Origin of the sequence: Roseomonas alba, from assembly GCF_019430885.1 — a bacterium.
Taxonomy (GTDB): domain Bacteria; phylum Pseudomonadota; class Alphaproteobacteria; order Acetobacterales; family Acetobacteraceae; genus Neoroseomonas; species Neoroseomonas alba.
Genome location: NZ_JAHYBZ010000006.1, coordinates 1 through 226,942, shown reverse-complemented (window position 1 = coordinate 226,942; position 226,942 = coordinate 1). Strand labels below are relative to the sequence as shown.

The following is a 226,942-nucleotide window of genomic DNA, read 5'->3' as shown; positions in this document are numbered from 1 at the left end:
CGTTCGGCATCGCGGCGGCGCAGCGTGTCGATCACCTCCTCCGCCTCGGCATCCGCATTGCCCAGGCGGATCAGCGCCTCCCGCCCCAGGACGAGGGCGGATTCGAAGGTCTCGCGGACCTGGAAATCGGCACCGGCCGCGAGCAGCCGCATCGCGTGCTCGCGATCGAAGGACCGGCACAGGATGGGGATGCCGCGGAACTCGTCCTTCACCAGATGGAGGACGCGCAGCGCGGTGTCGCGGTCATCCACGCAGCACAGGATCATCCGCGCGCGGCCCGCGCCGGCGGCGTGCAGGATGTCTAGCCGCGTGCCGTCGCCGTAATGCACCCGGAAGCCCCAGGCATTGGCCTCGCGCACCATTTCCGGATCCATGTCGATGACCGAGATCGAACATTGCCGCGTCAGCAGCGACGACCCGACGATCTGCCCGAAGCGGCCGAAACCGATGATCAGCACGCTGGCCGTGTTGTGGTCCGGCGCCTCCAGCCCGTCGAGAGACGGCGCGAGGGGCGGGACGATGCGATCATGCAGGATGACCATCAGCGGCGTCAGGACCATCGAGACGATGACGGTCGCCGTCATCACCGCATTGGCCTCGCCGTCGATGATGCCGACCGTCGTCGCGGCGCCATAGAGCACGAAGGCGAACTCGCCGCCCTGGGCCATCAGCACCGCGCGTTCGAAGGCCTCGCGATGGCCGGCACGGGTCAGCCGCGCGACGCCGTAGATCGCTGCCGCCTTCACCGCCATGTAGGCGATCACGCTGGCCAGGATCAGCGCCCAGTTCGTCGCGATGACGGAAAGGTCCAGCGCCATCCCCACCGCCAGGAAGAACAGCCCCAGCAGGATGCCGCGGAAGGGTTCCACATCGGCTTCAAGCTGATGTTTGAAGGCGCTCTCGGATAGCAGCACCCCGGCAAGGAAGGCCCCCATCGCCATGGACAGCCCGCCGAGCTGCATGGCCAGCGCCGAGCCAAGCACCACCAGCAGCGCGGCCGCTGTCATCACCTCCCGCGCGCGGGACTCGGCAAGCAGCCGGAACATCGGATTCAGCAACCAGATCCCCGCCGCGACCAGCGCGACGATGGACCCCAGTCCGAGCCCCACGGACATCAGCCGATCCGCCGTCGTCACCGCCGCGCCGCCGGGCGCGATGAAGGCGACCAGCGCCAACAGCGGCACGATGGCCAGGTCCTCCAGCAGCAGCACCGCGATGATGCGCTGGCCGGGCGGCGTGCCGATCATCCGCCGTTCCTCCAGCATCTGCATCACGATCGCCGTCGAGGTCAGCACGAATCCCGTCCCCGCCACGAAGGCGACGGAAGGCGTGAGGCCAAGCAGCAGCCCCACCCCGGTCAGCAACGCGATGCAGGCGCAGACCTGGACCAGCCCCAGCCCGAAGATCTGCCGTCGCATTCCCCACAGACGGGAAGGCTCCATCTCCAGCCCGATGACGAAAAGGAACATCACTACGCCGAGCTCGGCGACATGCAGGATGGCTTGCGCGTCGCTGAACAGCCCGATGCCATAGGGACCGATCACAAGGCCGGCAACAAGGTAGCCCAGCACCGAACCAAGCCCGAGCCGCTTGAATAGCGGCACAGCCACCACCGCCGAGCCGAGCAGGGCGACCACGCTGACCAGGTCCGGGCCATGGGATTCGGCAGCCATCGTTCAGGGTTCCATCCGGTGGGGCAGGGGCATGCGGGGTCCTTGGTTTTCCATTCGGCGATGCTGGCCGGGCGAGCGTCATGCTGCAATCGTCATCGCAAGACAGCGTTCCCCCTCTGGACAGGGCGGCGCGCTCGCCCTTCCATGCCGGAAAGGGAAGGGAGCGGGCCGTATGGCACGACGCAGCAAGGTCGTGGCGGATTTCGATGCCGCCGTGGCGGGAATAGAAGATGGCTCGACCATCGCCTTCGGGGGCTTCGCCCTGCCGGGTTCGCCGTTCAACCTGACGGCGGCCCTGCTGCGCCAGGGCGCGAAGCGGCTGGTCTGCGTGGGCAACACCACGGGCGGGCCGCGCAAGCCGCGCAACCCGGACATCGGCATGCTGGTGGAAAACGGCCAGGTCGCGAAGGTGATCTGCTCCTTCACCGCCGCCCCGCGCGCCTCGGACGTGCTGCCCTTCACCCCCTATTACGAGCGGGGCGAGGTGGATGCGGAGACGGTGCCCCAGGGCACGTTGGCCGAAAGGCTGCGCGCCGCCGGCGCCGGCGTCCCGGCCTTCTACACCCCGGCCGGCGTCGGCACGGAACTTGCGGAAGCGCGCGAGACACGCGTCATCAACGGCCGCGAATACCTGCTGGAATACGCGCTGCCCTGCGACGTCGCGCTGCTGCGCTGCTACCAGGCGGATGAGGCCGGCAACCTCCGCTTCCGCCGCGCCCAGCGCAATTTCGGCCCGATCATGGCCATGGCGTCGAAGCTGGTAATCGTCGAGGTGGAGGAGCCCATCCTGCCCGCCGGCGCGATCGATCCGGACGATGTCCACACCCCTGGCATCCTCGTTCATCGCCTGGTGCACATCCCGCCGGCCCCGGCCGCGATCTGGCCCACCCTGAAGGAGACCCGCTGATGCCCTGGTCCCGCCCCCAGATGGCCGAGCGCCTGGCCCGCGAGTTCCAGGATGGCTGGATCGTCAATCTCGGCGTCGGCATGCCGACGCTGATCACCGACGTTCCGATGGGCGACAAGGAGATCACCTTCCACGCCGAGAACGGCGTCATCGGCTTCGGCCCCGTCGCACCCGAGGGGCAGGAGGACATCCACCTGGTCGATGCCAGCCGCCGCTATGTCACCCTGCCGCCCGGCGCGGCCATCGTCGATCACGCGGACAGCTTCGCGCTGATCCGCAGCGGGCGCATCGACGTGACGGTGCTCGGCACCTATGAGGCCGCGGCCAATCGCGACTTCGCCAATTGGAAGGTGAAGGGGTCGAAGGGGGGCGTGATCGGCGGCGCGATGGACCTCGCCGCCTGCGCGAAGAACGTCTTCCTGATGATGGAACATCGCACGCGCGACGGATCGCCGCGGCTGCTCGCGCAGTGTTCCCTGCCGGTGACGGCGCGCGGGCGGGTCAATCTGGTGGTGACGGAACTCGGCCTGTTCGAGCCGACGGGGACGGCCTTCAAGGTCCGCGAACTCGCCCCCGGCGTGACGATGGACGAGGTCCGCGCCGCCACCGGCGCGCCGGTGACGGAGTAGGCCCCATGCACATCGACTACTACGCCTCCCTGAACTCGCCCTGGACGCATCTGGGCGCCGCGCGCATCGAGGCGCTGGCGGCGCAGCACGGCGCGTCGCTGCGCATCTTCCCGGTGGATTTCGGCACGATCTTCGCCGGATCGGGCGGCTTCCCGCTGCCCAAGCGTTCGCCGCAGCGCCAGGCCTATCGGTTGCAGGAACTGGCGCGCTGGCGGGATCACCTCGGCATTCCGATCCAGATCCAGCCGAAGCACTTTCCGCACAAGGAACCGGTCACCGCCGCCTGCGTCATCGGCGTGCGGGAGACGATGGGCGACGCGCCGGCGATCCGCCTGGCCCATCGCGTGCTGAAGGCGTTGTGGGAGGAGGAGAAGGACCCCGCCGATCCGGCGACGCTCGCCGCGCTGATCAGCGAATGCGGGTTGGATGCGGAGCAGGTGCAGCGCCTCGGCGCCGATCCGCGATGGGCCGAACGCCGCATGGCGGATACCGAGGCGGCGCTTGCCCGCGGTGTCTTCGGCGCACCCTGCTACGTGATCGGGGACGACATGTTCTGGGGCCAGGACCGGCTGGACTTCGTGGCGCGCCGTCTGGCGCGGGGCTGAGGCCCGGCGCATCATGCCCCCGGATGGATCACCCGGGGGCCTGCATGTCCAAACTCGCCGCGCTGCGCCAGACGGCGCTCGACTGGATTGCCGCGAATGAAGCGCGGATGTCCGCCTTCAACGAGCGCATCTGGCATTTCGCGGAACCTGCTTGGCGCGAATACAAATCCTCCGCCGCCTATGTCGAACTCCTGCGCGCCGAGGGCTTCGAGGTCGAGGCCGGCTCCGGCGGTATGCCGACGGCCTTCTGCGCGCGCTGGGGGAAGGAAGGGCCGGTCCTCGCCTCCTTCTCGGAATACGACGCGGTGCCGGGGAACTGCCAGGCGGTGGTGCCGCGGCGGGAACCGCGCCCGGGCATGCATCCCTATGCGGCCGGGCATACGGACCCGCATTCCTCGCTGGGCACGGCGGCGCTGACCTCGATCCTTGCGGCCAAGGCGGCCCTGGAGAAGACCGGCACGCCCGGCCGCCTGGTGCTGTTCGGTGAGCCGGCCGAGAAGGTCTGCGGATCGAAGCCCGTGCATGCGGCCAAGGGTTACTATGACGGCCTGGATGCCGCCGTCGTCTATCACCCGCACCTGCAGAACACGGTGACGGCCGAGACGCATTTCGGCGCCTATTGGTCCTGCGTCGTCACCTTCACCTGCGACAATCCCGAAAGCTGGATCGACAAGGCCCTGCTGCCGATCCGCGATGTCGGCCACGCCGCGGCCCGCGCGCCCGGCGCGACCGATGCGCTGTGCCTGATGTACACGACGACGAAATACACCAAGGAGGCGATGTTCCCCCACGCCGGATCGTGGACGCTCAACGAGTTCATCATGCATGGGGGCGATGCGACCTCGGACAACCTCGCGCCGCGCTTCACCCAGATCCAATATTCCTGGCGCACGCCGTCCCTGCCGATGGCGCAGCAGATCGCGAATGTCCTGATGGCCAATGCGCGGTCCGCCGCCGCGGCAACCGCCTGCACGGCGCATTGGCGCTGGGTGACCAAGACGCGTGTCGGCCTGCCCAACACCGTGCTGACGGATGCGACCTGGGCGAACCTCCAGGAGGTCGGCCCGCCCGAATACCCTGCCGCCGCTCAGGTCTTCGCGCGGGAGATCCAGACTGGCCTCGGCCTGGAACCGATGAACGACCCCTTTGCCGCGGCCAACACCACCCTGACCGAGCCTGCGGATTTCGAGGCGAATCTTCGTCACTTCCTGCCGCCCTGGCAGTGGCATCTCTCGGCCGACGACTATGTTGAGTTTTGCTGGCACTGCCCGACGGTGCGGCTGCTGACCGCGCGGCCACGGCTGCGCAGCCCCGATGCGAATTTCGATTACCCGCAATGGACCTACAACGCGCTGGGCGGCCTGCCGGCGGCGATCGACCCCGGCATGTTCGTCGCGGCGAAGACCATGGCGCTGACGCTGCTCGACCTCGCCGCCAAGCCTGGCCTGCTGGACGCGGCGCAGGCGGAATGGCGAGAGCGCACCGGTGGCGGCGTGGGCGGAACCAAATGGGTCGCGCCGCTGTTGGAGAAGGACTTCGTCGCCCCCGTCGACATGCAATGGCCGGAATACGTGACGACCGCGCGCGGCGATGAATGGTGCGTGCCGACGCCGCTCGACGGGCTCGGGGCGGGCGAGGCGCTCTGACAGCGCCGTTGAACCGAGAGGGGCCTTGCCCCTCCCGGACTCACTCCCCCAAAGTCCGAAGGGCCTTTCTGATTACCCCGATGCTTCCACTGGGACGGAGCCGGAGGGGCGCCGCCCCTCCGGACCACCCCGCCAGGCCACAGTGTGGCCTGGACCGCCGGCACTTGGTGCCGGGTGCAGCGTGCATGCTGTTCCCTCGCAGCGCCGTTTGCGCGCAAGGGCGTGTTTCCGCCCCCGTCCTGACCATGGCGCACGCCGCCAAGTGACGGTTTCCAAAGGCCTCGGGCCGATGGGTCCCCAGGGACATTGCATAGCAACCTCCGAGGGATCCCGTGGCGGGATGGCTTTGAGGGCAGCGCGCCTGCAACCTTCCGGTCAGTCGCGACCACAACCCGCATAACCGGCGGCGGCCTCGCCTGCCGCGCGGCCTGTGGCGAAGCAGGCCTGGAGCAGGTAGCCACCAGTCGGCGCCTCCCAGTCCAGCATCTCTCCGCAGGCGAAGATGCCGGGATGGCGGCGCAGCATCAGCGTGCCGTCCACTTCCTCCCAAGCCAGGCCGCCGGCCGAGGAAATCGCGCGCGCGATGGGGAAGGGGGCATTCAGCGTCACCGGCAGGCCCTTCACCAGCGCCGCGAGATCATCCCGCGGCGCACCGGCATGCAGCGCCTCCTGCACCAGGGCGACCGCGACGGGTGACAGCCCGCCCGCGCGCCGCAGATGGTTCGACAGCGACACCGCCGCCGGTCGCGTGTTCAGCCGTGCCGCCAAATCCCCGCGCGCGACATCCGGCCGCAGGTCGATCCGCAGCGTGGCGTGGCCTTGTGCGGCGATCGCCTCGCGCAGCGGCGCGGACAGGCCATAGACGGCGCCGCCCTCGATGCCCTGTGCGGTGATCATGGCCTCGCCGCGTATGGTCGCGCCGCCGAAGGACAGCGCGATCCGCTTCAGCGGCGCGCCGGCAAACCGCGTGCGCAGATGGTCCGACCAGTCCACCGCGAAGCCCATGTTCGAGGGCCGCAGCGGCGCGACGGCGCAGCCCGGCAGCAGCGCGGCCCAGCCGCCATCCGACCCGAGCCGCGGCCAGGACGCCCCGCCGAGCGCGAGCACCGTCGCGCGCGAATGCACGACTGTCGCGCCCTCCGGCGTCGCGAACCGCAGCCCGCCATCCTCAGCGAAACCCGACCAGCGGTGCCGCACTCGCAGCGCGACGCCCAGCGAGGCCAGCCGCGTCAGCCAGGCACGCAACAGCGGCGATGCCTTCATCGCCTTCGGGAACACGCGCCCCGAAGACCCGACGAAGGTCTCCTGTCCGAGCCCCTCGCACCAGGCGATCAGTGCCGCGGGCGGGAAGGCGCGGATGAACGGCTCCAGCCGCGCCCGCGCCGTGCCGTAGCGGTCGAGGAAGCCTTCCAGCGCTTCCGAATGCGTCAGGTTCAGCCCGCCGCGCCCCGCGATCAGCAGCTTCCGCGCGGGCGATGGCATGTGGTCGAACACGGTGACCGCGGCGCCCGATCTCGCCGCCGCCTCCGCCGCCATCAGCCCCGCCGGGCCCGCGCCGATGATCGCGACATCGGGGCGCGGTCGATTCAGACCTGCGCGCCCGTCGGCGCTCCGGCCCTCGGAGGCGCTCAGGCCGCGCTCCGCTCGAGCAACTCGATGGATACATTCTCCGGCCCGCGCAGGAAGCAGATGCGCACGCCGGGCCGGATCGTCGTGGGCTCCATGCTGAAGACCACGCCCTTCGCCTTCATCTCGGCGGCCACCGCGTCGATGCCGGTCACGGCCAGGCCGATATGCTCAAGCCCGCGATAGGGCGGCATCGGCGCATCGCCGGTGGTCGGCTCGTTCACCGGCGAGACGAAGATCGGCTGCCCGCCCAGCACGAAATCGATGCGCTGCGGGCTGCGCTTCAGCGTCACGCCGAAGACGCGCTCGTAGAAGGTGGCGGTCGCCTCCGGGTCTGGGCTGCGCAGGTGGATGTGGTCGAAGGTGAAGGTCATGGGGGTCTCCCGGTCAGACGGCGTGACTGTCATGCAGCGCCGCACGCGCCGCCGCGTCGTAGCCGAGTTCGGCAAGGATGGCATCCGTATCCGCGCCGAGCGCCCGCGGCGGCGCATCCACGCGCGGCCCGCCATGGGCGAAGCCGAAGGCGGCGACGGGCACGGCGAAGGGGCCGTCCACGTCCGCCACATCCGCGAAGCGATGGGTCAGGCCTCGCGCGGCGATCTGCGGATCGGCCAGCGCCTCATCCATCCGCCGCACCCGCCCGGCCGGAACGTGCTTCGACTGCAGGAAGACCTCCCACTCATCGGCCGTGCGGGTCAGCATGATCTCGCGCAGCGCGGCGGCCTCCTCGGCACGATAGGTCACGCGGTCCTCGTTGCGCGTCTTGGCCATCTCCGGCCGGCCGAGCGCCGCCCAGAGCCGCCTCTGCTGCCGCAGATTGGACGCCCCCAGCATCACCATCCCGTCCTTCGTCGGGTAGGTGGAGTTGGTCGCATATTCATGGTCGTTGCCGCGCGGGCGAGGCGATTTGGCGGTGCGGGAGTGCGCGGTGACGTGCGACGCCATCATCATCATCGCCACGTCCAGCATGGCGAGGTCGATGCGCTGCCCCTTGCCCGTGCGCTCCCGCTGGAACAGCGCGGAGGCCAGCGCGAAGGCGCCCATCGTCCCGGTCGCATAGTCGATCGCCGGTGCGCCGAGCTTGAGCGGATTCACCTCCGCCGTGCCGGTCGCCGCCATGATGCCGGAACTCGCTTGGATCACATGGTCATAGGCCGTCTGCCCGCTGCGCGGCCCGGTCTGCCCGAAAGCCGAGATCGAGCAGTAGATGAGCCGAGGATTCAGCTTTGACAGCGCGTCATAGCCGAGGCCCAGAGCCGCGAAGGCGCCAGGCCGGTAATTCTCCACCAGCACATCGGCCTCCGCGACGAGCTTGCGGAAGACCTCGCGCGCCGCCTCCTGCTTCAGATCAAGCGTCAGCGACCGCTTGTTCGACCCCTGGGTCAGGAAGTAGGTGCCCATGCCCGCGCGGTTCAGATCCCAGTCCGGCCCCTGTCCGCGGCTCTGATCGGGATCGCCGGGATGCTCGACCTTGATCACATCCGCCCCCAGCAGCGCGAGCTGATACGCTGCGAAGGGTCCGGCCAGCACATGCGTGGCATCGACGATGCGGATGCCTTCGAAGGGGCGGGACATCAGCCGAGGCTCACATTGTTGCGGCGGATCAGCGCGCCCCAGCGTTCGCGCTCACGCGCGATGTAGTCGCCGAACTGCGCTGGCGTCATGGGGTTCGCGACCGCGCCCTCGGTCTCCAGCCGGGCGCGGAAGGCCGCCTCGCCGAGGGTGCGGTTGCAGGCCTCGTTCAGCTTGCCGACGATCGCGTCCGGCGTACCGGGTGGGGCGACGATGCCGTACCATTGCAGCGCCTCGAAGCCCAGCACGCCCTGTTCGGCGACAGTCGGGATGTCATTCGCCGCCGGCAGCCGCTCCAGGGACGAAATCCCGAGCGCCCGCAACTGCCCTGCGCGTACTGGCGGTAGCGCCGGCGGCCCCCCGGTCATGGTGAGTTGGATCGTGCCCGCGATCAGGTCGGTCATCATCGGGCCCGTGCCGCGATAGGGCACATGGGTCATCTCGGTGCCCGTCGCCTCGTTGAAGGCGACCATGGCGATATGCGCGGCACTGCCATTGCCGCCGCTGCCATAGGTGAGTTCGCCGGGCTTGCTCTTGGCCAGCGCGATCAGGGACTGCACGTCGCGCGCCGGCAGCGTGTTGGTCACCACCAGGAAGTTCGCGACATTCGCCACCAGCGCCACCGGCACGAACTGCGCCGTGTCGAAGCTGAGGTTGCGATAGAGCGTCGGGTTGCAGGCCAGCGTCCCGATATGCCCCATCATCAGCGTCTGCCCGTCCGGCGCGCTGCGGAAGACCTGCTCCGATCCCAGCGTGCCGCCCGCACCCGGGCGGTTGTCGATGATAAAGGGCTGACCGAAGGTCTCCGACAGCCGCTGGCCCATCGCGCGGGCGAGGATGTCGGTCGATCCGCCCGGGGTGAAGGGCACGACCAGGCGCACCGGCTTGTCGGGCCAATGGCCCTGCGCGCGGGCGACCGCGAAGGGGGTGAGCGTCGCGCCGGCGATGGCGGCGCGTCGGGTGATGCGGGTCATGATGACGGTCCCTCGATCAGCACGCCGTCTCTCCGCAGCGTGTCTATCTCGTCCTGCGACAGCCCGGCCGCTTCGAGCACCGCGGCTCCATCCGCGCCCAGGCGCGGCGCGGGCGGGCGCGGCGGCGCGATGCCGCCGGAGAAGCGGTTCGGCCGCCCGATCGCCCAGGTCGGGCCCTCGGTCGGATGCTCTTCCTCCGTCACCATGCCCACCGCTCGCAGATGCGGATCGTCGATCAGCGAGCCGATCGTGTTGTAGGGGGAGGCCGGCACATCCACGCGGTCGAAGATCTCCAGCCACTCCGCCGAGGTCTTCCCGCCGAGCGAGGTCGCGCGGATATGGAAATACTCCTTGGTGTGTTGGACGCGGTCGGCGACTCTGGCGAAGCGCGCATCGGTCTTCAGTTCGGGCCGGCCGATGGCGTCGAAGAAGGCATGCGCCTGCGCATCCGTGTTGGCCGAGATGCAGATGAAGCCGTCCTTCGTCGGCAGCGGCTTACCGTCCGGGCTCAGTACGCGATGGTCGCCCGGCGGGCCTAGCGCCGGGCGGAAGGACGCCGCGCCGAGATGCTCCTGCATGATGTAGGCGGCCATGTTCTCGAACATGGGCACCTCGATGGCCTCGCCGATGCCGGTCTTCTCGCGGCGATAGAGCGCGAAGCCGATCATCTGCGCGGCGATCAGCCCCACCGTATGGTCGGCGACCAGGAAGGGCACGTAGCGCGGTTCGCCGGTCGAGGCCTCGAAGGCGCCGGCGACACCGGACACGCCCTGGATGACGGTGTCGTAGGCCGGCCGCCCGGCATAGGGACCGCCCGTGCCGAAGCCGGTGATCGAGCAGTGGATCAGCCGCGGCGCCATCGCCCGCAGGCTCGCCTCATCGACGCCGAGCCGCGCCTGCGCATCCGGCCGGATATTGGTGACGAAAACATCGACCGTTGCCGCGAGCTTCTGCAGGGCCGCGATGCCCGCCGCCTTCTTCAGGTCGATGGCGAGCGACTTCTTGCCCCGGTTGAAGTTCAGGAACTTCCCGTTCATGCCCGGGCTGCGGCCCTTACCGGCGAGGGACCGCAGCAGGTCGCCAGAAGGCGGTGCCTCGATCTTGATGACCTCGGCCCCGTGCTCGCAGAGCACATGCGTGCAGATCGGCCCCACCACCACGGCCGAGAGATCGAGCACGCGGATGCCGTCGAGAGGACCCGCCATGTCAGGCAATCCTTGTCTTGATGCGAATGGCCATCGCGCCATCCGGTTGCCCGACCCACAGCGTGTGCTCGCCCTCGGCATTCGCGACCGTGCCACACAACAGGGACGGCGCATTGCAGAAAACCGGCTGGATGGTGCGTGCGTCGTAGTGGCGGATCTGCGCGCCGGGGGCGCGGCGCAGCGCGGCCTCGAACAGGAATAGTGTGCTGACGCTGCCATTGACGACCAGGGCCGGATACCCCTCGACGTCCCGGGCATAGTCCGCATCGTAATGGATGCGGTGGCCGTTGAAGGCGAGGGCCGAGAAGCGGAACAGGATCACCGGGTCTGGCGTCCAGGAATCGCGCCAGGCGGCATTCGGCACCGTGACCGGTGCCTCCTTCGGCGCCGGCGCGTTGCGCTTCGCCTCCAGATAGACGGTGTCCTGCTCCTCCACCGCGACCAGGCCGTTCGGCCCGGTGATGGTGTGGCGGAGCATGACGAAGATCATCGCCCCGGATCGCCCGACCTTCGGCGTGATGGAGGCGATCGCCGTCTCGCGTTCCAATGTGTCCCCGACGCATGGCGCGGCATGGTAGGTGACGCGCCGCCCCCCCAGCATGCGGCGGGGCAGGGGCACGGGCGGCAGGAAGTCGCCCTTCGCCGGATGCCCATCCGGGCCGAGCTGCGACTGCGGCTGCGCATCATCGAACAGCATGGACAGCCAGTGGTTCGGCACAGGTGCGCCGCGATCCAGCGCGATGTCGGTGCGATCGGTCAGCGCCGCCATGCGGCGGACCAAGGGCGTGGCCATCTCGTCCGCGATGCGGCGCTTGCGGCCGACCCAGTCATGAATGTCCGTCATGCGAACCCATACAGTCGAGCAGGATTGTCCACCAGCACACGCTGCAGCGCGGCAGCGTCGCCGAATTCCGGCAGCAGATCGACGAGGTCAGCCTCGTCCGGTTCCCACCGCACATTGGGGTGTGGCCAGTCGGTGCCCCATAGGGTGCGGTCGGGCGCTGCCTCGATCAGCCAGCGGGCGAAGGGGATGGCGTCGCGGAAGGGCGGGCCTTCGGCTGAGATGCGCTCCGACCCCGACACCTTCACCCAGTAATTCTCGCGCTTCAGCAGGTCGAGCAGGATGCGGAACGGCGCCTGGTCCAGCCCGTCCGCCACCGGCACGCGGCCCATATGGTCGATCACCACAGGCAGGGTGAAGCCGCGCAGCAGCGCCTCGAATTCCGGGATGTTCGCGGCGTCGAGGTGCAGCACCAGATGCCACCCCATGGCCGCGATGCGGTCCGCGGTGCGCTTCACCAGCGCGATATCCGGCGCGCCGCCCAGGTGCTTCACGAAGCCGAAGCGCACGCCGCGCACCCCGCCATCGTGCAGCGCCTGATATTCGGCATCGCCGAAGCTGTCATCGACCAGCGCGACACCGCGATAGGTCGCGGGATTGTCGGCGACGGCGTCGAGCATCGCCCGGTTGTCGGATTTGTACACCGAGGTCTGCACGATGACGCAGCGCTGCACGCCGAGCCGTGCATGCAGCGCCAGCAGGTCGGTCTTGTTGCGCTCCGGCGGCGTATAGGGCGCGCCTTTCGCGACGGGAAAGCGGTCGAAGGGCCCCCAGACATGCACATGCGTGTCGCAGGTGCCGGGCGGCAGGACGAAGGTGGGGCGACGATCGGAAGCCATGGCATCAGGCCTTCGGGAAATCGTAAAGGCGGGCAGGGGTGTCGGTCAGGATCTTCCGGCGCACCGTCGGATCGGTCGTCCAGTCAAGGAAGACCTCCAGCAGTCGCTTCGCGTCCGGCCGCCCGCCATCCGGGCGCGGATGCGGCCAGTCGGTGCCCCAGACCAGCGCGTCGGGGTTCGCCGCGACCAGCGCATCATGGAAGGGCTTCGCCTCCAGATAGTCCGGCTTCACCGCGCCCAGCCGATAGGTGCCCGAGACCTTCGCCATATAGCGCCCGTCCCCAATGCCTCGCAGCAGTGCCTGGAAGCCCGGATCGCTGGTCCCGTGGCTGTGGTGCATCCGCCCCATGTGGTCGACCACGATCGGCACCGGCACCTTGGCGAGGCGCGGTTCCAAATCCGGCAGGTGCCGCGCATCGATCCAGAGCTGCAGATGCCACCCCAGTTCCGCCATCACCGGGAAGAAGGGCTCGATCTCCTCCAGCCGGACGCCACCGTGATAGGCCGCCTGGCCGTCGCGGCGGTATTCATTGGCGCGCAGCCCGCGAATGCCGTCGCGGTGCATCGCCCGCAGCGTGTCGGGTGTCGCCTCGGACCCCACCACCGCGACGCCGCGAAGCCGGTCCGGTGCGCGGCGCAGAGCATCCAGCGTGCAGGCATTGTCGCGGTCGTAAGCCGAAGGCTGCACGATCACGCCGCGATCCAGTTCCAGCCGGTCGAGCAGTGCGAGGTAGTCCTCGAGCGTCTCGTCCTCCGGCGTGTAGGAGCGCGGTTCGGCATAGGGGAACCGCGCCGCCGGGCCGAAGATGTGGCAGTGGCAGTCGGTGGCACCTGGCGGGGTTCGGCGCATGGTCACTCCACCCGGATATCGGCGGCGCGCGCGACCGTGCGCGAGCGTTCCAGGTCGGCGGCGATGAAGGTTGCGAAACCGTCCGGCGTGGCGAGCGCTCCCATGGCGGCCTCGCCCCCCATCGCTTCCATGCGGCTGCGGAAATCGGGTTCGCGGACGATGGCGGCCATGGCCTCGCCGAGCTTGCGCATCGCCTCGGGCGGCGACCCGGCCGTCGCCAGCAGCCCCACATAGGATCCGGCGGTGAAGTTCGGGACACCCTGTTCGATCATGGTCGGCACATCGGGCAGGGCGGACAGCCGCGCGGCCGAGGCCACCGCGACGATGCGCGCCTTGCCGTCGCGATGCAGCGGCAGCGCCGTGGAGAATTCCGTGAACAGCATCGGCAGGTTGCCGGCGAGGAAATCCGGCAAGGCTGCCCCGCCGCCGCGATAGGGCACGTGCAGCAGGTTCGCCCCCGTCGCCGCCTTGAAGGCTTCGAGCGAGAGATGCGTCGCACTCGCCACGCCCGCCGTGCCAATGCCGATCCCATCCGCAGCGCGCTTCGACGCCGCGACGACATCCGCGACGGTGCGATAGGGCGAGCTGGGCTGGACGACCAGGCAATGCGGCACCTGCATCGCCATGGCGATGGGCGCAAAATCCTTCGCCGCGTCATAGGGCAGGCGCGCCTGCACCACGGGGTTCACCGAGAGCGGGCCGTTCGACCCGATCAGCAGCGTGTAGCCGTCGGGCCGCGCATGGGCGACGGCATCGGCGCCGACTCCGCCGCCGGCACCGGGACGATTCTCCACCACCACCGGCTGGCCGAGCTTCTCCTGCAGGCGCGGCTGGAGGATGCGGCCGATCGCATCGGCATTGCCGCCGGCGGCGAAGGGGACGATGACGCGGATCGGGCGGTCGGGCCATGCGGCCTGCGCGCGCGCCTCGCCCGCGACGAGAAGCGCGGCCCCTGCGGCCAGCGTCTGGCGACGGCTGAGCATCGGATGTTTCCTCCGGGCGTTTCTGGACGCGGCCAGCATCGCACGCCCGCAGGCCGCGTCAAAACAGGCGGGTCGGCACCGCCACCGCGCCCTGCATCAGACGGCGCGCGGAACGGAACACCACGGCGCTGTCCGCCACCCAGCCATCGTCGCCGCGTCGCACTTCCGCACCGACCGACAGGACACCAGACGGATTGGCGAGCCGCACCTCATCCGTCTTCGGCGCCGCACCGATAATTTGTGGCAGCGACCCATCGATGCGCACGGCCACACCGAGCGCCATGCCGCCGGTCAGCGGCACGGCGCGATGGGCGCGCTCCATCGAGATCATGCGGACCGCGACCTCATGCGTCTCCGCGCCAATCGTCACACCATCCAGCGCGCGATAAGCGGCCGGCGCGGCGATGACGGCGACCTTGGGGATAGCGAGCGGTGCCGCCTCCGGCGTCGCGGCGAGGCCCATGCGCACCGCCGCCTGCCGGCGCAGTGCATCCAGTAGTGCCAGCGCTTCGGGACGTGCCTCGATCGCCTCGGGGCTTTCCGTGCCGGTCAGGCCGAGTTCCGCCGCGTCGAGGAAGACGCAGGCATTGGCCGCATCGACCAGCGTCGCGCGATAGCGGCGGCCTTCATGTTCCAATACGTCCATCACGTTGCCGGTCGGCAGCAGCGACCCCGTCGCGCCGCCACCGGGGTTCAGGAAATCCAGCCGGATGCGCGCCCCCGTGCCGGCGACGCCGGCCATGGCGAAATCGCCCTCCGTCGCCGCGCGGCGGCCGCGCACCAGGAAGCGCGCATGGATGATGCGTTTCGTGTTGACCTGATGGATGCGCACCAGCGTCTCGCCATCCGAGGCCCGGATCAGCCCCTCATCCACCGCGAAGGGCCCGACGGCCGAGGACAGGTTCCCGCAATTGCCCGACCAGTCCACGAGCGGCCGGTCCACCGCGACCTGGGCGAAGGTGTAGTCCACATCGGCATCCGGATGCGTCGGGGGCCCGATGATCACCGCCTTGGATAGCGAGGAGATCCCACCTCCCATGCCGTCGAGCTGCCGCCCATAGGGATCGGGGCTGCCGAGCACCGACAGGAGGATCGCATCCCGCTTCGCCCGGTCCTCGGGCAGGTCCTTGGCATGGAAGAAGACGCCCTTGGAGGAACCCCCACGCAGGAAGATGGCGGGGATGAAGACCTGGTCCATGTGACGGGTCCTTGTGGCGGCGCTAGACTGGCGCGGTGATCATTGCTGGGAAGGGAATGCCCATGCTCGACCGTTCCGCCAAGGGCGTTTTCGTCATCGCCCCCACGCCCTTCCTGCCGGACGGGGCGCTCGACCTTGCCAGCACCGACCGGATGACGGATGCCTTCATCGCCGCCGGTGCCTCGGGGATGACCATCCTCGGCGTGATGGGGGAGGCGCCGAAGCTGACCGAGGCGGAGAGCCTTACCTTCGTCGACCGCGTGCTGAAGCGGACGGCCGGGCGCATTCCCGTGGTGGTCGGGGCCTCGGCACCCGGTTTCGCGCAGATGAAGGCCATCGCGCGCGGGTCGCTGGATCTCGGTGCGGCGGGGATCATGGTGTCGCCGACCCCGGGGCTGAAGGGGGATGAGGCGGTTATCACCTACATCGCCCAGGCGATGGATGTGGTCGACGCGCCCTTCGTGCTGCAGGACTATCCGCAGCTCACGGGCATCACCATGACCGCGCCGATGATCGCGCGCATGGCGGCCGATCCGCGCATGGTCATGCTGAAGGCGGAGGACTGGCCCGGCCTCGACAAGCTGACCGCCATCCGCCGCATGGAAGCCGAGGGGAAGATGCCGCGCGTCGCTATCCTCGGAGGCGTCGGCGGGCAGTTCCTGCCGGAGGAACTGGCCCGCGGCGCGGACGGGATCATGACCGGCTATGCCTATCCCGAGATGCTGGTGAAGGTCTGCGCGCTGATGGCCGCCGGCCAGCGCGACGCGGCGCAGGACCTGTTCGACACGCATCTGCCGCTGATCCGTACCGAGGTGCAGCCCGGCCTTGGCCTCGCCATCCGCAAATACGTGCTGAAGAAGCGCGGCATCATCGCCCATGACACGCTGCGCGCGCCGGGGCCGAAGATGTCGAAGGAAACGGCGGGCGAGGTGGACTATCTGATGGCACGGCTGGAGCGGCGCGAGCGTCTGCTGGCGGCCTGATCTTCGATCACGTCCATTCTGCCACTGGCAATACTTTCCGGATCCGGGATATTCTGACCTTGTCGGATCCGGGAACCGCATGATGCTGAAGTCGTGTCTGCGCGTCTTGGTTGTGGCTTGCGTTGTGCTCGGGGGCATGGGCGGCGCGAAGGCTCAGCCGGACCCCAATGGCAAACCGACCCGCCCGGTCGGCTGGGAATACCGCCCCTCGCCGGGCAACCAGTTGCCCGCCTTCGCCTATGATCTCTGCCCGGGCTGCTACTATGAGGACTCTGCCCTCATCGCCGTGACCTGCCCGGTAGGGCGGGTGCCCGAGATGACGCTGCATCCGCCCGACAATCGGGCCGCGCTGACGCGGCTCGAGAACCAGATGGTCGAGATTTCGCTGGTCATCGACGGTTTTCGTCACGGGTTCCGCCTTCGCGTCGACCTGGGGCCGACCGGCCCGCTGATGACCACGCCGGTGCCGTCCGAACATCCGATGTTCCAGGCCCTGGCCGATGGGCGCATGCTCGTGCTGGCAGGACCTGGCGGGTCGGTGAACATCCCGCTCACCGGATCGGGTGCGGCGATTCGCGACTGGGCACGGGCCTGCAACGCGCAGGTGGCAGCGCCGCCGCCCCGCGCCGCCCCCGCGGCCCCCATGATGACGCTGGGGCCGGCACCGTCGCGCGATCCCTCGAGCGGGAGTTCCAGTTCCAGCGCGGCGGCGGCGCCGGCACCCGCCCCGGCACCGGTCGCGCCGCCAGCGGCTCCAGTGGCGCAGGGCGTGCCCGAGGCGACGCTCCGCGCGCGCTTCGCGGCCTATCTGGCACGCGAATACAGCGGGATTCCGCGCAACGGCTATGCGGTGCAGTTCGTCGACCTGAATGGCGACGGCATCGCCGAGGCGTTGCTCGATATCAATTACGATTCCGGCTGGTGCGGCGCGCGCAACTGCCCGATGGACATCCTCGACCTTTCGGGCGCTGCGGCGCGGCCGCTGTTCGGCGGGCTGGTCGCATCGCCGGGGTCGCGGCCCCTCGACAGCCGAACCCAGGGCTGGCGCGATGTCCGCCTCGCGGACGGCCATGTCCTTCGCTGGCGCAACGGCAAATACGACTGGTGAGGCAGCCGCGCCGTCGCTGTCAGCCGCGCTCCCGGATCACGCTGCGGATCGCGAAGGAGGACTGGATCCGCTGCACCCCCGGCAGCCGCGACAACTGCTCCTTGTGGATGCGCTCGTAATCCGCCGCATCCCGCGCCTCGACTCGCAGCAAATAGTCCGACATGCCGGTCATGAGGTAGCACTCGCGCACCTCCGGCAGGCGTCGCACGGCGGCCTCGAAGCGCGACAGGTGCTCCTCCGTCTGCCGGTCCAGCGTGATCTGTACGATCACCGTGACGGTCTCGCGATCCGCTGGCTCGTCGATGATCGCGGTGTAGCCGCGGATCACGCCGCTGCGTTCCAGCAGCCGCAGGCGCCGCAGGCAGGCCGATTGGGACAGTCCGACCGCCTCGGCCAGGGCGGCATTGGTCATCCGTCCGTCCTGTCGAAGGGCACGAAGGATACGAAGGTCAGAATCGTCCAGGCTTGGCATGATCTGCGACAATTTCGCAGAATCTGTGCAGGTATGCCAGTCGAACGGCAGATCCTGCGACGCTTCCGCAGCACATGCGACACCGAACCGTCACACCATTGCCGCATCGCAGCATTCTTCCGGAATGGGTGCCCTCATGCGCGTCATCGTCCTCGGCAGCGGCGTCGTCGGCGTCACCTCAGCCTGGTATCTCGCCAAGGCCGGCCATGAGGTCACCGTCATCGACCGGCAGGATGCGGCCGGCATGGAGACGTCCTTCGCCAATGCCGGGCAGCTCTCCTATGCCTATTCCGCCCCCTGGGCGGGCCCCGGCATCCCGGTCAAGGCGCTGAAGTGGATGATGATGCGCCACCGCCCGCTGGTGATGTGGCCGCGCGCCGACCGCCGCCTCTATTCCTGGCTTGCGATGATGCTCGCCAATTGCACCGAGGCCGCCTACCGGGTGAACAAGACGCGCATGGTCCGCCTCGCCGAATATTCCCGCGACTGCCTGGGCGATCTGCGGCGCGAGACCGGCATCGCCTATGACGGGCGCAGCATGGGTACGCTGCAGCTCTTCCGCACCCAGAAGCAGCTCGATCATGTGGCCGACGACACTGCCGTGCTCGACACCTTCAAGGTGCCCTATGAGGTGCTGGACCCCGCGAGCTGCATCGCCGCCGAACCTGCGCTGAAGAACGTGCAGGGCAAGTTCGTCGGCGGGTTGCGCATGCCGGGTGACGAGACCGGCGACGCCCACATCTTCACCCAGCGCCTGGCCGCCATGGCCGCGCAGGCCGGCGTGGCCTTCCACTACGGCGCGACGATCAAGGGCCTGACCACGGAAGGCGACCGCGTCACCGGCGTCGTCACCGACAAGGGGATCGAGACCGCCGATTCCTATGTCGTCGCCCTCGGCTCCTTCACGCCGGAACTGCTGGCGCCGCTCGAGGTCCGCGTGCCGATCTACCCGGTGAAGGGGTACTCGCTGACCATTCCCATCCGTGACGAGTCCGGCGCGCCCGTCTCCACCGTGATGGACGAGACCTACAAGGTCGCGATCACCCGCCTCGGCGACCGCATCCGCGTCGGCGGCACGGCGGAACTCGCCGGCTTCTCTCTGCAACTCCGCAAACCGCGGCGCGAGACGCTGGAGCACTCCGTCACCGACCTCTTCCCCAAGGGCGGCAATGTCTCTGAGGCGCTGTTCTGGACCGGTCTGCGCCCGATGACGCCGGACGGCACGCCGCTGGTCGGGCCGACGCGGTTCAGGAACATGCACCTGAACACCGGCCACGGGACGCTGGGCTGGACCATGGCCTGCGGGTCGGGGCGCGTCCTGGCCGACCTCGTGACGGGAAAGAAGCCGGAGATCGAGACCTCCGACCTTTCGATCGCGCGCTACGCGGCGGCGTGACGCGGAAGGCGCCTCGTCCACCTCTCTAAGGCTGGAATCGGAGGGGCGCGGTCCCCTCCGAACCAGCCGTGATCGGGTTTCATGGGACGGCGCCTTGCAACGCCCATGAGTGCCCCTGGATGCGGGCATCCTGGATTGCAGCTCTCTGGCGCAGGTGGCCTGAGTCCCCCGGGCGCACTTCGCGCGCAAATGAGGGTTCCGACGCCATTCTGCCCGTGCCGCACGGCGCCAGTTGGAGGTGTCCAAAGGCCTTTCGGCCTTTGGTGGGGTGGTACGGAGGGGCGAAGCCCCTCCATCCTCATGCCGCGCGGATCCGATCGAGGAAGCTGCCGATCTCCCCGCGCAGTCCGGTGGATTCGCTGGACATGCTGCGGATGGCGGTCAGCATCTCGTCCGTCACCTGATGCATCTGCCCAGCGGATTGCGTGACTTCGCCGATCTCAACGCGCATCGCATTGGTGCCGGCGGCGGTGCGTTGGACGCTTTCGGCGATCTCCCGCGTCGCGATGCCCTGCTGATCGACCGCCGTCGCGATATCGGCCGAGACCTCGCTCATCTGCGCGATGCGCTGGCCGATGCCCTGGATGGCCGTCACCGCGCCGGCGGTCGCCGACTGGATCTCGGCGATCTGGCGGGAGATGTTCTCGGTCGCCTGGGTGGTCTGGCTGGCGAGGCTCTTCACCTCGCTCGCGACCACGGCGAAGCCCTTGCCGGCCTCCCCGGCGCGGGCCGCCTCGATGGTCGCGTTCAGCGCGAGCAGGTTGGTCTGCGCGGCGATGTCGGTGATCAGTTGCACCACCTGGCCGATCTCCTGCGCCGCGGCGGCGAGGCCTTGCACCGAGGTATCGGCCGCCTGCGCCTCCCGCACCGCTTCCTGCGCCATGCCGCTCGCATTCTGCACGCGGCGGGTGATCTCGACCACCGAGGCGCTGAGCTCCTCGGTCGCCGCGGCGACGGTCTGCACCTCGTTGGAGGATTGGTCGGCCGTCGACGCCACGCTGTCGGCCCGGCTGCCCGTCGTCTTGCTCGCGACCGCAACCGTGTCGGCCGAGCGGGTCATCGCCTCGGTCGCCTCGGTCAGGCGGCGCAGTGCGACCTGGGCCACGCTGTCGAAGCCGCGCACCTCGCTGTCGATGCGGGCGGCGCGTTCGGCCTTGGCGCGTTCCTCGGCCTCGCGCGCGGCCTCGGCGGCGCGGCTGCGGATGGCGGCCTCCTTGAAGGTTTCGAGTGCCTGGGCGAGTTCGCCGACTTCATCATGCCGGCCGAGATGCGGCACGGCGACATCGAGCCGACCGGCGGCGACCGTGCTCATCGCTGCCGTGATCTCGGTCAGGGCGCCGAGTACCTTGCGCCGGAACAGCCAGCCGCCGATGCCCAGCGCCGCGAGGCCGAGGCCAAGGGCGGCAAGGCCGATGACGAGGCCGCGCCACGCTTCCGTCTCGGCCTGCCCGGCCTCTTCGATCAGCGTCGCGGCGGCGATGTCGCGCAGTTCGGCAACACCGCGGAAGGCGTCCACCACGGCGTTCCAGGCCGCCTCGCTGATCTGCGGCGGGCCCTGGCGGGCCTCGTCCACCGCGCGGTCGGTGGCGCGCTTGTTGGGCAGGAGGACGCGGTCGAGCACCGAGGCGTAGCTGCGCGCCAGCGCCGGCGCGACGTCGCCGCTCGCCATGCGCGCCTGCATGTCGGCGGTCAGCACGTCATAGCGGCCGAAGGCGGTGTCGATGCGGCGCAGTTCCTCGGGCGTCGCGGCGCGCTTGGCGCGCACGCTGGGGCCGGTCGGCACCAGGAAGCCGGAGATCGCCTCGCGCAGGTCCACGGTCAGCCGCGCCATGGCGGCCGGGGTCTGGAGGTCGCTGTTGTAGCGGCTGATCTGCTGCTCGATGCCGGGGATGAGCTGGCTGAACTGCGCCTGGGCCGCGAGGGTGCGCGCGGAGGACTGGGCCTGCAGCGCCAGCCGCTGGTCGCGTGGCAGGCGGCGGCCGGCCTCGGCGTCGCGACGGACCGCATTGAGGGTGGCCTGCAGGTCGTTGAGGGCGGTGCCGACAGTGCGCGGCAGGTGGTCGCCGGCCCGCTCGATCGCCGCGCGGGCGGCCGCGATCTGGGCGTCGAGCTCCCCGCGGATCTCGGTGAAGCGGGCGCGGGTCTCGGCCTCCTGGGCCTCGTCGGCGGTGATGAAGCGGGTCAGGCTGGCGCGGTCCTCGGCGACCTGCAGGGGCAGCCGGGTGAGGCTGGCGAAGGCCGTGCTCATCGCCACGGCATCGCCGGCCCGGTCGAGATCCTGCAGGTTGGACCGCAGCAGCAGCCCGCCTGCCACCAGGGCGACGGCGGCAATGCCGCCGAGCGCGGTTGTCGCGATGGTTCGAATGCGCACGCCGTGAAGCTCCCGCCATGGAGGCCCGCCATGACGCGGGCCTTTCGATGGGCGCCGGCCTTGCCGCGCCCTGGGGCCATGATGCACCGCAGCTATTAATGGATTGGCCCATGCGCGGGCGGTCGCGGGGTTGGAAGCCCGCGCGATCCGCGCCACCCTGGCGGCATCCGCAACGGGAGAGAGAACGCCGTGCCGAAAATCGCCATCCATGTCGAATTCCGCCCGAAGCCGGGCAGCCATGCCGCCTTCGACGCGCTGATCCGCGAGCACGCCAAGCTGACGGTGGCCGAGGAGCCGGGCTGCGAGCGCTTCGAGGTGCTGCAGCCGATGAAGCAGGACGGCACGCCGGATGAGAGCCGCATCATCCTGGTCGAGGTCTATACGGATCAGGCCGCGGTGAAGGCCCACACCCAGAACCCGCGCATGCCGAAGGTGCGGGAGGCCTACACCCCGCTGATCGAGGACCGCATCCTGACCATGTGCGCGCTGTAGCCGATGCGCCGGCGGCGGATCAGTTGGTTCGCCGCGCCGCCTGTTCCGGCATCGCGGCCAGTGCGTGCAGGATGGTCGGCGTATCGGCGCCTGCCGCGCAAAGCCCGGTGGCCGTCTCGCCGAAATCGACGAGGCCATGGTGCCGCGCATCGGTCGCACGTTGCAGCGGCACCAGCCAGGTGGCGATGTTCTGCGCCACCAGCCTCTCCGCATAGAGCCGCTGGGTCGCGAAGGGCACGTTGGTCTCGCGCGGATCGCCGATGACGAAGACGCGGCGGCCCGGATCCACCGGGATGCGCACGATCGAGTCGGAGGGGTCGAAGCGCGACAGCCGTTCTCCGGGCCTCGCCAGTCCCCGTGCTTCGAGATAGGCGCGGTAGGAAGCGGCACCGGACGAGATCACGGCGCATCGCAGGTCATGCCGCCGCGCCAGCATTTCCGCGACCAGCGTGCCACCGCCGCTGTGCCCGCCGAGCGCCCAGGCGCCGACGCGGTAGCGCGTCTTCAGCCCGTTGAGCGCGGCATCGACCAGCGCGGCCTCGACCGGACGCCCGCGGGTGCTGTGGTGATGGCCTGCGCTGCCATAGGTGCCGGGGCGGCCGAGGAAGATGAATGGCACGCCGAAGCGGCGCGACAGGGCTTCCTCCTGAGCGACCATGGCAGCGGGACCGAAGCCGCTCTGGCGACGGCTCGCGTCGTTGCCGCGGGGGCCGAGGACATCGCCATTGAGCCAGAGCGCCGCAACCGGGTTCTCGGCGGCGAGGCCGGCGGCGTAGTAGCGCAGGCAGGACGCTTGGCCGTCCGCCTCAACCCATATGGCCGTGTCGTCGCGTTCCAGCGCGGCGCAGGTCGCGCGGTCGATGCGGATGCCGTTGACCACCGCGACGGGATCGAAGTCGTTGGCCTCGACACGCGACTGGCCGAGGGCGGGCGGGCAGGTCGCCGGGAGCAGGGCGATGCCCGGCGCGAGGAGCAAGGTGCGCAGCGGGGGCGGGCCTTGGACGACGGGTTTCAGCGCGCGCGGCCCAGCAGGCGTCGCGCGCGTTCCACCACCGGCAGGTCGATCATCTGCCCCTCGAAGGCAACCGCGCCCTTGCCCTCGGCGATCGCCGCGTCGAAGGCCGCGATCAGGCGGCGGGCGCGCTCCACTTCGGCGGGGGAGGGGCCATACTCCTCGTTGACGATCGGCACCTGCGCCGGGTGGATGCAGGCCTGGCAGGCGAAGCCCAGCGCGCGGGACCGTTTCAGCGACGCTCGATACGCCTCGAGATCCGAAAAATCCGCGAAGGGCCCGACCGAGCCGAGCGGCTGGATGCGCGCTGCCCGCGCCGCCGTCACGACCATCATGCCGAAATGGTAGAGCATGTCGGCGCTCGGGATGGCTTCCAACTCGGTGGAGAGATCCTCCGCGCCGACGCCGATTGCCGCCACGCGCGGATCGGCCCCGGCGATGGCGCCGAGCAGCGGCACCGCATCGGGCGTCTCCACCACCGCGATGAAGCGGGTGTGGCCGGGCGTCATGCCCAGCGCCGCCTCGCGCGCCGTGACGACTTCCGACAGCAGGCGGATGTGCTCCGGTCCCATCACCTTGGGCAGCATCAGCGCGCCGACCGCGGGCATCACCGCGGCGGCGATGTCGGGGATGGTGAGGTCGAGAGCGCGGTTGATGCGCACCGCAACCTCCGCTCCCGCCTGGCCGACCGTCGCGGCGGCGGCAGGCAGCGCGTCGCGCGCCGCCTGCTTCTCCGCGGGCGGGATGGAGTCCTCAAGGTCGAGGATGATCACGTCGGCGCCGCGGGTATGGGCCTTGGCGACGAATTTCTCGCCCGTCGCGGGCACGAACATCAGCGACCGCCAGGTCGCGGGAGGCGGCCGCGTCATGCGAGGGTCAGGTCCATCGTCGCGCAGAGATTGCCATCCTTGTCGGCCGCCCAGCACGCCATCTTGCCGTCCACCGGCGCCGCGCCGCACAGCGTCACGGTGTCGCCGACCCAGAGCGGCCGGGCGAGACGCGCGGTGAACCCCGCAAGCCGACCCGAGGCGCGCTTCAGCGCGGCATCGAGCAGGAGCTGCATGGTCAGCCCGCCATTCTGCACCGTCGCCGGATAGCCTTCCTCGTCGCGTGCATAATCCGCGTCGTAGTGGATGCGGTGCGCGTTCCAGGTCACGGACGAATAGCGGAACACCAGCGCCGAGGAGAGCAGCACCTCATCGGCAAAGGACGCATTGTCCGGCGCCTTCACGGGTGGGGTCTGCGGGCTGGCCTGGCCGGGCTTGGGGGCCTCGCGGTACATGGCGTCGAACTCGTCGACGGCGATGGTCTTGCCGCCGGTCTCGATCACCAGGCGCATGGTCAGCACCGCCATGCGGCCGGTGCGGCCGAATTTCGGCACGATGCCCGCGACGATGGCGCGCTTGGTCGCCGGCTGGCCGATGCGCAGCGCACCGTCGATGGTCACGCGCCGCCCCGCGCCCATGCGCCGCGGCAGCGGGATGGGCGGCAGGAAGACGCCCTTGTTGGGGTGGCCATCCGGGCCGATGTCGGACTGCTTCGCGATGTCGGGGAAGAACATGGTGAACCAGTGCGGCGGCAGCGCATCGCCCTGCTTCAGCGTGGCCGGGTCGATGTCGAGCATCCCCGCGATACGGCGTGCGGAGGACAGGCCGATTTCGTCCTCCACCACGCGTTCACGGCCTACCCAGGATTGCAGCGCCGCGATCGCGGCTTCGAATTCGGCGTCGGTCGTCATCAGTTCATCGAGTCCCAGCAGAGGCGGGTGAGGCGGCCGGCGGTGGCGAACATCGCCGAGGCCCCCGGCAATCCGTCCGGCATCGTCTCCGGCACCTGGTCCATGTACACGGTGATGATGAAGCGCGGCGTGTTGCCCTTGTAGACGATCCCGGCATCCATCCGGCCGCGCTGGCCCTTGCCTGTCTTGTTCGCGACCTTGGTGCCGTCGGGCAGCAGGCAGGGGATCAGGTTGCGCAGCCGCTGCCACGACAGGATGTCGAGCCCGAGCTGGCACAGCTCGGGCGTCGCGCCCAGGAACGCCGCCGCCTCCGCATCCGTCGATCCCTTCAGCATCAGATCGAGCAGGAGCCCCTGGTCGCGCGCGGTGGTCGAGGCGAGCGCCGTCAGCGACACGTCCCAGGGCAGGTCAGGCGCGGGGAAGTTCACGCGATGCGTCGTGCTCTTCATGCCGATCCGTCGGCACCAGGCGTTCAGCTCCTCGCGGTCGAGGTGTTCCAGCGCGATCTGCGTGCAGACATTGTCGCTGGTGATGATCATGTTCACCAGCACGTCGCGGAAGGGGATCACGCAGCCCGGCGTCATGAATTGGTAGGTGCCGCTCTTCACGCCTTCCTGCAGGCGCGCCTCGATGGTGCAGGGCTCGTCGAGGCGCAGCTTGCCCTCATGCACCTTCGACAGCGCGTGCATCATGATCGAGATCTTGCGCGTGCTGGCCGAGGGCAGGACGGTGTCGCCGCCGCGATCGGCCTCCCACCCCGTGGCGAGATCCTTCACGTACCAGGACGTGACGAAGGGTTGCGCGTCGCAGAGCGCGTTCAGCCGCGTGGCGAGATCTTGCATCGGGGATCCTCCTTGGCCGGGCAGGCTAGTCCGGCAGCCGCGACGTGGCCAGGGCGGGTCCGGCGCTCTATCGTTGCGGGGAGAATCAGGCGGGAGGGGCCCATGCGGTCAGAGGTCAAGCGTGTCGCGGTGATCGGGGCGGGGACGATCGGCGCGTCCTGGGCGGCGTATTTCCTCAGCCGGGGCCTGCCGGTCGCGGTCAGCGATCCCTCGCCGGGCGCGCCCGACCTGATGCGGCGCATGGTCGAGGGCGCCTGGCCGATCCTGATGCGCCTCGGCGGCAAGGCGGATGCCGATCCCGCCGCCTGGACCTTCCACGCGGATCCCGTCGCGGCGCTCGAGGGCGCGGATTTCGTGCAGGAGAGCGCGCCGGAGCGGCTCGACATCAAGCAGGACCTGCTGCATCGCATCGATGCGGCGCTGCCCGCCGATGTGGTGATCGCCTCCTCGACCTCGGGCTTCCTGGCCTCGCTGCTGTCGGAACGTTGTGCGCATCCCGACCGCGTGCTGATCGGCCATCCCTTCAACCCGCCGCATCTGATCCCGCTGGTGGAGGTGGTGGGCGGTGCGAAGGGCAGCCCGGCGGCGGTCGCGGCAGCGATGGAGTTCTACCGCGCCATCGGCAAGCGCCCGATCGAGATCCGCAAGGAAGTGCCGGGGCACCTCGCCAACCGGCTCCAGGCGGCGTTGTGGCGGGAGGCGGTGCATCTGGTGGCCGAGGGCGTCGCCTCGGTCGCCGATGTCGATGCGGCGATCAGCGAAGGGCCCGGCCTGCGCTGGGCGCTGATGGGCCCGCACGCCACCTTCCACCTGGCCGGCGGGGAAGGGGGCATCGACCACTTCCTGCACCACCTGCTGCCGGCGGTGACGTCCTGGTGGAAAGACCTCGGCAGCGAGATGACCGTTGCCGAGGCCGTGCAGCGCACCCTGGTGCAGGGTGTCGCGGAGGAGACGGGCGGCGCCTCGACGGCGGAACTCGCCCGCCGCCGCGACGCTGCCCTGGTGCGCCTGCTGGAGGCGCGGTCCCTATAGCAGGAACCAGTTGGCCGCCGGCGCGGATGCGCTGGTGACGTCGATGGCGAAATCGGCCGAGCCGTCGCCGTTGATGTCGCCGCGCACCTGGTAGGAGGTGCCGCCGAGCGAGGCCACCATCACCTCGCCCGGATGGTTGTCGAAGCCGGTGACGTAGCTGAACGCCTGGTTGCCGCCCTGGGACGGGTTGGCGTCGATCTGGCGCAGGTCGATGCGGTCCTGGCCGGCCACGAAATCCGTGATCCGGTCCGGGGCGGCGACGGTGCTGTCCGCCGGGTTCAGGAAGCGGAAATGGTCGGCCCCGGCGCCGCCGGTCAGCACGTCACGCCCGTCGCCGCCGATCAGGGTATCGGCGCCGCCCCCGCCGACCAGCGTGTCGGCGCCGGCCTGGCCGCGCAGCACATTGGCGCCGTCATTGCCGATGATGGTGTTGGCGAGCCCGTTGCCGACGCCGGTGATGAGGCTGCCGCCGGTGAGCAGCAGAGCCTCGGTGTTCGCCAGCAATGTGTAGCTGGTCCCGTCCGTCACCGAGACGGTGTCGGCCCCCTGGTTCGCGCCCTCGACGACGCGATCCGCCGGGCTGTCGATGACGTAGAAGTCGTTCCCGGCGCCGCCGGCGAGCAGGTCATTGCCATGGCCGCCATCGAGCGTGTCGGCGCCCGCATTGCCATAGAGGGAATCCGCCCCGCCGCCGCCGAGAATGTCGTTGCCGAGGTCATTGCCGTTGACGCGAGCACCGCCGGCGGCCGTGACGATCGCGTCCTCGACATTCGCGGCCAGGGTGTAGGTCGCGAGGCTCGTCTCGACCACGTCGCGGCCGGCATTGGCGGTCTCGACCACCACGTCGCCGGTCGCGTTGACGACATAATGGTCGTTCCCCGCACCGCCGATCATCCGGTCGTTGCCGACGCCGCCGTCCAGCGTGTCGTTGCCCGCGCCGCCATCGAGCGTGTCGTTGCCCGCGAGCCCCGAGAGCAGGTCGTTGCCGTCATTGCCGAGGGCGAAGTCGGCGCCCGCCGTCAGCGTCGGCGCATCGGCCGTGCTGCCGGCGCCGACGAAGTGCCGGCCGGTAACCTCGGTCGCGTTCGAGACGGTAGTGCTGCTCGTCGAGCCGTTCGAGATGGTGACGGCGAGGCGCAGCGCCTCTCCGACCTCGCCGCTGCCTGGCACGTAGGAAGCCCCGGTGGCACCCGCGACGGCCTTCCAGCTCCCGCCTTCATAGGACTGCCACTGGTAGGAGATGCCGAGGCCGGCCAGCGATCCGCCGGTCGCGGCGACCGTGGCGCCGACTGCCTGGTCCTGGGTCGGTGTCGTATCCGTCACCGTGACCGTGAAGCCCGGCAGGGGGCTGCTCGCCTCATCCCAGGGATGGGCGGCATCCAGCGTCGGCGCGGTGTTGAGATAGGTCGTTGCCGAAACCGAGGCCGGGCCGCTTGCGATCTGGCCCGATGTCAGGCCGTAGACGTCGTTGCCACTGACCGTCGCCGTGACGCTGGTGGCGTTCGACAGCAGCTTGGCGCTGGAGCTGGTGAGCTGGTTGACGACGGTGTTGTCGCTGATCATCAGCGACGATCCGGCATAGGGACCACCCTCGCCGCCGTAGTGGACGATCGCCGGGTTCTGCGAGGCCGAGCTCTGCTGGATGATGTTGCCGGTGATCTCGGCCTTGCCGCCATTCGGGATGTCGATGCTGTAGCTTCCCGTCCCCCCACCGGCCGCGCCGTCGTAGATGCGGTTGTCGCGGATGATGGTGTTCTGTGCGCGGCTCTTGATCTGATGGCCGACGGAGGCGTCGTGGAAGTAGCTGTCCGTGATGGTCAGCGTCTGGATTTCGTTGACGTAGATGTTGTGGGTGTAGCCATCGCCGGTGCCGTTCTTGGCGAATTCCGAGCCCGTGATGGTGATCGTGCCACTCGCGGATGCGTTCGCGAGCAGCCCGTCCTGGTTGTCATGGAAATACGAGTTCACGATGGTCAGGTTGCCGCCCTGGTAGCGGATGCCTGCGCCATTCCCATCCGGTACGGACGCGCCCGAGAAGGACATGTTCTCGATGCGCACATCGGTATTGGTGACGAAGATCCCTTTGCCGTTTGAGGGCTGCGTCGTGGCGACGATATTCGCCATGCCGCCCACGCCCACGATGGTGATCTTTGTGTTTATTGTGGCGAAATCGTTATAATATGTTCCTGCCTGGACTGCGATCGTGTCCCCGTCCCGAGACGCTGCGATGGCGGCAGATATGGTGTTGTATTGCTGGCCGGAGCCGACAGTCAAAGTGGCCAAGGTATTGCCCCCTTTTGCAAGTCATAGAGCGAAAGGCACGTTCATTCCTCAATAGAAATGCATGCCTTGGCACTCAATGATTTTGTCGAATCACATCGTGTGCTTCGCGATGTCGAGACAACCGCCAATTGTGGCGACGGCGGGGCGGAGACATTGCGGAAGCGAGATTTTAGGGGCGATCTACATTACAGTGCCGCAGGCACATATGTCGCATCCATGCCAGGCGTGCGTATATGCCAGGAAGCGGCAACACCTTGCGAAAGGCCGGATTCAAGGCACCCCTGAGCGGCGAGCGCCGTCCGCGTGGCGCGGGTGTCGCCGGGCGGTGCAACCATCGCGTGTGCGGGGCTTCAATAAGGCGTGAAAGCGCTTGGACGGGCCCCGGCTGGCGCCGGTGAGGTGCGGCTCAGCAGGCGCGCACGTAGTAGCCGTCGCCATTGTGGAAGGCGATCGCGCTGTAGCCGCGGCGTCGCGCCTCGGCCGCGACCTCATTGGCGCGGCGGAGCGTGGCGAAGGGGCCGGCAATCTGGCAGCGGACCTGGAAGGAGGCTTCCTCCGCCGGCAGCTGGAGATCCCTGGTCGTGCCGGCGATGGGGCTCGCCGCGGCCGTCTGCATGGCGGCACCGAGAGTCAGGATCAGGGCGGCAGTCGAGGGGCGCCAGGGCGCCATGAAGCGCAACATGATGGCCTCCGTCGGTTTACCGCGGCCATCGGATCCGCTCATCGCCCGGCAAGGGGCAGTCCGGGAGAGTGCGGAGCCAAGTCCGCCGTATCGTCAGGCTGCCACGGGTGCGGGGTTGGCCGCTGTGCAGCGCATCACGGCGTCAATCCCCGCGCAGCGTGCCCGTCACGGCGCGGCTGCCATAGTAGCGCATCGCCCCCGGATGCCAGGGCAGCACGGTGTTGTGCACGAAATTCGCCGGCACCGTTGCCGCCGCGGCGGGATGGGCCTCGATCAGCGCGGCCTGGTTGGCGAAGACGTCGCGCACGATCTCGAAGGCGAGACTCGCCGGCAGATCGCGCCGCGCCACCGCGAGGTTATACAGCCCGACCGTCACATAAGGCCGGTTCAGCGAGGGATAGGTCCCCGCCGGGATGGTCGTCGCGCCGAGTTCCGGCGCGGCGAGGCGGGCGCGCGTTACCTGGGACGGCGTGAACGGCAGAAAGCGGATGGCGCGCCGCGCCTCAAGCCCCGAAATGGCGGGGAAGGGCGCGCCCGAGGCCACGGCGATGGCATCGATCTCGCCGGCGGCGAAGCGTGCGGCGAGCGCGTCCCAGCTTCCATGCACCGGCCGGATCTCGGTTCCGAGCGCATAGAAGATGCGCGGCGCATAATCGGCGCCGGTGCCGCCCTCCGGCCCGACGGCCACGCTGCGCCCGGCGAGCTGAGCGAGGTCGATCACCGGCGAATCGCGCCGCACCACGATGTGGAGCGGCGTGTCGAACATGGTGAAGAGGGCGAGTGCGGTGGTGCCGCGTGCCTCCTGTATCGCGCCGGTGGTGACGAAGGCGATCTGCACGGCATTCTCGGCCAGCAGGCGCAGGTTCTCGGCCGGCCCGCTGGTCTCTCGGATATTGACCGCGATGCCGAGCTCGCGCGTCAGCAGCCGCGCGAGGCCGAGGCCATAGGCATGATAGGCGCCGCCCGGCGAGGCGGTGCCGATGGCGATCGCCCGCGGCCATTCGGGGTCCTGCGCCCGCGCCGCGCGGCCGGCGGGCAGCGTCGCCGCGGCGAGCCCGGCGAGCAGCGCCCGGCGCGGGATCATCCCTGCCGATCCTCGCGGGCCACCAGCACTGTCTCGGGGGTGTCGGCCTCGGCCTCGGTCTCGCCGGCGAGCACGCGCCGCATGCGGTCGCTGTCGAGCGCATTCTCCCACCGCGCCACCACCACGGTGGCGACGCCGTTGCCGACCAGGTTGGTCAGGGCGCGGGCCTCGGACATGAAGCGGTCGACCCCGAGGATCAGCGCGATGGAGGCGACGGGCACGGTCCCGAGGGAGGAGAGCGTCGCCGCGAGCACGATGAAGCCCGATCCGGTGACACCCGCCGCACCCTTGCTGGTCAGCAGCAGGATGCCGATCAGGCCGAGCTCATGGCTCAGCGTGAGTTCGGTGTTGGTGGCCTGGGCGAGGAAAATCGCTGCCATGGTCAGGTAGATGCAGGTGCCGTCGAGGTTGAAGGAATACCCGGTCGGGATCACCAGCCCGACGACGGATTTGTCGCAGCCGAGATTCTCCATCTTCGACAGCATGCGCGGCAGCGCGGCCTCGGAGGAGGAGGTGCCGAGCACGATCAGCAGCTCCTCCTTGATGTAGGCGATGAAGCGGAAGATCGAGAAGCCGCACCACCAGCCGACGATGCCGAGCACGACGAGCACGAAGAGCAGGCAGGTCGTATAGACCGCGGCCATCAGCGACCCGAGTTGGAGCAGCGTGCCGACGCCGTAGCGCCCGATGGTGAAGGCCATCGCCCCGAAGGCGCCGAGCCAGGCCACCTTCATCACCATCGACACGATGCCGAAGAAGACATGGGCGACGCTGTCGATCAGACGCAGCAGGGGCTTGCCGTGCTGGCCCATGGCCTGGAGCGCGAAGGCGAAGAGGATCGCGATCAGCAGCACCTGGAGGATCTCGCCTTCGGCGAAGGCGCCCACCACCGTGTTGGGGATGATGTGCAGGAGGAAGTCGACCGGGCTCTGGTGCGCCGCCTGGGTGGTGTAGGTCGCGATCGCCCGCGTGTCGAAGGATGCCGGATCGGCATTGAGCCCCGCGCCCGGCTTCCACAGGTTCACCACCACCAGGCCGATGACGAGGGCGAAGGTGGTCATCACCTCGAAATAGACCAGCGCCTTGATGCCGACACGGCCGACCTTCTTCATGTCGTCCATGCTGGCGATGCCGTGCACGACGGTGCAGAAGATGATCGGCGCGATCAGCATCTTGATCAGCTTGATGAAGCCGTCGCCGAAAGGCTTCATCTGCACCGCGATGGCCGGCCAGAAATGGCCGAGCAGGATGCCGACCAGGATCGCCGCCAGCACCTGCGCATAGAGGTGCCGCCACCAGGGATGGTGGGGAATGGAGGCCGTCTCGGCCATCGCGCTCGCCATGGGGTATGCTCCTCAACGCCGTGACGGCCGGGCATTCCATGCATGGCGGGCAGTCGCGGTCGCAGCGCGCCCTTCCACCACGGCGCCGCAGCGCCCGGAAGTCCCGTTCCGTCCCGTCCGGCCGATGACAGCACGCATCGGCCATGCGCTGGAAGCGGCTGTGCGCCGGGCGCCGCGGATCGGTCTTGCCGATCCGTAACGCGCCGGCGGCGGCGCTATCGCCGGCCGCGCACCAATCGGCCGGGCAGGGCGCCGGTCGCCTCGCCGTCGCGGTAAGTCACCGTGCCCGCGACAATGGTCGCGGCATAGCCCCGCGCGCGCTGCAGCAGGCGCCGCCCGCCGGCCGGCAGGTCGGCGACCATGCGCGGGGCATCGAGGCCGAGCGCGGCGAGGTCGAACACGTTCACATCGGCGCGCAGCCCGGGCCGCAGCAATCCGCGATCCGACAGGCCGGCGGCGCGGGCGGTGTCCGAGGTCAGGCGCCGGACGATCTCGGGCAGGGCGAAGACCTGTTCCTTCGCGTCGCGTGCCCAATAGGCCAGCAGGAAGGTCGGGAAGGACCCGTCCGAGATGAACCCCACATGCGCCCCGCCGTCCGACAGCCCGGCGATGGCGTTGGGATGCCGCAGGCACTCCGCGCTGGCCGAGAGCGTGTAGTCGGCGAAGTTGGTCAGCGGCGCGAAGATGAAATCCGCGCCATCATGCGCGGTCAGTAGGTCATAGGCGACTTCCTCGGCGCTGCGGCCCTCGCGGCCGGCGATGGCGGCGATCGAGGCCTCGCGCGGGGGCGCGTAGTCGGGCGGGTCGCCGAAGGGGAACATGCGCTCGAAGGACAGGCGGGTGATGAGGGGGAAATTCGATCCGCTGACCCGGTCCTCGGACAGGATACGCGCGCGCAGGGCGGGGTCGCGCATGGCCTCGGCGCGTGCAGCGGCCGGCAGATGCGCGATCGCCTTGTAGGAGGCGCAGCCGGAGAAGGGATTCTGGCTGCCGTTCAGCCCGAGCAGGATGCCGATCGGGCGCGGCGGGAAGACCGGACGGATCGACAACCCATCGGCCGCCGCATGGTCCGACAAAGCGAGGAGTTCCTTCCACGCCTCGGTCCGGTCGTGCCGGGCGGTCAGGGAGAACAGCACCGGCTGGCCGGTCGCCTCCGACACGCGGCGGATCATGCCGAATTCGGTCGCCGGGTCCGGCGTGTTCCAGTCGGAGACGATCTCCAGGAGCCCGCCGCCGCCCTCGCGCAGCCCCTGGGCCAGCCCACGCAGCTCCTCCTCCTGTGCCCGCAGGGTCGGGGTCGGGTCCCCCTTCAGCGTCTTGTGGCTGATGGTCCGGCTGGTCGAGACGCCGAAGGCGCCGGCGCGGATCGCCTCGGCGGTCAGGGCGCGCATCGCCGCGATGTCGGCCTGGTTTGCGTTCTCCAGCGCGAGGCCGCGTTCGCCCATCACATGGACGCGCACCGCGCCGTGCGGCAGCAGGGCACAAATGTCGATGTCGCGGGGCTTAGCGTCCAGCGCGTCGAGATATTCGGGGAAGGTCTCCCAGCGCCAGTCGAGCCCCTCATGCAGGATGGGGCCGGGAATGTCCTCCACCCCCTCCATCAGCTCGATCAGCTTCTCGCGGTCGGCCTCGCGGCAGGGGGCGAAGCCGACCCCGCAATTGCCCATCACTGCGGTCGTCACGCCATGCCAGGCCGAAGGCGCGAGGTGGGAATCCCACACCGCTTGGCCGTCATAATGGGTGTGGATATCGACGAAGCCAGGGGTGACCAGCTTGCCGTCCGCGGCGATCTCCTCGCGGCCGCGCTCGGGCACGCGGCCGATGGCGGCGATGCGGCCGGCCTCGATCGCGACATCGGCCGCGTAGGGCGCGCCACCGCTGCCATCCACCACCGTGCCGCCCCGGATGACGAGATCCACCATGGTGCCGTTTCCTTCCCGTTTCACGCCAGCCTGGGCCGGGGGGGCAGGGGGCGTCAATCCGGGCTTTTGCTCAATTCTTGGGCAACACTCCGAAGGCATCTTGCTGCAGGGCGTGCACATCCGGTGGACCGCGGATTGCATCCATGGGAAATGCAGAATCAACGCATTCGGGACCGGTCATGTCGATCCACGTTGCCCTGACGCATCGTACCTCCTACCGCTATGAGCGGCCGGCGACCCTCGGCCCGCAGACCATCCGGCTGCGTCCGGCGCCGCACAGCCGAACGCCGGTGGTATCCTATGCGCTGAAGGTCGAACCGCAGCCGCACTTCCTGAACTGGCAGCAGGACCCGCAGGGCAATTTCCTCGCCCGGGTGGTCTTCCCCGAGCGGGTGACGCATTTCGACGTGTCGGTGGACCTCGTCGCCGACATGGCGACGATCAACCCCTTCGACTTCTTCCTGGAACCTGAGGCCGAGACTTGGCCCTTCGCCTATGACCCGGCGCTGGAGCAGGAGCTTGCGCCGTTCCGAAAGATCGAACCGGCCGGCCCGCTGCTGGACGCCCTGCTCGCGGAGGTGCCGCGCGTCGAACAGCGCACCGTCGACATGCTGGTGGCCATCAACCAGATGGTCCAGTCCCGCATCGCCTATGTCGTGCGCATGGAGCCCGGTGTCTGGTCACCCGAGAAGACCCTCGGCGAGGGCAAGGGGTCCTGCCGCGATTCCGGCTGGCTGCTGGTGCAACTCCTGCGCCGCCTCGGTTACGCGGCGCGTTTCGTTTCGGGCTACCTGATCCAGCTCGTCGCAGACCAGAAGCCGATCGAGGGGCCGGAAGGCCCGGAGGCCGACTTCACCGACCTGCATGCCTGGGCCGAGGTCTATCTGCCCGGCGCCGGCTGGATCGGCCTCGACGCCACCTCCGGCCTGATGACGGGGGAAGGGCACATCCCCCTCGCCGCGACGCCGGAACCGCAATCCGCCGCGCCGATCTCGGGCGCGCTGGAGAAGGTCGAGACCGAATTCGCCTTCGAGATGTCGGTCCGGCGCATCCGCGAGACGCCGCGCGTCACCAAGCCCTACACGGACACGCAGTGGGATGCGATCCGCAACGCCGGCGAGGGCGTGGACCGCAAGCTCAAGGCGCTCGGCCTGCGGCTGACCATGGGCGGCGAGCCGACCTTCGTCGCCGCCTCCGACCGCGATGCGGCCGAATGGAACACCGATGCTCTGGGCCCGACCAAGCGGAGCTATGCCGGGCGGCTGCTGCGGCGGCTTGCGCCGATGTGGTCGCCCGGCGCTGCGCTGACCTACAACATGGGCAAGCATTATCCCGGCGAGCAGCTTCCGCGCTGGGCGCTCTATTCCCATTGGCGGAAGGATGGGGAACCGGTCTGGACGGACCCGACGCTGCTCGCCTCGGACGATGACCGGGACAACGCCACGGCGGCCGATGCCGCGACCTTCGCCCGGCTGCTGGCTGAACGCCTCCAAGTCGATCCTGACCTCGTTCAGGGCGCGCATGAGGACATCCACTACTATCTGTGGAAGGAGCAGCGCCTGCCGGCCAATGTCGTGGTCGAGGACGCGAAGCTCGCCGATGAGCTGGAGCGCAAGCGCCTCGCCCGCGTCTTCGGCCAAGGGTTGTCGGCCGAGGTGGGCTCGGTGCTGCCGATCCGCCGCGTCATGCAGGATGGCGTGCGGCGCTGGCAGTCCGGCCGCTGGTTCTTCCGCGGCGAGCACCTGTTCCTGATCCCCGGCGACAGCCCGATCGGGCTGCGCCTGCCGCTCGCCTCGCTGCCCTGGATGAACCCCGAGGATGCTCGCCGCGTCCAGGAGTTCGAGGCCGATCCCTTCGCGTGGCGCGACGATCTGCCGCCGCATGCGGCCCTGCAGGCGCAGCGCGCGATGCGCGCGCAGATGCAGCCCGACACGCTCGATCAGCGGGCGCTGCGCACGCCGCGTCCCGGCGAGGGCACCGCGTCGAGCATCGAGGATTTCCGGCCGCAGCCCCAGGACATCCCCGTGGTCGGCGAGTCCGATCCCGGCGTGGTGCGTACCGCGCTCACGGTCGAATCCCGCGATGGCAAGCTGCACATCTTCTTCCCGCCGCTGTTTGCCGCCGAGGACTGGCTGGAGATGGTGGCCGCCATCGAGGGCACGGCCGCTGAGATGGGCCGCAAGGTCGTGCTGGAAGGCTATCTGCCGCCCTCCGATCCTCGCCTGCTGCATTTCTCCGTCACCCCCGATCCGGGCGTGATCGAGGTGAACATCCACCCGGCGAATGACTGGAAGGACATCGTCACCCGCACCGAGGCGCTCTACGAGGAAGCGCGCCAGGTCGGCCTCGCCGCCGAGAAGTTCATGACCGATGGCCGCCATGTCGGCACCGGCGGCGGCAACCATGTGGTGATGGGCGGGGAGGTGGTTTCGGAGAGCCCCTTCCTGCGCCGGCCGGACCTGCTGAAGTCGCTGGTCGGCTTCTGGCATAACCACCCCTCGCTATCCTACCTGTTCAGCGGCCTGTTCATTGGCCCGACCAGCCAGCATCCGCGCATCGACGAGGCGCGGATGGATGCGATCCACGAATTGGAGATTGCCTTCTCCAAGGTGCACGCCTGGCAGGAGGTGCCGCCCTGGCTGACCGACCGGCTGTTCCGCAACCTGCTCGCGGACATGACCGGCAACACACACCGCACGGAATTCTGCATCGACAAGATGTACGATCCGGGCAGTTCCGCGGGCCGCCGGGGCCTGGTCGAGTTCCGCGGCTTCGAGATGCCCCCGCACGCCCAGATGTCGGTCGTGCAGATGCTGCTGATGCGGTCCGCGCTCGCGGCCTTCTGGGAGCGTCCTTATGAGAAGCGGTTGATCCGCTGGGGCACGCGGCTGAACGACCAGTTCATGCTGCCGCACTACGCTGAGCAGGATTTCCGCGACGCGATCGACGAGTTGCGTGGTCTCGGCGCGCCGATCGACCCGTCCTGGTTCGACGTCCACATGGCGTTCCGCTTTCCGCTGATCGGGGAGGTGACGGTGCATGATGTCGGGCTCGAACTGCGCCATGCGCTCGAACCCTGGCATGTGCTGGCGGAGGACCAGGTCGCCGGCGGCACGGCCCGCTATGTCGATAGCAGCGCCGAGCGTGTCCAGGCGCGCGTGTCCAACTGGGTCGCCGATCGCTTCGTCCTGGCCGTCAACGGCGTCGGCGTGCCGCTGCGCGCGACCGAGCGCGCCGGGGAATATGTCGCGGGCATCCGCTTCAAGGCATGGAATCCGCCATCGTCGCTGCATCCGACCATCCGGCCGCAGTCGCCACTGATCCTCGACGTCTTCGATCGCTGGTCGGGGCGCAGCCTGGGCGGCATGACCTATCACGTCGCCCATCCGGGTGGGCGCAACTACGACCGCTATCCGGTGAATGCCAATGAGGCCGAGGCGCGTCGCCGGTCGCGCTTCTTCCCCTTCGGCCACACCGTCGGTCCGGCCGTGCCGCCCCAGCCCCAGGCTGGTCTTGAGCTTCCGTTCACCCTAGACCTCAGACGTCATGGCTGATTTCGGAGTCCTTCCCGCCCTCGACGAGATGGTCGATGGGCGCGGCGGGGTTCGCGCCCATTGGCGTCCGCTGCTCGGCATCCTCGGCGGGATGGGCGAAGGGGCGTTGGCCGACCGGGCCCGCCGCCTCGACCGTGCGGTCGAGGATGAGGGTATGGCGGGCGTGCTGCCGGGCGCGAAGCACGACGCGGTGTGGCGGTGCGATCCGCTGCCCATGGTGCTGCCCGCCTCGGAATTCGCGGACCTTGAAGCGGGGATGGTCCAGCGCGCCCGGCTGCTGGAGGCGGTGCTCGGCGATCTCTACGGGCCGCAGGCGCTGCTCTCCGAAGGGCTGGTCCCGCCGGAACTCGTCTTCGCCAATCCCGGCTTCCTGCGCGCCTGCCACAGCGCCGGGACGCCGCCACCGCAACCGCAACTCCATCTCTACGCCGCCGACCTGCTGCGCGGCCCGGATGGCCGCTGGCGCGTGCTCGCCGACCGTACCACCGCCCCTGCCGGGCCCGGCATGGCGCGGGAGAACCGCCGCCTGCTCGGCCGGGTGATGCCGGAGGCCTTCCGCGGCGCCCAGGTGCGGTCCATGCGGCCCTTCTTCGACCTGTGGCAGGATGCGGTGCAGCGCCTGGCCCCACCCGAGCGCGGCGACCCGGCCGTGGCCCTGCTGACGCGTGGCACGCAGAGCCCGCGCTGGTTCGAGGACATGCTGCTCTCGCGCGAGCTGTCCTGCGCGCTGGTGGAGAGCGGCGACCTCACGGTCCGCGACGGCACGCTGCACCTGAAGACCCTGCAGGGGCTGCAACGCGTCGACGTGCTGCTCTCCCGCGTCGAAGGGGCGACCCTCGACCCGCTGGAATCGAGCGAGGCCGGCACCTTCGGCGTGCCTGGTCTGCTCGACGCAGCGCGGCACGGCGCGGTGCGCATCCTGAACGCGCCCGGCGCGGCCCTGGCCGAGGCACCGGGCTTCGCGGCCTATCTGCCCGCCCTGGCGGAACGGCTGCTTGGCGAACCGCTTGCCCTGCCCTCGGTCGAAACGCTGTGGCTCGGCGCCGAGGGCGTGCCCGCCCGCATCGCACGCGAGTCCGGCTGGACGTTGCGCCGCGCCGCCGGCACCGCGCCGCTCGATGCCGGGCAGGCCGCGGCCCTGGCGCGCACCAATCCGGCCGGTTTCGTCGCGGCGCGGCTGACCACGCCCTCCCTCGTGCCCTGCGTCGTCGGGGACCGGCTGGAACCGCTGCCACTGGTGCTGCGGCTTTTCGCGGTCTTCGACGGGCAGGCCTGGCGGGTCATGCCGGGTGGCCTGGCCCGCATCGGCGAAGTCGGCGACCTCGGCGGCCCGTTGCCGCCACAGGGACTTTCGAAGGATGTCTGGGTGATTGCCGATGAGGGGGGCGACATCATCGGCCCCGCCGCGACCCATCTGCCGCCGCTGCCGATCCGTCGCGCGCCGGGCGCGCTGCCGTCCCGCGTCGCGGACAATCTGTTCTGGCTGGGGCGCTACACCGAAAGGCTGGAACGGGCGGCGCGGCTGGTGCGGGCGACCCAGGCGCGCATCTCCCGCGGGGTGGTGCTGCCGCGCGAGGCCGCCGAGGTCGCGGCGCTGGCGCGTTGCCTTGCCCAGGCCGGCTTCGTCGGCGCCGAGGAAGTCGCGGGTTCCGCGGCTGCGCAGGGCCTGCCCAGCGTCATTGCCGCCGCGCTGCGCGACAATGGCGTGGTGATGCAGCTTGCCGACCGCATCGCGGCACTGACCGCCATGGCGCGCGACCGCCTGACCGCGGACATGTATGCGACCTTCACCCTGACGCTGCGCGCGGCGCGGGCCGAGATGCAGCAGGCGGGCAGCAATCTGGAAGCCATCGGCCGCGCCATGATCGCGCTGCTGCGCTTCGCGACCGCGGTCGCGGGCGTCGCCGCCGAGAGCATGGTGCGCGGCGGCGCCTGGCTGTTCCTCGATCTCGGGCGCCGCGTGGAACGCGCGCAGGCGATCGCTTCCGAGGTGCAGTTCGCGCTCGACCAGCCGCCGGCGCGCATCGAGGGCGGGCTGCGGCTGATCCTCGAACTCTGTGACAGCGTCATCACCTATCGCTCGCGCTACCTGACCGTGCTCCAGCCGGCGCCGGCACTCGACCTCGTGCTCGCCGACACCTCGAATCCGCGCGCGCTTGCCTTCCAGCTCGAAGCCATCGCGCGCAACCTGTCGGAGGTCGCGAGCGCCGAGGACAGCGCCCTGCCGGGCGAGGCTGCCGCGCTCCTCGCGGAAGCCGAGGCGATGGTGCAAGAGGTGATCGGCGCGGAGGACCAGGCGATCGCCGCGGCCTCCCTGCCGCCACGGCTGGAGGCGATGGGCGAGCGCATTGGCGCGCTGTCGGATGCGGTGACGCGGCGCTACTTCGCGCTGCTGCCGGCGGCGCAGACCCTCGGGATGGAAAGCGTCGAGCCGGCCTTGCGGGGGGCCGCGTGATCTATCGCCTGCGTCACGTGACCACCTATGCCTATGCTCATGCGGTGGACCTCGCCGCGCATCTGCTGCTGCTGACGCCGCGCGCGCTGCCGCATCAGCGTGTCAGCCGTACGATGCTAGGCGTCACGCCGACGCCTTCCCACATGACCCAGGCAACGGATCACTTCGGTAATCAGGCGACGCGCGTCTTCCTCGACGTGCCGCATGAACGCTTCGAGGTCGTGGCCGAGGCTCTGGTGGAGGTGTGCTTTCCCGATCCGCCGCCCGCCGTGGTGACGCCGCCCTGGGAAGCGGTCGCCGCCAGCGCGCGGCGCAGCGAGGCCGCGGAGTTCGTCTTCCCAAGCCCGCTCGCCCCGCTGGTGCCGGCCGCGACGGGCTATGCCGCCGCCTCCTTTCCCGCCGGCCGGCCGGTCCTGGCCGGGCTGCTGGAGCTGATGGGGCGCATCCGGCGCGACTTCACCTACAAGGCCGGCGTGACGGGCATCCACACCCAGGTGGCCGAGGTGCTGTCCGGGCGCAGCGGCGTCTGCCAGGACTTCGCCCATGTGATGATCAGCGCGTTGCGCGGACTTGGCCTGCCGTCCCGCTACGTCTCCGGCTATGTGCGCACGCGCCCGCCGCCGGGCGGCGTCGCGCGGCGCGGCGCCGACCAGTCCCATGCCTGGGTCGAGGCCTGGATGGGGGAGGGGTTCGGCTGGGTCGGGCTCGACCCCACCAACGACATCGTGGTGCGGGATGAACACGTCGTGCTGGCCTGGGGTCGCGACTTCGCCGATGTCAGCCCGCTGCGCGGGGTGATTCTGGGTGGGGGCGAGCACGGGCTCTGGGTGGCCGTGGATCTCGAGGAAGCGGAAGGCCCCGTGCCAGCCTAGCGGCGACGAGCGCCGCCTGTTCATGCGTCTTTATGCACCGTTGCCCGCCCGCGGTGCAGGACTGCTTCCAGGCCGTGCAGCAGATGCATGCCGTGCGCAATTCCTGCCCATAGCGCGGTTGACGCGGCAGGCCCGCAAGATGACTGTTCGGCAACCCTGCGCGGAGATCAGCCATGAACGTCGTCAGCCCGCCTTCCGCCCTGCGCGGCATCAGCGAGGAGGAGTGGAGGATCCGTTGCGATCTCGCAGCACTCTACCGCCTGGTGGCGCATTTCCGGATGACAGACTTCATCTACACCCACATCAGCGCGCGGGTGCCGGGGCCGGAGCACCACTTCCTCATCAACAAGTACGGCGTGCTCTTCCATGAAATGCGCGCCTCCGACCTCGTGAAGATCGACCTCGACGGCAATGTCGTGGAGGAAGGTTCGGAATCGAAGCCGGTGAACGCCGCGGGCTTCACCATCCATTCCGCCATCCACATGGCGCGCGAGGATGCGCATGTGGTCGTGCACACCCACACCGAGGCGGGCATCGCGGTCTCGGCCCAGCGCCAGGGCCTGCTGCCGATCAGCCAGCACGCGCTGAAGTTCTACGGGCACCTTGCCTATCACGACTATGAGGGTATCGCCCTCGACCTCGATGAGCGGGAGCGCCTGGTGAAGGATCTCGGCACCCACAATGCGATGATCCTGCGCAATCACGGCCTGCTGGTCTGCGGCCAGCACTGCGCCGAAGCGTTCCTCAACATCTACTACCTCGAGCGCGCCTGCCAGGCGCAGATATCCGCCATGGCGGGCGGGGCCGAGCTGGTGCTGCCGCCGGAATCGGTGCGCCAGCACACCGCGGGCCAGTTCAACCGCCCGAACAAGGGGCAGGATGGCTTCGCCATGGCCTGGGGCGCGGCGCTGCGCCTCATCGAGGACGGCAAGCCGGACTACCGCTCGTGACTGCTGATCTGCTGATTGCCGGCGGCCGCGTCTTCCGCGGTCTCGCCGGCGGCTTCACTGACGCGGTGGCGGTGAAGGATGGGCGCGTGCTCGCGCTCGGTGAGGATGCGCTGGCGGCGGCCGGGGCGGGGACGAAGCGGATCGACCTCGGCGGTCGCATCGCCATCCCGGCCTTCAATGAAGCGCATATGCATCTGCTGCCCTATGGCATCGGCCTCGCCAATGTGAATCTCCGCGCGGAGGAAGTGCGCACGCTCGATGAGCTGCTGCGCCGCATCCGCGTTGCCGCCCAGGCGGCGCCGAAGGGCGGATGGGTGCTGGGGCGCGGCTACGACCATGGCGAGCTCGATGTCGGGCGCCACCCGACCGCCGAGGAGCTCGACGCAGCTTCGCCGGACAATCCGGTGCTGATCGTGCGCACTTGCGGACATGTCGGCGTGGCGAACAGCATGGCGATGAAGCTCGCCGGCGTTGGCCACAACACGCCGAACCCGGAAGGCGGCGTCATCGTCCGCAAGAACGGCAAGCTGACCGGCGAATTCCAGGAACGCGCAAAGCGCCTGATCATGGATGTCGTCCCGCAGCCGGACCAGGCGCGGATGGTGGCGGCGATCGGCGCGGCGAATGACTATCTCGCCTCGCTGGGCTTCGCCTCGGCGACCGACATGAATGTCGGCATGACGGCGGGTTTCGCCGAGATCGCGGCCTATGAGGCGGCGCTCGCGCAGGGCAAGCTGCCGCTGCGCATGTGGCAGGTGCTGGCGGGCAATCCGGAAGGCATCGCGCAGAAGGCCTGGGCCGAGGGCATGCGCCCGATGCAGGGCGACGATTCGCTGCGCTGGGGCGCGGTGAAGGTCTTCGCGGACGGGTCGGCCGGCGGCCTGACCGCGGCCTTCTTCGACCCCTATGTCGAGGCGATGGGCGGTGGCACCGGCGTCTTCACCTTCCCGGACGAGAAGATCCACGCCCTGCTGAAGCTCTACCATGAGCAGGGTTGGCAGCTCGACATCCACGCCATCGGCGATGCCGCGATCGAGCAGGTGCTGGTGGGCATGGAAGCGGCCGACAGCGAGACGCATCCCTTCATGGGCCGCCGCCACCGCATCGAGCATTGCGGCTTCGTCACCCGCGATCAGCGCAGGCGGATGAAGGCGCGCGACATCCATCCCGTGCCGCAATCGACCTTCATGTACGAGTTCGGCGATCTCTACGTGAAGGTCCTTGGGCATGAGCGGTCGGACCGCGCCTATCCGATGAAGACCTGGCTCGATGAGGGCGCGCATCCTGCGGCTTCTTCGGACTGCCCGGTCTGCACCGTCGATCCCTTCATCAACCTCTTCACCATGGTCACCCGCAAGACCAACAAGGGGACGGTGCTGGGGCCGGAGGAGATGCTGACGCCGGAAGAAGCGGTGCATTGCTACACCTGGTGCGGCGCCTTCACGCAGTTCGCGGAGGAGCGCAAGGGCACGCTCGAGGTCGGCATGCTCGCTGACATCGCGGTGTTGTCGAAGGACGTCTTCTCCATCCATCCGGACGAGATACTGAAGACCCAGGCGGATCTGACCTTCCGCGACGGTGTTGCGATCTTCGACCGGCACGGGGAGGCAGCAGGCGTGGTGGCGGCGCAATAACGTGCTGCGTCATGCGTTGCATCGCCTGCTGCTCGCCATTCCCGTCATGTTCGGGGTGGTGCTGATCGGCTTCCTTCTGATGCAGGTGGTGCCGACCGACCCCGCGATCGTCCGCGCTGGGCCGGCCGCCACGCCGGACGTGATCGCGGCGATCCGGGCCGATCTCGGCCTGGATCAGCCGCTTACCGTCCAGTTCGGGCTTTATGTGTGGCGGCTGCTACATGGGGATCTCGGCACCTCGATCATCAACAATGTGCCGGTGGTGCAGGAATTGGGTGCCACCATCGGGCCGACGCTCGAACTGATGGTGGCGAGCCTGTTCTGGTCCATTCCGCTTGGCATCCTGCTCGGTACCCTCGCGGGGTATTGGCGCGGGTCGCTGCTCGACCGCGCCATCATGGCACTGTCCGTCGCGGGCGTGTCGGTACCGGTGTTCTTTGTCGGGCTGATGCTGATCTGGTTCGTCGGCTTCCAGTGGCAGTTGCTGCCCTTCACCGGGCGGGCCGGGCCGATCTGGACCTGGGATGGCATCCAGTCGCTGATCCTGCCGGCGGTCTCGCTGGGCGGCGTCTTCGTCGGTCCGGTGGCGCGCATGACGCGCACCGCCGTGCTGGACGTGCTCTCCGCCGACCATGTCCGCACTGCGCGGGCCAAGGGACTGACCGAGCGGTTGGTCGTAACACGCCATGCGCTGCGCAACGCGATGGTGCCGGTGGTGACGCTGATCGGCCTGCAGATCGGCTTCCTGCTGGGCGGCGCGGTGGTGACGGAGACGGTGTTCTCCTGGCCGGGCGTCGGGCGGCTCGCCGTGGGCGCCATCCTGTCTTCCGATTTCCCGATGGCGCAGGGGACCATCATCGTGCTGTCGCTTGGTTTCATCATCGTCAACCTCGCCGTGGATGTGCTCTACGCGGCGCTCGACCCGCGGGTGCGCGGGGCATGAGCGCGGCCATCGAGACGACCGACGAACCGGTCGCGCCGCCGCGCCCGGGTGTGCTGTCGCGCCTGCTGCGCGATCCGGGGGCGGCGATCTGCCTGGTGCTCGTCGTCCTGCTGATCGCCGCGGCGGTTTTCGCGCCGCTGCTGGCGCCGACCGATCCCTATGACAACGACCTCTCGCTCGCCATGCAGCCGCCGGGCAGTGAGGGGCTGCCGCTCGGCGCGGATGCCCAGGGACGCAACCTGATCACGCGGCTGCTGTTCGGGCTGCGCGTGTCCCTGCTGATGGGCTTTGCGGCGGTGCTGGTGGGTGGCGGCATCGGGGCGATGCTCGGCTTCGTGGCCGCCTTCTACCAGCGCTGGCTGGACGGGCCGATCATGCGGCTGATGGACATGCTGCTGTCCTTCCCCGCAATCCTGGTGGGCCTCGCCATCGCGGCGATCTTCGGGCCGGGCATCCTGTCCGTCGTCATCGCGCTGTCGGTCGCGACCATCCCGCTGATGGCGCGCATCGTACGCGGCTCGGCGCTGGTGGTGATGCGGCTCGACTACATCGAGGCGGCGCGGGCGACGGGCATGACGGATGCGCGGCTGATCTTCCGGCACCTCGCGCCCAACTGCCTGTCGGCGATCTTCGTCTTCGCGACGCTGCGCTTCGGGCAGGTGATCCTGCTGGGGTCGGCGCTGTCCTTCCTGGGGCTCGGGGCACAGCCGCCGATCCCGGAACTGGGGGCGATGGCGTCGGAGGGGCGCAACTTCCTCTTCTTCGCCCCGCACATCGCGGTGATCCCCTGCGTCGTGATCTTCGTGATCGTGCTGGCATTCAACGTGCTGGGTGATGCGCTGCGCGACGCGCTCGACCCACGGCTCCGCTTTTGACTCAACAACGATGTACGGGAGACTTCACATGATGCGTAAGACGATCGGCGCGGCCGCGCTGGCGCTGGCCGCCGTGCTGCCGGCGCAGCAGGCGGCGGCCCAGGCCAATCCGCGCAACACGCTGCAGATCCTGCGCCAGCTCGATTCCGACAACTACGATCCGCCGCGCTCGACCGCGCGCGCGGCGAGCGAAGTGCTCTACATGATGGGCGACACGCTGGTGTCCATGGATTGGGACCAGACGACCGTGCGCCCGGGCCTCGCCGAGAGCTGGGAGGTCAGCCCGGACGGCCTGACCTACACCTTCCACCTGCGCCGCGACGTGAAGTTCTGCGACGGCAAGCCCTTCACCGCGCGCGACGTGGTCTACACCATCAATCGCTGGCTCGATCCCGCGACGCGCTCCCCGGTGCGCTGGCGCGCGGGCCCGGTGAAGGAAGTCCGCGCCGTCGACGACTACACGGTGCAGTACGAGCTGACCGCGCCCTATGGCGAGTTGCTCTACCAGCTCACCCTGTCCTTCGCGACCATCGTGGACCAGGCTTCGGTCGAACGGCTGGGCCAGAATTTCGGCGTGCAGGGCTTCAACGGCACTGGCCCCTATTGCTGGGCGTCCTGGACGCCGCGGCAGGAGCTCGTCCTGACGCGGCATGAGGGCTACACCTGGGGCCCGCCGATCTACCAGAACCCGGCGCCACAGGTGGACCGCGTGGTGTGGCGCATCATCCCGGAAAGCCAGACGCGCCTCGCCGCGATGCAGACCGGACAGGGCGATGTGACGCAGTACATCCCCTACATCGCCGTCAACCAACTCCGCCGCATGCCGAACATCCGCATGTCGACCCAGGAAAACTACTTCTGGGACTACTTCATCGGCTTCAAGGTGGACAAGCCGGTGATGAACGACCCGGAGATCCGTCGCGCCATCAACCTCGGCGTGAACCGCGCGGCGGCGGTGCAGGCGACCTTCTTCGGCGCGGCGACGCCGATGCGCGGCTACCTGAACCCGAATGTCGCGGGCTTCGACCAGCAGGCCGCGAACGAGGTGCCGCAGTTCAATGCCGATGAGGCGAAGCGCGTGCTCGACGCCGCGGGCTGGGTGCCCGGGTCGGACGGCATCCGCGTGAAGAACGGCCAGCGGGCCACCTTCGTGGTCTATGGCAGCCAGAGCGAGGTCAGCCGTCAGATCCTCGAATCCATGCAGGCCGATCTGCGGCGCATTGGCATCGAGATGCGCATCCAGCTCTGGGACGGCACGGTGGTGTGGGGGCGCCTGGCGACGCAGGAATTCGACGCCTTCATCATGTCCTATCCCTATGTGACGGCGTCGGATGCCTTCTCGCTGTATTTCGCGAGCGGCAATCGCCCGACGCCGAACCGCATGAACTGGGTGGACGCGGCGACCGACGAGGCGCTGGTGCAGTCGCGCACCGCCGTCGATCCGGCGGCGCGGGCCGCGGCCATCGCCCGCGCGCAGCGCATCATCGCCGAGAACAATGTCTGGCTGCCGCTGGCGCATGAACAGATCTGGGTCGCCTCGGCACCACGGGTCGAGGGCGTGCGTGCGCATGGCCTCTACGGCGTCGCGCTGTACAAGGGCCTCGACATCCGGCTGACGCGCTGACGATCTGGGCGGGGCCGTTCCCATGGCCCCGCCCGCCACGACCGAGGAAGGCACGCCATGACCACCACTCTGATCAAAGCCGCAGATCTCATCGTCGCCTGGGACTCATCGACCAAGGCGCACACCTATCTGCCCGATGCCGACATGGCCTTCACCGACGGGACGCTGACCTTCGTCGGGCGCGGCTATGAAGGCGCGGCGGATACGGTGATCGACGGAAGCGGCCTGATGGTCATGCCGGGGCTGGTGAACATCCACTCCCATCCGTCGAGCGAGCCCCTGAACAAGGGGTTCCTCGATGAGATCGGCTCGCCAGGCCTCTACAATTCCTCGCTGTACGAATACATGCCGATCTTCCGCGCCGATGCGGAAGCGGTGCCGCATTGCGTGCGGGTCGCGCTGTCGGAACTGCTGCTGTCGGGCGTGACCACGCTCGCCGATCTGTCCATGGCGCATCCGGGCTGGCTCGACCTGCTCGCCGAGGCGGGCATGCGCGTCTGCATCGCGCCGATGTTCCGCTCGGCGCGCTGGTTCACCAAGAACGGCCATGTCGTCGAATACGAATGGGACGAGAAGGCCGGCGAGAAGGCGATGGAGGAAGCTCTCCGCCTCATCGAGCGCGCCGAGCAGCATGAATGCGGGCGGTTGTTCGGCATGGTGGTGCCGGCGCAGATCGACACCTGCTCCGCCGGCCTGCTGAAGGACAGCCGCGCCGAGGCGAAGGCGCGCGGCGTGTCGTGGCAGGTGCATGCGGCGCAATCCGTCGTCGAGTTCCACGAGATCACCCGCCGCCACGGCATGACGCCGATCGGCTGGCTGGATTCGATGGGGCTGCTGGGTGAGCGCGCCATCATCGGGCACGGCATCTTCCTCGACGATCATCCGTCCACGCGCTGGCATACCGAGAACGACCTGGCGCGCCTCGCGGACACCGGCACCACCGTCGCGCATTGCCCGACCGTTTTCGTCCGCCGCGGCATCGCGATGAAGGATCTCGGCCGCTACATCCGCCGCGGTGTGAACATGGGCATCGGCACCGATACCTATCCGCACAACATGCTGGATGAGATGCGGCTGGCGGCCCATATCGCGCGCACCCAGGCCGGCAATCCGCGCACCATGACGACGACGGACCTGTTCAACGCCGCGACCATCGGAGGTGCGACGGCGCTGGGGCGGGACGACATCGGGCGGCTCGCCGTGGGGTGCAAGGCGGATTTCTCGCTGGTGGACATCGCGCATCCGATGATGCGGCCGGCCTACGACCCCGTGCGCAGCCTGATCTATTCGGCAGGCGATCGCGCGATGAAGGCGCTCTATGTGGACGGCAACAAGGTGGTGGAGGATGGCGAGGTCCTGACCATGGACTACCGCCAGGCCGCCGAGCACCTGCACGAGGCGCAGAAGCGCGTGATCGGGCGCGTGCCGCAGCAGGATTGGGTACATCGCAGCGCGGAGAAGATCGCGCCGCCGACCTTCCATTGGTCGTGATCGCGACGGGCGCTGTTTGGAGGGGCTCTGCCCCTCCAAGCCACCCCGCCAAAGGCCACAGGGCCTTTGGAAACCGTTACTCGGCGCCGGGCGCCACTGATAGGATGCATATCGTGACCCGCTCTTGTGCCCCGCGCGCGCTGCGTGGGGATGTCGCTGGCACCAGGTATCGGTTTCCAAAGGCCCTGTGGCCTTTGGTGGGGAGGGTCCGGGAGGGGCAAAGCCCTTCCCGGTTCCACCCATGACCGACGATCTCCTCCGCATCGAGGGCCTGCGCACCGTCTTCCGCACCCATGGCGGCGAGGTGACGGCCGTCGATGGCGTGGACCTATCCGTTCCGCGTGGCCGCACCCTCGGCATCGTCGGTGAATCGGGCTGTGGGAAATCGGTGCTGTCGCTGTCGGTCATGCGCCTCGTCGCGCATCCCGGCCGTGTCGCGGCGGGTCGCGTGTTGCTCGACGGACGCGACCTGCTGGGACTGTCCAGCGCCGAGATGCGCGACGTGCGCGGCAGCCAGGTTGCGATGATCTTCCAGGAGCCGATGACCAGCCTGAACCCGGTCCATACGGTCGGCTTCCAGATCACCGAGGCGATGCGCGCCCATGACGCGCGCGCCTCCAACGCCGAGTTGCGTGATCGCGCGGTCGAGGCGTTGAACCGCGTGCGTATCCCGTCCCCCGAACGCCGCTTCGACGAATATCCGCATCAGCTCTCGGGCGGCATGCGGCAGCGCGTGATGATCGCGATGGCGCTCGCCTGCCGGCCGAAGCTGCTGATCGCGGACGAGCCCACCACGGCGCTCGACGTGACGGTGCAGGCGCAGATCCTCGACCTGCTGCGCGAACTTCAGGCCGAGACGGGGATGTCCATCATCCTCATCACGCATGATCTCGGCGTCGTGGCGGAAATGGCCGATGAGGTCGCGGTGATGTATGCCGGCCGCGTCGTCGAACGCGCCGAGGCCAGGGCGATCTTCGGCGATCCGATGCATCCCTATACGCTCGGGTTGCTGGGGTCCGTGCCGCGCCTCGATGAGGAGCGCGAGACGCTGCTCGCCATCGAAGGGTCCGTTCCGCCGCCCTTCGCCCTGCCCAAGGGCTGCCGCTTCCATCCGCGCTGCCCCTTCGCGGCGGCCGAGTGCAAGACCGAACAACCGCCGCTGCGCCAGATCGCGGATGGCCACATGGCCGCCTGCCTGCGCGCCCCCGTCGAGGCCTTCGTCGCATGAGCGAGACGCTGCTCGAGGTGAAGGACCTCGCCAAGCACTACCCGGTCCGCAAGGGGCTGATCCTGGCGAAGCAGGTCGGCACGGTGCGCGCGGTGGATGGCGTGTCCTTCTCGTTGAACCGGGGGGAGACGTTGGCGCTGGTCGGTGAATCCGGCTGCGGCAAGTCCACCACGGCGCGGCTGGTGCTGCGCCTGATCGAACCCTCGGCCGGGTCCATCGGTTTCGAGGGTGTGGACGTCACCCGCATCACCGGCGCCGCGCAGCGGGCGATGCGCCGGCGCATGCAGATCGTCTTCCAGGATCCCTATGCCAGCCTCAATCCGCGCCTGACGGTCGCCGACGCGATCGCCGAGCCGATGGTGGTGCATGGCATCGGCGATGCGGCCTCCCGCCGCAAGCGGGTGGAGGAGCTGCTGTCGCTGGTCGGCCTGCGCAGCTTCCATGCGCAGCGCTATCCGCATGAGTTCTCGGGCGGGCAGCGCCAGCGCATCGGCATCGCCCGCGCGCTGTCGGTGCAGCCGGACCTGGTGGTGTGCGACGAGCCGGTCTCGGCACTCGACGTGTCGATCCAGGCGCAGGTGGTGAACCTGCTGAAGGATCTGCAGCGGCGTTTCGGCCTCGCCTATCTGTTCATCGCGCATGACCTCGCCGTGGTGAAGCACGTCGCGGACCGGGTCGCGGTGATGTATCTCGGCCAGATCGTGGAGACGGCGTCCAAGCAGGATCTGTTCGCCGCACCGAAGCATCCCTATACGCGCGCGCTGCTCTCCGCGATCCCGCATCCCGATCCGGAGCGGCGCGGCCAGGTGAAGCCGCTGGGCGGCGACCTGCCGAGCCCGCTGAATCCGCCATCCGGCTGCCGCTTCCACACGCGCTGCCCCTTCGCGCAGGATCGCTGCCGGACCGAGGTGCCGGAGTTGCGGCGTCTCGCGCCCGGCCATGAGGCGTCGTGCCACTTCGCCGAGACACTGCCCGATGCGGGGCTGAACTTCGCCGGGGGGCTTTCGGAGAATGCGGCGAAGCGGCTCGCGCTCTACGCCCGCGCCCGGGCGGCCTGATCGGGGCGGTGCGGCGTCCGGTCCTGGCGGCCGGACGTCCTGACCAGTCCGGGTAATGCCGGATCTGTCGAGTTCTGCTCAACTGCGGCTCGGAGCAGGGAGCAGCAACCATGTCGGATGTCCTCGTCGTCGGAGCAGGCCCGGTCGGCCTGACCATGGCCAGCGAGCTGGCCCGCCATGGCGTGCGGTGCCGCATCATCGACCAGGCGGCCGGGCCATCCCCGTTCTGCCGCGCTATCGGCGTCACGCCCCGCACCCTGGAGGTGTGGGAGGATATGGGCGTGGTGCGGGATATGATCGATGCCGGGCTCTGGCTGAACGGCATGCGGTCCATCATCACCGGGCATCCGCCCTACGACGTGCTGCGCGACCTGTCGGACCTGCCCTATGCGACGCTCGGCCTGCCACAATACGAGACGGAGCGCCTTCTGGCGCGCCACCTCGAGGGCCAGGGCATCGCGGTCGAGCGCGAGGTCGCGCTGGAGGCGCTGGAGCAGGATGCGGAAGGTGTCACGGTGCGCCTGTCCGGCGGCGCCGGGCCGCAGCGCTTCCGTCATGTGATCGGCTGCGACGGCGCGCACAGCACGGTGCGCCACGCGCTCGGCATAGGCTTCGAGGGCGAGGCCATGCCGATGACCTTCATGCTCGGCGATGTCCACATGGCGATGGACCTGCCCTATGGCATGGCGCTGCGCGCGGTGCGGCTGCATGAGGACGCGGCGCCCGACCTCTTTGTCGCGATTCCGCTGCCGGAGCCCGGGCGCTACCGCGTCTCGATGATCGCACCCCAGAGCCTGGCGGGAGATGGCGGCGGCGGCCATGGCATCCAGGCCGAACTGAAAGGCCCCGGCCTGGCCGAGCTTCAGGCGGTGGTGGACGATCTGGTGCCGGACCGGCCGGTGCTGTCCGACCTGCGCTGGTCCTCGATCTTCCGCATCAGCATGCGGCTGGCGGCGCGGTATCGCGCCGGGCGCGTCTTCATCGCCGGCGATGCGGCGCATATCCATCCGCCGACGGGCGGGCAGGGGATGAATACCGGCATCCAGGACGCCTATAACCTTGCTTGGAAACTGGCCTCGGTGTTGGCGGGGCGAGCGCCGGTGGCGCTGCTCGACAGCTATGAGGCCGAGCGCCGGCCGGTGGGCGCGGATGTCATCGCGCGGACGCTCGCGGCCTCGATGAATTTCGGGCGGGAGGGTGGGGCCAAGCCGGATCGGCTGGAGGACACGCAGCTTCTCGTCACCTATCGCGACAGCGCCTGGGTGCACGACGATGGAGGGCCGGAGGGGCCACGAGCCGGCGATCGCGCGCCGGATGCGGGCGGGCTGCGGCGTGAGGGCGTGGGTTCCCCCTTGCGCGTCTTCGACATGCTGCGCGGCACGGACCCGGTGCTGCTGGTGCATCAGGCGCCGGATATCGACACGCTGCCGCGCATCCCGGGGCTGCGCGTCGTGGTCATCACCGCCGATGCGCCGGCCGATCACTACGGCGTCGCGGTGCTGCAGGACGCGCAGGGCGCCTTCGCGGCCGCCTATGGTGGGGCGGGCGCGGCCTGGCTGGTGCGGCCGGATGGCTATATCGCCTGGCGCGGGCCCTCGCCCGACCATGCCGGGCTGCGAGACATCCTGCTGCGCGTCTTCGGGATGCCCCGAGCGGTTTGACAAGCGGGGGAGGCGATCCCGACACTGGCCGCAAACATCCCCGGAGGGAACACAGTGTCCAAGGCCTCGTCACTCGTCGTGCTGCGCCGCCGAGCCCTGCTGACCGCTGGGGCGGGGCTGCTCGCCGCCCCGGCCTTCGCGGCCACCTGGCCCGACCGGCCGGTCCGCATCCTGGTCGGCTTCCCGGCCGGCGGCACGACGGACATCCTGGGCCGCATCGCCGCGCAGATCCTGCAGGAGGAACTCGGCCAGCCCGTGGTGGTGGAGAACCGGCCCGGCGCCGGGTCCAACATCGCCGCGCAGGCGGTGCTGCGCAGCCCGGCCGATGGCTACACGCTGCTGCTGGGCTCGCCCGGCACCAATGCGATCAACCCGCATCTCTATGCCAATTCCGGCTATGACCCGTTGAAGGACTTCCTGCCGATCAGCCAGATCGCCGAGGTGCCGAACCTGATCGCGGCGCACCCCTCGGTCGGCGTGCGCAACGCGGCGGCGCTGATCGCACTCGCGAAGCAGCGGACGCTGTCCTACGGCGAGACCAGCATCGGCGGATCGACGCATCTCGCCGCCGAGCTGTTTCGCCTGATGGGCGGCTTCGAGGCGACGCATGTCCCCTATCGCGGCAGCGCGCCGATGATGACGGACCTGCTGCCGGGGCGGATCGATTTCGGCACGGACAACCTGCCCTCGATCCTGCCGCATGTCCGGTCCGGCGCGCTGGTCGCGATCGGCGTCACCTCGGCCGAGCGCTGGCCGTCCAGCCCCGACATCCCGGCCATCGCCGAGACCCTGCCGGGCTATGAGGTGACGGCCTGGTTCGGCCTGGTCGCGCCGCGCGGCACGCCGGCGGAGATCATCGCCAAGGCCAATGCCGCGCTGCGCGTCGGGCTTTCGAAGCCGGAGACCGCTTCGCGCATGGCCGAACTGGGCGCCCGGCCGCTGCCGGGGTCGCCCGAGGTCTATCAGGCACGCAATGAACGCGAATTCGTCCGGCTCGGCGACCTGATCCGCCGCGTCGGCATCCGCGCGGAATGAGGGAGGCAGACATGGCACGCATCGGCTTCGTCGGACTGGGCCGCATGGGGGCGCCGATGGCGCGCAACCTGGTCAAGGCCGGGCATCAGGTCGTGGTGTTCGACATCGTGCAGGCGGCGGTCGACTCCGTCGTTGCGGCGGGGGCGACGGCGGCCTTCTCCTCCGCCGCCGCGGCGCAGGATGCGGATGTCGTCATCACCATGCTGCCGGCGGGCGAGCACGTGCGCGATGCCTGGCTGGGGCAGGGGGGCCTCTCCAAGGCGGCCCGCGTCGATGCGCTGCTGATGGATTGCTCGACCATCGACGTCGCCACGGCGCGCGAGGTCGCGGCGGCGTCCGGGCGGCCCTTCCTCGACGCGCCGGTCTCGGGCGGCGTGATGGGGGCGGAGGCCGGCACGCTGACCTTCATGGTCGGCGGCGAGCCCGCGGCGGTAGAGCGCGCCAGGCCCATCCTGGAGGCCATGGGCAAGACCATCGTCCATTGCGGCGATGCCGGCGCGGGGCAGGTGGCGAAGCTGTGCAACAACATGATGCTCGCCGCGACCATGGCGGTGACATCCGAGGCCTTCGTCATGGCCGAGAAGCTCGGGCTCTCGGCGCAGGCGCTCTATGACGTCTGCTCGAAATCGACGGCGATGTCCTGGGCGTTGAACACCTATTGCCCCGTGCCGGGACCGGCGCCGGGCAGCCCGGCCAATCGCGACTATGCGCCGGGCTTCACCGCGGCGCTGATGCGCAAGGATCTCGGCCTGGCGCAGCAGGCGGCGAAGGACGCCGGGGTGGCGACGCCGGTCGGCGCGCTCGCGCTTTCGCTGTATGACCGCTTCGTGGATGGCGGCGGTGGGGCCAAGGACTTCTCGGCGCTCATCACCATGATCCGTGAGGGGAAGAGTTCATGACGACGAGTTTCGTTTCGCCGCGCCTGCTGATGATCGGCGGCGGCGCGGTCGGAAAGGTGGCCGAGGTGCTGGGACAGTTCGGCCTGTCGAAGCCGCTGGTGGTGACGGATCCCTGGATGGTGTCCTCCGACACGGTCGAGAAGGCGCTCGCCCCGTTGCGGGCGGGCGGCATGAACCCCGGCGTGTTCAGCGACACGGTGCCCGACCCGACCGATACCGTCATCGAGGCTGGCGTGGCGGCGATGAAGGCGGGCGATTATGACTGCCTGGTCGGCTTCGGCGGCGGCAGCCCGATGGATACGGCGAAGGCGATGGCGATCCTCGGCGCCGCGCCGGCGGGTGCCAAGATGCGCGACTTCAAGGTGCCGGCGCAGGCGAACCGCGGCGCCCTGCCGGTCATCTGCATCCCGACCACCGCGGGCACGGGCAGTGAGGCGACGCGCTTCACCGTCATCACCGACACCGAGCGCGACGAGAAGATGCTCATCGCTGGCCTTGGCGCGCTGCCGCTCGCGGCCGTGGTGGATTACGAGCTGACCTTCTCGGTGCCGCCGCGCACCACGGCGGATACCGGCATCGACAGCCTGACCCATGCGCTGGAAGCCTTCGTGTCCAAGCGCGCGAATGACGAGGCCGACGAATACGCGTTGCGCGCCATGCGCCTGATCGCGCCGAACCTGCGCACCGTCTATCGCGAGCCGTCCAACGCTATCGCCCGCGCGGCGATGATGAAGGGCGCGACGCTGGCGGGCATCGCCTTCAGCAATTCCTCGGTCGCGCTGGTGCATGGCATGTCGCGCCCGATCGGGGCGCATTTCCATGTGCCGCACGGGTTGTCCAACGCGATGCTGCTGCCGGCGGTGACGGAATACAGCCTGAACGCCGCGCTGCCGCGCTATGCCGAGGCCGCGCGGGCGATGGGTGTCGCGACCTCCTCCGAGGGCGACCAGTCGGCCGGGGCGAAGCTGTTGCAGGAACTGCGCGACCTGAACCGCGACCTCGCCGTGCCGACGCCCGGCGCCTTCGGCATCGATGCGGCGAAGTGGGACGGGCTGCTGACGACCATGGCGGACCAGGCGCTGGCCTCGGGCAGCCCGGCGAACAACCCGGCCGTGCCGGGCGCCGAGGAGATCGTCGCGCTGTACCGGCGCGCCTGGGCGGGCTGATGCGGTCGGGCCGGTTCCTGGGGGCTGTCGCGGCCCTGTGGCTGCTGCTCGCAACCCTGGGGCCGGCGCGCGCCGCGCTGCTGCCGGAGCTCGATACGTCGAGCCCGGCCGCGACCTATGCGAGCTTCCTCGCCGAAACCCATCGGATCGAGGCCATCTACGCGGCCTATCGCGCAGCCCCGTCGCTCAGGACCGAGCTTGCCGTGGTCAATGCGCTGCTCCGGCTCGGCACTGCGGTCTTCGACCTCGATACCTTCGCGCCCGATCATCGCTGGAAGGATGCCGCGCGGTCGGTCAGCCTGCTGCGGGACATCCTGAGCCGGATCCCTCTCGTTCCCGCCGCGGCCTTCCCCTCGGTCAACGCTTCCGATCCTCCGCAGCACTGGACCATTCCGGGCACCGAGATCCGCATGGTGCGCATCGCGACCGGGCCGCGGGCCGGCGACTATGTCTTCTCGGCGGAAACCGTTGCGCGCCTGCCTGAATTCTACGACATGGTCCGGTATGACCCGGTGCTGCACAACGCCGGCGTCGCGAGCTGGGTCGAGACGCAGCAGCGTTTCATCGGGCCGCTGCTGCTCTGGTTGCCGGTGAACGAGTTTCCGGCGTGGCTGCATCGCCCGGTGCTCGACACGCCACTGTGGAAGCTTCTGTTCGTCCTCGCCTTCATGGTGCTCGCGGCCTGGGTCTTCGTGATCTGGCATCGATGGGTGTTGCGCGCCTCGGCGGCGACGCATGGGCTGCGGCGGCACGCGCTGCGCCTGACCGGCCCGATACTGCTCGCGACGCTGACTTTTGCCGGGCATTTCGTCGCCTCCCTGCAACTCGCGCTGCCGAGCCCGATCGGGGATTGGGAGACGACGCTTGCCACGATCCTATTCTATCTCGCGGGCGCTTGGGCGGCCTGGATCGCCTGGTGGCTGCTCGCCGAGGCGATGATCGCCTCGCCGATTTTCCCCGACGACCTGTACGACGCCAACCTGTTGCGGCTGTTGGCGCGTGTCGGCTCGCTCGTCTCGGCGGCGACGCTGATCGTCTACGGTGCGAACGACATCGGCGTGCCGGCGCTCGGTCTGCTGGCCGGGGTCAGCGTCGGCGGCATCGCCCTCGCGCTCGCCGCGCAATCGACGGTGGAGAACCTCTTTGGCGGCGTGTCCATCTTCGCCGACCGTCCCTTCCGCCTCGGCGATTTCATCCGCTACGGCACCGATAGCGGCACGGTCGAGGCGATCGGCCCGCGGTCGAGCCGCATTCGCGGGTTGGACGGCACGCTGACCTCGGTGCCGAATGCCGAGCTCGCCAAGATGCGCCTGACCAACTTCACGGCGCGCGACAAGACCCTGTTCCAGCACAAGGTCGGCGTGCGCTACGAGACCTCGCGCGAGCAGCTCCAGGCGCTGCTCGAACGGCTGCGGGAGCGGGTGGTCGCGCATCCCGACGTCGAGAAGACCGCGACCCTGCCGCGTATCCGTCTGGTCGGGCTGGGCGCGTCCTCGGTCGACATCGAGATCTTCGCCAAGGTGCTGGTCGTCGATTTCGCGAGCTTCCTGCGGGTGCAGGAGGAGCTGATCCTAGAGATCATGCGCACGGTGGAGGAATGCGGCACGGCCTTCGCCTTCCCCTCGACCACGGCCTATTTCGCGCGCGATCCGGGGTTGGATGCGGCGGTGGGGCGCGGGGCGGCGGAGGATGGGGCGCTGCCTCCGATCCGGGGCGGGTGACGTGGCAGGGGCTTTGTCCCTCCGATCTTCTTCAGCGGAAGCGGCCACGTCGTCAGGAAGGCCCTTCGGCGCTTGGCGGTTCGGGGAAGGGCGGAACCTTTCCCGTTCCACCCCGCAGGCCCATACCGCGAGCGGCGCAAGGCCCCTCCGCCCGCCGCCTCACACCGGGCGTTCGCCCTTTACCGTCACCCGGTTCCCGTACCGTGTCGCGGGCCAGTAGTCCCACATCGCGCGGTGCTGGGCGCAGCGATTGTCCCAGAAGGCCACCGAGTTCTCCCGCCAGCGGAAGCGACACTGGAACAGCGGGTTGGCCATGTGCTCGTAGAGATAGGCGAGCACGCCCGTGCTCTCGTCGACGGGGATGTCCAGGATGCGCCGGGTGAAGCCCTTGTTCACGAACAGCGCCTTCTTCCCGGTCACCGGGTGGGTGCGCACGACCGGGTGGATCGCGCGCGGATAGACGGGTTTGTCCTGCACGCCGAAATTCGCATAGGTGCCGCGGTAGTTCTCTTCCCCGTCATGCACGGCGGTGAGGCCTTCGAGATACGCCTTCATGCGGTCCGACAGCGCGTCATAGGCGGCGTACATGTTGGCGAACAGCGTATCGCCGCCGACCGGCGGGCATTGCTTGATGTAGAGGATGCTGCCCATCGGCGGCTCCTCGTCGCAGGACACGTCTGAATGCCAGCCCTCGCCATTGGCGCGCGGGCTGTTGCGGTCGGCCTTGATGACCATCAGGCCGGCATGGCCGCCTTCGGTGGGTGCCGCGGGATGGATGTGCAACTCGCCGAAGCGGCTGCCGAAGGCGAGGTGCTGCTCGGGCGTCAGGTGCTGGTCGCGGAAGAAGATGACCAGGTTCTCGGCGAGCGCGCGATGGATCTCGGCCATCTGCGCCTCGGATGGGTTGCCGATGTCGACCCCGCCGATCTCGGCGCCGATGATGGGCGTGACCTTGTCGACCGTGATCGTGGCGTAGGGCTCGGCCTCGGTCGAGGCATGCTTGATGCGCGGGCCGGTCCAGCGCGGGTTCGGGATCTGGTTCATGGTGGTTCCTCCTATTCGATGCGGATGCCGGCCTGCCGGATGATCCGGCCCCAGGCGGCGATCTCGCTGATGGTGAAGGCCTGGAAGTCGTCGGGGCCCATGGGCGGCATCTGCGATCCGCCCATGGACAGGATGCGGGCGCGCACCTCCGGCAGGGCATGGGCCTCGGTCATGTCGGCATGGATGCGGGCGACGATTTCGCGCGGCGTATTCTTGGGCGCGTAGATGCCGGACCAGGTGGTGAAGCGGTATTCGGGCAGGCCGGCCTCGGCGCTGGACGGCACCTCCGGCACCGCCCAGTGACGCTCGCTGTCGCTGAGGGCGACGGCGGCGATCTCCCCGCGATCGACCAGCGGCTTGGCGCCGACCACATCCACCGCCATGAAGGCGATGCGGCCATTCACGAGGTCCGAGAAGCCCGCCTGGTTGCCGCGGTAGCCGACATGGACAACGTCTGCGCCGATGATCTGGCGATAGAGTTCGGCGGCAAGGCGCGATGGCACCGACCCCGCGCCGAAGCTGAAGTCGCCGGGCCGCGCCGTCAGCGCCCCCGTCAGCGCGGCCAGGCTTTCCGCGTTCAGCTTGCGCGTCGCCATCACCACGAAAGGCGAGGCGCCGTAGCGTGCTACCGCATCGAATTCGGCGACCGCATCATAGGGCGGCCGCTCATAGAGGCTCGGATTGGCCGCATGCGTCATGGCCGACGTCGCGAGCAGCGTCAGCCCGTCCGGCCGCGCCCGCGCCACCATCTGGCAGGCGAGCACGCCGTTGCCGCCACCGCGATTGTCGACGATGACCGGCTTGCCCCACATGCGGGCAAGCTGGTCGGCATAGACCCGCGTGGTCAGGTCGACCGTGGAGCCGGCGGGAAGGGAGGTCACGATCGTCACCCGGTCGACCGGCCAGGCCTCGGCTCTGGCGCGCGCGGCGAGGGCGGGTGCGGCCAGCGCGCCGGTCAGCCCCGCCAGGATCCGCCGGCGCCCCAGGGCATCAGGACGCAAGCACCGCGCCGTTCCGACGGCTTCCTGCTCCATGTCTCGCTTCCTCCGCTTGCCGTGTCAGTCCGGCCGGGCATCGCCCTTCGACACAGGGCAGCGCAGGCGGAGGCGCAGGTCCATTTCATTATTCTTGCCAATTGATAAAATTGGCTCATGAGTCGAAACGTGACACTGCGTCAGCTCCGGGCCTTCCTCGCCGTGGCGCGCGAGCGCAGCTTCACCCGCGCCGCCGCGCAGCTCCATGTCACGCAGAGCGCGCTGACCGTCAGCATCAAGGCCCTGGAAGCCGAACTCGGGCTCCGGTTGCTCGACCGCAGCACGCGCTCCGTCACGCCGACGCTTCATGGGGAACGCTTCGTCCTCCTCGCTGCCCGCATGCTGGAGGAGATGGAACAGGCGCTCGACGACCTCGAGGCCCATGCGCGGCGGGAGAGGGGGCTCGTGGTGATCGCCGCCACCGCCTCCCTCGTCAGCCATGCCCTGGCGCCCGCCCTGGGGCTGCTAAGCCGGCGGCATCCGGGCATCTCGGTCCGCATCCTGGAGGAGAACACCGGCGGTGCGACCCGCCGCCTGCTCGCCGGCGAGGCGGATATCGCCCTGACGACGCTGCCGGCGCCCGATGCCGCGATGGAGGCGATCCCGCTGCTGCGGGACTGCTTCGGTGTCGTCTGCCCGCCGGGACACCGTCTGCTGGCGACGCGGGGGCCGGTCGCATGGTCGGAGCTGTCGGGGGAGATGCTGCTCAGCCTCGGCAGTGAGAGCGGCATCCGCACCCTGCTGGAGCAGCACGCCCTTGCGCGACCGGGCCTGCCACGGGCGCGCTATGAGGTTTCGAGCGTCAGCGGCCTGCGCAGTCTGATCCGCGAGGGGGTCGGCATCGCGGCGGTGCCGGCGCTGGCCGCGCTGCCGATGCGAGAGGAAGGGATCGGCTTTCGGCCGCTGGCGCCGGCGATGTTCCGCACTGTCTATCTGGCGCGGCGGCAGGGGCGATCACCGACGCCCGCGACGGTGGCGCTGATCGGGTTGCTGATCGAGCAGGTGCGGCAACTCGGCGGGGCGCTGATCGAGCCCATGGCGTCCGCGGAGGAGCTGCGGGAGCTGGGCTTCGCGTAGAGCATCGTCCGAGTGAATGGCACCAGACCGCAACCCCATCCAGGGTCCTGTCGCTGGGTGGCCGGATGGCGGTGCGGGCTGGTGCCGATCTGGGGCGACCGACATTTGCCTTGGAGATGCAGGGACAGGGCCATGGCCACTATCCCCGCATCAGTCGCGGTTCAGGCCGTCGGAAGCGACTGGCGCTCCACGTCGGGCTTGCGGCGCTTCGCCCCGTCAGCCGGCGGTGGCTCGTCCGATCGCCGCAGCGTGTTGCGTCCGGTGAACAGCACGATCGGCGCCGCGATGAAAGTCGAGGACGACGTCCCGATCACGATGCCGGCCACCATCAGCCAGGCGAAGCCCGACAGCGTATCGCCCCCGAACAGCGCGAGCGGCAAGGCTGAGAGCAGCAGCGTCATCGAGGTGCCGAGCGTCCGGTTCATCGTCTCGTTGATCGAGAGATCGACCAACTGTTCCAGCGGCATTGTCTTGTACTTGCGCAAATTCTCGCGCATGCGGTCGAACACCACGACCTTGTCGTTGGCGTTGAAGCCAATGATGGTCAGGATCGCCGCGACGGTGGTCAGGTTGAACTCGATGCCCGTCACGACCATCACGCCGACGACCTTGGTGGTGTCGAGCATCAGCGTCGCGACGCCGGCTACGGCGAACTGCCATTCGAAGCGGAACCAGATATAGGCGAGCATCGCCGCGAAGGAGAGCGCGAGGGCGATCATGCCGCCCAGGAACAGCTCATCCGAGACGCGGTTGCCGACCGCTTCCACGCGCAGGATGCGGGTGCCGGGGGCGACCTGCTCCAACGCGCCGCGCACGGCGTTGACGGCATTCTGCACGGCGTTCTCGTCGCCCTGCGCGGGCAGGCGGATGGCGAAGGTCGAGGCATCGCCGAACTGCAGGAGGGTGGCATCGCCAAGGCTGAGCCCATCGACCGCGCGGCGCAGCGTGGTGATGTCGCCGGCCTCCGGCGTGCGCACCTCCATCTCGATGCCGCCCTTGAAGTCGATGCCCTTCTCGAGGCCGGGATGGAAGGCGAGGATCACCGAGGCGGTGGACAGGATGGCCGAGGTCAGCAGGCCGATCCGCGCCCCGCGCATGAAGTGGATGCGGGTGACGTCCGGGAAGATGCGGAACAGCGGCCGCCGCAGGCGCTCGGCCAGGGACAGGCCTGGGCGCTGGATCACCGGCAGGTCTTTCGGCCGGGTCCGGCGATACCACCAGGACACCATGAGGCGCGTGAGCACCGTCGCGGTCCACATCTGCACCACGGTGCCGATGGCGACCGTGACCGCGAAGCCCTTCACGGGGCCGGACCCGAAGCCATAGAGGAAGGCCATCGCGATCAGGTTCGTGAGGTTCGAATCCATGATCGTGCCGGAGGCCTTGGTGTAACCGGCCTCCAGCGCATTGATCGGTGTTCGTCCGAGTTTCGTCTCTTCCCGGATGCGCTCATTGATCAGGATATTGGCGTCGAGCGCGGTACCGAGGGTCAGCACGATGCCGGCGATGCCGGGCAGCGTCAGCGTCGCGCCGAGCAGGGTCAGCCCCGTGATCATCAGCACGATGTTGAAGATCAGCGCGAGATTGGCGAACCAGCCGAACAACCCATAGGCGAGGCCCATATAGAGGAACACGAAGACCGTGCCGGCCGCGAGCGAGAGGATGCCGGCGCGGATGGCATCGGCGCCGAGTTCGGGCCCGACGGTGCGTTCCTCGACCACGGTCAGCGGCGCCGGCAAGGCGCCGGCGCGCAGCAGCACCGCAAGGTCATTGGCTGAGCGGGCCGTGAAGGAGCCGCTGATCTGCCCCTGGCCGCCGGTGATGGGCTCGCGGATGACCGGGGCGGTGATGACCTTGCCGTCCAGCACCACGGCGAAGGGACGGCCGACATTCTCCCGCGTGATCTGGGCGAAGCGGCGGGTGCCGGTCGAATCGAACTGGAAATTCACCACCCATTCGCCGGTGCGGCTGTCCTGGCCGGCGCGGGCATTGGTCAGGTTGGCGCCGTCCACCTCGACGCGGCGGCGCACGGCATAGCGTTCGCCCTCGCGCTCGCCGGGCAGGAAGACCACGCCGGGGGGTGGCGTTGCGCCCAGCGCCGGGCTGTCATCGACCAAATGGAAGGTCATGCGGGCGGTCTGGCCCAGCAATTCCTTGATCCGGTTGGGGTCTTCGACGCCGGGCAGGGTGACGAGGATGCGGGACTGGCCCTGGCGGGCGATCAGGGCCTCGGCGACGCCGGTCTCGTCGATACGGCGGCGGACGATCTCGATGGACTGTTCCACCGCGCCGGTTGCCTTGGCGCGCAGGCCGGCTTCGGTCAGCGTCGCCCAGATCTGGCCGTCGGGATTGCTGGTGACCTCGATGTCCGGCACTTCCTGGCCGGTCGACACCGTGACAGGGTTCGACAGTTCCCGCAGCGCGGCGACGGCGGCCGGGATCTGCGCCGTGTCCAGCACGCGCAAGCCCATGCGGCGGTTCGCCGCGTCGGCCGTGAGGTTGACATAGCGGACATTGGCCGTACGCAGCCGCGTGCGGGCGCCGTCCACCATGCTGTCCAGCCGTTCCCGCACCACCGTGTTCAGGTCGACCTCGAGCAGCAGATAGGAACCCCCGCGCAGGTCGAGCCCGAGGCTCACCCGTTGGTCGGGGAACCAGCTCGGCAGGGCGGAGCGCGGCACGAGGTTGATCGCGGCGACGAGCGTGCCGAGGAGGCAGACCAACAGGATCGCGATGGTTTTCCAGCGCGCGAAATGCAGCATGGACGGCAGAAACCCCAGTATGAAGGCGGGCGGACAATGGCGATGGGGGGCAGGGGATGCAACCCCGGCTGCGCCATGGCGGAAAAGGCGGGGCTTCGTCGCGCCTCGGGCCTGATTCTGCAAGGTTTTATCGAACGGCCCGCTGCGCGCGCCGCGGCACGGGGCATGGACCGGTCCTGCTGCGGCGCCCCTGGCGCTTGGCGCGGGGCATCCCACCTCCGGATGGCCGGGCCTGACCGGCATCGAGGAGGCCGCGTCATGCCCACCCTGTCCCGCCGTATCGCCGCGCTCGGCCTTGTTGCGCTGCCGGCCGCAACGGCCCTGGCCCAGGGCGCAGGCCCTGTCCGCATCCGCGGCAGCATCGTGGGACTGGAGGGCGACGTGCTTGGCGTCGTTACCCGGTCGGGGGACCGGCTGGCCGTGACCCTGGCCGAGGGCGCGGCCGTCAGCGCCCTGCGCCGCGTCGCGCTGGCCGACATTACGCCCGGCACGGCGCTCGGCGTCGTCGCGGAACCCGGCCCGGACGGCACGCTGCGGGCGACTGCCATCACCGTCCTGCCGCCCGGCGCGCGGATCACCGAATTGCAGGTGCCCTGGGATACCGGGGAGAACGCCTCGATGAACAACGGTCCGGTCGAGGCGGCGGTGGACAGCGCGTCCGGGCGCGATCTGACGCTGAGCATTCTCGGCCGTCGGGTCGTCGTGCGCGTGGCCGCCGACACGCCGCTGCTGATGCCGATACCGGCCTCGCGCGCGGACCTCGTCGCCGGTGCCACGGTCTTCATCAACGGGACCCGTGGCGCGGATGGCCGCATCGCCACCAGCCGCGTGATCGTCAGCAAGGATGGGGTGGCGCCGGTGATCTGACCGCCCGGGCCTCCTGCGCGCGGCCCGGCGGTGCTAAAGGGCCGGCATGAATGCCAGTGACACACGACTCGCCCTTGCCATCCTGGGCGTTGGTCATTTCGGCCGCTTCCATGCGCTGAAGGCCGCCGCCAATTCGCGGGTGAGGCTGGTCGGCCTCGCCGACGCCGATGCCGCGCGCGCGGGGACCGTCGCGGCGGAGGTCGGCGTGGCCGCCCTGGCGCCGGAGTCCGCCATCGCCGCGGCCGATGCGGTCATCATCGCGGCACCCACCCGCTTCCACCATGGGCTGGCGATGGCCGCACTGGCCGCCGGCAAGCATGTTTTCATCGAGAAGCCGATCGCCGCGACGCTGGACGAGGCCGATGCGCTTATTGCCGCCGCGCGAGGCCAGGTGCTGCAGGTCGGGCATATCGAACGCTTCTCGGCCGCCTTCCGTGCCGTGGTGGGGGCCGAGACCGGCGGACGCGCCCTGTCATGGGATGCGGTGCGCGCCGCGCCGTTCCGGCCGCGCAGCCTCGATGTCTCGGTCGTGCTGGATTTGATGATCCACGATATCGACCTGGTCCTGGAACTGGCCGGCGCGGAGCCTGAGGCGGTCGAGGCAGTCGGCTCCGCCGTGGCCTCGGACCGGCCCGATTTCGCCGTGGCGCGGCTGCGTTTCGCCGGCGGCCGCGCGGCGGTGATCACGGCGTCGCGCGTGTCGCTGGCGATGGAACGGCGCCTGCGCGTGCTCGGCACGGAAGGCGAGATGAGCGTGAACTTCCTCGACCGCTCGCTCGCCGTGCTGCGCCGCGGCGGGGCGGAGGCGGTGGCGACCATGCCGGGTTCCGGCATCGACCGCTTCACCTGGACGGACCATGACAGCCTGGAAGCCGAGCAGGCGGCCTTTGTCGCCGCCTGTCTGGACGGCGCGCCGGTTGTGGTGGACGGTGCCGCCGGACGGCGGGCGTTGAAGGTGGCGCTCGCGGTGGAGGCCGCGATCGGCGGCGCATAGCGTTTGGATGGTTGCGTGTTTGGGCCGCCCGGGGCCATGGCCCCGGCGGTCGTCATGCTCGAAGGGGAAGCGTTCAGAATGGACAAGCCACGCATCGCCATTGTCGGCGCCGGTGCGGTCGGGGGGTATGCGGGGTCCTACATGGTCCAGGCGGGCCACGACGTGACCTTCATCGACCCCTGGCCCGAGCATGTGGAGGCGATGCGCTCCCGGGGCCTGACCATCCAGCACCTCAAGGACGTGCCGGAATTCACCGTGCCGGTGAAGGCGATCCACCTGACGGAGCTGCAGTCCTTCGCCAAGCAGAAGCCGGTCGATATCGCCTTCGTCTGCATGAAGTCCTACGATACCGCCTGGGCGACGACGATGATCGCGCAGTATCTGTCGCCGGGCGGCTATGTCGTCTCCCTGCAGAACTGCATCAACGAGGAGACGATCGCCGGCATCGTCGGCTGGGGCCGGGTGCTCGGCGCGATCGCGTCGCTGATCACGGTGGAACTCTCGGCGCCGGGGCTGATCAAGCGCGCCGCGGGCAAGTCGGGCACCAAGCACACCGTCTATCGCGTGGGCGAGCCGCATGGGCGGGTCTCGCCGCGGGCGGAGTACATCACCTCGCTGGTCGCGCTGTCGGATTCCGCGCTGACCACGACGAACCTCTGGGGCGAGCGCTGGTCGAAGCTCGTCGCCAACGTGATGGGCAACGGCATCGCGGCGGCGACCGGCATGGTGGCAAAGGATGCGACGGCGGATGATGCAATCCGCGCCTTCGCCGCGCGGTTGGGGTCGGAGGCGATCCGCGTCGGCCAGGCGCTGGGCTACGACCTCGAGGAAATCCTGCATCTCGACGCCGAGATCATCGCCAGGGCGGGCGAGGGCGATGCGGAAGCGCGCAAGGCCTATGACACCCAGCGCCTCGCCGACACGCAGGGCGCGGGCGGCGGCGCACATCGCGCCTCGATGGGCCAGGACATGATGAAGGGCCGTCGCACCGAGATCGAGTTCCTCAACGGCTTCGTCGTCGAGAAGGGCAAGGGCGTTGGCATCGACGCGCCCGCCAATGCCGCGCTGACCGAGATCGTGAAGCGCGTGGAACGCGGCGAGGCGCAACCCTCGCCCGACCTGGTCCGCGGGCTGCGGTTGAACTGACCGATCGGTCGGGGCGCCCTTGCCAGCGCCCCGATCCCGCGCGAGGCTTCCCTTCAAGAACTGCAAAGGGAAGGAAAGTCATGCGCAATCCGATGGATCTCTCGGGCCGGACCGTCATCGTGACCGGGGCCGGGCAGGGGATCGGCAAAGCCATCTCCGAGCTCGTGCTCGACCTTGGCGGCAACCTGGTCATGGTCGAGCGCAACCCCCAGACGCTGAAGGAAACGGCTGAGGCACTGGCCGGCGAGCGGACGCTGCCCGTACAGGGCGATGTGTCCGACGAGGCCTTTTGCGCAAAGGTGGTGGATGATGCGGCCGCGAAGTTCGGCGCCGTGCACGGCCTGGTGAACAACGCCGGCATCACGCGTCCGGCGATGATCGAGAAAATGACCCTGCCGCAATGGCAGGCGGTGATCGACGTCAACCTGACCGGCGTGCACCTGATGCAGCAGGCGGTGGGCCGCCACCTGATCGCGCGCTTCAAGGCCGGCGAGCCCAATCCGGGCGCGATCGTCAACATCTCCTCGACCGCGGGCAAGCGCGGGTCGATCGGCCAGGTGAACTACTCGGCGGCCAAGGCGGGTGTCTTCGGCATCACCATGACGGGTGCCGCCGAATGGGCGCGCTATGGCGTGCGTGTGAACAGCGTGGGCTTCGGTACGGTGGAGACACCGATGACCGAGACGATCCGCTCCGACCGCTTCCGCGACCGGACGCTGGCGCGCATCCCGCTCGGGCGCATCGCGACGCCGGCCGAGGTGGCGCCGCTGATCTGCTTCCTGCTGTCCGACGGTGCCTCCTTCATCACCGGCCAGAACTGGCTGGAGGATGGCGGCAGCGTCATGCACGTCTGAGGGCGCGTGCAGGCCGGCGCCGGGTGCGGAACCGCGCCGCCCGGCGCCCGTGCGGAAAGGGCCCGGCCACCGGCCGGGCGGCGGCGGTCAGGCCGCCTGGCTGCGCAGGATAGCCACCGCCTGGCGGAACGCCTCGGCCATGCGTTCCCCGGGCATCGCGCCCGAGAAGAGCAGGTGCCGGTCCATCAGGAAGGACGGCACGCCGTTGATCCCCGCCCGTGCCAGGCCGAGTGATTCCGCCATCACCTCCTGTCGCGCCGCCTCGCCGGCGGCGAAGGCCGAGAGCACTGGCTCCGGCAGGCCCGTCTCGGTGCCGAGACGCACCAGCACCGCGGGATCGCCGATATCCTCGCCCTCCTGGAAATAGGCCCGGAACAGGCGCTCGACGAGCGCATGCTGCAGGCCGGTCGGGTGGGACAGGCGGATCAGGCGATGTGCCTCGACCGTGTTCGGCGTGCGTGCCATCAGGTCATGGCGGAACATCAACCCTGCGGCGCGGCCGGCCTCCGCCACCTGGGCATCGAGTTCCGCCCCGCGCTCCACCGATCCGAATTTCTGCGCGCGGTAGCTCGCGCGCTCGACGCCGCCCGCCGGCATGTCCGGATTGAGCTGATAGGGGAGCCAGCCGAGTTCGAAGGTCATGCCCTCCTCGGCGAGGATGGCGAGGGCGCGGTCGAGATGCGTCTTGCCGATCCAGCACCAGGGGCAGATGGCGTCCGAGACGATCTCAAGCCGGCCGGCGGGGGCAGGGGTGTCGGACATGGCGGGTGCCTTTCGGGTTGGCGTTCAACCGAGGATGGGTGTCGCCGGGCCCGACCGCAAGGCGCCGCTTCCCCCCTTGGCGCGGCCCGGCCTTGCCCGCATGGTCCGCCGCCATGACCAGCATCACCTTTCCCGCCGCCCATCCCGCCCCCTGGCCCGAGGCCGCGCCCGCCGCGCTCGGCTTCGATGCCGCGAAGCTCGACGAGGCGGTCGCCTTCGCCGAATCGCATGAGACGCCCTGGCCCTATGACCTCGCCGGCCACATCGGCCGCGGCGCCTTCGAACCGCCGCCGAACAATGAAGTGCTGGGGCCGCTCTGGCCGCGCGGCGCGCCGGGCGGGCTCGTCACGCGCCATGGCGTGCTGGTGGCCCGCTGGGGCGATACGCGGGAGGTCAGCCAGACCTTCTCCGTCGCGAAATCCTACCTGTCCCTGCTGACCGGCATCGCGGTCGCGGACGGCCTGATCCCCGACATCGACCGCCCCGTGCGTGAGATCGTCGACGACGGCGGCTTCGACGGCCCGCAGAACGCGCCGATCAGCTGGCGGCACCTGCTGACCAACACCTCGGAATGGGAAGGCACGCTGTTCGGCAAGGCGGATGCGATCGACCGCGGCCGCAACCTTGGCGTCGAAGGGCAGGGGAAGAAGGGCGAACGGGTACTGGAGCCCGCCGGCACCTATTGGGAATACAACGACGTGCGGGTGAACCGCCTGTCGCTGTCCCTGCTGCGCGTCTTCCAGAAGCCGCTGCCGGAGGTGTTCCGCGAGCGCATCCTCGGCCCGATCGGCGGGTCTTCCGATTGGCGCTGGGACGGGTATCGGACCTCCTGGGTCACGCTCGCCGATGGACGGCGCGTGCAGTCGGTGCCGGGCGGGACGCATTGGGGCGGGGGCATCTCCATCCATGCCGAGGACCAGGCGCGGGTCGGGCTGCTCGCCCTGGCACGCGGGCTGTGGGACGGACGGATGGTGCTGCCGGGCGCCTGGTTCGGCATGTCCATCGAAGCCTGCGCGCTGAACCCACATTACGGCTTCCTGTGGTGGCTGAACACGGACGGGAAGCGGTATCCTTCCGCCGCGCGGGATGCCTTCTTCGCCACTGGGGCGGGCGGCAACCTGACCTGGGTCGATCCGTCGAGCGGCATCGTCGCGGTGCTGCGTTGGACCAATCCGGCGGCGATGGACGGCTTCATCGGGCGGGTGCGGGCGGCGCTCGGCTGATACCAGTGGGGGTGGAATTGGAGGGGCTCTGCCTCTCCAAACCTCCCCGCCATCGGGGTCCCATTGACGTTGCTGCGCACCGCCAATGGGTGCCCCTGGGGCTTGGAGCCCCTGGACCGCAGTCTGTTGGCGCGGGGCGCGACAGTCAGGCTAGGCCCGCCAAGCGCGTGCCGCGCGCCAGAGTGGGTTTCGGCATCCATCCTGCCAGTGGCGCCCAGCGCAAGGTTGAGGTTTGCAAAGGCCTTTCGGCCTTTGCCGGGGTGGGTCCGGGGGGCAAAGCCCCTCTCGGTTTCACAGCGTAAACAAGGGAACGTCGCGCACCGCGCCCTGCGGAACGTCGTTGCCTGATCCCTGGGCAAGTTGCTTCAATTGCTGGCTGTGGCTGGGCGACCACGGGCGCATGCCAACGCGGTGCGCGGTGCCATGACCATGGCATGCGACTTGCCTCCTCCCGCAGCGGTTGCAGTTGGGCCGCGAGCGGATTTCGGATCGAGGTGTGGATGGCCAAAGCGGCGGATATCGAACTCGTTGCCCTGACCAAGCGCTACGGCACCGTGACCGCGGTGGACGGCATCGCGCTGCGCATCCCCGCCGGAACCTATTGCTGCCTGCTGGGGCCTTCGGGCTGCGGCAAGACCTCGACCCTGCGCATGATCGCGGGGCACGAGATCGCGAGCGAGGGCGACGTGCTGCTCGGCGCCGAGAACATCACCGAATTGCCGCCAGCCAAGCGCGGCACGGCGATGATGTTCCAGTCCTATGCGCTGTTCCCGCATCTCTCCTGCCTCGACAATGTCGCCTTCAGTCTGAAGATGCGCGGCGTCTCGAAGGCCGAGCGGCGCATGCGCGCCGCCGCGATGCTCGAACGCGTGGAGATGACCGCCTATGCCGACCGGCTGCCGGCGCAGCTTTCGGGCGGCCAGCAGCAGCGCGTCGCCCTGGCGCGGGCACTGATCACCGATCCGGCCGTGCTGCTGCTGGATGAGCCGCTGTCCGCGCTCGATCCCTTCCTGCGCGTCCGCATGCGGGAGGAGCTGAAGGATCTCCAGACGCGGCTCGGGATCAGCTTCGTGCATGTGACGCACAGCCAGGATGAGGCGATGGCCCTCGCCGACCTGGTGGTGGTGATGAACAAGGGCCGCATCGAACAGGCGGCGACGGCGCGCGAGGTCTTCAACCACCCCGCCACGACCTTCGTCGCGCGCTTCATCGGCGGGCACAACGTGATCGCGCTTGCCGCCGGCGGCGGCAGGCTCGGCAATGGCGTGGCGATGCCGGCGCTGCCCGGCGCGGCGCGGCATGTCGCGGTGCGCGCCGACAAGATGATCGTCGCGAAGCCCGGCGCCGCCCTGCCGCTGAACGGCACGGTGCGGTCGGTCGAGTATCTCGGCGCGACGGTGGCGGTGGGGCTGGCGGTGGACGGGCTCGATCCGCTTTCCGCCGTGCTGCCGGAAGCCGCCTTCTTCGCCGATCCGGTGCATCCCGGCGATGGCGTCGCCCTCGGCTGGAAGGCCGAGGACATGCACGCCATCACCTGACATCCCAACGCTGCCATTGAACGAAAGGGAGACTGCCATGGTCGAGACGACGAAGAAGGGCATCGCGCGGCGCAAGTTGCTCGCCGCCGCGGCCGGTGGCGCCATCGGGTCCGGGGCCGTGACCGGCTTCCCGACGATCTGGGCGCAGAACATCCGCAATGTCGTGCTGCGCCAGTTCGGCACCGGCGTGTCGAACCAGAACGCGATCGCCGAGAAGTGCAAGGAAGACCTCGGCATCACGCTGCAGATGACCGCGCTCGATTCCGACGCGGTGGTGCAGCGTTCGGTGACGCAGCCGAACAGCTACGATATCGCTGATATCGAATACTGGATGGTGAAGAAGGTCTTCCCGGCGAATGTGCTGCAGCCGATGGACACGTCCAAGATCCGACTGTTCGACAAGATCGTGCCGATCTTCACCACGGGCAAGCTGACGCCGACCTCGACCATCGCGCAGGGCACCGCGCCCAGCACGGTCGGCTTCGTCGAGGGGCCGACCAGCACGCGCTTCGCGTCCTCGCCGACCCAGTGGTTCACCATGATCCCGACCATCTACAATGCCGATACGCTCGGCATCCGGCCGGACCTGGTGGGGCGGCCGATCAAGAACTGGAAGGACATCATGGACCCCGCCTTCCGGGGCAAGACGGCGATCCTGAACATCCCGTCCATCGGCATCATGGACGCCGCGATGATCTGCGAGAGCGCCGGCGTCATCCGCTACGGCGACAAGGGCAACATGACCCGTGCGGAGATCGACAAGACCATCGACTACCTGATCGCCGCGAAGCGCGCCGGCCAGTTCCGCGCCTTCTGGAAGACCTTCGACGAGAGCGTGAACCTGATGGCCTCGGGCGAGGTCGTCATCCAGTCCATGTGGTCGCCGGCGGTGACCGCGGTGCGCTCGCGCGGCATCGCCTGCACCTACCAGCCGCTGGAAGAGGGCTATCGCGCCTGGGGCGGTGGGCTCGCGCTGGCGAAGCATCTCCGCGGCATCCAGCTCGACGCGGCGTATGAGTATATCAACTGGTACCTGTCCGGCTGGGTCGGCGCCTATCTGAACCGCCAGGGCTACTACTCGGCGGTGCTGGAGACGGCGCGCGAGCACATGACCGCGGACGAATGGGGCTTCTGGATGGAAGGCAAGCCGGCCCAGGGCGACATCAAGAACCCGCAGGGCCAGGTGATGGAACGCGCGGGCGCGGTGCGCGACGGCGGGTCCTTCTACGACCGCATGGGTGCGGTGGCCTGCTGGAACGCGGTGATGGATGAGGACCGCTACATGGTCCAGAAGTGGAACCAGTTCATCGCGAGCTGATTTGTGCCCTCAAACGACGGGCGGCGGCCATCCGGCCGCCTTGCCTTCGCGCCCTGGGCTGTCGCTCCGGCGACGGCTGGTGGTTTGGGCGCGGTCGCGCTGTGCGCTCCCGGATCGCGGCATGCCGCGATCCGCTGTTTCCGGATGACGAGGCCGTGCTGCGATGGGTAGGGCTTTAGAATCGTGACGAACCGCTGGTCCGGCCTGCTGCTGGCATCCCCGCTGGCGCTGATCCTGGCGCTGTTCCTCATCGTGCCGATCGGCACGATCGTCGTCGTCTCCTTCTTCGACTACGACAGCGTGCGCATGTTCCCCGCCTTCGTGTGGACGAACTATGAGGAACTGTTCCTCTCCCCCATCACCTGGAAGACCTATTTCCAGACGCTGCAATTTGCCGCCATCACCTGGGCGATCTGCCTGATCGTCGGCTTCACGGTGGCGTATTTCCTCGCCTTCCACATCGCCTCGCCGCTGATGCAGACGGCGCTGTTCCTCGTCTGCACCATTCCTTTCTGGACGTCGAACGTCATTCGCATGATTTCGTGGATCCCCTTCCTCGGCAGGAACGGGTTGCTGAACCAGGCGCTGATGGGCATGGGCGCGATCAATGAGCCGCTGGAGTTCCTGCTCTTCTCGAATTTCGCGGTGATCCTCGCCTATGTGCATCTCTATGCACTGTTCATGGTGGTGCCGATCTTCAATTCCATGGTGCGCATCGACCGCGCGCTGATCGAGGCCGCGCGCGATGCCGGCGCCACCGAATGGCAGGTGCTGCGCAATGTGGTGATCCCGCTGGCGCGGCCGGGGATCATGATCGGGTCGATCCTCGTCGTCGCGGTGGTGATGGGCGACTTCGTCACCGTGCGGCTGATGAGCGGCGGGCAATCGGCCTCGGTCGGGCTGATGATGGTCAACGCCATGTCGCTGCTGCAATACCCGGCGGCGGCGGCCAATGCGGTGGTGCTGCTGATCGTCGTGCTGCTGATGATCGCGGCCATGCTGCGCATCGTCGACATCCGGAAGGAGCTGTGATGGGCGGCAACCGTTCCCGCGCCTTCTGGCCGCTCGCGATCGTCTTTGGGCTTTTCGTGCTGTTCCTCTACGGGCCGACCATCACCATCGTCGTGCTGTCCTTCCAGGGGCCGGAGGGCGGGCTGACCTTCCCGATGCGCGGCGTCTCGACGCACTGGTTCCGCAACCTGTTCGAGACGCAGATGGTCGGCGATTTCGGCGGGTCCTTCACACGGTCGATGATCCTGGGCGGGATCGTGACCGTGGTGACGGTCGTGGTGTCCTTCATGGCGGGGCTTGCCTTCCGCCGCCGCTTCCCCGGCGCGACGGCGCTGTTCTACCTCGCGGTGGCCAGCCTGATCGTGCCGTCGGTGCTGATCTCGCTCGGTATCGGGCTGATGTTCCGCCTGATCGGGGAGGATCCGGCCTGGTGGTCCTCCGGCCTCGGTGCGCATCTGACCTGGACGCTGCCTTTCGGCCTGCTGATCATGTTCGCGGTCTTCAATCGCTTTTCGCCCGCTTACGAGGAGGCTGCGCGCGACCTGGGTGCCACGCCCTGGCAGACCATCCGTCATGTGGTGGTGCCGATCCTGCTGCCGTCCCTGATCGGCGTCGGGCTGTTCGGTTTCACCCTGTCCTATGACGAATTCGCCCGCAGCCTCTACACGGCCGGGACCTTCAACACTCTCCCGCTCGAGATCTACGGCATGACCACTAATGTCACGACGCCGGTGCTCTATGCGCTGGGGACGGTGACGACGGGCGTGTCCTTCCTGGTGATCGGGGCGGCGATCGGCGGCGTGGTGCTGTTGCGCCGGCGCCGCGGCGGCTGACTTTCGCTGCGGCGCGGCAGGCAGTTGATGCGCATCAAGGAATATTCGCGGGACCTGAACTAACAGCCCTCCGCAGGACGATATGCGGAGACGAGTCATGGGGTCTGGCCGACGTTCCCTATTCGCGGGTCTCGCCGCGAGCCTGAGCGGGACGGCCGCGGCCGCCGAACCGCCGGTCCCCTCCCGCGGCATCGGGCCGCGCTGGGGCATGGTGGTGGACCTTGCCCGTTGCATCGGCTGCCAGGCCTGCACCGTCTCCTGCATCATGGAGAACGACGTCCCGCCCGACAGCGTGCGGACCATCGTCAATACCTATGAGGTGGTGAAGGACGGCGTGCCGGGCATGGCGATGCTGCCGCGCCTGTGCAACCACTGCAACGAGCCGCCCTGCATCCCGGTCTGCCCCGTCGGTGCGACCTTCCAGCGCGATGACGGCATCGTGGTCGTCAATGCCGATGTCTGCGTCGGCTGCGCCTATTGCGTGCAGGCCTGCCCCTACGACGCCCGCTTCATCAATCACGAGACCCAGAAGGCCGACAAATGCACCTTCTGCGCCCATCGCGTGGATGCCGGGCTGCTGCCCGCCTGCGTCGAAAGCTGCGTCGGCGGCGCGCGCATCTTCGGTGACCTGAACGACCCGAACAGCACCGTGCGCCGGCGCCTCGCCAGCGAGGAAAGCGCGGTCCTGAAGCCCGAGCTCGGCACCGAGCCGCGGGTCTTCTACCTCGGCCTCGATGACGTGCTCGCCCACAAGCCCGAGGGCACTCCGACCCTGTGGCGCCCCCAGCATCAGGAAGGGATCTGAGCCATGCCCCAGATCACCGAAGTCATCGGCATCAGCCGCGAGATCGCCTGGCTCCCCTGGGCGGTTACCTACTTCTTCCTGATCGGCCTGTCGGTCGGTTCCTTCCTGCTGTCCCTGCCGCATTACCTGTTCGGCAGGCCGGGCTGGGAAAGGGCCGGGCGGCTCGCGCTGATCGGTGCGCTTGCCTGCGGCATGGCCGCCCCGGTGGCGCTGCTCGCGGATCTGCATCAGCCAGGCCGCTTCTGGCGCTTCTATGCCCATCCCAACCTGAATTCCTGGATGGCCTGGGGTGCCTTCTTCATCCCGACCTATCTCAGCGGGCTGTTCCTCTATGCCTGGTCCTCGCTGCGTCCGGCCATCGCGGCGGATGCGGAGGATCGCGGCATCCTCGCGCCGCTCTATCGCCTGTTCGGGGGCCGGGCGCTGCCCTGGCTGAGCCGCGCCGCAGCGACCGTCGCCATCATCGGCGCCTGCCTCGTGCTGCTCTACACCGGCATGGAGGTGATGGTCGTGCGCGCCCGGCCGCTGTGGAACACCCCCTTCCTGCCGGTGCAGTTCGCGCTGACCGCGATCGGCGGCGCGATCGGCCTTGCCCTGCTGCTCGACCGGCTGCTCGGCGGGCATGAGGCAGCGACCGAGGCGCGGCTGAACCGCGCGCTGGCGATGGTGCTCGGTGCGTCCATGCTGGTCGGCGCGGCCTGGTTCGCGATCGGCTTCTTCGGGCTCGAGGCACGGCACGCCCAGGCGCTCGCCTCGGTGGCACAGCATGACAGCTTCCGCATCACCGCCTTCGAGGGCCAGGCCGCACTGGCGCTGGCCATCCTGCTCGCGCTGTGGAAGCCGCGCGGGAGTGGCTGGCTCACCGGGCTGATCGCCCTGCACGCGGCCTGGATGTTCCGCTGGACCGTCTTCATCGGCGGCCAGTCCGTGCCGAAGAATGCGCCAGGCCTCTACGACTATCACCTGCCGCTCGGCCCCTCGGGCCTGCTCGGCATCGCGGGCAGCATGGGTCTGCTCGTCTTCCTCATCATCCTGCTGGATGCGCTGATGCCGCCCGCCCGGACGCGGGCCGCAGCCCCCGGCGAAGCCCTGCCCGGGAGGGCCTGAATCATGAGCCTCGACCGTCGTGATGTCGTCAAGATCGGCGTGGCCGGTGCGGGCCTCGCGGCCTTCGGCCTCGGCTTCGAGGAGACCGGCCGCAAGGTCGTGGAAGGTGTCGCCGAAAGCATCGCCCGCCCCGCCCGCGCCGCCAATATCAACGGCCATTCGCTGGCGCCGGAATGCGTCGTGGATCCGGCGACCGGCGCGATCACTCCGAACCCGGCGCAATATGTGGCGAATACCGTCTGCCTCGGCTGCACCACCCTGTGCGGCGTGCGGGTCCGGGTGGATCGCGAGACCGGCCATGCGCTGCGGGTCGTCGGCAATCCCTATTCGCCGCTCTCGGCCGAGCCGGTGCTGCCGATGCAGACCTCGATCCGCGAGGCGCTCGTCCATCTCTCGCGCCATGACGAGGAAGGGCTGGCCGGGCGCGCCACCGCCTGCGGGCGCGGTTCGGCGGTGCTGACCCAGCTCACCAGCCCCAGCCGCATCACCACCGCGCTGAAGCGCGTCGGTCCGCGCGGGGCGGGGCAGTGGCAGTCCATCTCCCTCGAACAGCTGATCCAGGAGGTCGTCGAGGGCGGCAACCTGTTCGGCGAGGGCGAGGTGAAGGGCCTGCGCGCCCTGAAGGGAAATGAGCCGATGGACCCGGCGCGTCCGGATCTCGGCCCGAAATCGAACCAGGTCGCGGTGCTGTCCTCCGTCAACGATGGCCGTGAAGACCTCATGCGCCGGCTTTTCAACAAGGGCATCGGCACCATCAACTTCGTGGGCCACGGCTCCTATTGCGGCGGGTCCTATCGTGCGGGTTCCGGCGCGGCCTTCGGCAACAAGGCGACCATGCCGCATGCCAAGCCGGACATGCCGAATGCCGAGTTCGTCATCTTCTGCGGCACCGCTCCGGCCAATGCGGGCAACCCCTTCAAGCGCCAGGGCTGGCAACTCGCTGCGGCGCGGTCGCAGGGCAAGCTCGACTATGTCGTGATCGATCCGCTGCTCGGGCACAGCGATTCCGAAGCCGCGCGCCATCGTGGCCGCTGGATCCCGATCAAGCCCTCGACCGATGCGGCGCTCGCCATGGCGATGATGCGCTGGATGTTTGAGAATGATCGCATCGACGCGAAGTTCCTCGCACAGCCTAATGCGCGCGCGGCGGAGGCCGCCGGAGAGACCTGCTTCACCAACGCGACCCATCTGATCGTCACCCAGGAAGGCCATGAGCGGAACGGCCGTTTCCTTCGCGCCTCCGATATCGGCCTGCCCTTCGAGGAACCGCGTTACGGCGCGAAGGACGCCTTCATCGTCCGCGATGCCGAGAGCGGTGCCTTCCGCGCCCATGACGCCGGCACTGCTGCCGCGACCCTCTTCGTCGAGGAGGAGGTGAACGGCATCGCGGCGAAGTCCGCACTCGCCCTGCTGCGCGCCAGCGCGAATGACAAGCCCATCGCCGACTACGCCGCCATCTGCGGCATCCCCCAGCAGACCATCATCGACCTGGCGCGGGAATTCACCAGCCACGGCAAGCGCGCCGCGGTGAACAGCCATGGCGGCACCATGGCGGGGAACGGCTTCTCCAACGCCTTCTCGCTGGTGACGCTGAACACCCTGATCGGGAATCTGCACCACAAGGGCGGGACCATCATGGGCGGCGGTATGTTCGTCGATGCCGGCCCCGGCCCGCGCTACAACCTCGCCACCTTCGAAGGCGAAGTGACCCCGCGCGGGCTCATGCTCGGGCGCAACAACCTGCCCTATGAGCGCAGCAGCGAATTCGCCGCCAAGCGCGCGGCGGGGAAGAACCCGTATCCGGCGGATGCGCCCTGGTACATGGTCGCCCCGCAGCTCAGCACCGAGTTCTTCACCGCGGTCGATAGCGGCTATCCCTACCGCCTCGGCGCGCTGATCCTGTGGAACAGCAACCCGATCTACGGCATTCCCGGCATGCCGGCGAAGGCGGCGAGCACGCTCGGCGACACCAGCAAGCTGCCGCTGCTGATCGGCATCGACCCCTTCATCAATGAGAGCAATTGCTGGTCCGACTACCTGATCCCGGATTCGCTGCTCTACGAAAGCTGGGGCTACACCAATGTCTGGGGCGGCGTGACCGAGCGCACCACCCATGCCCGCTGGCCGGCCGTGCCCGATCCGCTGGCCCGTACCGCGAATGGCGAGCGCGTGGCGATGGAGAGCTTCGCGATCGGCGTCGCCAAGGCGCTCGGCCTGCCGGGCTTCGGTTCCGATGCCATCAAGGCGGCGGACGGGTCGATGCATCCGCTCGAGACCGCGGCGGACTGGTATCTGCGCGGCGGGGCGAACATCGCCTATGCCGGCGCCCCGGTGCCGGACGCGACCGAGGACGACATCCACCTGACGGGCGTCGAGCGCATCATGCCGCTGCTCCAGGCGACGCTGAAGCCGGAGGAGATTGCCAAGGTCGCCTTCGTGCTGACCCGCGGCGGGCGCACCGAGCCATCCGGGTCGAAGCTGCACGGCGATGTCTACGCCCATGCCTTCAAGGGCCCGCTGATGATCTACAACGAGCTCGTCGGCACCTCCCGCAGCGCCATCACCGGGCAGCGCCACAGCGGCGTGCCGCATTGGCAGCCCGCCGGCTTCCAGGACGGTACCCCGATGCGCCAGGTCTATGGCGAGGCGGAGTGGCCGCTGCTGCTGGTCAGCCAAAAATCGGTGCTGGTGAATGCCTATGTCATCGGTGCGGACCGGCTGCGCGGCATCCATCCGAACAACCCGGTGGCGATCCATCCGGAGGACGCGGCGGCACTCGGCCTGCGCACCGGCGACCATGTGCTGATCCGCACCCCGGGCGGCGAGGTCGTCGCCACCGCCATCATCCGCCACGGCGTGATGAAGGGCGTGGTCGGCATCGAGCACGGCTTCGGCCACACCGAATTCGGCGGCCGCGCGCATGTGATCGACGGCACGGCACAGGTCGAACGGCCGGCCCTGCGGTCGGGCGTGAATCTGAATGCGCTTGGCGTGCATGACCCGTCGCGGCGCCTCGGACCGGGGCTTTGGCTGGATCCGATCGGCGGCACCGCGGTGCGGCAGGGCCTGCCGGCGCGGCTGGAACGCGCCCCCATCGCCGCCTGAGCGCCGTTGCATCCCCGCTTCCGGGAGGGCAAGGATCGCCCTCTCGGGGAGGGGATGGCATGGCGGCACTCGGAATCATCGGCCTCGGCCGCATGGGCGCCAATATCGCGCGGCGCCTGCTGCGGGCCGGGCATGACTGCGTGGTGTGGGACCGCGACCCGGCGGCCGTGGCGTCCGTGGCCGCGGATGGCGCGACCGGGGCGGCGGATCTGGCCGGCGTCGTCGCCGGGCTGGACGGCCCGCGCGCCGTCTGGGTCATGCTGCCGCACGGCGCGCCGACCGAGGACGCCATCGCGGCGCTGGGCGATCTGCTCGCGCCCGGCGATGTCGCCATCGACGGCGGCAACACCTTCTGGAAGGACGATGTGCGCCGCGCCGCCGCGCTGAAGCCGAAAGGCATCCACTATCTCGATATCGGCACCTCGGGCGGCGTCTGGGGCCTCGAACGAGGCTATTGCCTGATGATCGGCGGGGAGGCGGACCCGGTCGCGCGGCTTGCGCCCATCTTCGACGCCCTGGCGCCGGGGCGCGGCAGCATTCCCGCGACGCCGCGCCGCGAAGGCCGCTCGCCCAATGTCGAGCAGGGCTGGCTGCACTGCGGCACGCATGGCGCGGGGCATCTCGTGAAGATGGTCCATAACGGCGTCGAGTATGGGATGATGCAGGCGCTGGCCGAGGGCCTCGACCTGCTGCGCGCCGCCGACAGCCCGGCCTTGCCGGAAGACCACCGCATCACCGTCGATCTCGCGGATGTCACCGAGGTCTGGCGGCGTGGGTCCGTCATCACCTCCTGGCTGCTCGATCTCACGGCGTCGGCGCTGGCGCAGGACCCGGCGCTGTCGCGCTACACCGGCACGGTGGGCGACAGCGGGGAGGGGCGCTGGACGGTGCAGCAGGCGGTCGAGACCGCCGTGCCCGCACCCGTGCTGACCGCGGCGCTCTATGCCCGCTTCGCCTCGCGCGATGAAACGCGCTTCGGCGCCAAGGCGCTCTCCGCCATGCGTGCCGGCTTCGGCGGGCATCTGGAGCCCAAATGACCGTCGCCGCCATCGTAGTGATGGGTGTCTCCGGCAGCGGCAAATCCACGATCGGCGGGTTGCTGGCGGATCGCCTCGGCTGGATCTTCGAGGATGGCGACGCCTTCCACCCCGCATCCAATGTCGCGAAGATGTCTGCCGGCACGCCGCTGACGGATGACGACCGCTGGCCCTGGCTGCGCGCCATCGCCGCGCGCATCGCCAGCGCCCGCGCCGGCGGCAGGCCGGTCATCATCGGCTGCTCGGCGCTGAAGCGCGCCTATCGCGATGTGCTGCGCGACGGGCATGCCGATATCCGCTTCCTGCATCTGACCGGATCGCCGGAACTCATCATGGCCCGCCAGGCGGCGCGTGTCGGCCATTTCATGCCGGCCTCACTGATCGCGAGCCAGTTCGCCACCTTGGAACCGCCGGACACCGAGGCGGACGTCATCGACCTCGACGTCGATCCGGAACCCGAGGCGATCGCCGCCAAGGCCCTCGCCGCCCTGCGCCGCCGCGGCGACATCGCGTGAGGCGCCGCATCGCTGTCGTCGGCGCCGGGGTCGGGGGCCTCGCCGTCGCGACGCTGCTGGCCCGCGCCGGCCATGACGTGACCGTGCTGGAACGCTTCGCGGAATCGAAGCCGCTCGGCTCCGGACTGATGCTGCAACCAACCGGGCTCGCCGCGCTGGACCGGCTCGGCCTGCGGGAGGAGATCGCGACTCTCGGCGCATGCGTCACGCGGCTGCATGGCACGACGGATCGCGGTGCGACGGTCTTCGACCTCGACTATGGCGACCTGGCCCCGGGGCTGCACGCGGTCGCGGTGCACCGCGCGGCGCTGCATGGCGCGCTGTGGCGCGCCTTCGCCGCATCCGGCGCGCGCATCGAGACAGCGCGCGAGGTCGTCGGCATCGCCGAGGACTCCACCGGCATCCGCCTGCGCGACACGGCCGGCACGACGCTCGCCGAGGCGGAATTCGCCATCGACGCCTCCGGCGCGCGATCGGCGCTCCGCGCGGTGGTGGAGCCCCGGGCGCCGCGCGCCTTCACCTATGGCGCGGTCTGGGCGAGCGTACCCGATCCGGGTCTCGCGCCGGGCATGCTGCTGCAACGCTACATCGCCGCGCGGGTGATGCTGGGCTGGCTGCCGGTGGGGCGTGCGACGGTGGATGGCCCGCCGCTCGCCGCGCTGTTCTGGTCGCTCAAGCCGGAGGACCACCCGGCCTGGGCCGCGCGCTTCGACGCCTGGCGGGAGGAGGCCGCGACACTCTGGCCCCCCATCGCGCCGGTGCTGGCCGCGCTGCCCGGTCCCGAAGCCTTCACCCCCGCCCGCTACATCCAGTTCACCGCCAAACGTCCCTGGCGAGGCCGGCTCGTGCTGATCGGCGATGCGGCGCATGCCACCTCACCGCAACTCGGGCAGGGGGCGAACAGTGCGATGCTGGATGCGCTGGCGCTCGCCGATGCCCTGGCGGCGGAACCGGGGCACGAGGCCGCCTTCGCCCGCTACGCCGCGGCGCGGCGCGCGCATATCCGCTTCTACCAGCGCGCCAGCGCCATCATGACGCCCTTCTTCCAGGCGGATTCCCGCCTGCTGCCCTGGCTGCGCGACCTGACCTTCGATCGCATGAAGGTCGTGCCGTGGCTGCATGGGGAGATGCTGCGCACTCTCGCCGGACTCAAGACGGGCCTGCTCACGCATCGCGAGGCGGCGAGGCTGGCCGGGCCACCGTAGCGCGGCCGCGCCGGCGCAACACGCGGAAGGCGGCGCGGCGCGATCCGCGGCATGACAGGGCCATCGACGCAACGGAGATGACCCATGCCGGACCTTCCCCTCGCCCTGCGCGGTACACCCTTCCAGAAGGCCGTCTGGGCTGCCTTGCGGCAGATCCCGCCCGGCCGCACCGCGACCTATGCCGAGGTCGCCGCCCGCATCGGCCGGCCCGGCGCGGCCCGCGCCGTGGCACGCGCCTGCGCCGCCAATCCGGTCGCGCTGGTCATTCCCTGCCATCGCGTGGTGCCGGCCGCCGGTGGCGTCGGCGGGTGGCGCTGGGGTGCGACGCGCAAGCATGCCCTGCTGATGCGGGAAGGCGCGCTGTGATCGCGGGGCTCGACTGGGCGCGCGTCGCCGCCGATCTCGATGTCTTCGGCTACGCGACCACGGGTCCGCTGTTCGGTGCGACGGAGTGTGCGGCGCTCGCCGCGCTCTACGACGACGATACCCGCTTCCGCAGCCATATCGTCATGGCGCGCCACGGCTTCGGGCGCGGCGAATACAAGTACTTCAGCAACCCGTTGCCCGATCCGGTAGCGGCATTGCGCGCCGGCTTCTGGCCGCATCTGGCGCCGATCGCCAATGCCTGGAACGCGGCGATGGGCCTCGCGCCTCGCTTTCCCGATGCGCATGAGGCCTTTCTCGCCCGCTGCCACGCCGCCGGCCAGACGCGCCCGACGCCGCTGCTGCTGCGCTATCGGGAAGGCGACTACAACTGCCTGCACCAGGATCTCTATGGCGAGCACGTCTTTCCCTTGCAGATCGCCATCCTGCTCTCTGCCCCGGGGCGCGACTTCACGGGCGGCGAATTCGTGCTGACCGAACAACGCCCGCGCATGCAGTCCCGCGCCGAGGTGGTGCCGCTGGCGCAGGGCGAAGGCGTCATCTTCGCCGTGCATCACCGGCCCGTGCGGGGCACGCGCGGCACCTACCGGGTCAACCTCCGCCACGGTGTCAGCCGCCTCCGCAGCGGGCGGCGGCATACGCTCGGTGTCATCTTCCACGACGCCGCGTGATCAGTTCTCCAGCGCCTGGTAGGTCAGCATGTTGACGATGACGCGGTAGCGCCGGCGCAGTTCGCCCGGCACGTGCGACATCAGCACGACCGCGAGTTCCTCGGCCGGATCGACCCAGAAGAAGGTGCCGAACACCCCCGACCAGCCGAAGGCCCCCGGCTGGCCCATATAGGCCGATCCGCCCGGCGTCCGCCGGACCGCGACGGTCAGCCCGAAGCCATAGCCTTCGAGGCCCGGATCGATCGTCTCCGGCCCGCCGGCCACGCCCTTCATGTGGTCCGACGCCATCCAGCGCACCGTCGCCGGGGACAGCACCCGCTCCCCATACAGTGACCCGCCCGCGCGCAGCATCTCGGCAAAGCGCAGATAGTCGGACGCCGTCGAGACCAGCCCCGCCCCGCCCACTTCGAGGCGCGGCGCCTCGACCGGCGCGGCCACGCGCTGCGGCGACCCGTCGGCGGGGCTGACCGGCAATGGCTTGGCGAAGCGTGCCTCGCCGCCCGCGGGCAGGACATAGCCGGTCTCCGCCATGCCGAGCGGTTCGAAGATCCTCTCCCGCATCACCGTGCCGAGCGACTTGCCGGCCGCCGCGCCGACCACCAGGCCCAGCACGTCGGTCGAGAAGCCGTACTCCCAGACCGTGCCCGGATGGTGCAGCAGCGGCGTCCGGCCGAGCGCCTCAGCGAGCCCGGCGGCGTCGTATTCCCGGGCCACGTTCAGCGAGGACCCCGGATGCGCCTTGTGCACCGCCGTCGCGCCGAAGCCACCGCCGCCATAGACGAAGCCGGTGGTGTGGCGCATCGCATCCTGCACCGTCATCGGCCGGCGCTGGGGTTCGAGCTCGATCGGCCCGTCGCCCGACAGCATCCCCGGCGTCGGCTTCGCGACCTGCATCTCCATCAGCGGCGGCAGGAAGGCGCCGACCGGGTCGTTGACCAGCACCCGCCCTTCCTCGACGAGCGACAGCGCCGCGACGCCGCAGACCGGCTTGGTCATGGACGCGATGGAGAACATCGCATCCGCCGGCATCGGCACCTTGGCCACCGGATCGAGCCAGCCGACGGCTTCCAGATGGACAAGCTTGCCGCGCCGCGCGATCGCCACCACGCCGCCGGGGAAGCGCCCCGCCTCCATCTCCCGTTCCAGCGCGGGCCGGATGCGGGCGAGGCGGGCGGCGGACATGCCCACCGCCTCGGGCCGCGCCGGCGGCAGGGGCGGGGTGTCGGTCTGGATGATGGACATCAGCGGGCGCCTTCTCCGGCATAGGGGTTGGTGCGGCGCTCGGTGCCGAAGGTCGAACCGGGCCCGTGGCCGCAGATGAAACGGATGTCGTCGCCGAGGGGGAACAGCTTGTTGCGGATGGCGTTGATCAGCGCGGCATGGTCGCCATAGGGGAAATCCGTCCGCCCCACCGAGCCCTGGAACAGCACGTCGCCCACCAGCGCGAAGCCGAGGGCCGTGTTCACGAAGACCACATGGCCGGGGGTATGCCCCGGACAATGCAGCACGGCGAAATCCTGTCCGGCGATGTCCACCGTCTCGCCTTCCTCGAGCCAGCGATCGGGCGTCACGGCCTGGCAGTCCATGCCATAGCGCGCGCCTTGCGCCGGCAGGCCCTCGAGCAGGAAGGCATCGGCCTGGTGCGGCCCCTCGATCGGCACGCCGAACGCGGCCGCGAGTTCCGTCGCCGCCCCGGCGTGGTCCAGATGCCCATGCGTCAGCAGGATGCGGGTCGGGGTGAAGCCTGCCTGTTGGATGGCGTCCTGGATGCGGTCGGCATCACCGCCGGGGTCGACCACCACGCCCTCCTTGGTCTCGTCGTCCCAGATCAGGGTGCAGTTCTGTTGGAAGGGGGTCACGGGCAGGATGGCGGCGGCAATGCTCATGGCCGGACCTTGGCCCGGCCCCGCGATGCCGTCTAGCGCACGGCAATTTCCGCCGGGTCGTTAACCCTGCGTTGAGTTACATCCGGTTTACCTGCGCGAAACGCGATCGCAGGATGCGATGACGACCTACGCCTTTGCCGATGTCGCGGGCGGGACTCTGTCCTTCTCGCCCAGCCAGGACACGCTCGTTTTCGGTCCCGCGATCGCCGCGGCGTCGCTGCGCTTTTCGACCAGCGGGTCGGACCTTCTCATCGCCGTCGGCGGTCAGGTGCTGCGGCTGATCAGCATCAGCCTCGGCGGGTCGGGGCTGCAACCGGCCAATCTCGTCTTCCAGGACGGCAGCCTGCTGTTCCTCGACAGCCCGTCGAGCAGCCTGCGCAGCGGCGGGGATGGCGACGACTGGTTCGCCGTGGACCGCGCCGGGGCGGACAGCGTCCTCGGCGGCGCGGGGGACGACCATGTCGAGGCCGGCAGCGCCCTCGACCCGGATGACCGCATCGATGGCGGTGCCGGCGCTGGCGACAGCCTTGCCATCGCCGGCACACAGACCCTCGCCCTCGGCCCGCAGACGGTGCGCGGCATCGAGACCATCGAGGTCCGCGACGGCACCATCAGCCTGACGCTGGACGACGCCACCGCCACCAGCGCCACGCCCGAGCCCGGTGCGCTGTTCAGCGTGGATGCGCGCGGCCAGAACATCGGCTCGGCCCTCGTCGCCAATGCGGCGGCCGTCGTCTCGATGGGCGTGGCGCTGCTGGGCGGCGCGGGCGATGATTCGCTCCTCGGCGGCTTCCAGGGCGATAACCTGGCCGGCGGGTCGGGCGACGACACGCTGGCCGGCGGCTGGGGCAATGACAGCCTCGAGGGCGGGGGCGGGAGCGACCGGCTGATCGGCGGCGCCGGCGACGACCTGTTCATCTTCAACCGGATCGACACGTCGCAGAGCCCGCCCGCCGCCCCCGACCTGATCGTCGATTTCGAGGGGGCGGGCGTCGCCGGGGGCGACCGCATCCTGCTGCCCGGCGCGATGGAGGTCTGGCGCGTCATCGCGTTCCACGTCGGGGCCGCCGATTTCGTCTTCGAGGGCTATGAGGATTCCGGCCTCCAACTCGATCCCTCGCAGGTGCAGGACGGCTATGTCGACGTGCTCTGGCGCGTCGTCGAGGGTCAGGCCTGGCGCTTCGAGGTCTGGGCCGACCTCGACGATGACGGCCGCTTCGGCGCCAATGACGTGTTCATCCGTGTCGCGGTGCCTGAAGGCCATGCGACCAGCGTCTTGCTCGCCAGCGACTTCGCGACCGAGTTCGGCGGCCTGTTCGGCGGGGATGGCCAGGATGTCCTGATCGGCCTCGGCGCCACCGACGACGTCATGTGGGGCCTGGATGGCGATGACAGCCTGCTCGGCCATGACGGCGTCGACGTGCTGGATGGCGGCCTCGGCAATGACTCGCTGTTCGGCGGCGAACTGGCGGACGAACTGCATGGCGGGCCCGGCAGCGACTGGCTCGATGGCGGCTCCGGCTGGGACACGCTCTACGCCGCCGATCCCTACGCGCCCGAAAGCGAATCCCCCGACGACCGCAACATGCTCATCGGCGGCGAACGGCCTGACATGCTGTTCGGCGGCATCGGGCGCGACACGCTGGATGGCGGGGAGGGCGAGGATCTCCTCTGGGGCGACGAGGGCGATGACAGCCTGTCGGGTGGCACGGAGGGGGATCTTCTCTACGGCGGTGCCGGCACCGATACGCTGGATGGCGGGGAGGGTGCAGATACCCTGCTGGGCGGGGCGGGCGGCGACCGGATCACCGGGGGCGCAGGGGCGGATCTCTTCGTCGCCGATCTCTCGACGGCCGATCTGGATGAGACGACCGGCGCCGCACCGGATTGGATTCTCGACTTCAACCCGGCCGAGGGGGACCGGTTGTCGCTCGGCCTGACCGGCGGCCTGGTATCCGGCGTCCAGGGCATCGGGCCGCTGGTCTGGCGCGGCGCCACGACATCGCGCGACCTGAACGCGGGAGTCGGCTACGGGCTGCCGCTGCCGGGCGGCGGCGTCGGACCCGGCTACTACCAGGCCTTCTGGATCCCGGCGACCATGGGGGGTGGCCGGGCGGGCGGCTGGTTCGTCGTCGATCTCGACCAGGACCTGATTCTCGACGCCGACGACGTGGTGATCCGGCTCGGCAGCCCCGGCGACGCGCTCAGCCTGACGCCCGACGCCTTCGCCGAAGGCACCTTCCGTGTCCTGGTCGGCACCGCGGCAGGCGATACGCTGGTCGCCGAGGCGGGCGGTCAGGAGGTCTTCGGCCTGGGCGGCCATGACCGGCTGACCGGCCTCAACGGGGATGACCGGCTGCTGGGCGGCGACGGCGCCGACACGCTGCTGGGCGGCGGCGGTGCCGACCAGCTCTGGGGCGGCGTCGGCGACGATTGGACGGACGGAGGGGATGGCAATGACGAGATCTTCGTCGAAGGCCCCGGCGCTGAGGAGGTGGACGGCCTGTTCGGCCGCAACACCGTGCTGGGCGGCGCCGGCGATGACAGCCTCTGGGGCTCCGACGGGCGCGATTCGATCGACGGCGGGGATGGGGCGGACCGGCTCTATGGCGGGGTCGGTGCCGACACGCTGCGGGGCGGGGCTGGGGCGGACACGATCACCGGCGGCGATGGCGCCGACCTGATTTCCGGCGGCACCGGGGCGGATTCCATCGATGCCGGTTCGGGCGACGACACGGTCGATTACGACCCGACCGATGCCTTCGTCGATGGCGGCGAGGATTTCGACATTCTCGTCCTGACCGGCGCGGCGTCGATCACGCTCGACAGCGCCCTCGACCAGGTGGCGGGCGGCGGCATCGTCCGGGGATTCGAAGGCGTCGATGCCTCGGCCGTCGCCGGTCCGGTGACGCTGCTGGGCGGGGCGGGGCGCAACCGCCTGCTCGGCGGCGCCCATGCCGACCGGCTCGAGGGTCGGGACGGCGCCGACAGCCTCGAAGGCGGGGCCGGAAACGATACGCTCGACGGCGGGGTGGGCGACGATTTCCTGCGGCCCGGTGCGGGGCAGGACCTGGTGGCGGGCGGCGACGGGCGGGACACCGTCTCCTACTCGGATGCGGCATCGGGCGTCACCGTCATGCTGCCGAGCAAGACGATCGGCGGCGCGGCTTTGGGCGATACCTTGAGCGGCATCGAGGTCGTCATCGGCACCAACTTCAAGGATGTGCTCGCGGGCACCATCGGGGATGACTGGCTTCTGGGGGGCCTCGGCAACGATTCCCTCGTGGGGTACGCTGGCAACGACACCCTGTCCGGCGGCGATGGCGTGAACACGCTGCGGGGGAGCGCGGGGGACGACTGGATCGTCGGCGGTCCCCAGGCTGACGTCATCGACGGCGGCCCCGGCGCCGACGTGATGATTGCGGGCGGCGGAAACGACAAGCTCTGGGGCGGGACGGGTAATGACCGGTATGAGTTGAACCTGCCGGGCCAGATCGTCGTCGAGCCCGTGGATGGTGGTGATGACACCGTCTATTCCAGCAATTCCTGGACGATGCGGGGGAATGTCGAATGGTTCATCATCCTCCCCGGGGCCGGCAATCGATACGGCTTCGGCACCAGCGGCAATGACCGGATCGTCGGCAATGAGGCCAACAACCTTCTGGTCGGCCAGGGCGGGAACGACACGATCTGGGGCGGCGGCGGGGTCGACCGGGTGCAGGGCCGCATCGGTGACGACCACCTGTTCGGCGAAGCCGGCAACGACATCATCTACGGCGGCGACGGCAACGACATTCTGGAAGGCGGGCTGGGCCGGGACAATCTGATCGGCGATGCCGGCAACGACACGCTGCTGGGCGGCGACGACGTCGCGACCGATGTCCTGCGCGGCGCCGCGGGGGATGACTGGCTTGATGGCGGGCGCGGCTACGACGTGATGAATGGCGGGCCCGGCAACGATGTCTTCATCGCGTCCCAACCCAATGATGGCACCGTCGAGAATGCGAATGAAGGCTGGGATCGCGTCATCGCCCGCTTCGCCGGGACCTTCAGGCTCTCGGCGAATGTCGAGGAACTCACCCTCGAGGGCCCGACCACCGGCATCGGCAACGAGTTGTCCAACCGCATCACCGGTGGCGCGGCGGCCGAGATCCTGTTCGGCCGGGGCGGCAACGACACGCTGGTGGGCGGCGGCGGCAACGACATCCTCTATGGCGAGGGCGGGCGCGACACCTTCGTCTTCGCCCCCGGTTCCGGCCTGGACGCGATATCGGGCTTCACGCCGGGCCAGGACCGTGTCCTGCTGCAGGGCTTCGGCTTCACGAATTTCGAGGCGCTGATGGCATCGACCCGCCAGGGGACGAACGGCGCGATCCTCGACATGGGTCCGGGGGATTCGGTGCAACTCGCCGGCGTCGCCAAGACCGCCCTGCATGCGGACGACTTCGTCTTCCTTGCGTAACCGCGGCACCCCACATGGCGAAGCAGCAGAGCCACGAAAGGAGCAAGGAATGATCGCACAGGCTGGGCATGAGGCCGCAACCCTCGGCGGCGGGTGCTTCTGGTGCCTTGAAGCAGTGTACAAGGAACTGCGCGGCGTGGTGTCCGTCATGCCGGGCTATGCCGGCGGCCACGTCGACAACCCGACCTATGAACAGGTCTGCGGCAAGAAGACCGGCCATGCCGAGGTGGTGCGCGTGGTCTTCGACCCGCAGGAACTGTCCTACGCGGATCTGCTGCGGGTCTTCTTCACCATCCACGACCCCACCACCAAGGACCGCCAGGGCGCAGATGTCGGGCCGCAATACCGGTCGATCATCTTCACCCATTCGCCCGAGCAGGAAGCAACGGCGAAGGCGGTGATGGAGGAAGTCGCGAAGGCCAGCATCTGGGACGGCCCGCTGGTCACTGAAGTGGTGCCCGAGGCGCCCTTCTGGCCGGCCGAGCCCGAGCACCACGACTACTTCGCGCGCAACCCCTGGTCCGGCTATTGCCGCGCCGTGGTCGCGCCGAAGGTGCTGAAGTTCCGCAAGGTGTTTGCCGACCGGGTGAAACGGCCGGCGGCCTGACGCGCTGGCGCGTCGGGCGCGACTGGAGAGGGGCTCCGCCCCTCTCCAGACCTCACCCCGCCAAAGGCCGCAGGGCCTTTGGAAACCGGTTTCAGCACTGATGTTCTGGCTGCCGAGGCTGCGCCAGGCTTCTGACGGGGTCTTGGAATCCGGGGCGGAGCCGTTGCGGACGGGCCCAGGGGAGAATCCTGGTGAATTGGCCCGTCCCGATGCGGGATGGGTCTCTATGTGCACGGGCGCGGCTTTCGGCACTGATCCCGCCCGTGGCGCCCTGCGCCAGGTGGCGGTTTCCAAAGGCCCTGTGGCCTTTGGTGAGGTGGTTTGGAGGGGCAAAGCCCCTCCAATTCCCAGCGCAGAATAGAGGCCAACCCCTCCGCCGCGCCGGCCGGTTAGGTTGCCGGCAACTGTCCCCGCACCACTCTGGCGAGCGTGCCGTTGATCCGCGTCATCGGCATCGCATTGCGCTGACTCCGTGCTTGCCTCGCCGGTCGGCGCGGCGCAGGTTCCGCCCCTGGCGGCCTCCCCCCGAGGGCCGTCGCGAACACCCATAGGTCCGACCCATGCGCCGTCGCGCTCTTCTGCTAGCTTCCCCCCTGCTGTTGCTGGCACGGCCGGCGGCGGCGGACCTGATCTTCGTGCTGAATTCCGGTGACTCGAGCATCCTCGTGCTCGATGCCGCGACCCGGCAGGAGGTCCGTCGCATCCCGGCGCTGCGTGAGGTGCACCACCTTGTGATGCACCCCAATGGCCGCGATTTGCTGATCGCCGATTCCGGCGGCAACGAGTTGCTGATCGTGGACCCGATGACCGGCGAGCCGCGCCGGCGCGAGCGCGTCTCCAATCCCTATCACCTGGCCTTCTCGCCGGACGGGCAGCACCTCGTCGTGTGCAGCCTGCGGCGCAACCAGGTGGACATCTACCAGGCGTCCGACCTGACGCTGCTGGCCCGGCTGCGCACGCCGGACAAGCCGTCCCACATGGCGTTCCGGCCGGACAGCAAGATCGTCTACGTCACGCTGCAGGGCACCGGCACGGTCATTGCCATCAGCATGGAGACGCGCGAGCCGCTGTGGGAGACCCCGGTCGGGCGCGAGCCCGCCGGGATCATCTGGCACAATGACCGGCTGATCGTCGGCATCATGGGCAGCGACCATTTCGCCGTGCTCAATCCCGTGACAAAGGAGATCGAGCGCCAGATCCCGATCGGCCGCGGTGCGCATACCATCTTCGCGCAGCCGGACGGCAAGGCGCTCTGGGCGACCAGCCGCGTGCAGAGCCGGCTTGCCGAAATCGACCCGGCCACCCTCGACGTCCGGCGCATCATCGAAATCTCCGGCGGCCCTGACTGCATCACCTTCGAGCCCGACGGCCATCTCTGGGTGACACTGCGCTGGGCCGGGCGGATCGCCCGGGTCGATCCCCGCACCGGGGAATACGAGACGAACCGCGTGGGCCGGAGCCCGCACGGCATCTTCTTCCAGACCGTCCGTGCCGAGCAGGTCTAAGGGTTTCGCGCGCCTCGCCGGCGTCCTGTCGCTGGTCCTGGGCGCGCTGCCGGCGGCGGCGCAGACGGCGCCGTCCTGTGCGGCGGGGACGCTCTACCTCACCATCGACACGGGCTGGGGGCGGCAGGCGGAGCAGATCGCCGACATCCTCAAGCGCCACGATGTCCGCGCGACGCTGTTCGTCGCCAATGAACCGACCTTCACGGGGCAGCGCAGCCTCGATCCGAGCTGGGCCGCCTTCTGGCGCGCGCGTGTCGCGGAGGGCCACGTCTTCGCCTCCCACACCGACCGCCACTGGTATTTCCGCGGTGATGCCGGGCCGGGGCGGACGCGTTACGCCTCGCGCGGGCGGGAAGGGGAGGCGGTGCTCGACCAGGCGGCTTTGTGCCGGGAGCTGGAGCAGCCGATCGAACGCCTGCGCGCCCTGGCGCCCGATGCCGTGGTACTGCCGCTATGGCGCGCGCCGGGTGGCATCACCACCCCGGGCGCGCTGCGCATGGCCGAGGCCTGCGGCCTACACCACCAGGGTTGGACCGCGCATGGCTTCCTCGGCGACGAATTGTCGAGCGAGACCAATCCCAACGAGGCGCTCGCACGCCGGGCGCTGTCGACCATCCGCGACGGCGAGGTGCTGGTCATGCATTGGGGCATCCGGTCCCGCCGCGACCCCTATGCCAATGTGCTGGAGACGGTGATCACCGGCCTCCAGGCCCGCGGATTTTGCTTTGCGACGCTGCCGCCGGGCGGGCGGCGCTGACGCCGCTTCAGCTTCCGCTGGGCACGAAGAGGCACTGAAAATTACATTATATCAAATGCATGGTGGGAATCCCCAAGAGGGTAAGCGAGTCGCCGTGCGCCCCTCTTGAATTCTATCCTGCAATAAAATTGTGACATTCAGGCCACAGTCGGCTCAAGGCCAGGTTGGCCCGTGAAACGGAACGGGGGGCGAGGCGCTTGTCGCCATGCGGGGTGGGCTTTGCCGACGCCGCTCTCAGCATATCGCTTCAGGGGAAGAACCCATGACCCGGACACGCCTCCTCCTCCTCACGACCGCCCTGGCCGTGCCGGCCGCGCTTGCCGCGCCCTCCGTGGCTCAGGCCCAGGCGGTGAACGGCCTCTATATCGGCGCTGGGGCCGGCGTGAACTGGCTGACCGATTCCGATGGCGGCAACCTCCAGAGCTTCATCGACGCCTCCGACGTCAATCCGAACAATCTCGGCCTCACGCCCTCGGGCGGGTTCAACGCGTCCTTCGAGACCGGTTTCGCCGGCGTGCTGTCCGTCGGCTGGGGTTTCGGCAACGGCCTGCGTGTCGAGCTCGAGGGCAATTTCCGCTACAATGAGGTCGACAGCGTCACCGCCAGGGGCTTCACCGGCAATTCCGGCGGCCTGGTCAAGTCGTACGGCGTGATGGCCAATGTCCTGTACGATTTCGGCGCCACCGACCATTGGGTGGTGCAGCCTTATCTGGGTATCGGCGCCGGTTATGCCTGGCAGGAATATGACGGCGTGAACCTGCGGGCGCGCAGCACGGCCGGCAGCACGCTTCCGCAGTTCCAGGTGAACGGCACGGATGGGCGCTTCGCCTACCAGGCGATCGTCGGCGCGGCGCTGCCGATCCAGTCGGTGCCGGGCCTCGCGATCACGGCCGAATACCGCTTCTTCGGCACGCTCTCGCCGGAACTCGATGCGACGGCGGTCAATGCCAATGGCGTATTCCGGCGCAGCACGGTGGAGGTGGACAACTTCAACCACTCCATCCTGGTCGGTGTCCGCTACGCCTTCAACAGCGCCCCGCCGCCGGCGCCGGTCGCCCCGGCGGTCGCGCCGGTGCCGGCGCGCACCTTCCTCGTCTTCTTCGACTGGAACCGCGCCGACCTGACCGACCGCGCGCGGCAGATCGTCTCGGAGGCCGCCCAGGCCCGCACGCAGCAGGCCGTCACGCGCATCGAGGTGAACGGCTATACCGACACCTCGGGCTCGGCCCAGTACAATCAGGGCCTGTCGGTGCGCCGCGCCAATGCGGTCGCGGCGGAGCTCATCCGCCTCGGCGTGCCGCGGCAGGAGATCGTCGCCCGCGGCTTCGGCGAGACCAACCTGCTGGTGCCGACCCCCGACAATACGCGGGAACCGCAGAACCGGCGCGTCGAGATCATCCTGCGCTGAGAGAGTGTTTGGAAATGCGCCGGACGGCGCATTTCCGCGTCCGGAACCGGCCCACAGTCCCATCCGGCCACCCCATTCAGGATACTGTCTTTGGGTGGCCGGATGGGGGGCAGTGCCTGACTCTTCAAACGGTCTCTGACGCTTGCGGAAAGGGTGCCGGATGGCGCCGCTTTCATCTTGGCGGGACTGTCTCGGCGCGGCCTGCCGGCGTAGATTGCGGCCTCGATGACCGAGACTTTCACCCGCTTCCTCGACGACATTACCGGCTGGCTGTTCGAACACGTCGTGCAGCCCGCCATGTACGCGCTCGGCCTGATGGATTATGCCGAGGATGCGCTGGACTGGGTTCAGTTCGGCCTCTTCGGGGTGTTCTCGATCCTGGTGGTCTATGTGGTCTGCCGGCCGCTCGAGGCCTGGCGGCCGGTCGAGCCCGTCACCGACCGCCGCGCCATCCGCACCGACATCCTGTACACGCTGCTGACGAGGCTCGGCGTGCTGCCGCTGATCGCCTTCGTGCTGCTGAACTCGCTCAGCGCCTGGTGGGCCGGGACCGTGGCGGATTCCGGCTTCGTGCCGCCAACGCTCGAGACGTTGATCCCTGGCCTGCGCGACCATCCGGTGTGGGCCTTCCTGCTTTATGCCGTGGTCCTCGATTTCGGGGAGTACTGGCGGCATCGCTTCCAGCACCGCTTCGCCTGGTGGTGGGCGCTGCATTCCATCCATCACGCGCAGCGCCAGATGACCTTCTGGACGGATGACCGGAACCACATCCTGGACGAGATCCTCGCCGCGCTGTGGTTCGGCACCATCGCCCTGCTGATCGGCGTGCCGCCCGGCCAGTTCCCGCTGCTGGTGCTGGTCATGCGCCTCGCCGAAAGCCTGTCCCATGCCAATGTGCGCTTGTCCTTCGGTTCGGTCGGCGAGCGGCTGGTCGTCTCCCCGCGTTTCCACCGGCTGCACCACGGCATCCTGTCGGTCGCCGAGATGGGCAAGAACTACGCGGTGCTGTTCCCGGTCTGGGATTGGATCTTCGGCACAGCGGATTTCCGCCGCGACGTCTTCCCACGCACCGGCGATCCCGAAGGCCCGGAAGCCCTGGCCACGGGCGGCTGGCTGCGGCAACAATGGGTCGGCCTGAAGCGCATGGCCGGCGCGATCGCCGGACGATCCGGAGCCTGAGATGAACGCACCGCCCCGCCTCGCCCCGCATTCATCCCATTGGGGCGTCTTTTCGGCAGGATGGCGGGACGGGACGCTGGTGGTCGAGCCCTATGCGGGCGACCCAGACCCCAACCCCCTGCTGCAGAACTTCCCCGAGGCGCTGCACCACCGCGCCCGCATCGCCCAGCCCATGGTCCGGCGCGGCTGGCTCGAACGCGGCCCCGGCAAGGATGACCGGCGTGGGCGCGACGAGTTCATCCCGATGGAATGGGACAAGGTGCTGGACCTGCTGGCCGCCGAACTGGCCAGGGTACGGGATGCGCATGGGCCGGGGGCGATCTTCGGCGGGTCTTATGGCTGGTCCTCCGCCGGGCGGTTCCACCACGCGCAATCGCAGGTGCATCGCTTCCTGAACACGACGCTCGGCGGCTATGTGAAGTCGGTCAATTCCTACTCGGCCGGGGCCTCGGCAGTGATCCTGCCGCATTTCCTCGGGCCGATGGATTCCGTGGCGCGACGCAACGTCACCTGGGAAGCCATCGTCGAACACACGGAGATCTGCGTCGCCTTCGGCGGCATGGCGTTGAAGAACTCCATGGTCGCGAGCGGCGGGGTCTCGCAGCATATCGAGCGGCGCTCGATGAAGGCGGCGCGGGAACGCGGCTGCGACTTCATCAACATCTCCCCGCTGCGCGACGACCTGCCGGAGGAAGCGGGGGCCGAATGGCTGGCCCCGGTGCCGGGTACGGATACGGCGCTGATGCTCGGCATCGCGCATACGCTGCTGGCCGAGGGGCTGCACGACGCCGAATTCATCGCCCGCTACTGCACGGGATGGGAGGCCTTCGAGACCTATCTGACCGGGCGCAGCGACGGCGTTCCCAAGACCGCGGAATGGGCGGCGGCGATCTGCGGCCTCCCGGCGGACACTATCGCGGGCCTCGCGCGGCGCATGGCGGGCAAGCGCTGCCTAATCGCCATGGCGCATTCCCTCCAGCGTGCGGAGCATGGCGAGCAGCCGGTGTGGATGGCAGGCGTGCTGGCGGCGATGCTCGGCCAGCACGGGCTGCCGGGCGGCGGCTACAACTACGCGCTCGGGTCGATCGCGCATTACGGCAAGCGGCACAACGCCGTGCCGGCGGCCGCCCTGCCGCAGGGCAAGAACGGCGTTGGCGCCTTCATTCCCGTCGCGCGCATCTCGGACATGCTGCTGAACCCGGGCAAGCCCTTCGACTATGACGGGCAGAAGCTGACCTATGCCGATATCCGGCTGGTCTATTGGGCCGGCGGCAATCCCTTCCATCACCACCAGGACCTGAACCGCTTGCGCCAGGCCTTCGCGGCGGTGGAAACCCTGGTGGTGCACGAGATCGCCTGGACCGCCACGGCGCGCCACGCCGATATCGTGCTGCCGACCACCATGACGCTGGAACGCGAGGATATCGGCGCCGCGCCGACCGATCCGCTGATGGTCGCCATGCACCGCATCGCCGAGCCCTTCGGCCAGGCGCGCGACGACTATGCGATCTTCACGGACCTCGCCACACGGCTGGGCCGGGCGCAGGAATTCACCGAAGGGCGCGACGCCCGCGGCTGGCTGCGCCATCTCTACGAACCGACGCGCAAGGCGCTGGCGGAGCAGGGCCACCACGCGCCGGATTTCGAGCAGTTCTGGGAGGAAGGCTTCCTGCCCCTGCCGCAGAGCGAGGACGATGGCGGCATCATCCGCGCCTTCCGCGACGACCCGGAGGGCGCGCCGCTGCCGACGCGCACGGGCAAGATCCAGCTTTCCTCCGAGACCATCGCGGGCTTCGGCTATGACGACTGCCCCGGCCATCCGGCCTGGCTGGAACCTTCCGACGCGCCGGCGGCCGGGCGGCCCCTGTGGCTGGTCGCCAACCAGCCGGCGACGAGGCTGCACAGCCAGTTCGATTTCGGCGGCCACAGCAGCGCGAAGAAGCGGCGGGGGCGGGAGGTGATGCGCATCCACCCCGAGGACGCGGCACCGCGCGGCATCGCCGATGGCGACATCGTGCGGCTGTTCAACGATCGCGGGGCCTGCCTCGCCACGGCCTCGGTCAGCGCGGATGTGCGGCCGGGCGTGGTGCAATTGCCGACCGGTGCCTGGTACGACCCCGAGGACCCGCAGGAGGCCAAGGCGCTTTGCGTCCACGGCAACCCGAACGTGCTGACGCGGGATGTCGGGACGTCCCGGCTGGCCCAGGGCTGCACGGGGCAGCTCACCAGCGTCGAGGTCGAGCCCTTCACCGGCAACCTGCCGCCGATCCGCGCCTTCGATCCGCCCGGGGGCTGACCCCGGGCGCTAGGGCGTGCCGCCGGCCAGGCGCTCGACGTAGCGGCGCAGATCCGCCGGCCAGCCCTTGAGGCGGTCGCGGAAGGCCGCATCGTCGCCGGCGAAGAGCGCGCGGGCCGCTTCCTCGAAGCCTGGCAGGTCGCCGCCGGCGGCGGACATGACGCGATAGGCGGCTTCCCGCCGCGCGCGCAGGGTGTCGGCGTCGCGATGGGTGGCGCGCGCCTGGTCGACCAGCCGGCGCAGCGCCGCCGAGACGCCGCCCGGCTGCGTCGCCAGCCAGTCCCACTGGCGGGGCAACAGGGTCACCTCGCGGGCGACCACGCCGAGCGCAGGCCGGCCCCGGCTCCGGGCCGGCGGCGCGTAGCGCTCCCGCAGCGCCGTCTCGTCACCCCGCAGGTCGAGATCGCGCACCGTCCCGCGCGCATCCTCGAAGACCAGTATGCCGGCCTCCGGGCGCGCATCGAGGGCACGCCGGACGGCGAGGGCGACATCGGCAAGGCTGCCATCGGCGAGCAGGCGCGCGCCCTCGAAAGCGGTGAAATGGTCGATGGGTGTGTCGGTCATGGCGCCGCGGAGCCTATTCGCGGCCGATGGACAGGTCAATTATACCCGGGTAAAAATATGCCGACACCAGGGGACCATCACCGCATGAAGACCGACCGCAAGGCGCTGCTGACCGCCTACAGGGAACGCAAGGTCGCCGCCGGCATCTTCGCCGTGATGGGGCCGGAGGCCGGCCAGTGCTGGGTCGGGCTCGCGCCCGACCTCTCGACCGTGTGGAACCGCACGGCGTTCCAGCTTCGCCTCGGCGGGCATCCCTGCCGTACGCTCCAGGCCGCCTGGAGCGCGCGGTGCGGGGAGGACTTCACCTTCCGCGAGGTGGAGCGCCTCGACACCGAGGAGACCGGCAGCGACCTGCACCGGACACTGCGCGCCCGCCTCGCCGTCTGGGCCGAAAGGCTCGCGGCCGAGAAGATCTGACCCGTCGAAGGGGTGCTGCTTCCCGGCCCGCTGCACCTTCCGGACCGGCGTTACGGTGCCTCACGCGCCGCCATCGCCCGTGTGCTCTCATCCATCCGCGCCTCGTAGTTCAGGCCGCGGCGCGTGGCCCAGGTGTTGATCAGGTGGAACAGCGGGATGACCGCCTGGTCGTCCATCGCCACCTGGATCACCTGATGCAGGACGCGCTCGCGGTCCCCGTCATCCAGCGTCGCCGTCGCGCGGTCGACCAGCGCGTCCATCGCCGGGTTGGAATAGCGCCCGGCATTCGACGCACCGCGCCGCTGCTCGCGGTTGTAGGTGCCGATGATGTTGATGGCGGCGTAGGAGGCCTCGCCGGTCGAGGACCCCCAGCCGGCCAGCCGGAAGCCGAATTCCTGCCGCGCCGAGCGCGCCGAGAAGGACGACCAGGGCAGCGCGTTCACCTCGGTGCGGATGCCGATGCGCGTCCACATCTGCGCCACAGCCTGGGCGGTGCGCGCATCGTTCGGATAGCGGTCGTTGGGCGTGGTGAGCACCATGCGGAAGCCCTGCGGGAAGCCGGCTTCGGCAAGCAGCCGCTTCGCGCCGTCGGGGTCGTAGGCCGGCGCCGGCACCGCCGGGTTGTAGGAATAGACCCCCGGCGGCAGCCACTGCCCGGACGGCGCGGCGGTGCCTTCCATGACGCGATCGGTCAGCGCCTGGCGGTTGATGCCGATGGACAGCGCGCGGCGCACGCGGAGGTCGCGGAAGGGATTGGTCGCGATCGGCTGGCCGGCATTGTCGGTGACACCCGGCACATTGCCGTCGCGCGAGAAATCCGCCTGCAGGTAGATCATGCGCAGGCCCTGGATCTGGTGCAGGGCGACACGGTTGTTGGCGCGCAGGCGCTCGATGTCGGTCGATGGCACCTGGTCGATCAGGTCGACATCGCCCGACAGCAGCGCCGCGGTGCGCGCCGTGTCGTTGGCGATGACGCGCCAGATGGCGCGCTGCCAGGGCTCGCGCGGGCCGTAATAGGTGTCGTTGCGCTCGAACTCGACCCGCTCGCCGGGGGTATGGGCGCGCAGGCGATAGGGGCCGGTGCCGATCGTCGCACGGCCGTTGTTGTAGTCCTCGGTGCTCGCGCCTTGGCCGGCATGGCGCGAGATGACGAAGACATAGGACAGGTCCACCGGCAGCAGCGGATGCGGCGCCTTGGTGTGGATGCGCAGGGTCAGCGGATCGACCACCTCGACCCGGTCGACCATGCGCAGGAAGCCGCCGAAGCCGCCGGGGCTGTTGGGCACGTTCGGCGCGCGCTCGAAGGTGAAGACTACGTCGTCAGCGGTGAAGTCGCGGCCGTCATGCCACTTCACGCCAGGGCGCAGCTTGAACTCCCAGACGGTGTCGGAGATGGCGCGCCAGGATTCCGCGAGGCCCGGCTGAGGACGCACCTGCGCGTCGCGCTCGACGAGGCGCGAGAAGATGTGCGCGGCGACCGAGCTGTTCGGCGCGGCATTGAAGAAATGTGGATCGAGGGAGGTGGAGGGCGCCCCGGCCCCCATGGTCAGGGTCTGTGCCGTGGCAGGCAGGGCCGCGGTCGCGGCGAGCAGAAGGGCGAGGCTGGTCTTGCGCATGGACTTCCCGGGTCGTTCCGAAAGCCCCAGTCTCGCATGCCGGCGATGCCCGGAGAATGGGCACTTGCATGGCGCGCGGCCGGGGCCACCATCATGCGCGGATCGCAACGGGAGGCATCCATGCACCGCAGGACGATGATGGCCACGGGGGCGGTGTTGCTGGCCTCGGGCGGCATGGCGCGCGCGCAGCACGCCCATGGCGGCGGGAACATCCCGGCCGACCAGATGTCCGCCCTGCGCGGACCGAATCCCCAGGGGCTGACGCCCGACCAGCTTGCCCAGCGGGTGATCGACAGCCCGGCGCCGGCCGGCCCGCCGGGGCGCTGGGTGTCGCGCGCGCCATTGCCCCTGCCGCGCAGCGAGATGGCCTGGGCGACCTCCTGGGCCGGCAAGCTGCACGTGATCGGCGGCTATGCGCAGGGCCAGGTCGATAAGCCCTATCACCACGTCTACGATCCGGGCGCCGATCGCTGGACCGAGGCCGCGCCCATCCCGCGCGGGGCGAACCATGTCGCGGTCGTCGCCGATGCCGGGCGGATCTATGCCCTGGGCGGCTTCACCGAGCAGAACCGCGCCTCCGATGCGCTCGGCTTCGTCTATGTCGTCGCCGAGGACCGCTGGGACCGCATCGCGCCGATGTCCCGCCCGCGCGGGGCGGCGGCCGTCGCGGCGGTGGCGGGGAAGATCTACGTCATCGGCGGCGCGACGGATCCGGCGGCGGAACGCGCCTCGATCGGCTGGACCGAAGTCTATGACCCGCAGGCCGATCGCTGGTCCCTGCTGCGCGCGATGCCTGCCGCGCGCGACCATGTCGGCGTCGCGGTGTGGGAGGGGAAGATCCACATCATCGGCGGTCGCTTCAACACCTTCGAGAACAACACCGCGCTGCACCACGTCTATGACCCCGCCACCGACACCTGGCGGCTGCGCGCGCCGATCCCGACACCGCGCTCGGGCCATGGCATGGTGCTGCTGAACGGTCGCATGTGGTGCTTCGGCGGTGAGGAACGGCTCTACGACGCGCAGAACCGTCCGATCGACCGGGTCATCGGCAGCCTGGAATCCTACGACCCCGCGACCGACACCTGGCAGAGCCACGCGCCGATGCCGACGCCGCGGCACGGCCTTGGCGCGGCGCTGCTGGGCGACTGGATCCATGTTGCCGGTGGCGGGCCGATCGTGGGCGGCGGCATCCAGACCTCGGTGCATGAGGCCTTCACGCCGACCTGACCCCGGCGGCGCGTAACCGGGCGGCCGCCGGCGGCGAAGGCCAGCCGAGGCCAGCCCGGAGACCGCCCCATGCCCAGCCCCACCCTTCGCCGCCGCATCGCCCTGGCCGGCGGCGCCGTCGCCGCTGCCGCCGGACCGGCCGCGGCCCAGGATTCCGGCCTCGTCACCGTGCCGAGCCCCCATCCGGTGCGCGAGACCATCGACCGCTTCAGCGCCGCGGTGCGCGCCGAGGGCTGGGTCGTCTTCACCGAGATCGACCATGCTGCGGCCGCGCGCGCCGTCGGCATGACGCTGGCGCCGCGCACCGTGGTGCTGTTCGGCAATCCGCGCGCCGGCACGCCGGCCATGGCGGCGACGCCGCTGCTCGCCATCGACCTGCCCATGCGCGTGCTGGTCTGGCAGGACGAGGCCGGCCGCACCCAGGTCACGCGCAGCACCGGCGAGGATATCGCGACGCGCCTCTTCGCCCGCCATGGCATCGCCGTGCCGCCGGATGGCCGCCGCGCGACCGACACCTTCATCGCCGGCCTGGTCGCGCAGGCGGTGGGCTGAGGTGGTGGCGCGGCCGCACCGGGTCGGTCTGGCGCTGGGCCTGACCGGAACTCTTCTGGTGGTGCTGGCGATCCAGGGGCTCGGCGATCCGGCGCTGCTGCCGCTGCTCGGCGTGACCATGGCGCTGGGGGTGGCCTTCACCCTGCTCGATTTCGGCTTCACTGGCGGCTATCGCGCCTTCCTCGCGGAGGGCGACGGGCGCGTGCTCGGGGCCGGCTTCATCGTGCCGGCGCTGGTCGCGCTGGTGGTGGTGCCGGTGGGAACGCTCACCGAGGACCATGGCCGCTTCGTCGCCCCGGTCGGCCTGTCGCTGCTGATCGGCGCGCCAATGTTCGGCATGGGCATGATGCTGGCCAATGGCTGCGGGTCCGGCACGCTGGCGGCGGCAGGGCAGGGGTCGCGGCGGATGTGGGTGGCCTTGCCCTTCTTCTGCCTGGGCGGGGTGCTCGGCAGTCTGGTGCTGCCCAGCACCCTGCGCCTGCCCGGCGTGACGGTTGATTTCCCCGCGCTGTTCGGCCCGTGGGGCGGGCTGGCCGTGACCGAGGTGCTGCTGCTCGCCGGCGCGTTGGCCGTGCTGCGCGGGCAGGCGCCGTCACGCCGCGCGTTGGTGTCCGGTGCGATGGTCGCGGCACTCGCCGTGCTGGTCTTCCTGGTGACCGGCATGCCCTGGGGCATCACGCTGGGACTGACGCTGTGGGGCGCGAAGGCCGTCGCACCTGTCGCCCCGGCGCTGGGGGCCACCGAGTTCTGGTCCGATCCCGGCATGGCGCAGATGCTGGCCGGGCCGGTCTTTGCCATGTACGGGGCGCTCGGCGATGCGGGACTGTTGCTCGGCGCGTTGGTCGCGGCGGCGGCGAGTGGCAGGCTGCGTCACGGCACGCCGGTTGGCGGACGCGGCGCGGCGGGCGCGGCGCTGGGCGGGCTGCTGATGGGCGTGGGCGCCCGGCTGTCCTTTGGCTGCAACATCGGCGCCTTCCTGGGCGGCGCGGCCTCGGGCAGCCTGCATGGCTTCGTGTGGTTTCTGGCGGTGCTGCCGGGGGCGGCGCTGGGGCTCCGGCTGCGGCCGGTCTTCGGCCTGTCGGGCATCGCGCGCCCCGCACGCTTGCGGTCATCGGATGCGTGACGGGGAGGATGGCGCGTGGTGCGCCATCCTCCGTGCCCGTCACCGACGCGACGGCGTCATCTGCACTTCCTCGACATAGACGACCATCTCGCTCGATCCGGTGCCGATGGTCACGGCGTGACGCGGACTGATGGCGGCGGGCGCGCCCATCAAGGCGGTCTGCGTCATCATCATGCGGCCTGACGCATCGCGATAGACGGTCATGGCGCCTTCGCCGACGCCGATGGTCACGGCCTCGAGCTGACCCATCGGGTCGGCGCCGTGCGGGATCGCCGCGGTCGCGGTGCGCGGCATCATCATGGCGTCGACATAGATCACCATCTGGTTCTCGCCGCTGCCGACGGTGATGGCGAAGCGGCGCGGCTGCGGCGCGGGCGCCGTCTGGGCGAAGGCGGGCGCGGCGGTCAGGCCGCACAGCAGCACAGCCGCGGCCATGCGCATGGTCCGGGTGGACATGGTCGGTACTCCGTCCTGTCAGGGTTGGGCGGCACCGTCATCGTGCCGCTTCCTGACTTCGGCAGTGGCACGCCGGAAGTTACGCCGGCGCGTCGATTCAGCCGTGGACGAAGGACAGGGCGAGCCCCGCCGCCGCGCAGACCGCCAGCACGCGCGCGAGGCCCAGCTTGAACCCGAACAGCAGCACGGCGGCGAGCGCCGCCAGCGCGAGCGCCGCCGGCTGAAGCGTCGCGAGCACCGGCAGGTCTATCCCCGCCGGTCCGATGGCGACGCGATGCACATCGGCGAACAGCACGCGCAGCCCGAACCACAAGGCGAGGTTCGCGATCACGCCGACCACCGCCGCCGTCACCGCCGCGAGCGCGCCTTTCAGCCGCGGCGCGTCGTGCAGCCGCTCGACGAAGGGCGCGCCGAGGAAGATGAAGGCGAAGCACGGCGCGAAGGTGACCCAGAGCGTGAGCAGGCTGGCCAGCGTCCCGCCCCGCACGCCGCCGCCATGGAAGCCGGCGAGGAAGCCGACGAATTGCAGCACCAGGATCAACGGGCCGGGCGTGGTCTCGGCGAGGCCGAGGCCGGCCAGCATTTCCGGCGCGGTCAGCCAGCGGTAATGCTCCACCGCCTCCTGCGCGACATAGGCGAGCACCGCATAGGCGCCGCCGAAGGTGACGACCGCCATCTTGGAGAAGAACCAGGCGATGTCGCCGAAGACGCCGCTGCCATAGAGCAGCGCGACCGGCCAGAGCCACAGCGCGAGGGCCAGCAGCCCCGCGCGCCGGGCCGCGGGCGCCATGCGCGCGATGCGTCCCGGATCGACGGCGAGCGCCGCGTCCAGCAGCGCCGGCGGGCCGTCCTTCGCCTTGCCATGGCCGCCGGCGGTGAAGGCCTCCGGCGCGACATAGCCGATGACCAGCGCGGCCAGCACGACGAAGGGGAAGGGCACGCCGAAGGCCGCCAGCGCGAGGAAGGCCGCCGCCGCCAGCAGCCAGGCCGATGTGCCGTGCAGCGCGCGCTTCGCGACGCGCAGCAGGGCCTCGATCACCAGCACCAGCACCGCGCATTTCAGCCCGAAGAACAGCGCGGCGACGACCGGCACCGTGCCGAGCGTCGCGTAGAGGATCGACAGCGCCAGCATCACCACCGCACCCGGCAGGATGAAGAGCAGCCCGGCGGCGAGCCCGCCCTTCACCCCATGCATCAGCCAGCCGAGATAGGTGGCGAGCTGCTGCGCCTCCGGCCCCGGCAGCAGCATGCAGAAGTTGAGCGCATGCAGGAACCGCGCGTCGGACACCCAATGGCGGTCATCCACCACCTCCCGATGCATCACCGCGATCTGCGCGGCCGGGCCGCCGAAGGAGAGCAGGCCGACGCGCGTCCAGACGCGCAGCGCCTCGGCGAAGGTCGGGAAGGTGGGGGTGGTCATGCAGGCTTTCCGGGATTGGGCCAGTTGTGAGTCTCGTCGGCCGCATCGCGCGCCCAGCGATAGAAGGCGTCATACAATGCCAGCCCGGCATCGAGCTGCCTCAGGTCGTCGCGAAACATTCGTGACAGGCCGAGCGAGGCGGCAAGCAGCCCCGCGGCTTCTGGCGCGAGATCGGGCCGCGCCGTATCCGCCCCGCGCACGATGTGTGCCAGGCGATCGAGCGGCTCGCTGTGCAGGGCAAGTTCATCGAGCATGACGTCGAAGGTGCAGAGCGCCCCGCGATGGGACCAGAAGACGCCCTCGACATCGAAGGGCGTGGCGCCGAAGCGTTCGGCGACGGCGGCGACCTCGGACGGCGCGACGAAGAGGAAGACGGCGTCCGGATCGACGAAGCGGCGGATCAGCCAGGGGCAGGCGATGCGGTCCACCTTCGGCCGCGCGCGCGTGACCCAGAGCGTGCGGCCCAGCGCATCGCGCGCCGGCACGTGCGTCGGCGCGACCAGCGGCAGCCCGGCATCGCGCCAGGCCTCGAAGCCGCCTTCCAGCGATTCTGCTTCCGCGCCCGCATGGCGCAGCCAGGCGGCGACGCCCTGGCTGAGCTTCAGCCCCCTCTGACAGATGACGACGACGTCGCGGCCGGCGAAGTTGGCGGCCCATGACGCGGCATCCTCATGCGCGCGGCGCTGGCTGGCCGGGATGAAGCGGGGATCGGCGGCGGCGTCTTCCCCGGTGCGGACATCGAGGATCAGCGGCGCATCGGGCAGGCCGATGCGGCGGGCGAGCTGCTGGGCGGTGACAATGGTTGGAGCCGGCATGATGGCGTCCTCTCCATGACGGAGCTTGGGACGCGATGCTTCGGCCGGAGCCTCACGGGGTGATCGCGGACATCCCCTTGGCCAGGACGATGGTGAGCGGCCAAGGGGATGTCAAGAAGATCAGGCGGCGCGCAGCTTGACGATCAGGCCGGAGATCGCCTCGCGCAGACCGTCGCCCTGCCGGCGCACTTCGGCGGTGCCCTCGGTCACGCCGCGCACGGCCTGGAGCGTGCCGGCCATCTCCTCGGCAACCCGGCCGGCGGCGGAGGAGGCCCCGCCGGTGCCTTCGGCCGCCTGCTGGACGGCGCGCGCGATTTCCCGCGTCGCGGCGCCCTGTTCCTCGATGGCCGCGGCGATGGCGCTGGTCACGCTGTCGATGCGCCCGATCGTCTCGGCGATGGCGCGTACGGCGGTGACGGAAGCCTCGGTCGCCTGCTGCATGGCGCCGATCTGCCCGGCGATCTCCTCGGTCGCGCGCGCCGTCTGGCCGGCGAGGTTCTTCACCTCAGAGGCGACGACGGCGAAGCCCTTGCCGGCATCGCCCGCACGGGCCGCCTCGATGGTCGCGTTCAGCGCCAGCAGGTTGGTCTGCCCGGCGATGTCGCTGATCAGGCGCACCACGTCGCCGATGCGCGATGCGGCCTCGGCCAGGCTGTGCACCGTGTTGTCGGTCTGGCGCGACTGGGTCGTGGCCTCGGCGGCGACGGAGGCGGCCTCGGTGATCTGGCGGCCGATCTCGGCGGTGGAGGCGGCGAGCTCCTCGGTCGCCGCCGCGACGGTCTGCACGTTCTCCGAGGCATGGCGCACGCCACCCGCCGTCGCATCCGCCGCGGCGCCGGAGCGTTCGGCGCTGCTCTGCAGCCGCGCGCCGGCGTCGGCGAGGCCCCCCGCCGCGGTGGCGAGGCCCGCGGCGATGCCGGAGAGGGAGCGCTCAACCTCGCCGGCCAAAGCGACATTGGCGTCGCGCCGCGCTGCCGCTTCCCGCGCCTGGGCCGCCTGCTGTTCGGTGCGCAGGCGCTCGGCCTCGAGCAGCCCCTCGCGGAAGACCTCCACGGTGCGGGCCATGGCGCCGATCTCGTCGCGGCGGTCGCGGCCCGGCGCGGTGCCGGACAGGTCCCCGCCGGCGAGCGCCTCCATCCGCGCCGTCAGGGCGACGACCGGCCGCGCGATGGACCGCGCGACGAGCATCCCGAACAGGATCGCCACGACCAGCAGCGCCGCGCCGGTGATCAGCACGAAGCGGATCGCATCCATGCGCGCGGCTGCGGCCGCGGCATCGTCCACTGCGACCTCGACGACGCCGATCGCCTGGCCGGCGGCGTCGCGCAGGGGGAAGGCCAGCAGCGCGAAATCATGCCCGCCTGCCTGACCCTCGCCGCGCGCTGCCGTGCCGTTCAGCGCGGCGCTGCGCATGGCCGGGGTGGCGAGGCCCTCGGCCGCGCCCGGGATGGTGCTGCCGACCGGCGCGAAGCCCTGATCGGTGCTGCGCAGCATAGCGATCTCGGTGCCGACCGCCTCGCCGATGCGTTCCAGCACGGCTGGGGTGAAGTTCAGCGCGATATCGACCACGCCGAGCACGCGATCGCCGTCGCGGATGGGCGCGACGCCGAAGATGCTGACATCCTGCAGCCCGCGTTCCATGCCGACCTGGGTGCGGCCAGTGCGGAAGGCCTCGGTGACCAGGCGGCGGCGAGCACGCAGGTCGTCACCGAACTGATCGGGCCGCCAGACGCGCAGGAAGGCGGTGCCGGGCGGCGCATGCAGGTTCAGCCGCGCCCCGCGGGCCGTCATGGCGCGCTGACTGGGTTCGAGCAGCGCGAGCAGGGCTGCGCGGTCCCCACGCTGGAGGCCCTGAGCCACCGATGGCAGGACGGCAAGCGCCTCGGCCGTATTGGCGAGTTCGCGGGCCTCCGCCGTCATGGCGGCGTCGAAGGCGGCGCGGGCGCGGGTCAGCGCGGCCTCGGTCCGGCTGTCTGTCGCAGCCTCATTGCGCAGCAGGACGATGGCGCCGAAGCCGATGCAGGCCAACAGGGCGATGGCGGTGGCGGCGGCAGCGATGCGCCGGCCGATGGATCTGGAAATCATCGCGGTCCCGTTCTGGTGGACGCGGAATGATGCCGATCGAAAATGAAGAAAGGGCTGCGTCCGGTCAGCCGGGATCGCGGCGTGGCGGCCAGCGATCCTCGGCGGCGGCGGCGAGGGCGTCGTCGGTCATACGGTAGAAGACCTTGTCCGCCGGCGCGACGCCGAGGCCGGCATAGAAGCGGCGCGCACGGCTGTTGGTCGCGTCGGTCGTCCAGTCCATGCGGGTGTAGCCGCCGTCGCCGGCGAAGCGCATCGCCGCCGTCATCAGCGCGCGCGCCGTGCCGGTGCCACGGGCGGCCTCGGCGACGAATAGGTCCTTCAGCAGCAGGCCCCAGGTGAAGTCGAAGGCGGGGAAGAAGCCCGACAGCGACACGAAGCCCGCGGGCATGCCGTTGCATCGCGCGATCAGGCAGAACGGGCCGGCGCGGCCGGCGGGTGTGGTGAGCGCCTCCGCCGCGCGCGCCAGCAGTGAGTCGTCCAGGCCTTCGGCATAGTAGCGGCCCATCTCGGCGAGTAGCGGCGCCAGGGCGGCGCGGTCGGCCGGGTCGGCTTGGGCGACGATGGGCGCGGGTTCGATCATGCGCCGATCATAACAGCAGCGAGATGCCGGACACGAAGAGCAGCACCAGCAGCAGGATGCGGAAGCCCTGCGCCGGCATGGCGCGATAGGCGCGCAGCCCGAGCATCGTACCGATGATCAGCGACGGCACCGCCGCGCCGGTCAGCAGCAGCGACTGGCGCGTGATGAATCCGCTGAAGGCGAGGCTGACCGCCGTGATCGCCTGCATGAAGGCGATGAAGGGCTGGAGGAAGGCGCGCGACTGGTCCTTGGGCCAGCCCTGGATGTCGGCCCACATGGCCGGCAACGCGCCGACGAAGCCGCCAATGCCGCCCAGGATGCCGCTCAGGAATCCGATGACGCCATCGGCGCGCGGTCCGCCGGAGATCTTCGGCGGGGCGAGGCGCAGCGCGATGCGCGCGAGCATGTAGCCGGAATAGGCGATCAGCAGCACGCCCACGCCGACCACGATGGCCGGCGCCGGTCCCTTGGCCAGCACCAGCAGCCCGACCGGCAGGCCGACCACGGCCATGGGCAGGAAGAGGCGCAGCCGCGCCCAGTCGATGTGCTTCAGCAGGGGAGGCAGGCTGACGCATTGCGCGACGAGGCTGCCGAGCACCAGCACCGGCGCGGTCACGTTCGGCGGGACGACGTGCAACAGGATGCCGGCGGCCACGAGCACAAAGGCGAAGCCGGCCATACCGGAGAAGAAGGCAGCAACGAAACAGCCGCCCGCCACGAGCAGGGCGTCAGACCACATGCAGTCGGTTCATTCGGGAAAGGCGGCCCTGCGCTGTTCGAGACGGGAGCGGAGACTAGTCACGGCGGCCCCCCTGTCCAGGGCGCGGGCGCCAGCGACCGGAAGGTGGAAGGAGTGGGCGGGGAGTGCGGGGTCCGCCGGTGCCGGAAAGAAAAGTCATAGGTTGGCTTAAATATTGTAGATATAAGTAACGAATTCTTAAAGGCGCGATTTGAGTGAAGAATAAAATACAATAAGAACTAGATATGTATTGCGCCTCAATGTCGCCACATTGCGTTCATTCGGGTTTTCTTTTCATTGTGACGGTCGGTGGGTTTGATCTTTCTGACGAAGTGTGGTCGATGGCGCCCATGACGACCGCGAATGCATGGCCGGCCATCAGGGGCCGGCGACTGGGCGCGGCGCCGCAGCGTGGTTCGGCGCGCGGCTCCCGACCGCCCGCACGCAGGGGCCGCCAGCAGCCAGGACGCCGGCGCCATCGGCTGCGCGGCCTGCTCTCCCCGCTCTGGGCTGCCGCCCTGGCCGGGATGCTGGCCCTGTCGGCCTGCGCGCCCAACGACTCTCCGCAAGAGGTCGTCCAGGCCGAACCCACCGTGGCGCGCGATGATCTGTCGCCGCGCGCCGCCTGCCTCGACGCCGCGCGCGAGGCCGAGCGCGCGCACAACCTGCCCGAGGGCCTGCTGGTCGGCATCGCGCTGAACGAAAGCGGCCTGCATGCCCACGCGCTGAACATCGCCGGCCGCGCCTATTACCCCGACACCCGCGCCGAGGCCGCTCGGCTGGTCCGCAACGCCAACAGCCGTGCCATGGCCGGCTGCTTCCAGATCAACGCCGCGGTCCATGCGCGCGGGCAGGACTGGCCGCTCGATCCCTACAAGGCCGCGGACTGGGCTGCGAACTACCTGCGCCAGCACTACGAGACCTATGGCGACTGGTCCATGGCCGTGGTGCGCTGGCATGGCGGGTCGGTTGGTATCCGGCGCCAGCTCGTCTGCCGGGTGCGCAGCAAGATCGACGTGGTCGCACCCGACAGCGAGCTGTTTGCCGAACGCTGCCGGGGGACGGAGGCGCAGATGGCAGCCTTCCGCCGCAACGGCGCCGCCCTGCTGGAATTGGCGGAAGCCGCTAACTGAATAGGGCCGCGCGGGCGAGCACCTGATCCACGAAGGCCCCCGCACTGCCGAGATAGGCGGCGGGGTCCGTCATGCGCGCGATCGCCGCCTCGTCCAGCTTGGCGGCGACGCGCGCGTCGCGCAGCAGGGCCTGGGTCAGGGTCAGGCCCTCGGCCAGCGCCAGGTCGCAGGCATCGTTGACGATGTGATGGGATTCGCCGCGGCCGAAGACCGGGGCGAGACCCATCATCACCGCCTCCGACACGATCAGCCCGCCCGTCGCGTCGAGGTTGCGGCGCATGCGGGCGGGATCGACCACCATGCCCTCGGCGATGAAGCGCGCCTGGGCGATGGCGCCGTGGGCGAGCAGGAAGGCCTGTGGCACGGCCAGCAATTCGGTCTGCCACGGGCCGGTGCCGCGTTCGAAATCCTGAGCCATCGCCCCGAGCACCTGCGGCACCAGCGCATGCACGCCGCGCGACTGCGACAGCACGTATTCGCAGGCGATCGGGTTGCGCTTCTGCGGCATGGTGGAGGAACCGCCGCGCCCGCGCACATGAGGTTCGTTCACCTCGCCGAGTTCGGTCTGCATCATCAGCATGAAGTCGGTGGCGAGCTTCGAGAGGCTGCCGCAGAGGATGCCGAGCCAGCACACCGCCTCGGCAAGGCCGTCACGCGCCACATGCCAGGGGATCTCGGCAGCCGCGAGGTTGAGTTCCTTCGCGAGTTCCCGCGTGACCGCGAGGCCCTGGTCGCCGAGCGAGGCCAGCGTGCCCGCGGCACCGCCGAAGGACAGGCGCAGCGCGGCCTCGCGCACCGCCGGAAGGCGCTCGACGGCGTTCAGCAGCGGCGCGAGCCAGACCGCGACCTTGTAGCCGAAGGTCACCGGCAGCGCGTGCTGGAGATGCGTGCGCCCCGCCATGACGGTGTCGCGATGCACCGACGCCTGGGCGGCGAGCGCCGCGCAGGTCGCGCGCAGGTCGGATTCGATCAGCGCCAGGCCGTCGCGGATCTGGAGGACCAACGCAGTGTCCATGATGTCCTGGGTGGTCGCGCCCCAATGCGTCCAGCGTCCCGCATCCGGCCCCGCGAGCGCGGAGAGCTGCTTCACCAGGCCCACCACGGGATATCCCGTGTTGCGCGTCGCTGCGGCCATCGCGGTCAGGTCGAGCTTCGAGGCATCGGCGGCGGCGGTGATGACCGGCGCAGCCTCGGCCGGGATGATGCCGAGCCGCGCCTGGGCGCGGGCGAGGGCCGCCTCGACATCCAGCATGCGCTGCAGGAAGGCGTGCTCGCCCATCGCGGCACGCATCGCATCGGTGCCGTAGAGCGCGCCGAGCACGGCGCCATCGGCGGGATTCACGGGCATTGTCGGCGTTCCCTCACTGGTCTGGTCGCTGCCATGAAGCCAGGACGGCGCCGCTGCGCAAGACCCTGTCATACCGCCGAGCCTTGCTGATGACATCGTCATCGGCGGGGCGAACGGTATGGCGCGCGGGGCTGATGGGGCGGCCGCGCGGGAAACCAAGACTCTGAGACCGGGGCAGCCGAAAGGCTGGCCGGTATCAGCCGATATGCGGCATCAGCACATTCTCATGGTCCAGTGCCGTGGCCTCGGCCCAGTTCTGCACCGTGTCGAGCAGCTCCGCGACCGGCAGGAAGCCCTGGTCGAAGAAGCGCATGGCGGCGAGCATGACGGAATCGAAGCGCAGCGCCTCCGGCACCAGGAACATCAGCGCAGCGAGCGCCTGGAGCTGCCGCGGCGAGGCGCGCGTCCGGCCGAAATCCGAGGCCAGCGTCAGCAACTGCACCGGCGTCATGGCGATGGCCGATGGCGCGGCGCCGAGCAGGCGGGAGTAGTTCAGCTCCTCGTCGATCTCGATCACCGGCGCGCCGGGCGGATCGGCGGGCCGCGCATAGTCCCGGAAGCAGTACCAGGGCCCCTCCGGCAGGGCGCGCAGGCCGAACAGATACAGGCTGCGGCGGTCGATCGCGATGGCGACGCGCGGCGCGTTGATCGGGGCCCAGACCTCGATGACCTCGACGCCCTGGCGTTGCAGGCCGATGCGGTAGCGCATCTCCCGCATGCAGAAGGGGTAGAGGTAGGGCGAGAGCTGCACCCAGGACCGCAAATCATCGGGCTGGTGCAGCAGGGCGATGTTGCCGGACATGACGGTCTCCGCATGCCCCCGGGAGACGCGCAGCCTAGCGCGCTGTGCGGCGCGGCGGTCCTCGCAAGGGCGTGGGGCGGGTGATGCGCGTCACGACGCGCTCAGGGCGGGCCGAGCAGGTCGAGGATGCTCTGCCAATCGGCCTCGCAGGGGCAGCCCGGCGGCGCCGGCCGGGCGGCGGCCTCGGCCAGACGCCGGCGCAGCAGCGGGCGCGGATCCTCCTGCGCCGGCGCGGCGCCGTGCACGGGTGCTGCGACCATCAGCGCGACCAGCGCCGCGTCGCCGGACAGCGCGGCGCGGAACAGCGCGCTGCGCCGCTGCACATCCGGCAGGCGCGGATCGGCCCCGGCCGCGATCATGCGTTCGGCCATGCCGCGCACGATCTCCGGCTGGCGCCCGCTCCAGGCGAACAGGTGGTTCAGCGGCGTCGCGCCCTGTGATTCCTGCTGGCCCAGGTTCACCCCGGCGGCGATCAGCGCCTCGAGCGTGGCGAGGGAGGCGGGGCTGAAGGGCGGCACGGCGTGGGCAGCGTTGCGGCCATCGCGCGTCGTGCGGTTCACCAGCGCGCCGCGGGCGAGCAGCAGGGCGATCACCTCGGGCGGCGCGGCGGCGCCGGCGGCCTCCATCAGCGTGGTCCGTTCCTGCTCATCCGCGGCATCTGGCGAGGCGCGGGCATCGAGCAGCAAGGTCAGCAGCGCGATGGAGACGGCCCCGCCGTGCTGGCGCGCGGCCTGGGCCGCGGCGTGCAGCGGAATGACGCGTGGTCGGTAGGGTTCGGCCTTGGCGCGATGCGCCAGCAGCAGGCGCACCATCGCGACGTCGCCGTTCCATGCGGCGGGGACCAGCGGCGCATAGGCGTATTCCGAGATGCCGGTGCGGTCGGGATCGGCGCCGGCGCGCAGCAAGGCCTCGGCCATGCCGGTATCGCGGCGCGCGATGGCGGCGGCGAGGGGAAAGGCGCCGGCCGGGTCGGCTTCCGCCGCATCCTCGGGGTGGTCGGCGAGCAGCGCGGCGAGGGCGGCGGCGTCGCCCGCGGCGATGGCGCGATGGGCGCCGAGGCGCGGCCGGCAGGCCTCCTCGTCCAGCCGCGGCACCTCCAGCGCGGCGGCGATGCGGCGCGCGATGCCGCCGGGGATGCGCGCCGGCGTTTGGGCGGTGCAGTAGAGGCGGTATTCCTCGGCCGCTGCGCGCGCTGCGGTGGCGTCGGATGCGCAGCGGGCGCGCTGGGCAAGGGCATCGGCCCGGTTCAGCCGGGTGGGGATGCGTCCGGGCTCGGCGCGCAGCGCCGCGGCGAAGAGGGGTAGGGCATCGCCGGCCTCGGCGCAGCCGCCGGTCTGCTGGAGCCAGAAGCCGATGTCATTGGCGATGGCGGCGTTCAGGGCCGGGCTGAACCAGTCGACGCGATCCAGGGCGGGACCTAGCGCGCGCAGCGCGGCCTGCGCGCGCTGCGCCTCTGGCGCGCGGCCCCGGCGCCAGGCTGCGAGCGCCGCCTGGTGTGCGGCCGCCACATCGCCAGGCGACGGCGCCTCGGTGACGGTGGGGGGCGTCGCTTCGCCACGGCGCCGGGCGATCTCGGCGGCGAGCGCCTCGGTCGCCGTCGTCCCGGACCAGCGTGTCAGCGCGGCCGGCCGTGCCGGTGCGAAGGACAGCACGTCGCCGCCCGGCATCAGCAGCCAGTCCGCATCGACGCCGTCCGGACAGCCGCGGAAGGTGATGCGCCAAGCGGCCGCGCCGAAATTCGTCAGGGCGATCTCGGGCCTCTGCTCTCCGCAGCGGCCGAAGGGGAAGGGGCCGGCATGCGCGATGGGCTGCGTTGGCGCCGCATACAGCGCAACATAGCCCCAGCGCCGCCCAACGCGGCTGACCACCGGCGCAGGCGCGCCGGGTGAGGGAGTGCCGGCGGCGAGGATCGCCTCCTCCGGCGCCGTGGGGGAGAAGCCCTGCAGGCGCCGCGCCTCCAGGATCGGACCGATGTCGAAGGCGGCGGCCGACGGCCCCGCCAGCAACGCCGCGCCGAGCAGCAGAAGGGCGGCGCGGCGCATGCCGGTCAGTAGATCACCACCGAGCGGATCGACTTGCCTTCATGCATCAGGTCGAAGCCGTGGTTGATGTCGTCGAGGCCCATGGTGTGGGTGATCAGGCTGTCGATCTCGATCTTCCCTTCCATGTACCAGTCGACGATCTTCGGCACGTCGGTGCGCCCGCGCGCGCCGCCGAAGGCCGTGCCCTTCCACACGCGGCCGGTGACGAGCTGGAAGGGGCGGGTGCTGATCTCGCGGCCCGCTTCGGCGACGCCGATGATGATGCTCTCGCCCCAGCCACGATGGCAGCATTCCAGCGCCTGGCGCATGACGTTCACATTGCCGGTCGCGTCGAAGGAGAAATCGGCGCCGCCGCCGGTCAGGTCCACGATGGCCTGCACCACCTTGTCCACGCCGACCTCGTTGGGGTTGATGAAGTCGGTCATGCCGAACTTCTTCGCCATCGCGACCTTCTCGGGGTTCAGGTCGATGCCGATGATCTTGTCGGCGCCGACCATGCGGGCGCCCTGGATCACGTTCAGCCCGATGCCGCCCAGGCCGAAGACGGCGACATTCGCACCCGGCCAGACCTTCGCGGTGTTGATCACCGCGCCGATGCCCGTCGTCACGCCGCAGCCGATGTAGCAGATCTTGTCGAAGGGCGCGTCTTCCCGGACCTTCGCCAGCGCGATCTCCGGCAGCACGGTGAAATTCGCGAAGGTGCTGCAGCCCATGTAGTGGAACACAGTCCCCTGGTCGCAGGAGAAGCGCGAGGTGCCGTCCGGCATCACCCCCTTGCCCTGCGTCGCGCGGATCGCCGTGCACAGGTTCGACCGGCGCGACAGGCAGGTTTTGCACTGCCGGCATTCCGGCGTGTAGAGCGGGATGACGTGGTCGCCGACCTTGAGGCTGGTCACGCCCGCGCCGATCTCACGCACGATACCGGCACCCTCATGGCCGAGGATCGCGGGGAAGATCCCTTCCGGATCGGCACCCGACAGCGTGTAGGCATCCGTGTGGCAGATGCCGGTCGCCATCACCTCGACCAGCACCTCGCCGGGCTTGGGGCCAGCGATCTCGATGGTCTCGATGGTCAGCGGGGCGCCGGCCTTCCAGGCGACGGCTGCGCGGGTCTTCATGGCGTGACTCCGGTCATGTGACCGGCGCACCTTTGCGTCCTGGCGCGTGCCGGGGCAAGCCTGAAGGGGTCAGTGCGGGATCGCGTCGGTCACGAGCTCCAGCAACTCATTCGGATCGCTGGTGCTGTCGAGCGCGCCGCGACGCTTCGCCTCGGCACGCTGCTCCGGGCTGCGGCGGGTCGAGTAGATGATGAAGGGCGTCGTGTTGCCCGCGCTGCGCAGCCGCGCCAGCAGGTCGAAGCCGGCCTCAGCGCCCTCCGGTCGCCCCATGTCGGAGATGACGACATCGAAGGGGTCGGTTGCGATGCGCTGCAGCGCCTCCTCGGTCGTGGCCGCGGTCAGCACCGAGAAGCCGGCGGCTTCGAGGGCGCGGCGCTCATGGAGGTTGCCTTCGGGCTTGTCGTCCACCCACAGGACCTTGGGCACCGTCGGCGCATTCCGTGCCGCGGCGGTGGCCCGGAGCGCGGTGGACAGCACGCGCTTCGGGTCGGTCATCGCGGCCATCCGCAGGCCGGTGCCGCTGGCGGCGGCCGTGGCTGCTGTCACGGCCGCCGCCGTCGCCTGCGCGCGGGGGGCCAGGTCGACGAAGTTCTTCTCGTCCTTGTAGTCGCCCGGGCCGTAGAGCTTGACGGTGTGGTGGATGACGAGGTCGCGGAACACCCACATCACCCCGGGCGGGAAAAGCACCAGGAACAACACGAGCACCACGCGCTCGAAGGCGCCGAGGCCATTGCTGCCCGACAGGCCGAGCACCAGCGCCGCCATGGCGTAGACCAGCACGATGAACAGCGCGACGATGCCGAGCGGATTGCGCGACGGCGTCTTCGCCGCATCGCTGAAGGTGCCGAGATTGTCGCTCATGCCTGCCGACCCGTTGCCCGGGGGGCAGAGTAGGCCGGCGGCGACGGGGATGGAACGATCCGTCGCGGCCATGCCGTGACCCGGCGCACGCTCAGCCCAACAGCCGCACCAGCAGCAGCGACAACCCCGGGAACGCCACGCACAGCCCCAGCCGGACGAAATCCGTCGCCAGATAGGGCAACACCCCGCGATAGGTCGCGCCAATCGGCACGTCGCGCGCCAGGCCGCTCACGACGAAGACGTTCAGCCCGATCGGTGGCGCCGTCAGCCCGATGCCGACCACGCTCAGCACCAGGATGCCGAACCAGATCGCCGTCTCCTCGGTCGTCAGGCCGAAATCGAGCGCGGTGATGACCGGAAAGAACACCGGCAGGGTCAGCAGCATCATCGCCAGTTCATCCATCACCGCGCCGAGCACGATGTAGACGAACAGGAACGCGCAGAGCACGCCGAGCGGCGGGAAGCCCTGCTCCGCGACCCAGACCGCCAGCAGATCCGGTGCCTGGGTCAGGGCGAGGAAGGCGTTGAACACCTCCGCCCCCAGCAGGATCACGAAGATCATCGCCGTGGTCTCGGCCGTCGCCTTGATGGCCTCGATGACGGCGCGCGCGTCGAGGCTGCGCCGCGCAAGCCCGACCAGCAGCGTCGCGGCGCAGCCGACCGAGGCGCTCTCGGTGGGCGTGAAGATGCCGCCATAGATGCCGCCCACCACGGCGGCGGCAATCAGCAGCACGGGGATGACGGCGCGCAGCGCGGCCCGCCGTTCCCCGGGCGGCACACGCGGCCCCGGCGGGCACAGGTCCGGCCGCAGCCGGACCGTCACCGCCGCGGCCGTGATGTAGAAACCCGTTGCCATCAGCCCCGGGATCAGCGCGGCCATGAACAGCTTGGCGATATTCTGCTCGGTGCTGATGGCATAGACGACGAGGATCACCGAGGGCGGGATCAGGATGCCGAGCACGCCCCCCACCGCGATCGTTCCCGTCGCGAAGCCCGGCGCTGCCCCATAGCGCCGCAGTTCCGGCAGCGCCGCGCGCCCGAAGGTCGCCGTGGTCGCGACCGATGACCCGCACACTGCCCCGAACCCCGCGCAGGCGCCGATCACCGCCATGGCGAGGCCGCCGCGCCGGTGCCCCACCAGCGCATTCGCCGCGACGAACAGGTCCCGCGCCAGTCCGCCGCGCTCCGCCAGCGCCCCCATGAAGATGAAGAGCGGGATGACCGTCAGCGTGTAGTTGGCGAACAGGAAGAAGGGCGTGGTCTTGAGATAGGCGAGCAGCCGCGTCGCATCGACGATATGCGCATAGCCCGCGCAGCCCACCACCAGCATCGCCAGCCCGATCGGGCAGCGCAGCGCCAGCAGCACCAGCAGCGCGGCGAAGCCCGCGCCGGCGAGGACGAATTCCTCCCCCATCAGCCCCGCCCGCGCAGCAGGCGTGCGGTCCAGCCCAACGCAATCAGCCCCGTCACCGCGAAGCAGGCCGCACCGATCCCGATCGCCCACCACAGCGGGATGCCGAGCAACCCCATGGTGACGGACCCGTTGCCCTCTGCCTCCAGCGCGCCGACCACCATGCGTTCGGCCAGCACCAGGGCGACGACACCCCAGACCAGGTTCCAGAACCCGTCGATCGCGTCATTCACCCGCGCCGGCAGTCGCGAGGTGAAGCTGTCCACGAAGATGTTCGTCCGCATCGCCGTGCCATGGGCGAGGAAGGCCAGCACGGCAAGCCCGCCGCCCACCTGCACCATCTCCACATCCCCGGTGACGGGTTGCGAGAACAGCCAGCGCATCAGCACCGAGGCCGTGACCATGAGCGCGACGCCAAGCAGCACCAGCCCGCCGACGACCGCGATGGCGCCCGCAAGCCGCGCCAGCGGGCCGCGCGGCGCGGTCAGGACACCCCCTGGCCGTATTGGGCCACCAGTGCCCGCGTTTGGTCGACCAGCGCCGCGCCGTCGATGGATCTCTCGCGCATCTGGCCGATCCAGCTTTCGGTGACGGGGGCGGTGGCGGCGACCCAGCGCGCCTTTTCGGCCTCGGTGATCTCGGTGATGGCATTGCCGCGCCGGCGGGCCATCTCCTCGACCTTCGGGCCTTCCTCGTCCCACACCTTCGCGGCCATGAGCGCGGCGGGCTCGCCGGAATTGGCGTCCAGCACGTGCTTCAGATCGGCCGGCAGGGCCTCGTAGCGCGTCGGATTCATCGCCAGGATCATCGACGCCGAATAGAAGGTCGGGCTGCCCGGAATGCCGATGTGGTAGCGCGCCATCTCCTGCAGGCGGATGGACGGCACCACCTCCCACGGCACCACGGCGCCATCGATCACCCCCTGAGCCATCGCCTCGGGCACCTGGGGCACCGGCATGCCGATCGGCGTGGCACCTAGGGCCTTCAGGCCCTCACCGGCCTGGCGCGTGGGGAAGCGCAGCTTCAGGCCGCGCAGATCCTCCATGGTCTTCACCTCGCGCTTGGCGTGAATCAGCCCGCCATCATGCGCCCAGGCGGTGATGATGTGCGTCTCGCTGAATTCGGTCGTGCGCATGTGCTGGTCGAACAGCGTCCAGGCAACCCGGGCGTTCACGCTCGCGCGGCGATGCGCGATGAAGGGTAGCTCGATCACCTCGATGCGCGGGAAGCGGCCGGGGGTGTAGCCGGGCAGGGTCCAGACGATGTCGGCGACGCCGTCCTTCGCCTGGTCGTAGAGTTGCGGCGGCGCGCCGCCGAGCTGCATCGAGGGGAAGATCTGGATGCGCAGCCGTCCGCCGGATTCCTCGCGCACCTTGTTCGTCCAGGGCACCAGGAAGTGGCGGTGCACATTGGACACGGCGGGCAGGAAATGGTGCAGCCGCAGCGTCACCTCCTGCGCCGCGGCGCGGCGCGCGGTGACCAGGGCAGGGGCGGCGAGGGTCGCGCCCGTCAGCAGGCTGCGGCGGTTCAGCATCGTTTCGTCTCCCCGAAAGCAGGCGCGCCCGGCTTGCCGGCCGGTTGCCCGGCACCTTCGGGCCAAAGCGCCCGCGCTTTCAAGCCGCGCCGAGTGACAGGCGCAGCGCCCGTGCCTTCGCCGTCACCGCCTCGGCGCTGTCGCCAGGCTTGTAGAGCGAGGACCCGACCCCGAACCCCGCGGCGCCGACCGCCTTCCAGGCCGGGATGGTCTCCGCGCCGACGCCGCCGACCGGCAGCACCGCCGTGCCCTTGGGCAGCACGGCCAGGAGCGCGCGCAACACGGCGGGGCTTGCCGCCTCGGCGGGGAACAGCTTCAGCGCATCGGCCCCGGCGGCGAGCAGCGAAAACGCCTCCGACGGCGTGAAGAAGCCCGGGCAGGCGATCAGCCCGCGGGCGCGCGCGGCCAGCACCAGCGCCGGATCGGCATGCGGCGTGACCATCAGCTTCGCCCCGGCGCGGGTGATGGCGGCGACCTCGTCCTCGGTCGTCACGGTGCCGGCGCCGATCAGCGCGCGCTCGCCGAAGGCGCCATGCAGGCGGCGGATGCTCTCCAGCGGGTTGGGCGAGTTCAGCGGCACTTCGAGGATGTTCAGCCCCTCGGCGAGCAGCGCCGCGGCGATGGGCTCGACCTCCTCCGGCCGGACGCCGCGCAGGATGGCGACGATGGGACAGGCATCGAGCCAGGGGGCAAGACTCATGGCAGGCGCTCCGCAACGCGCCACAGCCCCCGCGCCGCAGCATCCGGCCCGGCGGTCCGGTGCGGGATGCCAAAGGCGTCAAGCGCCGTGGCGTAGTGTCTGGTGAGGGTTTCGGCGCCGATCAGCAGGATGGGCGGGGCGACGCCGTCCTCGAGCGCCGCCGCGACCTCATGCCCGATCAGCAGGCCGGAGAGGTAGGAGGCCGCTTCCTCCTCCTGCATCTCCTCGAACAGCGCGAGGGCGCGCAAGCCGAACAGGTGGTGCAGCAGCCCGCCGCCCTGCCGCGCGCGCGCGAGACCGCGGGCAAAACCGCCGGCATGATGGGGCGCGCTGGCATCCATCATGCGCGCAAGGATGGTATGCGCCGACAGCGCCGCGAAGGCCTCGCCGGTGAGATAGGTCGCGAAGCCGAGCACGCGGCCGTCGAGCATCTGCGCCCATTTCGAATGGCTGCCGGGCAGGCAGACCGTCACCTCGCCACGATCCGGGGCGGCACCGAGCATCTGGGTTTCCTCGCCACGCATCACCTCGGGCACGCCGTGGCGGTCGCGGCAGGACAGGCCGGGCAGCAGGGACAACGCCGCATCGGGGAAGGGTACCAGGATCGCAGCGCCGGCCAGGCCATCGAGCCCGGCGGGACAAGGCAAATAGGGCGCCTCCAACCAGCCCTGCCGGCTGCCGACCATGCCGCTCATCACGATGCTGGTCTCGCCTTCGGCGATCCAGTCGCCGGTGACGGCGCGCAGCGTGTCGGGAAATCCGCCGGGCAGGACGGTGAGGATGCCCCGCTGCGCCTCCCGCTGTCCGAGCACCGTTCCATCGGGGGCCATGCGATAGGCACGCAGGCGCGACGTGCCCCAGTCGATACCGATCATGTCGTCCCACTCCGCGCCCCGGGTGAGGGATGCCAAAGCGCGGGCGCGGACGCAACCAATGCTTATGACCGCATTGCAGCAAGGAAGGGCTACGGCGCTCTCAGCAGCCCGCCGGCCACCAGCAGGTCCGCCGTCGCCGGGCTGAAGGCAGCAGGGATGTCATAGACCAGCGCGATGCGCAGCAGCGCCTTCACATCCACGTCGTGCGCCTGCGGCGTAAGCGGATCGGGGAAGAAGATCAGGGCGTGGACGCGGCCCTCCGCGATCATGCCGCCGATCTGCTGGTCGCCGCCGAGCGGTCCCGACTTCACCGCATGGATCGGCAGGTCCGGGCATTGCGCGCGGATCGTCGCCCCCGTCGTCGCGGTCGAGACCAGGGAATGGGGGGCGAGCTCGGCCGCATGCCGCTCCGCCCAGGCGGCGAGCGCGGGCTTCATCCGGTCATGCGCGACGAGGGCGAGGGTCAGGGGCATGGCGGCACATCCTCGACGCTGCGGAAGACCGGCTTGCCGGCATCGCGGAAGCGCGCCAGCTCGGCATCCGCGCCCGCGCTCGGCCCGCCGATGCGCAGCACGGCATCGCAGCGTTCGGCCAGTGCGAGGGAGAGCGGCATCATTACCTCGTCATAGGCATCGCCCTCGGCCGCGGCGATGACGGGCAGAGCCATGTTCACCCCGATGACCGGCACATGCCCCATGCGGAACAAGGCGAGCGCGGCGCGGTTCATCTCGGCGAGCCGCGCCGCCCGCGTGGCCGCATCGGCCCCGCCCGATCTGTAGGGGCCGGCGACCATGATCCACATCAGCCGAAGGTATCCAGCAGGTCATCCACCTGCGCCGGCGTCAGTGTCCGCGCGCCCGCGCCGCGCAGCAGCAGGGCGAGGCGGGCGGATTCCTCCAGCTCCTCGGCGGTCGCGACGGCGTCGACCAGGGTCTTGCCGCTGACCACCGGCCCATGATTCGCCAGCAGCACGGCCTTGGCACCCTTCGCCGCCTCGTGGATGTCGGATTCCATCGCCGCATCGCCGGGGCGGTAGTAGCGGATCACCGGCAGCGACCGCCCGACCCGCATGACGAAATAGGGCGTGAGCGGCGGGATCGGCGCGGTCTCGCCCGGTTCGGCGAGGCAGCCGATGGCGGTCGCATAGGTCGAATGCAGATGCACCACCGCCCCCGCATCGGGCCGCGCGGTGAGCACGGCGCGATGCATGAAGACTTCCTTCGACGGCTTGTCGCCGCCGATGTGCGACCAGTCGGGCGCGAGCTTGCTGATCCGCGCCGGATCCAGCCGCCCGAGGCAGGAATTGGTCGGCGTCATCAGGTAGCCATCGTCCAGCCGGACGCTGATGTTGCCAGCGGTCCCCACCGAATAGCCCCGCTGGAACAGCGAGGCCCCGAGCATCGCAAGCTGCTCGCGCAACGCCACCTCATCCATGGTCGAAGGCCTTCAGGAAGAAGTCGCGCGCGCCGAAATTGCCCGACTTCAGCGCGAGGTGCAGCCCGGTGGGATTGGCATAGGTCCAGGGCACGCCGGGATCGATCTCCGGCCCGATGCGCAGGGAGGTCACACCGAGCCGAGTAACGACGGCGCCCGAGGTCTCGCCACCCGCGACCACCAGCCTGCCGACACCGCGGTCGACCAGCCCGGCGGCGATGGTCGCGACCGCGTCCTCGACCAGCGCGCCGGCAGCGTCGCGCCCGAGCTTCGCCTGCAATGCCGCGACCTTGTCCGGCGTCGCGGAGGCCGCGATCACCACCGGACGCCCGGCCTCCAGCTTGCCATCGACCCAGGACAGCGCCTGCGCCGCCATGGCCGCCGCATCGGGGGTCGCGAGCGCATCGAGCTCCAGCACCGGCACATGCTCCCGCGCCAGCCCGATCTGCCCCAGCGTTGCGCGCGAGCAGGACCCCGCGACGACCGCCGCCGCACCCTGCATCGGCGGCAGCGCATCGGCGTCGCTGCGGTCCGGCAGCAATCCGGCGCGGCGGAAATTCTCCGGCAGGCCCATGGCGACGCCCGATCCGCCGGTCACCAGCGCCTGGCGCTCGACGGCCTCGCCGATCGCCATCAGATGCGCGTCGGTCACGGCATCCACGATCGCCCAGCGTGTGCCGCGATCCATCAGCTTCGTCATCTCGCGCCGGATCGCCACCGCGCCCTGATCCACCGCGTTGAAGCCGACGAGCCCGACGCCACCCTCGGTCTGGCGCGACAGCACGCGCACCAGATTGGGGTCGGTCATCGGCGTCAGCGGGTGATTCTCCATCCCGCTCTCGCTCAGCAGCGCGCCGCCGACGAACAGGTGCCCGAGATAGATGGTCCGCCCATTGGTCGGAAAGGCCGGGCAGGCAATCGCGAAGCCGGCGCCGAGCCGCTTCAGCAGCGCATCGCCGACCGGGCCGATATTCCCTTCATCCGTGCTGTCGAAGGTCGAGCAGTATTTCCAGAAGAGCTGCTTCGCGCCCGCCTTGGTCAGCGCATCGCAGGCGGCGAGCGACTGCCCCACCGCATCGGCGACCGGGGAGGTGCGGATCTTCAGCGCGATGATGACGGCGTCTGCCTCGGGCAAAGGTCCATCCGGCACGCCGATGACCTGCACGGCGGACATGCCGCCCTTGACCAGCGTATTGGCGAGGTCGGTGGCGCCGGTGAAATCGTCGGCGATGCAGCCGAGCAGCAGGGGCATTCTTGGCCCTCCTTCAGAAAACGGGCGTGCCATTCTTGCGGAAGTAGACGCTCTTCCCATCCGGTCCGGGCCGGACCATCAGGTCGTCATCGGGGTAGTCGACATTCTCGAACGGGGTGCGGTCGCCGATCTCGAGATAGACGCAATCCGCGTCGCCCCGGTTCACCAGATGATGCGCATCGCCGGTGCCGGCGCGGAAACCGGCGCACATGCCGGCCTTCATCGGCGTCTCGCCGGCATCCGTCACCAGCGTGCAACTGCCTTCGAGGATATAGACGAACTCATCCTGCTTCTCATGCGCATGGCGCAGGGCGGAGGCCGAACCGGGCGGCAACCGCGTGATGTTCACGCCGAAATTCTTCAGCCCGAACAGATCGCCGAGCACGGTCTTCTCCCGCCCGCCGATCTTGTCCACGAGATCCGCCGGATAGCCGGAGGGCCTGGCACGCGGCGGCATCTCGGCGGCGATCACGGCGATGGGCGTCGGCTTGTCGCTCATGGACGGTCTCCTCGGCGGTCAGTCGGGCGGCAGGGCGAGCAGATCCTGATGGCCGATGCGGATGGACAGCAACCCATCCATCGCCTGTGCCCGGCGCGCCCCGGCCCAGTCGGCGATGGCGGCGGCCTGGCGGCGTTCCCAGGGCAGGGCGGCCGCGGCATGTCCGGTGACGATGGCCTCGGCAAAGCCGCGGGATCGGCGGTCGATGATCCAGTCGGAGGGCGCGCGCATCACCGTGTAGCCCTGGGCCGTGAAGGCCTCGGCCAGCGCGCCGGTCGCCGCGGGGCCAAGCGCCGCCCCGCCGAACCCCTTGTCCCGCCGTTGGTCCCGCCGGAAGCCGCGCGCCACCAGCGCATCGGCCGGGTGTCGCGGCGTGAAGCGTTCCCGCCCGGTGACGTTCAGCGCCGCGTAGAAGGGCAGGCGGCGTTCGGCGCAGGCTTCCGCCATGCGCTCCACCCAGTCGCGCGAGACGAGGTCGCACAGCGCCGAGCAGACCACTGCATCGACCTTGTCGAGCGGCAGCATGTCGGGTGCCTCGGCGAGGTCGGCGAGCAGCCCCTCGATGCGCCAGGCCCCGCCCGGCGCATGTACCAGCAGCGTCTTCTTCCCCGGGAAGGTCGCGGCGAGGCCGACCGCCTCGGCGCGCTCCGCGATGGTGTCGAAGGCGCGGGACATCAGCTCCGCATCGGCATCGACCATGGTCCAGGCCTGCGCCCGGCCTATGATCTGGCCCAGCCAGCGGAGCAGGCTGCCGGTGCCGGCGCCGAGGTCGAGGATGCGCGGCCGCGCCGGCAGCGCCTCCGCCAGGCGCTGTGCGAGGTCCACGTCGCGCGAGACGGCGTCGTAGAGTTCGCGCAGGTCGAGCCAGTCGCCGTCGAAGCCCTCCGCCATCAGGCGGCGGCCTTGGCGAGCTCGGCGCGGAAGGCCTCGGCGCGGTCGGTCCAGCGCGGCAGGGCCTGGCCGCCCTGCCAGGCGGCCTCGGCCATCTCGGCGCGGAGGTCGGCGTCGAAGATGGCGCGGCGCATGCCCTTGGACAGCGACATGGCGTCATCCACCGGGGAGACGATGGCCGAGCCGGGCACCACCACCTCGGCGATCGCGCCGCCGGCGGTGATGGCGAGAGGCAGGCCGCGCGCCATCGCTTCGGCCGCGGCCATGCCGTAGCCCTCCCAGCGCGTCGCGAGCGCGAAGAGGTCGGCGCGGTGATAGAGGTCCTCCAGCGCCTCGCCCGCCACTTCCCCGGCGAAGGTCAGGCGCGCGGCGATGCCGAGTTCCTCGGCCAGCGCGCGCAGGCCCTGGGCGTGGGTCGCGTTGCGGCGCTCGTCACCGACCAGGGTCAGGGTCCAATCGAGGTCGGTCAGCCGTGCCAGCGCCTGCATCAGCACGTCATGGCCCTTGCGCGGGACCAGCGTGCCGACGGACAGGATGGCGCAGGTCTCGCTGCCCGATCCGATGGCGCGCGTCGCGGGATCGGTGCCGGGCTCGACCACGCCGATGCGCTCGGCATCGGCGCCGAATTCCTCCGGCAGGCGGCGGGCGGTCAGCGGCGAGGTGCAGACCAGCCGCGCCATGGCGCTGAACAGCGCGCGCTCCTGCGCCTTGAGCACGGTGCGCGCCGCATCCGGCGTGCCGTGTTCCAGCGCGGTCGGGTGATGGATCAGCGCGACGGCCTTGCGGGCGGCGAGTTCCTGCGTCAGCGGCAGGAAGGCCGGCAGGCCGAGCCCGTCGATGACGATGCGGGCATCGTCGGGCAGGGCGTGCAGCGCGGCACGCGCGCCTTCGGTCGCGGCCTCGTCCGGCACCGGATGGCTGCCGGGGAGTTCGACGACCTCGACCGTCTCGCCGAGGGCACGCAGCCCCTCGACCATGCGCCGGTCGTAGATGTAACCGCCCGAGATCGCCTCGAACGGCCCTGGGACGAGTAGATGGATGCTCACGCGGCAGGCGCCCCCTCATAGGCCGCCCAGGCGACGTGGCTCTCGCGAAGCAGCACCTTGAGACCCGTCACCGCGCGGCCGCCATCGCCGAGCCTGCCCTCGGCCAGCGCGCCGGAAAGCAGCCGGTGGATATGCGCGCAGAGGAATTCCGTCGTCGTGTTCTGCCCGGCGAATTGCGGCTCGGCATCCAGGTTGCGGTAGTCGAAGCCGTCCAGGATGCGGCGCAGCTCGACCTTGGCCGCGGCGATGTCCACCAGCAGGTTCAGCCGGTCGAGCGCCGGGGCGCGGAATTCCGCCTCCACGACAAAGGTGGCGCCGTGCAGACGCTGGGCCGGCCCGAATTCCTCCCCGCGGAAGGAATGGGCGATCATGACGTGGTCGACGACGGTCAGGCTGTACATGGCCGCTCTTGTAGCGGCCGGGCCCGGGTCCGTCACGCGCGCGAGCGTTACTGCACGAGGTAGGCGAATCCGAGGGCGAGGACGATCAGGGCGAGGGAAATGCCGAGGACCCAGCGCATGACGCCGAGCGTCACGCCCTGGCGGACGGCGGTGGTCTGCTGGCGCATCTCGGGCGCCGCGCGGTCCTGGGGCGTCGGGACGGTCATGGGCGGTCTCCTTCCTTTGCCTTGGAAGTCAACGCGCCGGGCCGCCCGGCGTTGCGATCAGGGATAGGTGACGAGGGGGCAGAGCGGTGCCGGGCTGCCCGGCGGCGGGTCGAGCAGGCCGGGCAGGGCGGCGGGAAGATCCGCGAAGCGTGTCGCCGGGCCGAGCAGCGTGTCGAAATGGTCATCGGCCAGTAACGAAAGTGCAAGCCGCATCCGGTCCGCGTAGCCGCGCCGCCCCCGCATCGCCGGCGCCACCGCGCCGACCTGGGTCGAGACGATGGTCAGGCGCTTCGCATGGAAAGCCTCGCCGAGCGGCAGGGTCGCTTCCCGGTCGCCATACCAGGAGGCCTCGACGATCCGACCCTCGAAGCCGCAGAGAGTCAGCGCCTGGCGCAGCCCCGCCGGATTGGCGCTGGCATGGATGACCAGGTCGCGGTCGTCGGGGGCGGCCTTGGGGGCGAGGAAGGGGATGCCAAGCGCCTCGGCCGCGCCGCGCCGCTGCGGGTCGGGGTCGATGATCGCCGCGTCCACCCCCGGCATGCGCGCCAGAAGGGCGCCGACCAGCAGGCCGACCACGCCGGCGCCGATCACCAGGGCGCGCTCGCCAAGCAGCGGCCGCGCATCCCACAGCACGTTGACCGCGGTCTCCATGTTCGCGGCCAGCACGGCGCGATGGTCCGGCACCGCGTCGGGGATCGGGGCGCACATCGCGGCCGGGGCCAGGAAGACATCCTGATGCGGATGCAGCACGAAGACGCGGCGGCCGCGCAGGGCGTCCGGCCCATCCTCCACCACGCCCGTGGCGCAGTAGCCGTACTTCACCGGGAAGGGGAAATCGCCCTGCTGCAACGGGCCGCGCATGGCGGCGTACTGGCTTTCCGGCACGCGGCCGGCGAGCACCAGCCGCTCCGTCCCGCGCGAGATGCCGCTCGCCACCATGCGCACCAGTGCCTGGTCCTCGGCACGCGGGGGCAGCGTCTCCTCACGGATCTCGCAGCGCCCCGGCGCCACGGTCCACAGCGCGCGCGCCCTCACGCCTGGCATCCCGGCCGCGCGCGGTCGAGCGGAATGTCCAGCAGGATATCCGGCGGGATGGCGTGCACCTGCCAGGTAAAGCGCAGCCCATCGGCGATACGCGGCACCGCCGGCAGGGTGAAGGCCGGGATGCCCGAGCCCAGCAGCACCGGCGCGATGGTCACGTGCAGCCGGTCGAGGCAGCCCGCTGCGAGGAAGCGCGAGACCGTCACCCCGCCGCCCTCGACGAAGATCCGGGTCAGGCCGCGGGCGGCCAGCGCCCGCAGCAGCGCGGCCGGCGCGATGCCACCGTCGGCCTCGCGCGGCAGGCGCAGCACCTCGGCGGTACCGTGGCGGTCCGCGCCGGGGGCGTCCTCGGCGCAGGCCAGCAGGGTCACAGGGCCGTCGCGGAAGACGCCGTACTCCGCCGAGAGCCGCCGGTTGGTGTCGACCACGACACGGATGGGGTCGGGGCCGGCGGCCTCGCGCGTCGTCAGGCGCGGATTGTCGTGGCGCACCGTGCCGGCGCCGACCACCACCGCATGGCACAGCGCCCGCAGCCGATGCGTATGAAGAATGTCGCCCGGCCCGCCGATCCACTGGCTGCTGCCCGAGGCCGTTGCGATCCGCCCATCCAGCGTCTGCGCGAGCCGCCCGACGACGCGGCAGCCATCCGGCGCCACGGGCGGCGCCAGAATAGGCGCGAAGAGCGGCGCCAGCGCCCCCTCCGGCGGCGCACCGTCACGGGCGGCGAGCAGGGCGATCCAGTCCGGGTCGGGAACGGGGCAATCCATCGGCGGCGTCATGCCCGATGCGGGGTGGCCTGCGCTAGTGCTCGGCCCGCCTGGCGCGCGCGTTATGGCCGCCGGACCTCGAAGAAGGTCTTGCCGCCGCGCGTGAAGCCCGCGCCGTCGTAGAAGCGCAGCGTCGCCTCCTCGCGCGATCCGCTGGCAAGCATCACCTTGTAGCAGCCGGCCGCCCAGGCGGCGTCGAGCGCCGCCATCAGCACCGACCGGCCGAGGCCGCGCCGCCGGTGGTCCGCATGCGTGACGACGTTTTCGATGACGGCCCAGGGCCTGGCGCTGCGGGTGAGGTTCGGCACGACGACAAGGGTGCAGGAGGCGACGGGTTGGCCCGCCGATTCGGCTACGAAGACCGTCGCGAGCGTGGAGCCGAGTAGAGCCTGCCAGGCGGCCTTCGCCGCCGCCGGGTCGGGGAGGGGATCCTCGTGGCTCAGATGCCGATACAGCGCGACCATGGCGTCGAGGTCGTCCGGCCGCGCCGGGCGGACCACGGTGCGCGCCCCGCCATCCTGCGGTGCCGGGGCATCCTGCGTCGGTTCGGCGCCGCCCATGGGCGCGCCTATCGGACGCCGAGGCTGATGGGGAGCACTTCGACCACCAGTTCCGAGATCAGCCCCGCCGCGATCGGCAGCGGCAGGCCCGAGATCATGCGCAGCGCCACGAAGCGCCAGCCCAGCACCGGGTATTCCCAGGTGATGATCCGGTGCAGCGCGAAGATGCACCAGCCCGAGACCAGCGCGACCATCTGCGGCACGCCCGCGCCCGCCTTGGCGAAGGCCAGCACCAGCGGGAAGGTCACGAAGGGCCCGCCCGGCATCAGCCCCCCCGCCACGGAACCGATCGCGATGCCCTTGAATCCTGAATCCGGCCCGATCCAGGCGACGGCGGCATCGGCGGGGATGAGTTCCGCCAGGAAGGCCGCCATCGGCAGCGCGACGGCAAACAGCGGCAGGATCTTGAGCAGGTTCTTCGCCGCATCGACGCCGGCACGATGCGCGGCGGCAGGTCCCTTCCGAAAGCAGAAGCCCAGGGCGATGATGGCGAGAACCCACAGGAAAGCCTGGCCTGGCGTCACTTCGGCGGCTCCCAGGCGATCGGCAGGCGGCGCGCCACCCAGCCGGCCAGCAGCGGCATCGGCAGGGTGATCAGCACGCGCATGATGGCGAAGTTCGGCCCCAGCAGCGGCAGCTCATAGACCAGCACGCGCTGGAAGCCGTTCAGCGTCCAGGACATGATGTAGGCGACGAGTGCCCCGCGATCCGCCCCCGCGCCGGCCAGCACCAGTACCAGGGGAAAGGCGGCCATCGGCCCGCCCGGCGTCAGCGACCCGGCGATGGTCGCGACCAGAAGCCCCATCCAGCCGCTGTCGGCGCCCATCCAGCGGCCGAGCGCGCCCGGCGACATGAGCTGCCGCAGCGCTGCGGCCAGCAGCAGGCCGGCGAGCAGCGAGGGCATGATGAACAGGAAGAGTTCCCAGGCATGATACAGCGCGCGGCCCACCGCATCGCCACCGTCGCGGCGCCACAGGGCGACCCCGGCGGCGACTGAGATGGCGGCGATCACCAACAGGCTGGCATGGCGGCGGAGGAAGGCGGTCACGGCCGGCAAACTGCGCCGGGGCGCCGGGACCGGCAAGGTGCGGTCTGGACGCCGCGACGCGCGGCGGCCATGCAGCATTGCATGAATGCCCCGGATTCCCTGGCCGAGCTGACCCGGCGGCTGGACGCCCTGGCGCGCATCGGGCTGGTGGCGCCGGAGGGACTCGGTCCCGGCCCCTTCTTCCGTGCCTTGCGGCCGCCTCGCGGGCCGGCGGCGAACCACGCGACGCTGATCGTCACGCCGGGGGCGCCGCTCGGCCTGCTGAACCGGCCTGAGGAGGCAGCGTCCCGTCTGCTCGACCTGCCGGCGGCGGTGCTGGAACGGCTCCGCGCCGGCGCCGGGATCGTGGCCTTCGATGGGGCCAGCGAAGGGCGCCCTCTCGTCGCGACCCATGTCGCCGCCCTGCATGGCGCCCTCGACCGTGCGGGCATCCCGCCGCACCGCGCGGCCTGGCTGCAGCAGAACCGCGCGCTCGGCCCGCGCTATGCCGCCTTCTGCGTCGAACGCGGCTTGGCGCCGATGCATATCGTCACGACGGATTCATACGGATTTCTTCTGTGGGACCGGCTGTTCGGACGACTGCGCCCGCCCTGGGGCTGGGGCTTCGCCTTGACCGAGGCACCGCGGCGGCATCGCTGGATCTGCCTCAACTACGTGCTGCGGCCGCATCGCGCCCTGATCGCCGACTGGCTGATGGCCCGGCCGGAGCCCGGCCATCTCTCCCTGTCCACGCAGCGCGAGGCGATGGACGCCGCCGCCCGCGCGCGCTTCCTCGCGGACGCCGAGCGGCTTGAGGCCGGCAGCACCGGCCGCGTCGCCGCGCTACTCGGCAGCGGGCTGCACCTGGGGGGCGACACGGACGGCTTCGGCCATCCGCAGGAACGGGTGATGAGCCTGCCCGTGCCCGAGCTCGCCGCCGCCGAACTGTTCATCGTCACCGAGACGGAGATGAGCGGCGGTGGCCTCCTGCGCTGGACCGAAAAGACGCTGAAGGCGATCGCCTGTGGCCTGCCCTTCATCGTCTTCGGCAATCCGCAGACCGTGGCGGGGCTGGAGGCGCTGGGCTTCGACCTGCTGCGCGACCTGATCGACCATGGCTACGATGCGGAACCCAACCCGGCGCGCCGCTTCGCCGCGGCGCAGGCGTCGGTGGCGCGCTTCCTTGCCCGCCCAGCCGGTTTCACGCCGCGCGAGATGGAGCGGCTGCGCGTGGCTTCCGCGCATAACAGGGAGGTCTTTGCGAGGGAGATCCTGCGCGTTTCGGCGCTTGATCCGCTCGACCGGCTGTTCGCGATGATGCGCGGGGCCTGACGGTCACACCTGTTGCCCTCATTCACGATCGGTGGGTCAGACGTTGGAGGGGCGCCGTCCCTCCAAACCACCCCGCCAGGGGCTTGGAGCCCCTGGACCGCAGTCTGTTGGCGCGGGGCGCAACGTCACGCCGCACCCTCCGAACGCCTTTCGTGCGCAAATGCTGATCTCGGCACTGTTCCGGCAGCGGCGCAAGGAGCGGGTTGAGGTTTGCAAAGGCCTTGCGGCCTTTGCTGGGGTGGGTCCGGGAGGGACAAAGCCCCTCCCGGTTCCTCAGGCCAGAAAAGGGAGCCGCCGGTATCACACCCGCGCCGACAGCGCGAAGGCTGGTGGCGGCGCGGCATTGCGCACTCCGGCCGGCGCATAGCCCTGGGGTGCGGTGCGGGGCAGGGCGGCGCTGGCGATGGTCTCGATGACGCGGGACTGTAACGAGACCGCACGCTCCAGCAGCCGCCGGTTCTCCCGCCCGAGTTCCTCGAGCCGCCGGGTCAGGATCTCGGTCGCCTGGCGGACCGGGCCTTCCGGGGCGACCCCGTGCTTGGCCTGGGCTGCATAGGCTGCGGCGAAGGCGTCGGAGGCGGCGATCTTGCTGCTCGCGAGCGTCGCCGCGCGGGGCAGGTCGAGCTTCGCGAGCGCCTCGTTCTCGGCGCGCAGCGCCTCGGCCAGGCGCTGCCCGGCCAGGATCAGGCTGTCCATCATGGTGTGGTCTCTCCCGTGTTGGGGGGTGTCTCGGCGCCGCGCAGGCGCTGGAGTTCGCGCAGCACCGCATCGGCGAGGCCGATGCCATGGCCCGACCGCACCGCGGCGGTGGCATAGGCATCGACCAGCATGGGCTGCCACTGCGCCTCGGCCGCGCCGCCGCCGAAGCTGCTGCGGTTGGCATCGACCGTGGCGAAGATCGGCTGGAGCAGCAGGCCGAGTGCTTGGGCCTCGAAATCCTGGGCGGCGCGGCGCTGGGCGGCCTCGCTGCCGCGGGCGTTCGGGGCCGCCAGGCCGCGGGGCTGGACCGGGGGCAGGGCGGGGGCATCCATCAGCGCACCTCCAGCTCGGCCTGGAGCGCGCCGGCCGCCTTGATCGCCTGGAGGATGGTGATCAGGTCGCGCGGCCCGACGCCGAGGCTGTTCAGCCCGCGCACCAGGTCCTGGAGCGTCACGGCCCGGGGCAGCACGCCCATGCGGCGGTTCCCCTGGTCGTCCACCTCGATCGAGGTGCGCGGCACCACCACGGTTTGCCCGCCGGAGAGCTCGTTGGGCTGGCTGACCTGCGGCGTCTCGGTCACGCGGATGGTCAGATTGCCCTGGGCGATGGCGACGGTGGACACGCGCACATTCGCCCCCATGACGATGGTGCCGGAGGCCTCGTCGATGACGACGCGGGCGACCTGGTCGGGCTCGACGCGGAGCTGTTCGATGCGGCTGAGGAACTCGACCGGGCTGCGGCCGTTCAGGGCCACGGCGACGGTGCGCGAATCGGTCGCCGCCGCGACTTCGCCCCGCATCGCGCCGTTGATGGCCGCCGCGATCCGCCGCGCGGTCGTCAGGTCCGGATTGCGCAGGGACAGCCGCACCCGGTCGCGGGAGGCGAGGGCGAAGGGCACTTCCCGTTCAACGATGGCGCCATTGGCGATGCGCCCGGCGGTCGGCACGCCGCGCGTCACCGAGGCGCCGGCGCCGCGCACGCTGACCGCTCCGGTCGCGATGGCACCCTGCGCGACCGCATAGACCTCCCCGTCCGCGCCGAGCAGGGGGGTCACCAGCAGGGTCCCGCCGGTGAGGTTGGTGGCGTCGCCCAGGGCCGAGACCGCGACGTCGATCCGGCTGCCCGGCCGGGCGAAAGGCGGCAGATTGGCCGTGACCATCACCGCCGCGACGTTGCGGGTGTCGAGCTGGCGTTCCTGGTCCCGCGTGTTGACGCCGAGTCGTTCGAGCATGCCGACCAGCGATTGCCGGGTGAACACCGAGGCGCGGAGCCGGTCCCCCGTGCCGTTCAGCCCCACCACCAGGCCGTAGCCGACGAGCTGGTTGTCGCGGACGCCCTCGACATCCGCGATGTCCTTGATGCGGACCTGGGCGGCGGCCGGCAGGACCAGCGCCAGGGCGAGCAGCAGCCCGGCGAGAAGGGCCTTCGGTCTTGCGTAAGTATTACGAGCCAAGATGCCTCTCCCGCGCGTCGCGTGGTGGGTGCGGCGCGCCTGTCCGGTCCGGTGTCCCGCCGGGGTGCGGCGGGTCTGGCAGGGAGAGGGCAAGGCCCGTGCCAGCCTGGGGACGGGGATGGGCCGGCAGGGTTTGCCGGGACTGGGCCGGGTCTTGCCGGCAGGCGGAAGGGAAGGGCCATGGTGGGCGTTCGCGGAGTCTCGGGCGGGGCGGTGACGGGGAAGGGGCGGGCGCGGCAGGCCGGCGCCGGCGGCTTCAGCCTGTCCTCCGCCACCGCCGGCGAGGCCACGACGGCGCAGGGCATGGCGGCCGCCCAGCCGATCGGCCTGCTCGCCTTGCAGGAGGGCATCCCGGTGGCCGAACGCAATGCCCGGGCGCGCCGGCGGGGGGAGGCGGCCCTGAAGGGCCTGATCGACCTGCAACTGGCCCTGTTGGGCGGGGCGGCCGACCCGGCGCGACTCGCGGCCCTCGCTGCGGGCCTGCCGCGCCCCGAGGACGCCGCCGAACCGGCCCTGGCCGAGGCCCTCGCAGCCATCCGGTTGAGGGTCCGGGTGGAGCTTGCCCGCCACGGTATCGACCCGGCTCCGTCACACGACTGAAAAGGCGCGCCGTTTCAGGGATTTGTCGTCTTCTCCCCTCTTGGCTTTCGCCATGGCCCGCGTCTATGTTCCGCCCGCGCTAAAGGGGGGGGTGCCGGTGCCGGTTGGTCCGACACGCCTTTGGGCCGGGGAATGGATTGAGATGCTCGTGACGCTGCCGCCCGACTACCGACCCTCTGACGACGAGGAATTCATGAATCCGCTTCAGCTGGAGTATTTCCGGCAGAAGCTCATGCGGTGGCGCCAGGATCTGTTGCGGGAAGCCGGCGAAACCCTCTCCTCCCTGTCCGAAGGCGGCATCGCCGAACCGGACCTCACCGACCGGGCCAGCGTCGAAACCGACCGGGCCCTCGAACTCCGCACCCGGGACCGGGCCCGCAAGCTGATCAGCAAGATCGACCAGGCGATCGACCGCATCGAGACCGGCACCTACGGCTATTGCGAGGAAAGCGGCGAGCCGATCGGCCTGCGCCGCCTCGAAGCCCGCCCCATCGCGACCATGAGCATCGAGGCGCAGGAGCGCCACGAGCGCATGGAACGCATCCACCGGGACGACTGAGTCACCTTTCGAAGCGCGGCGGCGGATCGTCCAGCCCTGGCGGCGGCACGGCCAGCGGGTCGCGGTCGAGCAGCCCGGCATCGTCCTCCGACACCCGCCCGACCCGTGCGCCCACCGGCCAGACGGCGAGCCCGGAGCGCGGATAGGGCTTCAGCAGCCCGAGCAGCACGTCCTCATCCGCCGGCACATCGCCCAGCCAGGCGTCCCAGGCCTCGGGCGGCAGGATCACCGGCATACGTTCATGCAGCGGCGCGAGTTCCGGCACCGCCGCCGTCGTCAGGATGGTGTAGCTGCGCAGGATCGTTCCGTCCGGGGCGCGCCAGCCCTCCCACAGCGCGGCGAGCGGCATGGGTGCGCCATCGGCCATCGCCACCGCGAAGGGCTGCTTCGATCCCTTGCCAAGCACCTGCCATTCGTAGAAGCCGTCGGCGACCGCGATGCCGCGCCGCTTGTGGAAGGCATCGCGGAAGGCCGGCTTCTCGGCGACCGATTCGCTGCGGGCGTTGATCATGCGCGCCGCGCCGGTGGCATCCTTCGCCCAGCGCGGCACCAGCCCCCAGCGCAGCGCGTCGAGGTGCCGCGCCGCGGTGTCGGGATGCCGCCGGACCACCAGTCCCTCCTGCGTCGGCGCGCGGTTGAAGGAGGGCGGCAGGTTCGGCAGCGCGCCGGTCACGCCGAAATGCCGCGCCATCTCGCCCGAGGATCGCTGCTGGAAATATCGCCCGCACATCGGCCCGTCCGCCTGATCGAGATCCCATCCTACCGCAGTGCGTCGGAAGCCGGGCAGGGGCGGCCCGGAGCGCTGGGGAATCATTCCGGTCGTGCTAAGGAGTCCCGCCGTGCAGTCGCGATGGTGTGACCGTGCGGGCCGCAACGCGCCGGTCATCGGCACGTGTCAGACTGGACGATGCAGACCGAGGAGAGACCCATGGCCGAGACCGCTGCCGATTTCCTGGCCGCGACGCTGGAACGGGCCGGCGTGAAGCGCATCTACGGCGTCGTCGGCGACAGCCTGAACGGCGTGACGGACAGCCTGCGGCGGCGCGGCAGCATCGACTGGATCCATATGCGCCACGAGGAAGCCGCCGCCTTCGCCGCCGGGGCCGAGGCGCAGCTCACCGGGGAACTCGCCGTCTGCGCCGGCAGCTGCGGGCCGGGCAACCTGCATCTGATCAACGGGCTCTATGACTGCCAGCGCAGTGGGGCGCCCGTGCTGGCACTGGCCGCGCATATCCCCAGCAGCGAGATCGGCATCGACTACTTCCAGGCGACGCATCCCGAAATCCTGTTCCGCGATTGCAGCCACTATGTCGAGCTGGTGTCGCATCCGAAGATGCTGCCGCAGGTGTTGCAGCGCGCCATGCGAGTCGCCATCGCGAAGAAGGGCGTCGCGGTGGTGGTGATGCCGGGCGATGTCGCGTTGCAGCCGCTGGAGGCGAAACCCGCCGCCTGGGTGGCGCCGGAAGAACCGCGCCTGCTGCCAACGGTCGATGAACTCGCGAAACTGGCCGCCCTGCTGAACGGGGCGAGCAACGTGACACTGCTCTGCGGCGCCGGCTGCGCGGGTGCGCATGCCGAGGTGCTGGCGTTTGCCGAGAAGCTGAAGGCGCCGATCGTCCACGCGCTGCGCGGCAAGGAGCATATTGAGTACGACAACCCCTACGATGTCGGCATGACCGGCTTCATCGGCTTCGCCTCCGGCTATGCCGCGATGAAGGATTGCGACACGCTGGTCATCCTCGGTTCCGGCTTTCCCTACCGGCAATTCTATCCGGAGGGCGCGCAGGTCGTGCAGATCGACAACCGGCCGGAGGCGCTCGGCAACCGCCATCCGCTGACGCTCGGCCTGCTCGGCGATCTGCGCGGGACGCTGGAAGCGGTGCTGCCCGCCATCCACGACAAGGCGGATCGCCGGCATCTCGACCGCGCGGTCGCGCATTATGCGAAGTCGCGCCAGGACCTCGATGCGCTGGCGGAGAGCGGGCCGAACAGCGACATCATCCACCCGCAATATGTCTCGCGCCTGGTGAGCGAACTCGCGACCGAGGATGCGGTCTTCACCTGCGATGTCGGCACGCCGACGGTCTGGGCAGCGCGCTACCTGCGCATGAACGGCCGGCGGCGGCTGCTCGGGTCGTTCAATCACGGCTCCATGGCGAATGCGCTGCTGCAGGCGATCGGCGCGCAGGCGTCGCATCCCGGACGCCAGGTCATCTCCATGTCCGGCGATGGCGGCTTCAGCATGATGATGGGCGACTTCATCACGCTGACCCAGGTCGGGCTGCCGGTGAAGGTGGTGGTGCTGAACAACGGCACGCTCGGCTTCGTGGAACTGGAGATGAAGGCGGGCGGATTCCTCGACACGGGCGTCGAGCTGAAGAATCCGGATTTCGCGGCCATGGCGACAGCGATGGGCATCCGCGGCATCCGCGTGGAACGCCCGCAGGACCTCCGCGCCGCGTTGACCGAGGCCTTCGCCCATGACGGCCCGGCCCTGGTCGATGTCGTCAGCGCGCGCCAGGAACTGGTCATGCCGCCCAAGACGAGCTTCGGCAATGTGCGTGACTTCGGCCTTTTCATGATCAAGGCGGTGATGGACGGAAGGGCGCGGGAGCTGATCGACCTCGCCACGGTGAACCTGACGCGGTGAGGCGGGCGGCCCCGCGGTGCGGCGGGGCCATCATTGTGCCTTCAGGCAGGCATCACCCCAGCATCGCCGTGCGCTAGCCTTTGCAGGAAGGCCGGGTCGATGCGCAGCGTCTGTGCGACCATGGCAGGCGGCGTGCGTGCCAGCCAGTCGGTCAACGAGACCTCCTGGTACTCCGCAGTGCGGAACACGGCGAGCAGGATCAGGTCGGTGTCGCCCGTGTTCTGGATGTAGTGCCCGGACCCGCGGGTGACATAGCCGACATCGCCGGCCTGGAAATCAGAGGTTTGCGCGCGGGGTCCGGCGCGGAACACGGTCATGCGGCCCTTGCCCTGGATGTAGTACTGCCATTCATCCGCATTGGGGTGCCAATGCATGGTGCGCAGCCCGCCGGGCTTGATGGTCTCAAGCGCTGCCGCGACCGTCTTCGATGCCTTGAAGATCGTGCTGTCGGCCATGCGCAGCGCGCCGCTGCGCGTCTCCTTCAGCGGCCGCATGCCGGACAGGGAGAAGGTGAAGGGCTCGATCGGCACGCCGCCCGAGCGCACCGCGGCCTGATCGGCGGAAAGCGGTCCCGGCTCGCGGCCCTGGAAGATCCACAGATCATCGAGCGGGATGTTGCGGAAGGTCTCCGCCGGCACACCGAAATTCGCGGCCAGCACCTCGGGCGGCGTATGCGCGATCCAGTCGCTCAGCAGCAGCGTGTTGTATTCGGACTGCTCGCCATTGTCGAAGGCGATCAGGAACTCGCAGCCCTCCGGCCCCAGGCCCTGGAGCGAATGCGGCGCGCCCGCCGGGAAGTACCAGAGGTCGCCGACGCCGACATCCTGCACATAGGCTTGGCCCTTGGCATCGAGCACCGTGACCCGGCAGCGCCCCTTGGTCATGTAGGCCCATTCGGCGGCGAGATGCCAATGCAGTTCCCGGATGCCGCCGGCAGCAAGGCGCATGTTCACGCCGGAGATCTCGGTCGCGATGGGGAAGGCAGCCTGCGTCACCTGCCGCGCCCAGCCGCCATCCTGGATGCGGCGATGCGCGATGTTGAAGGAACTCCAGGAGGGCGGCATGTCCCCGATATCGGTGGCCGGCGGCGCGTAGAGGTTGGGGAATTGCCGTTCCAGCGCCGGCGTGCTCGGCCCCGGGTCGGACAGGGCCTGCGGTGTCGCATTCACCGCGCCCTCGGCGGGGCGGTCGGGATTGCCGAAGCTCGCGGCCTCGCCGGCCGTGGCGATGGTGGCACCGGCCATGCCGGCGAAGAGACGGCGGCTGATCGAAGGCAGCATGGGTCGCTTTCCTCTTGCTGCGCCGCGGGGCAAAGGGGACGTGTGCGGCCCGGGGCGTTCGCCGCACTCTTCCTTCTCCGGGACAGGTCCGTCTTTCGCCTTCGCATGCGGGGAACCGACACGCGCCGCAGCATCGCGCGGGTCGGTGCCGGACCTTCCCGGCCGGCCGTCAGGACCCGTCCGCTGCAGCGGGAGGCATCTGTTCCGGCATCCGGGCCCGCCGGGTTCGTCGCCGCATCCCGCCCAAGGCCGCGGAGGCGGCGTGCCCCCATGCGCGCGACCTGACGGTGGATGGAGAGGGGCACTGCCCGTCTTGTAAGTCTCGGGAGCGGTGTCCGCCGCCCGGTAGGGTGGCGGGCGCGGTGTGGCGCATTTCTGCCGCCGGGCGCGGCGATGCTTCGCTGTTGGAGAATGCCTCTTCTGCCCAACACCAGGTGTCGGTGTCCAAAGACCGTGCGGCCTTTGATGGGGGGCTAAGCACTGCTTCGCCGTCCGGAGACGAGCGATGCCCCTTTCCGGTCATCCCGCATCCAGCAGTTTCAGCGCCACCTCCGATCCCGCCAGTATTTCGGTGAGCCGCGCCAGATCCGCCGGGTTCGTCCCTGGCCGCCGCCGCAGGGATCCGAATCCGTCGAGGATACGCCGCAGCGCCGCGTCGTAGGCCGCGTCGCCGCCCAACGTACGGCCAGCGACTTCGAGCCGCTTCAGGGACCGCGCCGTACTTTCCAGCGCCAGCATGGCGGCGTTGTCCGGTGGCGCCGTGGCGTGGGTGAGGGGGCTGAGCAGGGATTGCGTCGTCGCCTCGGCATAGGTGGTGCGGCAGGCGTCGCCCACCTGGCGGCGCAGGGCGGCGACGCGCTGGCGCCGCTCCGGACGTCGCACCGCGGGGCTGGATTCGAGATCCTCGATGGCCTCGACGAATTCCTCGGCGAGGCGGGCGGCGCCGGCCGCATCGTCCACGGCGAGGTCCGGGGCGCAATCCTCCAGCCAGCGATCGAGCATCCGCTCGGCGATGCCGGGCGGGCCGACATGGGCGGCCGCAGCGGCGGCGGCGACGCTGCCGGGCTTCGCGGCCTTCAGCAGGATGGTCGCGAGCATCGCTTCCAGCACGACGGCGTCCTCGGAGGCGGCGGCGGCCAGGGCGTCGCGCACCAGGATCTCGGGCGGGCCCTCGCGCGCGGCGAGCAGCGCGGACCAGAGCGGTTCGGCATGCCGCCATACGCCGGCGGCCATGGCGGCGATCCGGTGATAATCCGCCTCCACCAGGCCCGTCGCCTCCCATTCGGCGGGGCGGGAGAGGCTGGGTGTGACCTTGGCGGCGCGATGCCACAGCTTGCGCCCGAGGGCATCCACCACGGCGAGGTCCGCGAAGTGCCGCCCGGCGATGCCGGCCTCGATGGCGGCGGCATCGGCGCCAAGGGCGCGGCGCACGGCCTCGGTCAGGACGGCCAGGGCGTTGCGTGGGATGGTGCCGTCCTGGCGCCGCCAGTTCCGCGCATCGACGATGACGCCGTCGAGCGGCAGGAACAGCAGCCGCGCCAGGCTGATCGGCCGCGGCGGGCGCAGCTTGCGCAGGCGCGGCCGGGCGGCGTCGAGCAGCCGGTCGGCCTCCAGCCGGTCGGCCATGCTGTCGAAATACGCGACGATGCCGGCCAGCGCCTGGTCGGAGGCGGTGGCGACGGCGTGGGTCAGGCGCCGCGTCTCGGCGGCGAGGGAGGTACTCATGCGGCCTTCGCGAGCAGGCGTTCGTTGCGGGCGACGATGTCGAGCATGCGTCCGGTACGCCAATCCTCATTGGCGCGGACGACGCGGCGCAGCCGGGTGGGGCGGTCCCAATCCTCGGCGATGCCGAACCATTCCTCGACCTCGCGCGGCATGACCGGCGCGAGCAGCGCCATCTCCCACAGCGCGCCGCCGCGCAGGCCGGGATCGGCATCGGTCCAGAGGTCGCAGATCACCTGCCAGCCATCGAGCAGCCAGTCCGGCCGCACGGCGCGGCGGGCGAGGTCGGTCGAGTCCTCGCGCCAGGCGCGCAACAGCGTCGGTATATCCGAGAGCAGGGCATCGAGGTCCCGGAAGGCGGCGGCCACGCAGCCGAGGGTCAGCTTCGCGGCATCGACGACCAGTGTCGCGGCGTGCTGTTCCGTGGGATCGGCGGATTGGGCGATCCAGAGTTCGATCTCCCCCGCCAGCGTGGCGACCCGCCGGGCGAGGCGGCGCATCCGGGACGGGGAGGCATCGCCCGGCACGCCGACCGCCGCGACGGCGCCGGCGATGGATTCCAGCCAGGCGGCGATGATGTCGCCGCTGACGCCGAGGCGCGGGGCGAAGCGCGCCATGGCGCGACGGGCGCGGGTCTCGATATTCGCGGGCGTATCCGCCTGGGGCGGGATGGCGGCTTCGTCCCGCGTCTCGGTCCGGCGGACCAGGTCGAGCAGCAGGAGGAAATTGGTGCGCATGCGCGCGGCCCCATCCTCGTTGCGGGTCTTGGCGACGGCGGCGGCGGCTTCGCGCCCCGCCAGACCTTCCGCCGCCACGGCGCGCGCGGTTTCCCGCACCAGGGTCGGAGCGATGGCCGTCTGGTCCGACAGGCGCTGCCACAGCCGGCGGTCATGCAGGGTGGGGGAGCAGATTTCGGTCAGAGCGCTCCACGGCACGATGTAGTAACCGCGGCCGCCCGAGGGGTTGGTGATGACCACGTCCAGCCCCACCCGCGTATCGGTGGGGCGGATGCGGGCGCCGAGCAGGAAAGGCGTGGTGAAGGGGACGGTGACGCCACGTTCGAGGAAGGTCGCCGGCTGGTAGGCCGACGTTCCGAATCGCTCGAGGATATCGTTCCGGATCTCGATCATCGCGCGTCACAGTGGCGCGACGGCGGTAAATGAGGAGTTTCGCGGCCCCGGAGTCAGGGCCACGAATTTCATTAAAATGCTGTTATTCCAGCGATTTCTGCCGCAGGGTCAGCGCCCTTCGAAGACCGGCTTGCGCTTTTCCAGGAAGGCCTGGGCCGCGTTGCGGAAGTCCTCGGTATAGGCGAAGGAGCCTTCGCGTTCCCGATCGGCCGCGTTGATCGGCAGGGCGCCGCGCAGCTTCTGCATCGCCTGCTTGTGGAAGCGCGCCGAGAGTGGCGAGCCCTGGGCGATGCGTGCCGCGAGGGCGTCGGCTTCGGCATGCACCGTGCCGTCAGCGACGAGGCGGGAGAGCAGCCCCTTCTGGTAGGCTTCCTCGCCGGTCAGGATGCGGCCTTCGATCAGGATCTCGGCGGTAGTGGCATAGCCGCAGATCTGCAGGATCGGGTCGATTTCCTCATAGGCATAGAAGATGCCGAGATTGCGGGCCGGAATGCCCATCCGCGTCGCCGACGACCCGATGCGGAAGTCGCACATGGTCGCGATGCCGCAACCCCCACCCATGGTCCAGCCGGAGCAGGCGGCGATGGTGGGGTGGAGGCAGGTGCGGATGGCGTGGAAAGCGCCATGAAGTTCGTGGCTGTAGACGGCTTCGCGTTCCGGTGTGCCGCGTTCCGCGGCGAAGGCGGCGATGTCGGCGCCGGCGGAGAAGGCTTCCTCCCCCGCACCGCGGATGATGACCGCGCGCAGGGATTCATCGGCCGAGAGCGCGGCAAGCGCCTCGCCCAGCCCGATCCACATGGGCAGGTCGAGGCAATTGCGCTTGGCGGCGCGGTCGATGAGGACGGTGGCAATGACGCCGTCGCGCGACGTCTTGATCAGGTCGTGTGGCATGGCAGTCCCGTTACAGCGTCAGGCGGCCCGATTGGGCAAGGGATAGAGCGTCCAGAGTGCGGATTGGAGGGGGCTTTGCCCCCTCCAAGCCTCCCCCACCAAAGGCCACAGGTCCTTTGGAAACCTCGGCTTGGTGATGGGCGCGGTGGGCGCGTCGCGTGCCGTGAAGACCGTCCCGGGCCCGGAGCCTCGAAGGGATTTCCCGAATTCCGGGCGCCATGGGCGTGGCCCGTTTGCGACGGCCCGTGTTGCCCGGCGCCAAGTGTCGGTTTCCAAAGGCCCTGTGGCCTTTGGTGGGGAGAGGTCCGGAGAGGGGCAAAGCCCCTCTCTGGTCCCGTCTGCCGCTCATCGCGACCGCCCCAGCACGCCGCCCCCGGCGAAGCGCGCCCGTGCCCCGAGACCTTCCTCGATCCGCAGGGCTTCGTTCCACTTCGCCATGCGTTCCGACCGTGCGAAGGATCCGACCTTCAACTGTCCCACGCCCCAGCCGAGGGCCAGGTGGACGATGGTGACGTCCTCGGTCTCGCCTGACCGGGCGGAGACGATGCCGGCGTAGCCGACTTCCTTCGCCGCCTCCCAGGCGGCGCGCGTCTCGGTCAGCGTGCCGCGTTGGTTGGGCTTGATCAGTACGGTGTTGGCGGCGCCGATGCGGGCGGCGTCGCGCACGCGGGCCGCGTCGGTGACGAGGAAATCGTCGCCCACCACCTGGATGCGGGCGCCGACCTCCTTCGTGAAGGCGGCGAAGCCGGCGGCATCGTCCTCGGCGAGGGGGTCCTCGATGGAGGCGATTGGATAGGCCTCGATCCAGCCGAGCAGCATGCGGATCATGCCATCCGTATCGAGCTCGCGCCCTTCGAGACCGAGGCGATAGCGGCCGCCCTTGCCGAAATCGGTCGCGGCGATGTCGAGGGCGATGGCGACCTGTGATCCGGGGGTGAAGCCGGCGCGTTCGATGGCCTTCACCAGGGTTTCCAGGGCCTGCTCATTGGCGGTGAAGGCGGGCCACCAGCCGCCCTCGTCGGCCACGCCCTGGAGCAGGCCGCGCTCCTTCATGATGGCCCCGGCAGCACGATAGACCTCGGCGGTCCAATCGAGCGCCTCGGCGAAGGAGGTCGCTGCGGGGCAGATCACCAGGAAGTCCTGGATGTCCACGCGGCGCCCGGCATGCGCGCCGCCGCCGAGGATCTGGATCTGCGGCAGGGGCAGCAGCGTCGCCTCGTCGCCGCCGAGATGCTTCCACAGCAGCATGCCCCGCGCATGCGCCGCGGCATGGGCGGCTGCCATGGAGACGGCGAGGGTCGCATTGGCGCCAAGGCGCGACTTGTTCGGCGTGCCGTCCAGCGCGATCAGCGCGGCGTCCAGGGCTGCCTGATCGGCGGCATCCATGCCGGTGACGCGCGGGGCGATTTCCTGGTTCACCGAGGCGACGGCGCCCTTCACGTCATAGCCGCCGAAGGCGGTGCCGCCGTCGCGGCGGTCAAGGGCTTCCCCGCTGCCGGTGCTGGCCCCGGCGGGGGCGATGGCGATGCCGCGGGCGCCGCCGGCGAGGCGGATCTCGGCCTCGACCGTTGGGCGGCCGCGACTGTCCCAGACGCGGCGACCCCGGACGGCGACGATGCTGCTGGCGGCCATGTCGATGCGTTTCCTGCCCTCGTTTGCCTGTCGAGGTAGCCGAGGTGGGACGCCCCGGCTAGGCCCCGACCTCCTCGCCCCAGGCGGCCCGGATCGTCCGCAGCCGGTCCGGCGGGCATTTCACGAGGTGCCGCGCGACACGGCGCACGCGGGCCTTGTCGCTTTCCTCGGTCAGGTATTCGACCGGGCTCTTGCCGTCCACGCGGGCGAGGAGGAGGCCGGGCAGCAGCGAGGCCGCGCGGGCTTCGAGTGTGGCCGGTGCCTCCCACGCCACGGAGGCGAGGTAGGCGGTCGCCAGCACCTCGAAGCACTGCAGGAAGCCGATGGCGGCGCGCGGCGTCCACAGGCATTTCAGCAGCAGGTGGTTCAGGCAGAAGGCGAGGTCGAAGGCCGGATCGCCCCACCAGGCGCATTCGGCGTCGAGGAAGATCGGCCCCTCGGGCCCGACCAGGATGTTCTTCGGGCTGACATCGCCATGCACCATGGTGAGCTTTGTCGCCGCCGTGCGCGCGGCGAGGGCGACGAGCTTGGGCGCGAGATCCTGATGCACGCGCGCCGTGGCGATCAGATAGGGCTCGAGCCGGATGGCGTGGAACAGCGAGTCGGTCGGGAAGTCGGAGGCGAGTTCCGGGCGTTCGGCCGCATAGGCGTGGATCCGCGCCATGCGGCGTCCGACATCGCCGGCGAAGGCGGCGTCGGCGATGCCGTCATGCAGGCGCGCCTTCCACACCGGATGCCGGTCCGGTGGCAGCCATTCCATGGCGAGGGTGCCGCTGGCTTCGTCCTGCCCGAGCAGCATGGGCACCGAACCTGGCGCGGCCTCGGCCGCGCGGGCGAGCCAGCGGGCCTCGTAGCGGTTGCGCACGATGGGGGCGCGCCAGTCGGCGGCGACCTTCAGCTTGGGCAGGGCCCGCTTGATGCAGGCCTCCCGACCGTCCGGCAGGGCGATGTGCCAAATGTCGGAGGAGACGCCGCCCGCCAGCGGCTGCCCGCGCGCGAACGTATCGGGCGCGAGTAATCCCATGCTGCGCAGGCCCTGCTGCAGTTCCGGCGGAACGTTCTCCATCGCAGGGCAGCCTAGTGCACGCTTCCGAGCAGTGGAACCGGGTTGCGCATTTTGCGCTGCACCCATGGGCTGCTAGCGTCCCGACTCTGGGGAAGACGATGATGATACGCGTAAGCAAGGAGGCAGTATGTCGATAAGCCGTCGTTCCACATTCGCCCTGGCCGTCGCGGGCATGGCCGCGCCGCGGCTCGCCCTGGCGCAGGGTGCGAACGTGATGAAGTTCATCCCGCAGATCGATCTCGCATTTCTCGATCCGCATTTCTCGCTCGCCTATGTCACGCGCGGGCATGGGCACATGGTGTTCGACACGCTCTACGGGTCGGACGCGAACTACCAGCCGCACCCGCAGATGGCCGCAGGCCACACCATCGAGAATGACGGGAAGCTGTGGAACATCACGCTTCGCGAGGGGCTGCTGTGGCACGATGGAGAAAAGGTGACGGCGCGCGACTGCGTCGCCTCCATCAATCGCTGGTCTAAGCGCGACGCGCTGGGCGGCGCGCTGATGGAGCGCACCGACGAACTGAGCGCACCCGACGACAGGACCATCCGCTTCCGGCTCAAGCGTCCCTTCCCGCTGTTGCCGACCGCGCTCGGCAAGGTGGGCTCGCCGATGCCGGCGATGATGCCCGAGCGCCTGGCGAAGACCGATCCCTTCACGCAGATCACCGAGATGACCGGCAGCGGCCCCTTCCGCTTCCTCGCCGATGAACGCGTACCGGGCTCGCGCAATGTCTATGTGAAGTTCGACCGCTACGTCCCGCGCGCGGACGGGCCGCTCGAATGGAATTCGGGGCCGAAGCAGGTCTTCCTCGATCGCGTCGAGTGGACCACCATTCCCGATGCCGCCACCAAGGCATCCGCGCTGCTGCAGGGCGAGCAGGACTGGTGGGAGAACCCGACCCATGACCTGCTGCCGCTCCTGCGGCGGAACCGGCAGATCAAGATGGAGATCACCAACCCGACCGGGTCGGTGGACATGATGCGGCCGAACCACCTGCAGCCGCCCTTCAACAACCCCGCGATCCGCCGGGCCATGCTGCACGCCTTCAGCCAGACCGACTTCATGCAGTCGATCGTCGGCGACGATGCGTCGATGTACCACACCCCGCATGGCGTCTTCTGCCCGAACACGCCGATGGCGAGCGACGCCGGCCTCGAGCCCCTCAAGGGCCCGCGCGACCTCAACAAGGTCAAGGAGATGCTGAAGCAGGCGGGATACGCGAACGAGAAGGTCGCGATCCTCGTCGCCACCGACTACGCGCAGTTCAAGGCGATCGGCGAGGTGATGGCCGACGTCATGGGCCGCGTCGGCATGAATGTGGACTATGTGGCGACCGACTGGGGCACCATGCTCACCCGGCGTAACAACCGCGGCCCGGTCGACCAGGGCGGCTGGTCCTGCTTCAACACGGGCTGGGAAGGGGCGGACCACATGGACCCGTCCAACCACTACGCCATCCGCGGCAATGGCGACCAGCGCGCCGGCTGGCCCGGCTGGTGCGTCAGCCCGAAGCTCGAGGAACTGCGCGAAGCCTGGTTCGAGGCGCCCAACCTCGCTGCCCAGCAGGAGATCTGCCGGCAGATGCAGGTCCAGTGCATGGTGGACGTGCCCTCGATCCCGCTCGGACAGTATTTCCAGCCGACCGCCTACCGGGCCAACGTCACGGGCGTGAAGCGGGGGTTCCCGACCTTCTGGGGCGTCCGCAAGGGCTGAGAGCCCGTCTGGAAATGCGCCGATCGGTGCATTTCCAGGTCCGGCGCCGGCCCGGTGCCGGCTTCTCCGGACCGAGACGACGGGCGGCGCGTCCTGCACGCGCCGTCCATTCATGTTAAACTGTCATTCCTGCGACGCACGGGCGACGGAAGCAGCATGGCCAAGGACGAGTGGGACATTCCCGAACATTTGCAACCCGATCCCACGGATTGGTCCTTCGACCTCGATAATCTCCTCGGCCGTATCGTGTCGCTGCGCAGCCTGGTGCCGGCCGACGCCTTCACCTCGCGCAGCCTTGGCACCGAGCGGGAGGGCAGCGGCGTCGTCATCCGTGATGGGCTGATCCTGACCATCGGCTATCTGGTGACCGAGGCGGAGACCATCTGGATCACCGCCGCCGATGGGCGCGCCGTGCCCGGCCACACCCTCGCAGTGGATCAGGAGACCGGCTTTGGGCTGGTGCAGGCGCTGGGGCGGCTCGACGTCACGCCGATGGAACTCGGCGACAGCGAGGCGCTGCGCATCGGGGCGCCGGTGATCCTCGCCGCCGGCGGGGGACGGGCGCATGCCATCTCGGCCAAACTGGTCGCTCGGCAGCCCTTCGCGGGGTACTGGGAATACCTGATCGAGGATGCGCTGTTCACCGCGCCGGCCCATCCGACCTGGGGCGGGGCCGGGCTCATCGCACCGGACGGCAAGCTCGTCGGCATCGGATCGCTGGTGCTGCAGCAGGGGGAGGAAGGGCGGAGGCTCGACCTCAACATGGTGGTGCCGGTGCATCGGCTGTCGCCGGTGCTGAACGACCTTGTCACCTATGGGCGAGTCAACCGGCCGGCCCGGCCCTGGCTTGGCCTCTATGCCACCGAGGATGAGGAGGGGGTGGCGATCGCCTCCCTGGCCCCTGGCGGGCCGGCGGAGAATTGCGGCGTGCGCAGCGGCGACCGGGTGCTGGCGGTTGAGGGCGTGGTGGTGACAGACCTCGCGGAGATGTGGCGTGCCGTCTGGTCCTCCGGCAGCGCGGGAGCGACGGTGAAGCTGAAGCTCGGCCGGCAGCGCGGGTCGCGGGAAGTCACGGTGGTCTCGGCCGACCGGACCAGCTTCCTGAAGCTGCCGCGGATGCATTGACCATGGCCGTGCTCGTCGTCCCGCCCGGGGGCGGGCAGCAGCATTGGCAGCCCCAGCCGGCCAATGGCTGGGTCGATCTGCTGACCTCTCCACGTTTTCCCGGGGCGCCGGCGGGGTTCTCGGCCGGGGTCCAGGAGTTGCCGCCGCTCGGCAAGATCCGCGAGCATGCGCATCCGGCGCAGACCGAGATCTTCTGGATTGTCGAGGGCCAGGCGCTGGCGCGGCTGGATGGGGTGGTGCGGCGGATCACGGCCGGTACCTTCATGGTGGCACCGCCCCATGCGCGGCACGGCTTCATCAACGATGGCGGCGGGCCGTACCGCATGCTGTGGATGCTGATCCCGGCGGGGCTCGAGGATTTCTTCGTCGCCATCGGCAGGCCGAGAGTGGCAGGGGAGGCGGATCCCACACCCTATCCGCGGCCGGCGGAGACCGGGGCGATCGAACTATCGACGGTGTTCGAGACGCTCGACCCGCCCCCGCCGCCGCCCTGGGACACGGCGCCGATCACCGATCCCGCGGTGCTGGACGCCCTGCGGCGCGAGGCGGTCTGACCGGACGCCCCCTTCGCCGCGCTTGCGCGTCCCGCCGCTTCGTGCGGATCATGCGCGCCTGATCGAAGGCGGGCGCCATGACCCGCTGCGAGGCGGAGGAAACAATGATGTCCCGTGGCTTCACGCGCCGCACGGCGCTGACGGCTGGTGCCGGCCTGCTGGCCGCACCGCCCCTGGTGCGCCAGGCCAATGCGCAATCCCAGTTCGACTGGAAGCGGTTCTCGGGCGAGCGGATCGAGGTCAGCCTGACCGCCAATCCGCGCAGTACCATCCTGATCCAGAACCAGCGCGAATTCGAGGACATGACCGGCATCCGCGTGGGCGCCGAGCAGATCCCCGAGCAGCAGCACCGGCAGAAATTCGCGATCGAGTTCGCCTCGGGCCGCCCCTCCTTCGACGTGGTGGGCATCAGCCTGCACGTGAACAAGCGGCAGGTCGGCAAGGCGCGCTGGTGCACCGACATCAAGGCGCTGATGGCGGACCCCACCATCACGGCACCCGATTTCGACTTCGCCGATTTCGGGGAGGGCGCCGTCGCCTATTCCACCCAGGCGGATGGCCGGATGGATACGCTTCCGGAATTCACCGACTACTTCATCCTCTACTACAACAAGGAATTGCTGGCGGCGAAGAACATCGCCCCGCCTGCCACCTTCGACGAGATGTACGACAGCGCGCGGCGGCTGACCGAACCGTCCCGCCAGATCTACGGCAATGTCGGGCGCGGCCTGCGCAACGCCAATGTGGTGCTGTACTCGTCCTTCCTGCTGGGGACGCAGCAGCGCGACTTCCTCGACGGACAGCGGCGGCTGATCAGCGATAGCCCGGACGCGATCTGGGCGGGGGAATTCTACAAGAAGCTGCTGCGCGACTGCTCGCCGCCCGGTGTGTCCGGCTTCAACTGGAATGAGAGCCAGACCACCTTCATGCAGGGCCGCGCCGCCTTCTGGATCGACGGGGTCGGCTTCGCCGCGCCGCTGGAAGACCGCACGCGATCGCGCGTCGCCGGCAAGGTCGGATACGCCGTCGTGCCGCGCGGGCCGGCGCACCACCACTGCGCCATGTTCGGCACTGCCTTCGGCATCGCCGAGCAGAGTCGCAAGAAGGGGGCATCCTGGCTCTATCTGCAATGGGCGTCGGGCAAGGCGAACCAGTTGCGCTACCTGACCTCCGGCGCCGGATCGCCCGCGCGCACCTCGGCCTATCGCAATGAGGAGGCGATCAGCCAGTCGCGCTTCTCGCGCGAATTCTTCAACACGCTGATCGAGAGCGCGCGCATCTCCCGCCCCGGCCTGCCGGAGATCGTGCCCGTCACCGAGTTCCGCGACACGCTGGGCTCGGCGCTCACCGCCACCATCGGCGGGGCGGATGTCGCGACCGAGCTGCGGCGCGCGACGGAGGCGTTCCGGCCCGTCCTCGAGCAATCCGAGCGCGAGAGCTGAGATGGCGGGCAGCACGGCCACCATGGAGCAGCAGGCGACGGTTGGGGCCACGCCCCGCCGGCGCCACAACTACGCCCGCCGCTACTGGTGGTTCGTGGTGCCCTGCGGGGCGGTGGTGCTCGGCACCATCGTCTTTCCCTGGGCCTTCACGCTCTACATGTCGTTGCACGATTTCAAGCTGGGCGGCGGGCGCGAATGGGTGGGCCACGCCAACTACGTGAAGCTCGTCACGGATGAGCGGTTCCTCTACTCGATCCTCCGCACGCTGTATTTCACCGCCCTGTCGGTGGTGATCCCGATGGTGTTGGGGCTGCTCGCCGCGCTTGCCTTCCACCGGAAGTTCCCGCTGCGGGGGCTGGCGCGCACCGTCTTCATCCTGCCGATGATGGCGACGCCGGTCGCCGTCGCGCTGGTCTGGACCATGATGTTCCACCCGCAGCTCGGCGTGCTGAACTGGCTGCTGCAGCAGGTGGGGCTGCCGCCATCCATGTGGGTCTATGCGCCGGACACAGTCATCCCGACCCTGGTGATGGTGGAGGTCTGGCACTGGACGCCGCTGGTGATGCTGATCCTGCTGGGCGGTCTCGCCTCGCTGCCGCTCGATCCCTATGAGGCGGCGAAGATCGACGGGGCCAGTGCCTGGCAGGCCTTTCGCCACATCACCCTGCCGCTGCTCGCACCCTTCCTGGTCGTCGCCCTGATCATCCGCACCATCGACGCGCTGAAGGCCTTCGACACGATCTATGTCATCACCCAGGGCGGGCCGGGCACGGCCAGCGAGACCATCAACATCTTCCTCTACCTGCAGGCCTTCGCCTACTACAACCTCGGCTATGCTTCGGCCGTGGTGGTGGTGTTCTTCGCCATCATCATCCTGCTCGCGATGGTGCTGCTGTGGACCCGCGCGCGGGTGAAGGACGCGTGATGCGCAAGGTGAAGCGCCTCGCCGGCGATATCGGCTTCGGCTTCGGCGTGCTGGTGCTGGTCGCACCCGCCGTCATGGTCTTCCTGTGGATGCTGTCGCTGTCGCTCAAGACCGAGCTCGACAACACCGATTATCCGCCGGTCTTCATCCCGAACCCGCCGGTGCTGGACAACTTCGCCGCGGTGTTCGAGCGCAACGACTTCCTGAAATACGCGATCAACTCGGTGATCGTGTCCTTCAGCGCGACGGGGCTCGCCATCCTGCTCGGTGTGCCGGCGGGGTATGGTATCGCGAAGATGCGCGCGACCAAGGCGGCGGTGGTCATCCTGATCGCGCGCATCACGCCGGGCCTGTCCTACCTCATCCCGCTGTTTCTGCTGTTCCAGTGGATCGGGCTGACGGGCACGCTCGCGCCCATCGTCATCACGCATCTCGTCATCACCGTGCCGATCGTGGTGTGGATCATGATGGGCTTCTTCGAGGGGCTGCCGGCCGAACTGGAGGAAGCGGCGCTGGTGGACGGCGCGACGATCTGGCAGGCCTTCCGCCATGTGGCGATGCCGCTGGCCAAGCCCGGAATCACGGTGGCGACGATCCTCGCCTTCATCTTCTCCTGGAACAACTTCATCTTCGCGATGGTGCTGGCCGGGCGGGAGACGCGGACGCTGCCCGTGGCCGTGAACAACATGCTGACCTTCGAGCAGATCTCCTGGGGCCCGCTCTCGGCGGCCGCCCTGCTGGTGACGGCGCCGGTGCTGCTGCTGACGCTGCTGGCGCAGAAGCAGATCGTCGAGGGGCTGACCGCCGGCGGCGTGAAGGGCGGCTGATCGCGTTTGCAGACGAGGTCGGGTGAGCCTATCTTTTCCGGCAGGTCAAGGAGGACCACCATGTCCCTGCACCGCATCCCCGTCGCCGTCCGTTTCATGATCATGCATGGGCTGATTGGTTTCGGCCTCTCGGCGCTGTTCGTGGCGGCGGTGCTCTGGGCGGATCCGGGCGGGGTGGGCAGGCTGATCCTCAAGCATGGCGGGGTACCGGTCGTGGCCATGCTGTGGTTCTTCTCGGGCCTGACCTTCGGTTCGGTGCAGATCGGCGCGGCCATCATGCTGCGCGACGGCCGCGACGAACCGCCGCGCGGCCGCCGGCTGCGCCTGCAGGCCATTCCCGTCCCGGTGACCGTTCCGGCCCGCGCGCGGCGCTGATCCGCCATCCGGCCGGGGGCGCTGGACGGGGCGGCCGGGAGGGGCCAGTAATCGGTCCCTTGCAGCCGCTGAAGGAATTGCCCCATGCAGAATACGGAAGAGATCTGGCGCCTGGTCGATGCCAAGGCGCCGGATGCCATTGAGCTTGCTGACCGGGTGTGGGGCACGCCCGAGCTCTGTTATGCCGAATTCAAGTCCTGCGCCGCGCATACCGAGCTGCTGGAGCAGCACGGTTTCCGCGTGACGAAGAACGTCGCCGGCATCCCGACCGCCGTGATGGGTGAGGCGGGCGAGGACGGGCCGGTCATCGCCATCCTCGGCGAATACGATGCGCTGCCGGGCCTTTCCAACGAGGCCGGCATCGCCGAGCACAAGATGCTGCCGGGCGACGGGTCGGGCCATGGCTGCGGGCACAACCTGCTCGGCGCCGCCTCGCTGCTCGCCGCTTCCGCGGTGAAGGACTGGCTGGCGGAGAACGGCGTGAAGGCCCGGGTGCGCTATTACGGCTGCCCGGCCGAGGAAGGCGGCGCGGCGAAGGGCTTCATGGTCCGCGCCGGCGTCTTCAACGATGTCGACATGGCGATCTGCTGGCACCCGGCCGCCTTCACCGGCGTGAACGAGGCGGTGTCGCTCGCCAATACCCGCATCGACTTCACCTTCACCGGCCGGTCGTCGCATGCGGCCGCCGCACCCGAGCTGGGGCGCTCGGCGCTCGACGCGGTCGAGCTGATGAATGTCGGCGTGAACTACATGCGCGAGCACATGCCGTCGGATGCGCGCATCCACTACGCCTATCTCGATGCCGGCGGGATCGCGCCGAACGTGGTGCAGGGGCGTGCGACGGTGCGCTACCTGATCCGTGCGAAGGATCTGGTGGGGCTGAACGCGCTGGTCGCGCGCGTGCGCAAGATCGGCGACGGGGCGGCGCTGATGACCGAGACCACGGTGACCACCAAGGTCGTCTCCGCGGTGTCGAACCTGCTCGCGAACACGCCGCTCGAACAGGCGATGTACGACAACATGATGCGCCTCGGCCCGCCGCAGTTCGACGACGCCGACCGCGCCTATGCGCGCGAGATCCAGGGCACGCTGTCGGATGAGGACATCGCGACCGCCTTCCGCCGCCACGGGCTGAAGGTCGAGCGCGACAAGCCGCTCTGCGACCAGATCGTGCCGATCGACGCCAAGGGCGGCGGCGGCGTGGGGTCCACCGATGTCGGCGACGTTTCCTGGGCCGTGCCGATGGTCCAGGCGCGCGGCGCGACCTATGCCATCGGCACGCCGGGGCATTCCTGGCAGCTGACGGCGCAAGGCAAGTCGGGCATCGCGCATAAGGGCCTGGTGCATGTCGCGAAGATCATGGCGGGCACCGCCGTGGACGCGATCATGAAGCCGGAGCTGCTCGCTGCGGCGAAGGCGGACCACAAGGCGCGCACCGACGCGCACCCCTATGTCTGCCCGCTGCCGCCGGATGTGCAGCCGCCGATCAAGATGAGTGGAGACTGAGTCGCTCTATCCGATCGCTTCGATCCGCCCGTCGCGCAGCGCGACCATGCGGTCGAAGCGATCGAAGATCTTCTCGTCATGCGTGACGACGAGGATCGCTGCCTGCTGTTCCTGCGCCACCCGGCGCAGGAGATCCATCACCACCCGCGCGCGTTCGGAATCGAGCGCGGCGGTCGGCTCGTCGGCCAGGATGACGCGGGGATGGTTGGCGAGCGCCCGGGCGATCGCCACGCGCTGCGCCTCGCCGCCCGACAGCCGCGCGGGCATCGCCCCGGCCCGCCTGCCCACCTGCAGATAGTCGAGCAGTTCCCGCGCCCGCTGGCGTGCCGCGGCGGGTTCCGTGCCGGCGAGCGTCATCGCCAGCGCGACATTGTCGGTGGCGTCGAGGAAGGGCAGCAGGTTGTGGAACTGGAAGATGAAGCCAATGCGCTCGCGCCGCAGCCGGCGCAGATCGGCGACGTGGTAGCGCCCGTCCCACACCACCTGTCCGTCGAGCGAGAGGCGGCCGTCGCTCGGTTCCAGGATGCAGGCAATGATGTTGAGCAGCGTCGATTTTCCGCTGCCCGAGGGGCCGCGCAGCCCGACCACTTCGCCCGCCGCGACATCGAGATCGACGCCATCGAGCGCGCGCAGCGCCGCATCGCCGGTGCCGAAGATGCGCGTGATGCCCTCCACGCGCACGAGCGGTGCCGTGCTCATCCGCCGAGCGCCTGCTGGGGTTCGATGCGCAGCGCCGCACGGATCGAGACGAGGCTGCCGAGCAAGCAGATCAGCCCGATCACGCCCGCCATGGCGAGGACCTCTGTCGGGCCGAGTTCGACCGCGCGGGGGAAGCGGTCGCGCGTGGCGAAGACGATGGCGAGCGCCGCGACATAGCCCGCGGCTCCGAGCAGCATGGCCTGCTGCAGCACCAGCCCGATGATGGTGCGGTCGGCTGCGCCGATCAGCTTCAGCGTCGCAATCTCCCGCAGCTTGTCCATGGTCATGGTGTAGATGATCAGCGCGATGATCACCGCCGAGACGAAGAGCAGCACCACGGTGAACATGCCGAGCTGCATGCGCGCGCGGTTGACCAGCGAGCGCGTCAGCACCTCCGACTGTTCGGCATCGGTCAGCGCCGCGAGGTGCTTCCAGCGTCGCACGGTCTCGGCCACGGTGGCGGGATCGGCGGCGGGATGCAGGCGCGCGATCACGGCATTCACCGTATCGAGCGCGCCCGGCCCCGCGCCTGCCGCCTGGGCACGCCGCGCCGCCGGCGGCGCGAGCTGGAATTGCAGCTCCTGGCTGTCGCGCAACGTCACGAAGACCAGCGGATCGCCGCCCGAGGCGACCAGCCCGCCGGTGAGGCCGACCACGCGGTAGCGATCCCCGCCGAGCAGTACTGTCGCGCCAAGCGCGAGCCCGGCACGTGCATCCGCCACCATCTCGAAGCGCGCACCGCCGAGATCGCGGCCGGCGGCGACGGTCGCGGGTCCACCCGGGCGGCCGGGCTCGAAACCCATCACCTGCACGCGGACCAGGCCCTGCGGCGCCTGCATCTCCGCCGAACGCAGCGTGACGGCGCCGGCCGTCGCGACACCGGGCAGGCGCGCGACCATCTCCCGCACATCGCCGGGGATGCGTGACGCCTCGGCAAAGGGGCCGCGCGTGCCGGCTTCGACCACCCAAAGATCGGCGCGCAGGCTGTGCGTGAGGGCGAGCGCCTCGGCCACCACGCCGCGGTAGATGCCGACCATGGACAGCGCCACGCCCATCAGCAGCCCGAGGCCGAGGCAGGTCATCAGGAAGCGGCCGAGACGATGCCGGATATCGGCGAAGGCGAGATTCACGGCGCCGGCACCGCGCGTGCGGCGCGCCCGACGGCGAAGCCGGGACCGGTGCGGGTGGCGATCGGCAGATCCTCGGGCAGAGCATCGGTGATCGCGGCGCTGCCATCCATCAGCCGCGCGGCGAAGCGCACCCGGCGGCGCGCGAGGCGGCCGTCCTCGATCACCCAGACGGTGCCGGCCGCGCCGTCGAAACCGTGAATGGCGTTTTCCGGCACCAGGCGGGCGCGGGGCAGGCGGCCGGTCTCGATCACCACCTCGGCCTGCTCGCCGATGACGGGCATCTCCGGACAGGCCAGGCAGCGGACATGGACGCGGCGCTCCTCGGTCACGCGGTCGGCTTCCAGCCCGATGCGCACGACGCGCGCGGCGACCGGGCGGCCGGGGCGGCTGCGCAGCGTCACCGTCGCCGGCTGGTCGAGGGCGATGTCGCCGGCCCGGCCTTCATCGACATAGGCGAGCGCCCAGAGGCTGTCCGGCGCGACCAGGGTGAACACTGCCTCGCCGGGATTGAGCGCGGCGCCTGCCTCGCGGCTGCGCGCGATGACCAGGGCGTCGAAGGGTGCGCGCAGCGTGTGCTTGTCGAGCGTGGTGCGTTCAGCCTGGAGATTGGCGCGGGCCTCGGCCTGAAGGGCGCGGGCGACAGCGGCATCGGCACGGTTCACCGCGAGGTCGGCCTGGGCGGTGGTGGCTTCGGTCTCGGCGAGTTCGGCGGATTCGGAGCTGCCGACGCCGCGGCTGGCGAGCTCCCGCCGCCGCCGCGCGGTGGCCTGGCGTTGGGTGAGCAGCGCCTCGGCGCGTTCGCGCTGCGCCTCGGCGCGCTGCAGGGCGGCGTCGGCGGAGAGCATCGCCGCCTCGGCGCGGGCGAGGCGCGCTTCCTGGCTCGCGCTGGCGAGCCGGGCGAGGGGAGCACCGGCGGGGACGCGGTCGCCATGGTCGGCGAGCACCTCGACCAGCGTGCCAGGCACCTCGAAGCCGACGCGGGAGAGCACGCGCGCTTCCACGGCACCGAGGCCGAAGACCGTGACGGGCACATCGGTCTGCACCGCGGCGACGGGGACGGGCAGGGGCCGCTGGGTCGCGTACCACCAGCCGCCACCGGCGAGGGCGATCGGTACGGCAAGGAAGGCAAGGAAGCGCAGACGCATGCGGCCGACCTGAATGTACGGGGCGGCTTATAAAGCCGTTGCGCGGCCGGTGCCTAGGGCGGAGCGACGACGGTGATCAGCCTCGGTTGTCGCGACGGGGGGGGGCCGAGCCCCCCCGCCCTCCTCACACATTCGCGCCCTCGATCACATCCCCGAACCGTTCCCAGTGCTCTCCGCTCCACTTCTGGAGCTGCATCTGCCGGATCGGGTGGAAGTTGGTCGGGCTCGTGTTCACCTTGATGCCCGGCAGCAGCAGCGGGATCTCGATGTTCTGCAGGTTGGCGACCTGGCGCATGATGTTCTCGCGCGAGAAGTCGCCGTCGCATTGCCGCAGCACATGCATCAGCGTGGTCGAGCAGTTGTAGGCGGTGACGTAGCCACTGTCCGTCTGGTCGCCGTCGGGCAGGTACTTGGTCATGAAGGCCCGCCATTCGCGGAAGTGCGGATCGTCCGCCCAGGCCGGGTCGGTGACGTCCTTCTGGTAGGCCGAGGTGATGATGCCGACGCCGCGCTCGGCGCCGGCGGGGCGCATGACCGCGGCGACGGAGATTGAGACGTTGGAGAGAAAGTGCATCGGCTGCCAGCCGATGTCGTGCACCTTGCGGATGGTCTGGGCGGCGAATTTCGGCGTGGCCGCGGTGACCAGCACGTCCGCGCCGGTGCCGCGCAAGGACACGATCTGGGAATCGATGGTGGGGTCGGTGACCTCATAGGTTGCGACGGTGACCATGCTGTCGAAGCGCGAGCCCAGAACGTCCTTCACGCCGATCAGATAGTCCTTGCCGAAATCGTCGTTCTGATGGAGCAGCGCGACCTTCGCGTTCGGCTTCTGCTCGAGCATGTGCTTGGCGTAGATCTGCGCCTCGGTGCGGTAGCTGGGCTGCCAGCCGATGGTCCAGGGCGTGTCCTGGTAGTTGCCCCATTTGTCGGCGCCGGTCGCGAGGAAGAGGTGCGGCACGCGGCGCTGGTTCACATAGCGCACGATGGCCGAATTCGAGGGCGTGCCGAGCGTGTGGTAAAGAAAGGCGACGCGGTCCTGTTCCACGAGGCGACGGGTCTGTTCGACGGAACGCGGCGGGCTGTAGCCGTCGTCATAGGAGATGTAGTTGATCTGCCGGCCGCCGACGCCGCCCTGGTCGTTCATCATCTTGAAGAAGGCGGCATCGCCGCGCCCGATCACGCCATAGGCCGAGGCCGGGCCGCTATAGGGCATGAAGTTGCCGATCTTGAGCTCGGTCGCCGTGACGCCGACGGTCACGGCGCGGGCGAGGCGCGGCGCGGCCAGCAGGGCCGCTGAGGCACCGAGCATTGCGCGACGATGGATCATGTCTCTGGTCCTCCCAGTGGTGTTTGTCAGCCTTGAGACCGCTGCCGCAGCAGCGCGCCGATCCGGCGCGGGAAGCCCGCGAAGCCCTGCGGCAACAGGTAGAGGAAGAGGATGAGGATCACGCCATAGATCACCCCTGGCGCCGCGCGGGCGATGGATTCCGCGAGGTTGGGGACGAAGACGACGAACAGTCCGCCGAAGATCGGCCCGACGATCGACCCGACGCCGCCCACCACCATGCCGACAAAGAGGTTGATGGAGAGCTCGACGGAGAAGCTGTCGGGGGCGACGAATTCGACGGCGATGGCGCTTAGCGCGCCGGCCAGGCCGGTGATGGCGGCACTCAGCGCGAAGGTGCGCGTCTTGATGCGGGCGATGTCCATGCCCATCGCCTCGGCCGCGATGGGATTGTCGCGGATGGAACGCATCGCGCGCCCGATGCGGCTGTGCAGCAGGTTCGCCGCCATCAGGAACAGCAGAGCCGCGATGACCAGCACGAAGAGGTAGAGATATTGGTCATTGTCGAGGCCGGTGAATTCCGGCGCATCCGGCTTGACCAGGAAGGTGCCCTGCACGCCGCCGGTCCAATCCTCGACACCCTTGTATTTCAGGATCTGCGGAACGGCGACGGCGACCGCGAAGGTGGTCAGCGCGAGGTAGAGCCCGCCGAGACGCAGCGCCGGGAAGCCGATGCCGAAGCCGATGACGCCGCAGATCGCCGCCGCGATGGGCAGCGTCGCCCAGTAGGGCACATCGAAATGCGTCATCAGGATCGCGGTGGTATAGGCGCCGACCGCGTAGAAGGCGCCGTGGCCCAGCGAGATCTGGCCGTTGAAGCCGGTGACGATGTTCAGCCCCAGGATCGCGATGGCATAGGTCGCGGCGAGCGTGAGCTGGAATAGCTGGTAGGAGCTGGCGAAGGCGATCGGCACGGCCGCGATGGCGACGAAGCCCCCGAGCACGATCAGGATGCGCAGCATGACACCGTCGCGCGCGGGCGTCGCAACAGGTGCGAGGGTTGCGGCGAGTGGGTTCTGGCTCGTGCTCATGGCGTCAGACCCGGCTCTGCACGACGCGGCCGAACAGGCCGGATGGCTTGACCAGCAGGACGCAGATGATGATGCCGAGTGCGAGCGTCAGCTTGAGCTCGGTGCCGACGAGATAGGCGCCGCCGAGATTCTCGATGATGCCGACGGCGAAGCCGCCGATCACTGCGCCGCCCGGATTGTCGATGCCCCCCAGCAATGCGCCGGCGAAAGCATAGAGCAGGATGCCCAGCATCATGTTGGGTTCGAGGAAGACCACGGGCGCGATCATCATCCCCGCGATGGCGCCGATCGCGGCGGCCAGTCCCCATCCCAGCGCGAGCATCCATCCCACGCGGATGCCGACCAGGCGCGAGGACGATGCGTTGAACGCCGCCGCGCGCATTGCAAGACCGAGCTTGGTGAAGCGGAAGAACACATAGACGATGCCGAGCACGCCCAGCGTCACCGCCGTCGATCCCAGCTCATGCCCCGAGATCAGCCCGCCGAGCAGCGGGTGGTCGGATTCGAAGGGGGAGGGAAAGGCCTTGATCGTGTAGTCGAAGATCCAGCCCATGGCGTTGCGGAACACCAGCAGCAGCCCGATGAAGACCCCCACATTCGCGAGCACCGAGGCGTTGTGCATCGGCTTGAGCATCACCCGCTCGATGAACACGCCCATGGCGAAGGAGATCAGGATCGTCAGGACGAAGGCGATCCAGTAGGGCAGGCCGACATTGATCAGCGTCAGCGCGATATAGGTCGAGAAGGTCGCCATCTCGCCCTGCGCGAAGTTCAGGTGGTGCGTCGACTGGTAGATCATGACCAGGGCCAGCGCGACCGAGGCATAGATGCCCCCCGTGGCGATGCCGGCGACGAGCTGATGGGCGAGTCCCTGCATGGTCTTCCCTTCAGTAGCCGAGGTAGGAGCGGCGGATCTGTTCGTCCTCGCGGATTTCCTGCGCCGGGCCGGAGACGACGATGCGCCCCGTCTCGAGCAGATAGGCGCGGTCCGCGAAGTCGAGGGCGAGGTTGGCGTTCTGCTCGACGATCAGGATGCCCACGCCCTGCGCCTCGCGCACCTGGCGCAGGATGCCGAAGATATCCTGCACGATCAGCGGCGCGAGGCCGAAGGAGGGTTCGTCCAGCAGCAGAAGCCGCGGCCGCAGCAACAGCGCGCGGGCGATGGCGAGCATCTGCTGCTCGCCGCCCGACAGCGTGCCGGCCTGCTGCTTCCATCGCTGCCGCAGGCGGGGAAAGTAACCGAACATCTGCTCGAAGTCGGAGGTGACTTCGCGATCCTTCCGCACATAGGCGCCGAGCTTGAAGTTCTCCTCGACCGTCAGCTCCATGAAGGTGCCGCGGCCGTCGGGGACATGCGCGACGCCGCGGCGGGCGATGTCTTCCGTTGCGCGGTTGTCGATGCGTTCGCCGGCGAGGGTTACCTCGCCCGTGGTGCGGACCATGCCGCAGACGGCGCGCAGAGTCGTCGTCTTGCCCGCGCCGTTCGCGCCCAGCAGCGCCGTGACGCCGCCCGCATCGACGGTAAGGTCGATGCCATGCAGCACGCGTGTCTGGCCATAGCCGGCGTGCAGGTCCCGCAGCTCAAGCAGCGCGGTCATGCGGGGCCTCGCCGAGATAGGCGGCGATCACGTCGTCGTTGTTGCGGACCTCGAAGGGCGTGCCCTCGGCGATCTTCTTGCCGAAATCGAGCGCGACGACCTTGTCCGAGACGGACATCACCAGGTTCATGTGATGCTCGACGAGCAGGATCGACAGGCGGAATTCTTCCCGCACGCGGCGCAGCAGGCCGGCGAGCTCGTCCACCTCGCCATGGTTCAGCCCACCGGCGGGTTCGTCGAGCAGCAGCAGCCGCGGCTGGCCGATCAGGGCGCGAGCCATCTCGACGCGCTTCTGCGTGCCGAAGGGCAGGGAGGCGACCGGGACTTCGGCGACCGATTCCAGATCCAACATCGCCATCAGGCGCTGCGCCTCGGCGCCGAGCGCCGCGGCTTCCCGCCCCACCCAGGGCAGGTGCAGCCCGCAGGCGAGGAAGCCCGCGCGGCCCAGATGATGCGCGCCGGCCAGCACGTTGTCGCGCACCGACAGCGTCTTGAACAAGGCGAGGTTCTGGAAGGTGCGCCCGATGCCGAGCCCGATCATGCGATGCTTCGGCTGGCCGGTGACCGTGCTGCCGGCGAAGCGGATCTCGCCTTCATTCGGGCGGTAGATGCCGCTGATGCAGTTGAAGAGCGTGGTCTTGCCCGCGCCGTTCGGGCCGATCAGGCCGCAGATCTGCTGGTCCTCGACGGTGAAGGAAACGCCGCCCACGGCGGTGACGCCGCCGAAGCGGACGACGATATCGCGGACCTCAAGGAGCGCAGCGTCGGTCATGCGCGCAGCACCGCCACGGCAACAACTTCACCTGCGCACACACCGCGTGGTGCGGAATGACGCATGAACCCTCCCTGGCTGCGGCCCTCATCGAGGGGCCGCTTCGCCTTGGCGGGCATTCAAGGTGCCTTGGTCCGCGCGGCGCAAGCCAAAAGGGCAGGGAGGATTGTGACTATTCGTTCATGATCGGCGCACGCGGGCGCGAAGGGAAGGTCGAATGGAGAGGGGCAAAGCCCTCCCCCCGCCGCCCCTTCCGCCGCGCCTCAGACCTTCCCCGCGTAGGACTTCGCCATCCCCTCGCCGGGATCGGCCTGTGGCCCATAGGGCATGATCGGGTAGCGCAGGCCGGCCTTCGACAATCCCAGCAGTCCCTCGACAGCGATCGCGAGGTCCGCGGGTGGCAACGCCATCAGCATCTCGTCATCCGCCACGCCGCCATAGCGGCGTTCGGCGTAGCAGGGGATGGACAGGGACGGCGCGCGGTCGCGCAGGGCGCGACCCCAGGAATCGGCGCAGGCGCTCTCCCCGGTGATGGAGAATTCGAAGCGCTTGTAGTTCTTCCACTGCAGCCCGTTGACGAAGAGGATCATCTGCGCGGGGTTCGCATAGAACAGGCAGATGTCCGGCGGATCGAGACGCGCGCTGCGCAGGGGCGAGACCACCAGCCCCGCATAGCGCGGCGGGACGCGCGGCATCTCCGCCTGGTGCTTCGCGGCGGCGTCGCGGTTCTGGAACCAGACGCCTTCGAACTTGCGGCCGGAAAGATAGAGTTCGGAGGGTTCGTTCAGCCCGATCACGCCGCCGCAATTCGAAAAGCCCGGCACGTTGTCGTGGGTGATGCCCATGGTGAAGCCGGCGATGCGCGCCTGGGTCACCAATTGGCAGGTGGAGAACTTCCGGCCTTCCGCGGGGCGGCGCAGGCCGGGGACCTTCGCCATCTCCTCGGCATCGGCGAAGAGCTTCATGCCGATCGGCAGGGTGCGCAGGCGCAGCAATTCGGTGAGCTGGCGGGCGAGCTCGGCGACGTGCTTCGCGTCGAGCGTCGGTGCCTCCGCCAATGCGGCATCGGTCATGGTCGGTTCCTCCTGTTGCCCGCGATGATGCGCGGATGCGGGCAGGAGGCCAAGAATGGTTGAAGCCGCCGGTCCGCGCGAACCGACGGCTTCAGACCGAACCGGCACTAGGGGATCAGACGGCCGGCGCGGCCTCCCGGGCCGCGGCCATGGCCGCGAAGGGGCATCCCTGGCCACGACGCTGGCGCCGCACCTCGGCGGCGTAGTGGCCGGGCTTGTGTTCCTCGGCGCTCGCCGGGATCACGACGCTCTCGCGATAGGCGTTCCACTCCGCATCGCCCCACTGGGTGAAGGCGTCGGTGGTGGTCGACGCGCTCATCACCGCATCGGCATAGGCGAATTGCGGGACGGGCATGACCTGAAGGATGGGGCGGAGCTGCGTGATCTGCACCGGCGTATCGGTGCGCGTCATACGGATATTGGTGAAGAGCGGCCCGAACCACTTGTCGAATTCGACGATGCCCTCGAACTGCTCATAGGCGGCGGGTCCCGGCAGGTTGGCGGGCGCGCGGGTCAGCAGCGACCAGCCCGGCGCGGTGCGCACGAACAGCCCGGTCCACATCTGGACGACGCCGGGTTCCGGCAGGCCGGTCAGGAAGGGCGGGGAGAAGCCGCGGATGTCCTCGGGCACTTCCTCGTCGAAGCGCGCGCGGAAATGCGGGTACTGCACGGCGCCGAGGCCGAGCGGCATCCATTCATGCTCGAGCTCCTCGCAGGTCCAGAGGATCTCGTGGCCGTCCCACATCAGGGAGAAGTCGAGCGGCGCGGTGATGTGCCAACCATAACCGGAGGCCGTGGTGACAGCGTCGCAGTAGCGGAAGGCGCGCGTGGGCAGGCCACCGAGGGCCGAGCGGTCGGCGCGTTCGGGCGCCGGGATCCCGGGGATCAGGCGGTGGAAGGCGGCGATCGGGGTGCGGTCCGGGGACATGGCGGCAGTCCTTGGTGGCGCGCGGTCAATATCGGGGGCGGGGGCTCCCGCCGGGAGGCCCCCAGCTCCAGGTGTTCAGGCGCGGCGGATGCCGGCGCCGATGCGCACCGTGCCATTGTCGGCGACGGAGGCCTTCGGGGCGCGGATGCCGGCGCCGGTGCGGACGGTGCCCTGGTCGGCGACGGAGGCCTTCGGGGCGCGGATGCCGGCGCCGGTGCGGACGCTGCCCTGGTCGGCGACGGAGGCCTTCGGGGCGCGGATGCCGGCGCCGATGCGGACGCTGCCCTGGTCGGCGACGGAGGCCTTCGGGGCGCGGATGCCGGCGCCGGTGCGGACGGTGCCCTGGTCGGCGACGGAGGCCTTCGGGGCGCGGATGCCGGCGCCGATGCGGACGCTGCCCTGGTCGGCGACGGAGGCCTTCGGGGCGCGGATGCCGGCGCCGATGCGGACGGTGCCCTGGTCGGCGACGGAGGCCTTCGGGGCGCGGATGCCGGCGCCGATGCGGACGCTGCCAGAGTCAACGATCTTGGAAGTGGTGGTCACGGTGAGTTCTCCAGGGGTTCTTTGAACGGCCTGGCAGCGCCAGACCCCCTCAACTTGGCGTTGATTTCCCTGGAGAACAAGTAAACATTCCTACTTGTCAGGTTTTTTCTTCTAGGTAGACTAATGAGATAGGAAATTGGTCAGGGTGATTTGTTGATGAGCTGCTTAAAGGCCTTGACCATGACTCAGGCGAACGGGAGATTCATGCGCGGCTAACGTCGTTAACGCGCAATTAACGGAGCGGGCATACAACTATTTGGTTAATTTTCACCCGCAATACTTGCCTATCCGGTTGGGGTCGCGATCCGCCTCGCCGGGCGCGGGCACGATGACGCCGCTCCGCAACGCTGTGACTCAGGACCAAAGCCGATTGCGACGGTTGGTGAAAGCCTGGCAGCACGTTAAGAGAGCGTGATCATGTCAGATTTCGCCGTCCGTCCCAGCAAGGACAGCAGACCTTCCGAGGCCCCCGACCTGTCGGCGGTCCCCATGGCTGCGGCCCCTGCCATCCGGTTGCGAATCACCATGCTTGGCCGGATGGATGTGCGCGCGGTCACAGGCGAGCCGCTCCTGCCCCGTTCGCGCAAGACGCGAGCCGTGCTCGCTGTGCTCGCGCTCGAATCGCCCGGACTGGTGTCCCGGCAGCGGCTGGCCGACCTGCTCTGGAGTCGCCGGGGGGAGGAACAGGCCCGCGGGTCCTTGCGCCAAGCCCTGCACGAATTGCAGGAGACGCTGGGCGCCGACGGGCGCGGCCTGATCTCGGCGACCCGCGAAACGGTGTCGCTGAATGACGAAGGCGTGTGGACGGATGCCCGTGCCTTACCCGCCCTGGCGCGCGACCGGGTCGAGGCGCTGAACCTTCTTCAGGCCGAATTGCTGTCCGATCTCGACGGACTCGATGCGGCCTTCGATGCTTGGCTTGCGGAGCAGCGCCGCCGGCTGCGTGAGGTCGCGCTAGAGGCCGCCACGGCTCGCCTTGCCGCCGCCACGACGGCCGAGTCGCGTGCCCAGGAAGCGCGGCGCGTTCTCATCATCGATCCGGCCCAGGAACCGGTCTGGCGCATCATGATCCGTGCCGAGGCCGAGCGCGGCGACCGCGGTGCCGCCTTCGCCGCCTGGGAGGAATGCCGGCGTGTCTTCGCCGAGCGGTTCCGCAGCGCGCCTTCCCCGGAGACCGCCGCATTGGCGGAATCGCTGCGGGGCGAGGCGACGGTGATGCAGCCCCAGCCGATTCGGCGCGCCGTGGTGCGCGGCGCGCGGCTTGGCGTGCTGCCTTTCAAGGTGCTGGGGGATGAGGCGGACGCCGAGGTCTCGCTCGGCCTGGCCGGTGAAATCACCGCCGCGCTGGCGCGGTTCCGCTGGCTGGTGCTGGTCGATTCGGCCTCGGTCGCCGCCGCGGAGCGTCAGCAGTCGGGCGAAGGGGCGCTCGATCTCGACTTCACCCTGTCGGGCACGGTCCAGCGTGCGGGTGGGCGGGTGCGCGTCACCCTGCGTCTGACGGACCATCGTCCCCCCGAAGCCGTGGTCTGGGCCGAGCGATTCGATCGCGATGCCGGCGACCTGCTCGCCCTGCAGGATGAGATCGCGGCCGAGGTCGTCGCCCGCGTCGACCCCGAGATTCTGCTGATCGAAGCCAATCGCGCCGCTGCCCGGCATACGGTCATGGCGACGGCCTATGACCTGCTGCTGCGCGCGATTCCGGCGATCTACCGGCTCGATCGGCAATCCTACGAACTTGCCGGGGCCATGCTGACGGAGGCGACGAGGCTCGAGCCCGACTACGCGCCGGCCTTCGCATGGCATGCCTATTGGCATCTGTTCCTGGTCGGCCAGGGCTGGGCGCCCAATGGGGCGGATGTGCTCGCCAAGAGTGAGGAGCTCGCCACCCGGGCAGTGGCGCTTGATCCGTCGGACGCGCAGGCGCTGGCTATCCTCGGCCATGTTCGGGCCTTCCTCCACCACCGTGTGGCGGAGGCGGTCACGCTCTATGAGCGTGCCCTCGCATTGAACCCGAACCTGCCCATGGCCTGGGTCTTCTCCGCGCTGGCGCTGTCCTATCATGGAAAACATGAAGAAGCACTGAAGCGCTGGGATCGGTACAAGCGTCTCGCGCCGCTGCATCCGCATGCCTTCTTCTTCGACGCCGCGCGGCTGGTGCCGCTGCTGATGATGCGACGGCACGAGGAGGTTGACGCTGCCGCCCGGCAGGTGACCGCGCTGCATGCGGGATTCACCTTCCCCTACAAGATATGGCTTTCGGCGCTCGGCCATCTCGGCCGGATGAAGGAGGCGGAGGAGGTTCGCCGCCACCTGATGGGGATCGAGCCCGATTTCGACCTGGCCAAGGCACGGGAGCGGGCGCCGCTGCAGGAGACGCACGACCTCGCCCACTACCTTGCCGGGCTGCACAAGGCGGGGCTGACCTGACGGCCGTCACGCCGGCCGGATCATGTCCCCCGGCCGGATGGTCCCGCCTTTGCGGATCAGGCAGTTCAGCCCGCTGCGGTTGATCAGCGGCTTGAAGACCTTCTTGCCGAGGAGGTCTTCGAGATACTGGCAGGGCACGTTCAGCCGCCCGCCATAGAGGACAACATCGCCGACGCGAAATTCCCGCCCGACCAGGTGATTCAGCGGCACGCCGGCAGTCGTCAGGTTGCGCCGCGTCTCGTGCGGCGGCAGGTCGATGCGGTGGTCGCGGGCGAGGGCGTCGAGCGTCTCCATCTCGATCAGCGTCACCTGGCGGTCCGGCGCCGGCTTGTGGCTGTAGGTGCCGAGGCCGGTGGCATAGCGGTCGCCCGCGATACCCACACCCTCGACCAGCCGCGCCGCGTCGAGTTCCACCATGGGCGCGGAGGCTGCCGGCGCGATGTGGATCGCCAGCAGCACGCCGGTGAAGTCGTGGCCGCTCACCGCAGCAATTCCGCTCACCGCAGCAGTTCGGCCGCCGCGCGGGTCAGCGCGCCGTCCGGCGACCACAGCGATTCCAGCACGCGGAAATGGTCCGCGCCGGGGATGGGGATCAGCGGCCCCGGGGCCTGGGCCTCGGCGCGCAGGCGGTGGAAGACACGGGACTGGCGGCGCAACTCCGGCAGTTCCGCCCCGCCATAGACCACCGCGATCGGCTTCTGCACGACGGGGCGGCGGATGGGGGAGAGATCGGCGATCTCGGCATCCGTCAGCGCCAGCTTCGCGTTCAGATAGGTGTCGCGGATCGGGCCGAGTTCATAGATGCCCGACATGGCGACCGCCGCCGTCACCGCCGGATGCTCGGCCGCCAGCGCGGCGAGGTGCCCGCCCGCCGACCAGCCGGAGACCACGATCGGCCCGACGATGCCATGCTGTGGCCCTTCCGCCGCCAGCCAGTCCAGCGCGCGGCTGATCTGCCAAGTGATGGCGGTGAGCGACGCCTCGGGCGCCAGCGTGTAGCCGGGCAGGGCCGCCGACCAGCCCATGGCCAGCGCGCCTTGCGCGAGGATCGCGAAATCCTCCCGCCGGTTACGCTGCCAGTAGCCGCCATGGATGAAGACGAGGCAGGGCGCGCCCGCATCCGCGCCGGGGAAGAGGTCCCACTTCTCCCGTTCGGCCTCGCCATAGGCGAGGTCGAGATGCCCCGTATGGGCCGCGCGGAAGGTGGCCGACGCCGCGTTGCGCGCGGCGACCTGCTGCGCGCTGTCGGGCACCATGTCGGTGTTGTTGTAGGCGTCGTCCCGCTGCTTCTGCGGCCAGGACGACCAGCCTTCAGGTGGGGCGTAGGGCGAGGTCATGGCGCGATCACCCGGATCGGGGCGCCGGCGTTGAAGGCCTCGATGGCTTCCACCGCGCCGTTGAAATAGGCGCTGTAGTTCTGCTGCGAGACGTAGCCCAGATGCGGCGTCAGCATGGTGTTGGGCGCCGACAGGATCGGATGGTTCGGCGGCAGCGGCTCGGTGTCATAGACGTCGAGGCCGGCGCCGGCGATGGTGCCCGCCTTCAGCGCGGCGATCAGCGCGTCCTGGTCGATCAGCGGCCCGCGAGACGTGTTCACGATGTAGGCCGTGGGCTTCATCTGCGCGAGATCCGCCGCGCCGATGATGCCCCGCGACCGGTCGGACAGGATCAGGTGCATCGTCACCACGTCCGAGGTGGCGAGCAGCGTCGCCTTGTCCACCCGCGTCGCGCCGATTTCGGCGGCGCGTTCCTCGGTCAGGTTCTGGCTCCAGGCGACGACCTTCATGCCGAGGGCGAGGCCCACCTTCGCCGCCCGCGCGCCGAGCTTGCCGAGGCCGACGACGCCGAGCGTCTTGCCCTCGGTCCCCATGCCCACGACGGTTTGCCAGCCGCCGGCGCGCAGCGAGGCCTGCTGCGCCGGCAGGTCGCGCATCAGGTTCAGGATCAGCCCCCAGGTGATGTCGGTCGTCGGATCGCCGTAGGAGGGCGTGCCGCAGAAGGTGATGCCGCGTTCGGCCAGCGCCGCGGCATCCACCCCGCGGTTGCGCGCCCCGGTGGTGACCAGCAGGCGCAGATTGGGCAGGCGCTCGATCAGCGCGCGCGGGAAGGGGGTGCGCTCGCGGATCCCCAGGATGCCGTCGAAGGGTTCGAGTCGCGCAACCAGCGCGTCCTGATCCTTCACCGTGTCGCGGAAATGGGTGATCTCCAGGCCCTTCAGCCGGTCAAAGGGGCCCATCTGCGTGGCGGCCCCCTGATAGTCGTCGAGGATGGCGAGGCGCTTCAGGGGCACGGCGGGCTGGGTCATCAGACGATCTCCGGTTATGGCGCCTTGATCGCTCCCTCCTCATCCTCGCGCAAGGCGCGCAGGGCGTTGAGGATGACGGCGACGTCGATCGCCTCCTGCAACAGCGCGCCCTGGACGGGGGTGAGATAGCCGAAGGCGGCCGCGACCATGCCGAGGGCTGAGAGGCCGATGCCGGCCGCCACACTCTGCCGCGCGATGCGCAGGCTGCGCCGGGCGATACGGATGGCGCGCACCAGACGGTCGAGCCGATCGACCAGCAGCACGGCGTCCGCCGCCTCGCTGGACGCCGCCGCACCGCGCGCGCCCATGGCGATGCCGACGGCGGCAGCGGCGAGCGCCGGCGCGTCGTTCACCCCGTCGCCGATCATCATGACGGGTCCGGCCGCGCTTTCGGCCAGCACGGCCGCGACCTTGCCCTGCGGCGTCTGGCCCGCGATCACCGCGTCGAGGCCGAGCGCCTCGCCCACCGCCCGGGCCGGCGCCTCGGCATCGCCCGAGAGCAGCACGATGCGCGGAATGCCGCCGCGGCGCATGGCGGCGAGCATGGCGGGGGCGTCCGGGCGGATCGGGTCCTCGAAGACCAGCACGCCCCCGGGGGTGCCGTCGATGCCGAGGAAGACCAGCGCGGCGCCGGGCGGCTGACCGGGCGGCGCGGCCGGGGTGGGGCCGCCGATCGCCGCGGCGACGAAGCGCGCGCTACCGATCGCGACGCGCCGGCCGTCGACCAGGCCGGCAATGCCCTCGCCGGGCGCTTCCTCGACCGCGACGGGGGTGGAGAGCATCAGGCCGCGCGCCGTCGCCGCCTCGACCAGGGCTTCGGCCAGCACATGGCGCGAAGCCTGGTCGAGCGAGGCGGCGAGGCGCAGCGCTTCCTCCTCGGGCGTGCCGTTCTCCGGCAGGATGGCGGCGAGGCGCGCGCGCCCGATCGTCAGCGTCCCTGTCTTGTCGAGCATCAGGATGCGCGCGCGGGCCATGGTCTCGAGCGTGCCGCCGCTCTTCACCAGCACGCCGATGCCCGCCGCCCGCGACAGGCCGGCGATGATCGCGACCGGCACGGCCAGGATGAGCGGGCAGGGGGTCGCGACCACCAGCACGGCCAGCGCCCGCACCGGGTCGCCCGTCATCGCCCAGGCGCCGCCCGCCAGCAGCAGGGTAGCGCCGAGGAACCACAGCGACCAGCGATCGGCGAGGCGCGCCATCGGTGCCTTGCTGGCCTGCGCGGCCTCGACCAGGCGGACGATGCCGGCATAGGTGCTTTCGGCCGCGCGGTGGGTCGCGACCAGGTCGAAGCTGTCGCCCGCATTGACGCCGCCCGAGGGCGCCGCCGCACCGGGGGCGAGGCGCTGCGGCAGGGGCTCGCCGGTCAGGGCGGAGAGGTCCAGCACGGCGGCATGGTCGGCGATGGTGCCGTCCACCGGCAGCGCCGCGCCGCGCGCGATCAGCAAGCGATCACCGGGCGCGATGGCGTCGAGCGGCACCTCCTCCAGCCCCTGCGCGCCATGGCGCATCGCACTGCGCGGCACGCGGGCGAGCAGCGCCGTCATCTCCTGTCGCGCGCGCTGGCGGGCGCGGGATTCGAGGAACTCGCCGCCCGCATACATCAGTGCGACGACGGCGGCGGCGAGGGTCTCCCCCAGCACCAGCGCGCCCGCCATGGACAGCGCCGCGATCAGGTCGAGGCCGAACTCGCCCTGGCGGAAGCCGATCCACAGATCGCGCAGCAGCGCCGCCAGCACCGGCAGGGTGGCGAGGCCGAACAGCCAGGTCGCCGCGGCGTGGCCGAGCAGGACCGCGAGCAACCCCGCCGTCAGCCCCGCCGCGGCGATGCCGAGCAGCAGCATGCGCTCGCGCGCATCGGTTTCCATCAGGGCAGGCTGATGCCGGCGAGCGAGGCGCGCAGCGGCGCGGGCAGCGGTGTCGGCTGCTTCTGCGTCGCGCGGTCCACATAGACATGGACGAAATGGCCTTCGGCGCTCGCCTCATCCTCCTCGTTGCGGAAAATGCCGATCTCGTAGCGCACCGAGGTATTGCCCGCGCGCCCGCAGCGCAGGCCCGCGGTCACGCTGTCGGGGAAGGCGATGGGCGCGAAATACCGGCACTGGGTTTCGACCACGAGGCCGATCACCGGGGCAGTCGCGATGTGCAGGAAGCCCGTATCCATCAGGAACCGCGCGACCACCGTGTCGAACCAGGAATAGTAGGTGACGTTGTTGACGTGGCCGTAGACGTCGTTGTCCATCCAGCGTGTCGGGATGGTCAGGAAGAAGCGGTAATCGGCACGCGTGCCGCGGTCCTTCGCCACAGGGGCCTCCGGGATCGGTGATGGGACCCGCGGGAGGCTGGTGAGGGGTTCGGCATTGGTGTGAAGCGACCTCCGCGCGGCACGCCATCCTGCGGCAGGACGCACGGATTCGTAACCCCGCCGATTCGCCCCTGGCGCGGCCTGCGAACTTCGCGCCATAACCTGTTGCCCCGACACGGGCGCCGAACGGCGCCCTTCGCCGGGACGACCCTCAACGCTATATCTGGTGGCTCAGTGGGGCTGACGGACACAATCCGTATGGTCTCCGCCCCAGACGACCCGCTCGGGAGATCCATGTCCGCCGCGCCCAGGCCCGAAACGTCGCCCCGAATGGAACCGTTCCGCCTGCGCGGTGCGAATTTCAACCTGCTCGTGCTGCGCCTGCTCGACCCGCGCCCCGAGGCGGTGGTGCCGGCGATCGGCGACCAGTTCCGCCGCGCGCCGGGCTTCCTGCGCTTCGCGCCGGTCGTGCTCGGCCTCGATGACATCGCGCTGCCGGCGCATGAGGTGGATTTCGCCGGGCTGATCGCCGGGCTGCGCGAGCTGACCATCGTGCCCATCGGCACCACCGGCGGATCGCCGGAACTGCGCAACGCGGCCATGGCGCTTGGCCTGCCGCCGGTGCGCTCGGTGGGTGGGCGGGAGGAGGAGGCGCCGCTCGCGGCCGCCGCCGCCGCGGCGCCCGTTGCCCCCGAACCTGCGGCGCCGCCACCGCCGCCGCCCGGCATGGCGCGCCCGACCATGATCGTCGAGCAGCCGGTGCGCGCCGGGCAGCGCGTCTATGCCGCCGGCGGCGACCTGATCGTCACCGCGACGGTGAATGCGGGGGGCGAGGTAATCGCCGACGGCAATATCCACGTCTATGGCGCGCTGCGGGGACGCGCCATCGCCGGGGGCGGGAACAATGCCGAGGCACGTGTTTTCGCACAGAACTTTGACCCCGAGCTCATCTCGATCGCCGGCTATTACGCGGTGCGCGAGGGGCTGACGGGGGCGCCGATCGGCAAGGCGGTGCAGGTGCGGCTGACGGGCGAGCGCATGCGCTTCGACCCCATCTGACGCAGCGCCACAGGGGATTGAACGAGGAGGCAGGGGAACATGGCACAGGTCGTCGTCGTCACTTCGGGCAAGGGAGGCGTGGGTAAGACCACATCCTCCGCCGCCTTCGCGACCGGCCTCGCGCAGCGGGGCAAGAAGACCGTCGTCATCGATTTCGACGTCGGTTTGCGCAACCTCGACCTCATCATGGGTGTCGAGCGGCGGGTCGTCTTCGACATCGTCAACGTCATTCAGGGTGAGGCGCGGCTGAACCAGGCGCTGATCCGCGACAAGCGCGTGGATTCCCTGTCGATCCTTCCGGCATCGCAGACGCGCGACAAGGATGCGCTGACCAGGGACGGTGTGGCGAAGATCATTGAGGAACTGTCGAAGGAGTTCGACTACATCCTCTGCGACAGCCCCGCCGGCATCGAGAAGGGCGCGCTGCTCGCGCTGTATTTCGCCGACCAGGCGATCGTGGTGACGAATCCCGAGGTGTCGAGCGTCCGCGACTCCGACCGCATCCTCGGCGTCCTGCAATCGCGGTCCAAGCGCGCGGAGGAGAAGAAGGATCCGGTGAAGGAGCATCTGCTCGTCACCCGCTTCGACCCCGCCCGCGTCGAGCGCGGCGAGATGCTGAAGCTCGAGGACATCCAGGAGATCCTGTCGATCCCGCTGCTTGGCGTGATTCCGGAAAGCGAGAGCGTGCTGAAGGCGTCCAACACCGGCACGCCGGTGATCATGGATGCGGAGAGCCTGGCCGGCCAGGCCTATGCCGACGCTGTCGCGCGCTTCCTCGGCGAGGATCGGCCGCACCGCTTCATCGAGGCCGAGAAGAAGGGCCTGTTCAAGCGCCTGTTCGGGGGGAGGGCCGCCTGATGTCATGGATCGACTTCTTCCGCGGCAAGCGCGCCGAGGCGCCGCAGAGCGCCTCCGCCGCCAAGGAGAGGCTGCAGATCGTCCTGGCGCATGAGCGCATCGGCCGCACGCGGGAGGATTTCCTGCCGAAGCTGCAGCAGGAACTCGTCGCGGTCGTCGCGCGCTATGTCGCGATCGACCCGGGGAAGGTGAATGTGAACCTCGACCGTGGGGGCGACATGTCGACGCTCGCGATCGAGATCGAACTGCCGGCACCGGCGGCGATGCGGATGGCCGTCAACGCGCGGTGAGGCGCGGGGGTTCGGCCCACTCAGACGCTGGCAGGAATGGAGAGGGGCTCTGCCCCTCTCCGCACCACGGCCTGCCAGGCCATTTTTGGTGCCCGGCACGACGGTCGTGCAGGAGCCCCTTCAAGCGCCCTTCGTGCGCAAGAGCGGGTCTCGGTGCCATTCTGGCCGTGGCGCACGACGCCACGTGATGGTTTCCAAAGGCCTCGGGCCTTTGGTGGGGTGGCTTGGAGGGGCAAGGCCCCTCCAATGCAACAGCCGAGATCGCCGGGCCATCACAGGGGCTCTTCGACCCGGCGGCTTTCCCGGGCGCGCAGCAGCGCCGCCACGACGAGCCCCGTTCCCGCGGCGACCGCCCCGATCAGGAACACGCTGCCATAGCCGGCGCGATCCGCGAGGAATCCCGCAAGCGGTCCGGTGAGCCCGTAGGCCAGGTCCTGGAACGCCGCGAAGCTGCCCATCGCCGTGCCGCGCAGGCGCGGGTCGACCAGGCGCACGACCTCGCGTCCCATCGAGGGGAAGACCAGCGAGCAGCCGAGCCCCGTCATGAAGGCGCCGACCATCGCCGGCAGCGCATGCCCCGCGCTCCAGATCAGCGCCTGGCCGACGGCCTCGACGCCGAGCGAGATCATCGCGACGCGCAGCCCGCCGAGCCGGTCCGGCAGATGCCCCAGCAGCAGCCGGACCACCACGAAGCCGCCGCCGAAGGCGGTCAGCCCGAGCCCTGCATGGGCCCAGCCGCGATCGAGGAAGAGCAGGGCGAAGAAGGCACCGATGGCCGCGAAGCCGATGCCCTGGAGGCAGACGATGGACCCGTGCGGCCAGATGGCACCGAGCACCTGGCGCAGCGCCGTGCGCGGTCCCGCCGGATGCGCCTCGATGCCCGGGATGCCGCGGATCGCGAGCAGGCCGAGACAGGGCAGGATGGCGCCCACCAGCATCGTGCCGGCGAAGCCGACGCTGCCGAGCAGCGCGAGCCCGACCGGCCCGCCGACGGCGAAGGCGCCGTACATGGCCGCCCCGATCAGGGCGAGCACGCCGCCCGACCGTGCGGGCCCGCCAATGCCGATGGCCCAGGCGACGACGCCGACGGTGACGAGGCTCTCGCCGATGCCGAGCACCACGCGCCCGGCCAGCAGCACCGCATAGGCCGCGGCGGGCATGTCCGGCATCGCGCCCGACAAGGCCGAGACCAGCGCGCCGGCGATGTAGAGAAGCAGCCCCTGGCCGAGTGCCGTCTTCGGCCCGCGGCGGTCGGAGATGCCGCCGGCCCGCGCGCGGCTCGCGATCGTGGCGAGGAAGACCATGCCCACGCCGAGGCCCGCCGCGACATTGCCGAGGCCGAGCCGGTCCGTGACGAAGACCGGCACCACCGGCAGCGACATGGCGATGCAGAGGTAGGAGAGGAAGAGAATGCCGACGAGGCGAATGAGGTTGCGCGGCGCCGGCTCTCGCATCGAATGGAAAGCCATGAGGGGATCCCTGGCTATCCTCGGAGGCGGGGCGCAAAAAAACGCACTCCGACCCGCGAGGATCGTTGAGTGCGTTGGTTGACGTCGAACGCTTACGGCCGGGGCAATCCGGCTGCGCGGGCGTTTACGCGGCGGCGGACTGATTGGCAACCCGGAAGCGGCGGTTCACAGTTTCGATTCGATCGGCAGCCAGCGCAGCACCCGCGCCAGCATCCGCAACCCGAGCGAGGCGAAGGGTTCCCGCCGCAGCGTCGTCACGCCATCCGTCCATTGCAGCGCGCCGTCGGCGGCCAGGCTGACGCGCCAGCTGCATCCCGGGCTGACCAGCCGGTCGTATTCGGCGCGGAGCTGCGCGGCGACGCGGGCGTCGTCGACGAAGGTGCCCATCTCCGTGTTCAGCGCGATGGAACGCTGGTCGAGATTGAAGGACCCGACGAAGCTGACCCGGCCGTCGATGACGAGCGCCTTGGTGTGCAGGCTGGCGCCGCGCGATCCGAAGACGCTCATGCCTTCCTCGCCGCTCGGCTTCAGCTCGTGCAGCGTCACGCCGGCGGCGAGCAGCCTGTCGCGATAGCGCGCATAGCCGCCATGGACCGCGGCGACATCCGTCGCGGCGAGGGAATTGGTCACGACGGACACGCGCACGCCACGCGCGAGCAGCGCCTCGATCATCGCCGCCCCTTGCGTGCCCGGCACGAAGTAGGGGGAGATGATCAGCGCCTCATGCTGCGCCGCCCGGAGGGCACCGTGGATCGCGGAGGCGAGGCAATGCAGCGCCGGGATCGCCGCCTTCGCCTTGTCCGGCGGATCGGCGACGACACGGATGGCCTCGCTGGGCACCGCGAGGAAGGGGCTGCCGGCGCCGCCATTGAGCAGGTGCGTGACGAGCGGCGCTTCGGCCAGGCGCTCGAAATAGGGACGCGCGGCCGGCGAGGACCAGGCCGCATCGAGCCGCCGCGTCAACTTGCGCAACGCACGGCGGCGATAGGCGGCGCGGCTGATGCGACGCAGCGGCCGGGCGAGGTGGTGCGACCAGTAATTCTCGAACTCGCCGCGCATGGCCTGCACCGGCGGACCGCGCAGGATCAGATCGAGGTCGCGGAAGTTGAAATGACCGGAGGCGTCGAAATACTCGTCGCCGATGTTGCGCCCGCCAGCGATGGCGCAGGCGCCGTCCACGATCCAGGCCTTGTTGTGCATGCGGCGGTCGAGATGCCAGCCGCCGAACAGCATCTCCAGCACCAGGCCTGGCGGGCCGAAGCGGCGCCAGGATGTGGCGTTGAACAGCCGAACCTGGATGCGCGGATGGGAATCCATGGCGGCCAGCACGCGTTCCGCGCCGATCGCGTACATGTCGTCGAGCAGCAGCCGCACGGCGACACCACGGTCGGCGGCGTGGATGACCTCCCGCGCCAGCAGCGTGCCGGTCAGGTCGCCATGCCAAGCGTAGTATTGCAGATCGGCCGTATCGGTCGCCGCGCGCAGGGAAGCGACGCGGGCGGCAAAGGCGGTCAGCCCATCCGGGACCAGCGCGACGCCGGCCGGTGCCGCCGAAGGACCCGTCCCGATGGCAGCCTGCGTTGCGGCCGACATGGCACGGGCGCGGCTCAGGCGGCCGCGGCGAGGGCCGCTGGGCGGGCGGCCGCGAGGTCGAGATGGGCCGTCAGCGGCAGATGGTCCGAGGCGACGCGCGACAGCGGCGTTTCATGGGTGGCAAGGCCGCCCAGCAGCCCGGTCGGCCGGCACAGGATGCGGTCGAGGCTGAACACCGGCAGGCGTGAGGGGAAGGTGGGCGGGCCGGCATCGACCGGGCCGAAGTCGCGTTCGAGAGCGCGCAGGGAGGAACGCGGTCCGGGGCGCCATTCGTTGAGGTCGCCGAGCAGAAGGATGGGCGTATCGTCCGCCTCGGCGATGCTTTCGAGCAGGGCGTTGACCTGCTGCGCGCGATGGCGGCGCAGCAGGCCGAGATGGGCGGCGACAACCCGCACCCGGCCGCTGGCGAATTCGAGCTCGACCATCACCGCGCCGCGGGGCTCGCCACCGGGCAGGCGCAGGCGGCGTGCCTCGATCATGCGGGCATTGCGGGCGAGCAGCGCATTGCCGTGCCAGCCATGGCCGCCGCGGGCCATGGCGAGGGGCATCATGGCGAGCCCGGTGTGGCGTTGCAGCTCCGCCATGTCGAGCAGGCCCTCGCGCCGGCCGAATCGGCGGTCGGCCTCCTGCAGGGCGAGAATGTCGGCATCCAACTCGTGGATGACGGTTGCGATCCGGCCCGGATCGAAACGGTTATCCGTGCCGACGCATTTGTGGAGGTTGTAGGAGGCGATGCGCAGGGCGCCGGGAGGCGGCTCCGCCGGCTGGCCGGGACGTGCCGGGACGCGCAACAGGCGCCGGGCCAGGAAGTCGGTGAAGGCCTGGGTGCGATCGGGCGGAAGAAGCTGCCGGCGGGACATTCTTGCCTTCCAGGGTTGGCGCCGGCCCAACGCCCGGCATGATGGGTTTACATGGATGTGCCGTCCGGCGCGATCCAGCATTGTAACGCTTTGCCACGGAAGGGGTTGACCCTTGGCTTACGAAGGACTCCGGGCGCATCGCCCGCTCATCATGGGTCGCCGTGGGGCGGTCGCGACCAATCACCCGGTCGCCACGGCGGCGGGACTCGACATCCTGCGGGCCGGGGGATCGGCGGCGGATGCGGCGGTGGCGATCTCGCTGACCCTCGGCGTGGTCGAACCGCACATGTCCGGGCTGGGGGGCGACGGCTTCTATCACCACTGGTCGGCGAAGACGGGAAAGGCCGAGACCTTCGCCGGCACGGGCCAGGCGCCGGCCGCGGCCACGGTGGCGCGATATCGCGCCGAGGGCGGCATCCCGATCGACGGGCCGCTCTCGGTGCAGACGCCGGGCAAGGTCGCCGGGCTGGCCGCGCTGCACGCGGCCCATGGCACGAAGGCCTGGGGCGCGGTGTTCGGGCCGGCAGTCGAAGCGGCGCGGGACGGCTTTGCCGCAACCCACGCCCTGCGCCATTTCTGCGGGGAGAACCGCAGGCGCATCGGTGCCGATCCGACCAGTGCCGCGATATTCCTGCCCGGCGGGGCGCCGCTGGCGGTGGGTGCGTTGGTGACCCAGCCCGCGCTCGCCGCGACTTTGCAGCGGCTCGCGGCCGCAGGCCCCGAGGATTTCTACCGCGGCGCCCTGGCCCGCGACATCGCCGCCGATTGCGCGACGATGGGCGCGTTGCCGGCCGAGGGCGACCTCGCCGCGGTGCGCCCGTTGCTGGCCCCGCCGATCGGCATCGCCTGGCGCGGCTTCGAGGTGCGGCAGACCCCGCAGCCTTCCATGGGGTTCGCGCTGTTGCAGATGCTTCGCATCGTCGAGGGCTTCGACCTCGCCGCCATGGGCTGGGGCAGCGCCGAACTGCTGCATCTGATGATCGAGGCGAAGAAGCGCGCCTTCCTCGACCGCGAGGCCGAGGCCGGACGCGAGCAGCCGGATTTCGCATCGCTGCTGTCGGATGCGCGGACGGCGGCGCACGCCAAGGCGATCGGCGAGCGTGCCGCATCCCTGCCGGTGCGGGCCATGGCCGAGGCCGACACCACCTATTTCTGCGTGGTCGATGCGGAGGGCAACACGGTCTCCGCCATCCAGTCGATCAACGGGGCCTTCGGGTCGGGCGTGACGGGCGCGCGGACGGGCATCCTGTTCAACAACCGCATGACCTACTGGCATCTCGATGCCGGGCACGCGAACGAGCTCGCGCCGGGGCGGCGCGTGCGCCACACCATGAACGCGCCGATGGTGATGAAGGATGGCAAGCCCTGGATGACCTTCGGCACGCCGGGGGCCGACAACCAGGTGCAGGTGAATTTCCAGGTGCTGGTGTCCTGCGCCATCTTCGGCTTCGACCCGCAGCAGGCGCTGGAAGCGCCGCGCTGGACCTCCTCCCAGCCCGGACAGGAATCCAACTACCCGCATGGCGGCGGCGACGTGCTGACCATCGAGCGCGGCTTCGGCGAGGCCGCCATCGCGGGTCTGCGCGAGCGCGGGCATGAGGTGAAGGTGGTCGGCGACCTGGAAGGCGCCTGTAGCGTCGAAGCGATCCGCGTGCTCGACAATGGCGTGCGCATGGCCGCCTCCGACCCGCGCCGGGACGGCTGGGCGGCAGCCTATTGATCCGCGAGGGGTTGCGGCGGCGCACAAGGGCCGCCTAGGCTCGCGGCGGGATGCTTCGCTTCTTTCTCCGCCGCTTCGCGGTCGCGGTGCTCGTCGCACTGACGGTGCTGACGCTCGCCTTCATGCTGACCCGCCTGTCGGGTGATCTCGCCGTGTCCATCGCCGGGCCGAACGCCACGGCGGAGGATGTCGAGACCGTCCGCCGCGTCTATGGCTTGGATCGGCCGCTCACGGTCCAGTACTTCGACTGGCTGGGCAATGCGCTGCGTGGGGATTTCGGCGAGAGCTATTTCTTCCGCGATCGCGTGTCGAATCTCATCGCCTCCCGCATGCCGGTGACGGTGACGCTGGGGCTGGTGGGGCTGGTGCTGGCGCTGGTGGTGTCGCTGCCGCTCGGCATCCTGGCCGCGGTGCGGGAAGGAAGCTGGGTCGACCGGCTGGTCGGGCTATTCGCGATGATCGGGCAGGCCATGCCGTCCTTCTGGCTCGGGCTGATGCTGATGGTCGTGTTCGGGCTGCAACTGGCCTGGCTGCCGATCTCCGGCGCCGATACCTGGGAAGGATTCATCCTGCCGGGCGTCGTGCTGGCCTTTTCCGCCATTCCGTCGCTGACGCGGCTGACGCGGTCGGGCATGATCGAGGCGCTGGCCTCGGACTACATCCGCACCGCGCGGGCCAAGGGGCTCACGCGGTTGTCCATCCTGGTGAAGCACGGCTTCCGCAACGCGGCGATCCCGGTGGTCGCGATCGCGGCGGTGCAACTTGGGTTCATGCTGGGTGGGTCGGTGGTGATCGAGACGGTCTTCGCCCTGCACGGCGTCGGCTACCTGGCCTGGGAGAGCATCTCCAAGAACGACTTCCCTGTGGTGCAGGCGGTCGTGCTGGTGCTGGCGCTGATCTATATCGGGCTGACGCTGCTCGCGGACCTGTTCAACGCGGTGCTCGATCCGCGGCTGCGGTCGGCATGAGCGGCGCGGTGCTTCCCGCCGGCCGCGCCTCGCGGCTGCTGCGCAACTGGGGCTTCATGGTCGGCGTCGCCATCGTGGGCTTCGCGGCGATCATCGCGATCCTCGCTCCCTGGATCGTGCCCTATGATCCCTTCGCGATCGACCTCGACCGGCGGCTGGTGCCGCCCTCCTTCATGGAAGGGGGCGATCCGCGGAACTTCCTCGGCACGGATCAGCTCGGGCGCGACTATTTCTCGCGGCTGATCTACGGCACGCGCATCTCGATGGTGATCGGGGTGCTGACCGTCATCACCTCCGGGCTGATTGGCATCACCCTGGGGGTGCTGGGCGGCTTCTATGGCGGCAAGGTGGATGACGCGGTGGTCTTCGCCATCACCACGCGGCTGTCCATCCCGGCCGTGCTCGTCGCGCTGGCCGTCGCCGCCCTGCGCGGATCATCCTTCCTGCTGGTCGTGCTGGTGCTCGGCTTCCTGCTGTGGGACCGCTTCGCCGTGGTCGCGCGATCGACGACCATGCAGATCCGCAACCTCGACTATGTCTCGGCCGCCTGGTGCGCCGGCGCGTCGCGCTGGTGGGTGCTGTCGCGGGAGGTGCTGCCGAACATCGCGACGCATCTCGCCGTCGTCGCGACGCTCGAGATGGCGCTGGCGATCCTGCTGGAGGCGGCGCTGTCCTTCCTCGGCCTCGGCGTACCGCCGCCCTTGCCCTCCTGGGGGCTGATGATCAGCGAGGCCAAGGAATACATGTTCTTCGACGCATGGGTGATCGTCATCCCTGGCGCGGCGCTGTTCGTGCTGGTGCTCGGGGTGAATTTCCTCGGCGATGCGCTGCGCGACATGATGGGCACGGATCTGTCGCGATGACCGCCCTGCTGGAGATGCGCGACCTGCGCGTGACGATCGGCAGCACGGCCGCGGTGCGCGGCGCGACCATCACCGTGAACAAGGGCGAGACGCATTGCCTGGTCGGTGAATCGGGCTGCGGCAAGTCGATCTCCGCGCTGTCGGTGATGAACCTGCTGCCGCGCGGCGCGAAGCGCGAGACATCGGCGCTGCGCTTCGCCGGCGAGGAGATCGGCCGCTATACGGAACGCCAGATGGAGCGCCTGCGCGGCGACCGCATGGCGATGATCTTCCAGGAGCCGATGACCAGCCTGAACCCGGCCTACACGGTTGGGTCGCAGATGACCGAGGTGCTGCGCCGCCATCGCAGCACGCCGCGCGCCCAGGCGGTGGATCGCGCGGCGGAATTGCTGGCGCGTGTCGGCATCACCGCGCCGGGGCTGCGGCTGGGGCAGTTTCCGCATCAGCTTTCGGGCGGGCTGCGCCAGCGCGTGATGATCGCCATGGCCCTGATGTGCGACCCGGAACTGCTGATCGCGGATGAGCCGACGACGGCGCTCGATGTCACGGTGCAGGCGCAGATCCTGCGGCTGCTCGCGACGCTACAGCAGGATCTCGGTCTCGGCATCCTGCTGATCACCCATGATTTGGGCGTCGTGGCGCGCATCGCGGACCGGGTCTCGGTGATGTATGCCGGCGAGGTGGTGGAGAGCGCGCCGACGGCCTCGCTCTTCGCCACGCCGGAGCATCCCTATACGCGCGGCCTGCTGACCTGCGTGCCGGTGCCGGGCAAGGTGAAGCGGGACGAGCCGCTGGGGTCCATCCCCGGCATCGTACCGCGCATCACGCCGGGCTTCACCGGCTGCGGCTTCCGCGACCGCTGCCCGGAGGCGCATGCCGCCTGCACGGGCGCCATTCCGCGCCAGGCGGTCTCGGCCGAGCACGAGCTTCTCTGCACGCTGAAACCCGGCTGGGGCGGGAAGGCAGCGGCATGAGCGCGCCGGCGATCGAACTGCGCGGCCTGCGCCGCGAATTCCGCGTGCGCCAGGGCATGTTCGCCGCGCCGAAGCAGGTGATCGCGGTGGGCGATGTCTCCTTCGAGGTGCCGGCGGGCAGCGTGCTCGGCGTGGTGGGCGAGAGCGGCTGCGGCAAGTCCACCCTGGCGCGGCTGATCCTCGGCCTGCTGGAACCCACGGCGGGGGAGGTGCTGGTCGATGGCCAGCGCCTGTCCGGCATGGACCGGCGCGCGCGGGCGCGGCTGATCCAGCCGGTGTTCCAGGACCCCTTCGCCTCGCTGAACCCGAAGCGGCGCATCCGCGACATCGTCGCCATGCCGTTGATCGCCCAGGGCGACATTGGCGGCGCCGAACGCGACCGGCGCGTCGCCGAGGCGCTGGAGCGCGTCGGCCTGTCGCGCGAACAGGGCATGCGCTTTCCGGCCCAGCTTTCGGGCGGGCAGCGGCAGCGCGTGGCAATCGCGCGCGCGCTGGTGCTGCGGCCGCGCATCGTGGTGTGCGACGAACCGACCTCGGCCCTGGACGTGTCGGTGCAGGCGCAGATCCTGAACCTGCTGGCGGAGCTGCGGCGGGACCTCGGCCTGACCTATCTGTTCATCAGCCACAACCTCGCGGTCGTCGAGCACATCGCGAGCGAGGTCGCGGTGATGTATCTCGGTCGCATCGTGGAGCGCGCGGGGAGCGAGGCGCTGTTCGCCGCGCCGCGCCATCCCTATACGCGTGCGCTGCTGGCCTCGGTGCTGACGCCGGAACCGGGGCTCGGCGTGCCGGATGTGGGGCTGGGTGATGTGATGCCGGACCCGGCGAACATCCCGCCGGGATGCCGGTTCCATCCGCGTTGCCCGGTGGCGATCCCGCGTTGCGCGACGGAGACGCCGAAGGTGATCGCGGATGGGCGCGGGCTCGTGGAGTGCCATCTGGCGTGAGCGTCGGGGCGTAGGTCGTCCTGGGTGCTTCCACGGGCCGAGACCGGAGGGGCGCCGCCCCTCCGGACCACCCCGCCAAGTGCTTGGAGCACTTGGAACGCAGGAACCTGGCGCTGGGCAGAGCGGTCACGCCGCTCCCCTGTAGCGACAAATGGGCACAAGAGCGGGTTTCGGCGCCCTTCCTGCCGCTGGTGCACGGTGCCAGGTGACGGTTTCCAAAGGCCCTGTGGCCTTTGGTGGGGTGAGCCCGAGAGGGGCAAAGCCCCTCTCGGTTCCACAGCGCAGCAGGAAGAAGCGCCGCCCCGCTGTCACTTCCACTTCGCGAGGTAGAACCGCGGCAGCTCATCCGCGAAGGTCGGGAATTCGAGCTGCTTCTGGAAGGCGTAGGTGCTGACGTAGGTGAACAGCGGCAGCCAGTACGCGTTCTCCGTCGCGCGCTTGATCGCGGCGTCATAGGCGGCCTTGCGGGCGGCCTCGTCGGCGGTGTTGCCGCCGGCGTTGACGAGGGCCGTCAGTTCCTCGTCGCGCGCGTAGTCGTCGGCGCTGCCGGCGAAGTAGTTCGGCAGGATGGCCGAGACGTCGTTGATCGAATACGATCCCCAGGATCCCATCTGCATGGCGAGTTCGCCGCGCTGGGACCGCTGGATCTGCGCGGCGACCTGCATCAGGTTCAGCCGGGCGCGGATGCCGGCGGCCTGGAGGTAGTTCTGCACCGCCTCGGACCACTGGCGCGGCTGGATGTAGGATGTGAACTCGATCTCGAAGCCGTTGGGGTAGCCGGCCTCGGCCAGCAGCGCCTTCGCCTTGTTGGGATCGTAGTCGTACTTCACCGCCGCATCGGCGTTGCAGCCGAACTGGGAGGGGAAGCAGGGCGCGGCCGGCACGCGGGACCCGCCGCCGACCAGGCGTGTCGCGATGGCGTTGCGGTCGATGGCATGCCAGACGGCTTGGCGCGCCTTCAGCTTCGTCATCGGATTGTCGGCCCCGCTGCGGCCGGCGGCGTCGAGGCTCAGGAAGGCCACGCGCATGGATTCCTGCTGCGTCGCCTGCAGGAAGGGTAGGCGGTTCACATTGGCCATCTGGTCCGGGTTCATGTTCCAGATCCAGTCGACGCGCTGGCCGAGCAGTTCGGTCAGTTCGGTCGCGGCATCGCCGATGAAGCGCGCCGTCAGCTTCTGGATGGCCGGCCGGCCCTTGGGGCCACCCTGGTAGTAGCCGTCGAAGCGTTCGTATTCGACGCCGGCCGCCACGTCGACCTTCGTGAAGCGATAGGGGCCGGTGCCGATCGGCATGCGGGAGAAGCCGTCGGGTCCGACGCGCTCGCGGTAGGCTTTGGGCCAGATCGGCGTGACCATGGCGAGGTATTCGAGCGCCGCCGGCGTCGGGCGCTTCATGGTCAGCCGAACGGTGTTCGGGCCGGTTTTCTCGCAGCCCTCGATCCAGGCGTAGTTGGACGGGGTCGCGACGCGTGTCTCGGGCTTCGACACCGTAGTGATGGTGTAGACGACGTCATCGGCGGTGAAGTCGCTGCCGTCGTGGAACTTCACGCCCTGGCGCAGCGTGAAGTCGATGGTCTTGGCGTCGACCCAGGTCCATTCGGTCGCGAGCGCGGGCACGATGCGGAAGGTGCCGGGATCGCGATGCACCAGCCCGTCGAAGGCCTGGTGCGCGATGATCAGGCCGGTGCGCTGGCTGTTGAAATAGGGGTCGATGTTGGGCACCGCGTCGCGGAAGGCGATGCGGAGCGTATTGGCGCTGCGCTGCGCCTCGGCGGGCCCGGCGATCAGTCCAGGCAGGGCGAGCCCGCCCGCCGTCGCCGCGATGCCCTGGCCCAGCCTCCGTCGTCCGATTGTCATGGTCCCAGCCTCCTTGGTGATGGGGGAGCCTAGGGAATGGATCGCCGGGCCGGCAAGTCCGCTTGCCTCCGCCGACGTGTCGTCGCCAAATCGCCAGACAGGGAGGCGAAACGGATGCGGACCCAGGTGGGCATCATCGGCGCCGGGCCGGCGGGGCTGTTGCTGGCGCAGATGCTGCATCTGCGCGGCATCGACAGCGTGGTGGTCGAGGACCGATCGCGCGAGCACATCGAGGGCCGGATCCGCGCGGGGCTGCTGGAACAGGGCTCGGTCGACACGCTGACCGAGGCCGGCATCGCCGATCGCCTGCATCGCGAAGGGCTGGTCCATCACGGCTTGGCGCTGCGTTTCGGTGGGCGGTCGCATCGCGTGGACCTGTCGGAGCTGACCGGGGGCAAGGCCGTGACGATCTACGGTCAGCAGGAGGCAGTGAAGGATATGGTCGCGGCGCGGCTCGCCTCCGGCCTGCCGCTGCTGTTCGAGGCGACAGGGGTGGCGGTGCACGACCTGGACTCTGCGCGGCCCTACATCACTTTTCGCTATGACGGGCGCGACCGGCGCATCGACTGCGATGTCATCGCCGGCTGCGATGGTTTCCACGGCATCTGCCGGCCCTCCATTCCGGCCGGGGCGCTGACGATCTTCGACCGCGTCTATCCATTTGCCTGGCTCGGCATCCTGTCCCGCTCGCGGCCGATGTCGGAGGAGCTGGTCTATGCGCGCCATGCGGATGGCTTCGCGCTGGCGACGATGCGCAGCACGACGCTCAGCCGGCTCTACCTGCAATGCGCGCCGGATGATGATCTCGCGCGATGGTCCGACGACCGCATCTGGTCGACGCTGCGCGAAAGGCTGGGCGGGACGCTGGAAGACGGGCCGATCCTGCAGAAGGGCGTCACCGCCATGCGGTCCTTCGTCGCGGAGCCGATGCGCTTCGGGCGCCTGTTCCTCGCCGGCGATGCCGCGCATATCGTGCCGCCCACCGGGGCGAAGGGGATGAACCTCGCCATCGCGGATGTGCGCGTGCTGGTGCGTGCGCTCGAAGCCTTCTTCGCCGGGAAGGGGGAAGCGCTGATGGACAGCTACTCCGCCACCTGCCTCGATCGCGTGTGGAAGGTGCAGCGTTTCTCCTGGTGGATGACGCAGTTGCTCCACCGCTACGACGATCACGACGCCTTCGAGGAACGGGTGCGCCTCGCGGAGCTCGACTATCTGGCGGGCTCGCGCGCGGCGCTGACCACGCTCGCGGAGAACTATGTCGGGCTGCCTTACGCCTTCTGAGCGAGGATGCCCTCGACGGTCTGCTGGACCTCAAGCGCCTCGCGCAGCGTGGCGAGGTGGTGCGCTTCCCCGCGCGTCATTGCCGCGACACCGTCGAGCTGCCGCTGCAGCACCATCGGCCGCATGCGTTCATTGGGCAGGGCGTCGGGCGCCGCGGACCAGACGCCGTCCGCGCCGCGGCGCTCGGCGTAGGACCAGTCGCGCAGGCGGATCGCGCCGTCCGAACCTTCCAGCACCCAGCTGTTGTGGTCATCGGCGAGGGTCGTGCCGACGCCGCCCGACAGCGTGACGGGCACGCCGCCGGCAGTCAGCTTCGCGGCGATGGCCGTCTCGGACCGTTCCGGCGCGGCGAAGGTTGTGCGCCCCTGTTCCAGCACCAGCGCGCCGAGCTGGCGGCGGGTCAGGAAGAGGAAATGCGACACCACCTCCCGCGTGAAGCCGCCCTGTTGCGGTCTGTCGAGCCAGGTATGCGCGCCGCGCTGCCAGGAGCGCGGCCAATTCGCGAAGGCGATGGTGATGGCGAGTTCGCGCGGATCGCCGACCGCGCCCCCCGCGCGCCAGGCATTCAACTGGGCCACGGCGGGGGAGGAGGCCATGGGGAAGTTCACCGCACCACGCGCCCCGGCCGCTTCCGCGGCATCGACGAAGGCCTGCGCCTCCGCCGTGTCGACCGAGAGCGGCTTTTCCAGGAACACCGCCTTGCCGGCGGCGAAGGCGGCCTTGGCGTGGACCAGGTGGAAGGCGGGCGGGGCGGCGATGTAGAGGCAGTCGCAGCCGGCGATGACTGCTTCGGGGCTCGCCAGCATCGGCACGCCGGGTGCTGCCTCGGCAAGGCGCGTCGCGGCCTCGGGCGAGGGGTCCCATACGCCGGTCAGGCGCACCTGGTCATGGCCGGCGCCGAAGCGCGCCAGGCGTTCGCCCATGATGCCGAAGCCGATGATGCCGAGGCCGATCCGTTCCACCATCGCCGTGTTCCTTTCCGATCCGGCGGCCGGTATCGCCGCTTGTGCGGCTCCGGTCCATCCCGGTCAGAGGCTGAATGGAAACGCGCCATGCGGCTCGCGGGCACCGGCCCGCACCCCCATCCGGTTACCCATGTCGATATCGTTGAATGGTGCGGACCGGCGCCGGACTTGTCAGACAGGCTCTCGGCGGCGCAGCGAGAACCCGACCGCCAGCGCGACCACGGCAAGCTGGATGCCGACGACGAGCATCGGCAGTACCCAGCCACCGCTGAGCGTGACCAGCACCGAGAACAGCGAGGGACCCGCGACGTAGCCGAGGAAGATGAACAGCGTGCTGCCCGCGGTAACGTCGCTGACCCGGTCCGGCGGCGAGACGCGCGCGACCTCGGCGAGCGAGATGCCGTTCCAGGACGCCCCCACGAAGCCGGCGAGACCGCAGAGCATGGTGAGCAGGATGCGCGGCGTGTCGGTCGGCAGCAGCGCGAGGGCCACTACCGTCGCCGAGGCCACCAGCGCCTGGATTGCGAGGTTGCGCGTGGCATTGCCCGTGCGGTCGGCGATCCAGCCGAGGAAGATGCGCGCGACGACGCCCGCTGCCTGCATCACGGCGAAGATGCCGCCGGCTTCGATGAGGCTGTAGCCGCGCGTTTCCACGAGCCAGGTCACGGTCAGGGAGAACAGGCAGCCCTGGACGAGGGAGAAGGCGACCGACAGGGCCGTCAGCCGCGGGAGCAGCGGGTCGATGCGCAGCGAGGTCACCGGCGCGGATACGGTGTGGGGGGATAGCACGTCGCGCAGACCGATCGGTCGGGCCGGGTCGCGTTCGGCGTCGAGGGCGGTGCGCAGCGGCTGGATGAGCGCGGCTGAGACGAGCGCCGTGACGACCGCGACCATCAGCGCGGCCGGCCATCCTGCCGAGGCGGCAATGGGCGCAGAGACCAGCCCTGCCAGCGCCCCACCCAGCGGTGCCCCCGCCTGCTTCACCGAGAAGATCAGTGTCCGATGTTCCTTGGGCGCGGTCGCGGCGAGAATCCGGCTGCCGGCGGGCGGCGAGGGGCCATAGCCGATACCGAGCAGCAGTGCCGCGAAGCCCAGCGCCGCCACCGTGCCGAAGCCGGCCGCCAGCAGCGCGGTGGCGGAAAGCGCCGCACCGGCCTGCAACGTGCGCACCGGGCCCAGCCGGGCGAGGTAAGGCCCGCCCAGCAGCAGGAACAGCACGGTTCCGAGGGCGGTCAGGGAGGAGAGATTGCCGACCCGTTCCGGCGCCAGGCCGGCACTGGCGGTGATGAGCGGTGCCACGACGGGCAGGCTCTGCGTCATGAAGGAGGCAACCGACTGCATCAGCAGCGTCGCCGACAGGGCCGCGATCCAGGGTGCCATGCCGGAAGCCTATGCGCGCCATGCCCGGCCGTTAAGAGCGGTTGGCGCCTTGCCATCGCTTTCTGCACGGTCAAGCATGGTGCGCAACCACACAGCGGAAGGAAGCGACCATGGCGGCGACAGCCGGACCCGTGGGGTTCATCGGACTCGGCATGATGGGGCTGCCCATGGCGCGCAGCTTGGTGGCGCGCGGTTTCCGCGTGCTGGGGTGCGACCCGTCCGAGGCCGCGCGCGCCGCGGTGGCGGAGGGTGCGCCGGAGGGTGCGGTAAGCTTCGCGCCTGATCCTTCTGCGGTCGCCGCCGGCGCCGATACCGTCGTGCTGATGCTGCCTAACAGCCGGGTCGTCGCGCAGGTGATGGAAGGGCCGAACGGTCTGCTCGCGGCGCTGCGGCCGGGGATGCTGGTGATCGACATGTCCTCCTCGGAACCCGGGGAGAGCCGGCGGCTGGCCGCGCTGGTCGCGGCGAAGGGCGCGCGTTTCGTCGATGCGCCGGTGTCGGGATCGGTGGCCAAGGCGAAGACCGGGACGCTCGCCATCATGGTGGGCGGTGACGATGCGGCCTTCGCCCAGGCCGAGCCGGTGCTGAAGGGCATGGGGGAGGCCATCATCCGCACCGGCGCCGTCGGCAGCGCCCATGCGATGAAGGCGCTGAACAACTACGTCTATGCGGCGGGACTGCTCGCGACGGCCGAGGCACTGCGGATGGGCGAGGCGCTGGGCCTCGACCTCGGCATCCTGACGGATGTGATGAATGCCTCCTCGGGCCGCAACATCGCGACGGAGACGAAGTCGCGGCAGGAAATCATCTCCGGCCGCTACGCCGGCGGCTTCCAGCTCGGGCTAATGCGCAAGGACTTGGACACGGCGGGCAGCATCGCGGCGGAGACCGGGTATCCCGCCGCCATGCTCGCGCTGTGCCGCGAACGCTGGGCCGGGGCGGTCGCTGCGCTCGGCCCCACGGTGGACAATACGGAGATCCACCGCTTCATCGGAAGCACCACGTCCAAGGAATGACCATCATGGTATCGTTGAACCGACGCGCGCTGCTCGGCGCCGGGTCCGGGTTGCTCGCCGTGCCGGCGGTGGCGCAGGGGACTTGGCCTGACCGGCCGATCCGCCTGGTTGTCGCCTTCCCGGCGGGCAGCGTGACGGACACGCTCATCCGCCATCTGGCCGAGCCGCTGACGCGGGAACTCGGCCAGCCGGTGATCGTCGACAACCGGCCCGGCGGCAATGGCGTGGTGGGCACGGAAAGCGCGGCGCGCTCGGCCCCCGACGGCCACACATGGGTGGTGCTGTCGGTGACCAACGGCGCGCTGAACACCTACACCGTGCGGCGCCTGTCCTATGATCCGATCAAGGATTTCGCGCCGATCGGCTTCATTGCGGAGACCGCCTACCTGCTGGTGGTGCCGGCATCCTCGCCGGCGCGCGACCTGCGCGGGTTCATCGAGCATGCCAAGGCGTCGCGCACGCCGCTGACCTTCAGCCATGGCAATTCCTCCGCGCTGATCGCGTCGATGACGCTGGCGCGGCTGGCCGGGGTGGAGATGACCGGCGTGCCCTATCGCGGCGGGCCGGAGGCGCTGACCGATGTCATCGCCGGGCGCATCGACAGCACTTTCACCGATTTCGCCGCGGGCATGCCGCAGGTGCGCGAGGGCAAGGTGCGGGCGATCGCGGTGACCTCGCCGCAGCCCTTCGCGCTGGCACCGGAGATCCCGACGGTGAAGTCCGTGCTGCCGGGCTTCGATTTCGATGTCTGGTTCGGCATGGCGGTGCCGGCCGGCACGCCCGCGCCGATCGTTACCCGCGCCAATGCGGCGATGAACAAGGTGCTGGAAGGCAGCGAGCTGAAGGAACGGCTGGCGCGGCTGGGCTATACGCCGCGCGGCAGCAGGCCGGCAGAGTTCCAGGACTTCCTGCGCAATCAGATCGCGGTGCTGTCGGAACGGGCGCGGGAAGCGGGGCTGGAGCAGCAGTGAGAAGGTTGGAGGGGCTTTGCCCCTCCAAGCCAGCCCACCAAAGGCCGAAAGGCCTTTGGAAACCTTCGCTTGGCGCTGGGCGCCGCCGGCAGGATCAGCACCGGGACCCGCATTTGCGCACGAAGCGTGCTGGGCGGGCGCAGCATGTCTGTCCTGCCTGGTCTAACAGACTGCGGTAGAGGTGCTCCAAGCACCAGGGGCACCCATTGTCGTCGTACGGCAATGTCAATGGAACCGCCGATGGCAGGGTGGTTCGGAGGTGCAGAACCCTCCCGATTGCTGCCTGCGGATCGTCGGGAAGAGCTTCTGCGGGATGATCCCGAGAGGCCCTCTCCGGCATTCTACTCGAAGATCGCCACCGCCCGGATCGGGCTCGCCGTGCCGCCGCGGATCTTCAGCGGGAAGCCGACAAAGCGGAACCGTCCGCGCCCGACCAGCCTGTCGAGGTTGGCGAGGCATTCCATGTGGGTGATGCCACGTTCCGCGCAGGCCATGTGTGCCTGGAAGTTCGGCTCGCCTTCGGGGGCGGGGCTAATGGCCTCGACGCCGAACATGCCGATGCCCTGGTCGGCGAGCCAGTGGATCGCCGGCAGCGACAGGCCCGGGAAGTCGTGCAGATAGCCGGGCTTGCCGAGCAGGCGCTCATTCGTCGCCATCCAGATCAGCAGCGTGTCGCCGGGCCTGATCGTCTCGCCGGATGTCGCGACGGCTGCCTGCACTTCCTCGAGCGTCGCGGCGGTCTTCAGCGGGACGTGCGAGAGGTCGATGCAGAAGGCGCTGGTGTAGAATTTCTCGAGCGGCACCTGGTCGATCGACAGCGCCTCGGGACGCGGGTCGAAATGCACGGGCGCATCGACATGCGTGCCGGCGTGGTCGGAGAAGGCGATCGACATCGCCTTGCTGCTGAAGACGGTGTTGCCGGCGTGCTTCTTCTCGGAATGGTCGTTCCAGACGGTCATGACCACGGGCGGATGGCTCGGATGGGTCTGGGTGCGATGGAAGATCTCGCGGCTGAGATCGACGAATTCCATGATGCGCTCCTGTTGCTGCGCCGCAGCAGGATGCGGCGCAGCGGGCGATCGGTCCAGCCGCGGGGAGCCTATGCCGGCGCGTCGCAGAGGTAGCGGCGGATGTGATAGGGCTGCGCCGCGAAGGCCGGGCAGTAGGACGCGACGACGGGTGCCAGGCGTTCGAACAGCGCCCGGCGATCGGCGTTCAGCGCATCGAGCCGCTCGTGCGCTTCCTCGGCTTCGGCCGCCAGCCTCGCGAGATCGACGGTCAGCAGCCTGCGGTCCTTCACCACGAAGCGGCCGCCGATCATGACGTGGCGCAGGCTCGATCCGTCCTCGACATGCACCATCTGGTTCACCGTCCAGCGATGCGGGATCCAGTTGATGGCGGCGAGGTCGAGGAAGACGATATCCGCCTTGAAGCCCGGCGCGATGGCGCCGATGTCGGTGAAGCCGAGCGACTTGGCGGAGCCGCGCGTGGCGGCGTCATAGACTTCCTCGACGGAAGCCCAGCCGCGCGGATCGGGGGTCAGCACCTTCGAGAGGGTCGAGGCGACACGCATCGCCTCATACATATTCTGGTGGTCGGAGGAGGACGACCCATCCGTCCCGACGCCCACCGTGACACCGAGATCGAGCGCACGGCGCAGCCCGAACATCCCGTTGCCGAGCTTCATGTTGCTGCCCGGATTATGCGCGAGCGCGCCGCCCGCATCGCGCAGCCGCTTCAGGTCGTCATCATCCATCCAGATGCCATGCGCGGCGGTGAAGCCGGGCCCGACGAGACCCAACGCGTCCATATGCGCGAGCAGCGTCTTGCCATAGCGGCGCATGCCGGTGAGGGCCTGGACCTTGCTCTCGCCGAGATGCGTATGGATGCCGACGCCGAAGTCGCGCGCCAGGTCGCGGCAGCCGCAGAGGAAGGCGTCCGTGCAGTGATGCGGGATGGTCGGCGCGACGGCGGCGCGGATGTCCTTGGCGTTCCAGCGCCAGCCTGCCAGCGCCGCGCGCATCGCCGCCAGCGTCTGCTCATGGGGCGCGAGGCGCGCGCGATCGACCTCGGCGCGCAGCGCCTCGGGCAGCGCGTCGCGCAGGCCGGGGATGGCGTCATACAGCGTGGTGTCGGCGACCATGGGCGCGATGACGGCGCGCATGCCAACCGTTGCGTAGGCCTCGGCCGTCGCGTCGAGGCCATCCACCGTCGGCAGCGGGATCTCGGAGAACAGGTCATAGGCGGCGGTGCAGCCCTTCAGCACCAGCTCCGCCGCGTTGATCGTCGCGGACAGCTTCTTGTCCTGCAGCCCGCGCGAGCCCACCAGCCAGGGCGCGGCGGTGAGCGACATCTCGAGCGTCCAGCGATCCGCGCTGCCGCGTGCCAGCGCGCCATGCCCATGGGTGTGTGCATTGATCAGGCCGGGGTGGAGCAGGAAGCCCGCGGCCTCGACGATGCGCGCATCCTCCGGCGCGGAGAGGCCGGCGCCGACCGCGCGGATCACGCCGTCCTCGATCAGGATATCGGCCGGTTCCGCGCGGCGCCTTGCGGGATCGGCGAGGCGCCCGCCGCGGATCAGGGTGACGCCGTGTTCGATCTCCGCCATGCCGGGGGGGCTCCGCTTGCTGAAGCCTAGATGTTGGCACCCTTCAGCGCGGCGATCACGGCCTCCGTCACCTGCTCGGTCGTCGCCGTTCCGCCGAGGTCGGGCGTCAGGACATCGCCGCGCGCGGTCACGGCTTCGACCGCGCGCATCAGCCGCTGTGCGGCGGCGGGCTCGCCCAGATGCTCCAGCATCATCGACGCCGTCCAGAAGGACCCCAGCGGGTTCGCGATGCCCTTGCCGGTGATGTCGAAGGCCGAGCCGTGGATCGGCTCGAACATCGACGGCCGGCGCCGCTGCGGATCGATGTTGCCCGTCGCGCCGATCCCGAGTGACCCGGCCAGCGCCGAAGCGAGATCCGACAGGATATCCGCATGCAGATTGGTCGCGACGATGGTGTCGATCGTGCCGGGCTTCATCACCATGCGCGCCGTCATGGCGTCGACCAGCATCTTCTCGACGGTGAGGTCGGGGTATTGCGCGGTGATGTCGGCGCAGATCTCGTCCCACATGACCATGCCGTGGCGCTGGGCGTTGGACTTGGTGACGACTGTCAGATGCTTGCGCGGGCGGGACATGGCGATCTCGCAGGCATGGCGGCAGATGCGCGCGACGCCCTCGCGGGTGAAGACCGCGACATCCATCGCGACCTCGATCGGCAGGCCGCGATGGGCGCGGCCGCCGACACCGGCATATTCGCCTTCGGAATTCTCGCGCACGATGACCCAGTCGATCTGCTTGCCGAGGTCTTCGCGCAGTGGGCCGCGCACGCCAGGCAGCAGCTTGGTCGGTCGGACATTGGCGTATTGATCGAAGCCCTGGCAGATCGCCAGGCGCAACTCCCACAGCGTGATGTGATCGGGGATGTCGGGCGCGCCGACCGCGCCGAAGAAGATCGCGTCGAAGCCCTTGAGCTGGTTGAGGCCGTCATCCGGCATCATCTTGCCGGTGCGGCGATACATGTCGCTGCCCCAATCGAAGGTCCGGAAAGCGAAGGAGAAGCCGCCCTGCGCCGCGGCCACGGCATCCAGCACGCGGCAGCCCGCCGCGATCACTTCCGGTCCGATCCCGTCGCCCCCGATGGCGGCGATCCTGTGCTGACGCATGCGGCGTTCCTCCTGTGTCGTCCTTCCCTGCCGCCGCGACGCGCGGCGCGCAAGGGGCGAAGAGCCTGTCTGGAAACGCCCTGTACGGCGCGTTTCCGTATCCGGCACCAGCCCGCGCCCCAACCTGTCCACCCAATTCAGCAAACTGTCGCTGGGTGGCCGGGTGGGGCTGCGGGCCGGAGCCGGACGTCCCGAAGCGTCTCTCAGCGGCGGAAGCGCAGATCCATGCCCCGTGCGTGCCAGCCGGCCTCGATGGCGTCGAGGTCGATCAACCCGGCCGGGTTGGCGCGGGACGGGCGCGTGTGCTGGGACGGTTCAGCCTGGACGCGCCACAACGCGAGCAGGCGGGACAGTTCTTCCAGCGGCTCGGGATGATCGTCGACGCGCAGGTTGATGTCGGGGAAGTCCTCGGTGGTGGTCAGCATCAGGGCGGCGGATTGCTTTCCGCGTCGGTCGCCACCGGCGGCCTGGCCGGCATGCAGCGCTTCCATCAGGCGCTCGGGCAGGGGCAGGTCGCTGCGCCGCGCGAAGACCGCCGCGCTATCGGCGACGACCTGGCCATTCGCCAGCATGTTGCCGGCGACGCTGAAGTTCTCGCCGGCGATGCTGCCGCACCATTCCACGCAATTCGCCCCGGTATGCGCCGCGACCCGGCCCTGCGCATCCACCACATGAATCTGCCGGAGCCCTTCGCCCTCATCGCCCGCCAGGGCGGAGCGCAGGGCCAGATCCGCCGGCAGCCCGCGCGCCAGCGCGTCCAGCACCGCGGGGCCGAGATAGCGGTTGCTCATCGACTGGGTGGACACCGCGCCGACGCCCGTCCGCAGGAAGGGGCAGGAGGCGCCGACCGCGAGATTGCAGGTGGTGACGGCGACGGCGAAGGCGCCGGTGGTGGGGTCGCGCGCGACGATGGACCAGGTCATGGCAAGGGCTCCGTGGAACAGGTTCAGGTTGACAGCGCCGCGCCGCGCCGTCGATGTGGACGAAAATCAATCGGGAGGTACACCGCCATGACCCTGCTCCTATCGCGTCGCTCACTGTCTGCCCTGGCGCTGGCCGGCATGCCGGCCGCGGTGCGGGCGCAATCCGCCTGGCCCGACCGGCCGGTGCGGCTGGTGGTGCCCTTCGGCGCCGGCGGCGCGGTCGATACGCTGTCGCGTACCGTCGCCAATGCCTTCCCCCAGCAGGCCAATGGCCAGCCCATGGTGGTGGAGAACCGCTCAGGCGCCGGCGGCACCATCGCGGGCGGCGTCGTCGCGACCAGCCGGGCCGATGGCTACACGCTGATGATGGCGGACCTCGGCGCCAATGCGATCGGCAAGATGCTGCAGCCGGGGCTGGGCTACGATCCGCTGACGGCCTTCTCCCCCATTATCCACCTGGTGAACCTGCCGCTCGTCATCGTCACGCGGCCGGGTCTCGGGACGGCAACGGTGCCGGAACTGATCGACCTCGCGAAGCGGCGGAACGGGGAGATGACCTACGCCTCGCCCGGCGTCGGCCACGCCAGCCATCTGAGCGCCGAATTGCTGGCGCGGCGGGCCGGCATCCGCTGGCAGGCGGTGCATTACCGCAGCGGCGCGGATGTGATGCGCAGCGTGATCGCCGGCGAGACCGACTGGACCATCCCATCCGTCTCGACCGCCATGCCCTTCATCCGGGAGGACAAGGTGCGCGCCATCGCGGTCAGCACCGCCGACGTCGTGCCCGCCTTGCCGGGCGTGCCGACCATCGCGGCGACCTATGACGGATTCTCCTCCGCCACCTGGCATGGCGTGGTCGGGCCGGCGGGGATGCCGCAGGACATCGTGCTCGCCGCCAACCGGGCGCTGCGCGCGATCATCACCACGCCGTCGGTGAAGGAACAGACCGAGCGCGTGCAGGCGGCGCAGATCGTCGCCGGCACGCCGGAGGATTTCGCGAGCTTCATCCGCGCCGAGGCCGCGAAATGGGAGCCCGTCATCCGCGAGGGGAACATCCGCGCGGAGTAGGCAGGCCCGGTCAGCAGCCGAGGCGGTCGGCCAGATCCTCGAAGGAGTCCGTCACGACCTCCCACTCCTGCGCGGCGCCGAGGTCGGTGGTCTGGTTCGGGCCGTGCTCGGTGGGGCGCAGGACGAAGGCGGTCTTCAGCCCCGACCGGCGCGCCGCGGCGAGGTCGCCATTATGCGCGGCGACCAGCGCTACCTCGCCCGGCTGCAGGCCGAGGATCTCGGCCGTGCGCAGATACGCCTCGGGTTGCGGCTTGTAGGCCTGGGCCGCCTCGGCCCCGAGCACCGCATCCCAGGGAATGCCCGCGCGCTTGGCCATGTTGGCGAGCAGCAGGATGTTTCCGTTCGACAGCGGCGCGAGGAAGTGCTTCGCGCGCAGCCGCAGCAGGCCCGGAATGGCGTCCGGCCAGGGATCGAGCCGGTGCCAGGCGCGGTTCAGCCAGTCGAGCTCCTCCGCCGCGATGCCGGCCGGGTCGAGGCCATGATCCGTGAGAACGCCGTCCAGGTTCTCCCGGTGCAGCACGTCGAGGCGCGTGAAGGGACGGCGTCCGGAGCGCACCGCCTCCATCGCCGGCTGGTAGCGCTTGCGCCAGGCATCGGCGAAGGCGACCGGATCGGCATCGCCGCGGCCATGGCGCGCGAGGAAGGTCCTGGCATCGCGCGCGATTCCGCTGCGCCAGTCGACGACGGTGCCGAAGGTGTCGAAGACGAGCGCCTTGACGCCGGGAAGGGCGGTCATTCCGCGGCCCTCGCCGGCTGTTGCGCCCAGCGGGTCTCGAAGTCCCAGACCTCCGGGAAGCCCATCAACTCCGTCATGCGCTTGAAGCCATAGGATTCACCGATTGCAAGGCTGTCTCCTTCCGTCTTCAGGTGGCCATAGACGCGTTCCAGCGCCGCCGCGACGGCCAGGAAGCCGATCGCCGGATAGATGGCCATGGCGTAGCCGATCTCCTTGAGCGTGGCGGCAGGCAGGATCGGGGTGCGACCGCCTTCGACCATATTGGCCAGCAGCGGCTTGTCGATCGCCTTGCCGATCGCGCGCATCTCGGCCTCACTCTCGGGGCTCTCGATGAAGACGATGTCGGCGCCGGCATCGCCCATCATGCGGCCGCGCCGGATCGCTTCCTCGAGGCCGAGGGTTGTGCGTGCATCGGTCCGCGCGACGATCAGGAAGTCGGGGCTCTGGCGGGCTTCGGCGGCGACCTTGATCTTCAGCACCATCTCCTCGGCGGGGATGACGCGGCGGCCGGGGGTGTGGCCGCATTTCTTCGGCATCTCCTGATCCTCGAGCTGGATGCCCGAGATACCGGCTGCCTCATACCCCATCACCGTGTGGCGCACGTTCAGCAGCCCGCCATAGCCGGTATCGGCATCGGCGATCACCGGCGTCCTCACCCCGCGCGCCATCTGCCCCATGCGGGCGACCATGTCGGTATAGGTCGCGATGCCGGCATCGGCGACGCCGAGCGAGGAGGCGACGGTGCCGAAGCCGGTGCCGTAGAGGCAGTCGAAGCCCATGCCGTCTGCGACCTTGGCCGAGATCATGTCGAAGATGCCGGGGGCGACGACGAACTTCTTCTGCGCGAAGGTTTGGCGAAGGGCGGGATTGGCCATGGTGGCGGATCCTATTGCTGCGGACGGATGTGGCCGGCCTCAGCGGCGGCGGCCCAGATGCGGTCGTCGCGCTGCATGGCATCGAGCAGCGCGGGAGCAGGACGGAAGTCGCGTTCCACGCCCATGGCAAGGATGCGCTGCTGGAAGGCCGGGTCTTCGAAGACCTTCTGCACGGCGGCCGAGATGGTCCGGGCCAGGGCGGGGTCCATGCGGGGCGGGGCGAGCATGGCGACCCAGCCGGAGAAATCGAATTCGGCGATGCCCTGTTCCTGTGCCGTCGGCACGTCCGGGACAGCCGCGGCGCGTTCGGCGTTGGCCACGGCCAGCACGCGCACCTTGCCAGTCTGCATGTGCGGACCGGCGCTGACCGTGCTGGTCCAGCCGGTGGGCAGGTGGCCGGCGACGATGTCGTTCATCAGCTGCCCGCCGGAGCGATAGGCGATGTCGGGCATTTCCGCTCCCGCGCGGCGGGCGAGCTCCTGGCCGATGAAGGAGGACAGCGCCTCGGTGCTGCCGGTGCCGACGCGGCCGGGATGCGCCTTCGCATAGTCAATCATGGCGCGCAGGCTGTCGAAGGGCTGCCCGCTGCCGGCAACCAGCACCATGCTGTTGCGCGACAGCATGGCGATCGGCGTGAAGTCGCGGATCGGGTCGAAGGGCAGGGAGGCCAGGTAGTAGCGGTTCATCACATGGGTCGAGACCACCACCAGCAGCGTGTAGCCATCGGGCTCGGCGCGCATGACGGCTTCCGAGCCGACCACCCCGGCCGCGCCGGCGCGGTTCTCGACCACGAAGGGTTGCGGGAGGTAGGTGCGCATCGCATCCGCGATGGCGCGGGAGAGCAGGTCCGTGCCGCCCGATGCCGCGTAGGGCACGACGATTCGGACAGGGCGCGACGGCCAGCTTCCCTGCGCGAGAAGCGGCGTGGGCACGGCCAAAAGTGCGGCCGATTGCAGAAGCGTTCTGCGGGCGAAGGGCATGGCGTTTCGTTCCCTGGGCTTTTGACCATGACATTCCCTCGTCGCAGAGTGCCTGTAAACCGGTGTCGATCCGCGCGATCATGGGGCCGGAGCCAGGAGGGAATGCCATGACGACCACCGACATCGCCGCCATCGAGGACGTGCTGCACACCTATTTCGACGGGCTGTATGAGGGCGACGCGGCGAAGCTCGACGTCGCCTTCCACCCCTGTGCGCATCTTTATTCCGACAAGGATGGCGTGGTGCAGGACCTGCCGCGCGAGGAGTGGTTCGCCTGGGTGCGCTCCCGCGAAAACCCGAAGGCCAAGGGCCTGGCGCGGGAGGATCGCATCCTGATGATCGACCAGTCGGGACCGGAGACGGCGCTCGCCAAGGTCGCCTGCCAGATCCCGCCGCGCTACTTCACCGACTACCTGGTGCTGCTGAAGACGCAGCAGGGCTGGAAGATCGTCAGCAAGGTGTTCCGCACGGATATCCGGGACTAGAGGCGCTTCCGCCCGCCTTGGATCGCGACAGCGGCTCTAGCCTCTGGGTTTCACGGCCCCGGGCGATGTGGGGCGGCATGTAGCGGGATCGCCCGGTGCCGGGCGGCCCGCAATCCCGGTCCTCGAACAGGTGGGTCAGCAGGAAGCCGGCCTTGAGTTGCCCTCCGATCTGCGTCTCCAGCGAGTGGCTGAACTCCATGAGATGCGTTCGCTCGAGCAGGCGCTGCAACTCCTCCGTCGGCAGATCGATGACATCGGCATAGGGCAGGGGATGCCGCACGACGAGGCTGCCCCGTTCCTGCGCCCCGTCATCGAAGATGTAGACATCCGGGTTCATGAATCCGGCGAGCAGTGCTCCGCCGGGCCGGAGAACCCTGAAGCACTCCCGCCAGACCGGCTCGACCTCCGGCGCGTAACAGTTCGAGGTGGGATGGAAGACGAGGTCGAAGCGGCCATCCGGGAAACAGGACAGATCGTGCATCGGCCCCTCCCGGGTGGTCAGGGCCAAGCCGTCCCGGTGGGCGACCATGTCGTCCTGGGCCAGTTGCCGGGGCGATGCGTCGAACACCGTCACATGGGCGCCGGCCGCGGCCAGCGCCGGTCCCAGCCCTCGCGATTGATCCTGGCTACCTCATCCATGGGCTGCGTCCGCCCCGTCTGATGAATCGGACAGAGCAGAAGCGTCGGCGATGCCGGTGCGCAAGCGTCCATCCGTCTGCGGGCGTGCGGAAATGCCTTATGCCGCACACGCCGCGGCGATGACGCTGGTGTCGTAGTACTCGCGGAACTCGACGATCTGGCCGTCGCGCAGGCGCATGACATCCACCTTGTCGACTTCCAGCTCCTCGCCATTGCGATGGAAGCGGGCGCGCACGGTGGCGGTTACGGCCGCCCGGTCGCCATCGACGATCATGGCGCCGATGCGATAGTCGAGGATGCGGCATTCGGCGCGGAGCGTGTCGAAGAAGGCGCGCACGCCCTCCCGCCCGTGTCGCTCGCCGGACCAGGGCGCAGCGGAATTCGGCTCGCCGGAGATCCAGCGGACATCGTGGTCCATCGCCTCCAGCACGACCGGCATGTCGCCGGCCAGATAGGCGGCATAGAGTGCCTCCACCCGGGCGCGGTTGCGCCCCGTCGCGTCCTCGGCCATCGGTCTGCCCTCCCGTTGTTTCGTTATCGGAAGATCGAGCGGACCAAGGCCGGGGATCAAGCCAATTCGTCGGGCAGGTGGGACCATCCCTCGCCGCGTGGCCTTCCGCGCCGGGCCGCGCCGGGGCAGCATGGCGCGCATGGATTCAGCATCGGACTCGCCGCGCATCGTCGTGATCGGCGGCGGCATCGTCGGGCTCTGCGTGGCCTGGCACCTGGCGAAGCGCGGGCTGCGACCCCTGGTGCTGGAGGCGGGCAAGGCCGGCGCGGCCTCGTCGGGCAACGCCGGAGCGATCAGCCACGGCTCGGTCGCGCCGCTCGCCATGCCGGGCATCCTGAAGCAGGTGCCGGGGATGATGATGGACCCGGCTGGCGCCCTGCACATCCCGATGCGCTACTGGCTGAAGGCCGCCCCCTGGCTGCTGCGCTTCGTGGCCTCGGCGCGTACCCCGCAGGTGGAGGCGGCCGCGACGGCGCTGGCCTCGCTGTTCTTCGGCACGCTGGAACGGCACAAGGAGATCGTCACCGCCGAGGGCGCGCCCGAACTGATCCGCGAGGCGGGCCAGATCTACCTCTATCGCGACGACGCGCAGATGGCGAAGGACAAGGCGGGTCTCGACCTGCGCCGCCGCCATGGCCTGCGCATGGAGGTGCTGGACCGCGCCGCGCTGGCCGCCCTGGAACCGGCGGTCTCGCCTGCCTACACCCGCGGCGTGTACCTCCCCGACCACGGATCGAGCGTGAACCCCGCCCGCTTCGCCGAGGTCGTCGCCCGCGGCGTGCAGCGCCAGGGCGGCGAGGTTCGCGCCGCCGAGGTCCGCGCCATCCGCACCGATGGCCGTCGCGTGACCGGCGTGGAAACCGGGGCCGGCGTGATCCCCGCCGACCAGGTCGTGCTCGCCGCCGGCGCCTGGTCCGCGCGGCTGCTGGCGTCCCTCGGCGTGAAAGTGCCGCTGGAGACCCAGCGCGGTTACCACATGATGCTGCCGGACGCCGGCGTGACGCCGGGCCGCGTGCTGTCGCCCGCCGACCGCAAGGTGTTCATCTCCCCGATGGAGGACGGGCTGCGCGTCGCCGGGTCGGTCGAGATCGCCGGCCTCGACGCGCCGCCCAACGAGGCGCGTGCGCAACTGCTGCTCGGCGATCTGCGCGCCGTCTTCCCCGATGTGCGTACCGACGGCGCGACGAGCTGGATGGGCCACCGCCCGTGTCTGCCGGACAGCGTGCCGGTGCTCGGCCCGCTGCGCGACTGGCAGGGGGTGTGGTGCGCCTTCGGGCACGGGCATCTCGGCCTGACCGGGTCGGCACCGACCGGGGCGCTGATCGCATCGGCGATGGCTGGGGAACGGCCGAACTTCGACTTCGCGCCGTTCCGGGCAGAGCGGTTCTGACGCGCGCGCAGACGCGGCGCGGGCGGACCGGGGAGGGGCCTTGCCCCTCCCCGGAGCCCCACCCCACCAAAGGCCACAGGGCCTTTGGAAACCGTTACTTGGCACCGAGCATCGCTGGCGTGCTGAGCGTCCCATCAGGCTCTCGCGCCCAACAGGCTGATGGCTTCCAATCGCCGGACGCGGCAGGCCGCTCTGTAGGTGCGACGGACAACCGTGTCTGGCACCAGGTCAAGGTTTCCAAAGACCCTGTGGCCTTTGGTGGGCTTGGCGGCACTGCACTAAGGTGCGGAGAGGGGCGAAGCCCCGCTCCAGGGCCCTTGCCGGCTCAGATCACGAACGCCACCGCCCCTGTGAACCGCAGCACCGGGGGATCCGCGTCATCCGTGATGGGATAGTAGGCCGGGATCCCCGTCGTCTCCTGCGGCCCGTTCATCGGGTCAAGGATCGTCCACTGATCGGCGCGGGCATCGGCGTAGCCGACCACGACGAAGTGCCCGACCACTGCGGCATCGACTTCCCATTCCGCGAAGGCGAGCGCCGGCTTGCCGTAATGCACCCGCTGATGCAGCGCCGCCCGCAGGTCGCCCGTGGCTGAATAGGTCTCGACCTGGTTCGGCACGGCCATGCTGCGCAGCACGCCGGAGAGGTTGTTGATCTCTGCCCCGGTCGAGGCGTTCCACGGCTTGGGATACGCCTTGGACAGGCCGATCACCCCGCCTTCATCGGCGATCGGATCGGCGTGGTAGACATTGGCCCACATGATCAGGCAGCAGGCCGGCCCGCAGGTGACCTGCGTTTTCTGCTGATAGGTCTTGTAGGTCCGATTGTGCCGGTCGGTGAAACTGGTCATCGCGGTCATCGCGCGGCCTTTCAGGGTCGGCCATGATGGCCGAGGCGACACTGCGCCCTGTCCGCGTGATCTGCTGTGAAGCAGATCGCATCATCTCCCGTCAGAAGGCGATGGCAAGGATCGCCTCCAGATCCGCCGCGCTGCGGATCGGCCGGGGGTTGGTCGCGATCGGCGCATCGCCGGTCCAGCGCGCGGCGAGGCCCGGGATCTCCGCTTCCGTGATCCCCTGTTCCGACAGCCGCGTCGGCAGGCCGAGCCCACGGACGAAATCCTCGATGGCGGGGCCGGCTTCCTCGCCGCCAAGGATATGCGCCAGCTCCTTCTGGCGATGCTCGTTCACCGGCGCATTCCAGCGCATCACCGCATGCAGCATGAGGCAGGAGGTGATGCCGTGCGGCACGCCCCGCGCCGCCCCCAGGATATAGCCCAGCCCATGGCTCGCCCCGACCGCGACGCCGGCCCAGCCGCCCATCACCGACAGCCAGGCCGCCTGCTGGCAGGCGCTGCGCGCGGCGAGGTCATCCGGATGGCGATGCACGCGCGGCAGGTTCTCCGCCAGCATGATCATGGCCTGGCGCGAGACGGCGTCTGAGAAGGGCAGCGGTTCCAGCGCGCACCAGCGCTCCGCCGCATGGTCGAGCGCGCGGATGCCGGAGGACAGGAACAGCGCCGCCGGCGTATTCATCGTCGCCGCGGGATCGAGCACCACGGCGCGCGGCACCATCCAGGGATCGAGCGCGCGGTATTTCCGCCCGGCTGCGAGGTCGGTGAAGCCCGCATGCGGCGCGAACTCCGCAGCCGAGAGCGTCGTCGGCACTGCCACCATGCGCGGCGAGGGCGCCGCACCATCCCAGAAGGACGGCGCCGCGCCGCGCGAGGCGGCCGCCGCGATCAGCGATCCCGCCTCGGCGATGCCGCGCCAGACGGCGAGGCACGCGACCTTCGACCCGTCGATCACCGACCCGCCGCCGAGGGCGACGACGAGATCCGCTTCCTCCGCCCGTAACAGGGCGGCGAGGGCGAGGACATCCTCCACCGGGCTGTGCGCGCGCATCGCGCCGAACACGCCAACGAGCCGGTCGCCGATCGCCTCGCGCGCCGCGGCGACGAGCGCCCCCTGCGCCAGCGACCGCGTGGTAACCAGGACGACGCGGGCGGCGTCGGCAACCTCGCGCGGCAGGGCCTCGGCGAGCGGGGCGCCATGATGGACGCGGCCCTGGGCGGGCCATTGATGCAGATGCGAGCCGGTCATGCGTGGTCCGATCTCCCGGTGTTGTACGTCATGGCGTGCTTGCATCCCGGCCCCGGCGACTGCTTGAGTGACAGTCGGCGGGCATCTATCGGGCGTGGAGGAGTACTCACGACATGCAACCCGATATCGGCTTCGGCGAGGGCATCGGCCAGGATTTCTGGCTCGAGCCTGTCATCGACCGCCTGTTGAGCGGTGGCATCTGCATGGCGCTGGTCTTCGAATGGGCCAAGGGGTACGTGAACGGCGGCGATCCGCAGAACCTGCTGGGGTCCCTGTTCGACCAGGAAGGGCCGGGCTGGCAGCACATGCTCTCCTTCCAGCGGGCCTATGACTACACTTGGTTCGATGTGGGGCGGCACCAGACCTATGCCGACTTCCACCAGACCATCGGCAAGGCGTCGGCCAGCTTCATCCCGCAGGCGGGCAGGCGGGTAGGGATGACGGTCAAGCCCGTGCTCGACACGCCCTCGGCCCTGATGTGCCGGCAGCGCCTGCAGGCCATGACGGCGGGCGAGGTGCTGATGCTGCTGATTGACGGCGACGGCGATGGCGCGACCGGCGAGGCGCACGGCGTCTGGGGCCATGTCGTCGGCCTGTCCTGGTGCTACGGGCAGAGCGGCATGCGCCCGCGCTTCTTCGACCCGAACACCGGCTTCTACACCATCGACGATCCTGGCCAGATCGGCGCCGAGGTCATGGCGAAGCTCACCCAATTCTACACCGCGACCCATGGGCTGAACATCAAAGGCTACAGCCTCTTCGAATTCGGCCGCTGAGCGCGACCGGGGCGCGTGCGCCGCGCCCCGGACCGCATCATTGCGCGGCGACCTGGCTCGTCGCACGTGGCGGCGTCAGGTGCTTCACCTTCGGCAGCACCTCGGTCTGCAACAGGCCGAGCGAGGTCTTCCATGCCTCCGGGTTCTCGACATAGTCGAAGCCGAAGACGAGGAGCTGACCGAAGCCGCCGACTTCGTGGTAGATGCGCTCGATCTTCTCGGCGACCGTCTTCGGGCTGCCGACGATCCAGTTGCGCTTCGCGCAGTATTCCACTGTCACGTCGGAATCCGGCACGGACGGATCGTGCTTCAGGTAGTCCTTGAAGCCGAACTGGGCGAGGAGCTGGAGGAAGTATTCCCCCATCATCCGCCCCATCATGTTGCCGACCGAAAGCCGCCAGGCTTCCTCGTCCGTCTCGGCGACGAAGACCTCCCGCACCAGGCGCCAGTCGCCGCGCCAGGGGGTGCGGCCGGACTTGCGCGCACCGGCCTCGACGCTGTCCCAGTGGGAGGCGACATAGGCCGGGTTGAGGTTGAGCGACATGGGCAGGAAGCCGCGTTCGCCGGCAAGCTTCAGCGTGTCGGAATTCTTCGACAGGCCGGCGACGCCGATCGGCGGATGCGGCGCCTGCAATGGCTTGATGTGCGGCTTGAGGAAACCGAACATCGTGTCCGGCTTGTCGACCTTCCAGTACTTGCCGTCGACATGCCAGGGCCCGTCCTCGGTCCACATCTTCAGGATGATGTCGAGCGCCTCGCGCGTCATGTCGCGGTTCTGTCCGGACATGCCGTCGACGTTGAACATCGCCCAGTCGGAGGGCAGGCCCGACGCCGCGACGCCGAAGTTCAAACGTCCTTCCGACAGGTGGTCGAGCATGGCGACACGGTTCGCGAGCTCGGCCGGATGGTGATAGGGCAGCAGGAAGCCGCCGGGGCCGAGGCGGATACGCTTCGTCTGCATCAGCGCCTGCGCGACCAGCAGGTCGGGCGAGGGATGCGGCTCCCAGGGAGCGGTGTGGTGCTCGCCGATCCAGGCCTCGCTGTAGCCCATCTCATCGAGCCAGCGGATCACTTGCAGGTCCCAGTCATGGCCTGCCTTCAGGCCGCGCTCAGGCGGATGGGACGGCATGGTAAAATAGCCGAATTCCATCGGTTGCTTCCTCCTTCACCTCGGTCTTTGCCGATTGCCGGAGATCATCAGCCCAGCCCGGGGCGAGGCGCAACCGCGAAGCGACGTCTTTTTTCTTCACTCTCTCGAATGTGGGCGCCCGGCCCCGGACGGGCGGAGTTGGCGGGGCTCTGCCTCATCTGCGCGAAGATGGAGTTCCCGTCGCGGCACTGCGGGGAGGGGCCTTGCCCCTCCCCATCTCCGTCCATGCCCTGCCTTCGCGCGCCTGGGCCTAAGTCCCTCCCGGCTCCATAGGTCAGGAAACCGGGCTGTCGGTATCAGCGCATGGGCCAGGAATACATCAGCCCGCCATTGGTCCAGAGCCGGTTCAGCCCGCGCTCCAGCCCAATCGGCGTGTTGGGGCCGAGGGTGCGCTCGAACAGCTCCCCGTAATTCCCGATGGCGCGGATCGCGTTGTAGGCCCAGGCCGGGTCGAGGTGCAGCGCATTGCCCAGCAGCGGATCGGCGCCCAGCAGGCGGCGGATCTCGGGGTTGGTGCTCGTGCGGCGCATCTCCTCGGCATTCTGGCTGGTCACGCCGAGTTCTTCCGCGTTGATCAGCGCGAAGACCGTCCAGCGCACCACGTCGAACCATTCGGGGTCGTCGCGCCGCACGACGGGACCATAAGGCTCCTTCGAGAAGCGCTGCGGCAGGATCACGAAGTCGTTCGGATTGGTGAACTGGCTGCGCAGCGCAGCGAGCTGCGTGGCATCCGTGCCGATCGCGTCGCACCGCCCGGCCTGGAGCGAGATCGCATTGTCCTGCATGCGTTCCTGTAGCACCGGGGTGAAGTGCAGATTGTTGGTGCGGAACCAGTCGGTCGTCACCAGCTCGTTCGTCGTGCCCGGGGAGAGGCAGATGGTCATGCCGTCCATCTCCTTCGGGTCCTGGATGTTGGCGTCGCGGCGCACCATGAAGCCGTGGCCATCATACAGGTTCGCGGCGGTCAGCCGCAGGCCGATGGATGTGTCGCGCGTCATCGACAGGGTGGTCTGGCGGATCAGCACGTCGATCTCGCCGGATTGCAGGGCGGTGAAGCGCTGCACCGCGGTGAGCGGCACGAAGCGCACCTTGCTGGGATCGCCCAGCACCGCCGCGGCCAGGCCGCGGCACAGATCGGCATCCATGCCCTGCCAGACGCCCTGGCTGTCGGGCAGGGAGAAGCCGGCGACACCGACATTCACGCCGCAGGCAAGGACGCCGCGGCTCTTCACGCCGTCGAGCGTGGCACCGGCCATTGCCGGCGCGCCATAGGCAAGGGCCAGTCCCGCGGCAGCCGCCGCGATCCATCGTGTGACATTCATGGTCGTTCCTCCATGGGCCGGCGAAGGGTCAGGTGCCGGCCTGATCAGCAGTTTAGTCCTGCCTCGGCCGCGCGCTATTCCGCGGCCAGGAAGCGGGTGAAGTCGGGCTTGCGCTTCTCCTGGAAGGCGGCGACGGCCTCGGCCGCCTCTGGCCCGCGCAGCAGGGCGCCGAAATGGGCGAACTCCTCGACCATGTGGGTGGTGAGGCGCGCTTCCTCCGCCTGGCGCAGCAGGCGCTTGGTGGTCTGCATTGCGGTCGGCGGCTTGGCGGCGAGCTTGCGCGCGACACCTTCCGCGACCGAGAACAGCTCTGCGATCGGCACCACCGCATTGGCGATGCCGGCGCGCACGGCGGTCTCGCCGTTGAAGGCGTCGCCCAGCATCAGCAATTCATTCGCCAGCAACTGCCCGGCGCGCTGCGGCACGACGAGCGACGAGCCGCCTTCCGGGCACAGGCCCAGATCGACGAAGGGCATGCGGAACACCGCGCTGTCCGCCGCATAGACGAAGTCGCAATGCAGCAGCAGCGTGGTGCCGATGCCGATGGCATAGCCCGCCACGGCGGCGACCACCGGCTTCGGGCAGGCGCGCAGCGCCGCGAGGAATTCCCGTGCCGGCGAGGGTACCTCCGCCTGCTGCTCGCCCCGTGCCTTGAAGTCCGACACGTCGTTGCCGGAGGTGAAGCAGGACGATCCGCCGGTGATCATCACCACGCGCACGGTGGGCGCGGTCGCGGCGTCACGCAGCGCCTCGGCCATGGTGGCGTACATGGCCCGGGTCAGGGCGTTCTTCTTCTCGGGACGGGCGATGCGGATGGTCCGCAGCCCATCATGGTCGGTCATTTCGATTTCGGTCATCGCTTCCTCCCTCGGCGCGGATCCGTGCCCGGCGCCGGCTATTCGAAGACAGTGTCCCGGATGGGTGGCCGGGTAGAACCAGGCGCCGGACCTTCCAGACGGTTTCTCAGACGATGATCGGCGGAATGGCGTCCGCGATCCAGCGGCCAATCGCGGCGGCGCGTTCGTCCTGGTGCGGCTGCGTCGTCACCGACAGGCCGAGCGGCATGCCGTCCACCGCCATCACCGGCACCGTGACCACCGGGCAGCCAAGGGCGGAACTCGCCGTATTCATGATCGGATTGCCCGTCGTGTGCACGATGCGGTTGGACGACCCGCCGGTATCGCCCGGCAGCGGCGCCGGGCCGCAGGCGGGCAGGCCGATGAAGCCGTCCACCTCGCCGGCCAGGGCGGCCTGGGCGAGGCGCATCTCCTCGCGCTGCAGCAGCCGCCCGCGATATTCCGGCAGGGTGATGGAACAGCCGAGCTCGAAGCGCGCCTTCAGGCTGTCCGACAGCGCATCGGGGTTCTTCGCCATCATGTTCGCGACCGACCAGGCGCTCTCATAGGCGCAGACGTCGCGGGCGAGTTCCATCGCGCCGAGGATACGCTGTTCCAGCGTCTCCAGCAGCGGGTGGTCGCCGCGGCGCAGGATGGTCACGCCCTGCCCGTTCAGGGCGTCGAGAGCCTTCTCAAAGGCCGCCTTGGCCGCCGGTTCGGCGAAGGCCCAGCCTTCCGTTTCCAGCACGGCGAGGCGGCGTGGTTTGAAGGCGGGCGGCAAGTCGTCGCCGGTCCAGTAGAGGCCCGGCGCGCCCGGGTCGCCGCCGACGCGCTTCACGATCTCGATGGCGACGGACCACATGTCCTCGGCGCTGCCGGCATGGATGCCGACGGTCGATTGGCTGTAGCCCTGGCGCTCGCCGCGGTTGATGCCGCCCTGTGTCGGCTTCAGCGCCCAGTTCGCGTTGAAGGAGGCAGGACGGATCACGCTGCCCAGCACTTGCGTGCCGACCGCCGCCGGCAGCATGCGCGCGCCGATCGCGGCCCCCGACCCAGAAGACGACCCGCCCGGCGTGCGCCGCAGGTCGAAGGGATTCCGCGTCGGCCCGGGATGCGACATGCCGAGCTCGGTCGTCACCATCTTGCCCAGCACCACGGCGCCCGCCGCGCGCAGCGCCTGAACCAGCGCGGAATCGCGGCCCGGGCTGTTCCCCTTGTAGAAGGCACTGCCCATTTCGGTGGGCATGTCGCGCGTCTCGATCAGGTCCTTGATGCCGATCGGCATGCCGTCGATCGCCGACAGCGCCCCGCCCGCCTTGTAGCGCGCGGTGGATGCATCGGCGGCCTCGCGCGCGCCGGCCTCGTTGCGATGCGCGAAGGCCATCACCTGCGGCTCGAGTTCCGCGATCGTCTCCAGGCAACGTTCGAGATAGGCGCGCGGCGTGTCGCTGCCGTCGCGGAAGCGTGGCACGGCGTCATGGAAGGTCAGCGGCTGGAAGGTGCCTGGCGCGTAGGATTGCGGGGCGGGCAGGGGCATGGGGGACTCTCCGTCGTGGCGCGCATGCTTGCCCGTGCCCGGCAGAGGGGCAAGATGGCGACAGGCGGAACGAGGAGGAACGGCATGACACGGCGCGTGATGATGGTGACAGGCGGGACGCGCGGTATCGGCGCGGCCACGGCGCGGCTCGCGGCGCAGCGCGGCTACGATCTGGTCCTGACCTATCGCAGCGCCGCCGCGCGCGCGGAGGAAACTGCCGCGGCCTGCGAGGCCGCCGGTGCGAAGGTCGTGCTGATGCAGGGCGATGCGGGAGACGAAAGCGACATCCTCGCCGCCTTCACCCGCTGCGACGAGGTCTTCGGCCGCATTGATGCGCTGGTGAACAATGCCGGCATCACCGGTCCGCGCAAGCGCCTCGCCGACGCGACCTTCGACGATTGGTCATCGGTCTTCATGCCGAACGTGATCGGCCTCGCGGTGCATTGCCGCGAGGCGGTGCGCCGCATGTCCACCGCCTTCGGCGGCAAGGGGGGTGCGATCGTGAACGTCTCCTCCCGCGCCTCGGAAATCGGCGGCGGCGGCGAATGGCTGCACTACGGCGCGAGCAAGGGCGCGGTGGACACGCTGACCGTCGGCCTGGCGCGCGAAGTCGGCGCCGAGGGCATCCGCGTCAACGCGGTGAACCCCGGGCTGATCGATACCGAGATCCACGCCGCCGCCGGTATGCCGGACCGCGTGGCGAAGATGTCGTCCGGCGTCCCGATGGGCCGCGGCGGCACGGCCGAGGAAGTGGCGGAGGCGATCCTGTTCCTCGCCTCCGATGCCGCATCCTACGTGAACGGCGCGCTACTGCCTGTGGGCGGCGGGCGCTGATCAGGCCGGCGCGAGCACGGGCTTGCGCGCGGCGCAGAACTCCTCGACTGCCGCAAGGAAGCGGTCGCATTCCGCATCCCCCACCGGCAGGCTGAGTGCGACCATCCCGCGTCGCGCGAGGTAGATGCCGGCCGCGAGCATGTCGAAGAAGAACAACTCGCGCATCTGCTCCTCCTCCACCGTCGCCTTGTAGGGGGCGGTGATGGGGCCGGCCCGGAAATGCGGGTTCAACATGGACCCGAGCCCGGTGAAGTGCATCGCGAGCCCATGCTTCTGCGCGATGGCGTTGCACGCCTCGCGCAGCGTCTCGCCGCGCTGGAACAGCGCCTCGGCCTCGGCCTCGCCGAAGATCTCGCCGAGCGCGACATTGCCCGCGGCCATGGACAGCACGTTGTTGTTGAAGGTGCCGGCATGCGGCATCGCGCCGGGCTTGTGGCCATCGAACACCGCCATGACCTCGGCGCGCCCGCCGAAGGCGCCAAAGGACATGCCGCCCGCCATGTATTTCCCGAAGGTCGTCATGTCCGGCATGATGCCGAGCCGCTTCTGCATGCCGCCATAGGAATGGCGGGAGGTCATCACCTCGTCGAAGATCAGCAGTGCGCCGGTCTCCGTCGTGGCATCACGCAGCGCCTGGAGGAACTCGCGCGTCGCGGGGATGCAGCCGCCCGACCCCTGCATCGGCTCGACGATCACCGCGGCGAGCGCGTCGCCCGCCTCACGAATCGCTGCCGCCGCGCCCGCCGGGTCGTTGTAGTCGGCGAAGCGCATGGGGATGGGCAGGTTCACCGGGGAAATCGGCGCGCCGAAGGGGAAGGTGAAGACCCCGCCGTGATAGCCGCCGCGGAAGGCCAGGATCTCGGTGCGCCCGGTGAAGCCGCGTGCGCCGGCCAGCGCCATGATGTTTGCCTCGGTGCCCGAATTGGTGAAGCGCACCTGGTCCACCGAGGGAAACCGCCCGCAGATCAGCGCGGCGAGCTTGCCCTCATTCTCCCCCACCGCGGCGAGGTTGAGGCCCTTTGCCATAGCGGCCGCGACGGCCGCGATGATGCGCTGTTCGGAATGACCGAAGAGGCCGGCGGTGTATTCGCCGCAGAGGTCGAGATATTCACGCCCATCCGCATCCCACAGGGTGCAGCCTTCGCCGCGCTGCATGGCGGTGGGGAAGGGGGTGTAGAACAGCACGGTGCGGGTATTGCCGCCGGGCATGACCTCGCGCGCCTGGGTGTGGATCTCGGCACTCTTCGGGCGGGCGGCGACATAGGCCTCGCGCGCTTCGATCAGCGCGGCTTCGAGGTCGCTGTTGCGCGCATCACGCGGGGCGTCGAGGGGGCTCATGGTCATAGTCTCCGGCTGGTCCGGGGGAGGCTCGCGCCAACTGCGGCGGGGGTCAACCGGAGAGGGGCGCCGCCCCTCTCCGGACCTTGCCCCGCCAGGGGCTTGGAGCCCCTGGACCGCAATCTGTTGGCGAGGGGCACCGCTGTTCAGCATCAGCCCCGCAGCCCGCTCTTGCGCACCGTGCGTGCTGCCAGGGGATGTGCGTGCCCTCGGCGCACGGTGCCAGGTCGAGGTTTCCAAAGGCCTTTCGGCCTTTGGTGGGGGAGGTTCGGAGGGGGCAAGGCCCCCTCTGATCACCCCACCGGCGCGGCGAGCGGCTTCAGCCGCGCGAGCCACAGCGCCATGGCCAGCGCGACGATCATGCAGGCGGCGATGGTTCCGACCACGCCGGACCATCCCCAGGCTTCCAGGGCCCATCCGCCGAGCGTGCCGATCACCGCGGACCCGCCATAGGTGCCGAAGACATAGAGCGAGGCGGCCTGCCCCTTCGCCTGCAAGGCACGCCGCCCGACCCAGGCGCTGGCGATCGCGTGCGCCCCGAAGAAGCCGAGCGTCAGCAGCGCAAGCCCCGCCACTGCCGCGAAGACAGTGGGGATCAGCGACACGGCCAGCCCGGTCAGCACGACAACCAGGTTCATCCAGAAGATGCGCGCCCGGCCCAGCCGGTCGGCCAGCGAACCGATGATGGTCGAGGCGATGATGCCGACCAGGAACACCGAATAGACCAGCCCTGCCGTGCCCGGCGACAGGCCGATCTCGGGCGCCATCAGCCGGTAGCCGATGTAGTTGTACATGCAGACGAAGCCGCCCATCAGCAGCGCGCCGGTCAGGAACAGCGCGCGCAACCCCTTCTCCCGCAGATGCACCACGAAGCCGCCCGCGAGATTGCCCAGGCGCAGCCGGCGCGGGGTGAAGTGGCGCGACGGCTTCAGCGCCAGCGCGAAGACCACCGCCATGACGAGGCCGAGCACGCCCATCGCGCCCACCGCCGCATGCCAGGGCATCACCTCGCTCAGCAGGCCGGCGCCGACGCGCGCCGCCATGCCGCCGAGGGCATTGCCGCTGATGTAGAGGCCCATCGACAGGCCGATGGCGCGCGGATGCACTTCCTCGGCGAGGTAGGCCATCGCCGCCGCCGGCAGGCCGGCAAGTGCTACGCCCTGCAGGGTGCGCAGCAGCAGGAAGATCTCCCAGTTCGGCGCCAGGGCCGACAGCACGGTCAGTCCCGCCGAGCCGAATACCGCCCCAACCATCAGCGGCTTGCGGCCGAAGCGTTCCGACAGCGACCCCGCGACCAGTGTGCCGATGGCGAGCGCGATGCAGGGCAGGGAGACAGCGAGCGAGGCGGTCGCCGCGCTGATCCCGAAATCGCGCGAGAAGATGGGCAGCAGCGGCTGGGCGAAGTAGAGCAGCGTGAAGGTCGCGATCCCCGCGCAGAACAGCGCGATGCTGGTGCGGACAAAGTCGGCCGATCCCCGCTCGATGAAGGGTGTCTCCGCGGCGGCGGAGGCGGGAATGGCGGAACCGGCGACAGTGCTGCTCATGGAGCGGGTGATCCTGATTTGTGCTGAACGCTGCTCCCTTGGGCAGTTTCCGCGGTCGCATCCGCCGCGTGATGCAAAATAGGTCAGCATTCATGACGCTGTCATTCATGCTGCGGCGCAAAAAAATTCGGTGACACCGAATAATCAGCGTAATGTCCCGGCCATGGAGCTCCGTCTTCTCCGCGCCTTCATCGCCGTCGCCGAAACCCTGCATTTCGCCCGCGCGGCCGAGAGCCTCGGCATCTCGCCGCCCTCCCTGACCGAGCAGATCCAGGAACTGGAACGCCGGCTCGGGGCGCGGCTCTTCGTGCGGTCGAAGCGGTCGGTGGCGTTGAGCGACGCCGGAAAGCTGTTCCTCGAGGAACTGCGCCCGGCGCTCGATCAGCTCGACCGCGCGGAACGCGTCGCGAAACTCGCCGGGCGCGGTGCGCGCGGCATCATCGAAATCGGCTTCGCCGGATCCGCCGCGCTGTCTGGCGTGCTCGCCCAGGCCGTCGCCGCCTGGCGGCGCGAGCACAAGGATGTCGAACTCCACCTCCACGAGATGGAATCCGCCCCGCAGATCGAGGCCCTGGCGGAGGGCCGCCTCGATATCGGCTTCGTCCGCGCGCCGGTCGTCACCCCGCCCGGCATCGTCACGGCCCGGCTGCGGCGCGAGCCGGTCTTCATCGCCCTGCCGCCCGACCATCCGCTGATCGAGGAGGACAGCATCGCCGCCGCATCCCTGGCCGGCGAGCCCTTCGTCATCCCGGACCAGGAGGCCGGCACCAGCTTCCACCACCACACCATGGCTGTCGCGCAGCGCGGCGGCTTCGCGCCGCGTCTCGCCCATCGCGGCCGCGACCTGATCGCGGTGGCGACGATGGTCGCCCTTGGCCTCGGCGTGGCGGTGGTGCCGGAAAGCCTGACCCGGACGCTCGCCCTGCCGGGTGTGACCTATCGCCCGCTGCGCGGCGCGCCGATCCTCGCCGACATCGTCGCCGCCTTCCGCCGCGGGGAGGGCGCGCCGGCAACCCGCGAACTGATCCGCCGCATCCGTCATCTGGCAGGCGAGGACTCATGAAGGGGCTTCGCGCCGCACCGCAGCGCGCCTAGGCTCCCGTCATGGCAACCGTCTACGGCATGGCGCCGTCCGGCAATTGCTGGAAGGTCGCGCAGATCCTGCGCCTCACCGGCCAGCCCTTCACCTGGGTCGAGGTGGACACCAATGGCGGCGAGACGCGCCGCCCCGACTTCCTCCGCCGCAATCCCTTCGGCAAGGTTCCGGTCCTGGAACTCGACGACGGCACCGTGCTGGTGGAATCCAACGCCATCCTGGCCCACGTCGCCGAAGGCACGCCCTGGCTGCCCCCGCCGGGCCTGCCACGCACCCGTGTCTTCGAATGGCTGTTCTTCGAACAGTACAGCCACGAACCCAACATCGCCGTGGCTCGCAACATCCGCGCCTATCTCGGCACGGCGGCGGAGAACGCCGATCGGCTGGCGCGCTGCGACGAAGGCGGGGCGAAGGCGCTGGATGCGATGGAACACCGGCTCGCGACGCATGACTGGCTGACGGATGCCGGGCCGACCATCGCGGACCTGGCGCTGTTCGCCTACACGCATGTGGCGGATGAAGGGGGGTTCGACCTCGCGCGCTGGCCGGGAGTGAAAGCCTGGGTCGCACGGGTCGCGGCACTGCCGGGGATCGTTTGCCTGCCGAGGCGCGCGTGAATGGCGGTCGGACGCGGAGAGGGGCTTTGCCCCTCCCCGGACCCCACCCCACCAAAGGCCACAGGGCCTTTGGAAACCGATACCTGGCGCCGGGCGTGGCGGTCGGGCGCAGTGCCGAGACGCGCGTTGGTGCGGGATGCGTGTTGCGGGGGCGCGGTGGGCGGCTGTCGCCCGTGATCATGTTCTGCGGACCCGAAGGGCGAGGTCCCTTGGATCGCTTTCCCTTGGCGCTTGGCGCATCTGTCGCAAAGGATGGCCATGACGTCCTGCCGCGCACCGCGAATGCCATGAACGCTTTGGCGCACCGGCGGCGCCCAGCACCAGGTCGAGGTTTCCAAAGGCCTTTCGGCCTTTGGTGGGGTGAGGTTTGGAGAGGGGCAAAGCCCCTCTCCAATGTACCGGAGCACCCCGCCCCATGACGGACGCCATCGTCATCGGCGGCGGCCTGGTCGGTGCGGCGATCGCGCTCGGCCTGCGTGACCAGGGCCTCGACACCGTGCTGCTGGATGAGGGCGACATCGCCTTCCGGGCGTCGCGCGGCAATTTCGGCCTGGTCTGGGTGCAGTCGAAGGGCCTCGGTGCGCCGTGGTATCAGCGATGGACGCGCGGCTCGGCATCGGAGTGGCCGGCGCTCGCCGACGATCTCGCCACGCGGACGGGCATCGACACGGCCTTGCAGCAGCCGGGCGGGATCAGCCTGTGCCTGTCCGAGGCCGAGTTCGAGGATCGCGCCCGCCGGATGGCGCAGATGCGCGAGGAGGCCGGCAATTTCGGCTTCGACTACCGCATGATGCGCCCGGATGAGCTGCGCGAGATCCTGCCGGGGCTCGGTCCCTCGGTGGTGGGTGGGTCCTTCACGCCCTATGACGGGCATGCGGGTCCGCTGCCGCTCCTGCGGGCACTGCACAAGGCCTTCACCGATGCAGGCGGTCGCTATGTGCCCAACGCCAAGGTCACCGGCGCGACCGCGGCGCCGAACGATTTCCGCGTGGAGACGGCGGCCGGGACCTTCGCCGCGCCGAAGGTCGTGCTGGCGGCGGGGCTCGGCAATGCGGAGCTCGCGCCGCAATTCGGGTTGAACGCGCCGGTGCGGCCGCAGAAGGGGCAGGTGCTGGTGACGGAACGCGCGCAGACCATCCTGCCGATGCCCATGACCAGCATCCGCCAGACCGCGGAGGGCAGCCTGCTGCTCGGCGAGAGCAATGAGGAAGTCGGTTTCGACCTCTCCCAGGCCCCGCCGGTCATGGCGAAGATCGCGGTGCGCGCGGTGAAGGCATTTCCCTGGATCGGCGAGCTCAGCATCGTGCGCGCCTGGTCGGCGCTGCGCGTCATGGCGCCGGACGGGCTGCCGATCTACGACCAGTCCGAACGCTTTCCGGGTGCCTTCACGGCGAACTGCCATTCGGGTGTCACGCTCGCCGGCGCACATGCGCGGGTGCTGGCGCCGATGATCGCGCGCGGGGCGCTCGATCCTGTCCTCGACCCTTTTACGGCGAAGCGCTTCGATGTTCAGAACGCGGCCTGACATCCGTCCGGCGACTGTCGAGGTCCTCGTCGAGGGCAATCTGGTGCTGGTGCCGGAAGGCGCGACCGCCGCGGCGGCCGTGCTGCTGTCCGGCCTGCCGTCCATCCGCGAGACGCCGGTCACCGGCAGCCCGCGCCTGCCGCTCTGCCTGATGGGCGTGTGCTTCGACTGCCTGGCCGAGATCGACGGCGTGCCGAACCGCCAAGCCTGCATGGTGACGGTCGCGCCGGGCATGCGCATCGCGCGCCAGCACGGCGCGCGGGCGGCGCGGCCGTGATGCGGGCGGGGTCAGCCCAGCGGGCGGAAGCGCCGCGACGCCAGCACCGCCAGCACGATGAACACCACCAGCAGCGCGCCCTGCGCGATCGCGAAGGGCGGTTCGGACTGCGTCGGCGCCAGGGCGTTCACCGCCGGCACCTTCAGGAAGGTCTGCACCACCGCCACGAAGGCATCGAGATAGGTCGCGAGTACCACGCAGAGCACATAGGTCACGCGCCACTTGCCCGCGAAGCCATAGGCGTAGCGCCCGAGCATCGCAGCGGCGAGCGCGATCAGCGACACCACGCCGAAGATATGCGAGGGCAGGATCCGGTCCACCGGGAACAGGAAGCCGGTCGCGCTGGTGATCACCGCGGTCGCGATGAACAGGGCGCTCAGCCCCGGCATGGCGGCGTTGCCCACCATGCCGAACACCACGATGACACCGGCCACCAGGGCGATGAGGCTGACGACCGTATGGAACCCGACGAGCGTCGTGACGTCGAAGATCATGGTGGCATGTATCCCGGTGGCGTAACGGCAGCCTGCCCGCGCGCCCGGCGTCAGACAATGCTCTTCGGTGTGAAGACTGATGTTTGACCTTGCCATCATCGGTGTCGGCCCGGCCGGCATGGCCGCGGCCGTCGAGGCGTGCGCGCTGGGCCTGTCGGTCCTGGTCGCGGACGAGAATGCCGCCCCCGGCGGCCAGGTCTTCCGCGCCGCCGAGGCAGCCGCCTCCGATCCGGCGGTGGCACCCGACATCGCGCCGGGTCTGCCGCTGATCGCCGCCTTCCGGGCGAGCGGCGCGGACTACCGTCCGGCGACGACGCTCTGGCACTGCGACCCGGAGGAGGGCGTGCTGAGCCTGTCCGCCGCCGACGGCGCGGATGCCGTGACCGCGCGGCGCATCCTGTTGGCGACCGGTGCGCAGGAACGACCTGTTCCGATCCCGGGCTGGACGCTGCCCGGGGTCATGGGCGCGGGGGCGGCGCAGATCCTGTTGAAGTCGGCTGGCATCGTGCCGGCGGGTCCGCTGGTGCTGGCGGGGCAGGGACCGCTGATCTGGCTGCTCGCCGTGCAGCTCGCCCGTGCCGGCGCGCCGCCGCTGGTGTTGGAAACGCGGCGCGGCAGCCCGCTGGCCGCGGCAATGCAGGCCGGCTTCGACCTGTGGCGCGGGCGGGCGATGCTGGCCAAGGGCCTCGCACTGATCGCCGAGGCACGGCGCCTTGGTGTGAAGGTCGTCACCGGCGTTCGTGGCTTGCGTGCGGAAGGCGGCACGCAGGTCGAGCGCGTGTCCTGGGACGGCGGTTCCGCCCCCTGCGACACGCTGCTGGTGCATGAAGGCGTGATCCCGGCGACCCAGATCTCGCGCGCCCTCGGCCTCGACCATGCCTGGGATGCGCCGCAGCGCTGCTGGCGGCCGGTGGTGGATGCCTTCGGGGCGTCGTCGCTGGATCGCGTGGCGGTGGCCGGCGACGGCGCCGGGATCGGCGGATGGCAGGTGGCCGAGGCCTCCGGCCGCCTGGCCGCGCTGGATGCCGCGCGGCGTCTCGGCCGCCTGTCGGAGGACGCCTTCGGCGCCCGCGTGTCGGGATGGCTCGGTCAACGCGCGCAGGCACTGGCGCTGCGGCCCTTCCTCGATGCCCTCTATGCCCCGGCGCCGGACCTGTTGACGCCGCCCGACGACACCATCGCCTGCCGGTGCGAGGAGGTGACGGCCGGGGCCGTGCGCGCCGCCGCGCGGATGGGTGCGACGGGCCCGAATCAGCTCAAGGCCTATCTCCGCTGCGGCATGGGGCCGTGCCAGGGGCGCATCTGCGCCCCGGTGACAACCGCCCTGATCGCCGAGGCCCGCGGTGTCGCGCCGGAAGACGTGCCGCCCCTGCGCCCACGCGCGCCCTACAAGCCGATCAGTGTCGGGATGCTCGCTGCGACTGCGGAATCGATGCAACAGGGGCGCGAATAACGCACCGCAAGCGCATCGGATCATTGGCTTTCATGACATCGGGGGCTACCTGTCGATCATGCGCGCCCTCATCGTCCTGCCGCTGCTGGCGGCCACCGCCTTCGCCCTGCCGTCCCAGCCGGCCTATGCCCGCGGCACCGATGCCGCCGCCATGGTCGGACAGAATGCCTCGGAGCAGGCCGTCCAGCGCCTGGCCGCGCGCCTCGCGCGGCTCGACGAGGATGGCCTGGACCCCCGCTTCTACGGCGTCCCGGCGCCGGAACTCGCCACCGCCGACCCGGCGCGCTATCGCGCCGAAACAATGCGGGCGGCCGAGCTCGCCCTGTCCGACCTGCTGCTCGGCCGCGTTGCCGCCCTGCGCGGGCGGGTGGATCTGCGGCGCGACGCGGCGTCGGTGAACTACCCGGCCTGGGTCGCGGAACTCGGCTCGGCCTCCGATCCGGTCCAGGTGATCGACCGCGCCGCCGACCTGCCACCCGATGCCCGCGCGCTCAAGGCCGAACTCGCCCGCTACCGCGCCGCGGCCGCCGCCGGCGGCTGGCCGCGCATCACCGCCGACACGCGCCGCACGCTCGAACCCGGCAGCACCGATGCCGAGCGCGTGCCGCAGCTCCGCGCGCGCCTCGCCGCCACGGATGCGGCGGTGACCGACCTCGCCAGCCCGGTCTATGACACCGCGCTGGTCGAGGCGGCGAAGCGCTTCCAGGCCGATCAGGGGCTCGAGGCCGATGGCCGCGTCGGTTCCATCACCTGGACGGCACTGAACATTCCGATCGAGGCGAAGGTCAACCAGCTCCGCGTCGCGCTCGACATGCGCCGCGCCCAGGGGCCGCGCCCGACCGAACGCCGCATCGAGGTGAACATCCCCTTCTACCGGCTGCACCTGCTGGAAGGGGACCGTGTGCTGCTCGACATGGCGGTCATCGTCGGGCGGCGCGACCGGCAGACGCCGATGCTCAACGTCCGCATGACGACGGTGCAGTTCAATCCGCAATGGGGCGTGCCGGAGCGCAACGCGCGCGAGGACCTGCTTCCGCGGTTCCAGCGCAATCCGGCGGCCATGCAGGCCGGCGGCTTCCGCCTCTACCAGCGCATCGAGGGCGAAACTGTCGAGGTCGATCCCTCCACCGTCGATTTCAGTGCCTACAATCGGAACAACTTCCCCTACTACATCCGGCAGGATGCGGGGGATCGCAACGCGCTCGGCCGCATCAAGTTCGTGATGCCGAATGGCGACGACATCTACATGCACGATACGCCGGACCGGCACCTGTTCACCCGCGGGGCGCGGGCCTTCTCCTCGGGCTGCATCCGGCTCGAACGTCCCATGGAGTTGCTTTCCGCGACACTCTCGGGCACGTCGTGGGACAGGACGCAGGTCGACCGCGTCCTCGCCAGCCGTGCCACCCGCAGCGCGCCCCTCGCGCGCAGCATCCCGGTGCGGCTGCACTACAGCACCGTGATTGTGGATGGAGGCCGAGTGACCATGCGCCCTGACATCTATGGCCTGGATGCCGAATACGCCCGTGCCCTGGACCGTGCGACCGGCCAGCGCGTCGCTTCCGCGGAAGGGGGGGCGACACGCGGAACCGGGTCGCGCTGACCATGGCGCGGCTGTTCCATCGATTCGATTGCCCCTGCTGCGACCCTGTGGTGGCGCGGCGGCGGGAGGTGATCCGCGCCGGCCTCGGAGGTCTGCTCGGGCTGGCCGCCATGCCGGTTGCAGCCCAGGCGCAGGCGGTGGCCGCCGGCGGCGCCCGCGTCGTGCGCATCCATAGGGTGCAGACCGGCGATTCCTTCGAGGGCATCTACTGGCGCGACGGTCGCTATGATCGCGAGGCGCTGCGCAAGCTGGACGTGGTGCTGCGCGATCCGTCGCTCGACGAGACGACGCCCATGGACCCGCGTCTGTTTGACGTGCTGTTCACCGTCGCCCAGCGCCTCGGCGCCGGGGACGAGGCTTATGAGGTGATCAGCGGCTATCGCGCGCCGGAGACCAATGCGGCCCGCGCCCGCCAGTCGCGGCGGGTGTCGCGCGTCTCGCTGCACATGTCGGGGATGGCCGCGGATGTGCGGCTGCCCGGGCAGCAGGCGATGGGCATCGCGCGCATCGCGGCGAATATGCAGATCGGGGGCGTCGGGCTGTATCGCCGCGACGGCTTCGTGCATCTGGATTGCGGGCCGGCCCGGCGCTGGTGACGTGCGGGACCCGGGACGGGTGCCGCCGTTCCGGGGCTCGACCTCGGCGAAGGCCCGGGGCCAAGCTTCGGTCCGATGCGTGGTGTTCCAGTCGGATCGACACCGAATCATCGGACCGGTCGCGCGGTCTGTCCGTCGCCGTGATCCGGCCTCCCCGGGGATGACGCGTCCATCTGATGGACCGAGGCAGGCAATGTTCCCCTTTGCCGGCCGGCTTTCCCTGAAACGCCATCATCCGGTCATCTTGCCGCCGATGACGCCATCCCGGGCGCGCCCGATCATGCACGCCGTCTTGAAACGGATTCCCGCATGCTGACCGACCCCGCCTTCGCTTCGCCCGGCCGCTTCTGGAAGGGCAATATCCATACCCATTCCGATCTCTCGGACGGGATGCGGACCCCGGAAGCGGTCTGCGCGACCTATCGGGAGGCAGGGTACGACTTCCTCGCCCTGACCGACCATTTCATGGCGAAGTACGGCTATCCGATCGTGGATACCCGTCCCTTCCGCACGGAAGGCTTCACCACGATCCTGGGCGCGGAACTCCATGCACCGGCCACCGCCCTGGGGGAGACTTGGCACATCCTGGCGGTGGGGTTGCCGCTCGATTTCGCGCCGCTGGCGGATGGCGAGGGCGGGGCGGCCCTCGCTGCCCGCGCTCTGCAGGCGGGGGCCTTCGTCGCCATTCCCCATCCCTGCTGGTATGGGCTGACAGTCGACGACGCCGCGGCGATCCCGGACGCCCATGCGGTCGAGATCTACAACCACACTGCCCAGCTCCGCACCGAGCGTGGGGATAGCGTGCAATACGCCGATGCGCTGCTGGCTGGTGGGCGGCGGATCGGACTGATCGCGGTGGATGATGCCCATTTCGCCTGCCCTGACGCCTTCGGCGGCTGGCTGATGGTGAAGGCCGTGGCGAACGAGCCCGAGGCGCTGCTCGCCGCGCTGAAAGCGGGCGCCTATTACGCGACGCAGGGCCCGACCATTCACGACATCGCCTGGGGCGAGGACAGCGTCACGGTGACCTGCTCGCCGGCGGCCTCGGTCATGGTGCTCGGGCGCGGGTCGCGCGCGACGCAATGCGTGGAGCCGGGCACGACGCGGGCCAGCCTGCCGCTGGAAAAGCTCCGTCCCGGCGGCTTTGCGCGCATTGTGGTGGCTGACGCGTTGGGGCGGCGGGCCTGGTCGAACCCGGTGTTCTTTCAGGGCTGAAAGGGCGATTGTAGGGGCTCCGCCCCATGCGCGCGAAGACTGTGACGATGGCGGATCGGGGAAGCGCTCTGCCCTCCCCCGAACCCCCACCCGCCAAAGGCCGAAAGGCCTTTGGAAATCTCGACTTGGCTCCGGGCGCGCCGGTCGGAATGGCGCCGAGACCCACTTCTGTGCCCGAAACGCGCTGGGAGGGAGGCAGCATGTCTGGCGCGCCCAGTGCCAACAGATGGCGTTCCAGGTGCTCCAATCCCTTGCTGCGCCTGATCTTCGCGCGATTGGGGCAGAGCCCCGCCCGATTCCCCCGCCGAGGCCTCAGATCTCGTCAGGAAAGACCATCAGGTGCTCCGCCGGGAGGCTGGCCGCCAATGTTGCGCCCGGCTGCGCCTCGAGCGAGGCCAGCACCTCCGGTGTCACCGTGGCGAGCAGGCGCAGCGGCCGTGCCTCCAGCGCGATGCGGCAGATCGGGCCGAGGAATTCCACGCCCGTGACCATCGCCGGCAGCGATCCGGCCGGCGCCGCGTCCCGCTTGTGCAGGCGCAGATGCTCCGGGCGCAGGAAGCAGAGCACGCGCGTGCCGAACAGCAGCGGGCGGGCCGCCTCGGCCATCAGGCGGTGCGGGCCGGCCTGCAGCATGCCCGGCGGGGAGTCGACCACGGCCTCGATGCGGCTGGCGCGGCCGACGAAGCCGGCGACGAAAGGATCGGCCGGGCTGTCGTAGATCTCGGCCGGGGTGCCGACCTGGGCGATGCGCCCGCGGCTCATCACCACCACGCGGTCGGAGATGCCGAGCGCTTCCTCCTGATCATGCGTCACCAGGAGTGTGGTGACGCCGAGGCGTTGCTGGAGGGATCGGATCTCCTGCCGCAGATGATCCCGCACCAGCGGGTCGATGGCGGAAAGCGGCTCGTCCAGCAGCAGCAGGCCGGGCTCGCGCGCGAGGGCCCGGGCCAGCGCCACGCGCTGCTGCTGGCCGCCGGACAGCGCGCCGGGATGCTTGGCCGCCTGGTCGGCCAGGCCGACGAGGGCGAGGAGCTCGGCGGTGCGTTCCCGCGCGCGGACCTTGGGCCAAGCCGGTCCGCGCAGCCCATAGGAGACGTTCTGCGCGACGGTCAGGTTGGGAAACAGCGCATAGGACTGGAAGACGATGCCGATGTCCCGCGCGGCCGGCGGCAGCTCGGTCACGTCGCGTCCGGCCATCAGGATGCGGCCGCTGCTCGGCGGGTCGAGCCCGGCGATGGCGCGCAGCAGCGTCGTCTTGCCGCAGCCCGAGGGGCCGAGCAGCGTGACGAGCTCGCCCGCCTGCACGGCAAGGTTGATGCGATGCAGCGCGACGAAGCTGCCGAACTGCTTGCCGATATCGCGCAGTTCCAGATGCGGCGCCGGCGGCGGGCCGTAGCCGCTGTACCGCTCGGGCAGCATGGTGTCGGGGGCCGAGGCGGGCATGATGCTGCCTGTAGCCCCGCGATCGTGATGATGATGTGACGGAACGACGTCAGTTCAGAGTCATGACGCGGCCTTGATCTAGAGCATCTTTCGACCGAACGGCACCGGCCCGCACCCCCACCGGCCACCCGGCGGCAGTGTCCTGGATGGCTGGCCGGGTGGTGGTGGCCGGTGCCGTTCGGGCGTGAGCGAAAAATGCTCTAAGGCGCCGAAAGCACGCCCGCACAGGCCGCGGGCATCACCGGCGCAGGCCCGGGCCGCCGTGGCGGCGGGCGCCGGGCCTCCGGTGTGAACCACCAGTCGAGCGTCGCGTCGCAGCCATCCCCGGCCGGTGGCGGCGCAATGCCCCGGCATTCCGACTGGCCGGCCGGGCAGGGCAGGCGGATATGCATGTGCGAATCGTGACCGCGCCAGGGACGCACGCGGCGCAGCCAGGCCTCGCCGCCATGCCGGCGGCACAATTCGCGCTTGATCGCCGGGTTCACCAGTAGCCGGTCGAGCCCCGGCATTTCCGCCGCCAGCCGGATCAGCGCCGCATGCCGGTCGGTGAAGCGCGCCGGGTCGACGCCTGAACCGTCGGGCAGCACCAGCGAGACCTCGGGGATGCGTTCCCGCTGCGCCGCCGGCACGAAGGGCTTGGGGTTCAGGTCGAGCCAGATGTCGGCGTCGATCCCGGCCTGGTGGCTGGCATGGCCGAAGGTCATGGGCCCGCCGCGCGGCTGGGATAGGTCGCCGATCCACAGATCCGGGAAGCCGCGGGCATGCGCGCGTCCGGCGAAGGCCTCTACCCAGGCGACCATGGCCGGGTGGCCCCAATGACGATTGCGGGAGACGCGGACCGACTGCCAGCCCGGCCCCTCATCGGGCAGTTCGACGGCGCCGGCGATGCAGCCAAGTCCCGTGCTGCCGATGATGCGGACCGGCCCCGGCGCGGCCGTCGCCACCGCGCCCCAGGATTCCGCGCGCGAGATGCCTTGTGCCGCCGCGACGACGGGTGCGAGCAGCGCGACCAGCGCGCCGAGAACTGCCTTGCCCATGCCCGATTGCTAAAGCACATCTGACCCGGACGGAAACGCCCCGTTCGATGACTATGCCTGCCGGAGGATTGTCTTGTCCCGATACCTGGTGACCGGCGGTGCCGGCTTCGTCGGCAGCCATGCCGTGCTCGCCCTGCTCGACCGCGGGGATGAGGTGGTGGTGCTCGACAATCTCTCCCAGGGCCATCGCGCAGCCGTGCCTGCCGGCGTTACGCTGGTCGAGGCCGAACTCGCGGACACGAAGCGCCTCGCCGAGGTCTTCGCCTCCTGGCGCTTCGATGCCGTGCTGCATTTCGCCGCGCTGTCGCTGGTCGGCGCATCGATGCGTGAGCCGCTGCACTACATCGCCGAGAATGTCGGGCATTCGCTGCGCCTGGCCGAGGCGGCCATCAAGGCCGGCTGCCTGCGCTTCGTGCTGTCCTCCACCGCCGCGCTGTTCGGCGAACCCGAACGCGTGCCGATCGACGAGGCGTGCCGCGTCGCGCCGTCCAACCCCTACGGCGACAGCAAGCGCATGGTCGAGGAAGGGCTGGACTGGGCCGCGCGCATCCATGGGCTGCGCTATGCCGCGCTGCGCTACTTCAATGCCGCCGGGTCGGACCCACAGGGACGCGCCGGAGAGGACCATGACCCCGAGACGCATCTCGTGCCGCTCGCCATCGACGCGGCGCTCGGCCGGCGGCCGGCATTGACGGTGTTCGGTGACGACTACGCGACGCCTGACGGCACCTGCATCCGCGACTACGTGCATGTGACCGATCTCGCGACGGCGCATCTCGCGGCGCTGACGCGGCTCGAGACGCATGGGTCCTGCCGCTACAATATCGGCAGCGGCAACGGGGCCTCGGTGAAGGAGGTCATCGCCGCGGTCGAGCGCGTGGGCGGGCGACCGGTGCCGCATAGCATCGGGCCGCGCCGGGCGGGCGATCCGGCGGTGCTGGTGGCGGCGTCCGACCGGCTGCGGGCGGAGACCGGATGGGAGCCGAAGCTCGGCAGCCTGGACGATATCGTGCGCACCGCCTGGGCGTGGCGGGAAGCGCACCCCAAGGGATATGACGATCGGTGAGGGCCTGGAGGGGCGAGGCCCCTCCGTATTCCACGGGCCTCGGTCCCTGACGAAGGATCCCCGCCGTCCGCGGGGCCCCTCAATCCGTCGCGAGCACCTTCACATAGGCGCCCGGCGCGTCCTCGATCGCCGGCAGGCCGCCGTCGCCAGGGATGCGGGCGGGCACCGTCGCCTTGTCCAGCCCCGACACCCAACGATGCCAGTCCGGCCACCAGGACCCGGCGAGTTCCGTCGCGCCCTTGAACCAGGCTTCGGGATCGGCCGGCATCTCGTCGCCGACCCAGTGGCTGTACTTGCCGGCATCGGGCGGGTTGGCCACGCCCGCGATATGGCCCGAGGCGGCAAGCACGAAGCGCACCGGCCCCTTGTAGATCTGCGTCGCCCGATAGGTCGATTTCCACGGTGCGATATGGTCCTCGCGCGTGGACAGGATGTAGGTCGGAAGCTTGATCTTGCGCAGGTCCAGCTTCACGCCGTCGAGTTCGATCTCGCCCGGCTTCACCAGGTCGTTCTGCTGGTACATCCGGCGCAGGTAGAAGCTGTGCATCTTCGCCGGCATCCGGGTGGAATCGTCGTTCCAGTAGAGCAGGTCGAAGGGGAAGGGCTCCTGGCCCATCAGGTAGTTGTTGACCACGAAGGACCAGATGAGGTCGTTCGCGCGCAGCATGTTGAAGGTCGTCGCCATCTCGCGGCCTTCGAGGTAGCCGACCTTGTTCATCTTCTCCTCGAGCGAGGAGAGCTGTTCCTCGTCGATGAAGACGCCGAGCTCGCCGGCCTCCTCGAAATCGACCATGGTCGTGAAGAAGGTCGCGGACTTCACGCGGCTGTCGCGCTTCGATGCCATATGCGCGAGCGTCGAGGCGAGCAGGGTGCCGCCCAGGCAATAGCCGATGACGTTGGCCCCCTTCTCGCCGGTCGCCTTCTCGATGGCGTCGAGCGCGGCGTAGGGGCCTTCGCGCATGTAGTCCTCGAAGCCCTTCTCGGCGAGCTTCTCGTCTGGGTTCACCCAGGAGATGACGAAGACGGTGTGGCCCTGCGCCACTGCCCAGCGAATGAAGCTGTTCTTCGGCCGCAGGTCGAGGATGTAGAACTTGTTGATCCAGGGCGGAATGATCAGCAGTGGCCGCTTCAGCACCTGCTCCGTGGTCGGCGCATACTGGATGAGCTGCATCAGGTCGTTCTGATAGACGACCTTGCCCGGGGTGACGGCGATGTTGTCGCCCACCTTGAACTTGGTGTCGTCGGTCATGCGGATGCGCAGCTTGCCGCGCCCGCGTTCGAGGTCCGACAGCAGGTTCGACAGGCCGCGCAGCAGGTTCTCGCCGCCCGATTCGGCGGTGCGGCGCAGCACCTCGGGGTTGGTCATCAGGAAGTTCGTGGGGCTCATCGCATCCACGAATTGCCGCGTGTAGAAATCGACCTTCTGCGCGGTATGGGGTTCGAGGCCCTCGGCCCCCTCGACCACGCAACGGAAATAGCGGGCGGAGAGCAGGTAGGATTGGCGGATGAAGTCGAAGACCTCGTGTTCGCGCCAGGCGTCGTCCTTGAAGCGGCGGTCCTTGTCGTCCTCGGCGATCACCGGCTTGGGCTCGTCGCCCAGCATGCGCCGCGCCGTGTTCTGCCAGAGGGTGAGATAATCGTGCCAGAAGCCAAGCTGCGCCTGGACCAGCCGCGACGGGTTGGCCATCAGCCGCGTGGTCATTTCAAGGAACGCATGGCCGATCTTCAGCGGGTCCGGATCGGTGGGCGTACCCGCCTGGCGCTTCAGGAAGTCCGAGACGATGCGCTGCCCGCGCTCCGCCACGTCGGCCATGGTGCGGCTGACCACTGCCGGGTCCGGCAGGCGGAACGACGTACCATTCGGATTTTCTTTTTCGGCCATCAGGCTTTCCGGTGCGAGGACTGGCGACCCGGCCTTCGCGTGCCGCCCGATTCGGGGTACCGCTGGGCCGCAATGGCGACAGAAGCGGCATGACCGGTCGGAAGGACCGCGGGGCAAGACCCCGTCACGGTAGGGGCCGGGCAGCGGCCAATCAAGCGCGGCGCCTCGGCATGGCCGGCGCGCTGGTGGCGCTTGCCGGCTGCACGGGTGGGCAGGGGCCCGAACAGATCGGCCCATTATGGAGCCATCTCTGGGGTCCGGCCTTCGAAGGCCGGGACGCGCCGCCGCATGCCGACGCGGAATTTCCCAATCTCGGCACGATTCCGCCGCGGCCGACCGTGCCCGACATCGCGGTGCGGGACGCCCTGACGGCCGCCTTGGCCGAGGAACGCCAGCGCAGCCGCAATCCCCTCGATGCCGAGATGCGGCCTGTCGAGCCGCGCTCCGCGGGCACCGAGGGCGACCGCAGCATGCCCATGCGCGCGCCTACGCCGCCCGCCCTGGCCCGTGCGCCGCGAATCACCTGGGATCCGGTCGATCCGGTGGCGCCGGCCGCACAGCCCGCGCCGCGGCCGGCCGCGCCGCCCGCCAGGCCGGCCCCCGCGCCCGCGGCGCAG

The 226,942-nt window shown here is 69.9% G+C and carries 207 protein-coding genes (1 of these 207 cut by a window edge); 94 read left to right on the top strand and 113 right to left on the bottom strand.

Annotated elements, in window-relative coordinates:
- Positions 1-1,673: the 5' portion of a monovalent cation:proton antiporter-2 (CPA2) family protein gene (locus KPL78_RS17885; RefSeq protein WP_219764344.1), read on the bottom strand. Its footprint begins 103 nt before the window's first position; only the first 1,673 of its 1,776 coding nucleotides appear in the window; its start codon is at positions 1,671-1,673; its stop codon lies off the left edge, out of view.
- Positions 1,674-1,845: 172 nt separating this feature from the next.
- On the opposite strand from KPL78_RS17885, the gene KPL78_RS17880 reads away from it, so the two are divergent.
- Genes KPL78_RS17880 through KPL78_RS17865 form a run of 4 tightly spaced genes read left to right on the top strand, consistent with a single transcriptional unit; the run spans position 1,846 to position 5,460 of the window.
- The gene (locus tag KPL78_RS17880) at positions 1,846-2,580 is read left to right on the top strand and encodes a CoA transferase subunit A (RefSeq protein ID WP_219764343.1); all 735 of its coding nucleotides are present in this window, start codon (positions 1,846-1,848) and stop codon (positions 2,578-2,580) included.
- Positions 2,580-3,209 (top strand): 3-oxoacid CoA-transferase subunit B, encoded by a 630-nt coding sequence (locus KPL78_RS17875; RefSeq protein ID WP_219764342.1) that lies wholly within the window; start codon positions 2,580-2,582, stop codon positions 3,207-3,209. The genes KPL78_RS17880 and KPL78_RS17875 overlap by 1 nt, the downstream gene beginning before the upstream one ends.
- Before the next feature lie 5 nt (positions 3,210-3,214).
- Complete coding sequence (locus KPL78_RS17870) at positions 3,215-3,814, top strand: 2-hydroxychromene-2-carboxylate isomerase (RefSeq protein WP_219764341.1); 600 nt, start codon at positions 3,215-3,217, stop codon at positions 3,812-3,814.
- 44 nt (positions 3,815-3,858) lie between these two features.
- Positions 3,859-5,460 carry a zinc-binding metallopeptidase family protein gene (locus KPL78_RS17865; RefSeq protein ID WP_219764340.1) on the top strand — a complete coding sequence of 534 codons (1,602 nt, stop codon included), beginning with the start codon at positions 3,859-3,861 and terminating at the stop codon, positions 5,458-5,460.
- Between the two features lie 375 nt (positions 5,461-5,835).
- On the opposite strand, the gene KPL78_RS17860 is transcribed toward KPL78_RS17865, so the two are convergent.
- Genes KPL78_RS17860 through KPL78_RS17815 form a run of 10 tightly spaced genes read right to left on the bottom strand, consistent with a single transcriptional unit; the run spans position 5,836 to position 15,548 of the window.
- Positions 5,836-7,050 carry a BaiN/RdsA family NAD(P)/FAD-dependent oxidoreductase gene (locus KPL78_RS17860; protein ID WP_255569209.1) on the bottom strand — a complete coding sequence of 405 codons (1,215 nt, stop codon included), beginning with the start codon at positions 7,048-7,050 and terminating at the stop codon, positions 5,836-5,838.
- 38 nt (positions 7,051-7,088) lie between these two features.
- Positions 7,089-7,460 (bottom strand): VOC family protein, encoded by a 372-nt coding sequence (locus tag KPL78_RS17855; RefSeq protein WP_219764339.1) that lies wholly within the window; start codon positions 7,458-7,460, stop codon positions 7,089-7,091.
- Between the two features lie 13 nt (positions 7,461-7,473).
- The gene (locus KPL78_RS17850) at positions 7,474-8,661 is read right to left on the bottom strand and encodes a CaiB/BaiF CoA transferase family protein (RefSeq protein WP_219764338.1); all 1,188 of its coding nucleotides are present in this window, start codon (positions 8,659-8,661) and stop codon (positions 7,474-7,476) included.
- Complete coding sequence (locus KPL78_RS17845; protein WP_219764337.1) at positions 8,661-9,632, bottom strand: Bug family tripartite tricarboxylate transporter substrate binding protein; 972 nt, start codon at positions 9,630-9,632, stop codon at positions 8,661-8,663. The genes KPL78_RS17850 and KPL78_RS17845 overlap by 1 nt, the downstream gene beginning before the upstream one ends.
- Positions 9,629-10,837 carry a CaiB/BaiF CoA transferase family protein gene (locus KPL78_RS17840; RefSeq protein WP_219764336.1) on the bottom strand — a complete coding sequence of 403 codons (1,209 nt, stop codon included), beginning with the start codon at positions 10,835-10,837 and terminating at the stop codon, positions 9,629-9,631. The genes KPL78_RS17845 and KPL78_RS17840 overlap by 4 nt, the downstream gene beginning before the upstream one ends.
- Before the next feature lies 1 nt (position 10,838).
- On the bottom strand, positions 10,839-11,681 hold the full coding sequence (locus KPL78_RS17835) for an HTD2 family dehydratase (protein ID WP_219764335.1): 843 nt from the start codon (positions 11,679-11,681) through the stop codon (positions 10,839-10,841).
- The gene (locus KPL78_RS17830) at positions 11,678-12,517 is read right to left on the bottom strand and encodes an amidohydrolase family protein (protein ID WP_219764334.1); all 840 of its coding nucleotides are present in this window, start codon (positions 12,515-12,517) and stop codon (positions 11,678-11,680) included. Before KPL78_RS17830 ends, KPL78_RS17835 begins: the two co-directional genes overlap by 4 nt.
- A gap of 4 nt (positions 12,518-12,521) precedes the next feature.
- Complete coding sequence (locus tag KPL78_RS17825) at positions 12,522-13,367, bottom strand: amidohydrolase family protein (protein ID WP_219764333.1); 846 nt, start codon at positions 13,365-13,367, stop codon at positions 12,522-12,524.
- Positions 13,368-13,369: 2 nt separating this feature from the next.
- A complete protein-coding gene (locus KPL78_RS17820) occupies positions 13,370-14,350 on the bottom strand; it encodes a Bug family tripartite tricarboxylate transporter substrate binding protein (RefSeq protein ID WP_219764332.1) in 981 nt (326 codons plus the stop codon).
- Positions 14,351-14,408: 58 nt separating this feature from the next.
- Positions 14,409-15,548, bottom strand: coding sequence for a 2-methylaconitate cis-trans isomerase PrpF family protein (locus KPL78_RS17815; RefSeq protein ID WP_219764331.1), 1,140 nt, complete (start codon positions 15,546-15,548; stop codon positions 14,409-14,411).
- A 62-nt stretch (positions 15,549-15,610) separates the two neighbouring features.
- On the opposite strand from KPL78_RS17815, the gene KPL78_RS17810 reads away from it, so the two are divergent.
- Both KPL78_RS17810 and KPL78_RS17805 read left to right on the top strand, forming a co-directional pair.
- The gene (locus KPL78_RS17810) at positions 15,611-16,531 is read left to right on the top strand and encodes a dihydrodipicolinate synthase family protein (RefSeq protein WP_255569158.1); all 921 of its coding nucleotides are present in this window, start codon (positions 15,611-15,613) and stop codon (positions 16,529-16,531) included.
- 79 nt (positions 16,532-16,610) lie between these two features.
- Entirely contained in the window at positions 16,611-17,639 is a 1,029-nt protein-coding gene (locus KPL78_RS17805) for a hypothetical protein (protein ID WP_219764329.1), read from the top strand.
- A 19-nt stretch (positions 17,640-17,658) separates the two neighbouring features.
- On the opposite strand, the gene KPL78_RS17800 is transcribed toward KPL78_RS17805, so the two are convergent.
- Entirely contained in the window at positions 17,659-18,111 is a 453-nt protein-coding gene (locus KPL78_RS17800) for an Lrp/AsnC family transcriptional regulator (protein ID WP_219764571.1), read from the bottom strand.
- 136 nt (positions 18,112-18,247) lie between these two features.
- Between KPL78_RS17800 and KPL78_RS17795 the strand changes: the two genes are divergently transcribed.
- The gene (locus KPL78_RS17795; RefSeq protein WP_219764328.1) at positions 18,248-19,507 is read left to right on the top strand and encodes a D-amino acid dehydrogenase; all 1,260 of its coding nucleotides are present in this window, start codon (positions 18,248-18,250) and stop codon (positions 19,505-19,507) included.
- A gap of 298 nt (positions 19,508-19,805) precedes the next feature.
- Here KPL78_RS17795 and KPL78_RS17790 read toward each other — a convergent pair whose 3' ends face one another.
- Positions 19,806-21,878: a methyl-accepting chemotaxis protein gene (locus KPL78_RS17790; RefSeq protein ID WP_219764327.1), complete on the bottom strand. Its 2,073-nt coding sequence runs from the start codon at positions 21,876-21,878 to the stop codon at positions 19,806-19,808.
- Between the two features lie 189 nt (positions 21,879-22,067).
- On the opposite strand from KPL78_RS17790, the gene KPL78_RS17785 reads away from it, so the two are divergent.
- Positions 22,068-22,370: a putative quinol monooxygenase gene (locus KPL78_RS17785; RefSeq protein WP_219764326.1), complete on the top strand. Its 303-nt coding sequence runs from the start codon at positions 22,068-22,070 to the stop codon at positions 22,368-22,370.
- 19 nt (positions 22,371-22,389) lie between these two features.
- Here the strand turns inward: KPL78_RS17785 and KPL78_RS17780 are convergent, their stop codons facing one another.
- From KPL78_RS17780 to KPL78_RS17765, 4 genes are read right to left on the bottom strand one after another with little or no spacing between them, the layout of a single operon-like run.
- Entirely contained in the window at positions 22,390-23,346 is a 957-nt protein-coding gene (locus tag KPL78_RS17780) for an alpha/beta hydrolase family protein (RefSeq protein ID WP_219764325.1), read from the bottom strand.
- A gap of 35 nt (positions 23,347-23,381) precedes the next feature.
- Positions 23,382-24,251 (bottom strand): HpcH/HpaI aldolase/citrate lyase family protein, encoded by an 870-nt coding sequence (locus KPL78_RS17775; protein WP_219764324.1) that lies wholly within the window; start codon positions 24,249-24,251, stop codon positions 23,382-23,384.
- Complete coding sequence (locus KPL78_RS17770; protein WP_219764323.1) at positions 24,248-25,120, bottom strand: HTD2 family dehydratase; 873 nt, start codon at positions 25,118-25,120, stop codon at positions 24,248-24,250. Before KPL78_RS17770 ends, KPL78_RS17775 begins: the two co-directional genes overlap by 4 nt.
- A complete protein-coding gene (locus KPL78_RS17765) occupies positions 25,120-25,962 on the bottom strand; it encodes a serine hydrolase (RefSeq protein ID WP_219764322.1) in 843 nt (280 codons plus the stop codon). Before KPL78_RS17765 ends, KPL78_RS17770 begins: the two co-directional genes overlap by 1 nt.
- A 102-nt stretch (positions 25,963-26,064) precedes the next feature.
- Here KPL78_RS17765 and KPL78_RS17760 point away from each other — a divergent pair, with 102 nt between their 5' ends.
- Positions 26,065-26,994, top strand: a complete 930-nt coding sequence (locus KPL78_RS17760; RefSeq protein WP_219764321.1) for a 3-hydroxyacyl-CoA dehydrogenase NAD-binding domain-containing protein — start codon at positions 26,065-26,067, stop codon at positions 26,992-26,994.
- Here KPL78_RS17760 and KPL78_RS17755 read toward each other — a convergent pair.
- The 5 genes from KPL78_RS17755 to KPL78_RS17735 all read right to left on the bottom strand — a co-directional run bounded on the left by KPL78_RS17755 (position 26,989) and on the right by KPL78_RS17735 (position 34,308).
- A complete protein-coding gene (locus KPL78_RS17755) occupies positions 26,989-29,133 on the bottom strand; it encodes a M10 family metallopeptidase C-terminal domain-containing protein (protein WP_219764320.1) in 2,145 nt (714 codons plus the stop codon). The genes KPL78_RS17760 and KPL78_RS17755 overlap by 6 nt on opposite strands.
- 550 nt (positions 29,134-29,683) lie before the next feature.
- Complete coding sequence (locus tag KPL78_RS17750; protein ID WP_219764319.1) at positions 29,684-29,959, bottom strand: hypothetical protein; 276 nt, start codon at positions 29,957-29,959, stop codon at positions 29,684-29,686.
- Positions 29,960-30,101: 142 nt separating this feature from the next.
- On the bottom strand, positions 30,102-31,043 hold the full coding sequence (locus tag KPL78_RS17745; protein WP_219764318.1) for a TAXI family TRAP transporter solute-binding subunit: 942 nt from the start codon (positions 31,041-31,043) through the stop codon (positions 30,102-30,104).
- The gene (locus tag KPL78_RS17740; RefSeq protein WP_255569157.1) at positions 31,040-32,386 is read right to left on the bottom strand and encodes a dicarboxylate/amino acid:cation symporter; all 1,347 of its coding nucleotides are present in this window, start codon (positions 32,384-32,386) and stop codon (positions 31,040-31,042) included. Before KPL78_RS17740 ends, KPL78_RS17745 begins: the two co-directional genes overlap by 4 nt.
- A 215-nt stretch (positions 32,387-32,601) precedes the next feature.
- A complete protein-coding gene (locus tag KPL78_RS17735; RefSeq protein ID WP_219764317.1) occupies positions 32,602-34,308 on the bottom strand; it encodes an N-acyl-D-amino-acid deacylase family protein in 1,707 nt (568 codons plus the stop codon).
- Between the two features lie 179 nt (positions 34,309-34,487).
- Here KPL78_RS17735 and KPL78_RS17730 point away from each other — a divergent pair, with 179 nt between their 5' ends.
- The 16 genes from KPL78_RS17730 to KPL78_RS17655 all read left to right on the top strand — a co-directional run bounded on the left by KPL78_RS17730 (position 34,488) and on the right by KPL78_RS17655 (position 57,474).
- Positions 34,488-37,862: a transglutaminase family protein gene (locus tag KPL78_RS17730; protein WP_219764316.1), complete on the top strand. Its 3,375-nt coding sequence runs from the start codon at positions 34,488-34,490 to the stop codon at positions 37,860-37,862.
- A complete protein-coding gene (locus tag KPL78_RS17725) occupies positions 37,855-40,317 on the top strand; it encodes a circularly permuted type 2 ATP-grasp protein (protein ID WP_219764315.1) in 2,463 nt (820 codons plus the stop codon). Before KPL78_RS17730 ends, KPL78_RS17725 begins: the two co-directional genes overlap by 8 nt.
- Complete coding sequence (locus KPL78_RS17720) at positions 40,314-41,189, top strand: transglutaminase family protein (protein ID WP_219764314.1); 876 nt, start codon at positions 40,314-40,316, stop codon at positions 41,187-41,189. Before KPL78_RS17725 ends, KPL78_RS17720 begins: the two co-directional genes overlap by 4 nt.
- Before the next feature lie 173 nt (positions 41,190-41,362).
- Positions 41,363-42,139: a class II aldolase/adducin family protein gene (locus tag KPL78_RS17715; RefSeq protein ID WP_219764313.1), complete on the top strand. Its 777-nt coding sequence runs from the start codon at positions 41,363-41,365 to the stop codon at positions 42,137-42,139.
- Positions 42,136-43,773: an amidohydrolase gene (locus KPL78_RS17710; protein WP_219764312.1), complete on the top strand. Its 1,638-nt coding sequence runs from the start codon at positions 42,136-42,138 to the stop codon at positions 43,771-43,773. The genes KPL78_RS17715 and KPL78_RS17710 overlap by 4 nt, the downstream gene beginning before the upstream one ends.
- Before the next feature lies 1 nt (position 43,774).
- Positions 43,775-44,716, top strand: coding sequence for an ABC transporter permease (locus KPL78_RS17705; RefSeq protein ID WP_219764311.1), 942 nt, complete (start codon positions 43,775-43,777; stop codon positions 44,714-44,716).
- Positions 44,713-45,591, top strand: coding sequence for an ABC transporter permease (locus KPL78_RS17700; protein WP_219764310.1), 879 nt, complete (start codon positions 44,713-44,715; stop codon positions 45,589-45,591). Before KPL78_RS17705 ends, KPL78_RS17700 begins: the two co-directional genes overlap by 4 nt.
- Positions 45,592-45,619: 28 nt before the next feature.
- On the top strand, positions 45,620-47,215 hold the full coding sequence (locus KPL78_RS17695) for an ABC transporter substrate-binding protein (RefSeq protein ID WP_255569155.1): 1,596 nt from the start codon (positions 45,620-45,622) through the stop codon (positions 47,213-47,215).
- A gap of 57 nt (positions 47,216-47,272) precedes the next feature.
- Positions 47,273-48,706 carry an amidohydrolase family protein gene (locus tag KPL78_RS17690; protein WP_219764309.1) on the top strand — a complete coding sequence of 478 codons (1,434 nt, stop codon included), beginning with the start codon at positions 47,273-47,275 and terminating at the stop codon, positions 48,704-48,706.
- 241 nt (positions 48,707-48,947) lie between these two features.
- A complete protein-coding gene (locus KPL78_RS17685) occupies positions 48,948-49,934 on the top strand; it encodes an ABC transporter ATP-binding protein (RefSeq protein WP_219764308.1) in 987 nt (328 codons plus the stop codon).
- Complete coding sequence (locus KPL78_RS17680; protein ID WP_219764307.1) at positions 49,931-50,992, top strand: ABC transporter ATP-binding protein; 1,062 nt, start codon at positions 49,931-49,933, stop codon at positions 50,990-50,992. Before KPL78_RS17685 ends, KPL78_RS17680 begins: the two co-directional genes overlap by 4 nt.
- Positions 50,993-51,102: 110 nt before the next feature.
- A complete protein-coding gene (locus tag KPL78_RS17675; RefSeq protein WP_219764306.1) occupies positions 51,103-52,653 on the top strand; it encodes an FAD-dependent monooxygenase in 1,551 nt (516 codons plus the stop codon).
- 54 nt (positions 52,654-52,707) lie between these two features.
- Entirely contained in the window at positions 52,708-53,688 is a 981-nt protein-coding gene (locus KPL78_RS17670; RefSeq protein WP_219764305.1) for a Bug family tripartite tricarboxylate transporter substrate binding protein, read from the top strand.
- Positions 53,689-53,699: 11 nt separating this feature from the next.
- A complete protein-coding gene (gene mmsB / locus KPL78_RS17665; RefSeq protein ID WP_219764304.1) occupies positions 53,700-54,587 on the top strand; it encodes a 3-hydroxyisobutyrate dehydrogenase in 888 nt (295 codons plus the stop codon).
- Positions 54,584-55,753 carry an iron-containing alcohol dehydrogenase gene (locus tag KPL78_RS17660; RefSeq protein WP_219764303.1) on the top strand — a complete coding sequence of 390 codons (1,170 nt, stop codon included), beginning with the start codon at positions 54,584-54,586 and terminating at the stop codon, positions 55,751-55,753. The genes mmsB and KPL78_RS17660 overlap by 4 nt, the downstream gene beginning before the upstream one ends.
- Positions 55,753-57,474 carry a mechanosensitive ion channel family protein gene (locus KPL78_RS17655; RefSeq protein WP_219764302.1) on the top strand — a complete coding sequence of 574 codons (1,722 nt, stop codon included), beginning with the start codon at positions 55,753-55,755 and terminating at the stop codon, positions 57,472-57,474. The genes KPL78_RS17660 and KPL78_RS17655 overlap by 1 nt, the downstream gene beginning before the upstream one ends.
- 159 nt (positions 57,475-57,633) lie before the next feature.
- Here KPL78_RS17655 and KPL78_RS17650 read toward each other — a convergent pair whose 3' ends face one another.
- Positions 57,634-58,518: a TauD/TfdA dioxygenase family protein gene (locus KPL78_RS17650; protein ID WP_219764301.1), complete on the bottom strand. Its 885-nt coding sequence runs from the start codon at positions 58,516-58,518 to the stop codon at positions 57,634-57,636.
- Between the two features lie 11 nt (positions 58,519-58,529).
- Positions 58,530-59,552 carry a Bug family tripartite tricarboxylate transporter substrate binding protein gene (locus tag KPL78_RS17645; protein ID WP_219764300.1) on the bottom strand — a complete coding sequence of 341 codons (1,023 nt, stop codon included), beginning with the start codon at positions 59,550-59,552 and terminating at the stop codon, positions 58,530-58,532.
- A 129-nt stretch (positions 59,553-59,681) separates the two neighbouring features.
- Between KPL78_RS17645 and KPL78_RS17640 the strand changes: the two genes are divergently transcribed.
- On the top strand, positions 59,682-60,629 hold the full coding sequence (locus KPL78_RS17640; RefSeq protein WP_219764299.1) for a LysR family transcriptional regulator: 948 nt from the start codon (positions 59,682-59,684) through the stop codon (positions 60,627-60,629).
- Between the two features lie 161 nt (positions 60,630-60,790).
- Here KPL78_RS17640 and secD read toward each other — a convergent pair whose 3' ends face one another.
- On the bottom strand, positions 60,791-63,391 hold the full coding sequence (secD, locus tag KPL78_RS17635; protein WP_219764298.1) for a protein translocase subunit SecD: 2,601 nt from the start codon (positions 63,389-63,391) through the stop codon (positions 60,791-60,793).
- A 258-nt stretch (positions 63,392-63,649) separates the two neighbouring features.
- Between secD and KPL78_RS17630 the strand changes: the two genes are divergently transcribed.
- From KPL78_RS17630 to KPL78_RS17615, 4 genes are all read left to right on the top strand, one after another.
- The gene (locus KPL78_RS17630) at positions 63,650-64,258 is read left to right on the top strand and encodes a hypothetical protein (protein ID WP_219764297.1); all 609 of its coding nucleotides are present in this window, start codon (positions 63,650-63,652) and stop codon (positions 64,256-64,258) included.
- 46 nt (positions 64,259-64,304) lie between these two features.
- Positions 64,305-65,252 (top strand): Gfo/Idh/MocA family protein, encoded by a 948-nt coding sequence (locus KPL78_RS17625; protein WP_219764296.1) that lies wholly within the window; start codon positions 64,305-64,307, stop codon positions 65,250-65,252.
- Between the two features lie 78 nt (positions 65,253-65,330).
- Entirely contained in the window at positions 65,331-66,398 is a 1,068-nt protein-coding gene (locus KPL78_RS17620) for a ketopantoate reductase family protein (RefSeq protein ID WP_219764295.1), read from the top strand.
- Positions 66,399-66,478: 80 nt separating this feature from the next.
- The gene (locus tag KPL78_RS17615) at positions 66,479-67,252 is read left to right on the top strand and encodes an SDR family NAD(P)-dependent oxidoreductase (protein WP_219764294.1); all 774 of its coding nucleotides are present in this window, start codon (positions 66,479-66,481) and stop codon (positions 67,250-67,252) included.
- Between the two features lie 87 nt (positions 67,253-67,339).
- On the opposite strand, the gene KPL78_RS17610 is transcribed toward KPL78_RS17615, so the two are convergent.
- Positions 67,340-68,014: a DsbA family oxidoreductase gene (locus KPL78_RS17610; RefSeq protein WP_219764293.1), complete on the bottom strand. Its 675-nt coding sequence runs from the start codon at positions 68,012-68,014 to the stop codon at positions 67,340-67,342.
- Between the two features lie 113 nt (positions 68,015-68,127).
- Between KPL78_RS17610 and KPL78_RS17605 the strand changes: the two genes are divergently transcribed.
- From KPL78_RS17605 to KPL78_RS17545, 13 genes are all read left to right on the top strand, one after another.
- The gene (locus KPL78_RS17605) at positions 68,128-69,237 is read left to right on the top strand and encodes a serine hydrolase domain-containing protein (RefSeq protein ID WP_219764292.1); all 1,110 of its coding nucleotides are present in this window, start codon (positions 68,128-68,130) and stop codon (positions 69,235-69,237) included.
- 500 nt (positions 69,238-69,737) lie between these two features.
- A complete protein-coding gene (locus KPL78_RS17600) occupies positions 69,738-70,775 on the top strand; it encodes an ABC transporter ATP-binding protein (RefSeq protein WP_219764291.1) in 1,038 nt (345 codons plus the stop codon).
- A 37-nt stretch (positions 70,776-70,812) separates the two neighbouring features.
- Complete coding sequence (locus KPL78_RS17595; RefSeq protein ID WP_219764290.1) at positions 70,813-72,093, top strand: ABC transporter substrate-binding protein; 1,281 nt, start codon at positions 70,813-70,815, stop codon at positions 72,091-72,093.
- Positions 72,094-72,276: 183 nt separating this feature from the next.
- The gene (locus tag KPL78_RS17590; protein WP_369412775.1) at positions 72,277-73,125 is read left to right on the top strand and encodes an ABC transporter permease; all 849 of its coding nucleotides are present in this window, start codon (positions 72,277-72,279) and stop codon (positions 73,123-73,125) included.
- The gene (locus KPL78_RS17585; protein WP_219764289.1) at positions 73,125-73,937 is read left to right on the top strand and encodes an ABC transporter permease; all 813 of its coding nucleotides are present in this window, start codon (positions 73,125-73,127) and stop codon (positions 73,935-73,937) included. The genes KPL78_RS17590 and KPL78_RS17585 overlap by 1 nt, the downstream gene beginning before the upstream one ends.
- Positions 73,938-74,019: 82 nt before the next feature.
- A complete protein-coding gene (gene dsrO / locus KPL78_RS17580) occupies positions 74,020-74,742 on the top strand; it encodes a sulfate reduction electron transfer complex DsrMKJOP subunit DsrO (RefSeq protein ID WP_219764288.1) in 723 nt (240 codons plus the stop codon).
- A 3-nt stretch (positions 74,743-74,745) separates the two neighbouring features.
- Positions 74,746-75,849, top strand: a complete 1,104-nt coding sequence (gene nrfD, locus KPL78_RS17575) for an NrfD/PsrC family molybdoenzyme membrane anchor subunit (RefSeq protein ID WP_219764287.1) — start codon at positions 74,746-74,748, stop codon at positions 75,847-75,849.
- Between the two features lie 3 nt (positions 75,850-75,852).
- Positions 75,853-78,954, top strand: coding sequence for a molybdopterin dinucleotide binding domain-containing protein (locus tag KPL78_RS17570; RefSeq protein ID WP_219764286.1), 3,102 nt, complete (start codon positions 75,853-75,855; stop codon positions 78,952-78,954).
- A gap of 59 nt (positions 78,955-79,013) precedes the next feature.
- On the top strand, positions 79,014-79,991 hold the full coding sequence (gnd, locus tag KPL78_RS17565; RefSeq protein ID WP_219764285.1) for a phosphogluconate dehydrogenase (NAD(+)-dependent, decarboxylating): 978 nt from the start codon (positions 79,014-79,016) through the stop codon (positions 79,989-79,991).
- On the top strand, positions 79,988-80,506 hold the full coding sequence (locus KPL78_RS17560; RefSeq protein ID WP_219764284.1) for a gluconokinase: 519 nt from the start codon (positions 79,988-79,990) through the stop codon (positions 80,504-80,506). The genes gnd and KPL78_RS17560 overlap by 4 nt, the downstream gene beginning before the upstream one ends.
- Positions 80,503-81,711: an FAD-dependent oxidoreductase gene (locus KPL78_RS17555; RefSeq protein ID WP_219764283.1), complete on the top strand. Its 1,209-nt coding sequence runs from the start codon at positions 80,503-80,505 to the stop codon at positions 81,709-81,711. Before KPL78_RS17560 ends, KPL78_RS17555 begins: the two co-directional genes overlap by 4 nt.
- An 84-nt stretch (positions 81,712-81,795) precedes the next feature.
- Positions 81,796-82,077 carry a methylated-DNA--[protein]-cysteine S-methyltransferase gene (locus KPL78_RS17550; RefSeq protein WP_219764282.1) on the top strand — a complete coding sequence of 94 codons (282 nt, stop codon included), beginning with the start codon at positions 81,796-81,798 and terminating at the stop codon, positions 82,075-82,077.
- Positions 82,074-82,766 (top strand): 2OG-Fe(II) oxygenase, encoded by a 693-nt coding sequence (locus KPL78_RS17545; protein ID WP_219764281.1) that lies wholly within the window; start codon positions 82,074-82,076, stop codon positions 82,764-82,766. The genes KPL78_RS17550 and KPL78_RS17545 overlap by 4 nt, the downstream gene beginning before the upstream one ends.
- Here KPL78_RS17545 and KPL78_RS17540 read toward each other — a convergent pair whose 3' ends face one another.
- Positions 82,767-84,008, bottom strand: coding sequence for a serine hydrolase domain-containing protein (locus tag KPL78_RS17540; protein ID WP_219764280.1), 1,242 nt, complete (start codon positions 84,006-84,008; stop codon positions 82,767-82,769). It lies immediately after the preceding gene.
- Positions 84,008-84,652: an MBL fold metallo-hydrolase gene (locus KPL78_RS17535; protein ID WP_255569151.1), complete on the bottom strand. Its 645-nt coding sequence runs from the start codon at positions 84,650-84,652 to the stop codon at positions 84,008-84,010. Before KPL78_RS17535 ends, KPL78_RS17540 begins: the two co-directional genes overlap by 1 nt.
- Before the next feature lie 118 nt (positions 84,653-84,770).
- Between KPL78_RS17535 and KPL78_RS17530 the strand changes: the two genes are divergently transcribed.
- The 7 genes from KPL78_RS17530 to KPL78_RS17500 all read left to right on the top strand — a co-directional run bounded on the left by KPL78_RS17530 (position 84,771) and on the right by KPL78_RS17500 (position 96,866).
- Complete coding sequence (locus tag KPL78_RS17530) at positions 84,771-89,114, top strand: calcium-binding protein (protein WP_219764279.1); 4,344 nt, start codon at positions 84,771-84,773, stop codon at positions 89,112-89,114.
- Between the two features lie 49 nt (positions 89,115-89,163).
- Complete coding sequence (msrA, locus tag KPL78_RS17525) at positions 89,164-89,721, top strand: peptide-methionine (S)-S-oxide reductase MsrA (RefSeq protein WP_219764278.1); 558 nt, start codon at positions 89,164-89,166, stop codon at positions 89,719-89,721.
- Between the two features lie 560 nt (positions 89,722-90,281).
- Positions 90,282-91,226: a YVTN family beta-propeller repeat protein gene (locus tag KPL78_RS17520; protein ID WP_219764277.1), complete on the top strand. Its 945-nt coding sequence runs from the start codon at positions 90,282-90,284 to the stop codon at positions 91,224-91,226.
- Positions 91,210-91,983 (top strand): polysaccharide deacetylase family protein, encoded by a 774-nt coding sequence (locus KPL78_RS17515; protein ID WP_219764276.1) that lies wholly within the window; start codon positions 91,210-91,212, stop codon positions 91,981-91,983. Before KPL78_RS17520 ends, KPL78_RS17515 begins: the two co-directional genes overlap by 17 nt.
- Before the next feature lie 262 nt (positions 91,984-92,245).
- Complete coding sequence (locus tag KPL78_RS17510; protein ID WP_219764275.1) at positions 92,246-93,391, top strand: OmpA family protein; 1,146 nt, start codon at positions 92,246-92,248, stop codon at positions 93,389-93,391.
- A gap of 225 nt (positions 93,392-93,616) precedes the next feature.
- Positions 93,617-94,570 (top strand): sterol desaturase family protein, encoded by a 954-nt coding sequence (locus KPL78_RS17505; RefSeq protein WP_219764274.1) that lies wholly within the window; start codon positions 93,617-93,619, stop codon positions 94,568-94,570.
- A 1-nt stretch (position 94,571) separates the two neighbouring features.
- A complete protein-coding gene (locus tag KPL78_RS17500) occupies positions 94,572-96,866 on the top strand; it encodes a molybdopterin guanine dinucleotide-containing S/N-oxide reductase (protein WP_219764273.1) in 2,295 nt (764 codons plus the stop codon).
- Positions 96,867-96,875: 9 nt separating this feature from the next.
- On the opposite strand, the gene KPL78_RS17495 is transcribed toward KPL78_RS17500, so the two are convergent.
- Positions 96,876-97,430, bottom strand: a complete 555-nt coding sequence (locus KPL78_RS17495) for a DUF2239 family protein (RefSeq protein ID WP_219764272.1) — start codon at positions 97,428-97,430, stop codon at positions 96,876-96,878.
- Positions 97,431-97,514: 84 nt separating this feature from the next.
- Between KPL78_RS17495 and KPL78_RS17490 the strand changes: the two genes are divergently transcribed.
- The gene (locus tag KPL78_RS17490; protein ID WP_255569150.1) at positions 97,515-97,847 is read left to right on the top strand and encodes a GIY-YIG nuclease family protein; all 333 of its coding nucleotides are present in this window, start codon (positions 97,515-97,517) and stop codon (positions 97,845-97,847) included.
- 50 nt (positions 97,848-97,897) lie between these two features.
- On the opposite strand, the gene KPL78_RS17485 is transcribed toward KPL78_RS17490, so the two are convergent.
- The gene (locus KPL78_RS17485) at positions 97,898-99,463 is read right to left on the bottom strand and encodes an ABC transporter substrate-binding protein (protein WP_219764270.1); all 1,566 of its coding nucleotides are present in this window, start codon (positions 99,461-99,463) and stop codon (positions 97,898-97,900) included.
- A gap of 120 nt (positions 99,464-99,583) precedes the next feature.
- On the opposite strand from KPL78_RS17485, the gene KPL78_RS17480 reads away from it, so the two are divergent.
- The 3 genes from KPL78_RS17480 (at position 99,584) to KPL78_RS17470 (ending at position 102,368) form a co-directional block, all read left to right on the top strand.
- Positions 99,584-100,693 (top strand): Kelch repeat-containing protein, encoded by a 1,110-nt coding sequence (locus KPL78_RS17480; RefSeq protein ID WP_219764269.1) that lies wholly within the window; start codon positions 99,584-99,586, stop codon positions 100,691-100,693.
- Positions 100,694-100,762: 69 nt separating this feature from the next.
- Positions 100,763-101,245, top strand: a complete 483-nt coding sequence (locus KPL78_RS17475) for a DUF302 domain-containing protein (protein WP_219764268.1) — start codon at positions 100,763-100,765, stop codon at positions 101,243-101,245.
- Between the two features lie 4 nt (positions 101,246-101,249).
- Complete coding sequence (locus tag KPL78_RS17470) at positions 101,250-102,368, top strand: YeeE/YedE thiosulfate transporter family protein (protein ID WP_219764267.1); 1,119 nt, start codon at positions 101,250-101,252, stop codon at positions 102,366-102,368.
- A 39-nt stretch (positions 102,369-102,407) separates the two neighbouring features.
- On the opposite strand, the gene KPL78_RS17465 is transcribed toward KPL78_RS17470, so the two are convergent.
- The 6 genes from KPL78_RS17465 to KPL78_RS17440 all read right to left on the bottom strand — a co-directional run bounded on the left by KPL78_RS17465 (position 102,408) and on the right by KPL78_RS17440 (position 108,463).
- Positions 102,408-102,824 carry a hypothetical protein gene (locus KPL78_RS17465; protein WP_219764266.1) on the bottom strand — a complete coding sequence of 139 codons (417 nt, stop codon included), beginning with the start codon at positions 102,822-102,824 and terminating at the stop codon, positions 102,408-102,410.
- Positions 102,825-102,921: 97 nt separating this feature from the next.
- On the bottom strand, positions 102,922-104,244 hold the full coding sequence (chrA, locus tag KPL78_RS17460) for a chromate efflux transporter (RefSeq protein ID WP_219764265.1): 1,323 nt from the start codon (positions 104,242-104,244) through the stop codon (positions 102,922-102,924).
- Positions 104,241-105,059, bottom strand: a complete 819-nt coding sequence (locus KPL78_RS17455; protein ID WP_219764264.1) for a chromate resistance protein ChrB domain-containing protein — start codon at positions 105,057-105,059, stop codon at positions 104,241-104,243. The genes chrA and KPL78_RS17455 overlap by 4 nt, the downstream gene beginning before the upstream one ends.
- A gap of 120 nt (positions 105,060-105,179) precedes the next feature.
- Positions 105,180-107,144 (bottom strand): methyl-accepting chemotaxis protein, encoded by a 1,965-nt coding sequence (locus tag KPL78_RS17450; protein ID WP_219764263.1) that lies wholly within the window; start codon positions 107,142-107,144, stop codon positions 105,180-105,182.
- A 64-nt stretch (positions 107,145-107,208) separates the two neighbouring features.
- Positions 107,209-107,724, bottom strand: coding sequence for a GNAT family N-acetyltransferase (locus tag KPL78_RS17445; RefSeq protein ID WP_219764262.1), 516 nt, complete (start codon positions 107,722-107,724; stop codon positions 107,209-107,211).
- 7 nt (positions 107,725-107,731) lie between these two features.
- A complete protein-coding gene (locus tag KPL78_RS17440; protein ID WP_219764261.1) occupies positions 107,732-108,463 on the bottom strand; it encodes a sulfite exporter TauE/SafE family protein in 732 nt (243 codons plus the stop codon).
- Between the two features lie 593 nt (positions 108,464-109,056).
- Between KPL78_RS17440 and KPL78_RS17435 the strand changes: the two genes are divergently transcribed.
- Positions 109,057-109,596, top strand: coding sequence for a transglycosylase SLT domain-containing protein (locus KPL78_RS17435; RefSeq protein ID WP_369412774.1), 540 nt, complete (start codon positions 109,057-109,059; stop codon positions 109,594-109,596).
- On the opposite strand, the gene pcaB is transcribed toward KPL78_RS17435, so the two are convergent.
- From pcaB to KPL78_RS17315, 24 genes are all read right to left on the bottom strand, one after another.
- Positions 109,589-110,944, bottom strand: a complete 1,356-nt coding sequence (gene pcaB / locus KPL78_RS17430; RefSeq protein WP_219764260.1) for a 3-carboxy-cis,cis-muconate cycloisomerase — start codon at positions 110,942-110,944, stop codon at positions 109,589-109,591. The two genes, KPL78_RS17435 and pcaB, sit on opposite strands and share 8 nt — an antisense overlap.
- A gap of 196 nt (positions 110,945-111,140) precedes the next feature.
- Complete coding sequence (locus KPL78_RS17425; protein ID WP_219764259.1) at positions 111,141-111,746, bottom strand: ribosome-inactivating family protein; 606 nt, start codon at positions 111,744-111,746, stop codon at positions 111,141-111,143.
- 101 nt (positions 111,747-111,847) lie between these two features.
- Positions 111,848-113,788 (bottom strand): ankyrin repeat domain-containing protein, encoded by a 1,941-nt coding sequence (locus KPL78_RS17420; RefSeq protein ID WP_219764258.1) that lies wholly within the window; start codon positions 113,786-113,788, stop codon positions 111,848-111,850.
- A gap of 5 nt (positions 113,789-113,793) precedes the next feature.
- The gene (locus KPL78_RS17415; RefSeq protein ID WP_219764257.1) at positions 113,794-114,906 is read right to left on the bottom strand and encodes an S-(hydroxymethyl)glutathione dehydrogenase/class III alcohol dehydrogenase; all 1,113 of its coding nucleotides are present in this window, start codon (positions 114,904-114,906) and stop codon (positions 113,794-113,796) included.
- Between the two features lie 69 nt (positions 114,907-114,975).
- Positions 114,976-115,767 carry a response regulator gene (locus tag KPL78_RS17410; RefSeq protein ID WP_219764256.1) on the bottom strand — a complete coding sequence of 264 codons (792 nt, stop codon included), beginning with the start codon at positions 115,765-115,767 and terminating at the stop codon, positions 114,976-114,978.
- Between the two features lie 91 nt (positions 115,768-115,858).
- A complete protein-coding gene (locus tag KPL78_RS17405; protein WP_219764255.1) occupies positions 115,859-117,181 on the bottom strand; it encodes a TRAP transporter large permease in 1,323 nt (440 codons plus the stop codon).
- The gene (locus KPL78_RS17400; protein WP_369412773.1) at positions 117,181-117,603 is read right to left on the bottom strand and encodes a TRAP transporter small permease; all 423 of its coding nucleotides are present in this window, start codon (positions 117,601-117,603) and stop codon (positions 117,181-117,183) included. The genes KPL78_RS17405 and KPL78_RS17400 overlap by 1 nt, the downstream gene beginning before the upstream one ends.
- Positions 117,604-117,662: 59 nt before the next feature.
- Positions 117,663-118,712 carry a TRAP transporter substrate-binding protein gene (locus KPL78_RS17395; RefSeq protein ID WP_219764254.1) on the bottom strand — a complete coding sequence of 350 codons (1,050 nt, stop codon included), beginning with the start codon at positions 118,710-118,712 and terminating at the stop codon, positions 117,663-117,665.
- Positions 118,713-118,791: 79 nt separating this feature from the next.
- Positions 118,792-119,412 carry a 2-dehydro-3-deoxy-6-phosphogalactonate aldolase gene (locus KPL78_RS17390; RefSeq protein ID WP_219764253.1) on the bottom strand — a complete coding sequence of 207 codons (621 nt, stop codon included), beginning with the start codon at positions 119,410-119,412 and terminating at the stop codon, positions 118,792-118,794.
- Positions 119,409-120,287 carry a 2-dehydro-3-deoxygalactonokinase gene (locus KPL78_RS17385; protein ID WP_219764252.1) on the bottom strand — a complete coding sequence of 293 codons (879 nt, stop codon included), beginning with the start codon at positions 120,285-120,287 and terminating at the stop codon, positions 119,409-119,411. The genes KPL78_RS17390 and KPL78_RS17385 overlap by 4 nt, the downstream gene beginning before the upstream one ends.
- A gap of 89 nt (positions 120,288-120,376) precedes the next feature.
- A complete protein-coding gene (locus KPL78_RS17380) occupies positions 120,377-120,760 on the bottom strand; it encodes a methylglyoxal synthase (RefSeq protein ID WP_219764251.1) in 384 nt (127 codons plus the stop codon).
- Complete coding sequence (locus KPL78_RS17375) at positions 120,751-121,089, bottom strand: DUF1937 family protein (protein ID WP_219764250.1); 339 nt, start codon at positions 121,087-121,089, stop codon at positions 120,751-120,753. The genes KPL78_RS17380 and KPL78_RS17375 overlap by 10 nt, the downstream gene beginning before the upstream one ends.
- On the bottom strand, positions 121,089-121,721 hold the full coding sequence (gene otnC, locus KPL78_RS17370; RefSeq protein ID WP_219764249.1) for a 3-oxo-tetronate 4-phosphate decarboxylase: 633 nt from the start codon (positions 121,719-121,721) through the stop codon (positions 121,089-121,091). Before otnC ends, KPL78_RS17375 begins: the two co-directional genes overlap by 1 nt.
- A complete protein-coding gene (otnK, locus tag KPL78_RS17365) occupies positions 121,714-122,973 on the bottom strand; it encodes a 3-oxo-tetronate kinase (protein WP_219764248.1) in 1,260 nt (419 codons plus the stop codon). The genes otnC and otnK overlap by 8 nt, the downstream gene beginning before the upstream one ends.
- Before the next feature lie 13 nt (positions 122,974-122,986).
- On the bottom strand, positions 122,987-123,472 hold the full coding sequence (locus tag KPL78_RS17360) for a cupin domain-containing protein (protein ID WP_219764247.1): 486 nt from the start codon (positions 123,470-123,472) through the stop codon (positions 122,987-122,989).
- 18 nt (positions 123,473-123,490) lie between these two features.
- The gene (locus KPL78_RS17355; protein WP_219764246.1) at positions 123,491-124,363 is read right to left on the bottom strand and encodes a class I SAM-dependent methyltransferase; all 873 of its coding nucleotides are present in this window, start codon (positions 124,361-124,363) and stop codon (positions 123,491-123,493) included.
- On the bottom strand, positions 124,363-125,409 hold the full coding sequence (locus KPL78_RS30850) for a glycosyltransferase family 4 protein (RefSeq protein WP_219764245.1): 1,047 nt from the start codon (positions 125,407-125,409) through the stop codon (positions 124,363-124,365). Before KPL78_RS30850 ends, KPL78_RS17355 begins: the two co-directional genes overlap by 1 nt.
- Positions 125,406-125,810: a 6-pyruvoyl trahydropterin synthase family protein gene (locus KPL78_RS17345; RefSeq protein WP_219764244.1), complete on the bottom strand. Its 405-nt coding sequence runs from the start codon at positions 125,808-125,810 to the stop codon at positions 125,406-125,408. Before KPL78_RS17345 ends, KPL78_RS30850 begins: the two co-directional genes overlap by 4 nt.
- Positions 125,811-125,857: 47 nt before the next feature.
- Positions 125,858-126,016, bottom strand: coding sequence for a hypothetical protein (locus tag KPL78_RS17340; RefSeq protein WP_219764243.1), 159 nt, complete (start codon positions 126,014-126,016; stop codon positions 125,858-125,860).
- A gap of 57 nt (positions 126,017-126,073) precedes the next feature.
- On the bottom strand, positions 126,074-127,051 hold the full coding sequence (locus tag KPL78_RS17335; protein ID WP_219764242.1) for a zinc-dependent alcohol dehydrogenase: 978 nt from the start codon (positions 127,049-127,051) through the stop codon (positions 126,074-126,076).
- Positions 127,048-127,836 carry a RibD family protein gene (locus KPL78_RS17330; RefSeq protein ID WP_255569148.1) on the bottom strand — a complete coding sequence of 263 codons (789 nt, stop codon included), beginning with the start codon at positions 127,834-127,836 and terminating at the stop codon, positions 127,048-127,050. The genes KPL78_RS17335 and KPL78_RS17330 overlap by 4 nt, the downstream gene beginning before the upstream one ends.
- A 50-nt stretch (positions 127,837-127,886) precedes the next feature.
- Positions 127,887-128,384 (bottom strand): GNAT family N-acetyltransferase, encoded by a 498-nt coding sequence (locus KPL78_RS17325; protein WP_219764241.1) that lies wholly within the window; start codon positions 128,382-128,384, stop codon positions 127,887-127,889.
- A gap of 8 nt (positions 128,385-128,392) precedes the next feature.
- Positions 128,393-128,908, bottom strand: coding sequence for a permease (locus KPL78_RS17320; RefSeq protein WP_219764240.1), 516 nt, complete (start codon positions 128,906-128,908; stop codon positions 128,393-128,395).
- Positions 128,905-129,432 carry a hypothetical protein gene (locus KPL78_RS17315; protein ID WP_369412772.1) on the bottom strand — a complete coding sequence of 176 codons (528 nt, stop codon included), beginning with the start codon at positions 129,430-129,432 and terminating at the stop codon, positions 128,905-128,907. Before KPL78_RS17315 ends, KPL78_RS17320 begins: the two co-directional genes overlap by 4 nt.
- Before the next feature lie 81 nt (positions 129,433-129,513).
- Here KPL78_RS17315 and KPL78_RS17310 point away from each other — a divergent pair, with 81 nt between their 5' ends.
- The gene (locus KPL78_RS17310) at positions 129,514-130,743 is read left to right on the top strand and encodes a hypothetical protein (RefSeq protein WP_219764238.1); all 1,230 of its coding nucleotides are present in this window, start codon (positions 129,514-129,516) and stop codon (positions 130,741-130,743) included.
- A 300-nt stretch (positions 130,744-131,043) separates the two neighbouring features.
- On the opposite strand, the gene KPL78_RS17305 is transcribed toward KPL78_RS17310, so the two are convergent.
- The 3 genes from KPL78_RS17305 to KPL78_RS17295 are packed head-to-tail and all read right to left on the bottom strand — an operon-like array spanning position 131,044 to position 132,895.
- Positions 131,044-131,442: a hypothetical protein gene (locus tag KPL78_RS17305; RefSeq protein ID WP_219764237.1), complete on the bottom strand. Its 399-nt coding sequence runs from the start codon at positions 131,440-131,442 to the stop codon at positions 131,044-131,046.
- Positions 131,439-131,774, bottom strand: coding sequence for a rod-binding protein (locus KPL78_RS17300; protein ID WP_219764236.1), 336 nt, complete (start codon positions 131,772-131,774; stop codon positions 131,439-131,441). Before KPL78_RS17300 ends, KPL78_RS17305 begins: the two co-directional genes overlap by 4 nt.
- Positions 131,774-132,895 (bottom strand): flagellar basal body P-ring protein FlgI, encoded by a 1,122-nt coding sequence (locus tag KPL78_RS17295; protein ID WP_255569146.1) that lies wholly within the window; start codon positions 132,893-132,895, stop codon positions 131,774-131,776. Before KPL78_RS17295 ends, KPL78_RS17300 begins: the two co-directional genes overlap by 1 nt.
- Positions 132,896-133,075: 180 nt before the next feature.
- Between KPL78_RS17295 and KPL78_RS17290 the strand changes: the two genes are divergently transcribed.
- Together KPL78_RS17290 and dksA are read left to right on the top strand one after the other, a co-directional pair.
- A complete protein-coding gene (locus KPL78_RS17290; protein ID WP_219764235.1) occupies positions 133,076-133,495 on the top strand; it encodes a flagellar assembly protein FliX in 420 nt (139 codons plus the stop codon).
- A gap of 142 nt (positions 133,496-133,637) precedes the next feature.
- Positions 133,638-134,054, top strand: a complete 417-nt coding sequence (dksA, locus tag KPL78_RS17285) for an RNA polymerase-binding protein DksA (protein ID WP_219764562.1) — start codon at positions 133,638-133,640, stop codon at positions 134,052-134,054.
- 1 nt (position 134,055) lies between these two features.
- Here dksA and KPL78_RS17280 read toward each other — a convergent pair whose 3' ends face one another.
- Positions 134,056-134,784 carry an SOS response-associated peptidase gene (locus tag KPL78_RS17280; RefSeq protein WP_219764234.1) on the bottom strand — a complete coding sequence of 243 codons (729 nt, stop codon included), beginning with the start codon at positions 134,782-134,784 and terminating at the stop codon, positions 134,056-134,058.
- Between the two features lie 198 nt (positions 134,785-134,982).
- On the opposite strand from KPL78_RS17280, the gene poxB reads away from it, so the two are divergent.
- Complete coding sequence (poxB, locus tag KPL78_RS17275) at positions 134,983-136,704, top strand: ubiquinone-dependent pyruvate dehydrogenase (RefSeq protein ID WP_219764233.1); 1,722 nt, start codon at positions 134,983-134,985, stop codon at positions 136,702-136,704.
- Positions 136,705-136,745: 41 nt separating this feature from the next.
- Here the strand turns inward: poxB and KPL78_RS17270 are convergent, their stop codons facing one another.
- From KPL78_RS17270 to KPL78_RS17245, 6 genes are all read right to left on the bottom strand, one after another.
- The gene (locus KPL78_RS17270; RefSeq protein WP_219764232.1) at positions 136,746-137,984 is read right to left on the bottom strand and encodes a cupin domain-containing protein; all 1,239 of its coding nucleotides are present in this window, start codon (positions 137,982-137,984) and stop codon (positions 136,746-136,748) included.
- A gap of 519 nt (positions 137,985-138,503) precedes the next feature.
- The gene (locus KPL78_RS17265) at positions 138,504-139,709 is read right to left on the bottom strand and encodes a hypothetical protein (RefSeq protein WP_219764231.1); all 1,206 of its coding nucleotides are present in this window, start codon (positions 139,707-139,709) and stop codon (positions 138,504-138,506) included.
- Complete coding sequence (locus KPL78_RS17260) at positions 139,706-140,836, bottom strand: hypothetical protein (RefSeq protein ID WP_219764230.1); 1,131 nt, start codon at positions 140,834-140,836, stop codon at positions 139,706-139,708. The genes KPL78_RS17265 and KPL78_RS17260 overlap by 4 nt, the downstream gene beginning before the upstream one ends.
- Before the next feature lie 108 nt (positions 140,837-140,944).
- Entirely contained in the window at positions 140,945-141,727 is a 783-nt protein-coding gene (locus KPL78_RS17255; protein WP_219764229.1) for an enoyl-CoA hydratase/isomerase family protein, read from the bottom strand.
- A gap of 345 nt (positions 141,728-142,072) precedes the next feature.
- Positions 142,073-143,359 (bottom strand): phosphopyruvate hydratase, encoded by a 1,287-nt coding sequence (eno, locus tag KPL78_RS17250; RefSeq protein WP_219764228.1) that lies wholly within the window; start codon positions 143,357-143,359, stop codon positions 142,073-142,075.
- Between the two features lie 58 nt (positions 143,360-143,417).
- Positions 143,418-144,425, bottom strand: a complete 1,008-nt coding sequence (locus KPL78_RS17245; protein WP_219764227.1) for a phosphotransferase family protein — start codon at positions 144,423-144,425, stop codon at positions 143,418-143,420.
- Positions 144,426-144,558: 133 nt separating this feature from the next.
- On the opposite strand from KPL78_RS17245, the gene KPL78_RS17240 reads away from it, so the two are divergent.
- The 8 genes from KPL78_RS17240 (at position 144,559) to KPL78_RS17205 (ending at position 152,896) form a co-directional block, all read left to right on the top strand.
- Positions 144,559-146,142 (top strand): ABC transporter substrate-binding protein, encoded by a 1,584-nt coding sequence (locus KPL78_RS17240; RefSeq protein WP_408904489.1) that lies wholly within the window; start codon positions 144,559-144,561, stop codon positions 146,140-146,142.
- A 156-nt stretch (positions 146,143-146,298) separates the two neighbouring features.
- On the top strand, positions 146,299-147,267 hold the full coding sequence (locus KPL78_RS17235) for a S1C family serine protease (RefSeq protein ID WP_219764225.1): 969 nt from the start codon (positions 146,299-146,301) through the stop codon (positions 147,265-147,267).
- A 2-nt stretch (positions 147,268-147,269) separates the two neighbouring features.
- Positions 147,270-147,821, top strand: coding sequence for a cupin domain-containing protein (locus KPL78_RS17230; RefSeq protein ID WP_219764224.1), 552 nt, complete (start codon positions 147,270-147,272; stop codon positions 147,819-147,821).
- A 107-nt stretch (positions 147,822-147,928) separates the two neighbouring features.
- Complete coding sequence (locus KPL78_RS17225) at positions 147,929-149,263, top strand: extracellular solute-binding protein (RefSeq protein WP_255569143.1); 1,335 nt, start codon at positions 147,929-147,931, stop codon at positions 149,261-149,263.
- A gap of 1 nt (position 149,264) precedes the next feature.
- Positions 149,265-150,188, top strand: a complete 924-nt coding sequence (locus KPL78_RS17220) for a carbohydrate ABC transporter permease (RefSeq protein WP_219764223.1) — start codon at positions 149,265-149,267, stop codon at positions 150,186-150,188.
- Complete coding sequence (locus tag KPL78_RS17215) at positions 150,188-151,015, top strand: carbohydrate ABC transporter permease (RefSeq protein ID WP_219764222.1); 828 nt, start codon at positions 150,188-150,190, stop codon at positions 151,013-151,015. The genes KPL78_RS17220 and KPL78_RS17215 overlap by 1 nt, the downstream gene beginning before the upstream one ends.
- 60 nt (positions 151,016-151,075) lie before the next feature.
- A complete protein-coding gene (locus KPL78_RS17210) occupies positions 151,076-151,390 on the top strand; it encodes a hypothetical protein (protein ID WP_219764221.1) in 315 nt (104 codons plus the stop codon).
- 84 nt (positions 151,391-151,474) lie between these two features.
- Entirely contained in the window at positions 151,475-152,896 is a 1,422-nt protein-coding gene (locus KPL78_RS17205) for a M20 family metallopeptidase (RefSeq protein WP_219764220.1), read from the top strand.
- A 6-nt stretch (positions 152,897-152,902) separates the two neighbouring features.
- On the opposite strand, the gene KPL78_RS17200 is transcribed toward KPL78_RS17205, so the two are convergent.
- The 11 genes from KPL78_RS17200 to KPL78_RS17150 all read right to left on the bottom strand — a co-directional run bounded on the left by KPL78_RS17200 (position 152,903) and on the right by KPL78_RS17150 (position 163,160).
- Positions 152,903-153,595 (bottom strand): ABC transporter ATP-binding protein, encoded by a 693-nt coding sequence (locus KPL78_RS17200; protein ID WP_219764219.1) that lies wholly within the window; start codon positions 153,593-153,595, stop codon positions 152,903-152,905.
- Positions 153,592-154,725, bottom strand: a complete 1,134-nt coding sequence (locus KPL78_RS17195; protein ID WP_219764218.1) for an ABC transporter permease — start codon at positions 154,723-154,725, stop codon at positions 153,592-153,594. Before KPL78_RS17195 ends, KPL78_RS17200 begins: the two co-directional genes overlap by 4 nt.
- Complete coding sequence (locus KPL78_RS17190) at positions 154,722-155,870, bottom strand: efflux RND transporter periplasmic adaptor subunit (protein ID WP_219764217.1); 1,149 nt, start codon at positions 155,868-155,870, stop codon at positions 154,722-154,724. The genes KPL78_RS17195 and KPL78_RS17190 overlap by 4 nt, the downstream gene beginning before the upstream one ends.
- 124 nt (positions 155,871-155,994) lie before the next feature.
- The gene (locus KPL78_RS17185) at positions 155,995-157,197 is read right to left on the bottom strand and encodes an ABC transporter substrate-binding protein (RefSeq protein ID WP_219764216.1); all 1,203 of its coding nucleotides are present in this window, start codon (positions 157,195-157,197) and stop codon (positions 155,995-155,997) included.
- A 26-nt stretch (positions 157,198-157,223) separates the two neighbouring features.
- The gene (locus tag KPL78_RS17180; protein ID WP_219764215.1) at positions 157,224-158,246 is read right to left on the bottom strand and encodes a branched-chain amino acid ABC transporter permease; all 1,023 of its coding nucleotides are present in this window, start codon (positions 158,244-158,246) and stop codon (positions 157,224-157,226) included.
- Between the two features lie 4 nt (positions 158,247-158,250).
- Complete coding sequence (locus KPL78_RS17175) at positions 158,251-159,123, bottom strand: branched-chain amino acid ABC transporter permease (RefSeq protein WP_219764214.1); 873 nt, start codon at positions 159,121-159,123, stop codon at positions 158,251-158,253.
- A gap of 10 nt (positions 159,124-159,133) precedes the next feature.
- The gene (locus tag KPL78_RS17170; protein ID WP_219764213.1) at positions 159,134-159,844 is read right to left on the bottom strand and encodes an ABC transporter ATP-binding protein; all 711 of its coding nucleotides are present in this window, start codon (positions 159,842-159,844) and stop codon (positions 159,134-159,136) included.
- Positions 159,828-160,616 carry an ABC transporter ATP-binding protein gene (locus tag KPL78_RS17165; protein ID WP_219764212.1) on the bottom strand — a complete coding sequence of 263 codons (789 nt, stop codon included), beginning with the start codon at positions 160,614-160,616 and terminating at the stop codon, positions 159,828-159,830. The genes KPL78_RS17170 and KPL78_RS17165 overlap by 17 nt, the downstream gene beginning before the upstream one ends.
- A gap of 263 nt (positions 160,617-160,879) precedes the next feature.
- A complete protein-coding gene (locus tag KPL78_RS17160; protein ID WP_219764211.1) occupies positions 160,880-161,689 on the bottom strand; it encodes a DUF169 domain-containing protein in 810 nt (269 codons plus the stop codon).
- A gap of 115 nt (positions 161,690-161,804) precedes the next feature.
- Positions 161,805-162,617, bottom strand: coding sequence for a DUF6065 family protein (locus KPL78_RS17155; protein ID WP_219764210.1), 813 nt, complete (start codon positions 162,615-162,617; stop codon positions 161,805-161,807).
- A gap of 75 nt (positions 162,618-162,692) precedes the next feature.
- Entirely contained in the window at positions 162,693-163,160 is a 468-nt protein-coding gene (locus KPL78_RS17150) for a hypothetical protein (RefSeq protein WP_219764209.1), read from the bottom strand.
- 417 nt (positions 163,161-163,577) lie between these two features.
- Here KPL78_RS17150 and KPL78_RS17145 point away from each other — a divergent pair, with 417 nt between their 5' ends.
- The gene (locus tag KPL78_RS17145) at positions 163,578-165,587 is read left to right on the top strand and encodes a BTAD domain-containing putative transcriptional regulator (protein ID WP_219764208.1); all 2,010 of its coding nucleotides are present in this window, start codon (positions 163,578-163,580) and stop codon (positions 165,585-165,587) included.
- 6 nt (positions 165,588-165,593) lie between these two features.
- Here KPL78_RS17145 and KPL78_RS17140 read toward each other — a convergent pair whose 3' ends face one another.
- The 5 genes from KPL78_RS17140 to KPL78_RS17120 are packed head-to-tail and all read right to left on the bottom strand — an operon-like array spanning position 165,594 to position 170,194.
- The gene (locus tag KPL78_RS17140) at positions 165,594-166,070 is read right to left on the bottom strand and encodes an MOSC domain-containing protein (protein WP_219764207.1); all 477 of its coding nucleotides are present in this window, start codon (positions 166,068-166,070) and stop codon (positions 165,594-165,596) included.
- 14 nt (positions 166,071-166,084) lie between these two features.
- Positions 166,085-166,924: an alpha/beta hydrolase gene (locus KPL78_RS17135; RefSeq protein WP_219764206.1), complete on the bottom strand. Its 840-nt coding sequence runs from the start codon at positions 166,922-166,924 to the stop codon at positions 166,085-166,087.
- A complete protein-coding gene (locus KPL78_RS17130) occupies positions 166,921-167,892 on the bottom strand; it encodes a D-2-hydroxyacid dehydrogenase family protein (protein ID WP_219764205.1) in 972 nt (323 codons plus the stop codon). The genes KPL78_RS17135 and KPL78_RS17130 overlap by 4 nt, the downstream gene beginning before the upstream one ends.
- A gap of 14 nt (positions 167,893-167,906) precedes the next feature.
- Positions 167,907-169,757, bottom strand: coding sequence for a heavy metal translocating P-type ATPase (locus KPL78_RS17125; protein WP_219764204.1), 1,851 nt, complete (start codon positions 169,755-169,757; stop codon positions 167,907-167,909).
- Positions 169,757-170,194 (bottom strand): acyl-CoA thioesterase, encoded by a 438-nt coding sequence (locus KPL78_RS17120; RefSeq protein WP_369412771.1) that lies wholly within the window; start codon positions 170,192-170,194, stop codon positions 169,757-169,759. Before KPL78_RS17120 ends, KPL78_RS17125 begins: the two co-directional genes overlap by 1 nt.
- Before the next feature lie 330 nt (positions 170,195-170,524).
- On the opposite strand from KPL78_RS17120, the gene minC reads away from it, so the two are divergent.
- From minC to minE, 3 genes are read left to right on the top strand one after another with little or no spacing between them, the layout of a single operon-like run.
- Positions 170,525-171,253, top strand: coding sequence for a septum site-determining protein MinC (gene minC, locus KPL78_RS17115; protein WP_255569141.1), 729 nt, complete (start codon positions 170,525-170,527; stop codon positions 171,251-171,253).
- Between the two features lie 39 nt (positions 171,254-171,292).
- Positions 171,293-172,111, top strand: a complete 819-nt coding sequence (gene minD, locus KPL78_RS17110) for a septum site-determining protein MinD (RefSeq protein WP_219764201.1) — start codon at positions 171,293-171,295, stop codon at positions 172,109-172,111.
- Complete coding sequence (gene minE, locus KPL78_RS17105; protein ID WP_219764200.1) at positions 172,111-172,401, top strand: cell division topological specificity factor MinE; 291 nt, start codon at positions 172,111-172,113, stop codon at positions 172,399-172,401. The genes minD and minE overlap by 1 nt, the downstream gene beginning before the upstream one ends.
- Positions 172,402-172,673: 272 nt before the next feature.
- On the opposite strand, the gene KPL78_RS17100 is transcribed toward minE, so the two are convergent.
- The 3 genes from KPL78_RS17100 to KPL78_RS17090 form a co-directional block, all read right to left on the bottom strand.
- Positions 172,674-173,870: an MFS transporter gene (locus tag KPL78_RS17100; protein ID WP_255569140.1), complete on the bottom strand. Its 1,197-nt coding sequence runs from the start codon at positions 173,868-173,870 to the stop codon at positions 172,674-172,676.
- 165 nt (positions 173,871-174,035) lie between these two features.
- On the bottom strand, positions 174,036-175,463 hold the full coding sequence (locus KPL78_RS17095; protein ID WP_219764199.1) for a phospholipase D family protein: 1,428 nt from the start codon (positions 175,461-175,463) through the stop codon (positions 174,036-174,038).
- A gap of 14 nt (positions 175,464-175,477) precedes the next feature.
- Complete coding sequence (locus tag KPL78_RS17090) at positions 175,478-176,323, bottom strand: endonuclease/exonuclease/phosphatase family protein (protein WP_219764198.1); 846 nt, start codon at positions 176,321-176,323, stop codon at positions 175,478-175,480.
- A gap of 112 nt (positions 176,324-176,435) precedes the next feature.
- Between KPL78_RS17090 and KPL78_RS17085 the strand changes: the two genes are divergently transcribed.
- The 5 genes from KPL78_RS17085 to KPL78_RS17065 are packed head-to-tail and all read left to right on the top strand — an operon-like array spanning position 176,436 to position 181,795.
- The gene (locus KPL78_RS17085) at positions 176,436-178,043 is read left to right on the top strand and encodes a gamma-glutamyltransferase family protein (RefSeq protein WP_219764197.1); all 1,608 of its coding nucleotides are present in this window, start codon (positions 176,436-176,438) and stop codon (positions 178,041-178,043) included.
- A 50-nt stretch (positions 178,044-178,093) separates the two neighbouring features.
- On the top strand, positions 178,094-179,011 hold the full coding sequence (locus KPL78_RS17080) for an ABC transporter permease (RefSeq protein WP_219764196.1): 918 nt from the start codon (positions 178,094-178,096) through the stop codon (positions 179,009-179,011).
- Positions 179,008-179,874 (top strand): ABC transporter permease, encoded by an 867-nt coding sequence (locus tag KPL78_RS17075; RefSeq protein ID WP_219764195.1) that lies wholly within the window; start codon positions 179,008-179,010, stop codon positions 179,872-179,874. The genes KPL78_RS17080 and KPL78_RS17075 overlap by 4 nt, the downstream gene beginning before the upstream one ends.
- Positions 179,871-180,848, top strand: a complete 978-nt coding sequence (locus tag KPL78_RS17070; protein WP_219764194.1) for an ABC transporter ATP-binding protein — start codon at positions 179,871-179,873, stop codon at positions 180,846-180,848. Before KPL78_RS17075 ends, KPL78_RS17070 begins: the two co-directional genes overlap by 4 nt.
- Positions 180,845-181,795, top strand: a complete 951-nt coding sequence (locus tag KPL78_RS17065; protein ID WP_219764193.1) for an ABC transporter ATP-binding protein — start codon at positions 180,845-180,847, stop codon at positions 181,793-181,795. The genes KPL78_RS17070 and KPL78_RS17065 overlap by 4 nt, the downstream gene beginning before the upstream one ends.
- Before the next feature lie 308 nt (positions 181,796-182,103).
- On the opposite strand, the gene KPL78_RS17060 is transcribed toward KPL78_RS17065, so the two are convergent.
- Positions 182,104-183,651, bottom strand: coding sequence for an ABC transporter substrate-binding protein (locus tag KPL78_RS17060; RefSeq protein ID WP_219764192.1), 1,548 nt, complete (start codon positions 183,649-183,651; stop codon positions 182,104-182,106).
- Between the two features lie 114 nt (positions 183,652-183,765).
- On the opposite strand from KPL78_RS17060, the gene pobA reads away from it, so the two are divergent.
- Entirely contained in the window at positions 183,766-184,932 is a 1,167-nt protein-coding gene (gene pobA, locus KPL78_RS17055; RefSeq protein WP_219764191.1) for a 4-hydroxybenzoate 3-monooxygenase, read from the top strand.
- Here the strand turns inward: pobA and KPL78_RS17050 are convergent.
- Positions 184,920-185,897 (bottom strand): Gfo/Idh/MocA family protein, encoded by a 978-nt coding sequence (locus tag KPL78_RS17050; protein WP_255569139.1) that lies wholly within the window; start codon positions 185,895-185,897, stop codon positions 184,920-184,922. The two genes, pobA and KPL78_RS17050, sit on opposite strands and share 13 nt — an antisense overlap.
- 171 nt (positions 185,898-186,068) lie before the next feature.
- The gene (locus KPL78_RS17045) at positions 186,069-187,277 is read right to left on the bottom strand and encodes an MFS transporter (protein WP_219764190.1); all 1,209 of its coding nucleotides are present in this window, start codon (positions 187,275-187,277) and stop codon (positions 186,069-186,071) included.
- Positions 187,278-187,318: 41 nt separating this feature from the next.
- On the opposite strand from KPL78_RS17045, the gene KPL78_RS17040 reads away from it, so the two are divergent.
- Positions 187,319-188,293, top strand: a complete 975-nt coding sequence (locus KPL78_RS17040; RefSeq protein WP_369412770.1) for an NAD(P)-dependent oxidoreductase — start codon at positions 187,319-187,321, stop codon at positions 188,291-188,293.
- 5 nt (positions 188,294-188,298) lie between these two features.
- Positions 188,299-189,264 carry a Bug family tripartite tricarboxylate transporter substrate binding protein gene (locus tag KPL78_RS17035; RefSeq protein WP_219764188.1) on the top strand — a complete coding sequence of 322 codons (966 nt, stop codon included), beginning with the start codon at positions 188,299-188,301 and terminating at the stop codon, positions 189,262-189,264.
- Between the two features lie 341 nt (positions 189,265-189,605).
- Here KPL78_RS17035 and KPL78_RS17030 read toward each other — a convergent pair whose 3' ends face one another.
- From KPL78_RS17030 to KPL78_RS17015, 4 genes are all read right to left on the bottom strand, one after another.
- Positions 189,606-190,295 carry a cyclase family protein gene (locus KPL78_RS17030; RefSeq protein WP_255569138.1) on the bottom strand — a complete coding sequence of 230 codons (690 nt, stop codon included), beginning with the start codon at positions 190,293-190,295 and terminating at the stop codon, positions 189,606-189,608.
- A gap of 68 nt (positions 190,296-190,363) precedes the next feature.
- Positions 190,364-191,872 carry an amidohydrolase family protein gene (locus KPL78_RS17025; protein ID WP_219764187.1) on the bottom strand — a complete coding sequence of 503 codons (1,509 nt, stop codon included), beginning with the start codon at positions 191,870-191,872 and terminating at the stop codon, positions 190,364-190,366.
- Between the two features lie 26 nt (positions 191,873-191,898).
- Positions 191,899-192,975: a tartrate dehydrogenase gene (locus tag KPL78_RS17020; protein WP_219764186.1), complete on the bottom strand. Its 1,077-nt coding sequence runs from the start codon at positions 192,973-192,975 to the stop codon at positions 191,899-191,901.
- Positions 192,976-193,178: 203 nt separating this feature from the next.
- Positions 193,179-193,898 carry a DUF1028 domain-containing protein gene (locus KPL78_RS17015; protein WP_219764185.1) on the bottom strand — a complete coding sequence of 240 codons (720 nt, stop codon included), beginning with the start codon at positions 193,896-193,898 and terminating at the stop codon, positions 193,179-193,181.
- Positions 193,899-193,985: 87 nt separating this feature from the next.
- Here KPL78_RS17015 and KPL78_RS17010 point away from each other — a divergent pair, with 87 nt between their 5' ends.
- Positions 193,986-194,966 carry a Bug family tripartite tricarboxylate transporter substrate binding protein gene (locus KPL78_RS17010; protein ID WP_219764184.1) on the top strand — a complete coding sequence of 327 codons (981 nt, stop codon included), beginning with the start codon at positions 193,986-193,988 and terminating at the stop codon, positions 194,964-194,966.
- A 10-nt stretch (positions 194,967-194,976) separates the two neighbouring features.
- Here the strand turns inward: KPL78_RS17010 and KPL78_RS17005 are convergent, their stop codons facing one another.
- From KPL78_RS17005 to KPL78_RS16995, 3 genes are read right to left on the bottom strand one after another with little or no spacing between them, the layout of a single operon-like run.
- Positions 194,977-195,702, bottom strand: a complete 726-nt coding sequence (locus KPL78_RS17005; protein WP_219764183.1) for a haloacid dehalogenase type II — start codon at positions 195,700-195,702, stop codon at positions 194,977-194,979.
- A complete protein-coding gene (locus KPL78_RS17000) occupies positions 195,699-196,577 on the bottom strand; it encodes an isocitrate lyase/PEP mutase family protein (RefSeq protein ID WP_219764182.1) in 879 nt (292 codons plus the stop codon). The genes KPL78_RS17005 and KPL78_RS17000 overlap by 4 nt, the downstream gene beginning before the upstream one ends.
- 11 nt (positions 196,578-196,588) lie before the next feature.
- Entirely contained in the window at positions 196,589-197,557 is a 969-nt protein-coding gene (locus tag KPL78_RS16995) for a Bug family tripartite tricarboxylate transporter substrate binding protein (protein WP_219764181.1), read from the bottom strand.
- Between the two features lie 107 nt (positions 197,558-197,664).
- On the opposite strand from KPL78_RS16995, the gene KPL78_RS16990 reads away from it, so the two are divergent.
- Positions 197,665-198,042 carry a nuclear transport factor 2 family protein gene (locus KPL78_RS16990; RefSeq protein WP_219764180.1) on the top strand — a complete coding sequence of 126 codons (378 nt, stop codon included), beginning with the start codon at positions 197,665-197,667 and terminating at the stop codon, positions 198,040-198,042.
- Here KPL78_RS16990 and KPL78_RS16985 read toward each other — a convergent pair.
- Both KPL78_RS16985 and KPL78_RS16980 read right to left on the bottom strand, forming a co-directional pair.
- Entirely contained in the window at positions 198,008-198,637 is a 630-nt protein-coding gene (locus tag KPL78_RS16985) for a class I SAM-dependent methyltransferase (protein ID WP_255569192.1), read from the bottom strand. The two genes, KPL78_RS16990 and KPL78_RS16985, sit on opposite strands and share 35 nt — an antisense overlap.
- 141 nt (positions 198,638-198,778) lie before the next feature.
- Complete coding sequence (locus KPL78_RS16980; RefSeq protein ID WP_219764178.1) at positions 198,779-199,192, bottom strand: nuclear transport factor 2 family protein; 414 nt, start codon at positions 199,190-199,192, stop codon at positions 198,779-198,781.
- 139 nt (positions 199,193-199,331) lie between these two features.
- Between KPL78_RS16980 and KPL78_RS16975 the strand changes: the two genes are divergently transcribed.
- Complete coding sequence (locus tag KPL78_RS16975) at positions 199,332-200,582, top strand: NAD(P)/FAD-dependent oxidoreductase (RefSeq protein ID WP_219764177.1); 1,251 nt, start codon at positions 199,332-199,334, stop codon at positions 200,580-200,582.
- A gap of 325 nt (positions 200,583-200,907) precedes the next feature.
- Here KPL78_RS16975 and KPL78_RS16970 read toward each other — a convergent pair whose 3' ends face one another.
- Both KPL78_RS16970 and KPL78_RS16965 read right to left on the bottom strand, forming a co-directional pair.
- Positions 200,908-201,441 (bottom strand): papain-like cysteine protease family protein, encoded by a 534-nt coding sequence (locus KPL78_RS16970; RefSeq protein WP_219764176.1) that lies wholly within the window; start codon positions 201,439-201,441, stop codon positions 200,908-200,910.
- A 91-nt stretch (positions 201,442-201,532) separates the two neighbouring features.
- The gene (locus KPL78_RS16965; protein WP_219764175.1) at positions 201,533-202,684 is read right to left on the bottom strand and encodes an iron-containing alcohol dehydrogenase; all 1,152 of its coding nucleotides are present in this window, start codon (positions 202,682-202,684) and stop codon (positions 201,533-201,535) included.
- A gap of 113 nt (positions 202,685-202,797) precedes the next feature.
- On the opposite strand from KPL78_RS16965, the gene KPL78_RS16960 reads away from it, so the two are divergent.
- Positions 202,798-203,460, top strand: coding sequence for a hypothetical protein (locus tag KPL78_RS16960; RefSeq protein ID WP_219764174.1), 663 nt, complete (start codon positions 202,798-202,800; stop codon positions 203,458-203,460).
- Positions 203,461-203,497: 37 nt separating this feature from the next.
- Here KPL78_RS16960 and KPL78_RS16955 read toward each other — a convergent pair whose 3' ends face one another.
- From KPL78_RS16955 to KPL78_RS16940, 4 genes are all read right to left on the bottom strand, one after another.
- Positions 203,498-204,610: an LLM class flavin-dependent oxidoreductase gene (locus tag KPL78_RS16955; RefSeq protein ID WP_219764173.1), complete on the bottom strand. Its 1,113-nt coding sequence runs from the start codon at positions 204,608-204,610 to the stop codon at positions 203,498-203,500.
- A gap of 296 nt (positions 204,611-204,906) precedes the next feature.
- Complete coding sequence (locus tag KPL78_RS16950) at positions 204,907-205,932, bottom strand: amino acid ABC transporter substrate-binding protein (RefSeq protein ID WP_219764172.1); 1,026 nt, start codon at positions 205,930-205,932, stop codon at positions 204,907-204,909.
- Between the two features lie 74 nt (positions 205,933-206,006).
- Positions 206,007-206,789, bottom strand: coding sequence for an enoyl-CoA hydratase (locus tag KPL78_RS16945; RefSeq protein ID WP_219764171.1), 783 nt, complete (start codon positions 206,787-206,789; stop codon positions 206,007-206,009).
- Positions 206,790-206,895: 106 nt separating this feature from the next.
- The gene (locus KPL78_RS16940; RefSeq protein WP_219764170.1) at positions 206,896-208,305 is read right to left on the bottom strand and encodes an amidase; all 1,410 of its coding nucleotides are present in this window, start codon (positions 208,303-208,305) and stop codon (positions 206,896-206,898) included.
- A gap of 84 nt (positions 208,306-208,389) precedes the next feature.
- On the opposite strand from KPL78_RS16940, the gene KPL78_RS16935 reads away from it, so the two are divergent.
- A complete protein-coding gene (locus tag KPL78_RS16935) occupies positions 208,390-209,139 on the top strand; it encodes an SDR family oxidoreductase (RefSeq protein ID WP_219764169.1) in 750 nt (249 codons plus the stop codon).
- On the opposite strand, the gene KPL78_RS16930 is transcribed toward KPL78_RS16935, so the two are convergent.
- A complete protein-coding gene (locus KPL78_RS16930; protein WP_255569135.1) occupies positions 209,140-210,477 on the bottom strand; it encodes an aspartate aminotransferase family protein in 1,338 nt (445 codons plus the stop codon). It abuts the gene before it with no gap.
- Between the two features lie 293 nt (positions 210,478-210,770).
- Entirely contained in the window at positions 210,771-212,021 is a 1,251-nt protein-coding gene (locus KPL78_RS16925) for an MFS transporter (protein WP_219764167.1), read from the bottom strand.
- Between the two features lie 163 nt (positions 212,022-212,184).
- Between KPL78_RS16925 and KPL78_RS16920 the strand changes: the two genes are divergently transcribed.
- From KPL78_RS16920 to KPL78_RS16905, 4 genes are all read left to right on the top strand, one after another.
- Complete coding sequence (locus KPL78_RS16920) at positions 212,185-213,084, top strand: LysR substrate-binding domain-containing protein (protein WP_219764166.1); 900 nt, start codon at positions 212,185-212,187, stop codon at positions 213,082-213,084.
- A gap of 41 nt (positions 213,085-213,125) precedes the next feature.
- Positions 213,126-213,734, top strand: a complete 609-nt coding sequence (locus KPL78_RS16915) for a glutathione S-transferase family protein (protein ID WP_255569134.1) — start codon at positions 213,126-213,128, stop codon at positions 213,732-213,734.
- Between the two features lie 415 nt (positions 213,735-214,149).
- On the top strand, positions 214,150-215,259 hold the full coding sequence (locus KPL78_RS16910; RefSeq protein ID WP_219764165.1) for an NAD(P)/FAD-dependent oxidoreductase: 1,110 nt from the start codon (positions 214,150-214,152) through the stop codon (positions 215,257-215,259).
- Positions 215,240-215,536, top strand: coding sequence for a (2Fe-2S)-binding protein (locus KPL78_RS16905; protein WP_219764164.1), 297 nt, complete (start codon positions 215,240-215,242; stop codon positions 215,534-215,536). The genes KPL78_RS16910 and KPL78_RS16905 overlap by 20 nt, the downstream gene beginning before the upstream one ends.
- 11 nt (positions 215,537-215,547) lie before the next feature.
- Here the strand turns inward: KPL78_RS16905 and KPL78_RS16900 are convergent, their stop codons facing one another.
- A complete protein-coding gene (locus tag KPL78_RS16900; RefSeq protein WP_219764163.1) occupies positions 215,548-216,030 on the bottom strand; it encodes a hypothetical protein in 483 nt (160 codons plus the stop codon).
- Positions 216,031-216,109: 79 nt separating this feature from the next.
- Here KPL78_RS16900 and KPL78_RS16895 point away from each other — a divergent pair, with 79 nt between their 5' ends.
- The 4 genes from KPL78_RS16895 to KPL78_RS16880 all read left to right on the top strand — a co-directional run bounded on the left by KPL78_RS16895 (position 216,110) and on the right by KPL78_RS16880 (position 220,897).
- Complete coding sequence (locus KPL78_RS16895; protein WP_219764162.1) at positions 216,110-217,483, top strand: NAD(P)/FAD-dependent oxidoreductase; 1,374 nt, start codon at positions 216,110-216,112, stop codon at positions 217,481-217,483.
- 58 nt (positions 217,484-217,541) lie between these two features.
- The gene (locus tag KPL78_RS16890; protein WP_255569133.1) at positions 217,542-219,086 is read left to right on the top strand and encodes a L,D-transpeptidase family protein; all 1,545 of its coding nucleotides are present in this window, start codon (positions 217,542-217,544) and stop codon (positions 219,084-219,086) included.
- A gap of 2 nt (positions 219,087-219,088) precedes the next feature.
- Positions 219,089-219,682, top strand: coding sequence for a peptidoglycan L,D-endopeptidase MepK (locus KPL78_RS16885; protein WP_219764161.1), 594 nt, complete (start codon positions 219,089-219,091; stop codon positions 219,680-219,682).
- A gap of 309 nt (positions 219,683-219,991) precedes the next feature.
- On the top strand, positions 219,992-220,897 hold the full coding sequence (locus KPL78_RS16880; protein WP_219764160.1) for a PHP domain-containing protein: 906 nt from the start codon (positions 219,992-219,994) through the stop codon (positions 220,895-220,897).
- A 312-nt stretch (positions 220,898-221,209) separates the two neighbouring features.
- Here the strand turns inward: KPL78_RS16880 and KPL78_RS16875 are convergent, their stop codons facing one another.
- Positions 221,210-222,340, bottom strand: a complete 1,131-nt coding sequence (locus KPL78_RS16875) for an ABC transporter ATP-binding protein (protein WP_255569131.1) — start codon at positions 222,338-222,340, stop codon at positions 221,210-221,212.
- Positions 222,341-222,540: 200 nt separating this feature from the next.
- A complete protein-coding gene (gene mepA, locus KPL78_RS16870) occupies positions 222,541-223,377 on the bottom strand; it encodes a penicillin-insensitive murein endopeptidase (protein ID WP_219764159.1) in 837 nt (278 codons plus the stop codon).
- 73 nt (positions 223,378-223,450) lie between these two features.
- Here mepA and galE point away from each other — a divergent pair, with 73 nt between their 5' ends.
- Positions 223,451-224,443: a UDP-glucose 4-epimerase GalE gene (galE, locus tag KPL78_RS16865; RefSeq protein WP_219764158.1), complete on the top strand. Its 993-nt coding sequence runs from the start codon at positions 223,451-223,453 to the stop codon at positions 224,441-224,443.
- 79 nt (positions 224,444-224,522) lie between these two features.
- On the opposite strand, the gene KPL78_RS16860 is transcribed toward galE, so the two are convergent.
- Positions 224,523-226,325 (bottom strand): PHA/PHB synthase family protein, encoded by a 1,803-nt coding sequence (locus KPL78_RS16860; protein WP_219764157.1) that lies wholly within the window; start codon positions 226,323-226,325, stop codon positions 224,523-224,525.
- Positions 226,326-226,495: 170 nt separating this feature from the next.
- Between KPL78_RS16860 and KPL78_RS16855 the strand changes: the two genes are divergently transcribed.
- On the top strand, positions 226,496-226,942 hold a 447-nt coding region (locus KPL78_RS16855), incomplete at its 3' end, for a hypothetical protein (RefSeq protein ID WP_408904487.1).

Coding starts and splice junctions, on each gene's coding strand:
- KPL78_RS17880 (WP_219764343.1), top strand. CDS start 1,846: ATGGCACGACGCAGCAAGGTCGTGGCGGATTTCGATGCCGCCGTGGCG.
- KPL78_RS17875 (WP_219764342.1), top strand. CDS start 2,580: ATGCCCTGGTCCCGCCCCCAGATGGCCGAGCGCCTGGCCCGCGAGTTC.
- KPL78_RS17870 (WP_219764341.1), top strand. CDS start 3,215: ATGCACATCGACTACTACGCCTCCCTGAACTCGCCCTGGACGCATCTG.
- KPL78_RS17865 (WP_219764340.1), top strand. CDS start 3,859: ATGTCCAAACTCGCCGCGCTGCGCCAGACGGCGCTCGACTGGATTGCC.
- KPL78_RS17855 (WP_219764339.1), bottom strand. CDS start 7,460: ATGACCTTCACCTTCGACCACATCCACCTGCGCAGCCCAGACCCGGAG.
- KPL78_RS17850 (WP_219764338.1), bottom strand. CDS start 8,661: ATGTCCCGCCCCTTCGAAGGCATCCGCATCGTCGATGCCACGCATGTG.
- KPL78_RS17845 (WP_219764337.1), bottom strand. CDS start 9,632: ATGACCCGCATCACCCGACGCGCCGCCATCGCCGGCGCGACGCTCACC.
- KPL78_RS17840 (WP_219764336.1), bottom strand. CDS start 10,837: ATGGCGGGTCCTCTCGACGGCATCCGCGTGCTCGATCTCTCGGCCGTG.
- KPL78_RS17835 (WP_219764335.1), bottom strand. CDS start 11,681: ATGACGGACATTCATGACTGGGTCGGCCGCAAGCGCCGCATCGCGGAC.
- KPL78_RS17830 (WP_219764334.1), bottom strand. CDS start 12,517: ATGGCTTCCGATCGTCGCCCCACCTTCGTCCTGCCGCCCGGCACCTGC.
- KPL78_RS17825 (WP_219764333.1), bottom strand. CDS start 13,367: ATGCGCCGAACCCCGCCAGGTGCCACCGACTGCCACTGCCACATCTTC.
- KPL78_RS17820 (WP_219764332.1), bottom strand. CDS start 14,350: ATGCTCAGCCGTCGCCAGACGCTGGCCGCAGGGGCCGCGCTTCTCGTC.
- KPL78_RS17815 (WP_219764331.1), bottom strand. CDS start 15,548: ATGGACCAGGTCTTCATCCCCGCCATCTTCCTGCGTGGGGGTTCCTCC.
- KPL78_RS17810 (WP_255569158.1), top strand. CDS start 15,611: ATGCTCGACCGTTCCGCCAAGGGCGTTTTCGTCATCGCCCCCACGCCC.
- KPL78_RS17805 (WP_219764329.1), top strand. CDS start 16,611: ATGATGCTGAAGTCGTGTCTGCGCGTCTTGGTTGTGGCTTGCGTTGTG.
- KPL78_RS17800 (WP_219764571.1), bottom strand. CDS start 18,111: ATGCCAAGCCTGGACGATTCTGACCTTCGTATCCTTCGTGCCCTTCGA.
- KPL78_RS17795 (WP_219764328.1), top strand. CDS start 18,248: ATGCGCGTCATCGTCCTCGGCAGCGGCGTCGTCGGCGTCACCTCAGCC.
- KPL78_RS17775 (WP_219764324.1), bottom strand. CDS start 24,251: ATGACGCGGCCGCCTCCCGCGACCTGGCGGTCGCTGATGTTCGTGCCC.
- KPL78_RS17770 (WP_219764323.1), bottom strand. CDS start 25,120: ATGACGACCGACGCCGAATTCGAAGCCGCGATCGCGGCGCTGCAATCC.
- KPL78_RS17765 (WP_219764322.1), bottom strand. CDS start 25,962: ATGCAAGATCTCGCCACGCGGCTGAACGCGCTCTGCGACGCGCAACCC.
- KPL78_RS17760 (WP_219764321.1), top strand. CDS start 26,065: ATGCGGTCAGAGGTCAAGCGTGTCGCGGTGATCGGGGCGGGGACGATC.
- KPL78_RS17750 (WP_219764319.1), bottom strand. CDS start 29,959: ATGTTGCGCTTCATGGCGCCCTGGCGCCCCTCGACTGCCGCCCTGATC.
- KPL78_RS17745 (WP_219764318.1), bottom strand. CDS start 31,043: ATGATCCCGCGCCGGGCGCTGCTCGCCGGGCTCGCCGCGGCGACGCTG.
- KPL78_RS17740 (WP_255569157.1), bottom strand. CDS start 32,386: ATGGCGAGCGCGATGGCCGAGACGGCCTCCATTCCCCACCATCCCTGG.
- KPL78_RS17735 (WP_219764317.1), bottom strand. CDS start 34,308: ATGGTGGATCTCGTCATCCGGGGCGGCACGGTGGTGGATGGCAGCGGT.
- KPL78_RS17730 (WP_219764316.1), top strand. CDS start 34,488: ATGTCGATCCACGTTGCCCTGACGCATCGTACCTCCTACCGCTATGAG.
- KPL78_RS17725 (WP_219764315.1), top strand. CDS start 37,855: ATGGCTGATTTCGGAGTCCTTCCCGCCCTCGACGAGATGGTCGATGGG.
- KPL78_RS17715 (WP_219764313.1), top strand. CDS start 41,363: ATGAACGTCGTCAGCCCGCCTTCCGCCCTGCGCGGCATCAGCGAGGAG.
- KPL78_RS17700 (WP_219764310.1), top strand. CDS start 44,713: ATGAGCGCGGCCATCGAGACGACCGACGAACCGGTCGCGCCGCCGCGC.
- KPL78_RS17695 (WP_255569155.1), top strand. CDS start 45,620: ATGATGCGTAAGACGATCGGCGCGGCCGCGCTGGCGCTGGCCGCCGTG.
- KPL78_RS17690 (WP_219764309.1), top strand. CDS start 47,273: ATGACCACCACTCTGATCAAAGCCGCAGATCTCATCGTCGCCTGGGAC.
- KPL78_RS17685 (WP_219764308.1), top strand. CDS start 48,948: ATGACCGACGATCTCCTCCGCATCGAGGGCCTGCGCACCGTCTTCCGC.
- KPL78_RS17680 (WP_219764307.1), top strand. CDS start 49,931: ATGAGCGAGACGCTGCTCGAGGTGAAGGACCTCGCCAAGCACTACCCG.
- KPL78_RS17675 (WP_219764306.1), top strand. CDS start 51,103: ATGTCGGATGTCCTCGTCGTCGGAGCAGGCCCGGTCGGCCTGACCATG.
- mmsB (WP_219764304.1), top strand. CDS start 53,700: ATGGCACGCATCGGCTTCGTCGGACTGGGCCGCATGGGGGCGCCGATG.
- KPL78_RS17660 (WP_219764303.1), top strand. CDS start 54,584: ATGACGACGAGTTTCGTTTCGCCGCGCCTGCTGATGATCGGCGGCGGC.
- KPL78_RS17655 (WP_219764302.1), top strand. CDS start 55,753: ATGCGGTCGGGCCGGTTCCTGGGGGCTGTCGCGGCCCTGTGGCTGCTG.
- KPL78_RS17650 (WP_219764301.1), bottom strand. CDS start 58,518: ATGAACCAGATCCCGAACCCGCGCTGGACCGGCCCGCGCATCAAGCAT.
- KPL78_RS17645 (WP_219764300.1), bottom strand. CDS start 59,552: ATGGAGCAGGAAGCCGTCGGAACGGCGCGGTGCTTGCGTCCTGATGCC.
- secD (WP_219764298.1), bottom strand. CDS start 63,391: ATGCTGCATTTCGCGCGCTGGAAAACCATCGCGATCCTGTTGGTCTGC.
- KPL78_RS17630 (WP_219764297.1), top strand. CDS start 63,650: ATGCCCACCCTGTCCCGCCGTATCGCCGCGCTCGGCCTTGTTGCGCTG.
- KPL78_RS17625 (WP_219764296.1), top strand. CDS start 64,305: ATGAATGCCAGTGACACACGACTCGCCCTTGCCATCCTGGGCGTTGGT.
- KPL78_RS17620 (WP_219764295.1), top strand. CDS start 65,331: ATGGACAAGCCACGCATCGCCATTGTCGGCGCCGGTGCGGTCGGGGGG.
- KPL78_RS17615 (WP_219764294.1), top strand. CDS start 66,479: ATGCGCAATCCGATGGATCTCTCGGGCCGGACCGTCATCGTGACCGGG.
- KPL78_RS17610 (WP_219764293.1), bottom strand. CDS start 68,014: ATGTCCGACACCCCTGCCCCCGCCGGCCGGCTTGAGATCGTCTCGGAC.
- KPL78_RS17605 (WP_219764292.1), top strand. CDS start 68,128: ATGACCAGCATCACCTTTCCCGCCGCCCATCCCGCCCCCTGGCCCGAG.
- KPL78_RS17600 (WP_219764291.1), top strand. CDS start 69,738: ATGGCCAAAGCGGCGGATATCGAACTCGTTGCCCTGACCAAGCGCTAC.
- KPL78_RS17595 (WP_219764290.1), top strand. CDS start 70,813: ATGGTCGAGACGACGAAGAAGGGCATCGCGCGGCGCAAGTTGCTCGCC.
- KPL78_RS17585 (WP_219764289.1), top strand. CDS start 73,125: ATGGGCGGCAACCGTTCCCGCGCCTTCTGGCCGCTCGCGATCGTCTTT.
- dsrO (WP_219764288.1), top strand. CDS start 74,020: ATGCGGAGACGAGTCATGGGGTCTGGCCGACGTTCCCTATTCGCGGGT.
- nrfD (WP_219764287.1), top strand. CDS start 74,746: ATGCCCCAGATCACCGAAGTCATCGGCATCAGCCGCGAGATCGCCTGG.
- KPL78_RS17570 (WP_219764286.1), top strand. CDS start 75,853: ATGAGCCTCGACCGTCGTGATGTCGTCAAGATCGGCGTGGCCGGTGCG.
- gnd (WP_219764285.1), top strand. CDS start 79,014: ATGGCGGCACTCGGAATCATCGGCCTCGGCCGCATGGGCGCCAATATC.
- KPL78_RS17560 (WP_219764284.1), top strand. CDS start 79,988: ATGACCGTCGCCGCCATCGTAGTGATGGGTGTCTCCGGCAGCGGCAAA.
- KPL78_RS17550 (WP_219764282.1), top strand. CDS start 81,796: ATGCCGGACCTTCCCCTCGCCCTGCGCGGTACACCCTTCCAGAAGGCC.
- KPL78_RS17540 (WP_219764280.1), bottom strand. CDS start 84,008: ATGTCCATCATCCAGACCGACACCCCGCCCCTGCCGCCGGCGCGGCCC.
- KPL78_RS17535 (WP_255569151.1), bottom strand. CDS start 84,652: ATGAGCATTGCCGCCGCCATCCTGCCCGTGACCCCCTTCCAACAGAAC.
- KPL78_RS17530 (WP_219764279.1), top strand. CDS start 84,771: ATGACGACCTACGCCTTTGCCGATGTCGCGGGCGGGACTCTGTCCTTC.
- msrA (WP_219764278.1), top strand. CDS start 89,164: ATGATCGCACAGGCTGGGCATGAGGCCGCAACCCTCGGCGGCGGGTGC.
- KPL78_RS17520 (WP_219764277.1), top strand. CDS start 90,282: ATGCGCCGTCGCGCTCTTCTGCTAGCTTCCCCCCTGCTGTTGCTGGCA.
- KPL78_RS17510 (WP_219764275.1), top strand. CDS start 92,246: ATGACCCGGACACGCCTCCTCCTCCTCACGACCGCCCTGGCCGTGCCG.
- KPL78_RS17505 (WP_219764274.1), top strand. CDS start 93,617: ATGACCGAGACTTTCACCCGCTTCCTCGACGACATTACCGGCTGGCTG.
- KPL78_RS17500 (WP_219764273.1), top strand. CDS start 94,572: ATGAACGCACCGCCCCGCCTCGCCCCGCATTCATCCCATTGGGGCGTC.
- KPL78_RS17495 (WP_219764272.1), bottom strand. CDS start 97,430: ATGACCGACACACCCATCGACCATTTCACCGCTTTCGAGGGCGCGCGC.
- KPL78_RS17490 (WP_255569150.1), top strand. CDS start 97,515: ATGAAGACCGACCGCAAGGCGCTGCTGACCGCCTACAGGGAACGCAAG.
- KPL78_RS17485 (WP_219764270.1), bottom strand. CDS start 99,463: ATGCGCAAGACCAGCCTCGCCCTTCTGCTCGCCGCGACCGCGGCCCTG.
- KPL78_RS17480 (WP_219764269.1), top strand. CDS start 99,584: ATGCACCGCAGGACGATGATGGCCACGGGGGCGGTGTTGCTGGCCTCG.
- KPL78_RS17475 (WP_219764268.1), top strand. CDS start 100,763: ATGCCCAGCCCCACCCTTCGCCGCCGCATCGCCCTGGCCGGCGGCGCC.
- KPL78_RS17465 (WP_219764266.1), bottom strand. CDS start 102,824: ATGTCCACCCGGACCATGCGCATGGCCGCGGCTGTGCTGCTGTGCGGC.
- chrA (WP_219764265.1), bottom strand. CDS start 104,244: ATGACCACCCCCACCTTCCCGACCTTCGCCGAGGCGCTGCGCGTCTGG.
- KPL78_RS17455 (WP_219764264.1), bottom strand. CDS start 105,059: ATGCCGGCTCCAACCATTGTCACCGCCCAGCAGCTCGCCCGCCGCATC.
- KPL78_RS17450 (WP_219764263.1), bottom strand. CDS start 107,144: ATGATTTCCAGATCCATCGGCCGGCGCATCGCTGCCGCCGCCACCGCC.
- KPL78_RS17445 (WP_219764262.1), bottom strand. CDS start 107,724: ATGATCGAACCCGCGCCCATCGTCGCCCAAGCCGACCCGGCCGACCGC.
- KPL78_RS17440 (WP_219764261.1), bottom strand. CDS start 108,463: ATGTGGTCTGACGCCCTGCTCGTGGCGGGCGGCTGTTTCGTTGCTGCC.
- pcaB (WP_219764260.1), bottom strand. CDS start 110,944: ATGCCCGTGAATCCCGCCGATGGCGCCGTGCTCGGCGCGCTCTACGGC.
- KPL78_RS17425 (WP_219764259.1), bottom strand. CDS start 111,746: ATGTCCGGCAACATCGCCCTGCTGCACCAGCCCGATGATTTGCGGTCC.
- KPL78_RS17420 (WP_219764258.1), bottom strand. CDS start 113,788: ATGCGCCGCGCCGCCCTTCTGCTGCTCGGCGCGGCGTTGCTGGCGGGG.
- KPL78_RS17415 (WP_219764257.1), bottom strand. CDS start 114,906: ATGAAGACCCGCGCAGCCGTCGCCTGGAAGGCCGGCGCCCCGCTGACC.
- KPL78_RS17410 (WP_219764256.1), bottom strand. CDS start 115,767: ATGAGCGACAATCTCGGCACCTTCAGCGATGCGGCGAAGACGCCGTCG.
- KPL78_RS17405 (WP_219764255.1), bottom strand. CDS start 117,181: ATGGGGGAGGAATTCGTCCTCGCCGGCGCGGGCTTCGCCGCGCTGCTG.
- KPL78_RS17395 (WP_219764254.1), bottom strand. CDS start 118,712: ATGCTGAACCGCCGCAGCCTGCTGACGGGCGCGACCCTCGCCGCCCCT.
- KPL78_RS17390 (WP_219764253.1), bottom strand. CDS start 119,412: ATGAGTCTTGCCCCCTGGCTCGATGCCTGTCCCATCGTCGCCATCCTG.
- KPL78_RS17385 (WP_219764252.1), bottom strand. CDS start 120,287: ATGATCGGTATCGACTGGGGCACGTCGCGCCTGCGTGCCTATCGCATG.
- KPL78_RS17380 (WP_219764251.1), bottom strand. CDS start 120,760: ATGCCCCTGACCCTCGCCCTCGTCGCGCATGACCGGATGAAGCCCGCG.
- KPL78_RS17375 (WP_219764250.1), bottom strand. CDS start 121,089: ATGTGGATCATGGTCGCCGGCCCCTACAGATCGGGCGGGGCCGATGCG.
- otnC (WP_219764249.1), bottom strand. CDS start 121,721: ATGGATGAGGTGGCGTTGCGCGAGCAGCTTGCGATGCTCGGGGCCTCG.
- otnK (WP_219764248.1), bottom strand. CDS start 122,973: ATGCCCCTGCTGCTCGGCTGCATCGCCGACGATTTCACCGGCGCCACC.
- KPL78_RS17360 (WP_219764247.1), bottom strand. CDS start 123,472: ATGAGCGACAAGCCGACGCCCATCGCCGTGATCGCCGCCGAGATGCCG.
- KPL78_RS17355 (WP_219764246.1), bottom strand. CDS start 124,363: ATGGCGGAGGGCTTCGACGGCGACTGGCTCGACCTGCGCGAACTCTAC.
- KPL78_RS17345 (WP_219764244.1), bottom strand. CDS start 125,810: ATGTACAGCCTGACCGTCGTCGACCACGTCATGATCGCCCATTCCTTC.
- KPL78_RS17340 (WP_219764243.1), bottom strand. CDS start 126,016: ATGACCGTCCCGACGCCCCAGGACCGCGCGGCGCCCGAGATGCGCCAG.
- KPL78_RS17330 (WP_255569148.1), bottom strand. CDS start 127,836: ATGACGCCGCCGATGGATTGCCCCGTTCCCGACCCGGACTGGATCGCC.
- KPL78_RS17325 (WP_219764241.1), bottom strand. CDS start 128,384: ATGGGCGGCGCCGAACCGACGCAGGATGCCCCGGCACCGCAGGATGGC.
- KPL78_RS17310 (WP_219764238.1), top strand. CDS start 129,514: ATGAATGCCCCGGATTCCCTGGCCGAGCTGACCCGGCGGCTGGACGCC.
- KPL78_RS17305 (WP_219764237.1), bottom strand. CDS start 131,442: ATGATGGACAGCCTGATCCTGGCCGGGCAGCGCCTGGCCGAGGCGCTG.
- KPL78_RS17300 (WP_219764236.1), bottom strand. CDS start 131,774: ATGGATGCCCCCGCCCTGCCCCCGGTCCAGCCCCGCGGCCTGGCGGCC.
- KPL78_RS17290 (WP_219764235.1), top strand. CDS start 133,076: ATGGTGGGCGTTCGCGGAGTCTCGGGCGGGGCGGTGACGGGGAAGGGG.
- dksA (WP_219764562.1), top strand. CDS start 133,638: ATGCTCGTGACGCTGCCGCCCGACTACCGACCCTCTGACGACGAGGAA.
- KPL78_RS17280 (WP_219764234.1), bottom strand. CDS start 134,784: ATGTGCGGGCGATATTTCCAGCAGCGATCCTCGGGCGAGATGGCGCGG.
- poxB (WP_219764233.1), top strand. CDS start 134,983: ATGGCCGAGACCGCTGCCGATTTCCTGGCCGCGACGCTGGAACGGGCC.
- KPL78_RS17270 (WP_219764232.1), bottom strand. CDS start 137,984: ATGCTGCCTTCGATCAGCCGCCGTCTCTTCGCCGGCATGGCCGGTGCC.
- KPL78_RS17265 (WP_219764231.1), bottom strand. CDS start 139,709: ATGAGTACCTCCCTCGCCGCCGAGACGCGGCGCCTGACCCACGCCGTC.
- KPL78_RS17260 (WP_219764230.1), bottom strand. CDS start 140,836: ATGATCGAGATCCGGAACGATATCCTCGAGCGATTCGGAACGTCGGCC.
- KPL78_RS17255 (WP_219764229.1), bottom strand. CDS start 141,727: ATGCCACACGACCTGATCAAGACGTCGCGCGACGGCGTCATTGCCACC.
- eno (WP_219764228.1), bottom strand. CDS start 143,359: ATGGCCGCCAGCAGCATCGTCGCCGTCCGGGGTCGCCGCGTCTGGGAC.
- KPL78_RS17245 (WP_219764227.1), bottom strand. CDS start 144,425: ATGGAGAACGTTCCGCCGGAACTGCAGCAGGGCCTGCGCAGCATGGGA.
- KPL78_RS17235 (WP_219764225.1), top strand. CDS start 146,299: ATGGCCAAGGACGAGTGGGACATTCCCGAACATTTGCAACCCGATCCC.
- KPL78_RS17230 (WP_219764224.1), top strand. CDS start 147,270: ATGGCCGTGCTCGTCGTCCCGCCCGGGGGCGGGCAGCAGCATTGGCAG.
- KPL78_RS17225 (WP_255569143.1), top strand. CDS start 147,929: ATGTCCCGTGGCTTCACGCGCCGCACGGCGCTGACGGCTGGTGCCGGC.
- KPL78_RS17220 (WP_219764223.1), top strand. CDS start 149,265: ATGGCGGGCAGCACGGCCACCATGGAGCAGCAGGCGACGGTTGGGGCC.
- KPL78_RS17215 (WP_219764222.1), top strand. CDS start 150,188: ATGCGCAAGGTGAAGCGCCTCGCCGGCGATATCGGCTTCGGCTTCGGC.
- KPL78_RS17210 (WP_219764221.1), top strand. CDS start 151,076: ATGTCCCTGCACCGCATCCCCGTCGCCGTCCGTTTCATGATCATGCAT.
- KPL78_RS17205 (WP_219764220.1), top strand. CDS start 151,475: ATGCAGAATACGGAAGAGATCTGGCGCCTGGTCGATGCCAAGGCGCCG.
- KPL78_RS17200 (WP_219764219.1), bottom strand. CDS start 153,595: ATGAGCACGGCACCGCTCGTGCGCGTGGAGGGCATCACGCGCATCTTC.
- KPL78_RS17190 (WP_219764217.1), bottom strand. CDS start 155,870: ATGCGTCTGCGCTTCCTTGCCTTCCTTGCCGTACCGATCGCCCTCGCC.
- KPL78_RS17185 (WP_219764216.1), bottom strand. CDS start 157,197: ATGATCCATCGTCGCGCAATGCTCGGTGCCTCAGCGGCCCTGCTGGCC.
- KPL78_RS17180 (WP_219764215.1), bottom strand. CDS start 158,246: ATGAGCACGAGCCAGAACCCACTCGCCGCAACCCTCGCACCTGTTGCG.
- KPL78_RS17175 (WP_219764214.1), bottom strand. CDS start 159,123: ATGCAGGGACTCGCCCATCAGCTCGTCGCCGGCATCGCCACGGGGGGC.
- KPL78_RS17170 (WP_219764213.1), bottom strand. CDS start 159,844: ATGACCGCGCTGCTTGAGCTGCGGGACCTGCACGCCGGCTATGGCCAG.
- KPL78_RS17165 (WP_219764212.1), bottom strand. CDS start 160,616: ATGACCGACGCTGCGCTCCTTGAGGTCCGCGATATCGTCGTCCGCTTC.
- KPL78_RS17160 (WP_219764211.1), bottom strand. CDS start 161,689: ATGACCGATGCCGCATTGGCGGAGGCACCGACGCTCGACGCGAAGCAC.
- KPL78_RS17155 (WP_219764210.1), bottom strand. CDS start 162,617: ATGTCCCCGGACCGCACCCCGATCGCCGCCTTCCACCGCCTGATCCCC.
- KPL78_RS17145 (WP_219764208.1), top strand. CDS start 163,578: ATGTCAGATTTCGCCGTCCGTCCCAGCAAGGACAGCAGACCTTCCGAG.
- KPL78_RS17135 (WP_219764206.1), bottom strand. CDS start 166,924: ATGACCTCGCCCTACGCCCCACCTGAAGGCTGGTCGTCCTGGCCGCAG.
- KPL78_RS17130 (WP_219764205.1), bottom strand. CDS start 167,892: ATGACCCAGCCCGCCGTGCCCCTGAAGCGCCTCGCCATCCTCGACGAC.
- KPL78_RS17125 (WP_219764204.1), bottom strand. CDS start 169,757: ATGGAAACCGATGCGCGCGAGCGCATGCTGCTGCTCGGCATCGCCGCG.
- minC (WP_255569141.1), top strand. CDS start 170,525: ATGGAACCGTTCCGCCTGCGCGGTGCGAATTTCAACCTGCTCGTGCTG.
- minD (WP_219764201.1), top strand. CDS start 171,293: ATGGCACAGGTCGTCGTCGTCACTTCGGGCAAGGGAGGCGTGGGTAAG.
- minE (WP_219764200.1), top strand. CDS start 172,111: ATGTCATGGATCGACTTCTTCCGCGGCAAGCGCGCCGAGGCGCCGCAG.
- KPL78_RS17100 (WP_255569140.1), bottom strand. CDS start 173,870: ATGGCTTTCCATTCGATGCGAGAGCCGGCGCCGCGCAACCTCATTCGC.
- KPL78_RS17095 (WP_219764199.1), bottom strand. CDS start 175,463: ATGTCGGCCGCAACGCAGGCTGCCATCGGGACGGGTCCTTCGGCGGCA.
- KPL78_RS17090 (WP_219764198.1), bottom strand. CDS start 176,323: ATGTCCCGCCGGCAGCTTCTTCCGCCCGATCGCACCCAGGCCTTCACC.
- KPL78_RS17080 (WP_219764196.1), top strand. CDS start 178,094: ATGCTTCGCTTCTTTCTCCGCCGCTTCGCGGTCGCGGTGCTCGTCGCA.
- KPL78_RS17075 (WP_219764195.1), top strand. CDS start 179,008: ATGAGCGGCGCGGTGCTTCCCGCCGGCCGCGCCTCGCGGCTGCTGCGC.
- KPL78_RS17070 (WP_219764194.1), top strand. CDS start 179,871: ATGACCGCCCTGCTGGAGATGCGCGACCTGCGCGTGACGATCGGCAGC.
- KPL78_RS17065 (WP_219764193.1), top strand. CDS start 180,845: ATGAGCGCGCCGGCGATCGAACTGCGCGGCCTGCGCCGCGAATTCCGC.
- KPL78_RS17060 (WP_219764192.1), bottom strand. CDS start 183,651: ATGACAATCGGACGACGGAGGCTGGGCCAGGGCATCGCGGCGACGGCG.
- pobA (WP_219764191.1), top strand. CDS start 183,766: ATGCGGACCCAGGTGGGCATCATCGGCGCCGGGCCGGCGGGGCTGTTG.
- KPL78_RS17050 (WP_255569139.1), bottom strand. CDS start 185,897: ATGGTGGAACGGATCGGCCTCGGCATCATCGGCTTCGGCATCATGGGC.
- KPL78_RS17045 (WP_219764190.1), bottom strand. CDS start 187,277: ATGGCACCCTGGATCGCGGCCCTGTCGGCGACGCTGCTGATGCAGTCG.
- KPL78_RS17035 (WP_219764188.1), top strand. CDS start 188,299: ATGGTATCGTTGAACCGACGCGCGCTGCTCGGCGCCGGGTCCGGGTTG.
- KPL78_RS17030 (WP_255569138.1), bottom strand. CDS start 190,295: ATGGAATTCGTCGATCTCAGCCGCGAGATCTTCCATCGCACCCAGACC.
- KPL78_RS17025 (WP_219764187.1), bottom strand. CDS start 191,872: ATGGCGGAGATCGAACACGGCGTCACCCTGATCCGCGGCGGGCGCCTC.
- KPL78_RS17020 (WP_219764186.1), bottom strand. CDS start 192,975: ATGCGTCAGCACAGGATCGCCGCCATCGGGGGCGACGGGATCGGACCG.
- KPL78_RS17015 (WP_219764185.1), bottom strand. CDS start 193,898: ATGACCTGGTCCATCGTCGCGCGCGACCCCACCACCGGCGCCTTCGCC.
- KPL78_RS17010 (WP_219764184.1), top strand. CDS start 193,986: ATGACCCTGCTCCTATCGCGTCGCTCACTGTCTGCCCTGGCGCTGGCC.
- KPL78_RS17005 (WP_219764183.1), bottom strand. CDS start 195,702: ATGACCGCCCTTCCCGGCGTCAAGGCGCTCGTCTTCGACACCTTCGGC.
- KPL78_RS17000 (WP_219764182.1), bottom strand. CDS start 196,577: ATGGCCAATCCCGCCCTTCGCCAAACCTTCGCGCAGAAGAAGTTCGTC.
- KPL78_RS16995 (WP_219764181.1), bottom strand. CDS start 197,557: ATGCCCTTCGCCCGCAGAACGCTTCTGCAATCGGCCGCACTTTTGGCC.
- KPL78_RS16990 (WP_219764180.1), top strand. CDS start 197,665: ATGACGACCACCGACATCGCCGCCATCGAGGACGTGCTGCACACCTAT.
- KPL78_RS16980 (WP_219764178.1), bottom strand. CDS start 199,192: ATGGCCGAGGACGCGACGGGGCGCAACCGCGCCCGGGTGGAGGCACTC.
- KPL78_RS16975 (WP_219764177.1), top strand. CDS start 199,332: ATGGATTCAGCATCGGACTCGCCGCGCATCGTCGTGATCGGCGGCGGC.
- KPL78_RS16970 (WP_219764176.1), bottom strand. CDS start 201,441: ATGACCGCGATGACCAGTTTCACCGACCGGCACAATCGGACCTACAAG.
- KPL78_RS16965 (WP_219764175.1), bottom strand. CDS start 202,684: ATGACCGGCTCGCATCTGCATCAATGGCCCGCCCAGGGCCGCGTCCAT.
- KPL78_RS16960 (WP_219764174.1), top strand. CDS start 202,798: ATGCAACCCGATATCGGCTTCGGCGAGGGCATCGGCCAGGATTTCTGG.
- KPL78_RS16955 (WP_219764173.1), bottom strand. CDS start 204,610: ATGGAATTCGGCTATTTTACCATGCCGTCCCATCCGCCTGAGCGCGGC.
- KPL78_RS16950 (WP_219764172.1), bottom strand. CDS start 205,932: ATGAATGTCACACGATGGATCGCGGCGGCTGCCGCGGGACTGGCCCTT.
- KPL78_RS16945 (WP_219764171.1), bottom strand. CDS start 206,789: ATGACCGAAATCGAAATGACCGACCATGATGGGCTGCGGACCATCCGC.
- KPL78_RS16940 (WP_219764170.1), bottom strand. CDS start 208,305: ATGCCCCTGCCCGCCCCGCAATCCTACGCGCCAGGCACCTTCCAGCCG.
- KPL78_RS16935 (WP_219764169.1), top strand. CDS start 208,390: ATGACACGGCGCGTGATGATGGTGACAGGCGGGACGCGCGGTATCGGC.
- KPL78_RS16930 (WP_255569135.1), bottom strand. CDS start 210,477: ATGAGCCCCCTCGACGCCCCGCGTGATGCGCGCAACAGCGACCTCGAA.
- KPL78_RS16925 (WP_219764167.1), bottom strand. CDS start 212,021: ATGAGCAGCACTGTCGCCGGTTCCGCCATTCCCGCCTCCGCCGCCGCG.
- KPL78_RS16920 (WP_219764166.1), top strand. CDS start 212,185: ATGGAGCTCCGTCTTCTCCGCGCCTTCATCGCCGTCGCCGAAACCCTG.
- KPL78_RS16915 (WP_255569134.1), top strand. CDS start 213,126: ATGGCAACCGTCTACGGCATGGCGCCGTCCGGCAATTGCTGGAAGGTC.
- KPL78_RS16910 (WP_219764165.1), top strand. CDS start 214,150: ATGACGGACGCCATCGTCATCGGCGGCGGCCTGGTCGGTGCGGCGATC.
- KPL78_RS16905 (WP_219764164.1), top strand. CDS start 215,240: ATGTTCAGAACGCGGCCTGACATCCGTCCGGCGACTGTCGAGGTCCTC.
- KPL78_RS16900 (WP_219764163.1), bottom strand. CDS start 216,030: ATGATCTTCGACGTCACGACGCTCGTCGGGTTCCATACGGTCGTCAGC.
- KPL78_RS16895 (WP_219764162.1), top strand. CDS start 216,110: ATGTTTGACCTTGCCATCATCGGTGTCGGCCCGGCCGGCATGGCCGCG.
- KPL78_RS16890 (WP_255569133.1), top strand. CDS start 217,542: ATGCGCGCCCTCATCGTCCTGCCGCTGCTGGCGGCCACCGCCTTCGCC.
- KPL78_RS16885 (WP_219764161.1), top strand. CDS start 219,089: ATGGCGCGGCTGTTCCATCGATTCGATTGCCCCTGCTGCGACCCTGTG.
- KPL78_RS16880 (WP_219764160.1), top strand. CDS start 219,992: ATGCTGACCGACCCCGCCTTCGCTTCGCCCGGCCGCTTCTGGAAGGGC.
- KPL78_RS16875 (WP_255569131.1), bottom strand. CDS start 222,340: ATGCCCGCCTCGGCCCCCGACACCATGCTGCCCGAGCGGTACAGCGGC.
- mepA (WP_219764159.1), bottom strand. CDS start 223,377: ATGGGCAAGGCAGTTCTCGGCGCGCTGGTCGCGCTGCTCGCACCCGTC.
- KPL78_RS16860 (WP_219764157.1), bottom strand. CDS start 226,325: ATGGCCGAAAAAGAAAATCCGAATGGTACGTCGTTCCGCCTGCCGGAC.